The 224797-nt window shown below is 71.1% G+C and carries 218 protein-coding genes, 4 tRNA genes and 1 pseudogene (1 of these 223 cut by a window edge); 67 read left to right on the top strand and 156 right to left on the bottom strand.

What is annotated here, in order from left to right:
- The 3 genes in view from AB4K12_RS26725 to AB4K12_RS26715 are tightly spaced (at most 25 nt apart) and all read right to left on the bottom strand, a layout consistent with a single transcriptional unit that may run on beyond the window.
- A protein-coding gene (locus tag AB4K12_RS26725) for an aldehyde dehydrogenase (RefSeq protein ID WP_368436816.1) crosses the window boundary here: on the bottom strand, window positions 1–1083 show its 5' portion. Its footprint begins 381 nt before the window's first position; only the first 1083 of its 1464 coding nucleotides appear in the window; it begins with the start codon at window positions 1081–1083; its stop codon lies beyond the left edge, outside the window.
- Window positions 1080–2243 carry an acyl-CoA dehydrogenase family protein gene (locus AB4K12_RS26720; protein ID WP_368436814.1) on the bottom strand — a complete coding sequence of 388 codons (1164 nt, stop codon included), beginning with the start codon at window positions 2241–2243 and terminating at the stop codon, window positions 1080–1082. Before AB4K12_RS26720 ends, AB4K12_RS26725 begins: the two co-directional genes overlap by 4 nt.
- 25 nt (window positions 2244–2268) lie before the next feature.
- Entirely contained in the window at window positions 2269–3180 is a 912-nt protein-coding gene (locus AB4K12_RS26715) for an SDR family oxidoreductase (protein ID WP_368436812.1), read from the bottom strand.
- Window positions 3181–3298: 118 nt separating this feature from the next.
- Between AB4K12_RS26715 and AB4K12_RS26710 the strand changes: the two genes are divergently transcribed.
- Entirely contained in the window at window positions 3299–4225 is a 927-nt protein-coding gene (locus tag AB4K12_RS26710) for a cyclase family protein (protein ID WP_368436810.1), read from the top strand.
- Between the two features lie 269 nt (window positions 4226–4494).
- On the opposite strand, the gene AB4K12_RS26705 is transcribed toward AB4K12_RS26710, so the two are convergent.
- The 4 genes from AB4K12_RS26705 to AB4K12_RS26690 all read right to left on the bottom strand — a co-directional run bounded on the left by AB4K12_RS26705 (window position 4495) and on the right by AB4K12_RS26690 (window position 8849).
- The gene (locus AB4K12_RS26705) at window positions 4495–4971 is read right to left on the bottom strand and encodes an ATP-binding protein (protein WP_368436806.1); all 477 of its coding nucleotides are present in this window, start codon (window positions 4969–4971) and stop codon (window positions 4495–4497) included.
- Between the two features lie 412 nt (window positions 4972–5383).
- Window positions 5384–6418 (bottom strand): acyl-CoA dehydrogenase family protein, encoded by a 1035-nt coding sequence (locus tag AB4K12_RS26700; protein WP_368436804.1) that lies wholly within the window; start codon window positions 6416–6418, stop codon window positions 5384–5386.
- Between the two features lie 8 nt (window positions 6419–6426).
- A complete protein-coding gene (locus AB4K12_RS26695; protein WP_368436951.1) occupies window positions 6427–7596 on the bottom strand; it encodes an acyl-CoA dehydrogenase family protein in 1170 nt (389 codons plus the stop codon).
- Window positions 7597–7601: 5 nt separating this feature from the next.
- On the bottom strand, window positions 7602–8849 hold the full coding sequence (locus AB4K12_RS26690; RefSeq protein ID WP_368436802.1) for an amidohydrolase family protein: 1248 nt from the start codon (window positions 8847–8849) through the stop codon (window positions 7602–7604).
- 132 nt (window positions 8850–8981) lie between these two features.
- Between AB4K12_RS26690 and AB4K12_RS26685 the strand changes: the two genes are divergently transcribed.
- Entirely contained in the window at window positions 8982–10583 is a 1602-nt protein-coding gene (locus tag AB4K12_RS26685) for a class I adenylate-forming enzyme family protein (RefSeq protein WP_368436801.1), read from the top strand.
- A 21-nt stretch (window positions 10584–10604) separates the two neighbouring features.
- On the opposite strand, the gene AB4K12_RS26680 is transcribed toward AB4K12_RS26685, so the two are convergent.
- Together AB4K12_RS26680 and AB4K12_RS26675 are read right to left on the bottom strand one after the other, a co-directional pair.
- Window positions 10605–13241, bottom strand: coding sequence for a protein kinase (locus AB4K12_RS26680; protein WP_368436799.1), 2637 nt, complete (start codon window positions 13239–13241; stop codon window positions 10605–10607).
- 384 nt (window positions 13242–13625) lie between these two features.
- Window positions 13626–15005 (bottom strand): annotated as a pseudogene (locus tag AB4K12_RS26675) (serine/threonine-protein kinase); the annotation flags it as partial.
- 114 nt (window positions 15006–15119) lie between these two features.
- On the opposite strand from AB4K12_RS26675, the gene AB4K12_RS26670 reads away from it, so the two are divergent.
- Window positions 15120–16298, top strand: a complete 1179-nt coding sequence (locus tag AB4K12_RS26670; protein WP_368436798.1) for a serine hydrolase domain-containing protein — start codon at window positions 15120–15122, stop codon at window positions 16296–16298.
- A gap of 5 nt (window positions 16299–16303) precedes the next feature.
- Here AB4K12_RS26670 and AB4K12_RS26665 read toward each other — a convergent pair whose 3' ends face one another.
- Complete coding sequence (locus tag AB4K12_RS26665; protein ID WP_368436796.1) at window positions 16304–18010, bottom strand: glycerol-3-phosphate dehydrogenase/oxidase; 1707 nt, start codon at window positions 18008–18010, stop codon at window positions 16304–16306.
- A gap of 289 nt (window positions 18011–18299) precedes the next feature.
- On the opposite strand from AB4K12_RS26665, the gene AB4K12_RS26660 reads away from it, so the two are divergent.
- Complete coding sequence (locus tag AB4K12_RS26660; RefSeq protein ID WP_368436794.1) at window positions 18300–19568, top strand: nucleotide sugar dehydrogenase; 1269 nt, start codon at window positions 18300–18302, stop codon at window positions 19566–19568.
- 57 nt (window positions 19569–19625) lie between these two features.
- On the opposite strand, the gene AB4K12_RS26655 is transcribed toward AB4K12_RS26660, so the two are convergent.
- From AB4K12_RS26655 to AB4K12_RS26635, 5 genes are all read right to left on the bottom strand, one after another.
- The gene (locus tag AB4K12_RS26655; RefSeq protein WP_362254400.1) at window positions 19626–20726 is read right to left on the bottom strand and encodes a rod shape-determining protein; all 1101 of its coding nucleotides are present in this window, start codon (window positions 20724–20726) and stop codon (window positions 19626–19628) included.
- 177 nt (window positions 20727–20903) lie between these two features.
- Window positions 20904–22031, bottom strand: a complete 1128-nt coding sequence (locus tag AB4K12_RS26650; RefSeq protein WP_058046779.1) for a GuaB3 family IMP dehydrogenase-related protein — start codon at window positions 22029–22031, stop codon at window positions 20904–20906.
- A 118-nt stretch (window positions 22032–22149) separates the two neighbouring features.
- A complete protein-coding gene (gene guaB, locus AB4K12_RS26645) occupies window positions 22150–23652 on the bottom strand; it encodes an IMP dehydrogenase (RefSeq protein ID WP_368436792.1) in 1503 nt (500 codons plus the stop codon).
- Window positions 23653–23773: 121 nt separating this feature from the next.
- The gene (locus AB4K12_RS26640; RefSeq protein WP_086567115.1) at window positions 23774–24376 is read right to left on the bottom strand and encodes a sigma-70 family RNA polymerase sigma factor; all 603 of its coding nucleotides are present in this window, start codon (window positions 24374–24376) and stop codon (window positions 23774–23776) included.
- A gap of 464 nt (window positions 24377–24840) precedes the next feature.
- A complete protein-coding gene (locus tag AB4K12_RS26635) occupies window positions 24841–25452 on the bottom strand; it encodes a response regulator transcription factor (RefSeq protein ID WP_003948568.1) in 612 nt (203 codons plus the stop codon).
- A 443-nt stretch (window positions 25453–25895) separates the two neighbouring features.
- Between AB4K12_RS26635 and AB4K12_RS26630 the strand changes: the two genes are divergently transcribed.
- Window positions 25896–26222, top strand: coding sequence for a WhiB family transcriptional regulator (locus tag AB4K12_RS26630; RefSeq protein WP_099199465.1), 327 nt, complete (start codon window positions 25896–25898; stop codon window positions 26220–26222).
- A gap of 194 nt (window positions 26223–26416) precedes the next feature.
- On the opposite strand, the gene AB4K12_RS26625 is transcribed toward AB4K12_RS26630, so the two are convergent.
- Window positions 26417–27328, bottom strand: coding sequence for a LysR family transcriptional regulator (locus AB4K12_RS26625; protein WP_086567111.1), 912 nt, complete (start codon window positions 27326–27328; stop codon window positions 26417–26419).
- A gap of 104 nt (window positions 27329–27432) precedes the next feature.
- Here AB4K12_RS26625 and AB4K12_RS26620 point away from each other — a divergent pair, with 104 nt between their 5' ends.
- The 3 genes from AB4K12_RS26620 (at window position 27433) to AB4K12_RS26610 (ending at window position 29812) form a co-directional block, all read left to right on the top strand.
- Complete coding sequence (locus tag AB4K12_RS26620; RefSeq protein ID WP_368436789.1) at window positions 27433–28146, top strand: MOSC domain-containing protein; 714 nt, start codon at window positions 27433–27435, stop codon at window positions 28144–28146.
- Between the two features lie 68 nt (window positions 28147–28214).
- Complete coding sequence (locus AB4K12_RS26615; protein WP_086567108.1) at window positions 28215–28988, top strand: SDR family oxidoreductase; 774 nt, start codon at window positions 28215–28217, stop codon at window positions 28986–28988.
- Between the two features lie 125 nt (window positions 28989–29113).
- Entirely contained in the window at window positions 29114–29812 is a 699-nt protein-coding gene (locus tag AB4K12_RS26610) for an ester cyclase (RefSeq protein ID WP_368436787.1), read from the top strand.
- Between the two features lie 131 nt (window positions 29813–29943).
- Here the strand turns inward: AB4K12_RS26610 and groL are convergent, their stop codons facing one another.
- The 3 genes from groL to AB4K12_RS26595 all read right to left on the bottom strand — a co-directional run bounded on the left by groL (window position 29944) and on the right by AB4K12_RS26595 (window position 33203).
- Window positions 29944–31572, bottom strand: a complete 1629-nt coding sequence (groL, locus tag AB4K12_RS26605) for a chaperonin GroEL (protein WP_368436785.1) — start codon at window positions 31570–31572, stop codon at window positions 29944–29946.
- A 130-nt stretch (window positions 31573–31702) separates the two neighbouring features.
- Window positions 31703–32011, bottom strand: coding sequence for a co-chaperone GroES (gene groES, locus AB4K12_RS26600; RefSeq protein WP_086567103.1), 309 nt, complete (start codon window positions 32009–32011; stop codon window positions 31703–31705).
- A gap of 319 nt (window positions 32012–32330) precedes the next feature.
- On the bottom strand, window positions 32331–33203 hold the full coding sequence (locus AB4K12_RS26595) for a polysaccharide deacetylase family protein (RefSeq protein WP_368436781.1): 873 nt from the start codon (window positions 33201–33203) through the stop codon (window positions 32331–32333).
- Between the two features lie 132 nt (window positions 33204–33335).
- Here AB4K12_RS26595 and AB4K12_RS26590 point away from each other — a divergent pair, with 132 nt between their 5' ends.
- Complete coding sequence (locus AB4K12_RS26590) at window positions 33336–34550, top strand: methyltransferase domain-containing protein (RefSeq protein ID WP_368436779.1); 1215 nt, start codon at window positions 33336–33338, stop codon at window positions 34548–34550.
- 15 nt (window positions 34551–34565) lie between these two features.
- On the opposite strand, the gene AB4K12_RS26585 is transcribed toward AB4K12_RS26590, so the two are convergent.
- The 4 genes from AB4K12_RS26585 to AB4K12_RS26570 form a co-directional block, all read right to left on the bottom strand.
- On the bottom strand, window positions 34566–35189 hold the full coding sequence (locus AB4K12_RS26585) for a GPP34 family phosphoprotein (RefSeq protein WP_368436777.1): 624 nt from the start codon (window positions 35187–35189) through the stop codon (window positions 34566–34568).
- A 177-nt stretch (window positions 35190–35366) separates the two neighbouring features.
- Window positions 35367–36230, bottom strand: coding sequence for a hypothetical protein (locus AB4K12_RS26580; protein WP_368436775.1), 864 nt, complete (start codon window positions 36228–36230; stop codon window positions 35367–35369).
- A 221-nt stretch (window positions 36231–36451) separates the two neighbouring features.
- Window positions 36452–36637, bottom strand: a complete 186-nt coding sequence (locus AB4K12_RS26575) for a DUF397 domain-containing protein (RefSeq protein ID WP_368436773.1) — start codon at window positions 36635–36637, stop codon at window positions 36452–36454.
- The gene (locus AB4K12_RS26570) at window positions 36634–37446 is read right to left on the bottom strand and encodes a helix-turn-helix domain-containing protein (RefSeq protein ID WP_368436772.1); all 813 of its coding nucleotides are present in this window, start codon (window positions 37444–37446) and stop codon (window positions 36634–36636) included. Before AB4K12_RS26570 ends, AB4K12_RS26575 begins: the two co-directional genes overlap by 4 nt.
- Window positions 37447–37606: 160 nt before the next feature.
- On the opposite strand from AB4K12_RS26570, the gene AB4K12_RS26565 reads away from it, so the two are divergent.
- The gene (locus AB4K12_RS26565; RefSeq protein ID WP_368436770.1) at window positions 37607–39586 is read left to right on the top strand and encodes a DUF4328 domain-containing protein; all 1980 of its coding nucleotides are present in this window, start codon (window positions 37607–37609) and stop codon (window positions 39584–39586) included.
- A gap of 129 nt (window positions 39587–39715) precedes the next feature.
- Window positions 39716–41830, top strand: a complete 2115-nt coding sequence (locus AB4K12_RS26560; protein ID WP_368436769.1) for a SpoIIE family protein phosphatase — start codon at window positions 39716–39718, stop codon at window positions 41828–41830.
- Between the two features lie 84 nt (window positions 41831–41914).
- On the opposite strand, the gene AB4K12_RS26555 is transcribed toward AB4K12_RS26560, so the two are convergent.
- The 5 genes from AB4K12_RS26555 to tsaB form a co-directional block, all read right to left on the bottom strand.
- Window positions 41915–42190 (bottom strand): hypothetical protein, encoded by a 276-nt coding sequence (locus AB4K12_RS26555; RefSeq protein WP_368436767.1) that lies wholly within the window; start codon window positions 42188–42190, stop codon window positions 41915–41917.
- On the bottom strand, window positions 42187–42555 hold the full coding sequence (locus AB4K12_RS26550; protein ID WP_086567992.1) for a hypothetical protein: 369 nt from the start codon (window positions 42553–42555) through the stop codon (window positions 42187–42189). Before AB4K12_RS26550 ends, AB4K12_RS26555 begins: the two co-directional genes overlap by 4 nt.
- Window positions 42556–42663: 108 nt before the next feature.
- Window positions 42664–43803: a tRNA (adenosine(37)-N6)-threonylcarbamoyltransferase complex transferase subunit TsaD gene (gene tsaD / locus AB4K12_RS26545; protein ID WP_368436766.1), complete on the bottom strand. Its 1140-nt coding sequence runs from the start codon at window positions 43801–43803 to the stop codon at window positions 42664–42666.
- Window positions 43787–44269 carry a ribosomal protein S18-alanine N-acetyltransferase gene (gene rimI / locus AB4K12_RS26540; RefSeq protein WP_368436949.1) on the bottom strand — a complete coding sequence of 161 codons (483 nt, stop codon included), beginning with the start codon at window positions 44267–44269 and terminating at the stop codon, window positions 43787–43789. Before rimI ends, tsaD begins: the two co-directional genes overlap by 17 nt.
- 32 nt (window positions 44270–44301) lie before the next feature.
- A complete protein-coding gene (gene tsaB / locus AB4K12_RS26535) occupies window positions 44302–44970 on the bottom strand; it encodes a tRNA (adenosine(37)-N6)-threonylcarbamoyltransferase complex dimerization subunit type 1 TsaB (RefSeq protein ID WP_368436764.1) in 669 nt (222 codons plus the stop codon).
- Window positions 44971–45185: 215 nt separating this feature from the next.
- On the opposite strand from tsaB, the gene AB4K12_RS26530 reads away from it, so the two are divergent.
- Window positions 45186–45776, top strand: a complete 591-nt coding sequence (locus AB4K12_RS26530) for a hypothetical protein (protein ID WP_368436762.1) — start codon at window positions 45186–45188, stop codon at window positions 45774–45776.
- Between the two features lie 114 nt (window positions 45777–45890).
- Here the strand turns inward: AB4K12_RS26530 and AB4K12_RS26525 are convergent, their stop codons facing one another.
- The 4 genes from AB4K12_RS26525 to alr form a co-directional block, all read right to left on the bottom strand.
- Window positions 45891–46106, bottom strand: coding sequence for a hypothetical protein (locus AB4K12_RS26525; RefSeq protein ID WP_368436760.1), 216 nt, complete (start codon window positions 46104–46106; stop codon window positions 45891–45893).
- Window positions 46107–46291: 185 nt separating this feature from the next.
- A complete protein-coding gene (gene tsaE / locus AB4K12_RS26520) occupies window positions 46292–46837 on the bottom strand; it encodes a tRNA (adenosine(37)-N6)-threonylcarbamoyltransferase complex ATPase subunit type 1 TsaE (RefSeq protein WP_368436759.1) in 546 nt (181 codons plus the stop codon).
- Window positions 46838–46878: 41 nt separating this feature from the next.
- Window positions 46879–48171, bottom strand: coding sequence for an alpha/beta fold hydrolase (locus tag AB4K12_RS26515; RefSeq protein WP_368436758.1), 1293 nt, complete (start codon window positions 48169–48171; stop codon window positions 46879–46881).
- Window positions 48172–48175: 4 nt separating this feature from the next.
- Complete coding sequence (alr, locus tag AB4K12_RS26510; RefSeq protein ID WP_368436757.1) at window positions 48176–49348, bottom strand: alanine racemase; 1173 nt, start codon at window positions 49346–49348, stop codon at window positions 48176–48178.
- Window positions 49349–49522: 174 nt separating this feature from the next.
- On the opposite strand from alr, the gene AB4K12_RS26505 reads away from it, so the two are divergent.
- Window positions 49523–50968, top strand: coding sequence for an NAD(P)H-hydrate dehydratase (locus AB4K12_RS26505; protein WP_368436756.1), 1446 nt, complete (start codon window positions 49523–49525; stop codon window positions 50966–50968).
- Between the two features lie 9 nt (window positions 50969–50977).
- Here AB4K12_RS26505 and AB4K12_RS26500 read toward each other — a convergent pair whose 3' ends face one another.
- The 3 genes from AB4K12_RS26500 to AB4K12_RS26490 form a co-directional block, all read right to left on the bottom strand.
- Window positions 50978–54088 (bottom strand): NACHT domain-containing protein, encoded by a 3111-nt coding sequence (locus AB4K12_RS26500; RefSeq protein WP_368436755.1) that lies wholly within the window; start codon window positions 54086–54088, stop codon window positions 50978–50980.
- Window positions 54089–54161: 73 nt separating this feature from the next.
- A complete protein-coding gene (locus AB4K12_RS26495) occupies window positions 54162–55097 on the bottom strand; it encodes a MerR family transcriptional regulator (RefSeq protein ID WP_368436753.1) in 936 nt (311 codons plus the stop codon).
- A 126-nt stretch (window positions 55098–55223) separates the two neighbouring features.
- Complete coding sequence (locus tag AB4K12_RS26490) at window positions 55224–55451, bottom strand: hypothetical protein (protein ID WP_368436751.1); 228 nt, start codon at window positions 55449–55451, stop codon at window positions 55224–55226.
- A 168-nt stretch (window positions 55452–55619) separates the two neighbouring features.
- On the opposite strand from AB4K12_RS26490, the gene AB4K12_RS26485 reads away from it, so the two are divergent.
- A complete protein-coding gene (locus AB4K12_RS26485) occupies window positions 55620–56813 on the top strand; it encodes a sensor histidine kinase (RefSeq protein WP_368436750.1) in 1194 nt (397 codons plus the stop codon).
- A 74-nt stretch (window positions 56814–56887) separates the two neighbouring features.
- On the top strand, window positions 56888–57547 hold the full coding sequence (locus tag AB4K12_RS26480) for a response regulator (RefSeq protein WP_368436749.1): 660 nt from the start codon (window positions 56888–56890) through the stop codon (window positions 57545–57547).
- Window positions 57548–57584: 37 nt separating this feature from the next.
- On the opposite strand, the gene AB4K12_RS26475 is transcribed toward AB4K12_RS26480, so the two are convergent.
- The 3 genes from AB4K12_RS26475 to AB4K12_RS26465 are packed head-to-tail and all read right to left on the bottom strand — an operon-like array spanning window position 57585 to window position 60126.
- The gene (locus tag AB4K12_RS26475; protein ID WP_086569058.1) at window positions 57585–57953 is read right to left on the bottom strand and encodes a holo-ACP synthase; all 369 of its coding nucleotides are present in this window, start codon (window positions 57951–57953) and stop codon (window positions 57585–57587) included.
- Window positions 57950–59800, bottom strand: coding sequence for a glutamine--fructose-6-phosphate transaminase (isomerizing) (glmS, locus tag AB4K12_RS26470; RefSeq protein ID WP_368436747.1), 1851 nt, complete (start codon window positions 59798–59800; stop codon window positions 57950–57952). The genes AB4K12_RS26475 and glmS overlap by 4 nt, the downstream gene beginning before the upstream one ends.
- 38 nt (window positions 59801–59838) lie before the next feature.
- Window positions 59839–60126: a hypothetical protein gene (locus AB4K12_RS26465; RefSeq protein WP_368436745.1), complete on the bottom strand. Its 288-nt coding sequence runs from the start codon at window positions 60124–60126 to the stop codon at window positions 59839–59841.
- 190 nt (window positions 60127–60316) lie between these two features.
- Here AB4K12_RS26465 and coaA point away from each other — a divergent pair, with 190 nt between their 5' ends.
- Entirely contained in the window at window positions 60317–61297 is a 981-nt protein-coding gene (coaA, locus tag AB4K12_RS26460; RefSeq protein WP_086569060.1) for a type I pantothenate kinase, read from the top strand.
- A 94-nt stretch (window positions 61298–61391) separates the two neighbouring features.
- Here coaA and glmM read toward each other — a convergent pair whose 3' ends face one another.
- The 4 genes from glmM to AB4K12_RS26440 all read right to left on the bottom strand — a co-directional run bounded on the left by glmM (window position 61392) and on the right by AB4K12_RS26440 (window position 65749).
- Window positions 61392–62750, bottom strand: coding sequence for a phosphoglucosamine mutase (gene glmM / locus AB4K12_RS26455; RefSeq protein ID WP_362254311.1), 1359 nt, complete (start codon window positions 62748–62750; stop codon window positions 61392–61394).
- A 142-nt stretch (window positions 62751–62892) separates the two neighbouring features.
- Complete coding sequence (gene rpsI / locus AB4K12_RS26450; protein WP_086569064.1) at window positions 62893–63396, bottom strand: 30S ribosomal protein S9; 504 nt, start codon at window positions 63394–63396, stop codon at window positions 62893–62895.
- 39 nt (window positions 63397–63435) lie between these two features.
- Window positions 63436–63882: a 50S ribosomal protein L13 gene (gene rplM, locus AB4K12_RS26445; protein WP_086569066.1), complete on the bottom strand. Its 447-nt coding sequence runs from the start codon at window positions 63880–63882 to the stop codon at window positions 63436–63438.
- Window positions 63883–64120: 238 nt separating this feature from the next.
- The gene (locus tag AB4K12_RS26440) at window positions 64121–65749 is read right to left on the bottom strand and encodes an ATP-binding cassette domain-containing protein (protein ID WP_362254309.1); all 1629 of its coding nucleotides are present in this window, start codon (window positions 65747–65749) and stop codon (window positions 64121–64123) included.
- A 56-nt stretch (window positions 65750–65805) separates the two neighbouring features.
- Between AB4K12_RS26440 and AB4K12_RS26435 the strand changes: the two genes are divergently transcribed.
- Window positions 65806–67149, top strand: a complete 1344-nt coding sequence (locus AB4K12_RS26435) for a hypothetical protein (RefSeq protein ID WP_368436742.1) — start codon at window positions 65806–65808, stop codon at window positions 67147–67149.
- A gap of 23 nt (window positions 67150–67172) precedes the next feature.
- Here AB4K12_RS26435 and AB4K12_RS26430 read toward each other — a convergent pair whose 3' ends face one another.
- The gene (locus AB4K12_RS26430) at window positions 67173–67979 is read right to left on the bottom strand and encodes a hypothetical protein (RefSeq protein WP_368436740.1); all 807 of its coding nucleotides are present in this window, start codon (window positions 67977–67979) and stop codon (window positions 67173–67175) included.
- 250 nt (window positions 67980–68229) lie between these two features.
- Between AB4K12_RS26430 and AB4K12_RS26425 the strand changes: the two genes are divergently transcribed.
- A complete protein-coding gene (locus AB4K12_RS26425) occupies window positions 68230–70365 on the top strand; it encodes a glycosyltransferase family 4 protein (RefSeq protein ID WP_368436738.1) in 2136 nt (711 codons plus the stop codon).
- A gap of 46 nt (window positions 70366–70411) precedes the next feature.
- Here AB4K12_RS26425 and truA read toward each other — a convergent pair whose 3' ends face one another.
- From truA to rpsJ, 31 genes are all read right to left on the bottom strand, one after another.
- Window positions 70412–71266: a tRNA pseudouridine(38-40) synthase TruA gene (gene truA / locus AB4K12_RS26420; protein WP_368436736.1), complete on the bottom strand. Its 855-nt coding sequence runs from the start codon at window positions 71264–71266 to the stop codon at window positions 70412–70414.
- 77 nt (window positions 71267–71343) lie between these two features.
- Window positions 71344–71808, bottom strand: a complete 465-nt coding sequence (gene rplQ, locus AB4K12_RS26415) for a 50S ribosomal protein L17 (protein ID WP_086567272.1) — start codon at window positions 71806–71808, stop codon at window positions 71344–71346.
- A gap of 188 nt (window positions 71809–71996) precedes the next feature.
- Window positions 71997–73019, bottom strand: a complete 1023-nt coding sequence (locus AB4K12_RS26410) for a DNA-directed RNA polymerase subunit alpha (protein WP_004946635.1) — start codon at window positions 73017–73019, stop codon at window positions 71997–71999.
- A gap of 148 nt (window positions 73020–73167) precedes the next feature.
- Entirely contained in the window at window positions 73168–73572 is a 405-nt protein-coding gene (rpsK, locus tag AB4K12_RS26405) for a 30S ribosomal protein S11 (RefSeq protein WP_003948617.1), read from the bottom strand.
- 68 nt (window positions 73573–73640) lie between these two features.
- Window positions 73641–74021, bottom strand: a complete 381-nt coding sequence (gene rpsM / locus AB4K12_RS26400; RefSeq protein WP_030368393.1) for a 30S ribosomal protein S13 — start codon at window positions 74019–74021, stop codon at window positions 73641–73643.
- A 177-nt stretch (window positions 74022–74198) separates the two neighbouring features.
- On the bottom strand, window positions 74199–74312 hold the full coding sequence (gene rpmJ / locus AB4K12_RS26395) for a 50S ribosomal protein L36 (protein ID WP_003956441.1): 114 nt from the start codon (window positions 74310–74312) through the stop codon (window positions 74199–74201).
- 59 nt (window positions 74313–74371) lie between these two features.
- Window positions 74372–74593 (bottom strand): translation initiation factor IF-1, encoded by a 222-nt coding sequence (gene infA / locus AB4K12_RS26390; protein ID WP_003956442.1) that lies wholly within the window; start codon window positions 74591–74593, stop codon window positions 74372–74374.
- A 140-nt stretch (window positions 74594–74733) separates the two neighbouring features.
- A complete protein-coding gene (gene map, locus AB4K12_RS26385) occupies window positions 74734–75570 on the bottom strand; it encodes a type I methionyl aminopeptidase (RefSeq protein ID WP_368436730.1) in 837 nt (278 codons plus the stop codon).
- Window positions 75571–75773: 203 nt separating this feature from the next.
- Window positions 75774–76430 (bottom strand): adenylate kinase, encoded by a 657-nt coding sequence (locus tag AB4K12_RS26380; RefSeq protein ID WP_368436728.1) that lies wholly within the window; start codon window positions 76428–76430, stop codon window positions 75774–75776.
- Window positions 76430–77743 (bottom strand): preprotein translocase subunit SecY, encoded by a 1314-nt coding sequence (gene secY / locus AB4K12_RS26375; RefSeq protein WP_086567277.1) that lies wholly within the window; start codon window positions 77741–77743, stop codon window positions 76430–76432. Before secY ends, AB4K12_RS26380 begins: the two co-directional genes overlap by 1 nt.
- 226 nt (window positions 77744–77969) lie before the next feature.
- Window positions 77970–78425, bottom strand: coding sequence for a 50S ribosomal protein L15 (gene rplO / locus AB4K12_RS26370; protein ID WP_362254287.1), 456 nt, complete (start codon window positions 78423–78425; stop codon window positions 77970–77972).
- A gap of 1 nt (window position 78426) precedes the next feature.
- Complete coding sequence (gene rpmD / locus AB4K12_RS26365; RefSeq protein WP_086567281.1) at window positions 78427–78609, bottom strand: 50S ribosomal protein L30; 183 nt, start codon at window positions 78607–78609, stop codon at window positions 78427–78429.
- Window positions 78609–79211, bottom strand: coding sequence for a 30S ribosomal protein S5 (gene rpsE / locus AB4K12_RS26360; RefSeq protein ID WP_190066381.1), 603 nt, complete (start codon window positions 79209–79211; stop codon window positions 78609–78611). Before rpsE ends, rpmD begins: the two co-directional genes overlap by 1 nt.
- A 46-nt stretch (window positions 79212–79257) precedes the next feature.
- Window positions 79258–79641, bottom strand: a complete 384-nt coding sequence (rplR, locus tag AB4K12_RS26355; protein WP_086567285.1) for a 50S ribosomal protein L18 — start codon at window positions 79639–79641, stop codon at window positions 79258–79260.
- Between the two features lie 3 nt (window positions 79642–79644).
- Entirely contained in the window at window positions 79645–80184 is a 540-nt protein-coding gene (rplF, locus tag AB4K12_RS26350; RefSeq protein ID WP_086567286.1) for a 50S ribosomal protein L6, read from the bottom strand.
- Window positions 80185–80205: 21 nt separating this feature from the next.
- Window positions 80206–80604 carry a 30S ribosomal protein S8 gene (gene rpsH, locus AB4K12_RS26345; RefSeq protein WP_071964540.1) on the bottom strand — a complete coding sequence of 133 codons (399 nt, stop codon included), beginning with the start codon at window positions 80602–80604 and terminating at the stop codon, window positions 80206–80208.
- Window positions 80605–80814: 210 nt separating this feature from the next.
- Complete coding sequence (locus AB4K12_RS26340) at window positions 80815–81000, bottom strand: type Z 30S ribosomal protein S14 (RefSeq protein WP_071964550.1); 186 nt, start codon at window positions 80998–81000, stop codon at window positions 80815–80817.
- Window positions 81001–81005: 5 nt separating this feature from the next.
- A complete protein-coding gene (rplE, locus tag AB4K12_RS26335) occupies window positions 81006–81566 on the bottom strand; it encodes a 50S ribosomal protein L5 (RefSeq protein WP_086567288.1) in 561 nt (186 codons plus the stop codon).
- Complete coding sequence (rplX, locus tag AB4K12_RS26330; RefSeq protein WP_030368405.1) at window positions 81566–81889, bottom strand: 50S ribosomal protein L24; 324 nt, start codon at window positions 81887–81889, stop codon at window positions 81566–81568. The genes rplE and rplX overlap by 1 nt, the downstream gene beginning before the upstream one ends.
- A 3-nt stretch (window positions 81890–81892) precedes the next feature.
- Window positions 81893–82261: a 50S ribosomal protein L14 gene (gene rplN / locus AB4K12_RS26325; protein ID WP_030368406.1), complete on the bottom strand. Its 369-nt coding sequence runs from the start codon at window positions 82259–82261 to the stop codon at window positions 81893–81895.
- 94 nt (window positions 82262–82355) lie between these two features.
- The gene (rpsQ, locus tag AB4K12_RS26320) at window positions 82356–82637 is read right to left on the bottom strand and encodes a 30S ribosomal protein S17 (protein ID WP_368436723.1); all 282 of its coding nucleotides are present in this window, start codon (window positions 82635–82637) and stop codon (window positions 82356–82358) included.
- Complete coding sequence (rpmC, locus tag AB4K12_RS26315; protein WP_030368408.1) at window positions 82637–82861, bottom strand: 50S ribosomal protein L29; 225 nt, start codon at window positions 82859–82861, stop codon at window positions 82637–82639. Before rpmC ends, rpsQ begins: the two co-directional genes overlap by 1 nt.
- Window positions 82861–83280, bottom strand: a complete 420-nt coding sequence (gene rplP, locus AB4K12_RS26310; RefSeq protein WP_030368409.1) for a 50S ribosomal protein L16 — start codon at window positions 83278–83280, stop codon at window positions 82861–82863. Before rplP ends, rpmC begins: the two co-directional genes overlap by 1 nt.
- 5 nt (window positions 83281–83285) lie before the next feature.
- Complete coding sequence (rpsC, locus tag AB4K12_RS26305) at window positions 83286–84107, bottom strand: 30S ribosomal protein S3 (protein ID WP_086567293.1); 822 nt, start codon at window positions 84105–84107, stop codon at window positions 83286–83288.
- A complete protein-coding gene (gene rplV, locus AB4K12_RS26300) occupies window positions 84107–84454 on the bottom strand; it encodes a 50S ribosomal protein L22 (RefSeq protein WP_031012097.1) in 348 nt (115 codons plus the stop codon). The genes rpsC and rplV overlap by 1 nt, the downstream gene beginning before the upstream one ends.
- Window positions 84455–84497: 43 nt before the next feature.
- Complete coding sequence (rpsS, locus tag AB4K12_RS26295) at window positions 84498–84779, bottom strand: 30S ribosomal protein S19 (protein WP_004950443.1); 282 nt, start codon at window positions 84777–84779, stop codon at window positions 84498–84500.
- A gap of 12 nt (window positions 84780–84791) precedes the next feature.
- Window positions 84792–85628 (bottom strand): 50S ribosomal protein L2, encoded by an 837-nt coding sequence (gene rplB, locus AB4K12_RS26290; RefSeq protein WP_086567295.1) that lies wholly within the window; start codon window positions 85626–85628, stop codon window positions 84792–84794.
- 40 nt (window positions 85629–85668) lie between these two features.
- On the bottom strand, window positions 85669–85992 hold the full coding sequence (rplW, locus tag AB4K12_RS26285) for a 50S ribosomal protein L23 (RefSeq protein WP_368436719.1): 324 nt from the start codon (window positions 85990–85992) through the stop codon (window positions 85669–85671).
- Window positions 85992–86642: a 50S ribosomal protein L4 gene (gene rplD, locus AB4K12_RS26280; protein ID WP_086567297.1), complete on the bottom strand. Its 651-nt coding sequence runs from the start codon at window positions 86640–86642 to the stop codon at window positions 85992–85994. The genes rplW and rplD overlap by 1 nt, the downstream gene beginning before the upstream one ends.
- A 7-nt stretch (window positions 86643–86649) precedes the next feature.
- Complete coding sequence (gene rplC, locus AB4K12_RS26275) at window positions 86650–87294, bottom strand: 50S ribosomal protein L3 (protein ID WP_086567349.1); 645 nt, start codon at window positions 87292–87294, stop codon at window positions 86650–86652.
- A 13-nt stretch (window positions 87295–87307) separates the two neighbouring features.
- Window positions 87308–87616, bottom strand: a complete 309-nt coding sequence (gene rpsJ, locus AB4K12_RS26270) for a 30S ribosomal protein S10 (protein ID WP_003948644.1) — start codon at window positions 87614–87616, stop codon at window positions 87308–87310.
- A gap of 621 nt (window positions 87617–88237) precedes the next feature.
- On the opposite strand from rpsJ, the gene AB4K12_RS26265 reads away from it, so the two are divergent.
- The 3 genes from AB4K12_RS26265 to AB4K12_RS26255 all read left to right on the top strand — a co-directional run bounded on the left by AB4K12_RS26265 (window position 88238) and on the right by AB4K12_RS26255 (window position 92408).
- On the top strand, window positions 88238–90364 hold the full coding sequence (locus AB4K12_RS26265) for a PIG-L family deacetylase (RefSeq protein WP_368436716.1): 2127 nt from the start codon (window positions 88238–88240) through the stop codon (window positions 90362–90364).
- 98 nt (window positions 90365–90462) lie between these two features.
- Complete coding sequence (locus AB4K12_RS26260) at window positions 90463–91467, top strand: ArsR/SmtB family transcription factor (protein WP_368436715.1); 1005 nt, start codon at window positions 90463–90465, stop codon at window positions 91465–91467.
- A 74-nt stretch (window positions 91468–91541) separates the two neighbouring features.
- Window positions 91542–92408: a metallophosphoesterase gene (locus AB4K12_RS26255; RefSeq protein ID WP_086567300.1), complete on the top strand. Its 867-nt coding sequence runs from the start codon at window positions 91542–91544 to the stop codon at window positions 92406–92408.
- Window positions 92409–92516: 108 nt separating this feature from the next.
- Here the strand turns inward: AB4K12_RS26255 and tuf are convergent, their stop codons facing one another.
- From tuf to AB4K12_RS26230, 5 genes are all read right to left on the bottom strand, one after another.
- Complete coding sequence (tuf, locus tag AB4K12_RS26250) at window positions 92517–93710, bottom strand: elongation factor Tu (RefSeq protein WP_362254261.1); 1194 nt, start codon at window positions 93708–93710, stop codon at window positions 92517–92519.
- Window positions 93711–93883: 173 nt separating this feature from the next.
- Window positions 93884–96007, bottom strand: coding sequence for an elongation factor G (fusA, locus tag AB4K12_RS26245; RefSeq protein ID WP_368436712.1), 2124 nt, complete (start codon window positions 96005–96007; stop codon window positions 93884–93886).
- Between the two features lie 39 nt (window positions 96008–96046).
- Window positions 96047–96517: a 30S ribosomal protein S7 gene (gene rpsG, locus AB4K12_RS26240; protein WP_004950419.1), complete on the bottom strand. Its 471-nt coding sequence runs from the start codon at window positions 96515–96517 to the stop codon at window positions 96047–96049.
- 2 nt (window positions 96518–96519) lie between these two features.
- A complete protein-coding gene (gene rpsL / locus AB4K12_RS26235) occupies window positions 96520–96891 on the bottom strand; it encodes a 30S ribosomal protein S12 (RefSeq protein ID WP_003948652.1) in 372 nt (123 codons plus the stop codon).
- Window positions 96892–97240: 349 nt separating this feature from the next.
- Window positions 97241–97708 carry a helix-turn-helix domain-containing protein gene (locus AB4K12_RS26230; RefSeq protein WP_368436709.1) on the bottom strand — a complete coding sequence of 156 codons (468 nt, stop codon included), beginning with the start codon at window positions 97706–97708 and terminating at the stop codon, window positions 97241–97243.
- Between the two features lie 330 nt (window positions 97709–98038).
- On the opposite strand from AB4K12_RS26230, the gene AB4K12_RS26225 reads away from it, so the two are divergent.
- The 3 genes from AB4K12_RS26225 to AB4K12_RS26215 are packed head-to-tail and all read left to right on the top strand — an operon-like array spanning window position 98039 to window position 99185.
- Window positions 98039–98365 (top strand): WhiB family transcriptional regulator, encoded by a 327-nt coding sequence (locus AB4K12_RS26225; RefSeq protein ID WP_368436707.1) that lies wholly within the window; start codon window positions 98039–98041, stop codon window positions 98363–98365.
- Entirely contained in the window at window positions 98362–98982 is a 621-nt protein-coding gene (locus AB4K12_RS26220) for a hypothetical protein (protein WP_368436705.1), read from the top strand. The genes AB4K12_RS26225 and AB4K12_RS26220 overlap by 4 nt, the downstream gene beginning before the upstream one ends.
- Window positions 98979–99185 carry a hypothetical protein gene (locus AB4K12_RS26215; RefSeq protein ID WP_368436703.1) on the top strand — a complete coding sequence of 69 codons (207 nt, stop codon included), beginning with the start codon at window positions 98979–98981 and terminating at the stop codon, window positions 99183–99185. Before AB4K12_RS26220 ends, AB4K12_RS26215 begins: the two co-directional genes overlap by 4 nt.
- Before the next feature lie 136 nt (window positions 99186–99321).
- Here the strand turns inward: AB4K12_RS26215 and AB4K12_RS26210 are convergent, their stop codons facing one another.
- Window positions 99322–99612, bottom strand: a complete 291-nt coding sequence (locus AB4K12_RS26210; protein ID WP_368436701.1) for a hypothetical protein — start codon at window positions 99610–99612, stop codon at window positions 99322–99324.
- A gap of 280 nt (window positions 99613–99892) precedes the next feature.
- Here AB4K12_RS26210 and AB4K12_RS26205 point away from each other — a divergent pair, with 280 nt between their 5' ends.
- The 5 genes from AB4K12_RS26205 to AB4K12_RS26185 all read left to right on the top strand — a co-directional run bounded on the left by AB4K12_RS26205 (window position 99893) and on the right by AB4K12_RS26185 (window position 102615).
- A complete protein-coding gene (locus tag AB4K12_RS26205; protein WP_368436699.1) occupies window positions 99893–100585 on the top strand; it encodes a hypothetical protein in 693 nt (230 codons plus the stop codon).
- A gap of 135 nt (window positions 100586–100720) precedes the next feature.
- Complete coding sequence (locus AB4K12_RS26200; RefSeq protein ID WP_368436697.1) at window positions 100721–101128, top strand: hypothetical protein; 408 nt, start codon at window positions 100721–100723, stop codon at window positions 101126–101128.
- A gap of 91 nt (window positions 101129–101219) precedes the next feature.
- The gene (locus AB4K12_RS26195; protein ID WP_368436696.1) at window positions 101220–101807 is read left to right on the top strand and encodes a phage tail protein; all 588 of its coding nucleotides are present in this window, start codon (window positions 101220–101222) and stop codon (window positions 101805–101807) included.
- A gap of 86 nt (window positions 101808–101893) precedes the next feature.
- Complete coding sequence (locus AB4K12_RS26190) at window positions 101894–102184, top strand: hypothetical protein (protein WP_368436694.1); 291 nt, start codon at window positions 101894–101896, stop codon at window positions 102182–102184.
- A gap of 131 nt (window positions 102185–102315) precedes the next feature.
- Window positions 102316–102615 carry a hypothetical protein gene (locus AB4K12_RS26185; RefSeq protein ID WP_368436692.1) on the top strand — a complete coding sequence of 100 codons (300 nt, stop codon included), beginning with the start codon at window positions 102316–102318 and terminating at the stop codon, window positions 102613–102615.
- 42 nt (window positions 102616–102657) lie between these two features.
- Here AB4K12_RS26185 and AB4K12_RS26180 read toward each other — a convergent pair whose 3' ends face one another.
- The gene (locus AB4K12_RS26180; RefSeq protein WP_368436690.1) at window positions 102658–103101 is read right to left on the bottom strand and encodes a hypothetical protein; all 444 of its coding nucleotides are present in this window, start codon (window positions 103099–103101) and stop codon (window positions 102658–102660) included.
- A gap of 106 nt (window positions 103102–103207) precedes the next feature.
- Here AB4K12_RS26180 and AB4K12_RS26175 point away from each other — a divergent pair, with 106 nt between their 5' ends.
- From AB4K12_RS26175 to AB4K12_RS26125, 11 genes are all read left to right on the top strand, one after another.
- Window positions 103208–103894 (top strand): hypothetical protein, encoded by a 687-nt coding sequence (locus tag AB4K12_RS26175; protein ID WP_368436688.1) that lies wholly within the window; start codon window positions 103208–103210, stop codon window positions 103892–103894.
- Between the two features lie 44 nt (window positions 103895–103938).
- Window positions 103939–105006: a phage tail protein gene (locus AB4K12_RS26170; protein WP_368436686.1), complete on the top strand. Its 1068-nt coding sequence runs from the start codon at window positions 103939–103941 to the stop codon at window positions 105004–105006.
- Between the two features lie 12 nt (window positions 105007–105018).
- On the top strand, window positions 105019–106161 hold the full coding sequence (locus AB4K12_RS26165) for a hypothetical protein (protein WP_368436684.1): 1143 nt from the start codon (window positions 105019–105021) through the stop codon (window positions 106159–106161).
- A gap of 13 nt (window positions 106162–106174) precedes the next feature.
- Window positions 106175–107101, top strand: a complete 927-nt coding sequence (locus tag AB4K12_RS26160; RefSeq protein WP_368436683.1) for a phage tail protein — start codon at window positions 106175–106177, stop codon at window positions 107099–107101.
- Between the two features lie 58 nt (window positions 107102–107159).
- Entirely contained in the window at window positions 107160–108335 is a 1176-nt protein-coding gene (locus AB4K12_RS26155) for a hypothetical protein (RefSeq protein WP_368436681.1), read from the top strand.
- A complete protein-coding gene (locus AB4K12_RS26150) occupies window positions 108332–109474 on the top strand; it encodes a hypothetical protein (RefSeq protein ID WP_368436679.1) in 1143 nt (380 codons plus the stop codon). The genes AB4K12_RS26155 and AB4K12_RS26150 overlap by 4 nt, the downstream gene beginning before the upstream one ends.
- Window positions 109475–110197 (top strand): hypothetical protein, encoded by a 723-nt coding sequence (locus AB4K12_RS26145; protein WP_368436677.1) that lies wholly within the window; start codon window positions 109475–109477, stop codon window positions 110195–110197.
- 37 nt (window positions 110198–110234) lie between these two features.
- The gene (locus tag AB4K12_RS26140; RefSeq protein WP_368436675.1) at window positions 110235–111695 is read left to right on the top strand and encodes a phage tail protein; all 1461 of its coding nucleotides are present in this window, start codon (window positions 110235–110237) and stop codon (window positions 111693–111695) included.
- Window positions 111696–111795: 100 nt separating this feature from the next.
- Entirely contained in the window at window positions 111796–112845 is a 1050-nt protein-coding gene (locus tag AB4K12_RS26135; RefSeq protein ID WP_368436673.1) for a peptidoglycan-binding protein, read from the top strand.
- A 14-nt stretch (window positions 112846–112859) separates the two neighbouring features.
- Window positions 112860–113135, top strand: coding sequence for a hypothetical protein (locus AB4K12_RS26130; protein ID WP_368436671.1), 276 nt, complete (start codon window positions 112860–112862; stop codon window positions 113133–113135).
- Window positions 113132–113401, top strand: a complete 270-nt coding sequence (locus AB4K12_RS26125) for a hypothetical protein (RefSeq protein WP_368436669.1) — start codon at window positions 113132–113134, stop codon at window positions 113399–113401. Before AB4K12_RS26130 ends, AB4K12_RS26125 begins: the two co-directional genes overlap by 4 nt.
- Before the next feature lie 94 nt (window positions 113402–113495).
- Here AB4K12_RS26125 and AB4K12_RS26120 read toward each other — a convergent pair whose 3' ends face one another.
- From AB4K12_RS26120 to AB4K12_RS26080, 9 genes are all read right to left on the bottom strand, one after another.
- Window positions 113496–117395, bottom strand: a complete 3900-nt coding sequence (locus AB4K12_RS26120; protein ID WP_368436668.1) for a DNA-directed RNA polymerase subunit beta' — start codon at window positions 117393–117395, stop codon at window positions 113496–113498.
- A 123-nt stretch (window positions 117396–117518) separates the two neighbouring features.
- Complete coding sequence (gene rpoB, locus AB4K12_RS26115) at window positions 117519–121001, bottom strand: DNA-directed RNA polymerase subunit beta (RefSeq protein ID WP_368436666.1); 3483 nt, start codon at window positions 120999–121001, stop codon at window positions 117519–117521.
- Window positions 121002–121627: 626 nt separating this feature from the next.
- Window positions 121628–122014, bottom strand: coding sequence for a 50S ribosomal protein L7/L12 (rplL, locus tag AB4K12_RS26110; RefSeq protein WP_190066352.1), 387 nt, complete (start codon window positions 122012–122014; stop codon window positions 121628–121630).
- Between the two features lie 107 nt (window positions 122015–122121).
- Window positions 122122–122652 carry a 50S ribosomal protein L10 gene (rplJ, locus tag AB4K12_RS26105; protein ID WP_086567313.1) on the bottom strand — a complete coding sequence of 177 codons (531 nt, stop codon included), beginning with the start codon at window positions 122650–122652 and terminating at the stop codon, window positions 122122–122124.
- 404 nt (window positions 122653–123056) lie between these two features.
- Window positions 123057–123773 (bottom strand): 50S ribosomal protein L1, encoded by a 717-nt coding sequence (gene rplA, locus AB4K12_RS26100; RefSeq protein WP_086567315.1) that lies wholly within the window; start codon window positions 123771–123773, stop codon window positions 123057–123059.
- Window positions 123774–123851: 78 nt separating this feature from the next.
- Window positions 123852–124286 carry a 50S ribosomal protein L11 gene (gene rplK / locus AB4K12_RS26095; protein WP_086567317.1) on the bottom strand — a complete coding sequence of 145 codons (435 nt, stop codon included), beginning with the start codon at window positions 124284–124286 and terminating at the stop codon, window positions 123852–123854.
- A gap of 159 nt (window positions 124287–124445) precedes the next feature.
- Window positions 124446–125330, bottom strand: a complete 885-nt coding sequence (nusG, locus tag AB4K12_RS26090; protein WP_368436663.1) for a transcription termination/antitermination protein NusG — start codon at window positions 125328–125330, stop codon at window positions 124446–124448.
- 83 nt (window positions 125331–125413) lie between these two features.
- Window positions 125414–125704, bottom strand: a complete 291-nt coding sequence (gene secE, locus AB4K12_RS26085) for a preprotein translocase subunit SecE (protein WP_086567320.1) — start codon at window positions 125702–125704, stop codon at window positions 125414–125416.
- A gap of 109 nt (window positions 125705–125813) precedes the next feature.
- A tRNA-Trp gene (locus AB4K12_RS26080) sits at window positions 125814–125886 on the bottom strand.
- Between the two features lie 257 nt (window positions 125887–126143).
- Here AB4K12_RS26080 and AB4K12_RS26075 point away from each other — a divergent pair.
- Both AB4K12_RS26075 and AB4K12_RS26070 read left to right on the top strand, forming a co-directional pair.
- A complete protein-coding gene (locus AB4K12_RS26075; protein ID WP_086567322.1) occupies window positions 126144–127382 on the top strand; it encodes a pyridoxal phosphate-dependent aminotransferase in 1239 nt (412 codons plus the stop codon).
- A 176-nt stretch (window positions 127383–127558) separates the two neighbouring features.
- Window positions 127559–128584: an adenosine deaminase gene (locus AB4K12_RS26070; protein WP_368436660.1), complete on the top strand. Its 1026-nt coding sequence runs from the start codon at window positions 127559–127561 to the stop codon at window positions 128582–128584.
- Here AB4K12_RS26070 and AB4K12_RS26065 read toward each other — a convergent pair.
- The 6 genes from AB4K12_RS26065 to AB4K12_RS26040 all read right to left on the bottom strand — a co-directional run bounded on the left by AB4K12_RS26065 (window position 128574) and on the right by AB4K12_RS26040 (window position 131183).
- Window positions 128574–129629 (bottom strand): UDP-N-acetylmuramate dehydrogenase, encoded by a 1056-nt coding sequence (locus tag AB4K12_RS26065; RefSeq protein WP_368436658.1) that lies wholly within the window; start codon window positions 129627–129629, stop codon window positions 128574–128576. The two genes, AB4K12_RS26070 and AB4K12_RS26065, sit on opposite strands and share 11 nt — an antisense overlap.
- A gap of 121 nt (window positions 129630–129750) precedes the next feature.
- Window positions 129751–130185, bottom strand: a complete 435-nt coding sequence (locus AB4K12_RS26060) for a MaoC family dehydratase (protein WP_086567325.1) — start codon at window positions 130183–130185, stop codon at window positions 129751–129753.
- Window positions 130185–130637 carry a MaoC family dehydratase N-terminal domain-containing protein gene (locus tag AB4K12_RS26055; RefSeq protein ID WP_086567326.1) on the bottom strand — a complete coding sequence of 151 codons (453 nt, stop codon included), beginning with the start codon at window positions 130635–130637 and terminating at the stop codon, window positions 130185–130187. The genes AB4K12_RS26060 and AB4K12_RS26055 overlap by 1 nt, the downstream gene beginning before the upstream one ends.
- A gap of 98 nt (window positions 130638–130735) precedes the next feature.
- Window positions 130736–130900: a 50S ribosomal protein L33 gene (gene rpmG / locus AB4K12_RS26050; RefSeq protein WP_004571794.1), complete on the bottom strand. Its 165-nt coding sequence runs from the start codon at window positions 130898–130900 to the stop codon at window positions 130736–130738.
- A gap of 86 nt (window positions 130901–130986) precedes the next feature.
- Window positions 130987–131059: transfer RNA gene (locus AB4K12_RS26045), tRNA-Met, on the bottom strand.
- A gap of 51 nt (window positions 131060–131110) precedes the next feature.
- Window positions 131111–131183, bottom strand: a tRNA-Thr gene (locus tag AB4K12_RS26040).
- Window positions 131184–131389: 206 nt separating this feature from the next.
- Here AB4K12_RS26040 and AB4K12_RS26035 point away from each other — a divergent pair.
- Together AB4K12_RS26035 and AB4K12_RS26030 are read left to right on the top strand one after the other, a co-directional pair.
- Window positions 131390–132652 carry an amidohydrolase family protein gene (locus tag AB4K12_RS26035; protein WP_368436655.1) on the top strand — a complete coding sequence of 421 codons (1263 nt, stop codon included), beginning with the start codon at window positions 131390–131392 and terminating at the stop codon, window positions 132650–132652.
- Between the two features lie 29 nt (window positions 132653–132681).
- On the top strand, window positions 132682–133347 hold the full coding sequence (locus tag AB4K12_RS26030) for an NAD(P)H-binding protein (RefSeq protein WP_368436654.1): 666 nt from the start codon (window positions 132682–132684) through the stop codon (window positions 133345–133347).
- Window positions 133348–133449: 102 nt separating this feature from the next.
- Here the strand turns inward: AB4K12_RS26030 and AB4K12_RS26025 are convergent.
- A tRNA-Tyr gene (locus AB4K12_RS26025) sits at window positions 133450–133531 on the bottom strand.
- Window positions 133532–133720: 189 nt separating this feature from the next.
- Here AB4K12_RS26025 and AB4K12_RS26020 point away from each other — a divergent pair.
- The gene (locus tag AB4K12_RS26020) at window positions 133721–134209 is read left to right on the top strand and encodes a YajQ family cyclic di-GMP-binding protein (protein ID WP_368436652.1); all 489 of its coding nucleotides are present in this window, start codon (window positions 133721–133723) and stop codon (window positions 134207–134209) included.
- 106 nt (window positions 134210–134315) lie between these two features.
- Here AB4K12_RS26020 and AB4K12_RS26015 read toward each other — a convergent pair whose 3' ends face one another.
- Window positions 134316–134708 (bottom strand): YccF domain-containing protein, encoded by a 393-nt coding sequence (locus AB4K12_RS26015; protein ID WP_086567334.1) that lies wholly within the window; start codon window positions 134706–134708, stop codon window positions 134316–134318.
- Between the two features lie 236 nt (window positions 134709–134944).
- Between AB4K12_RS26015 and AB4K12_RS26010 the strand changes: the two genes are divergently transcribed.
- Window positions 134945–135205, top strand: a complete 261-nt coding sequence (locus AB4K12_RS26010) for a hypothetical protein (protein WP_368436651.1) — start codon at window positions 134945–134947, stop codon at window positions 135203–135205.
- Here AB4K12_RS26010 and htpX read toward each other — a convergent pair.
- The 11 genes from htpX to AB4K12_RS25955 all read right to left on the bottom strand — a co-directional run bounded on the left by htpX (window position 135202) and on the right by AB4K12_RS25955 (window position 146406).
- Window positions 135202–136068: a zinc metalloprotease HtpX gene (gene htpX, locus AB4K12_RS26005; protein ID WP_368436649.1), complete on the bottom strand. Its 867-nt coding sequence runs from the start codon at window positions 136066–136068 to the stop codon at window positions 135202–135204. The two genes, AB4K12_RS26010 and htpX, sit on opposite strands and share 4 nt — an antisense overlap.
- A gap of 201 nt (window positions 136069–136269) precedes the next feature.
- Window positions 136270–137778, bottom strand: a complete 1509-nt coding sequence (locus AB4K12_RS26000; protein WP_368436647.1) for an NADH-quinone oxidoreductase subunit N — start codon at window positions 137776–137778, stop codon at window positions 136270–136272.
- The gene (locus AB4K12_RS25995; RefSeq protein WP_368436947.1) at window positions 137778–139358 is read right to left on the bottom strand and encodes a NuoM family protein; all 1581 of its coding nucleotides are present in this window, start codon (window positions 139356–139358) and stop codon (window positions 137778–137780) included. Before AB4K12_RS25995 ends, AB4K12_RS26000 begins: the two co-directional genes overlap by 1 nt.
- Window positions 139359–139375: 17 nt before the next feature.
- Complete coding sequence (locus AB4K12_RS25990) at window positions 139376–141367, bottom strand: NADH-quinone oxidoreductase subunit L (protein ID WP_368436645.1); 1992 nt, start codon at window positions 141365–141367, stop codon at window positions 139376–139378.
- Window positions 141364–141729 (bottom strand): NADH-quinone oxidoreductase subunit NuoK, encoded by a 366-nt coding sequence (gene nuoK, locus AB4K12_RS25985; RefSeq protein WP_086567342.1) that lies wholly within the window; start codon window positions 141727–141729, stop codon window positions 141364–141366. The genes AB4K12_RS25990 and nuoK (AB4K12_RS25985) overlap by 4 nt, the downstream gene beginning before the upstream one ends.
- A complete protein-coding gene (locus AB4K12_RS25980) occupies window positions 141729–142286 on the bottom strand; it encodes an NADH-quinone oxidoreductase subunit J (protein WP_368436643.1) in 558 nt (185 codons plus the stop codon). Before AB4K12_RS25980 ends, nuoK (AB4K12_RS25985) begins: the two co-directional genes overlap by 1 nt.
- Window positions 142283–142822 (bottom strand): NADH-quinone oxidoreductase subunit I, encoded by a 540-nt coding sequence (locus AB4K12_RS25975; RefSeq protein WP_368436641.1) that lies wholly within the window; start codon window positions 142820–142822, stop codon window positions 142283–142285. The genes AB4K12_RS25980 and AB4K12_RS25975 overlap by 4 nt, the downstream gene beginning before the upstream one ends.
- A complete protein-coding gene (locus tag AB4K12_RS25970) occupies window positions 142822–143787 on the bottom strand; it encodes a complex I subunit 1 family protein (protein WP_362254219.1) in 966 nt (321 codons plus the stop codon). The genes AB4K12_RS25975 and AB4K12_RS25970 overlap by 1 nt, the downstream gene beginning before the upstream one ends.
- Window positions 143784–145352 carry an NADH-quinone oxidoreductase subunit C gene (locus tag AB4K12_RS25965; RefSeq protein WP_368436639.1) on the bottom strand — a complete coding sequence of 523 codons (1569 nt, stop codon included), beginning with the start codon at window positions 145350–145352 and terminating at the stop codon, window positions 143784–143786. The genes AB4K12_RS25970 and AB4K12_RS25965 overlap by 4 nt, the downstream gene beginning before the upstream one ends.
- A complete protein-coding gene (locus AB4K12_RS25960) occupies window positions 145349–145999 on the bottom strand; it encodes an NADH-quinone oxidoreductase subunit B (RefSeq protein WP_368436638.1) in 651 nt (216 codons plus the stop codon). The genes AB4K12_RS25965 and AB4K12_RS25960 overlap by 4 nt, the downstream gene beginning before the upstream one ends.
- A complete protein-coding gene (locus tag AB4K12_RS25955; protein ID WP_368436637.1) occupies window positions 145990–146406 on the bottom strand; it encodes an NADH-quinone oxidoreductase subunit A in 417 nt (138 codons plus the stop codon). Before AB4K12_RS25955 ends, AB4K12_RS25960 begins: the two co-directional genes overlap by 10 nt.
- Before the next feature lie 172 nt (window positions 146407–146578).
- Here AB4K12_RS25955 and AB4K12_RS25950 point away from each other — a divergent pair, with 172 nt between their 5' ends.
- The 8 genes from AB4K12_RS25950 (at window position 146579) to AB4K12_RS25915 (ending at window position 158108) form a co-directional block, all read left to right on the top strand.
- Complete coding sequence (locus AB4K12_RS25950; protein WP_368436636.1) at window positions 146579–147775, top strand: sensor histidine kinase; 1197 nt, start codon at window positions 146579–146581, stop codon at window positions 147773–147775.
- 228 nt (window positions 147776–148003) lie between these two features.
- Complete coding sequence (locus AB4K12_RS25945) at window positions 148004–149356, top strand: sensor histidine kinase (protein WP_368436635.1); 1353 nt, start codon at window positions 148004–148006, stop codon at window positions 149354–149356.
- A gap of 136 nt (window positions 149357–149492) precedes the next feature.
- Window positions 149493–150152 (top strand): response regulator transcription factor, encoded by a 660-nt coding sequence (locus tag AB4K12_RS25940; RefSeq protein WP_278251606.1) that lies wholly within the window; start codon window positions 149493–149495, stop codon window positions 150150–150152.
- Between the two features lie 215 nt (window positions 150153–150367).
- On the top strand, window positions 150368–152281 hold the full coding sequence (locus AB4K12_RS25935; protein WP_368436634.1) for a 2-oxoacid:acceptor oxidoreductase subunit alpha: 1914 nt from the start codon (window positions 150368–150370) through the stop codon (window positions 152279–152281).
- Entirely contained in the window at window positions 152274–153344 is a 1071-nt protein-coding gene (locus AB4K12_RS25930) for a 2-oxoacid:ferredoxin oxidoreductase subunit beta (RefSeq protein WP_368436633.1), read from the top strand. Before AB4K12_RS25935 ends, AB4K12_RS25930 begins: the two co-directional genes overlap by 8 nt.
- A gap of 105 nt (window positions 153345–153449) precedes the next feature.
- Complete coding sequence (locus AB4K12_RS25925) at window positions 153450–155459, top strand: APC family permease (RefSeq protein WP_368436632.1); 2010 nt, start codon at window positions 153450–153452, stop codon at window positions 155457–155459.
- A gap of 12 nt (window positions 155460–155471) precedes the next feature.
- On the top strand, window positions 155472–156614 hold the full coding sequence (rarD, locus tag AB4K12_RS25920) for an EamA family transporter RarD (RefSeq protein WP_368436631.1): 1143 nt from the start codon (window positions 155472–155474) through the stop codon (window positions 156612–156614).
- A gap of 111 nt (window positions 156615–156725) precedes the next feature.
- Window positions 156726–158108, top strand: a complete 1383-nt coding sequence (locus tag AB4K12_RS25915; protein WP_368436630.1) for a M28 family metallopeptidase — start codon at window positions 156726–156728, stop codon at window positions 158106–158108.
- Window positions 158109–158207: 99 nt separating this feature from the next.
- Here AB4K12_RS25915 and AB4K12_RS25910 read toward each other — a convergent pair whose 3' ends face one another.
- From AB4K12_RS25910 to AB4K12_RS25885, 6 genes are all read right to left on the bottom strand, one after another.
- On the bottom strand, window positions 158208–159095 hold the full coding sequence (locus AB4K12_RS25910; RefSeq protein WP_368436629.1) for an ABC transporter permease: 888 nt from the start codon (window positions 159093–159095) through the stop codon (window positions 158208–158210).
- Window positions 159082–160065 (bottom strand): ABC transporter ATP-binding protein, encoded by a 984-nt coding sequence (locus tag AB4K12_RS25905; protein ID WP_207246695.1) that lies wholly within the window; start codon window positions 160063–160065, stop codon window positions 159082–159084. Before AB4K12_RS25905 ends, AB4K12_RS25910 begins: the two co-directional genes overlap by 14 nt.
- Before the next feature lie 92 nt (window positions 160066–160157).
- The gene (locus tag AB4K12_RS25900) at window positions 160158–161498 is read right to left on the bottom strand and encodes an outer membrane lipoprotein carrier protein LolA (protein ID WP_368436628.1); all 1341 of its coding nucleotides are present in this window, start codon (window positions 161496–161498) and stop codon (window positions 160158–160160) included.
- Window positions 161499–161758: 260 nt separating this feature from the next.
- A complete protein-coding gene (locus tag AB4K12_RS25895; protein WP_362254186.1) occupies window positions 161759–162769 on the bottom strand; it encodes a polyprenyl synthetase family protein in 1011 nt (336 codons plus the stop codon).
- A 208-nt stretch (window positions 162770–162977) separates the two neighbouring features.
- A complete protein-coding gene (locus AB4K12_RS25890; RefSeq protein WP_086568335.1) occupies window positions 162978–164183 on the bottom strand; it encodes an NAD(P)-binding domain-containing protein in 1206 nt (401 codons plus the stop codon).
- A 124-nt stretch (window positions 164184–164307) separates the two neighbouring features.
- On the bottom strand, window positions 164308–165564 hold the full coding sequence (locus AB4K12_RS25885; protein WP_368436626.1) for an ATP-grasp domain-containing protein: 1257 nt from the start codon (window positions 165562–165564) through the stop codon (window positions 164308–164310).
- A gap of 239 nt (window positions 165565–165803) precedes the next feature.
- Between AB4K12_RS25885 and AB4K12_RS25880 the strand changes: the two genes are divergently transcribed.
- The 3 genes from AB4K12_RS25880 (at window position 165804) to AB4K12_RS25870 (ending at window position 168302) form a co-directional block, all read left to right on the top strand.
- The gene (locus tag AB4K12_RS25880; RefSeq protein WP_368436624.1) at window positions 165804–166991 is read left to right on the top strand and encodes a fumarylacetoacetate hydrolase family protein; all 1188 of its coding nucleotides are present in this window, start codon (window positions 165804–165806) and stop codon (window positions 166989–166991) included.
- Window positions 166988–167713, top strand: a complete 726-nt coding sequence (locus AB4K12_RS25875; protein ID WP_368436623.1) for a GPP34 family phosphoprotein — start codon at window positions 166988–166990, stop codon at window positions 167711–167713. Before AB4K12_RS25880 ends, AB4K12_RS25875 begins: the two co-directional genes overlap by 4 nt.
- Window positions 167714–167786: 73 nt before the next feature.
- Window positions 167787–168302 carry a hypothetical protein gene (locus AB4K12_RS25870; RefSeq protein WP_368436622.1) on the top strand — a complete coding sequence of 172 codons (516 nt, stop codon included), beginning with the start codon at window positions 167787–167789 and terminating at the stop codon, window positions 168300–168302.
- Between the two features lie 84 nt (window positions 168303–168386).
- Here AB4K12_RS25870 and nuoN read toward each other — a convergent pair whose 3' ends face one another.
- Genes nuoN through AB4K12_RS25800 form a run of 14 tightly spaced genes read right to left on the bottom strand, consistent with a single transcriptional unit; the run spans window position 168387 to window position 184504 of the window.
- Complete coding sequence (nuoN, locus tag AB4K12_RS25865) at window positions 168387–170042, bottom strand: NADH-quinone oxidoreductase subunit NuoN (protein WP_368436620.1); 1656 nt, start codon at window positions 170040–170042, stop codon at window positions 168387–168389.
- Window positions 170039–171646: an NADH-quinone oxidoreductase subunit M gene (locus tag AB4K12_RS25860; RefSeq protein WP_368436618.1), complete on the bottom strand. Its 1608-nt coding sequence runs from the start codon at window positions 171644–171646 to the stop codon at window positions 170039–170041. Before AB4K12_RS25860 ends, nuoN begins: the two co-directional genes overlap by 4 nt.
- A gap of 2 nt (window positions 171647–171648) precedes the next feature.
- Window positions 171649–173544 (bottom strand): NADH-quinone oxidoreductase subunit L, encoded by a 1896-nt coding sequence (nuoL, locus tag AB4K12_RS25855; protein ID WP_368436616.1) that lies wholly within the window; start codon window positions 173542–173544, stop codon window positions 171649–171651.
- A gap of 12 nt (window positions 173545–173556) precedes the next feature.
- A complete protein-coding gene (gene nuoK / locus AB4K12_RS25850) occupies window positions 173557–173856 on the bottom strand; it encodes an NADH-quinone oxidoreductase subunit NuoK (protein WP_086568347.1) in 300 nt (99 codons plus the stop codon).
- Window positions 173853–174677 (bottom strand): NADH-quinone oxidoreductase subunit J, encoded by an 825-nt coding sequence (locus AB4K12_RS25845; RefSeq protein ID WP_368436614.1) that lies wholly within the window; start codon window positions 174675–174677, stop codon window positions 173853–173855. The genes nuoK (AB4K12_RS25850) and AB4K12_RS25845 overlap by 4 nt, the downstream gene beginning before the upstream one ends.
- On the bottom strand, window positions 174674–175252 hold the full coding sequence (gene nuoI, locus AB4K12_RS25840) for an NADH-quinone oxidoreductase subunit NuoI (protein ID WP_368436612.1): 579 nt from the start codon (window positions 175250–175252) through the stop codon (window positions 174674–174676). Before nuoI ends, AB4K12_RS25845 begins: the two co-directional genes overlap by 4 nt.
- Window positions 175245–176576, bottom strand: coding sequence for an NADH-quinone oxidoreductase subunit NuoH (gene nuoH / locus AB4K12_RS25835; RefSeq protein ID WP_368436945.1), 1332 nt, complete (start codon window positions 176574–176576; stop codon window positions 175245–175247). The genes nuoI and nuoH overlap by 8 nt, the downstream gene beginning before the upstream one ends.
- Before the next feature lie 53 nt (window positions 176577–176629).
- On the bottom strand, window positions 176630–179149 hold the full coding sequence (locus AB4K12_RS25830; RefSeq protein WP_368436610.1) for an NADH-quinone oxidoreductase subunit G: 2520 nt from the start codon (window positions 179147–179149) through the stop codon (window positions 176630–176632).
- A complete protein-coding gene (nuoF, locus tag AB4K12_RS25825; protein ID WP_368436609.1) occupies window positions 179146–180516 on the bottom strand; it encodes an NADH-quinone oxidoreductase subunit NuoF in 1371 nt (456 codons plus the stop codon). The genes AB4K12_RS25830 and nuoF overlap by 4 nt, the downstream gene beginning before the upstream one ends.
- A complete protein-coding gene (nuoE, locus tag AB4K12_RS25820; protein ID WP_368436943.1) occupies window positions 180513–181322 on the bottom strand; it encodes an NADH-quinone oxidoreductase subunit NuoE in 810 nt (269 codons plus the stop codon). The genes nuoF and nuoE overlap by 4 nt, the downstream gene beginning before the upstream one ends.
- A 17-nt stretch (window positions 181323–181339) precedes the next feature.
- Window positions 181340–182665 (bottom strand): NADH-quinone oxidoreductase subunit D, encoded by a 1326-nt coding sequence (locus AB4K12_RS25815; RefSeq protein WP_368436607.1) that lies wholly within the window; start codon window positions 182663–182665, stop codon window positions 181340–181342.
- On the bottom strand, window positions 182665–183582 hold the full coding sequence (locus AB4K12_RS25810; RefSeq protein WP_368436605.1) for an NADH-quinone oxidoreductase subunit C: 918 nt from the start codon (window positions 183580–183582) through the stop codon (window positions 182665–182667). Before AB4K12_RS25810 ends, AB4K12_RS25815 begins: the two co-directional genes overlap by 1 nt.
- Entirely contained in the window at window positions 183579–184133 is a 555-nt protein-coding gene (locus AB4K12_RS25805; protein WP_368436602.1) for an NADH-quinone oxidoreductase subunit B family protein, read from the bottom strand. The genes AB4K12_RS25810 and AB4K12_RS25805 overlap by 4 nt, the downstream gene beginning before the upstream one ends.
- Window positions 184134–184144: 11 nt before the next feature.
- Window positions 184145–184504, bottom strand: coding sequence for an NADH-quinone oxidoreductase subunit A (locus tag AB4K12_RS25800; RefSeq protein ID WP_086568361.1), 360 nt, complete (start codon window positions 184502–184504; stop codon window positions 184145–184147).
- Window positions 184505–185268: 764 nt separating this feature from the next.
- Between AB4K12_RS25800 and AB4K12_RS25795 the strand changes: the two genes are divergently transcribed.
- Window positions 185269–186099 carry a C40 family peptidase gene (locus AB4K12_RS25795; RefSeq protein ID WP_368436600.1) on the top strand — a complete coding sequence of 277 codons (831 nt, stop codon included), beginning with the start codon at window positions 185269–185271 and terminating at the stop codon, window positions 186097–186099.
- A 281-nt stretch (window positions 186100–186380) separates the two neighbouring features.
- Here the strand turns inward: AB4K12_RS25795 and AB4K12_RS25790 are convergent, their stop codons facing one another.
- Window positions 186381–187709 carry a hypothetical protein gene (locus AB4K12_RS25790; RefSeq protein WP_368436598.1) on the bottom strand — a complete coding sequence of 443 codons (1329 nt, stop codon included), beginning with the start codon at window positions 187707–187709 and terminating at the stop codon, window positions 186381–186383.
- Between the two features lie 87 nt (window positions 187710–187796).
- On the opposite strand from AB4K12_RS25790, the gene AB4K12_RS25785 reads away from it, so the two are divergent.
- Window positions 187797–187955, top strand: coding sequence for a hypothetical protein (locus tag AB4K12_RS25785; protein WP_179199022.1), 159 nt, complete (start codon window positions 187797–187799; stop codon window positions 187953–187955).
- A gap of 145 nt (window positions 187956–188100) precedes the next feature.
- On the opposite strand, the gene AB4K12_RS25780 is transcribed toward AB4K12_RS25785, so the two are convergent.
- Together AB4K12_RS25780 and AB4K12_RS25775 are read right to left on the bottom strand one after the other, a co-directional pair.
- Window positions 188101–188808: a hypothetical protein gene (locus AB4K12_RS25780; RefSeq protein ID WP_368436597.1), complete on the bottom strand. Its 708-nt coding sequence runs from the start codon at window positions 188806–188808 to the stop codon at window positions 188101–188103.
- Window positions 188809–188976: 168 nt separating this feature from the next.
- A complete protein-coding gene (locus tag AB4K12_RS25775; protein ID WP_368436596.1) occupies window positions 188977–189504 on the bottom strand; it encodes a PadR family transcriptional regulator in 528 nt (175 codons plus the stop codon).
- Window positions 189505–189636: 132 nt separating this feature from the next.
- Between AB4K12_RS25775 and AB4K12_RS25770 the strand changes: the two genes are divergently transcribed.
- Entirely contained in the window at window positions 189637–190194 is a 558-nt protein-coding gene (locus AB4K12_RS25770; protein WP_368436594.1) for a hypothetical protein, read from the top strand.
- A 91-nt stretch (window positions 190195–190285) separates the two neighbouring features.
- Here the strand turns inward: AB4K12_RS25770 and AB4K12_RS25765 are convergent, their stop codons facing one another.
- From AB4K12_RS25765 to AB4K12_RS25735, 7 genes are all read right to left on the bottom strand, one after another.
- Window positions 190286–191572, bottom strand: a complete 1287-nt coding sequence (locus AB4K12_RS25765; protein WP_086573118.1) for a geranylgeranyl reductase family protein — start codon at window positions 191570–191572, stop codon at window positions 190286–190288.
- A 77-nt stretch (window positions 191573–191649) separates the two neighbouring features.
- The gene (locus AB4K12_RS25760) at window positions 191650–194202 is read right to left on the bottom strand and encodes a zinc ribbon domain-containing protein (protein WP_368436593.1); all 2553 of its coding nucleotides are present in this window, start codon (window positions 194200–194202) and stop codon (window positions 191650–191652) included.
- 222 nt (window positions 194203–194424) lie between these two features.
- Complete coding sequence (locus AB4K12_RS25755) at window positions 194425–195123, bottom strand: demethylmenaquinone methyltransferase (RefSeq protein ID WP_368436591.1); 699 nt, start codon at window positions 195121–195123, stop codon at window positions 194425–194427.
- Between the two features lie 367 nt (window positions 195124–195490).
- Window positions 195491–196105: a Uma2 family endonuclease gene (locus AB4K12_RS25750; protein ID WP_368436589.1), complete on the bottom strand. Its 615-nt coding sequence runs from the start codon at window positions 196103–196105 to the stop codon at window positions 195491–195493.
- A gap of 97 nt (window positions 196106–196202) precedes the next feature.
- A complete protein-coding gene (locus tag AB4K12_RS25745; protein WP_368436587.1) occupies window positions 196203–196763 on the bottom strand; it encodes a hypothetical protein in 561 nt (186 codons plus the stop codon).
- A gap of 10 nt (window positions 196764–196773) precedes the next feature.
- A complete protein-coding gene (mqnC, locus tag AB4K12_RS25740; RefSeq protein ID WP_086573312.1) occupies window positions 196774–197982 on the bottom strand; it encodes a cyclic dehypoxanthinyl futalosine synthase in 1209 nt (402 codons plus the stop codon).
- 77 nt (window positions 197983–198059) lie between these two features.
- Window positions 198060–199712, bottom strand: a complete 1653-nt coding sequence (locus AB4K12_RS25735) for a serine/threonine-protein kinase (protein ID WP_368436586.1) — start codon at window positions 199710–199712, stop codon at window positions 198060–198062.
- 163 nt (window positions 199713–199875) lie between these two features.
- Here AB4K12_RS25735 and AB4K12_RS25730 point away from each other — a divergent pair, with 163 nt between their 5' ends.
- Entirely contained in the window at window positions 199876–201117 is a 1242-nt protein-coding gene (locus tag AB4K12_RS25730; protein ID WP_368436585.1) for an alpha/beta hydrolase, read from the top strand.
- A 102-nt stretch (window positions 201118–201219) separates the two neighbouring features.
- On the opposite strand, the gene AB4K12_RS25725 is transcribed toward AB4K12_RS25730, so the two are convergent.
- Window positions 201220–202110: a menaquinone biosynthesis protein gene (locus AB4K12_RS25725; protein WP_307842900.1), complete on the bottom strand. Its 891-nt coding sequence runs from the start codon at window positions 202108–202110 to the stop codon at window positions 201220–201222.
- A gap of 283 nt (window positions 202111–202393) precedes the next feature.
- Here AB4K12_RS25725 and AB4K12_RS25720 point away from each other — a divergent pair, with 283 nt between their 5' ends.
- Window positions 202394–202597 (top strand): cold-shock protein, encoded by a 204-nt coding sequence (locus AB4K12_RS25720; protein WP_003984261.1) that lies wholly within the window; start codon window positions 202394–202396, stop codon window positions 202595–202597.
- Between the two features lie 154 nt (window positions 202598–202751).
- Here AB4K12_RS25720 and AB4K12_RS25715 read toward each other — a convergent pair whose 3' ends face one another.
- Window positions 202752–204557 (bottom strand): long-chain fatty acid--CoA ligase, encoded by a 1806-nt coding sequence (locus AB4K12_RS25715; RefSeq protein WP_368436584.1) that lies wholly within the window; start codon window positions 204555–204557, stop codon window positions 202752–202754.
- A 119-nt stretch (window positions 204558–204676) separates the two neighbouring features.
- Between AB4K12_RS25715 and AB4K12_RS25710 the strand changes: the two genes are divergently transcribed.
- Both AB4K12_RS25710 and AB4K12_RS25705 read left to right on the top strand, forming a co-directional pair.
- A complete protein-coding gene (locus AB4K12_RS25710) occupies window positions 204677–205699 on the top strand; it encodes an AraC family transcriptional regulator ligand-binding domain-containing protein (protein WP_368436583.1) in 1023 nt (340 codons plus the stop codon).
- 84 nt (window positions 205700–205783) lie between these two features.
- Entirely contained in the window at window positions 205784–206938 is a 1155-nt protein-coding gene (locus AB4K12_RS25705) for a lipase family protein (protein WP_368436582.1), read from the top strand.
- Between the two features lie 48 nt (window positions 206939–206986).
- Here AB4K12_RS25705 and AB4K12_RS25700 read toward each other — a convergent pair whose 3' ends face one another.
- The 6 genes from AB4K12_RS25700 to AB4K12_RS25675 form a co-directional block, all read right to left on the bottom strand.
- Entirely contained in the window at window positions 206987–208879 is a 1893-nt protein-coding gene (locus AB4K12_RS25700) for a long-chain fatty acid--CoA ligase (RefSeq protein ID WP_368436581.1), read from the bottom strand.
- A 118-nt stretch (window positions 208880–208997) separates the two neighbouring features.
- Complete coding sequence (locus tag AB4K12_RS25695; protein WP_368436580.1) at window positions 208998–209690, bottom strand: TetR/AcrR family transcriptional regulator; 693 nt, start codon at window positions 209688–209690, stop codon at window positions 208998–209000.
- Between the two features lie 95 nt (window positions 209691–209785).
- On the bottom strand, window positions 209786–211117 hold the full coding sequence (locus AB4K12_RS25690; protein ID WP_368436579.1) for a dicarboxylate/amino acid:cation symporter: 1332 nt from the start codon (window positions 211115–211117) through the stop codon (window positions 209786–209788).
- A 132-nt stretch (window positions 211118–211249) separates the two neighbouring features.
- Complete coding sequence (locus AB4K12_RS25685) at window positions 211250–211549, bottom strand: DUF4229 domain-containing protein (protein WP_368436578.1); 300 nt, start codon at window positions 211547–211549, stop codon at window positions 211250–211252.
- A 76-nt stretch (window positions 211550–211625) separates the two neighbouring features.
- Window positions 211626–212789 carry an aminofutalosine synthase MqnE gene (mqnE, locus tag AB4K12_RS25680; protein ID WP_362262672.1) on the bottom strand — a complete coding sequence of 388 codons (1164 nt, stop codon included), beginning with the start codon at window positions 212787–212789 and terminating at the stop codon, window positions 211626–211628.
- 65 nt (window positions 212790–212854) lie between these two features.
- A complete protein-coding gene (locus tag AB4K12_RS25675; protein ID WP_086567598.1) occupies window positions 212855–213310 on the bottom strand; it encodes an Lrp/AsnC family transcriptional regulator in 456 nt (151 codons plus the stop codon).
- Between the two features lie 138 nt (window positions 213311–213448).
- On the opposite strand from AB4K12_RS25675, the gene AB4K12_RS25670 reads away from it, so the two are divergent.
- Window positions 213449–213583 carry a hypothetical protein gene (locus tag AB4K12_RS25670; protein WP_278186245.1) on the top strand — a complete coding sequence of 45 codons (135 nt, stop codon included), beginning with the start codon at window positions 213449–213451 and terminating at the stop codon, window positions 213581–213583.
- On the opposite strand, the gene AB4K12_RS25665 is transcribed toward AB4K12_RS25670, so the two are convergent.
- Complete coding sequence (locus AB4K12_RS25665) at window positions 213580–214269, bottom strand: UbiX family flavin prenyltransferase (RefSeq protein ID WP_368436576.1); 690 nt, start codon at window positions 214267–214269, stop codon at window positions 213580–213582. The two genes, AB4K12_RS25670 and AB4K12_RS25665, sit on opposite strands and share 4 nt — an antisense overlap.
- Window positions 214270–214533: 264 nt before the next feature.
- Between AB4K12_RS25665 and AB4K12_RS25660 the strand changes: the two genes are divergently transcribed.
- A complete protein-coding gene (locus AB4K12_RS25660) occupies window positions 214534–215523 on the top strand; it encodes a hypothetical protein (protein ID WP_368436575.1) in 990 nt (329 codons plus the stop codon).
- Window positions 215524–215614: 91 nt separating this feature from the next.
- Here the strand turns inward: AB4K12_RS25660 and mqnP are convergent, their stop codons facing one another.
- A complete protein-coding gene (gene mqnP / locus AB4K12_RS25655; RefSeq protein WP_368436573.1) occupies window positions 215615–216514 on the bottom strand; it encodes a menaquinone biosynthesis prenyltransferase MqnP in 900 nt (299 codons plus the stop codon).
- Entirely contained in the window at window positions 216511–217962 is a 1452-nt protein-coding gene (locus tag AB4K12_RS25650; RefSeq protein ID WP_368436572.1) for a menaquinone biosynthesis decarboxylase, read from the bottom strand. The genes mqnP and AB4K12_RS25650 overlap by 4 nt, the downstream gene beginning before the upstream one ends.
- 87 nt (window positions 217963–218049) lie before the next feature.
- Here AB4K12_RS25650 and AB4K12_RS25645 point away from each other — a divergent pair, with 87 nt between their 5' ends.
- On the top strand, window positions 218050–218355 hold the full coding sequence (locus AB4K12_RS25645) for a PLD nuclease N-terminal domain-containing protein (RefSeq protein ID WP_368436571.1): 306 nt from the start codon (window positions 218050–218052) through the stop codon (window positions 218353–218355).
- A gap of 9 nt (window positions 218356–218364) precedes the next feature.
- Here the strand turns inward: AB4K12_RS25645 and AB4K12_RS25640 are convergent, their stop codons facing one another.
- From AB4K12_RS25640 to AB4K12_RS25615, 6 genes are all read right to left on the bottom strand, one after another.
- Complete coding sequence (locus AB4K12_RS25640) at window positions 218365–218889, bottom strand: SRPBCC domain-containing protein (protein WP_086567586.1); 525 nt, start codon at window positions 218887–218889, stop codon at window positions 218365–218367.
- A 113-nt stretch (window positions 218890–219002) separates the two neighbouring features.
- Window positions 219003–220082, bottom strand: coding sequence for a c-type cytochrome biogenesis protein CcsB (ccsB, locus tag AB4K12_RS25635; RefSeq protein WP_368436569.1), 1080 nt, complete (start codon window positions 220080–220082; stop codon window positions 219003–219005).
- A complete protein-coding gene (locus tag AB4K12_RS25630; RefSeq protein ID WP_368436568.1) occupies window positions 220079–221899 on the bottom strand; it encodes a cytochrome c biogenesis protein ResB in 1821 nt (606 codons plus the stop codon). Before AB4K12_RS25630 ends, ccsB begins: the two co-directional genes overlap by 4 nt.
- 3 nt (window positions 221900–221902) lie before the next feature.
- Window positions 221903–222676, bottom strand: a complete 774-nt coding sequence (locus AB4K12_RS25625) for a cytochrome c biogenesis CcdA family protein (RefSeq protein ID WP_368436566.1) — start codon at window positions 222674–222676, stop codon at window positions 221903–221905.
- Window positions 222677–222681: 5 nt separating this feature from the next.
- Entirely contained in the window at window positions 222682–223308 is a 627-nt protein-coding gene (locus AB4K12_RS25620) for a TlpA family protein disulfide reductase (RefSeq protein WP_368436565.1), read from the bottom strand.
- Window positions 223309–223405: 97 nt separating this feature from the next.
- Window positions 223406–224623 carry a hypothetical protein gene (locus tag AB4K12_RS25615; RefSeq protein WP_368436563.1) on the bottom strand — a complete coding sequence of 406 codons (1218 nt, stop codon included), beginning with the start codon at window positions 224621–224623 and terminating at the stop codon, window positions 223406–223408.
- Window positions 224624–224797: the final 174 nt, after the last annotated feature.

Below are 224797 nucleotides of genomic sequence, written 5' to 3'. Positions count from 1 at the left end.
CGCGACGATGCGGGCGCCCTGGTCACGGGCCCCGGCGATGTAGGCCTCGACGCGTTCGCGCTGCGCGGCGGAGATCAACGGGCCGACGATCGTGGAGTTATCCACAGGGCTCCCGATCGTCAGCGCACGGGCGTAGCGTTGCAGACCGGTGACGACCCGCTCGTACAGCGATCGATGGACGAGCGCCCGGGTCGGCGCTGTGCAGACCTGCCCGCTGTGGAAGGACCAGACCGAACCGACCGCCCCGATCGCCGACTCGAGCACCTTGTCGTCGGCGTCCTCCAGGACGATGGCCGCGCCCTTGCCGCCCAGCTCCATCAGGGTGCGCTTCATCGACCTCCCCGCGGTCTCGGCGATCTTCCTCCCCACTCCGGTGGAACCGGTGAAGCTGATCATGTCTACGCCGGGGTGGGCGACGAGCGCCTCTCCGGCGTCCGCGCCCGATCCGGTGACCACGTTGAACACCCCGTCCGGCAGGCCGGCCTCCTGGAAGAGGGGGCCCAGTTCGAGGCAGCAGAGCGGGTCCTGGGGCGCCGGCTTGGCGACGACCGTGTTTCCCATGGCCAGGGCGGGGCCCACTTTGCCCGCGAGATTGACGACCGGGAAGTTGTAGGAGGTGATGCAACCGACGACGCCCACCGGGCGCCGGACCGCGGCGGCGTTCATCAGGCCGCCGGGAGCCGGCGGTCCGGCCGGGACGGGCGACGGCGCGAGCGGGACGACGTCCGGTTCCAGGGCGCCTCGCGCGTAGCGCCGGAAGCGGTCCACGGCCGGAGTCATCTGCAGGCTCTTGGCGACGCGGAGGGTCGCGCCCGTCTCGGCCTGAAGCAGAGGGACGAGTTCCCCTCTGTGTTCCGACAACAGATCAGCGATCCGGTCCAGGACCGCCGCGCGCTCGCGCGGATCGGTACGGGACCAGCCGCTCCGCGCGGCCTGCGCGGCGGCCACGGCGTCGGCGACTTCGGCGGGAGTCGACTCCGGGGCCTCCCCGACGACCTCTTCGGTCGCCGGATTGACAATTGGATAGTGCCCTTTTTCCGGCGCACGCCACGCGCCGGCGATCCAGTGGCCGTACGTCGTCATGGCCGGGCCTCCTTCGGCAGGCCGAGCACGCGCTCGGCGATGATGCCGCGCTGGATCTCGTCCGAGCCGCCATAGATGGTGTCGGCTCGGCTGAAGAGGAACAGGCGTTGCAGGGCGTCCAGTCGGTACGGCCTGTCGGGGTGCCAGTCGTCCGGTCCCAGGACGGCGGGTGCGCCGCGCACCTGCATCGCCAGTTCGCCGAGCCGCCTGTGCCAGCCGGCCCACAGCAGCTTGGCCACGTTGGGCGCCCCCGGTGCGTCGTCGCCCGCCAGGGTCCGCAGGGCGTGCCAGCGCATCGTCTGCAGTTCGGCCCATTGCCGTACGAGCCGGTCCCGTACCGCCGGCTCCTCTGCGGCGCCGGTCCGTACCGCGAGCCGGATCACTCTCGCCAGCTCGGCGGCGAAGCCGATCTGCTGGGCGAGGGTGGACACACCGCGCTCGCGCGCGAGGAGGCCGAGGGCGACCCGCCAGCCGTTGCCCTCCCCGCCGACCACATGCTCGGCACGGGCCTCGGCGCCGTCGAAGAACACCTCGTTGAAGTCGGCGTCGCCCGACAGCTGCCGGATCGGGCGGACCTCGATCCGGCCGGGCTGGTCCATCGGCACGAGAAGAAGGGAGAGCCCGTGGTGGCGTCGCGACCCCGGGGTGGTGCGCGCCAGGACGAAGCACCAGTCGGCCTCGTGGGCATGGGAGGTCCAGGTCTTCTGTCCGCTGATCCGGTACGCACCGCCACCGTCGGCCCGCACGGCGACGGTCCGTACGGCGGCGAGGTCCGACCCGGCGCCGGGTTCGCTGTAGCCCTGGCACCAGAGCTCCTCGCCCCGGGCGATGGCGGGAAGGAAGCGAGTGCGCTGGGCGGCGTCGCCATGGGCGAGGAGGGCGGGGCCCAGGAGGTTCTCGCCGAAGTGGCCGAGGCGGGCGGGCGCGTGGGCCCGGGCGTACTCCTCGGCCCAGACGACCTGCCCGCTGAGGGTCGCGGTCCGGTTCCCGTAGGTGCCGCGCGCGTCGCTCCAGCCGAGGCCGATCCAGCCGCCCGTACCCAGTTCATGCTCCCAGGCACGGCCGGGGACGGGAGGCTGGTCGCCCGCGAGGTGCTCGGCCAGCCAGGCACGCGCCTCGCGGCGGAACGCCTCGTCCTCCGGTCCGAATGCGAAGTCCATCCCCACTCCTTCGCCGATCGCGGTCTCAGGCGTTGGGGCGCTCGCCGGCGGCGGCCGCGTCGGCCATCGCTCCCAGCCTGTCCAGCATGGGCATCGGGTCGGTGCCGACCGTCCCCGGGAGGAGGTCGGCGATCCGCTCGGGGGTCCAGGAGCCCTCCGCGTAGGCGGCGCGCAGTTCGCGGGGCTGGGCCCAGACCGCGATCTTCGGGCCGGCGACGGTGTAGACCTGCCCGGTGATCGCCTCCTGACGGGCGCGCTCGCTGAGCAGGTAGACGACCAGCGCGGCCACGTCCTCCGGCTCGCCGATCTCCTTGAGCTCCATGGGCACGTTGGCGGACATGCGGGTACGGGCCACGGGGGCCACGCAGTTGGCCGTCACCCCGTACTTGTGCAGCCCCAGGGCGGCGCTGCGCACGAGGGAGATGATGCCGCCCTTGGCGGCGGCGTAGTTGGCCTGCGAGACGCTGCCCTGGTGGTTGCCGCTGGTGAAGCCGATGAGGGCACCGCCGCGCTGTCTGCGCATCACCCCGGAGGCGGCGCGGAAGACGGTGAAGGTGCCCTTGAGGTGAGTGGCGACGACCGGATCCCACTCCTGCTCGGTCATATTGAAGATCATGCGCTCACGCAGGATCCCCGCCACGCATACGGCGCCGTCGATCCGTCCGTACCGGGCCAGCGCGGTGTCGACGATCCGCTGACCACCGGCCATGGTCGAGACGTCGTCGGCGACGGCGACGGCCTCCCCGCCCGCCGTTTCGATCTCCTTGACCACGGCTGCCGCGACCTCGCTCGCCGGCTCGTCGCCCGTGACGGACACGCCGTAGTCGTTCACGACGACACGGGCGCCTTCGGCGGCGCAGGACAGGGCCACCGCCCGGCCGATGCCCCGCCCCGCTCCGGTGACGGCGACCACCTTGCCGGCCAGGAAGTTCCCCATGGCGCGCCCCTTCCCGCATTTTCTGACGGACCGTTAGATTTTTGAGCAGGGCGGTCCCGAGCACAAGACCTCGAGAAGCGGAAAACGGCCGACACGGCCACGACTGCGGGAGGAACCCATGTCATTGCCTGCGGAGTTCCACGAGCTGGCCAAACGGCTGAACAACTGGGGACGCTGGGGCGACGACGACGAGATCGGCACGCTCAACCTCATCACGGACGAGGTCGTACGGGCCGCCGCGTCGACGGTCACCAGCGGTCGCCGCGTCCCGCTGGCCCTGCCGCTCCGGCAGGACGGCGTGCAGACCGGGCTGATACCCGGCAGGGTCAACCCCCTGCACACCATGGTCGCGATCAACGCGGAGTTCTTCGGGCCGGGGACCGTCGCCACCAGCGACGACGTCGTGACCATGGGCCTTCAGGCCGGCACCCACTGGGACGGCCTCTCCCATGTCTCGCACGGCGGCAGGCTCTACAACGGTCGGCCGGCGAATTCGATCACCGCCCAGGGGGGCGCCGCGTTCCACGGCGTCGAGAAGGCCGGGCACATCGTCTCGCGCGGTGTCCTGCTGGACGTCGCTCGCGCCAGGGGGGTGGACCGGCTCGCCGGCGAACACGCCGTGACGCCCGAGGACCTGGAAGCGGCCGAGGAGTTGGCGCGGGTGACCGTGCGGCCCGGCGACATCGTGCTGGTGCGGACTGGCCAGATCCAGCACTACCTGGCGGGAGACAAGCAGGCGTACGCCTATCCTTCGCCCGGCCTTTCGATCCGCACGCCCGAGTGGTTCCACACGCGCGATGTCGCCGCCGTCGCCAACGACACCCTCACCTTCGAGATCTTCCCGCCGGAGATCGAGAACCTGTGGATGCCCGTCCACGCACTGGACCTGGTCGAGATGGGCATGCCGCAGGGTCAGAACTGGAACCTGGAGGCGCTGTCCGAGGCCTGCGCCACGTCAGGGCGCTACGCGTTCCTGCTGGCGGCGATGCCGGAGCCGTTCGTGGGCGGGACGGGAACGCCAGTGGCACCGGTGGCCGTCTTCTGAGGAAACCACCTCACGCGGCCACCATCACGGGCTCCCGGGCCCGTTCGGAAGACGGGCGGGCGGCGGCGCACAGATGCGCACCCCGAGCACGGCACCGTGCGCCGCCACCCAGCTCCGGCGCCTGAGCCCTGTTGTCGCGCCGGATCGCGACCCGCACTCGCCAAGCAGCCCGACAGGCGGGCCTCTCGACGTCCCCTCGCAACGAATCGCTGCATCCAAGGGTGATCACGTGACCACTTCACGTCAACACCTGGTCTGGACTTTGTCGACTAAGCCCGATTTGTCGCGGCGTGTTGTGGCTCAAAAGCGCCACTCCAGCACGGTCCTCCGCGATCGACCTCGCACCAGATGCGCTTGCCGGCGCCTTCGCGGTGCCAACCCCAGCGGTCGGCGAGGCCGTCCACCAACTCCAGGCCCCTGCCCCCGGTCTCGTCACCCTGGGCCCGTCGTCGCCGCGGCGCACGAGCACTGATGTCGGCCACCTCGACGCGGACCGTACCGACGCCTCCGACCGCCGCACCGGCGGGCCCGGCCACACCGGGGAGGAGCATCCGCAGCACAGCGGGGCACCCCGTGTGCACCACGGCGTTGGTGACCAGCTCGGAGATCAGCAGGATCAGGGTCTCGGCCAGTGGCTCGTCGACCCCTATGCCCGACCCGGCCAGCCGGGACCGCGCCCACCTGCGAGCCCGCCCCACTTCCGCGGGGTCGGCCCGGACCTCCATCTGCATCTGAAGCACCTGCACCGCTCACACCATCCGAACCGGCGGACACAACGCCTCGCGTCCCGAAGAGATCACAGAACGTGATCCCCGTCGAGGACAGCATGGTTGACGTACAGTTACCCCAACAAGCGCTTCGGGCATATTCCGGCGCAAAGGAGTATGCGTACTGCATACTGTGCGACGCGCGCTGCGGGGACTCGAACAGAGGGGCGTCACACGCCCCGGAACATGACGAGCAAGGGTTTCCACCGCACTCGGCACCGCCGCTTCGGCCGTACCGGCTTTGTTCCACCCTTGAACCACTCGCACCCGACGGAGAGTACCCGAGGTCCGGCCCGACTCCGCACCGTGACGAGTTACACGAAGAACACAAGTCGATATCGACGCAGAGTGATCACTTATCGGGTGGAAGGCAGTAATTCACCCACACCGATTACCCGGCTCCATTCGCTCGGTTCGCGGTTTCCGCCATGCAATCCCCGGGGTCTTCCAGGAGGGCCGCCGCCAGAGCCTCCTCGGCCTTCGCCGCCGACTGCCACTGAGCCTGCCGGACCCATGCTCGCTTCAGATGGAGATGGACATCGGCGTCCCAGGTGAAACCCAAGCCGCCATGCAGTTGCAAACAGTCACGGGCATTACGGACAGCGGCCTCATCAGCGAGCAGTTTGGCCGCGCACACGTCACCGAGCGTCATCACCAAAGAGGCCGCATAGACGCTACTGCGTGCGATTTCCGTACGCGCGAGCATGCGCGCGCACAGGTGCTGAACGGCCTGGAAGGCTCCGATCGGCCGGGCGAACTGGGTGCGGACCTTCACGTAGGCAACGGCCATCTCCAGGGTGCGGGCCGCGCTGCCGAGTTGCTGGGCGGCGGTCAGCAGTGCCGCCTCACGGCACAGACGGCCGACGGCCAACCCCTTTTCCTGACCCGCCCTTTCGACCCCCCGCATGGCTTCATCGGCCGGCGGAAGGTAGTGGAGCGGGGTGGTCGGGTCCACCGAGCGCAAGGGCCGGGCCGCTGCCAGGGCTCCCGTCCCGTCACCCACCGGGAGCGCCCGGACCGTCGGGCCCTTGAGCAGCAGCACGGCGTCAGCCGCGTCGAGTTGCTCGACGACTCCGTCTCCTTCCAGGGCCGTCACCACCGTCGTGCCGTCCGCGGCACCTGGCACGAGCCCCGAGGCGAGGTGCGTGGCGACCAGCGGCCCCGGCAGCAGGGCTCGGCCGGCTTCCTCGAAGACGAGCACCGCTTCGGGCAGCGCGAGCCCGGCGCCCCCTTCCTTCTCCGAAAGGCGCAGAGAGAACACCCCGATCTCCCCCAACTCCTGCCACAGGGCGCGGTCGAGAGGAGCCCGCTTCGCCGGATCGGCTTCGGCCGACTTCCGTAGCTTCTCGCGGGGAAATCGCGCCGCCAGGAGATCGCGCATTCCCGCCCGCAGAGCGCGCTGGTCCTCACTCAGCCGGAAATCCATGATCGCTGTCACCGCCCTCTGGGAAGTCCGAGGATGCGCTCGGCAATGATGTTCTGCTGGATCTGGGACGTGCCGGCGGCGATGGTGTACGAGAGGGAGGAGAGGCGCTCGAGGGTCCACACGTGACTGGCGTCGAGCGACAGAGGGCCGAGGGCCTCGGCGGCCGCGTCGTAAAGCTCCTGACGGGCGTGGGAATAGCGCAACTTGAAGACCGAAGCGCCCACACCCGGTACCCCACGGCCACCCGTCCGCAACGCGTGAGCGGCCTCGCTCGCATTCCACTGGGCGAGCCGCCACAGGGCCGTGAATTCGGCGTTCAGGCGGCCGAGACGGCGACGCAGGGCGGCGTCCTCCCACCGTCCGTTCTCCTGTGCCGCACGGGCGAGCAGGGCCAGGGTGCGGCGGCAGGCGACGACTTCTCCGGCGAAGGCGGTGCCGCGCTCGAAGGAGAGGGTGACCATGGTGACGCGCCAGCCGTCGTTCTCCGCGCCGACCCGCTGGGCGACCGGCACGCGCACCTCGTCCAGGAACACCTCGGCGAATTCCGTGGATCCCGCGAGGGTGCGCAGCGGGCGGACGGTGACCCCCGGGGCGTCCATGCGCATCGCCAGCCAGGACAGGCCCCGGTGGCCGGGGGCCGAGGGGTCGGTGCGGACGAGCAGTTCGCACCAGTCGGCGACCTCCGCGTGCGAGGTCCATGTCTTGCTGCCGGTGACGACGTACGCGTCCCCGTCGCGGACCGCGCGGGTGCGCAGGGAGGCCAGGTCGGAGCCGGCCTCGGGCTCCGAGAAGCCCTGGCACCAGACCTCCTCGCCGCGCAGGACCGGCGGTAGCCAGCGGGCCCGCTGGGCGGCGGTGCCCTCCACGGCGATGGTGGGGCCGGCGTGCAGCAGCCCGACGAAGTTGGCGCCCACGTAGGGCGCCCCCGCGAGCTCGGTCTCCTCGAGGAAGATCAGGTGCTGGGTGGGGGTGGCCCCCAGTCCGCCCGCGTCGGCCGGCCAGTGCAGGCCCGCGTATCCGGCGTCGTACAGCGCCCGCTGCCAGGCGCAGTCGTAGGCGCGCCGGGCGGGCCAATCGGCCGGGGACGGCTTGGGGGGCAGGGTGGGAAGCGTCCTGTGCAGCCAGTCGCGCAGCCGGCGGCGGAAGTCTTCCTCTTCGCGGGTGCGGGTGAGGTCCACGGTGGTCACGCGTCCGCAGGGCCGACGCCGCGCTCCGGGGCCGACGCCGGGTCCGGGGCAGGGGCCGCGTCGAGGTCCAGGCCGAGCATCCGGATGGCGTTGCCCCGCATCAGTTTGTGGACGGTTTCCTCGTCCAGGCCGCGGACGTGGTCGAGAGCCACCTGTTCGGTGTGCGGGAAGGTGGAGTCGACGTGGGGGTAGTCGGTCTCGAAGGTGGCGTTGTCGCGGCCCACCGCGTCGAGGGACGCGATGCCGTGTTTGTCGCGGAAGAAGCAGCAGAAGATCTGCCGGTAGTAGTAGGTGGAGGGCGGTTCGGGGATCAGGTCGCGCACACCGCCCCAGGCCCGGTGCTCGCGCCAGACGTCGTCCGCCCGCTCCAGGGCGTACGGTATCCAGCCCATCTGCCCCTCGCTGTAGGCGAGTTTCAACCGGGGGAAGCGGACGAGGACGCCGCTGAAGAGGTAGTCGGACATCGACGCCATGGCGTTGTTGAAGGACAGGGTCGCCTGGACGGCGGCCGGTGCGTCGGGGGAGGCGGCGGGCATCTGCGAGGAGGAGCCGATGTGCATGTTGACGACGGTGCCGGTCTCCTGGCAGGCGGCGAAGAGGGGGTCCCAGTAGCCCGTGTGGATGCTGGGCAGACCCAGGTGGGTGGGGAGCTCGCTGAAGGTCATGGCCCGGACGCCGCGGGCGGCGTTCCGGCGGATCTCCGCGACGGCGAGGCCGACGTCCCAGAGCGGGACGACGCACAGGGGGATGAGCCGCCCGCCGCTGTCGCCGCACCACTCCTCGACCATCCAGTCGTTGTAGGCGCGGACGCACGCGAGGGCCACCTCCTTGTCGTGCGCCTCGGCGAAGGTCTGACCGCAGAAGCGGGGGAAGGTCGGGAAGCACAGGGACGCCTCGACGTGGTTGAGGTCCATGTCCTTCAGGCGTTCGGCGGGATCCCAGCAGCCGGGCCGCATCTCCTCGCGGGTGATGCCCTCGAGGGTCATGTCGTCGCGGTCGAATCCGACGGCGGCGATGGTGCGCTTGTACGGGAAGCGGAGGTCCTCGTAGATCCACCAGTCGGCCGGCGGTCCGTCGGGGTCCATGGTGAGCCGGTACGTGCCGCCGATGTACCGCAGCTCGCCGATGCCGTGGGTCAGCGGCCGGGGGCCACGGTCGCGGTACTTGGTCGGCAGCCAGGTCTCGAAGAGGTGGGCGGGCTCGATGACGTGGTCGTCGACGCTGACGATGCGCGGCAGGTCCATGGGGACTCCCTCCACATCTGACGTTCCGTCAGTTCTAGCCGAGGCTAGACCGCACCCCCTGGACCGACAAGGCGTGCGGGCCTACGCTCCCGGCGGATATGACGATGCGTCATCTCGAGGAGGGGGGCCGCGATGCTGTCCGGCACCGCACACGAACTGGCCGGCTCACGCACCCTGTGGGAGCTGCTGGACCGCCGTGCCGCCCTCACACCACGGGCACTCGCGCTGATCCAGGCCGGCGAACCCGCCCGGGGCCCCATGGGCGGAGGTGCCGACGAAGCCGACGGCGACCGGAGCCTGACGTTCGGCGACCTGCGGGCCCGGGCGGAGCGTGTCGCGGCGTGGCTCCACCTCCTGGGAGTGCGGCCCGGGAGCCGGGTGGCCTGGCAGCTGCCCACACGCATCGAGACCGTCGTCCTGACATTCGCGCTGGCCCGGCTGGGCGCCCTGCAGACGCCCCTCATCCCCTCCTGCCGCGACCGGGAGGTCGGCCACGCCCTGCGGGCCACCGGGGCCGAGGTCTTGGTGGTGCCCGGCGTATGGCGCGGGTTCGACCACCTCGCGATGGCCCGCCGGCTCACCTCCGCCCTGGCCGCCCGGCCCCTGGTCCTCACCGTCCACGGCACCCTCCCCGAGGCCGACGCCACAGTCCTGCCGCCACCGCCCACCGACGGCACGGAGGTCCGCTGGGTCTACTGGACGTCCGGCACCACCTCCGCCCCCAAGGGCGCCCTCCACACGGACCGCAGCCTCATCGCGGCCGGATCCTGCCTCGCCGACGCCCTCGGCCTCGCGCCCGACGACGTGGGTTCCATGGCCTTCCCCTACGCGCACGTGGCCGGCCCCGACTACACGGTGATGACGCTCCTCGAAGGCATCCCCTCCCTCCTACTGGAGCACTTCGCCCTGCCGGAGTCGCTGGGCGCGTACCGGCGGCACGGCGTGACCATGGCGGGCGGCTCGACCGCCTTCTACGCGATGTTCCTCGCCGAACAGCGCAAGGACCCCACCCGCAGACTGATCCCCACCCTCCGGCTCATGGCGGGCGGGGGCGCGCCCCGGCCGCCTGGGCTGTACGACGAGGTCGTCCGCGAGCTGGGGTGCGTCCTGGCCCACGGCTACGGCATGACGGAGGCGCCCATGATCACGATGGGCTCCCCGGACGATCCCCCGGACAGGCTGGCCACCACCGAGGGGCGGCCTCGCGCCGGGATGGAGATCAGCGTCGTCGGCGCGGACGGACGCCCGGTGCCGGCCGGCGTCGAGGGGGAGGTACGGCTGCGGGGCGAAGCCGTGTGCCAGGGGTACCTCGACCCGGAGCGCACCGCCGAGGCGTTCGACGCGGACGGCCGGCTCGTCACCGGCGACCTCGGGCACCTCACCGAGGACGGGTACCTCGTGCTCACCGGGCGCACGAAGGACATCATCATCCGCAAGGGCGAGAACGTCTCCGCGCTGGAGATCGAGCAGCTGCTCCACGGTCATCCGGGCGTGGCGGACGTCGCCGTCATCGGCCTGCCCGACCCCGCCCGCGGGGAACGCGTCTGCGCGGTCGTCCAGCAGCCCCCGGCGGCCGAGCCGCTGACCCTCGACGACATGACGACCCACCTGCGGGCCGCCGGGCTGGCGGTGCACAAGCTTCCCGAGCAGCTGGAGCTCGTGGAGGAACTGCCGCGCAACGACACCCTCCGCAAGGTACTCAAGTACCAGCTGCGCGAGCGCTTCTCCGGCTGATCACCCCGACCGCCGGAGGACTCACTGCTGGGCGCGGTAGGTGTCCCTGGCCCGCTCGAAGAAGGCGTCGACCGAGCGTTGTTCGTCCATCGGGCCCCTGACCTGCACCAGGTGATAGCGGCCCGAAAGGATCATGGCGGCGTTGCGTACGTAGACCTGACGGCCGCTGCTGTCGTTCCAGTTGAAGGCGCCCTCGGCGGTGGCCGTGCCGCCGACGTCGACGCGGCGCAGGCCGGAGGAGCCGGACCAGGAGGAGGACCGGTAGGGGGCCAGTTCGGGCTCCTTGTCCTGCTGGTAGGCCATCGGGTCGCTGCCGAACTCCGCGACCTTGTCGCGGCCGGGCACGATGATCAGTTCGTAGTCCCCGCCGACGTAGACGACCTGGCCGCGTTCGTTCTCGCCGCGCCGCCGCCAGTCCTCCGCCACGGCCACGCTGAATCCCCCGGGGTCCTTGCGCAGGGCGAATTCCTTGGGGAGGCTGCCGGTCCCGTCGGTCCGTTCCTCCTGGGCGCCGGTGGCGGTGGCCCGGCCGGCCCGGCCTTCGGCGGCGGGGCTTCCGGTGGCCGCGCTCAGCGCTCCGGCGGTGCCGGTGCGGTCGGCCGGGGCCCCGCCCGCGCTCTCGTCCGTTCGCGGCATGAACAGCAGGGCGTAGAGCACGGCTCCGATCAGGGCGAGCAGGATCAGGCCCAGCAGCAGCCGTCCCAGGCGTTGCGGGGAGGGCGCGGTGCCTGCGAACTGCTCCTGCAGGTGTCCCGTGGTGAAGCCGCCGTGGCCATGACTCCGCGCGGCCCCGCCCCGCTCCTTGGCCGTCCGCTTGTGGCGCCCGTGACCGCCCGGCGCCGGCGGGCCGGCGGCGGAGGTGCGGCCGCGGCGGCGGGCCACCTCACCGCGTCGCCGGACCACCGGCAGGCGGCGCGCGTCGGCCGGCGCGGCGGGACCGATCGACGGCACGGTGACCGTACGGCTGCCGATGTCCGGTTCCGGGGCCGAGCGGATCAGCGAGCGGAGCCAGCCGCGGAGCTCCTCGAACTCCGGCCGCTCGCCCGGGTCCTTGCGCATCAGCGATTCGACGACGGGACGCAGGGCGCCGCACTCCTCGGCGTACGCGGGTGGCTCCGCGCAGACGACCTGGACGAGCTCGGCGGTGCTCTCCTCGGGGTAGGGGGCGTGGCCCTGGACGACGCGGAAGAGCAGGGCGCCCAGCGCCCAGAGGTCGGCGGCGGGGCCCACGGGCGGCGCGAGCTGCCAGTTCTCCCGCACCGGCCAGGCCTGTTCCGGTGCCCAGCGCTCGGTGACGGCGCCGACGACGACCATGCGCGCCTGCCGGGCCCGTTCGGCGTCGAGGGCGCTGCCGGGGCTGGCGGGCGGGCCCCAGCTCTCGCCGGAGGGGTGGACGGCGGAAGCAGCGGGAGTGGCAGGAATGGCGGAAGGGACAGCCGACTCGCCGGGCCGGGCCTTCCCCGGCACGGCCGCATCCGGGGCCCCGGGCTTGTCGGGCCGGACGCCCGCCGAGGGCGGGGCGGCGTTGCCGGAGCGCCCGTCGCGGCTCGAGGGCGGGCCGTGCACCGGGGAGCCCGCGCTCCACGGCGGCGTGGCGTCGGGCGCGGGGGCCGTACCGCTCGCGGCACTGCCGCCGCCCCAGGTGGAGGCCCCGGTCGACGGCGTGGAGCCGGTCTCGGCCGCCGCGCGCGCGGCGGCACGGGTCGCCGCGTGGTAGGCGGCGATGGCTCCGGAGCGCACGGCCCGCGAGCTCTGGGGTGCGTTCGGGCCACCGCCGGCGGCGTCGATGCGCGCGACGGGGCCCGCCGGACCCTGGTCCCGGTAGGCGGGGCCGCCCTGCGGCGGCACACCGGCCGCCTTCCCTCCGGCCCCACTGCCCGGCGCGGCACCGGCGCCGGAGCCGACACCGGCCGCACCGCCGTGAACGCCGGCCCCACGCCCCGCGGCCGGTCCGCTGCCCGCGGCACCCGGCACGCCCTGACGCGGCAGGACGGCACCGCCCTGGCCCGGGGCGTACGGGGGACGCCGGGCCGCCGGGGGCCGGGGAACGGGGTCGTAGCCGCACAGCGCCTCCTCGGCCGCGCCGGCGGCCAGGCCGGTGAGGATGGCGCGGCCGTCGTCGCAGATGAGGACCGTGCGGGTGGTGATGTTGCGGTGGGTCCAGCCCTGGGAGTGCAGCGCGCGCAGGGCGGCAAGGACGTCGGCGGCCACCTCGGCGGCGCGGTGCGGGGAGAGGGTGCGCTCGGCGAGGAGCGCGGCGAGGGGACGGGCGGAGACCAGTTCGCTGACGATCCAGAGGCTGCCGGCCTCGGCGAAGACGTGGAAGACCTGGTCGAGCCGGGGGTGGTCGGGAATCTGCGCGGCGGCGGTCGCGGCCGTCAGCGCGCGGCGCACCGCGGGGTCGGCGGCGCCCTGGGCCCCACGCCCCGTGCCCGCGCTCCCCGCTCTGCCGCCGCCCCGGGGCCCGGCCCCGCCGTACGGCCTTCCGTCGCCGACGACCTCGGCGTCCACGACCTCCGGCAGGGGGATCTGCCGGACCAGGACCTCCTGACCGCTGTATGTGTCGAAGGCCCGGGTCTCCACGAGGTCGAACGCCTCGGAAGGTGGCAACGGAAGGCGGTAGCGGTCGGCGAGCACCCGGCCCGCGTAGTCGTCCACGACGCCTCCCCAATCGTGCGATCCGCCCAAACGTGCGATCCACCACCATTGCCCGAACAACCGTCAAAGCCGGTCGTTCCGCTGCTTATTGCGGCTGCGTACGGTCCACGAGGACTCACGATACGTGCCGAACCCGCCCCTTCGGGCCCGTACGGCTCAGTACGTCCCCCGGCCCGGCAACGGGTATGCCCCGGGGGCGGCTCCCGCGGGGAGGGCGGGCCGGTTCGCGCTGTTCCCGCCGTCGGTTTGCGCGCGGAACGATCCGCGGGCGCCGTCCTACTCCTCGTACGCCCCGACCCCGTCCAGGGGTGCCACGACGGGGACGGAGACGGAGACCGAGGCCTTCTTGTGCGGGGTGGAGCCGTTCTTGCCGTTGTCGCCCTTGTCCTCGCCGCTCAGGGCGAGGGCGAGGACGGTGCCGATGACGGCCAGCACGACGACGACCGCGGCGGCGAGCAGGACGCGGCGCGGCACGACGTCGGTGATCGACGCACGGCCGTACGTCGTGACGCGCCCCCCACGGTTGCCGCGGGCGTTGGCGGCGACGCTCCCCACGCGCAGCCGCACGGGCTGGTCCGACCCCTCCGGGTCGGCCGTGACGGACGAGCTCGAGAGGGTGTCGTCCCGCAGGGGGCGGAAGGCGCCGCGGGTCCGTTCGGTGGCCGCGTCGCCGGGGCGCGCCCCGCCGGCGGAGGCCGAGTACGAGGACCGGGAGGAGGACCGTCCGGACGAGGAGCCCGTGGACGGGGCCGATGAGGACGCCGACGACGAACGGCCGCCGTAGCCGTAGTCGTCCCTCTTCGCCTTGGACGACGACCGGAAGGACGAGGCGGAGGGCTTCTCCGGTATGACCGGAACGGCGATGGCCTGGGTGGCGTCCAGGTCGGGGGCGACGGGCTCCGGAGGCTTGGGCAGGCGCTCGTCCGGGGCGTTGACGGCGTCGGTCAGCAGCGCCCGCGCGCCGGCCTCGTCGAGCCGCTTCTGCGGGTCCTTGGCGAGCAGCCCGTACATCACCTCGGCCAGCGGGCCGGCGTTGCGCGGCGGCCCCAGGGGCTCCGTCATGACGGCGGTGAGGGTCGCTATGGCCGAGCCCTTGTCGTAGGGCGGAACGCCCTCGACGGCGGCGTAGAGCAGGCCGCCCAGGGACCACAGGTCGGCCGGGGGGCCGGGCTTCTGGCCGCGGGCCCGTTCGGGGGATATGTACGAGGGGGCGCCGACCAGCATGCCGGTCGAGGTGACCGACGGGTCGCCCTCGACCTGGGCGATGCCGAAGTCGGTGAGGACGACACGGCCGTCGTCGGCGATGAGGACGTTGGACGGCTTCACGTCGCGGTGCAGGATGCCCTCGCGGTGCGCGGCGCGCAGCACGTCGAGCACGGCGAGGCCCACCTCGGCGGCTCTGCGCCACTTCAGCGGCCCGTCCTCGCGGATGACGTCGGCGAGGGAGCGGCCCTCGATGAGCTCCATGACGATCCACGGACGGTCGTCCTCGTGCACGACGTCGTAGACCGTGACCGCGCCGGCGCTGCGGATGCGGGCAATGGCCTTCGCCTCACGCAGCGTGCGCGTGATGAGGCGGCGCTTCTCGTCCTCGTCGATGTTGGCCGGGAAGCGCAGCTCCTTCACCGCGACCACTCGGCCCAGGGTCTCGTCCGTAGCCCGCCAGACCGTACCCATGCCACCACGCCCGAGGACGTCCCCGAGGCGGTATCGCCCGGCGAGGAGGCGCCCTGCCGTGCCCTGCGTCTGCTCCGCCTCCGACATGCGTCCCCTCTGGCAATCAGCTCTGCGACCAACCGACCCTGGCAGAGCGACCATTGTCTCTCATCCGCGGACCGGCGGAAGGCCAGGGTCCGAGAGGCCATGGATGATGAGCGCATGCCGACGCGTGCCGCCTTCCCACGCCTCACGGCGGCCATGGCCGCGCTGAGCTGCGCCGTGGCGGTTTCGGTGACGACGGGAGGCGGTGGCGCCGGCGCCCGCTCCCCTGTAGAGGACCTCGTTTCGGAACGTACGGTTCCCGGCGCGGCCGAGCTGTCACAAGACGCTCATGGGGCGGTCCGGTTCACCACGGCGGGCGTCGCGGACGTCCGTACCGGACGCCGCATCCTTCCCACCGACCGCTTCCGCGCCGGGAGCATCACCAAGACGGTCATCGCCACCGTCGCCCTCCAGCTCGTGGCCGAACACCGGCTCGATCTGGACGATCCGGTCACCCGTCACCTCCCTGCCGACGCGGCGGCCGCCCTCCGCCGCCCGGGACCCGACGGACCGGAACACGACCGCCCGGTCACGGTCCGCCAACTCCTCGAACACACCAGCGGCCTCTTCTCCTACACCGACGACCGCGCCTTCTTCGGTCGCGTCTTCGGCGCCGGCTTCGCCGCCCACCGCTACGAGCACCACACCGCGGACACCCTGCTGCGGACCGCGCTCGCCCACCCCGCGTACGCGCCGCCCGGCAGCGGCTACCGCTACTCCAACACCGACTATCTCCTCCTCGGCATGGTCATCCGTCAGGTCACCGGACGGTCCTACGCCGCCGAGGCCCGGCACCGGGTCATCACCCCCCTGCGCCTCACCGGCACCAGCTTCCCCGGTGTCCGGACCACTCTCCCCTCCCCGCACGGCCGGGCGTACAGCCCGTCAGGCCCCGGCCCTGACGACGGGGTCACCGACGTCACGGACCTCAACCCGTCCGCCGCGGGTGCCGCGGGCGAGCTGGTCTCCACCCTCCCCGACCTCAACCGTTTCTTCGCCGCCCTGCTCGGCGGGGACCTGCTGCCCCCGGCGCAGCTGCGGGCCATGCGGGACACCACGGCGTCCGGCGGCCGGTACGGCCTGGGCCTGTTCCCCGTCCGGCTGCCCTGCCGGCGCACGGTGTGGGGGCACAACGGCGAGATCAACGGCTCGTACGTACAGACCCTCGCCACCACCGACGGCCGACGTGTGGTCAGCTACCGCGTCAACAGCGACGCGGACATCTCCCGGACGGCCGAAGCGAAGCTCCTGAGCACGGCGTTCTGCCCCACCCACCGCACCGGCCGGACCGGCTAGACCGGCTAGACCGGCTGGATCTCCGGCGCCCCCAGCCGGGCCGCGTCCGCCGTCAGGTCGTCGGGCTGCCGCTGCGACTCGCGCTCGGCCTCCACGCGCTTCTCGTAGTGCTCGACCTCCTTGTCGACCTGCGCCGCGTCCCAGCCCAGCACGGGCGCGATGAGCTCGGCGGTCTCCCGGGCGCTGCGCGTCCCCCGGTCGAAGGTCTCGATCGAGATCCGTGTCCGCCGCGTGAGGACGTCGTCGAGATGGCGCGCCCCCTCGTGCGAGGCGGCGTAGACGACCTCCGCGCGCAGATAGTCCTCGGCCCCGGTCAGCGGCTCGCCGAGCGCGGGGTCGGCCAGGACGTAGGAGAGCACCTCGTCCACCAGCGAGCCGTAGCGGTTGAGCAGGTGCTCCACGCGGGCCACGTGCAGGCCCGTGCGCCGCGCGAGCTGGGCGCGGCCGTTCCACAGCGCGCGGTAGCCCTCGGCGCCCACCAGGGGGACGTCCTCCGTGACGCAGTCCGCCACCCGCTGGGCAAGCCCGTGCACCGCCTCGTCCACGGCGTCCTTCGCCATCACGCGGTACGTGGTGTACTTGCCGCCCGCCACGACCACGAGCCCGGGCACCGGATGGGCCACGGTGTGCTCCCGTGAGAGCTTGCTGGTGGCGTCCGACTCGCCGGCCAGCAGCGGGCGCAGCCCCGCGTAGACGCCCTGCACGTCGTCGCGCGTCAGGGGGACCGCGAGCACGGAGTTCACGTGCTCCAGCAGGTAGTCGATGTCGGCGCTGGAGGCGGCGGGGTGGGCCTTGTCCAGGCCCCAGTCGGTGTCCGTGGTGCCGATGATCCAGTGCCTGCCCCAGGGGATCACGAAGAGCACGCTCTTCTCCGTGCGCAGGATCAGGCCCGTGGTGGAATGGATGCGGTCCTTGGGCACGACCAGGTGGATGCCCTTGGAGGCGCGTACGTGGAACTGTCCGCGTTCGGCGATGAGCTGCTGCGTGTCGTCCGTCCACACTCCGGTGGCGTTGACGATCTGGCGGGCGCGGATCTCGAATTCGCCGCCCTGTTCCAGGTCCCGTACGCGCGCCCCGACCACGCGCTCGCCCTCGCGCAGGAAGCCCACGACCCGCGCCCGGTTGGCGACGTCGGCGCCGTAGGCGGCGGCCGTGCGCACGAGGGTGGTGACGTAGCGCGCGTCGTCCATCTGGGCGTCGTAGTACTGCAGGGCGCCGATCAGGGCGTCCTTGCGCAGGCACGGCGCGACGCTCAGCGCCTTCCTGCGGGTGAGGTGACGGTGCGTGGGCAGGCCGCGGCCGTGGCCGGAGGAGACGGACATCGCGTCGTAGAGGGCCACGCCCGACCCGGCGTAGAAGCGCTCCCAGCCTCTGTGCTGGAGCGGGTAGAGGAAGGGCACGGGCTTCACCAGGTGCGGGGCGAGCCGCTGCAGCAGCAGGCCGCGCTCCTTCAGGGCCTCGCGCACCAGGGCGAAGTCCAGCATCTCCAGGTAGCGCAGGCCGCCGTGGATGAGCTTGCTGGACCGGCTGGAGGTGCCCGCGGCCCAGTCGCGCGCCTCGACGAGCCCGGTCGTGAGCCCGCGCGTGGCCGCGTCCAGCGCGGTGCCCGCGCCGACGACGCCGGCGCCGACCACCAGGATGTCCAGTTCCCGCTCCGCCATCCGGGCGAGCGCCTCACCGCGCTCGGCCGGACCGAGTGTCGCCGTCCTCACCATTGCCTCCCGCCTGACCGCTCTCGCCGTCGTTGCCGGTGACCCGTCACTGCCGCCGCCGCACGCCCCCCGTCGCTCCCTCGCCGCGCCGGGCGGGCACCCGTCCTCCTTCGATGCTGCCCCAGATCCGCCGTGCGGGCCGCGCCGGAACCGCGTCACCACCCCGGCGCGGCACCGACTCTCCCACGGCAATACAGGAAAACAGTCATATATCCGCCTAACCTGATGTAACGGCCTACCCCGCCGGAAACCCGCCGGTAATCCCCTCCGGGAAGGACCGCCTCCCCCTATGCCCGCAGATCTCGCCGTCATCGGTCTCGGCCACCTGGGACTACCCCTCGCCCAGGCCGCCACCGCCGCCGCCATCGCCACCGTCGGCTACGACACCGACCCCCGGAGGGTCGCCGAGCTGCGGGCCGGCCGCGTCCCCTCCGAGGTCTGCGACGGATCCCTGACCGCCGCCGGCATCCGCCGCATGCTCTCGGCCGGCTTCCGCGCCACGACCGAGGACGCCGAGCTCGGCAGGGTGCGTACGGCCGTGATCTGCGCCCCCACCCGGCTCGGCGAGGACCGGGCACTGGACCTGAGCCCCATCGGCGAGGCCGCCCGCGCCCTCGCGGCCCGGCTGCGCCCGCGCACCACCGTGCTCCTGGAGTCCGCCGTCTACCCCGGCACCACGGAGGAATACCTCCGCCCCATCCTCGAGGAGGGCTCCGGCCTGCGCGCCGGCAAGGACTTCCACCTCGCCTACTCCCCCAGCCGCCTCGACCCCGGCAACCGCGAGTACGGCTACACCAACACCCCCAAGGTCATCGGCGGCCTCACCCCGGCCTGCACGGAGGCCGCGGCCGCCTTCTACGGACGCATCTGCGAACGCGTCGTCCGCGCGCGCGGCCCCCGGGAGGCCGAGGCGGTCAAGGTGCTGGAGACCAACTACCGGCACGTCAACATCGCGCTCGCCAACGAGATGGCCGTCTTCTGCCATGACATCGGCGTCGACCTCTGGGACGTCGTACGCTGCGCCGAGACCAAGCCGTTCGGCTTCCAGGCCTTCCGCCCGGGCCCGGGCGTGGGCGGCCACGGGGTGCCCATCGACCCCAACTACATCTCCTACAGGGGCCGCAGCCTCGGCTACCCGCTGCGCATGGTGGAGCTGGCGCAGGAGGTCAACGGCCGGATGCCGCGCTACGTCATCCAGCGCTGCGCCACCCTCCTCAACGAGCACGGCAAGTCCGCGCGCGGGGCCCGCGTGCTGCTGCTGGGCGTCGGCTACAAGGCCGACCTGGGCGACCAGGAGGGCTCGCCCGCCCGGGAGATCGCCGCCCGGCTGACGGAGATGGGCGCCCAGCTGAGGTACCACGACCCGCACGTGCCGCAGTGGCGCGTCCTGGGCCAGCCCGTGCCCCGCGCCGACTGCCCCCTGGAGGCCGCTGCCGCCGCCGACCTGACGGTGCTTCTCCAGCACCACCGCTCGTACGACCTGCAGGGGCTCACGGTCAAGGCCCAGCTCCTGCTGGACACCCGCGGCGCGAGCCCCGCCGGCGCCCACCGGCTCTAGGGCGTGTCCGATGGGCCGGCACGGGCCCTGTCGAAAGCCGACCCCTACAGCCGACCCCTACAGCCGTCCCGACAGCATCCGGGGCTGCGCGTCCAGGACGGTGCGCAGCGAGGCGAAGTCCTCCACGCAGCGCCCGGTGCCGACGGCCACGCAGTCGAGCGGCTCGTCGGCGACGATCACCGGAATGTCGAGCTCCTGGCTCAGCCGCACGTCGAGGCCGCGCAGCAGCGCGCCGCCGCCGGTGAGGACGATGCCGCGGTCCATGATGTCGCCGGACAGCTCGGGCGGCGTCTCGTCGAGGGTCTGGCGCACGGCCATCACGATCGCGTCCACCGGCTCGGTCAGGGCGTGCCGGATCTCGTCGGCGGTCAGCTCCAGCGTCTTGGGCAGGCCGCTGACCTGGTCGCGGCCCCGGATGGTGAGCCGGTCCCCGGGCCGCAGGCCCTGGGTCTCCTCCGGGTCGCCGCCGGCCGCGTCCGACGACGAGTAGCCGGTGGGCGAGGCCGAGCCGATGCTCATCTTGATCTCCTCGGCGGTGCGTTCACCGATCGCGAGGGCGTACTCCTTCTTGATGTACGACATGATCGCCGCGTCCATCGCGTCGCCGGCCGTCCGCACCGAGCGCGCGGTGACGATGCCGCCCAGGGAGATCACGGCGACCTCGGTGGTGCCGCCGCCGATGTCGACGACCATGCAGCCGGTGGGCTCGCTGACCGGCAGGCCCGCGCCGATCGCCGCCGCCATCGGCTCCTCGACGAGGTGCACCTGACGGGCCCCGGCCTGCGACGCGGCCTCGATGACGGCGCGGCGCTCGACGCCCGTGATGCCGGACGGGACGCACACCACGACGCGCGGCCGGGAGAAGCGGCGGTTGCCCATGACCTTCTTGATGAAGTGGCGCAGCATCCGCTCGGCCACCTCGAAGTCGGCTATGACGCCGTCCCGCATCGGGCGGATGGCCACGATGTTCGAGGGGGTGCGGCCGATGGTCTCCTTGGCCTCGAAGCCGACCGACAGCACGCTGCCGTCCTCGGCGTTGACGGCGACGACCGACGGTTCGTTGAGCACCACCCCCTTCCCCCGCACGTACACCAGCGTGTTGGCGGTGCCGAGGTCGATGCCCATGTCCCTGCCGCTGAACGACTTGCTTTGCGCCATAAGTCGTCAGTATTCCCTATGCTCGAACCTTTATACGGAGCGAACGGAGCGTACAGCCCCGGCAGTCACGACAAGGCGGCACGGCAGGCGGCACGGCAGGCGGCACGGCAGGCGGCACGGCAAAGGGCCCGGACCGCCGAAGCGGCCCGGGCCCTGCGCGAAGTCACCGACGAGGCGTCAGCGCTTGTCGTGCTGCGACGGGGCGACCGTCACCTCGACACGCTGGAACTCCTTCAGGTCGCTGTAGCCGGTGGTGGCCATGGCGCGGCGCAGGGCGCCGAACATGTTCATGGAGCCGTCCGGGGTGTGCGAGGGACCGGTGAGGATCTCCTCGGTGGAGCCGACCGTGCCCAGGTTCATGCGCTTGCCGCGCGGCACGTCCTCGTGGACGGCCTCCATGCCCCAGTGGAAGCCCCGGCCCGGCGCGTCGGTGGCGCGGGCGAGCGGGGAGCCCATCATGACGGCGTCGGCACCGCAGGCGATGGCCTTGGGCAGGTCGCCGGACCAGCCCACGCCGCCGTCGGCGATGACGTGGACGTAGCGGCCGCCGGACTCGTCCATGTAGTCGCGGCGGGCGGCGGCGACGTCGGCGACGGCGGTCGCCATCGGGACCTGGATGCCCAGGACGTTACGGGTGGTGTGCGCGGCGCCACCGCCGAAGCCGACGAGGACACCGGCGGCACCGGTGCGCATCAGGTGCAGGGCGGCGGTGTACGTGGCGCAGCCGCCGACGATGACCGGCACGTCGAGCTCGTAGATGAACTGCTTGAGGTTCAGCGGCTCGGCGGCGCCGGAGACGTGCTCGGCGGAGACCGTCGTGCCGCGGATGACGAAGATGTCCACGCCGGCGTCGACGACGGCCTTGGAGAACTGCGCGGTGCGCTGCGGGGAGAGCGCGGCGGCGGTCACGACACCGGAGTCGCGGACCTCCTTGATGCGCTGCCCGATCAGCTCTTCCTTGATCGGCTCGGCGTAGATCTCCTGGAGACGCTTGGTCGCGGCGGTCTCGTCCAGCTCGGCGATCTCGGCGAGCAGCGGCTCCGGGTCCTCGTGGCGGGTCCACAGACCCTCGAGGTTCAGCACGCCCAGGCCGCCCAGCTCACCGATGCGGATGGCGGTCTCGGGCGAGACGACCGAGTCCATGGGGGCGGCCAGGAACGGCAGCTCGAAGCGGTAGGCGTCGATCTGCCAGGCGATCGAGACCTCCTTGGGGTCGCGGGTACGGCGACTCGGGACGACGGCGATGTCGTCGAACGCGTACGCCCGGCGGCCGCGCTTGCCGCGCCCGATCTCGATCTCAGTCACGTCTGTGGCCTTTCACTTTCCTTGGCGCTCCGTCTGCCGCATACCAGTATCCCCGACGCGGCGGAGCCCGCGGCCTGGCGGCTGCGGGCTCCGGGGGCGCTGTGCGAAGCTCCTACTACTACCGGCGGGAGTAGTTCGGGGCTTCAACCGTCATCTGGATGTCGTGCGGGTGGCTCTCCTTGAGGCCCGCGGACGTGATCCGCACGAAGCGGCCCTTGTCCTTGAGCTCCTGGATGTCCGCCGAGCCGACGTAGCCCATGGAGGCGCGCAGGCCGCCGATGAGCTGGTGGGCCACCGAGGCCAGCGGGCCGCGGTAGGGAACCTGGCCCTCGATGCCCTCGGGGACCAGCTTGTCCTCGGAGAGGACGTTGTCCTGGAAGTAGCGGTCCTTGGAGAAGGAGCGCGCCTGGCCGCGGGACTGCATGGCGCCCAGGGAGCCCATGCCGCGGTACGACTTGAACTGCTTGCCGTTGATGAAGACCATCTCGCCCGGCGACTCCTCGCAGCCCGCGAGCAGCGAGCCGAGCATCACCGTGTCGGCGCCGGCGGCGATCGCCTTGGCGATGTCGCCCGAGTACTGCAGGCCACCGTCGCCGATCAGCGGGACGCCGGCGGCGTGGCAGGCCTGGGCGGCCTCGTAGATGGCGGTGACCTGCGGGACGCCGATGCCGGCGACGACGCGGGTGGTGCAGATCGAGCCCGGGCCGACGCCGACCTTGACGCCGTCCACGCCGGCGTCGATCAGGGCCTGGGCGCCGTCACGGGTGGCGACGTTGCCGCCGACCACGTCGACGTTGATGTTGGACTTGACCTTGGCGATCATGTCGAGGATGCCGCGGCTGTGGCCGTGGGCGCTGTCGACGACCAGGAAGTCGGCACCGGCCTCGACGAGCGCCTGGGCGCGCTCGAAGGCCTCGGGGCCGACGCCCACCGCGGCACCGACGACCAGGCGGCCCTCGGCGTCCTTGGCGGCGTTGGGGTACTTCTCGGCCTTGACGAAGTCCTTAACCGTGATGAGGCCCTTGAGCACGCCGGCGTCGTCCACCAGCGGCAGCTTCTCGATCTTGTGGCGGCGCAGCAGCTCCATGGCGTCCTCGCCGGAGATGCCGACCTTGCCCGTCACCAGCGGCATCGGGGTCATGATCTCGCGGACGGCGCGGCTGCGGTCCACCTCGAAGGCCATGTCGCGGTTGGTGACGATGCCCAGCAGCTTGCCCGCCGGGTCGGTGACCGGCACACCGCTGATGCGGAACTTGGCGCACAGGGCGTCCGCCTCGGCCAGCGTGGCGTCCGGGCGGACCGTGATCGGGTCCGAGACCATGCCGGACTCGGAGCGCTTGACGAGGTCGACCTGGTTGGCCTGGTCCTCGATGGAGAGGTTGCGGTGCAGCACGCCCGCGCCACCCTGGCGGGCCATGGCGATGGCCATGCGCGCCTCGGTGACCTTGTCCATGGCGGCGGACAGCAGCGGGATGTTGACTCGTACGTTCCGCGAAACCCGCGAGGAGGTGTCCACGCCGTTCGGCAGGACCTCGGAGGCGCCCGGCAGCAGCAGGACGTCGTCGTATGTCAGACCGAGCATCGCGAATTTCCCGGGCATTCCGTCGACGTTGTCAGTCATGACACCTTCCCAAATGGTCTTGCCCCAGCGAGGACTCCCATGCTAACGGCCGTCACGCGTGTCCCATTCCACGATGACTGAGTCCCGCATCACTTAGAGATTCCTACGAATTCCCACGCGTTCACTGCTCGGCGAGCGCGCGCAGCCTGCTGAGCGCCCGGTGCTGGGCCACCCGCACGGCACCGGGCGACATGCCCAGCATCTGTCCGGTCTCCTCCGCCGTCAGCCCGACCGCGACCCGCAGCAGGACCAGCTCGCGCTGGTTCTCCGGCAGGTTGGCGAGCAGTTTCTTGGCCCACTCGGCGTCGCTGCTGAGCAGCGCCCGCTCCTCCGGCCCCAGCGAGTCGTCGGGCTGCTCGGGCATCTCGTCGGAGGGCACGGCCGTGCTGCCGGGGTGGCGCATGGCGGCGCGCTGCAGGTCGGCGACCTTGTGCGCGGCGATGGCCACGACGAAGGCCTCGAAGGGGCGCCCGGTGTCGCGGTAGCGCGGCAGGGCGCACAGCACCGCGAGGCAGACCTCCTGGGCGAGGTCGTCCACGAAGTGCCGGGCGTCGCCCGGCAGCCGCGACAGCCGGGTGCGGCAGTAGCGCAGGGCGAGCGGGTGCACCAGGGCGAGCAGATCGTGGGTGGCCCGCCGGTCGCCCTCGACCGCGCGGCTGACGAGGGCGCCGATCTCCCCCGGTCCGGCAGCCACGGGGGGCTCCGGGGTCTCGTCGTCGCGCATCGGTCCATGGTGCCTTGACGTCAAGCGATCCACGGCATCGCCTTCATCGTTGTACGTCGAACCGTTACGCGTCGGTGTCCTCGCACTCACGTCTCGCGTCGCCCCCTTCCGGGTATACCCGCCCCGCGCCCACGACTCCACCGATAGCTTGAGCCCGTGCCGCGTGGCATCGGGCAGGGCCTGTCCGTCATGAGGTCTCTTCCGGCCGAGTGAGAAACCTCGGCCTCCGCCGGGGAGGAGTCACACTCCAAGGATGCGGCATCCCTCGGAGTTTCGGAGTCGGACGCCCGTCACCGGGTGATCGCACGCCTGAGCGCGCACCCTCGACCGGCGTGATCGCGGACCCGCGACCAGGGGGACCGGGGCCGACGGGGCCGTGAGCGGCGACATGAGGCCGCGGTGCGCACCACCTGTCCGAGTGACGCGTACCGCGACCGCACGGCGCCACGCGCCACGTCCCCGCCCTAGCGGACCAGACCCCAGCGGAATCCGAGCGCCACCGCGTGGGCCCGGTCCGAGGCGCCCAGCTTCTTGAACAGTCGCCGGGCGTGGGTCTTGACGGTGTCCTCCGAGAGGAACAGCTCCCGGCCGATCTCGGCGTTGGAACGCCCGTGGCTCATGCCCTCCAGCACCTGGATCTCACGCGCGGTGAGCGTGGGCGCCGCGCCCATCTCCGCCGAGCGCAGCCGGCGCGGGGCGAGCCGCCACGTCGGGTCGGCGAGGGCCTGGGTCACCGTGGCGCGCAGCTCGGCGCGCGAGGCGTCCTTGTGGAGGTAGCCGCGCGCCCCGGCGGCGACCGCGAGCGCGACGCCGTCCAGGTCCTCGGCCACCGTGAGCATGATGATCCGGGCGCCGGGGTCGGCGGAGAGCAGCCGGCGCACGGTCTCCACACCGCCCAGGCCGGGCATGCGTACGTCCATCAGAATGAGGTCCGAACGATCGGCGCCCCAGCGGCGGAGGACTTCCTCGCCGTTGGCCGCCGTCGTCACGCGCTCGACGCCGGGCACGGTCGCCACCGCGCGCCGGAGCGCTTCTCGGGCAAGCGGGGAGTCGTCGCAGACGAGGACGGATGTCATGGCCGCCCTCCGCAGCTGATGCGCGTCACCTTGAGCCTCCAGAGGCTGGTACTGATCGTCACCTGTGCGGTTGACGACGCCCGGGCACCTGCCACCCGCCCGACTGCTTCACGCGTCAACCGTCTCCGCACTCTCAACGACGGTCACCCGAAAGAGTTACGGTCTCGGTCGGTCGTGTTCGGCACTCTACGTGAGGGCGCGGACACGGAGCAGGGCGCACGGGGGGCGCCCGGCCCGTGGACCAAGCTATGCCCCATTTGCCCACTCGGACCTGTTTTTCTTCCCATTTGCTGCCGTCTGTGGCTAGATTCGCAATGAGTCATATTTTCATCTGCTCACATAGCGGATGAACGGCATGGGCACTGCATGAGATCGCTTCGACCAGGTCACCCGTCAAGGTCACAGCACCAATCGCTGCGACGATCGCTTCGAGGGGATAAGCAATGGCAGATTTCTCCCGCCTTCCCGGTCCCAACGCCGACCTGTGGGACTGGCAGCTCCTGGCGGCGTGCCGAGGGGTCGACAGCTCGCTCTTCTTCCACCCCGAGGGCGAGCGCGGTGCCGCCCGCAGCGCCCGGGAGACCTCAGCCAAGGAGGTGTGCATGCGCTGCCCGGTACGCGCGGAGTGCGCGGCGCACGCGCTGGCGGTGAGGGAGCCCTACGGCGTGTGGGGCGGCCTCACCGAGGACGAGCGCGAGGAGCTCATGGGGCGCGCACGGCATCGCTCCATCACGGCAAGCGGCGCCGGCGCCGGCGCGATGACCGCCTGAGCGCCCGCCGCCTCGCCGGGCTCCACGAAAAAACGTTTCAGTAGTCGAGCGGCTCCCCGCTCACCGCAGGCCCCGGACCGGGCGCTCCCCGCGCCGGCCCGTAGGCCTCGCGCGGTCCGGGCAGCCTCACCCACCGGCTCACCGGCTCACCGGCTCATCGGCTCACCCGGCTCGGCCCTCACCGGCTCACCGGCTCACCGGCTCGCCGCGGCCGCCAGCCGGTCAAGCATCGCGCCGACCGCCGGCACCCGGGCCAGGTCCGGCAGCGTGAGCGCCACGATCTCGCGCTGCACCACCGGCTCCACCGGCACGATCCGCGCCCCCTTGGGCCGCACCGACTCCAGCGCCAGCTCGGGCATCACCGCCACGCCGAGACCGGCGCCGACGAGACCGAAGACCGCCGGGTAGTCGTCCGTCGCGAAGTCGATGCGCGGCGTGAACCCCGCGGACTCGCACACCTCGACCAGATGCCGCCGGCAGCGCGGGCAGCCCGCGATCCACGGCTCCTTCTCCAGCTCCGCTATCGCGATCCGCTCCGCCCCGGCGAGCCGGTGGCCCTCCGGGACCACGCCGATGAGGCGGTCGGTCAGCAGTGGCCGTACGACCAGGTCGTCCCACTCGGCTCCGGCGGCCGGATCGGCGCCGCGCACGTCGGGGTAGCGGAAGGCCAGGGCGATCTCGCAGTCGCCCTCGCGCAGCATCTCCACCGAACGCGGCGGCTCCGCCTCCACCAGCGACACCTGGGTGCCCGGGTGCGCCGCGCGCATGTCCGCGAGCGCGGTCGGCACCAGCGTCGAACTGCCGCTGGGGAAGGAAACCAGCCGCACCCGCCCGGCCCGCAGCCCGGCGATCGCCGCGATCTCCTCCTCGGCCGCGGTCAGCCCCGCCAGAATCCCGGCGGCGTGCCGCACCAGGGCCGCGCCCGCCTCCGTCAGCCGCATCTCCCGGCCCGTACGGATCAGCAGGGGGGTGCCCGTGGACTGCTCCAGGGCCTTCATCTGCTGGCTCACGGCGGGCTGCGTGCAGCCCAGCTCGCGGGCCGCGGCCGAGAAGGATCCGGTGCCGGCCACCGCGCGCAGCACCCTTAGATGACGAGCCTCGATCATGCCTCGAGCATAAGCCCACCTTGGGGCCGATGAGGAAATATCGGCCAGTGACTTTGAGGACGATTACCCGCCAACGGGGAAAGCCTCCCGCCTACCCTTGCCTCATGCACCTGATCTCCGTGAACGCCGGCCGCGACCGCACCTCCGACGACCGCTCCGGCCCCGACGGCGCCTTCGCGGACGGCCTGCGCACCGGCATCGACAAGCGCCCGGTGACCGGCCCGGTCGCCGTGGCCGCGCCCGGCCCCAAGGGCGTCGCGGGCAGCGGCGTCGCCGGCGACACGGTGGTGGACCTGCGCCATCACGGCGGGGACCACCAGGCGGTGTACGCGTTCGCGCGCGAGGACCTCGACGGCTGGCAGCGCGAGCTGGGCCGGCGACTGCCGGACGGTTCCTTCGGCGAGAACCTCACCACCGGCGGGCTCGACGTCAACGGAGCGCGGATCGGGGAGCGTTGGCGCATAGGTACGGATCTGGTGCTGGAGGTGGCCTCGCCGCGCATTCCCTGCCGTACGTTCGCGGACTGGCTGGGAGAGGCCGGCTGGATCCGGCGGTTCACCCAGCAGGCGGCGCCGGGCGCGTACCTGCGCGTCGTCACGCCCGGCGAGATCCGGGCGGGCGACCCCGTCACGGTCGTCCACCGGCCCGGCCACGAGGTGTCCGTCTCCGTCGTCTTCCGCGCCATGACGACCGAACGCGCGCTGCTGCCCGCCGTCCTGGCCGCCGGTGACGCGCTCGATCCGAAGGTGCGGCAGAAGGCGCTGGCCTACGTGGAGCGCCAGGAGGCGGCTACGGCACGTCAGGAGCCTGACGCGTAGGGCCCCCAGGGGCGGCGAGAGGGATGGGAAGGGCTTCACGGGGTCACGCCGAGCACTAACGTTCCTGTATGACGACTGCACTGATCACGGGGGCGACGGCGGGCATCGGCGCGGCCTTCGCCCGGCGTCTGGCGGCCGACGGGCACAACCTGGTGCTCGTGGCGCGCGACGAGAAGCGGCTGAACGAACAGGCGACCGAACTCCACGACCGCCACCAGGTGGAGGTGGAGGTGCTCCGCGCGGACCTGTCGGAGGAGGAGGGCATCGCGGCCGTCGAGGCCCGGCTCTCGGACCGCAAGAACCCGGTGGACCTGCTGGTCAACAATGCCGGCTTCGGCAACAAGGGCCGCTACCTCGAAGTCTCGATGGCCGACGAGCTGACCATGCTCAAGGTGCACTGCGAGGCGGTCCTGCGGCTGACGTCGGCCGCGGCCAAGGGCATGCGCGAGCGCAGGCGCGGCGGGGTCGTCAACGTGGCGTCGGTGGCCGCGTTCGTGCCGCGCGGGACGTACGGGGCGAGCAAGGCGTGGGTGGTGCAGTTCACCCAGGGTGCCGCGCGGGACCTGGCGGGGAGCGGGGTGCGGCTGATGGCGCTGTGCCCCGGCTTCGTACGCACCGAGTTCCACCAGCGGGCCGGCATGGGCGTGGACAACGTTCCCGGCTGGATGTGGCTGGACGCGGACAAGCTGGTGGAGGCCGCGCTGAAGGACCTGGCGCGCGGCAAATCGCTGTCCATTCCGGACCCGCGCTACAAGGCGCTGGCCGGCCTGATGAAGCTGGCCCCGCGCCGGGCGGTCTCGCGGGCGGGGGCCACGACCGGGCGCAGGTACGGGCCGAACTGACGGAACCGAACCGGCGAGCCGGACCGAACCGGCGAGCCGGATCGACGGAGCCGAACTGACGGAACAGCGGGCCTCTCGGGTGTGCCGATCCAGGACTAACCTGGATATATCACCCGGGAGGCGCCATGACTTTCGTACAGGTAATCGACTGCAAGACGCGTCGGTACGACGACATGAACCGGCTCATGGACGACTGGGTCGCCGCCACCGAGGGCAAGCGCACCGCCACCCACTCCATCGTCGGCCGCGACCACACCGACAGCGAGCACTTCGTGGAGATCATCGAGTTCCCCTCCTACGCCAAGGCGATGGAGAACTCGAACCTCCCCGAGACCAACCGGATCTTCGAGGAGATGGTCTCGCTCTGCGACGGGATGCCGACCTTCACCGACCTCGACGTGGTCCGCGACGAGCAGCTGAACAAGGCGACCGCACGGCGCTTCTACGACGAGGTGGCCGTCGGCGGCAACCTGGACCTCCTCGACGAGCTCCTCACCGCCGACCACATCGACCACGACATCGGCAAGGCGGAGCCGACCGCGGTCGGGCGCGAGGTCATGAAGCAGGACGTGGCGGGCTGGCGGGACGCCTTCGACTTCGGCTTCACCCTGCACCGTCAGCTGGCCGAGGGCGACGAGGTCACCATCCACTGGACGTGGCGGGGCAGCCATCAGGGCGACTTCATGGGTCTGCAGCCGACGGGGCAGACGGTCACCATGGACGGGGTGACGATCCACCGCTTCGTCGACGGGAGGATCGCGGAGAGCTGGTGGGTCTACGACATGCTGGGGCTGCTGCGTCAGCTGGGTGCCGTGAGCTCGTAGACGGCCCTGAGCCCCCCAAGGCCCTGAGGCCCCAGGTCCCTGAGCCCCCAAGGCCCTGAGCTCACAGAGAAACGGCCCGGCCCGGCCTCCCTCGCGGGGAGACCGGGCCGGGCCGTTACGGAAGGCGTGCGTCAGTGCGCGTGGCCGTGACCGTGGCCGTGACCGGCGTCGGCGGGCTCCTCTTCCTTCTTCTCGACGACCAGGGTCTCGGTCGTGAGCAGCAGGGAGGCGATGGACGCGGCGTTCTCCAGCGCGGAACGGGTGACCTTGACCGGGTCGATGACGCCGGCCTTCACCAGGTCGCCGTACTCGCCGGTCGCGGCGTTGAAGCCCTGACCCTTCTCGAGCTCCGCCACCTTGGAGGTGATGACGTAGCCCTCGAGGCCGGCGTTCTCGGCGATCCAGCGCAGCGGCTCGACGGCGGCGCGGCGGACGACGGCGACACCGGTGGCCTCGTCACCCTCCTTGCCCAGGCCGCCGTCCAGCACCTTGACGGCGTGGACGAGAGCGGAGCCACCACCGGAGACGATGCCCTCCTCGACCGCGGCGCGGGTCGCGGAGATGGCGTCCTCCAGACGGTGCTTCTTCTCCTTGAGCTCGACCTCGGTGGCCGCACCCACGCGGATGACGCAGACGCCACCGGCGAGCTTGGCGAGGCGCTCCTGGAGCTTCTCGCGGTCCCAGTCCGAGTCCGTGGTCTCGATCTCGGCCTTGATCTGGGCGACGCGGCCCTCGACGTCGCCGGCGTTGCCTCCACCGTCGACGATCGTGGTGTCGTCCTTGGTGATGGTCACGCGGCGGGCGGAGCCCAGCACGTCCAGACCGGCCTGGTCGAGCTTGAGGCCGACCTCCTCGGCGATGACGGTGGCACCGGTCAGGGTGGCCATGTCGCCCAGCATCGCCTTGCGGCGGTCGCCGAAGCCGGGGGCCTTGACGGCCACGGCGTTGAAGGTGCCACGGATCTTGTTGACGACGAGGGTGGAGAGGGCCTCGCCCTCGACGTCCTCGGCGATGATCAGCAGCGGCTTGGAGCCACCGCCCTGGATGATCTTCTCGAGCAGGGGGAGCAGGTCCTGGATGGACGAGATCTTGCCCTGATGGATCAGGATGTACGGGTCGTCGAGGACGGCCTCCATACGCTCCTGGTCGGTGACCATGTACGGCGAGAGGTAACCCTTGTCGAAGGCCATGCCCTCGGTGAAGTCGAGCTCCAGGCCGAAGGTGTTGGACTCCTCGACGGTGATGACACCGTCCTTGCCGACCTTGTCCATCGCCTCGGCGATGAGCTCGCCGACCTGCTGGTCCTGCGCGGAGAGCGCGGCCACGGCGGCGATGTCGGACTTGTCCTCGATCGGGCGGGCGGTCGCCAGCAGCTCGTCGGAGACGGCCTTGACGGCGGCGTCGATGCCCTTCTTCAGGGAGGCCGGGGAGGCGCCGGCGGCGACGTTGCGCAGACCCTCGCGGACCAGGGCCTGGGCCAGGACGGTCGCGGTGGTGGTGCCGTCACCCGCGATGTCGTTGGTCTTGGTCGCCACCTCCTTGACGAGCTGGGCGCCGAGGTTCTCGTACGCGTCGTCGAGCTCGACCTCACGGGCGATGGTGACGCCGTCGTTGGTGATGGTGGGGGCGCCGAACTTCTTGTCGATGACGACGTTGCGGCCCTTGGGGCCGATCGTCACCTTCACGGTGTCGGCGAGCTTGTTGACGCCGCGCTCAAGGGCGCGACGGGCGTCCTCGTCGAACTTCAGGGTCTTGGCCATGGGTTACGTATCCTTCGCCGTAATCTCAAACGAACTGCGCCCCCGGCGCCCGGCTAGCAGGCACGGGAACCAGGGGCACAGATCAAAAGCTTCGAAAGCCTCTTCGAGAGCTCGAACAGCCTCGAGTGAACTACTTCTCGACGATCGCGAGAACGTCGCGGGCCGAGAGGACGAGGTACTCCTCGCCGTTGTACTTCACCTCGGTGCCGCCGTACTTGCTGTACAGAACGACGTCACCGACCTGGACGTCGAGCGGAAGGCGGTTGCCGTCCTCGAAGCGGCCCGGGCCCACGGCCAGGACGACGCCCTCCTGGGGCTTCTCCTTGGCGGTGTCCGGAATGACCAGGCCGGAGGCCGTGGTCTGCTCGGCGTCGAGCGGCTGGACCACGATGCGGTCCTCAAGCGGCTTGATGGCAACCTTGGAGCTGGCGGTCGTCACGATCCGACCTCCCCCTTCGGAGATCTCACGGGGTCAATTGTCTGAGGTGGCGACCTGGTAGATCCGTCGTCGCGGGTGCCGGATCTGCCCGTCGCTGTGTTTGGCACTCACCAGTGGAGAGTGCCAACGGTGCCGAGACTATGACGCGGTTAGCACTCGGTCAAGCGGAGTGCCAATTCGCCGTGCGGCGAGCCCCCCTGGTTTCGGTGGCGGGGGCGGCGTCGGCGTGGCCGAGGGGTGCTCTACCCAGCCCGGGATCACCGCACTCCTGACGGCAGCCCCGGAGGTGGCCCTCAGAGGTAGTCCCCAGAGGTGGACCTCAGAGATAGTCCTCGAGCCGGGCCACCGTGTATCCCTGCCGCTGGATGCTGCGCAGCATGTTGGTGACCATCTTGGTCATCGAGGTGCCCTTGAGCTCCCCCGGCCCGCGGAAGTGGGCCAGCACGATGTCGCCGGGCCGCAGCTTGTCCCCGTCCGCGTAGCGCATGTCGTTGATCTGCATCGTGACCTCCCACAGCACGACCGCCCGCACCCCGCAGCCGCCGGCCGCGGTCAGAGTCGCGTCGTTGTAGTTGCCGTAGGGCGGCCGGAAGAGCGCGGGCCGGGTGCCGAACCGCTTCTCCAGGGCGTCCTGCTGCCCGCATATCTCGCGCCGCTGGGCGTCCGCCGACAGCGTGCGCAGGTTGGGGTGACTGAGGGTGTGGTTGTGGACGCCGTTGCCGAGGGCGCGCAGCCGGTCGAAGTAGCCGTAACCGCTGCCCGCGCGGGCGATGTCGTCGGTGAGGAACATCGAGAAGGGCAGCTTCAGGTCCTGCGCCATCTTCACGAACTCCGGGTCCTTCTCGGCCCCGTCGTCGATGGTGATGAAGACGACCTTGTCGTTGGTCGGTATGCGCCGCACGATCGGAGGTGTGCCGCCGGGGCCCGCGGTCGCCACGGGCTTCTTCGCGGGCGGGGCCGACGGGGCGGCGAGGGGCTTGTCCAGTCCCCAGCGGCGGTACGCGTCGTCGGGCGTGGCGGACGGCGCGGGCGTCCCCGCCGGCCGCGACGCCCCCGCGCGGCCGGATGGCCCCGAGGAGCCGGAGGACGACGATCCGGAGCACCCGGACAGGACTCCGGTCAGCAGCAGGGCGGCACAGGCGAGGACGGCGGCGGGGCGTCGGCCACGACGGCCGGAAACAGACAGGCTCACCCGAACGATTCTTGTGCATACGTTCGAGCCGCGCGCGGGGGGCCGGGGCCTGCGATGGCGGGCGGTCGCGACGCGGTCGGGTGGCGGGCGGTCGCGGCGTGCGGTCGGGGCCCGCGAGGGAGAATGAGCCACGTGCCCGCACCGAACCCCGCGCCGAACCCCGCCCTCGACGCCACCGCCGCCTTCACCGCCCTCCTGACGGCCGAGGGACGCGCCCTCCTCGACGGCCTGCGCGACTACGACCCCTCCCAGGAGCTCGCCACGGCCACCCGGCTGCGCCGCGAGCACCCCGCCGAGCTGGTCTCGGCGGCGCTCGGCCAGGCGCGGCTGAGGCAGCGCGCGGTCGCGAAGTTCGGCGCGGAGGACGCGTACCGCATGTTCTTCACGCCCCACGGCGTGGAACAGGCCACGCGCGCCTCCGTCGCGCTCCACCGCGCCCAGCGCTTCCAGGCGTTGGGCGTACGCCGCCTCGCCGACCTGTGCTGCGGCAACGGCGGCGACGCGATCGCCCTCGCCCGGGCCGGCATCTCCGTACTGGCCGTCGACCGCGACCCGCTGACCTGCGAGGTCGCCCGCGCCAACGCCGAGGCCCTGGGCCTGTCCGACCTCATCGAGGTGCGCTGCGCCGATGTCGCGGAGGTCGACACGTCGGCGTACGACGCCGTCTTCGTCGACCCGGCGAGGCGCGGCGGCCGCGGCCGCATCTTCGACCCCGAGGCGTACTCGCCGCCCCTGTCCTGGGCCATCGAGGCCGCCCGTACGGCCCCCCGCGCCGCCCTGAAGATCGCCCCGGGCGTGCCGCACGAGGCGATCCCGGACGACGCGGAAGCGGAATGGATTTCGGACGGCGGCGACGTGAAGGAAGCCGTGCTGTGGTTCGGCACGGAGCCGGGCGCCCGGCGGGCGACCCTGCTGCCGGGCGGCGCGTCACTGGTGGGGCGCGGGCTGCCGGACCCGGCCGTACGGCCGGTGGGGCGCTACCTCTACGAGCCGGACGGCGCCGTCATCCGCGCGCACCTGGTGGCGGACGTCGCGGCGGAGCTCGGCGACGGCGGGCTCATCGACGAGACCATCGCGTACGTGACGTCGGACGAACTGCGGGCGAGTGCTTACGCGGCGGCGTACGAGATCACGGACGTACTGCCGTTCAATCTGAAGCGGCTGAAGGCGATCGTGCGCGAACGGCGGATCGGCGTGGCCGTCATCAAGAAGCGCGGCTCGGCCGTCGAGCCGGAGGACCTGCGCAAGAAGCTCAAGCTCGACGGGCCGAACTCCTGCGTCATCGTGCTGACGCGGGTCGCGGGCGCGCCGACGATGCTGCTGGGGCAGGCGGTGGCGAAGGGCTAGGGCGTGTCCGACGGGTCACTCGCCCCGCCAGATGTTGTCGAAGGCCGACTGCTCGATGGCCCGCCGCTGCCGTAGGGCCTCCAGTTCCACCACCGCGTTGTTGACGGCGGCGAGCACGGTGTCCACCGCGTCGTCGTCGACGCCCGGGGCGTCCCCGCCGTTCTCCTCGTCCTCCTCGTCGCGGATCCCGACGGCCGTGACGAGCGCGGCGAGGACGGGCTCGTTCGACCGCCGGCGGTCCCCCGCGAGGCGGTGGTCGTGAGAATCGACCAGCACCGGCCGGCCGGGCCGGAACGTCCAGCTGCGATGTTGCCGTGTGACGTGCCCTTCCGCCTCAAGGGCGGCCAGATAGGCCGGGGCCAGGTCCCGGCCCCTGCGCCACAGCCAGTCGCCGACCGACTCGTACGGCGCCTCCGCCACGAACGACGCCATCGCCTGGTCCAGCATGCGATCGCGCGTGTCCGTCGGCCCGTCTGGCACGATCCGATCGCCCTCGTCGCCGCCCAGCGTGACGGCCCCGGCGACCAGCAGGTCGATCAGCTCGGCACCTGCCAGCCCCAGCGACACCTCGCCTCGCTCGGCGGGGTCGCCGGGCACCTCGTCCATGACGGTGATCAACAAGTCCCGCGGTGTGGTCATGGAACACTCCCGATTGCCTATTGGGCGAACTTCTTGAGTTTCTCCGTCTCCAGGGTGAACCCGACCGGGGCAGGGAGCTCGACCGGCGTGCCGTACGGCCGTGTCGTCACGCTGCGGTAGCTGCCATGCGGGCCAGGTCCTCGAACTCGTCGAGGGAGATCAGGAGCTTGTCAGCGGTCATGTGCGACTCCTTTCGGGTTCGCGGTTGATGTACCGGAGGAGGGCCGCCCTGGCGTGGACCTCCTCGGGCGAGAGCGGCGCCCCCGGGGCGGCCGTGTGTGGTTCGCCCCGGCAGTCGCGGCAGAGACCGCCGGGGAGTGCTTCGGGGCGGCCGGGGGTGGCACAGACGGTGCACTCGACGAGCAGGAGGCGTGTGGCTGCCACCGGCTGCGGCTCGGGCGGCAACTTGTCGACGAGTCGACGGCGGGCGAGCGCGGCGGCGCGATGCACTTCCGGCGGCAGCCCGGCCGTGAGCGCGCGGACGACTTCGGGTTCGGTGGCGCCTCGTTCCAGCCATGGCGCTGCCAGCGGTTCGAGGGCGACGCAGTCGGCGTGCGACAGCGTCATGCGTGGGTCCGTGCGGCCGAGAGCGGCCAGGAGGGCGTACGCGCGTGAGCGCGGTGCGGGTGGGGCCTCCGGCCGGGGTGTGTTGCCCGTGAGGACGGCGGTCCACCAGGCGTCGTCCCGCGCGGTGCGCGAGAAGTACGTGCGCGTCACCCAGTGATACGCGCCGTCGTCACCCTTGAGGTGCTCCTTCACCCGTCGCAGGTGCCCGGCCTCCGACAGGCGCCGCAGCGCCGTGCGGCACGCGGCCTGGCCGTAGGCGGGGAGCTGTGCGGCGAGGGTTTTGGCATCCATGGCCGCGCCCTCGGGCAGGCGGTCGACGAACGCGGCGATCTGCGCCTCGCGGGGCGGCAGGTGCGCGAAGTCGGTGGCGGTACGCGGGGCTTGGTCCGGCGCGCTCTTCTTGCCGTAGCCGGGCTTGGCCATCGGGAAGGCCTGCGGGGTGCGCACGGCGGCGCTAGGGTTGGCGTCAGCCATGAGATCGAGCCTCTGCTATTCGATCTTGGTGGTCAGACCCCGGCTTGGTGTTCCAGCACCAGCCGGGGTTGTTTGTTGCTCCGGACGCTAGACGGTCGCGACCGTCTGTCGCAACCGGATCACACAAAGTGAACTCCGCGTGGTATACGCGCCATTGGGGAGGGTGGGCGGGTTCAGACCCGACCACCCATTCCTTACAGAAAGGGCTCGGAGCCCGGAGCTCAAGCCCCGGCCCCGCCGAGCGCCGCGACGAACGCCGTCCAGGACGGCGTCGGGACGGTCAGTTCCGGTCCGGTTATTCGCTTCGAGTCCCGGACCCGCACCTCCCGGGGCCCGGAGCGCAACACCTCGACGCAATCTCCCCCTGCGCCTCCGCTATAGCTGGACCGTATCCAGTCGGTGCTCACAACTCCTCCGCCAACTTCCCGATAAAGCGCACGGACTCGCTTGGGCTGAGGGCCCGTTGGGCGATCATGACATAGCGCTGAGACACAACATGGACCTTGTCCGGCTCGCTGTAGAGCACACCCGACTGCTGCCCCTCCTCATAGACCAGGCGGTCAAGGTCGGGCATCTCCAAGAGGACGAACGATCCGTCGAGCCCCGGATGTACTCCGCTTCCAGCAGGCATGACCTGAACGGTCACGTTGCGCCGCCGACTCTGCTCCCTCAAGTGCAGCAACTGCCGCCTATGTGATTCCCCTCCATCGAGAGGCTCACGCAGCGCCGCCTCTCCGATCACGAAGTTGAACACCTTGGTCTGCTTGTTCAGCATCTGCTGACGCTCAAGCCTGGCGGCAACCAGCGTTCCGGTCTCTTCGTCAACCCTCGGAGGCCAGTAGCCAGCGAACAGCGCCTGCATGGTTTCTTCGGTCTGCAGCAGCCCAGGAACCAGCAGAGGCTGGTACGAGCTGATACCGATCGCTTCCGCTTCATGTCGCATGAAGTCCTGGGAGTACGAAACGAACCGCTCCGGCTGCAGGTACTTGTGCGCCGCCTCGAGCAACCCACCCGCCCCGCACATCTGATCCGCGACCTGCAGCACCCTCAAACTCGGCCGCCGCCGCCCCTGCTCCATCGACTTGATGGCCTCGTAGCCGTACCCGGCCTCATCGGCCAGCTTCTCCCGCGTTACCCCAGCCCGCTCCCGCCACCGCTTCAGCTGGTCTCCGCAGTACCGCCACCCGATCGGCGGCTGAGAGTCCGCTTCTCCCATGGGCCACCCCTTCCCATCGCTACCACTCAAAGTAGCCACGCATGAGCGCCCCGGCGCCGGAGATCGGCAACGTCACCCCCTCACCTATCCTCTTCTCGCCCTTGTCGGCACGAATGCGCGCCGACGGTCGTCCGCAGGCACGAGGAGCGACAGAAACAGCATGGAAGAGCAGCTGAGACCCGAGGACCCGCGATGGATCGGGGGATACCGGCTGCTTCGCAGACTGGGCGCGGGGGGCATGGGCCGGGTCTATCTCGCGAGATCGGAGCGAGGCCGGACCGTCGCGGTGAAGCTGATCCATGGCGAGCTGTCCGCTACGCCGGAATTCCGGCTCCGCTTCCGTCAGGAGATCGCGGCCGCCCGGCGGGTGGGCGGCCAGTGGACCGCCCCGGTCCTGGACGCGGACCCGGAGGCGGATACCCCATGGGTCGCCACTGGTTATGTCGCGGGGCCGTCGCTGCACGACGTGGTGGTCGATCCGGCTTACGGCGCCCTTCCCGAGCGCAGTGTTCGCATTCTCGCCAACGGGCTGACCCAGGCGCTGAGCGACATCCACGGTGCCGGGCTCGTGCACCGTGACCTCAAGCCCTCCAACGTCCTGATAACCCTCGACGGACCCCGGGTCATCGATTTCGGTATCGCCCATGCCCTGGAGACCGTCGCGGGCGACGTGGTGACGCGCACCGGCGCGGTGATCGGCTCACCCGGATTCATGTCGCCCGAGCAGGTGCGAGGTCAGCGCGTCACCACCGCGAGCGACGTCTTCTGCCTGGGCGCGGTGCTCGCCTTCGCCGCCACGGGGCGGATGCCGTTCGGGGACAACGCGAGTGGTGTGCACGCCCTGTTGTTCCGGGTCGCCCAGGAGGAGCCGGACCTGGAAGGCCTCCCGCCCGGGCCGCTGCGCGACATGATCACGGACTGCCTGGCCAAGGACCCCGCTCTTCGGCCTTCGGTCCCCCAGTTGCTGGACCGAACGCGGGCCGACGTCGACGCGAGCGGCGCCTGGCTGCCCGGTGCGCTCACCGCGCACCTCGGTCAACGCGCCGTACGTCTGCTGGAGACCGAGACGCCCGCCGATACACAGGTCGGGGCAGTTCCCTGGACGCCGACGATGGCCGATCCCGCCACCCCGCCGCCTGTCCCGCACGCCCCGGGACCGTACGCCGCGGCCTTCCCGCCCCAGCAGGCGGCACGGTTCGGACCGCCTGTCCCGCCCGTACAGCACGGCCCTGCCGTGCCCGTGCATCCCCACGCACCCCCACCACCGGCCCGCACGCCCCCGCTCAGGGCGGTCTCGCCGCGAAGGCTGTCCACCGCGCTGGTGCTGCTGCTGTCCGTGGTCATGCTCGTCACGGTGGTCAACCTCAACCAGGAGTTCAGCCTCTTCCGAAAACTCGACCAGGTGGCGGAGTCCACGGACGTCGGCTCGGACGCGAATTCCCGGGACGACGGATCGAGCGGGGATTCCCAGGAGGACAGCTCGGACGGGAACCCCCAGGACGACGGCTCGGACGCGAACTCCCAGGACGACAGCTCGGAGGAGAATTCCCAGGACGAGGTGTCGGACGGGGATTCCCAGGACGAGATAAAGAACTGGGACGACACTCCTGACTGGCTGACGTACGTGTCCGCGCTCACGTTCGCGATGACCGTGGTGCTGTGGCTGTTCTGGTTCCGGCGCGTCCGCGCCAACGCCGAGGTGTTCGACCCCACCGGGCACCGGCTCGGCCGGGGCTGGGCGATCGGGGCATGGTTCGTGCCGATCGCCCACCTGTGGATACCGAAGCAGATCAGCAACGACATCTGGAACGCCAGCACCCCACCGGCCGCCACCGGACGGCGGCGACGCGCCGCCGGTGTGCCACGCGGCGTGCTCCACGGCTGGTGGGCCCTGTGGGCCGGGCAAACGGCGACCCTGTACCTCTCCACGACCTGGAAGACGTCGACCGAGGCGGAGACCGTGGCACAGGCGCGATTCATCACCGCCGTCTCCTTCGCCGGGGAAGTCCTGGCCCTCGCCTCGGCGGTGCTCGCGGTCGTCATGGTGCAGACGCTCACGTCCATGCAGGAACGCCGCATCGCATCCCTCTCGGACGCGGCCACGCCGTACGAGACGCCGACTCCGACTCCGAGGCCGTAGCCGTAGCCGTAGCCGTAGCCGGCCGGGGAGCCGGGACCCGCTCCGCCTACGAGTGCAGGCCGTCCTTGCTCGGCCGGTGGAAGTGGGGCCCGATGTGCCGCAACCGCCCGTCCGGCATATCGTTCAGATATGTCCGGTCGCGGCAAGCAGCCGGACGCGGCCGGTCTTCTGGATGAGGCCCTGGTCAGGGCCGTGCACCGCACAGGCGCCTCGGGCGGCAGCGTCTATCTGCTGGACCAGGAGGAGCAGACGCTGGTCACGGCGGTGATGTGTGGTGGGCCGGCCGAGGTCACCGAGCCGTGGTGGCGTCTGGCTGTCAGTCGCCAGAGCCCGGCGCCGCAGGCCGTGCGCGAGGACCGTCTGGTGTGGGTGGGCTCCCAGGAGGACATGGCGCGCCAGTATCCGCGCAGCGCGGCGACCTTTCCCCATCGGACGACGATGGCGTGTACTCCGCTCAGGGGCGTACACCGCTGCTGGGGGGCGCTCTCGCTGTCGTGGCACGTCGGCCGGTCGTCGCGGATCACCCGGCGGGATCGCGGTCAGATCCTCTTCAGCGCCCGGCGCATCGCCCGCGTTCTGGACGAGGCCGGCGACCGTCCGGAGATCCCGGACCGCCCGCGTGTCGTCCCCGTGAACCTGGCCGCCGCGGAGCCGGTGCAGCCCGCCCTCGCGGCGGCCGACCTGGTCGAGCGCCTGCCGGAGGGCGTCCTGGCCATGGACCGCACGGGACGCGTCACGTTCGTCAGCAACAAGGCCGTCGACCTGCTGGACCGTACGCACGAGCAGTTGCTGGGCCGGTTGCTGTGGGAGGCCGTGCCGTGGCTGGGGACCAGTGCGTGCGTGGAGACGTACCGCGCCGCTTGGTTCAGCGGTGAGCCGGTGGCCTGCACCGCCGAGCGCCCGCCGGGCCGGTGGCTCGACATCCGTCTCTACCCGGATGCCGGCGGCATCAGCGTTCTCATCGCCCCCAGCCGGACCGCCGGCGCCGCGCAGCGCCGTCCCGTCGGGGCGGCGGCGGAATCCGCCGCCGCCGCGGGCCGGATCCACCAGCTGATGCACCTGGCCGCGGCGCTGACGGAGACCGTGAGCGTGCAGGACGTCGTCGACCTGATCGAGGAGCTGGTCCTCCCCACCTTCGGCGCCGACGGCCTGATCATGGCGACGGCCGAAGCCGGCCGGCTGGTGTCCATCGGCTCCCTCGGCTACGACCCGGCGCTGATCGACCAGCTGGAGGGGCTGCCGATGGACGCCGACACCACCCCCGTCGGGCACGCCCTGGCCACCGGTGCCCCGTCCTTCTTCGCCAACCGCGCCGAACTGTCCCACGGCTACCCCGAGACTCCACAGCTCAGCGACAAGCAGGCATGGGCGTTCCTGCCGCTGATCACCTCGGGGCGCCCCATCGGCTGCTGCGTGCTCGCCTACAGCCGGCCGCACGACTTCTCCGTCGACGAACGCGCCACCCTCACCCCCCTGGCGAGCCTCATCGCCCAGGCCCTGGACCGGGCTCGGCTCTACGACGCCAAGCACAACCTCGCCCGCGCCCTGCAGAAGCGCCTGCTGCCCCGCGCCCTGCCCACCGTCGCCGGGCTGAACGTCGCCGCCCGCTATCTCCCGACCAGCCACGGCCTCGACATCGGCGGCGACTTCTACGACCTGGTCCGCCTGACGGACACCACGGTCGCCGCCGTCATCGGCGACGTGCAGGGCCACGACGTGACCGCCGCCGCGCTGATGGGGCAGGTCCGTACGGCGATCCACTCCCACGCCACGTCCGGTGCCGGCGCGTACCCCGACGAGGTCCTCGGCCGGACGAACCGCGACCTCACGGACATGGACCCCGGCCGGTTCATCACCTGCCTCTACGCCCACCTGGACCTCGCGAGCCGGCGGATCACCCTCGCCAGCGCCGGTCACCCGCCCCCGCTCCTGCACCGGCCGGGACACCGGGCCGGCACCGTGGACGTCGACCCCGGTCCGCCGCTGGGCATCGGCTTCGACGCCCCGTACGCCGTGACCACGCTGTCCGTGCCGGCCGGGGCCGTCCTCGCCCTCTACACCGACGGGCTCGTGGAGAGACCCGGCACCGACATCGACGAGACCACCGCGGACATCGCGCGCGCCCTCGCCGACACGAGCGGCCTCCCCCTGCACCACGTCATCGACAGCCTCGTCCAGCACGCCTGCCCCACCGGCCAGCACGCGGACGACATCGCGCTGCTGCTCCTGCAGCCGACGGCCTGAGGCGGCCATCACGGGCTCGCGCGGCTGAGCGGGCGGGGCCACCCGGCGGTGCCCAGGTGTCCCTGGGCACACGCACCGTCCGCGTCAGAGGTCCTTGAAGGGCGGGGTGATTCTCGTGACGACGATCAATCGTTTTCGACGCAGTGGGAGAAAGTAGAAGTAGCCGCCATAGGCATGCAACTCCCTCATCCCACCCCCGCGCCTCGGGCCGATTCCCACGTTCTCGATATCCGCCCCCATGCCCGCCAGCTCGACGAGTTCGGCGATGAGACGCTCGACTTCAGCCACAAAGTCGCCGGGAACGCCTCCCGCGACGTGCTCGCGGTCCGGGTCGTACTCCCAGGACCAGACATCGCTCAACGCCGCCCGTACCCGATCGCCTCGTGGGCATCGTCGAGAATGCGGCCGAGCTCGGATGTCGCCGCGCGGATCTGCTCCCGATCGTCCAACGTGACCGCAAGGTCCTCGAGCTCCTGGAACCGTGCCGCCACGCGCGGCTGGCGCTGGATCCACACGTAGACGGCCCAGCGCGTGGTGAACCGCCACAGGGGGCCGAATTCCGCTCGTTGCTGAGCCGGATCCACGGCCTCGTCCACCGCGTCGTCCAGCTGACTGGCGAATTCGGGCAGCGAGGCAGGCATGATCTTCGCGACGGCTCGCCGCAAATGGGTCACCGTAGTCGGCGGCTGCGGGATCAGCGGGCGCTCGGGAACATCGGCGGTCATAGGTTCTCCCATGGACAGGATTCTGTTCCGTGCGCCCACCGTACCCAGGCCAAACAGGCATACGACCACCTGATCGGGCAGGCGCGCGAACGCCCGCCCGACGGCCGCCTACGAGTACAGGTTGTCCTTGCTCAGCTCGTGGAAGTGGTCGTGGCTGTGCTCATGACCGTGCCCGTGCTCATGGTCGTGCCCGTCGGCACCCGGCACGTGCGGCTCCGTGACCGGGAGGGAGGAGTCCGCCGACAGGTCCCAGGAGGAGGCCGCGCGGTTTCGGGCGACCATTTCGGCGCCGAGGGCGGCGACCATCGCGCCGTTGTCGGTGCAGAGCTTGGGGCGCGGGACGCGCAGCGTGATGCCGGCGTCCTCGCAGCGGCGCTGGGCCATGGCGCGCAGCCTCGTGTTCGCCGCGACGCCGCCGCCGATCATCAGGTGATCGACGCCGTGGTCCTTGCAGGCGCGGACGGCCTTCCTCGTGAGGACGTCCACGACCGCCTCCTGGAAGGAGGCCGCCACGTCCGCCACCGGGACGTTCTCGCCGGCCGCGCGCTTGGCCTCGATCCAGCGGGCGACGGCGGTCTTGAGGCCGGAGAAGGAGAAGTCGTATATCGGGTCGCGCGGGCCGGTGAGGCCGCGCGGGAAGCGGATGGCGTCGGGGTCGCCCTCGCGGGCGTAGCGGTCGATGACCGGGCCGCCGGGGAAGCCGAGGTTCAGCACGCGGGCGATCTTGTCGAAGGCCTCGCCGGCCGCGTCGTCGATGGTGGAGCCGAGGGGGCGGACGTCGGCGGTGATGTCCGGGGCCAGCAGCAGGGAGGAGTGGCCGCCGCTGACCAGCAGGGCCATGGTCGGCTCGGGGAGGGCGCCGTGCTCGAGCTGGTCGACGCAGATGTGCGAGGCGAGGTGGTTGACGCCGTAGAGCGGCTTGCCCAGGGCGTAGGCGTAGGCCTTGGCGGCGGAGACGCCGACGAGGAGGGCGCCGGCGAGGCCGGGGCCGGCGGTGACGGCGATGCCGTCGAGGTCCTTCGCGCTGACCCCGGCGTCCTTCAGGGCGCGCTGGATCGTCGGGACCATGGCCTCCAGGTGCGCCCGGCTGGCGACCTCGGGGACCACGCCGCCGAAGCGGGCGTGCTCGTCGACGCTGGAGGCGACGGCGTCGGCGAGCAGCGTGTGGCCTCGGACGATGCCGACGCCGGTCTCGTCGCAGGAGGTCTCGATGCCGAGGACGAGGGGTTCGTCAGCCTTGCGAGCCATGGGTCATTCCTTGCACTGCGAAGTTCGGATCGGTCAGACGCATCACGAGCGCGTCGATGTTGCCGGGCTGGTAGTAGCCCCGGCGGACGCCTACGGGCTCGAAGCCGAAGCGTTCGTACAGGCGCTGGGCGCGGGTGTTGTCGACGCGCACCTCGAGCAGTACCTCGCGGCACTCGAAGGCGGTCGCGGTCGTGAGGAGTTCGGTGAGCAGACGGGCGCCCAGGCCGGTGCTCCAGTGGTCCTGGGCGACGGCGATGGTCTGCACGTCGCCCGTGCCGTCGATGGCGGCGAGGCCGGCGTAGCCGACGACCCGGCCGTCCGGGTCGGCCGCGACGACGTAGCGGCGGTTGGCGTTCGCGCCGCGCGCGTGCGCCAGCTCGGACCAGAACAGGCCCTTGGACCAGGCGTCGTGCGGGAAGAGGGCCTTCTCCAGCTCCAGCACCGGCCCGATGTCCCACCAGCGCATCTCGCGGATGCCGACCGCCGCGGCTGACCCGGTCACTGGGGTGTGACCACCTTGTAGTTGGCCGGCACCTGGGCGTCGGGGCGGCGCAGGTACAGCGGCTGAGGGGGCAGGAACTCGCCGCCGGTGCGCAGCTTCTCGACCGCCAGGGCGGCGAGCGCGCCCGCCGACTGGTGCTGCGGAAGGTCGGCGCGTACGTCGGTGAAGGAGTCGGCGTAGAGGGCGGCGCCCGCGCCGACGGCGGTCAGGCCCTCCACGCGCTCGGCGAGCTCGGCCGGGCGGTCCACGGCGGGTTCGGTGACGCGGGTGCGGGCGTCGGCGTACCGCGCCCAGTAGACCTCCTTGCGGCGGGCGTCCGTCGCGACGACGAATTCGCCCTCGAGGCCCGCCTGCCCGGCGGCGTAGGCGATGCCGTCGAGCGTGCACAGGCTGTGGACGGGCACCTCCAGCACGGAGGCGAAGGTCGCGGCGGTGACGATGCCGACGCGCAGGCCGGTGTAGGGGCCGGGGCCGACGCCCACGACGATGCCGGTCACGGCGTCCAGCTTGCGCCCCGCCTCGGCCAGCACCCGGTCCACGGCGGGCAGCAGCAGCTCCCCGTGCCGACGGGCGTCGACCTGGCTCGACTCGGCGATGACGGACTCGCCGTCGTGGAGGGCGACGGTGACAGCGGGGGTGGCGGTATCCAGAGCGAGCAGCAGCACGTGACAAGCCTACGGCGCGCCATGGGGCGTCCGGTGCGCGCATTGGCCTTCGCCGGGGGCGCGGCGGGGTCGCGGGTGGGTGCTACCGTCAGCCGCATAGCCGTGCGAGCGGCTGCATGAGCAGGACGTACGACGAGTACGGGCGGGTACGACCGGCACGGGCCGGTACGGACGGCCCCGTACCCGGGACGACGCGGGACGAAAGGGTGCGCACCGTGGCACGCAGCAGCTCGGGGGCGATCGTGGCCGTGCTCACGGCGGCGGCGCTGGGCGGGGTCGGTTTCCTCGCGTACCAGGCGGAGGCCGCACCGGACCGTCCCGCGAGCGCGCACGCCCCGGCCAAGGCCGGCAAGGACAAGGCCGAGGACGCGGGCGGCAAGGACAAGGCCGGCGGCGCCGGGGCGGACCAGGGCCAGGCGCAGAACGGCGTTCCGGAGAACTCCGGCACCGGGCTGCGGGTGGTCTACGGGCTCGCGCAGAAGCGCGTGTGGCTGGTCGGCTCGGACGGCAAGGCCACCCGGACGTACGAGGTGGCGCCCAGCACCGTCAGCCCGCCGGCCGGCGCGTACACGGTCACCTCGCGCTCCCCGCAGGTCACCGGCTCGGACGGCATTCCGATCGAGCACGTGGTGCGCTTCCACAAGGACGCCACCGGGATCGTCTTCGGCTTCAGCGCCGCCGTCGACGGCTCGTCGCCGAAGCCGGACCCGACGAAGAAGACCGGCGGCATCCGCGAGCAGCCCGCGGACGGGCGGGCGATGTGGGAGTTCGCGGTGAACAACACCAAGGTGGTCGTCGTCCCGTAGCCGGGCGTCCCCGTAGCCGGGCGACGAACGCGAAGACCCTGACGTTCGGGGGGCGTGGCAGCGGCCGCGTCCCCCGTTCGGGCTATTCGGGGCCGTGTCGCGCGCGTCGGCGCGTCAGGCGGCGTCGCGCTCCTCGGTGTTGCCGGTGTGCGGAGTGTGCGGGGTGTGCGACGTGTTCCCGTCGGGCTCGCGGGTGGCGCGGGGGGCCTTCGGCGGCGTGGAGACCGCGTCGGCGGCGGCGCAGGCGGCGAGGAGATCGCGCACCGACAGGGGGCGCGGCCGCTCCTCCGAGCGGTCCGTCAGGGGGGCAGCGGGCTCGTGGGCCGTCATGAATGCCTCCTGGAGCAGCTCGGGCCGGGAGAGCGGTTAGGCAGCCCTAACCATCTCTCCGTTCTCCATGTGACCACGCGCGACACCGCGCGCGCAACATCTTCCCGACGGCTTGTCGGAAAGTACAGCGCGACCCGTCCCCCGGCCCGTTCCCGGCCCCCGTGGCCTTGGCCCTAGCCCTGGCCCTAGCCCAGCGGGGTGAGGTCCACGCCCGTCCAGCGCTCGCCGACGCCGGTGACGGTCACGCTGCGCACGTCGTCCGCCGCGTCGGCGTCGTCCCCGTCGACGACGGTCGGGGCGTCCGCGCCGACCGCCCGCTCGATGACGACGCGCAGGCGGTCCTCGGACAGGTCCTCGACCTTGCCGTCGCCCCACTCCACGACGACGACCGACTCGGGCAGCGAGACGTCCAGGTCCAGGTCCTCCATCTCGTCCAGGCCGCCGGACAGCCGGTAGGCGTCGACGTGGACCAGCGCCGGGCCGTCGCCGAGCGGCGGGTGGACCCGGGCGATGACGAAGGTCGGGGAGGTGACGGCGCCGCGCACGCCGAGGCCCTCGCCCAGCCCGCGGGTCATCGTCGTCTTGCCGGCACCCAGCTCGCCGGAGAGCAGGACCAGGTCACCCGGTCGCAGCAGCGCGGCCAGCCTGCGGCCCAACTCGCGCATGTCGTCAGCGGACTTGACGGTGAGCCGCGCGGCCGTGGCGGCGGAGGTGTCGTGCGGGACGTTCATATCCGCCGATGGTACGGGGTGCCGTGGCGTGGCGCGGAGCCCTACTCGGGCGCGGCCCGGTGCTCGCCGCGCGCCCATGCGCCACGGCCGCCGGAGCGGCTGCCGGCCAGGCCCGCGGGCACCCGCGCCAGCAGCTCCGACAGCTTCTCGCACACCAGCTGCGGCTGCTCGAGCATCACCAGGTGCCCGGCGCCGGGCACGACCACCAGGCCCGCGTGCGGCAGGGCGTCGGCGATGACCTCGCTGTGGGAGCTCGGGGTGATCAGGTCCTTCTCGCCCGCGAGAACGAGCACGGGCCGGCCGGCGAAGGCGCTCAGCGCGGCGACCTTGTCGTGCGCGTCGAAGGCCGGATAGAACTCGGCGACCACGTCCACCGGCGTCGCCTCGATCAGCCGCTCGGCGAACCGGGCCACCACGGGGTCGACGTCCCGCGCGCCGAACGAATAACGCTTGATGATCGCGCCGACGAGCTCGGAGGTGGCCCCGCGCCCCTTCTCGACCAGGTCGGTCCGGTCCGTCATCAGCTTGAAGGCCCCGGGCAGCACCGCCCGGCGCACGAGGTTCATCCCGGCGACCGGCAGCCCGTACGTCACCTCGGACAGCAGGCCCGGGGACGTGCCGACGAAGGCCGCCGCGGCCACCCGCTCCGCGATCAGGGACGGGAACTGGTCGGCCAGCGCCATCATCGTCATGCCGCCCATCGAATGCCCCACCAGCACCAGCGGCCCCTCGGGGGCGGCGGCGTCGATGACGGCCTTGAGGTCACGGCCGAGCCGGTCGATGGTCACGGGCTCGCCGCCTTCGCGCCGCGCCCTGCCGCGCCCGGAGCGGCCGTGGCTGCGCTGGTCCCAGAAGACCGTGCGGACGACGCCGCGCAGGGCGGCGCGCTGGAAGTGCCAGGAATCCTGGCTGAGGCAGTAGCCGTGGCTGAAGACGACGGTGACGGGAGGGGCCGGCTTCCGCCCGAGCAACCGGGGACGCCCGCCGTCCGCCGGCCGGCCCTCCACCTCGTCGACCTCGTCGACCTCGTAGTGGAGGGGCGTTCCGTCGTCGGCGACGGCGACGCCGGGCGTGCCGCGCAGGGTGCCGTACGGGCCCACCGCGTCCAGCGCGAGCCGGGCCTTGCGCCGCATTCCGCGCCCTACGGTCAGCCGCTCGACGGCGACGCCGACCGCGGCCCCGGCGGCGACCAGGCCGACCGCGGCCCCGGCGACACCCGCGCCGCGCCGCCAGGCCGCGGCGCCCATGCCCGCGACCCCGCCGGTCCTCGCGGCCGCCGCCGCGGCCGCTACCGCTTCCGCCGCCGTGCCCGCGCCGTCGCCGCCCTCGCCCATGTCGTCACTCCCCCGTGTCGTGGCTCGTGCTGTCCTCCGGGATCTCCCCGGTATAGACGCGGGGCACGCGTGCCGAGATGCGCGTGACGACTTCATAGGCGATGGTTCCGGTCGCCCTGGCCCAGTCCTCGGCGGTCGGCTCGCCCTGGTCACCGGGGCCGAACAGCACCGCCTCGTCGCCGACGCGGGCGGTGTCGCCGCCCAGATCCACCACGAACTGGTCCATGGCGACGCGGCCCGCGACCGTCCGCCACTTGCCTCCCACCAGCACCGGACCGGTGCCGGTGGCGGCGCGCGGGATGCCGTCCGCGTAGCCCACGGGGACCAGCGCGAGGGTGGTCTCGCCGGGGGTGACGTAGAGATGGCCGTAAGAGACCCCGTGCCCGCCCGGCACCCGCTTGACGGAGGCCAGGGACGCGGTGAGCGTCATGACGGGCCTGAGGCCGAAGTCCTCGGGAAGGCCGACCTCGGGGCTGGGCGATATGCCGTACATCGCCACGCCCGTCCGCACCAGGTCGTAGTGGGTCTCGGGAAGGGTGAGGGTGGCCGGCGAGTTGGCGATGTGGCGGACCTCGGGGGTCAGCCCCTCGCGCGCGGCGTAGGACAGCGCGTCCTCGAAGACGCCCAGCTGGGCACGGATCGAGGGATGGCCCGGCTCGTCGGCGCACGCGAAGTGCGACCACACTCCGGTGACCTTGACCAGACCGGCCCGCTCGGCGTCACGGGCGGCGGCGACGAGCTTCTCCCAGTCGCCGGGCTGGCAGCCGTTGCGCCCCAGGCCGGTGTCGATCTTCAGCTGCACGCGGGCGGGACGGCCCGCCGCGCGCACGGCCGCGATGACCTCCTCCAGGGCCCACAGACCGCTGACCGAGACGTCGATGTCGGCCTCCACGGCCTCCCGCCACGGCCCGCCGGGCGTCCACAGCCAGCACAGCAGCCGGCCCGTGTCGCCCGCGGCGCGCAGCGCCAACGCCTCGTGCGGCGTGGCCGTACCGAGCCACTCGGCACCGGCCTGCCGGGCCGCCCGCGCACAGGGCACCGCCCCGTGCCCGTACGCGTCGGCCTTGACGACGGCCATCAGCTGCGCCCGGGGGGCGCGAGCCCGCAGAGCACGTACGTTGGCCCGCAGGGCGGCCAGGTCGACCACGGCACGGGCGCGCATCGGTGTCTCACTCATCCCCGCCAGTGTCTCAGGCCGGGCCGCCGGGCGGATCGCCTGGGGGAACGCAGCAGTCCGTTTGCCGGGAACGTACCGGGAACGTATTGGTCTGGCCGCCGCCGGAGCGACCCCCCGCCACCCCGGCCACCGGCCCGGTGGTCACAGGCCGCCCGCCTGCGCCAGGCTGACCCCATGAGGACTGCCCACAGCGTGGAAACCGTACGGACCGCCGAGCGAGCTCTCATCGCCGAGCTGCCACCCGGCACCCTGATGCAGCGCGCGGCCGCCGGTCTCGCGGCCGCCTGCGCCGACCTGCTCGGCCGCCGCGTCTACGGCGCCCGCGTCACCCTCCTGACCGGCAGCGGCGACAACGGCGGCGACGCCCTCTACGCCGGCGCCCGCCTCGCCCGGCGCGGCGCGGGCGTCACGGCGGTCCTGACGGCCCCCGGAAGGGCGCACGAGGGCGGCCTGCGCGCCCTGCGCGCGGCCGGCGGGCGCGTCGTGCCCGCCGACGACGGCGTACGCGCCGTGCGGCGCGCCGACCTCGTCGTCGACGGCATCGTCGGGATCGGCGGCAAGGGCGGGCTGCGCCCCGAGGCCGAGGCCCTGGTCCGCGCCGCCGAGGACGCGGGCGCGCTGATCGTCGCCGTCGACCTGCCCAGCGGCGTCGACGCCGACACGGGCGAGGTACGCGGCGCGGCCGTACGGGCGGACGCGACGGTGACCTTCGGCGCGTACAAGCCCGGCCTCCTCATCGACCCGGCGCGCGAGTACGCGGGCGCGCTGCGGCTCGTCGACATCGGCCTGGGCCCGTGGCTGCCGGCCGAACCGGACGTGGAGGCGCCGCAGCACGCCGACATCGCCCGCCTGCTGCCGTACCCGGCCGCTGAGAGCGACAAGTACCGGCGCGGCGTCATCGGCATCGTCGCCGGGTCCGCCCGCTACCCCGGCGCGGCGGTCCTCGCCGTCGCCGGCGCCCTGAGCGGCGGCGCGGGCGCCGTGCGCTACGCGGGCCCGGCGGTCGACGCGGTGATCTCGCGCTTCCCCGAGACCCTGGTGACGACCGGCCCGCCGTCCAAGGCCGGCCGGGTACAGGCCTGGGTGGTCGGCCCCGGCCTCGGCGACGGCGCGGACGCCCGCCGGGCGCTGGAGGACGTCCTCGCCTCCGACGTGCCCGTACTCATCGACGCGGACGGCCTGCGGCTGCTCGACCCGGAGGCGGTACGCGCCCGGGCGGCCCGGACGCTGATCACCCCGCACGCCGGCGAGGCCGCCGTACTGCTCGGCGTCTCCCGCGAGGAGGTCGAGACCCAGCGCCTGGCCTCGGTCCGGGCGCTGGCCGACCGCTACGGCGTGACCGCCCTGCTCAAGGGCTCCACCACCCTCGTCGCCGACGCCACCGGCCCGGTACGGGCCAACCCGACCGGCACCCCCTGGCTGGCCACGGCCGGAAGCGGCGACGTGCTGTCCGGACTGACCGGCTCCCTGCTGGCCGCGGGCCTCCCGGCGATCGACGCGGCGGCGGCGGGCGCGTACCTGCACGGCCTGGCCGCCCGTCGGCTCGGGGCCGCGCCGCTGACGGCCCTTGGTGTGGCGGGGGCGTTGCGGGAGGTGTGGCGGGACGTGGCGGAGGGGTGAGGGGGGCGGTCAGGGGCCCGTCGGGGCAGGCAGCGGCCCGATGCGTAGCTCCCAGCCGTCGCCGAGCAGGTCGCGATTGAGGACGGGCCCCGCGTATCGGATGAACAAACGGAACGGCGGGGAGCCCCGCAGGTGCGCCAGGTCGAGCGGCTCACTGTCGGGTATATCGGCAAAAACAGTCATTTCTCCAAGCCCTGGGAAGGCCTCCCGGAGGAAAGCCAGGCCCTCGAGGCCGGTGGGCGACGTCAGGAAGAGTCGCCGCACCCAGGGGATCGGCCGCACCTGGGCCAGCGAGGTCAGATCCGCCCCGCACCAGCCCAGCGTCGTCAACCGGGGAAGTGTCTCCAGGCCGTACTGCCGCAGGTCCGCACCCGGGTAGTCCAAGAACACCGTCTCCAGGCGGGGGTGATGGCTCAGGCCCGCCAGCCGGACTGCATCGGGGTCCGAGGCCAGGTAGAGATACGTCAGACCGGGCGGCAGCGGCAACTCCCCCAACATATAGAACGCCTGAACAACGAAGAGATCTGTCAGCGCCGGGGTATCGAGGTCCGCGAGGTCCTCGGCGTTCAGCGGGCCGCGGATCTGCACCCTGGGGCGACCCCCGAGCCGCTTGAGCGCGGCGACGTGCTCGCGGGACTTCACGACGAAGTTCAGCCCGCCCCCGCCGTGGTCCTCGTAGGCCAGCCGCGCGATCACCGCGTCCGCGTACGCCCGCGTGTCGAAGCGGTCCCAGGCCCACGCCAGCTGCGCCCGGACGTCCAGAGACGGATGGTCCGCGTACCGCGCCAGCAAGGGGATCGCCTGGTCGTCCGCCACCGTGGTCGCCGCGACGACCACCGCGTGGGCCACCTCGTCCGACAGCCCCTCCGGCCCCGGCAGCAGGTCCAGCACCACCGGGCCGACCGTCGCGAGCTCCTTCGCGGACTCCAGGTCGCGTGGCGGCACCAGCTCGGCCGCCGCCTGCTCGACTCGCGTACGCACCTCCCAGTCGACCTCGGTGGCGTGCTCGAGGCAGGCGGCGGCCAGCAGGTGCAGGCGAGCCCTGTAGGCCTCTTCCTTCTGTCCCCGCTCCAGCAGCATCCGCAGCAGCTCCGCCCTTGCCCGGGGCGGCGCGTGGCCCACCGCCATGCGCAGGACGTCCTCCCACTGGTCGTCGTGGGCGTGGTTGACCAGCAGGTTGAAGTCCCAGTCGTCGACGGCGGCCTGGGCGCCCAGGTAGTCCTGGAAGGTGCGGTGGACGAAGTCCAGGGTCTCGCTCGTCGGCTGCCGGAGCAGTCCGCTGCGTACCACCAGGTGCCGCAGTATGTCCTCGGCGCTCCCCCGGGCCGCCACCGCCGGCATGGCGGGCAGTGCCCGTTCCAGGATCTCCACGGCCTTGTGCCACTCGATCTCGGAGCGGCCGTTCCTGATCAGCCAGTAGGCGATCTTCTGGAGGAGCGCGGTCTGCGCCTGTTCCAGCTCGGGGCCCTCCAGGCCGACGGCGATCTCGCGCTCGCGGTCCCGCCGGATGAGGAGCAGGTCGAGTGCGGCGCGGTAGAGCTCCATGCGGCCGTGGGGGAGGTATCCGCGGCGCGAGCGGTTGAGTGCGCAGATCAGGGCGCACATCAGGGGGTTGGTGGCGAGCCGTCCCAGGTCGCGTTTGGCGACGACCGCCGCCGACAGGGCGTCGCGGAAGGCCCGTAGCCGCTCGTCGTGGCGCAGGCCCGCCGCGTCGTGCCAGCGGTGGATGAAGGCCAGGACGTCGCCGCGGCTCATGGGCAGGAGCTCGAGCTCCGTGAAGCCGGCGTCGGCCAGCCAGCCCTCGCGTACGGCGGAGGGGCGGGTCGTGATGACGTACCGGGCCTCGGGGTAGGCGGCCAGCAGGTCCTTGACCCAGGCCAGGGTGCGGCGGCGGTCGGCCTCGGGGACCTCGTCGACGCCGTCGATGAGCAGCAGTGCCGTGCCCTCGGTCAGCCGCCGGGTGGCCCATCCCCGGGCGGCGGGCAGTCCGGCCAGCGGTCGGGCGGCGGCCTCGAGGAACTCCTCGGGCTGTGGAAGTTCGCCGCGCCGGATGAGCGTCCGCAGGGGCAGGGTCAGCGGCATGCATCCGCTCAGGTGGCCCAACCCCGGGGGCAGTTCTCCGCGGGCGGTGATCGTGGCGAGCCATTGCAGCAGCGTGGTCTTGCCCGAGCCCGCCGCGCCCCGCAGCAGCACTCGTCTGTGTCCGGAGAGTGCCTCCTCCGCGCGCTTGGGCGACGGTACGGACCGGGCCGTCGGGCCGCCGCCGGGCAGTTCGAAACCTTCCGCGGCCATGGCCCGGCCGCCGCCCGACAGCTCGAGGCTGAGGTAGGCGGCGTCCAGCGGCCAGGCCTCCCCGTCGCCGTCGCCGAGCGTCAGCCCGATGATGGTCAGCTCGCCGGACGTACGCACGATGTAGTCGCGTAACCGCCGTTCGAACGCCTCCACCTCGAGCTGCTGGGGCGAGGCGAGCGAACGCGACTCCGGCTTGTGGCCGGCGAGCAGGCACTCCTGCAGGAAGCGGAAGTCCTGCCACAGCGTCTCCGAGGGCGTGACCGTGAGCCGACCGTGCCGCCAGCCGCCCGGGTCGGCGCACACGACGCCGGCGAGCAGCCCGTCCACGAAGACGGCGGCCCCCGACATCCCGGCCCACGGCGAGCCGCCGTCGGCGGGCGGCGCCGGCGCGCCGTGGTCGCTGTCGAGGACGTGCCGGCCGCTGAGAAGGTGGCTGCCGGGCTTGAGCGCGCCGACGACCTGTTCGGTGTCGAGGTCGCCCGCCGCGTCCCGCTGGGCGTGCGGGTAGCCGATGGCCTGTGCGCCGGGCCAGGCCCGCAGGTCGTAGGCGCGCCCCCACACCAGCGGCTCGAAGGCTGCGGCCGTCTCCTCGTCGACGACGTCCCGCTCGGCGACGAGCAGGGCGACGTCGCAGCGGCGGTTGTCGTCGCGCGTCCACGCCACCCGGCAGCGCACCTTGCCGACGCCGCCGGGGACGATCACCGCGGGCGCCTCGCAGTCGCCGACGACGTGTGCCGCGGTCAGGACGAGGTTCGGCGCCAGCAGGTAGCCGCTGCCCTGGGTCCGCCCGCCGAACACCGCCGCAATGCGCTCCCTCGCCGGATGCACGCCGCCGCCCCCTTCACCTCCGCCGTCCCGCCTGACGATACGACAGCAGGACGGCGGGGGACGGGTGATCACATCAGGCGGCGCGCAGCCCGGCGCTCAGCCACTCGACGGCCGGGCCCATGTCCGGCGCGGGCCAGCCGTTGATCACGGCGAGGAGCCGCCAGTAGCGCTCGTAGCGGGAGTCGTTGCCGATCTCCAGCCGCTCCAGCAGCCACCGCCGGAACTCCGGGCCGTCCTCGCGCCCGGCGAGCCCGGCGCACTGCCGCGCCAGCTCGTCGACGAGCGGCCGCGCCGACTCCGACTCCGGTGCGAGGCCGGCCTTCCGCGCCTCGGCGGTGCGCTCGCGGATCAGGTCGGCCAGCCTCCGCGCCTCGTCCGGCTCGGGCTGCCCGGCCTCGTCCCGCGCCCGGATCTGGTCCTCGGCGGCGCGTCGCATGCCGGCGCGGAAGTCCTCGTCCTGGACGAGCCCGGCGAGCTCCACCCAGGCGTCGACCTGTTCCGGCGCCGGGTCGTCGGGCAGGACCGGCATGGCGTCGCGCAGGGTGGCCAGGAAGCCGGGGTCGACGTCCAGGCCCTCGAAGGCGTTGTCGATGAAGTCGTGGATGAGGCGGCGGCGTTCCCGGTCGGTCAGGTGGGCGAGCGTGTGCATGAGTTCCATCTCCTCCGGTGTGGACCCGCGTCCGGCGACGGCTCGGAGGACGGCCTGGCGCAGCCGCAGGGTTCGGATCTGCGTCTCCAGCGCCTCGGCGTGCACCGCGGCGACCTCGGCGACGGTCACTTCGCGCTCCAGCACCTGCCGGATGGTCGCGAGGCCGACCCCGAGGTCGCGCAGCGTACGGACGAGGCCGAGCCGGGCCAGGGCGTCCTGCCCGTAGAGCCGGTAGCCCGCGGGCGTACGGTCGGCCGGCGGCACCACGCCCTCGTCGGACCAGAACCGGATCGTCTTGACCGTGAGACCGGTCAGACGAGCCAGCTCGCCGATGGAGTGGAGGGAGGTGTCGCCGTCCATGCCCGTCACCTTGGTGTCTCCCGTCGCTGGAGAGTCAAAGCGTAGGCACGGACCCCGATACGGACCCGGATACGGAACCCGATTCGGACCCCGATACGGACCCCGATTCGGACGGTCCTGGCGGTCCTACGGGCGGGGCCGCTCCCGGCCCACGGCCTCGCTCGCGGCGCCCACCGCTATGCCCAGGGCGATCATCACGACATAGCTGTAGACCTCGTAGCCGCCGGGCGCGAGGAAGCGCAGGAAGCCGAACAGACGGAACCATCCGAGCCACTCGTGGAGCAGGCAGCTGATGCCTCCGACGATCAACACGAAGCTGACGAAGCCCAGCAGGCGCTGGAGGGGATTGTTCATGCCCCGACGGTACGAAGGGCGGGCCGTGCCCCGCATCGGCCGTAGGGAGCCGGTTCGAGGGCCGTGGGGCGACCAAAGTCTCCGGCTGCACGGCCGCCCGTCATCCGAAAGTATCCGCCCGCCCGACGGCGGCCCGGCGCCCTCGAACAGAACCGTAGATTCGCCGTCATGAACCACGTTCACCGAACCCGCCGCGACTGGGCCGCCGACATCGGGCTGTTCCTCTTCGCGGCCTGCTTCGCCGCGATCAGCTCGCGGTCGATCCCGCTGCCGCAGGACATGGGGCCGGGCTGGCAGGTCGCCGACCAGGTGGTGGGCGGGCTCGGGTGCGCGGCCGTGTTCCTGCGGCGGCGGTGGCCGGTGCAGCTGGCCGTGGCGCTGCTGGTGGCCGGGAGCCTGGCGCACTACATGACGGGCCCGGCCCTGGTCGCGGTGTTCACCGTCGCCGCCGGCCGGCCGTGGCGCGTCACCGCGTGGGTCGCGGCCCTCGCGTTCGCCCCGCTGCCGGTGTTCCTCCACGAGCTGCCGGAGACGGACGAGAGCCGGGCCGGCGCGGCGCTCACCTACTTCGCGCTGATCGCCGGGGCCCTCGGGTGGGGGCTGTTCCGCCGCTCCCGGCGGCAGCTCATCGACTCGCTGCGGGAGCGGGCCGAACTGGCGGAGGCCGAGTCGGCCCTGCGGGCCGCCCGGGCGACCCAGCGGGCCCGTGAGGAGATCGCGCGGGAGATGCACGACGTGCTCGCGCACCGGCTGTCGCTGCTGAGCGTCCACGCGGGGGCGCTGGAGTACAACCCGGGGGCCCCACCCGCCGAGATCGGGCGCGCCGCCGGAGTGATCCGCGACAGCGCGCACCAGGCGCTGCAGGACCTGCGCGAGGTCATCGGGGTGCTGCGCGCGCCCGTGGGCGACGGGCGGCCGCAGCCGACGCTCGGCGACGTGGCCCGGCTGGTGGAGGAGGCGGGGAAGGCGGGCACGCGGATCGACTACGAGCCGCCCGGCGAGGCGGAGACCGGGGCGGCCCCGGCCGCCCTGGGACGCACCGCCTACCGCATCGTCCAGGAGGCCCTCACCAACGCCCGTAAGCACGCCCCGGACGTCCCGGTGCGTGTGAGGATCTCCGGCGGGCCGGGCGGCGGCCTCGGCATCGAGGTGCGCAACGCCCTGCCCGATGCCACGGCGGGCGAGCCCTCGCCGGCCGGGCCGGCCATTCCCGGGGCCGGGCAGGGGCTCATCGGGCTCGGGGAACGGGCCGCGCTGGCCGGCGGACGGCTCGAGCACGGCCGGGACGGGGAGGACTTCCGGCTGGCCGCCTGGCTACCCTGGCCCGCGGACCCGCACCGCGAAGCGCCGCCGGCCGGATGAGACCGGACGGCCGGTAGCGCCGCGCCCGGTCCGGCACCCGCACCGCACCACACCCAGAATGTGAGGCTCCCGCCGTGAGCATCCGCGTGCTCCTCGTCGACGACGACCCGCTGGTACGGGCCGGGCTGCGCCTGATGCTCGGCGGCGCACCCGACCTCGAGGTGGTCGCCGAGGCCGCCGACGGCGGCGAGGTGGGGCCGCTGGTCGTGGCGCACTCCCCCGACGTCGTACTGATGGACATCCGGATGCCGGGCACGGACGGGCTGGCCGCCACCGAGGCGCTGCGCGGGCGTCCGGAGCCGCCCGAGGTGATCGTGCTGACCACGTTCCACACCGACGAGCACGTGCTGCGCGCCCTGCGGGCGGGCGCGGCCGGGTTCGTCCTCAAGGACACCCCGCCACGGGAGATCGTGGAGGCGGTACGGAAGGTGGCGGCCGGGGAGCCCGTGCTGTCCCCGGCGGTGACGCAGCAGCTCATCGCCCAGGTGTCGGGCGGCGACGCGCAGCGGCGCCCGCGGGCGGAGGCGGCCCGCGAGCGGCTGGCGGTCCTGGGCGAGCGGGAGCGCGAGGTCGCCACCGCCGTGGGGCGGGGCAAGGCGAACGCCGAGATCGCGGCGGAGCTCTACATGTCCGTCCCCACGGTCAAGACGCACGTCTCGCGCATCCTCACCAAGCTGGACCTGAACAACCGGGTGCAGATCGCGCTGCTGGTCCACGACGCCGGGGAGGCGTGAGGGGCCGCACACCACGGCCCCCGGCCCCTCGGACCCCCTACTTCTCCGCGATCACCACCGCCGAGGCCACCCCCGCGTCATGGCTCAGCGAGACGTGCCAGGACGTCACCCCCAGCGCCTCCGCGCGCGCGGCCACCGTTCCCGTGACCACCAGCCGCGGCTGGCCGCTGCCCTCGGTCACGACCTCCGCGTCCGTCCAGAGCAGCCCGCCGGGCGCGCCCAGGGCCTTGGCCAGCGCCTCCTTCGCGGCGAAGCGGGCGGCCAGCGAGGCGATGCCCCGCCGCTCGCCGGTGGGCAGGTACAGCTCGCGCTCCACGAACAGCCGGCCCGCCATGGCGGGCGTGCGCCGCAGCGCCGCGTCGAACCGCTCGATCTCGGCGACGTCGATCCCCACTCCGACGATCATTCGACCGTCACCGACTTCGCGAGGTTGCGCGGCTGGTCGACCTCGTTGCCCCGGGCCGTCGCCAGTTCGCACGCGAAGACCTGCAGCGGCACGGTGGCGACCAGCGGCTGCAGCAGCACCGGCGTCGCCGGGACCTCCACCAGGTGGTCGGCGTAGGGGCGTACCGCCTCGTCGCCCCGTTCGGCGATCACGATGGTGCGGGCGCCGCGCGCCCGGATCTCCTGGATATTGGAGACGATCTTGTCGTGCAGGACCGAGCGCCCGCGTGGCGAGGGCACGACCACCACCACCGGCACGTCCTTCTCGATCAGCGCGATCGGCCCGTGTTTGAGCTCTCCGGCCGCGAACCCCTCGGCGTGCATATAGGCGAGCTCCTTGAGCTTCAGGGCGCCCTCGAGGGCCACCGGGTAGCCCACGTGACGGCCCAGGAAGAGCACGGTGTTCTTGTCGGCCAGGGAGCGGGCCAGCTCACGCACCGGCTCCATGGTGCCGAGCACCTCCTCCACCTGGGCGCCGATCACCGACAGCTCGCGGACCACGCCGCGCACCTCGTCGCCCCACTTGGTGCCGCGCACCTGGCCCAGGTACAGCGCCACCAGGTAGCAGGCGACCAGCTGGGTCAGGAACGCCTTCGTGGAGGCGACCGCCACCTCGGGGCCGGCGTGGGTGTAGAGGACGGCGTCCGACTCGCGGGGGATCGTCGAACCGTTGGTGTTGCAGATGGCCAGCACCTTGGCGCCCTGCTCGCGGGCGTGCCGCAGCGCCATGAGGGTGTCCATGGTCTCGCCGGACTGGCTGATCGCGACGACGAGCGTGCGCTGGTCGAGGATCGGGTCGCGGTAGCGGAACTCGCTGGCCAGCTCCGTCTCGCACGGGATGCGCGTCCAGTGCTCGATGGCGTACTTGGCGATCAGGCCCGCGTGGTAGGCCGTGCCGCAGGCGACGATGACGACCTTGTCGACCTCCCGCAGCACGGAGTCGGGGATGCGCACCTCGTCCAGCGTCAGCGAGCCCGCCGCGTCGATCCGTCCCAGCAGCGTGTCGGCCACGGCCTTGGGCTGCTCGGCGATCTCCTTGAGCATGAAGTAGTCGTAGCCGCCCTTCTCGGCCGCCGAGGCGTCCCAGTCCACGTGGTACGTGCGCACGTCGTCCGCGGGCGCGCCGTCGAAGCCGGTGACGGTCACGCCGTCGCGGCGCAGCTCGACGACCTGGTCCTGGCCCAGCTCGATGGCCTCGCGGGTGTGGGCGATGAAGGCGGCGACGTCGGAGGCGAGGAAGTTCTCGCCGTCGCCGACGCCGACGACCAGCGGGGAGTTGCGCCGCGCGCCCACGACCACGTCCGGCTCGTCCGCGTGCACCGCCACGAGCGTGAACGCGCCCTGGAGCCGGCGACAGACCTGCCGCATGGCCTCGGCGAGGTCGCCGCAGGAGGAGAAGGCCTCGGACAGCAGGTGGGCGACGACCTCGGTGTCGGTCTCCGAGCCCAGCGCGTGCCCCCGCTCGGCCAGCTCGGCGCGCAGCGCGGCGAAGTTCTCGATGATGCCGTTGTGGACGACGGCCACCCGGCCCGGGTTGTCGAGGTGGGGGTGGGCGTTGGCGTCCGTCGGGCCGCCGTGTGTGGCCCAGCGGGTGTGCCCGATGGCCGTCGGCCCGGACGGGAGCGGCCGGTCGGCCAGCTCCTTCTCCAGGTTGGCGAGCTTGCCGGCCTTCTTCGCCGACGCCAGCCCGCCGTCGGCCAGGACCGCCACCCCGGCCGAGTCGTAGCCGCGGTACTCCAGGCGCCGCAGCCCTGCCAATACGACGTCGAGGGCGCACTGCCCTCCCACATAGCCAACGATTCCGCACATGGTGTGCAGCGTACGGCCCGGGGGTCGGCGCCCGTGGGTCAATGCCCGCGCTCGATCCGGTCGATGGCCTCCTGCACGAGCTCCAGGTACTCGACCTCCTCGCAGCGCGGTTTGCTGCCGAGAACGTACCGGTCGAGGCAGTCGTCGAGGTCCTGCCCGAGGTCCTCGTCGGGCAGCTCGGCGGACAGGTCGCCGTGCACCCGGTCGGCGAGGGAGGGCCGCGCCCCGAGGGCGGTGTGCACGGGCGGCGCCCCGCGGCGCACGAGGCGGAGGAGGCCCTGCCGGGCGAGTCGGACGCGGCGGAGTACGAGCAGGAAGACGAACACGGAGCCGGGCTCCTCGCGTGATGCGTACGGACAGGACGCTGGACGTTATTCCTGACCGGCAAGTAAGTACAGACCCCGGCGAGAAACTTCACCCACTGGTACCCCTCCGATCCCTTGCGTCACTGCCCGCGCGCGAGCCCCTCGGGCCCCCCGAAGTGATGCCCGCGCGCCCGCCGCGCACAATGGGCCCGTGCCGACCACCATTGAGCAGCCGCAGCAAAGGCGCCGCGCAGACTCCTCGCCGTTCGTGGACCTGACCCGGGCGGAGTGGAGCGCGCTGCGCGAGAACACCCCCCTGCCGCTGACCGCCGACGAGGTCGAGCGCCTGCGCGGGCTCGGTGACGTCATCGACCTGGACGAGGTCCGCGACATCTACCTGCCGCTGTCCCGTCTGCTCAACCTCTACGTCGGGGCCACCGGCAGCCTGCGCGGGGCGCTCAACACCTTCCTGGGCGAGAAGGGGGCCCAACGCGGCACGCCCTTCGTCATAGGCGTCGCCGGCAGCGTCGCGGTGGGCAAGTCGACCACGGCCCGCCTGCTGCAGGCCCTGCTGGCCCGCTGGCCCGAGCACCCGCGCGTCGAGCTGGTCACGACGGACGGCTTCCTGCTGCCGAACGCCGAGCTGCAGGCCCGCGGCCTGATGTCCCGGAAGGGCTTCCCCGAGTCCTACGACCGCCGGGCCCTGACCCGCTTCGTCGCGGACGTGAAGGCCGGCAAGGACGAGGTGTCCGCGCCGGTCTACTCCCACCTCATCTACGACATCGTGCCCGGCGAGCGACTGACCGTGCACCGCCCCGACATCCTGATCATCGAGGGCCTCAACGTCCTGCAGCCGGCCCAGCCCGGCCAGGACGGGCGCACGCGCGTCTCACTCGCCGACTTCTTCGACTTCAGCGTCTACGTGGACGCCCGCGCCGAGGACATCGAGCGCTGGTACTACGAGCGGTTCAGAAAGCTGCGGGCGACGGCCTTCCAGGACCCCGACTCCTACTTCCGCCGCTACACCCAGGTCTCCGAGGAGGAGGCGCTGGACTACGCGCGCCGCAACTGGCGCACCATCAACAAGCCGAACCTGCTGGAGAACGTGGCGCCCACCCGAGGCCGCTCCAACCTGATCCTGCGCAAGGGCCCCGACCACAAGGTCCAGCGCCTCTCCCTGCGCAAGCTCTGACCACCCCCGGTACCGACCATCCCCGATACACCCGCGCCGCCCCGCCCGGAACGACTTCCGGGCGAGACGGCGCGAGCGGCGGAAAGGGCGGGGCCTAGCCCAGCGCCGACTTCACGACGTCGGCCAGGCGCTGCGCCACGGCGCGCGCCTGCTCGATGTCGGCGGCCTCGACCATCACCCGGACGAGCGGCTCGGTGCCGGAGGAGCGCAGCAGGACGCGGCCGGTGGAGCCCAGCTCCTGCTCGGCGGCGTTGACGGCCGCGGCGAGCTCGGTGGAGGAGCCCACGCGGGACTTGTCGACGTCACGGACGTTGATCAGGACCTGCGGCAGGCGCTCCATGACGCCGGCCAGGTCGGCCAGCGTGCGGCCGGTGGCGGCGACGCGGGCGGCCAGCATCAGGCCGGTGAGGGTGCCGTCGCCGGTCGTGGCGTGGTCCAGGACGATGACGTGGCCGGACTGCTCGCCGCCCAGGGCGAAGCCGTTCGCCTTCATCTCCTCCAGGACGTAGCGGTCGCCGACCGCCGTCTGGACGAGCTGGACGCCCTCGCGCTCCATGGCCAGCTTGAAGCCCAGGTTGGACATGACGGTCGCGACGACCGTGTTCTTGCGCAGCGAGTCCGCCTCGCGCATGGCGAGCGCCAGGACGGCGAGGATCTGGTCGCCGTCGATCTCGGTGCCCTTGGCGTCCACGGCCAGGCAGCGGTCGGCGTCGCCGTCGTGGGCGACGCCCAGATCGGCGCCGTGCTCGACGACGGCGGCGCGCAGCTTGTCCAGGTGGGTGGAGCCGCACTCGTGGTTGATGTTGAGGCCGTCGGGCTCGGTGCCGATGGTGACGACCTCGGCGCCGGCGCGCGAGAAGGCCTCGGGCGAGACGCGGGACGCGGCGCCGTGGGCGCCGTCGATGACGACCTTGATGCCGTCGAGGCGGTTGGGCAGGACGCCGATCAGGTGGGCGACGTAGTTGTCGAAGCCCTGGTCGTAGTCGCGGACCCGGCCGACGCCGGCGCCGGTGGGACGGTCCCAGGGCTCGCCGGAGGCGTGGGCCCGGTAGGTCTCCTCGATGCGGTCCTCGAGCTCGTCGGCGAGCTTGTGGCCACCGCGGGCGAAGAACTTGATGCCGTTGTCGGGCATGGCGTTGTGGCTGGCGGAGAGCATCACGCCGAGGTCGGCGCCGAGCACGCCGGTGAGGTAGGCGACGGCCGGGGTGGGCAGCACGCCCACCCGCAGGACGTCCACGCCCGCGCTGGCGAGTCCGGCCACCACGGCGGCCTCGAGGAACTCCCCGGACGCACGCGGATCACGCCCGACCACCGCCACCGGCCGATGGCCCTCGAACGTACCCGCCTCGGCGAGCACGTGCGCCGCCGCGACCGACAGGCCGAGCGCGAGCTCAGCCGTCAGATCGGCGTTGGCGACACCGCGCACGCCGTCCGTACCGAAGAGTCGTCCCACTGGTGTCCTCCCAAAAAGCGGGGCGGGGCCACGCCGCGAGGCCCCGAACATACGTACCAAGTCCTGACCGGTAATGGCCGAACGCCCCGGCGGGCACGGAACGTGCCGCCGGGGCGTTCGGGCAGTGCTGCAAAGCGCGGATTTAGCGCTTGCTGTACTGCGGAGCCTTGCGGGCCTTCTTCAGACCGGCCTTCTTGCGCTCGACCGCACGGTCGTCGCGGCTCAGGAAGCCGGCCTTCTTCAGCGGGCCGCGGTTGTTGTCCACGTCCGCCTCGTTCAGGGCGCGGGCCACACCGAGGCGCAGGGCGCCGGCCTGGCCGGACACGCCGCCACCCGCGATGCGGGCGATGACGTCGTAGCGGTCGTCGAGCTCGAGCACCTTGAAGGGCTCGTTGACTTCCTGCTGGTGCACCTTGTTGGGGAAGTAGTCCTCAAGGGTGCGACCGTTGATCTTCCACTTGCCGGAGCCCGGAACGATCCGGACGCGGGCGATGGCGTTCTTGCGACGGCCCAGGCCGGCGGCCGGCTGCGGGTCGCCGAAGCGGGACGCGAGGGACTCGGAGGTGTACTCCGACTCCACGACCTCGGTCTCGGTGGTGTACTCCTCGACGCCCTCGACCGGCATCTCGGCGGTGGTCTCAGCCACGATTCTCCTCAGACTTTCTGGTTCGGCGGTGGCCGGGACTTAGCCCTGCTTGACCTGGGTGATCTCGAACGGCTGCGGCTGCTGGGCGGCGTGCGGGTGCTGGTCGCCCGAGTAGACCTTCAGCTTCGTGAGCATCTGACGGCCGAGGGAGTTCTTGGGCAGCATGCCCTTGATCGCCTTCTCGACGGCCTTCTCGGGGTTCTTGTCGAGCAGCTCGTCGTAGCGGACGGAGCGCAGACCACCCGGGAAGCCAGAGTGGCGGTAGGCCATCTTCTGGGTCTTCTTGTTGCCGGACAGGTGCACCTTGTCGGCGTTGATGATGACGACGAAGTCACCCATGTCCATGTGCGGGGCGTACACAGGCTTGTGCTTGCCGCGCAGCAGGGAGGCGGCCTGAGAGGCCAGACGGCCCAGGACGACGTCCTGCGCGTCGATGATGTGCCACTGGCGCTGGACATCGCCGGGCTTGGGGCTGAACGTACGCACGGTCGTAGCCTTCGCTTCTTCAGTGAGTGGGTCCTGACACGGCCCGCCGGGGACGATCACGCAGCAACGGCCGCACAACGGGGACGCAACCCGCGTGCCGGCCAGCGGCGATCACCCTGGCGGACAAGCGTAAGGGCCCCTCGCGTGAGAACGACCAAGCCAATACGCATAACGAACTCGTAGAGTACCGGGCGCCCACTGGCCGGGTCAAAACATGGTCCCACCGGACACCCGCGCCCTAGCGTTTACGGGCCACCCGGCCCTCGTCCCACACCGGCTCCGGGACCTCGCGGACGGTCCCGTCCGCGCCGAAGACCAGGAAGCGGTCGAACGAGCGCGCGAACCAGCGGTCGTGCGTCACCGCCAGCACCGTCCCGTCGTACGCCTCCAGCCCCTCCTGCAGCGCCTCCGCGCTCTCCAGGTCCAGGTTGTCCGTCGGCTCGTCCAGCAGCAGGGCCGTCGTCCCCACCAGCTCCAGCAGCAGGATCTGGAAGCGCGCCTGCTGGCCGCCCGACAGCTTCTCGAAGGGCTGGTCGCCCTGCTTCTCCAGCTCGTAGCGGCGCAGCGCCGACATCGCCTGGCCCCGGTCCCGGGCGTGCTCGGTCCACAGGATGTCGGTCAGGGTGCGCCCCATGAGCTCCGGGTGGGCGTGGGTCTGCGCGAAGTGCCCGGGCACGACGCGCGCGCCCAGCTTCCACATGCCCGTGTGGGCCACCGGGTTCTCGGCGTCCCCGGCGAGCAGGCGCAGGAAGTGCGACTTCCCGGAGCCGTTCGAGCCCAGCACCGCGACCCGCTCGCCGTAGAAGACCTCCAGGTCGAAGGGCTTCATCAGCCCCGTGAGCTCCAGCTTCTCGCAGGTCAGCGCCCGCACGCCGGTGCGGCCGCCGCGCAGCCGCATCCGGATGTCCTGCTCGCGCGGCGGCTCCGGCGGCGGACCGGCCTCCTCGAACTTGCGCAGCCGGGTCTGGGCGGCGGCGTAGCGGGAGGCCATCTCGTGGCTGACCGCGGCGGCCTGCCGAAGGTTGATCACCAGCTTCTTCAGCTGGGCGTGCTTCTCGTCCCAGCGCTTGCGCAGCTCCTCGAAGCGGGCGAAGCGCTCCTTGCGGGCGTCGTGGTACGTGCCGAAGCCGCCGCCGTGCACCCATACGTCGCTGCCCGCCGGGCCCGGCTCGACGCTGATGATCTTCTCGGCGGAGCGGGCCAGCAGCTCGCGGTCGTGGGAGACGAAGAGCACGGTCTTCTTCGTCTCGCGCAGCCTCTCCTCCAGCCAGCGCTTGCCGGGGACGTCGAGGTAGTTGTCCGGCTCGTCCAGCAGCAGCACCTCGTCGGTGCCGCGCAGCAGCGACTCGAGCACCAGGCGCTTCTGCTCGCCGCCGGAGAGCGTGCGCACCTTGCGCCACTGGGCCTGGTCGTACGGGACGCCGAGCGCGGCCATGGTGCAGATGTCCCAGGTGGTCTCGGCCTCGTAGCCGTGGGCCTCGGCCCAGTCGCTGAGCGCCTGCGCGTAGGCCATCTGCGCGGCCTCGTCGTCCCGCTCCATGATCGCGAGCTCGGCCGCGTCGACGGCCCGGGCCGCCTCGCGGATGCGCGGGTGGGCCACGGAGACCAGCAGGTCACGGACCGTACGGTCGTCCCGGACGGACCCCACGAACTGCGGCATCACGCCGAGGCCGCCGCTGACCGTCACCGAGCCGCCGTGCGGCTGGAGCTCGCCGGAGATCAGCCGCAGCAGCGTGGTCTTGCCCGCGCCGTTGGCCCCGACGAGGGCCACCGAGGCCCCTTCGCCCACCCGGAACGACACATCGCCGAGCAGCGTCCTCCCGTCCGGAAGGTGGTACTCCAGATGTGCCGCTTCCACATGTCCCATGGGGGCGATTCTCGCCGGTGCCGAGGGCCCTTGACCAACGGTTTACGATGCACGCCATGAGTTTCGGGCAGGCAGGGCCGTACGGGCCCCCGGGGGAGTCTCAGCCGTCCACGCCGCCGTGGGAGCCGCCGCCCCCGCCGGCGCAGCCGGCCGCACCGGGGGGCGCACCAGGGGCCGCCGCACCGGCCCCGGCCGGGCAGACCCCGGAGCCCCAGGGGCCGCAGCAGCCGCAGCCGCCCGCTCCGGCCCCGGCCCCCGCGCCTGCACCCGCACCCGCACCCGCACCCGCACCCGCACCGCAGCCTCCCGCCGCGCCGCAGGGCGGAGGCGCCCCCCTGCCCCCGTGGCAGCCGCAGCAGCCCGCGCCCGGGCACGCCCCCGACCCCCGCTCGGCCTGGGGACAGCCCCAGCCCCAGCCCCAGCCGGCTCAGCAGCCCCAGCCCCAGGCCGCGGCCCAGCCCCCGCACCAGCCGCAGCCGCAGCCGCAGCCACACCCCCAGCCGCCCGTTTTCGGCGGCGGCGCGCCGCACCAGATACCCGGCGCGGGCGGCCAGGCCCCCGACTGGAACCACCTCGCCGACTCCACCGCCGCGCGCGGCCGGCGCCGCAAGGTGCTGATGATCGGCGGCGGTGTGCTGGCCGCCGCGGCGCTCGCCGCCGTCGTGGCCACGGCCGTGGTCATGTCGGACAAGGGCGACAAGAGCAAGTCGGTCGCCGACAAGCGCCCCAGCGCCTCGGGCGGCCCCGAGCCCACCTTCTCCCCGGTGGCCCCGCCCAACCCCCGTGAGTTCATCGCCAACCAGGACAAGGACAAGGCGCCGCTCACCACCAAGACGCTCTTCCCGCACTCCCGGCCCAGCCTCGACAAGCGCGTCTACAAGCGCGTCGACACGGCCACCACCAGCGACTGCGACACGGCCGCCCAGAACGGCCTCGGCCAGGTCCTCAAGGACAACGGCTGCCGCAAGGTGCTGCGCGCCACCTACGTACGCGACGGCGTCGCGGTCACCGTCGGCGTCGCCGTGTTCGACGACAAGGCCGCCGCCGACAAGGCCAAGGACCGGTCCACCGGCAACATCGAGTCCCTCACCGGCGGCGACGCGCCCGACTTCTGCCGCAACACCGCCTGCCGGCTGACGGCTAACGCCGAGGGCCGCTACGCCTACTTCACCGTCGCCGGCTACACCAACGGCGAGGCCGTGCCCTCCGACGACACCAAGGCCCTCCAGGCCGGCCGGGACGTGTCCGGCTACACCTTCCGCCGCATCATGGCCCGCGCCACCGCCCAGGCGGCCGCCTCCGGCAAGCCCTCCGCCGCGGCGTCCACGAAGCCCTCGCAGCCGGCGAGCCCCTCCGGCTCGCCGTCCGGATCGGCCTCCCCCAAGAAGGAGGAGAGCTGACCGCCCGGCCACCGACCGCCCGGCTACTCCGCCGCCTCGCCGCCGTCGTCGGCACCCGCCTCCCCCGCCTCGGCGAGGTGCGGACGGGCGGTCGCCACGACGGCCGGCCGGCCGGACCGGACCGGTCGCTCCACCTTCGCGACCTGCGCGGCCACCAGCCGCTCCGGGATCTCCACACCCCCGGGATCGGCCAGATTGGTGGCGAAGAACATCGACAGGGTGCTCCCGCTGCGCACGACCGTGACCAGGCTCGGCGCCCGCTCGGCCGCGTTGACCAGCCGGTACGCCATGGCCTCGTCGCCCAGCGCCGGCGCGTCCAGGACCCGTACCGCCTCGAACCGCTGCGGCTCGCCCTCGCCCGTCGTCATCCCGAAGCCGTCCGCGCACTCCGCCGCGGCCTCGCGCAGCTCGCCCAGCGTCCTGCTCGCGCCGTCGCCCTCGTAGGCGGAGACCCGGATCGTGCCCAGCAGCCCCTGGGAGCCGCTGCCCCCGGCGGGCGCCGCGAAGGTGTCCACGACGGACGCCACGGGCGCGGGCTGCGGCTGCGAGCCCAGCGCGACCACCAGCGGACGGCAGGCCTCCCGGTCCGTGTCCGGGCGGCCGTGCCCGGCGGTGACCGCGGAGCCCCGCTCGATCACCAGGCCCGGCACCTCCCCCGGCCCCAGCTCCACATGCCCGAGCCGGCCGGCCTCCCGGGCCCGCACCACCCGCGGCTCGTCCTTGCCCTCGACGGTCTCGGCACTCCCGGCACCGCCCTCCGCGCCGGGCCCGCCGCCCTGACAGCCGACCACCAGACCCAGCACCGCGGCCGTGGCGACACCCGCCGCCACCGACCGCCTCCGCACTCTTCCCCGCCTCCCAGCACCCACCGCGCCGGTCCTCCTCACACCTTCTTGCGACGTGACCCAAGCCACAATGTAGGCTGCGCAGGCAACCGAAATCCCTCCCAACGGTCTTAACCGGCGGATCGGACCGCACAACCAAACCATCGGGCCGATCAGCACGGGACGACCCGGACATCACCCAGGCCACGGGGGAAGGACGGACGCGCCGCCGACGACGGGCCGCGCACACACCGCCATGAAGATCTCTTTCCTTTTGCAGAACGCCTACGGCATCGGCGGCACGATCCGGTCCACGTTCAATGTCGCGAGCGCACTCGCCGCCCGGCACGACGTCGAGATCGTGTCCACCATGCGCACCGGCGAGAAGCCCAGCCTCCCCCTGCACCCCAAGGTCAAGCTGGTCAACCTCATCGACCAGCGGGCCGAGAAGGGCGCGGACCGCGAGAACGCCCTGCTCACGCAGGACAGCGGGTACATCCCGCCGGTGGAGGCCAAGGGCGCCCACTTCAACGCCCTCACCGACCAGCGCGTCGCCGCACACCTCGCGGAGACCGACGCCGACGTCGTGGTGGCCACCCGCCCCGGCCTGGTGATGTACCTCGCGGAGTTCGGCCAGGACCGCTATCTGCGGATCGGCCAGGAGCACCGGATCTACGGCACCCACGAGCCGACCATCCGCGCCTACCAGGACGCCTCCATCCCGCACCTGGACGCCCACACCACCGTCTCCGAGGCGGACGCGCGCACCCACCGCGAGCGGTTCCCGGACGTCAGGACCAAGCTCGTCTGCCTGCCCAACGGCTGCCCCCCGTCCGAGGTCGAGCCCTCCGACGGCAGCGCCAAGCTCGTCGTCGCCGCCGGCCGCCTCATCCCCGTCAAGCGCTACGACCTGCTGGTCAAGGCCTGGGAGACCGTCGCCGCCACCCGCCCCGACTGGAAGCTGCGCATCTACGGCCGCGGCCCCGAGCTGCCCAAGCTCCGCGCCCAGATCGAGCGGCTCGGCCTCGCCGAGGCCATCACCCTGATGGGCGCCCACTCCCCCATCGAGACCGAGTGGGCCAAGGGCTCCATCGCCGCCGTGACCTCCCGCGAGGAGTCCTTCGGCATGACGATCGTCGAGGCCATGGGCTGCGGCGTCCCCGTCGTCGCCACCGACTGCCCGCACGGCCCCGGCGAGATCATCACCGACGGCACGGACGGCCTGCTCGTCCCCGTCGGCGACAGCGACGCCATCGCCAAGGGCCTCCTCAAGCTCATCGAGGACGACGACCTGCGCCGCGCCATGGGCGCCGCCGCCCGGAAATCCGCCCAGCGATACGCCCCCGAACGCATCGCCGACGCGTACCTCGAACTGATCGACAGCCTCGGCGGCCCCCGTGCCCGCGCCACCGAACCCGCGCCCGCGCCCGCGCCCGCCACCACCGCCGCCACCGCCGAGCCCGAGCAGGTCCCGCTCGGCAAGCTGCTGCGCCGCACCGCCGGAAAGCTCATCCGACCGCTGCGCCGTCCGGTGGCCAAGGCCGCCAAGCCGCCGGTCAAGACCGTCCTCAAGGACATCGTCGTCCGCAAGCCGCTGCGCCCGGTGGCCTCCTGCCGCGTCGACGCCGCCGGCGACATCCACGTCCTCGTCCAGCCCAAGGGCGTCAGCGGGGAGACGCTCTCCCTGACCGTCACCCGCCGCAAGGAGGGCAAGCCGATCGCCGTACCGCTGCGGCCGCCCGCCACCGACGGCGACCCCTGGACGGCCGTACTCGAACGGAGCGCGCTGCGCCTGGGCGAGGGACGCTGGGACCTGCACGTGGTGCGCGCCGAGGACAAGGCCCGCCGCCGCGTGGTCTCGCACCTCGCCGAGGGCCGCGGCCTGGTCGAGCTCGAGCCCCTGCCGGGCGGCCCCTTCACCTGGTGGGTGCCCTACCCCACCGTCGACGGCTACCTCGCCCTGCGCGCCTGGCACCGCGACGCCCACGCCGAGGCCCGCTCGGTGCGCTCGGGCGACGACGCGCTCACGGTCGAAGGCACCCTGCACGGCACGGAGTTCACCTCCGAGAGCAACCCCGTGGTCATCGGCACCCCGCGCGGCGAGACCGCGTCCGAGGTGTCGGTGGACGTCGAGGTCGTGGACCCCGCGTCCTTCCGCGTCACCGTCCCCTACGAGGCGCTGCGCGCCGCGCGGTCCGACGGCGAGGCCACGACGTGGGACCTGGCCCTGCGGATCACCCCCGACGCGGAGCCGATCCGTGTCGGCCGGCTCATCGGCGACATCGTCGACCGCAACAAGACCGACCTCTACCCCACGGTCTCGGGCGTCCGCCCGTACTTCACCATGTCCAGCGACCTGGCCGTGAACGTTCCCGCCACCGAAGAGGCCTGATACGACATCAGGTGGGCCTGACGCATCGCCAGGCCCACCTGATGGATCAGCAGCAGCCCTTGCCGGGAAGCGTCCGCTTGTTGCGGGCCGCCAGGTTCCGCGCCGCCAGCTCGGAGTCGGCCGGATAACCGACCTCCTCCAGCGTCAGCCCGTGCGGCCGCACGACATGCACCGCCGAGTCCCGCACCCCGGCGGCCAACACCTTCCCCGGCCAGTCGACCGGACGGTGGCCGTCGCCGACGAACAGCATCGCACCCACCAGCGACCGCACCATGTTGTGGCAGAACGCGTCCGCGCGCACGGTCGCCGTGATGACACCCGACGCGTCCCGCTCCCAGCTCAGCTGCTGGAGCGTGCGGATGGTCGTCGCACCCTCGCGCTTCTTGCAGTACGCGGCGAAGTCGTGCTCGCCGACGAGCGCACGCGCGGCGGCGTTCATCGCGTCCACGTCCAACGGCCAGTCGTGCCACAGGACATGACCGCGCAACAGCGGGTCGACCCCACCGACGTGGTCGACGACCCGGTACGCGTAGCGCCGCCAGATCGCGGAGAAGCGCGCGTTGAAACCGGCCGGCGCCTCGGCGACCTTCCACACACGGACATCGTGCGACAGCCGGCCGGCGAGCCGACGCAGCAGCTTGTCCTCGTGCTCGGCCCACACCTCGGCCGGCAGATCGACATGCGCGACCTGCCCGCGGGCGTGCACCCCGGCGTCCGTACGCCCGGCGACCGTCAGCTCGTACGTCTCCTGGGACCGGGTCACGGTCCGGATCGCGGCCTCGATCTCACCCTGGACCGTGCGCTGTCCCTCGCGCTGCTTCGCCCAGCCGGAGAAGTCCTTGCCGTCGTAGGACAGGTCCAGCCGCACCCGGACGAAACCGGGCGCCACCTCGTCACTCACCGAGTGTTCCTCTCAGAAATGCGGGACGGGCCCGCCCCCGGAAGGGGCGGGCCCGTCACTGACACGCATCAGCGTCGTCAGGCGTCCTTCGACTCCTCGGCCGGAGCCTCGGCAGCGGCCTCGGACTCCTTGACCGCACGCTTGGTGGCGGCCTCGGCCTCGGCGACGGTCGCCTTCTTCGCGATCTCGCCCTCGACCAGCTCGATAACGGCCATCGGGGCGTTGTCGCCACGACGGTTACCGATCTTGGTGATACGGGTGTAGCCACCCGGACGCTCGGCGAAACGCGGGGCGATCTCGGTGAAGAGGGTGTGGACGATGCCCTTGTCGGTGATCGTCTGCAGCACCTGGCGACGGTTGTGGATGTCGCCCTTCTTCGCCTTGGTGATCAGGCGCTCGGCGACCGGACGCAGGCGGCGGGCCTTGGCCTCGGTCGTCGTGATGCGGCCGTGCTCGAAGAGCGACTTGGCGAGGTTCGCCAGCATCAGCTTCTCGTGCGCGGCACCGCCGCCCAGACGGGCACCCTTGGTGGGACGCGGCATGGTGTTTCTCCTAGGTGTCTGCCCCGGCCGTATCAGGTACCGGAGTCAGTATCCGAGCGGGCGGTCGCCCGTCGAAGACCCGCGCCCCGTAAGGGGCGCGGGAAAGCATTCAATTTGCGGCTGCCGCCGCGTGGGCGCGACCAGCCGAAGCGGGCCTGCAGCAAGATCGAACCGTGAGGCCCGAGCTCTTAGTACTGCTCGGTCTCCACGAAACCGGCGTCCGCGTCGTCGTCGGCGCCAAAGGCGTCGGCGGCAGCGGTCGGGTCGAATCCGGGCGGGCTGTCCTTGAGGGCCAGGCCCATGCCGGCCAGCTTCGCCTTGACCTCGTCGATCGACTTCGCACCGAAGTTGCGGATGTCGAGCAGGTCGGCCTCGGAGCGGGCGACGAGCTCACCCACGGAGTGGATGCCCTCGCGCTTGAGGCAGTTGTACGACCGAACGGTGAGCTCGAGCTCCTCGATCGGCAGCGCCAGGTCGGCGGCCAGGGCGGCGTCCGTGGGGGACGGGCCCATGTCGATGCCCTCGGCGTCGATGTTGAGCTCGCGGGCCAGACCGAACAGCTCGACCAGGGTCTTACCGGCGGACGCCATGGCGTCGCGCGGGCGCATGGCCTGCTTGGTCTCGACGTCGACGATCAGCTTGTCGAAGTCGGTGCGCTGCTCGACACGGGTCGCCTCGACCTTGTAGGTGACCTTGAGAACCGGCGAGTAGATGGAGTCGACCGGGATACGGCCGATCTCCTGGCCCACCTGCTTGTTCTGGACGGCGGAGACGTAGCCGCGACCGCGCTCGACGGTCAGCTCCATCTCCAGCTTGCCCTTGGCGTTCAGGGTCGCCAGGACCAGGTCGGGGTTGTGCACCTCGACGCCGGCCGGGGGGGCGATGTCCGCAGCGGTGACCAGGCCGGGGCCCTGCTTGCGCAGGTACATCACGACCGGCTCGTCGTGCTCGGAGGAGACGACCAGCTGCTTGATGTTCAGGATGAGGTCGGTGACGTCCTCCTTGACGCCCGGCACGGTGGTGAACTCGTGCAGGACACCGTCGATGCGGATGGACGTGACCGCCGCACCCGGGATCGAGGAGAGGAGCGTACGACGCAGGGAGTTGCCGAGGGTGTAGCCGAAGCCCGGCTCCAGCGGCTCGATCACGAACCGCGAGCGGAACTCGTCGACGACCTCTTCGGTCAGCGAGGGACGCTGAGCGATCAGCATGGTGTGAATCCTTCAGTCATGGACACCCACTATTTGATGTCCTGAGGTACTACAAGGGTACGGGCGATACGGCCCCGAGGAGCCGTACCGCCCGTGTGCCGTTACGAAGCGGCGCGATGATGATCAGCGGGTCTCGCGACCCGACGGATCAGACGCGGCGGCGCTTCGGCGGACGGCAGCCGTTGTGCGGGGTCGGGGTGACGTCCTGGATGGAGCCAACCTCGAGGCCGGTCGCCTGGAGCGAACGGATGGCGGTCTCGCGACCGGAGCCCGGGCCCTTGACGAAGACGTCAACCTTGCGCATGCCGTGCTCCTGCGCGCGGCGAGCGGCCGACTCGGCGGCCATCTGCGCGGCGAACGGGGTGGACTTGCGCGAGCCCTTGAAGCCGACGTGGCCGGCGGAGGCCCAGGAGATCACGTTGCCCGTGGGGTCGGTGATCGAAACGATGGTGTTGTTGAACGTGCTCTTGATGTGCGCGTGGCCGTGAGCGACGTTCTTCTTTTCCTTGCGGCGCACCTTCTTGGCAGCGCCCTGACGACCCTTGGGGGGCATGTCTTACTCCTGTGGAGTGGAGGTGATCGGTCCTACAGCGAAGACCGCTGGTGAGCGTCCGCTGCGGACTACTTCTTGCCCGGCTTCTTCTTGCCGGCGATCGCGCGACGCGGGCCCTTGCGGGTACGAGCGTTCGTGCTGGTGCGCTGACCGTGGACCGGCAGGCCACGACGGTGACGCAGACCCTGGTAGCAGCCGATCTCGACCTTGCGGCGGATGTCGGCCTGGATCTCGCGACGGAGGTCACCCTCGGTCTTGAGGTTGGCGTCCACGTACTCGCGGATCTTGACCAGGTCCTCTTCGGGAAGGTCACGAACGCGGGTGTTCGGGTTCACGCCAGTGGCGGCGAGAGTCGCCTGCGACTGGGTACGGCCGATACCGAAGACGTAGGTGAGTGCAACCTCCACGCGCTTGTCGCGCGGGATGTCAACACCGGAAACGCGTGCCATTCAATGGCTCCAGATGTTCTCGGGGGTCTGACACAGAACCGTTCCCGGCCGCCGTACTAGGTACGTTCCGGGTCCCCGGCCCCCGCCGGAGGTGTCGCCAGCCTGAGCTGGACGGGCTCTGCGTATGTACGTATTGCTGTGCGTCGCGCGAAGAAACTGCGGAGTGCAGGTTCTGCGTCAGCCCTGGCGCTGCTTGTGGCGCAGGTTGTCGCAGATGACCATGACCCGGCCGTGGCGGCGGATCACCTTGCACTTGTCGCAGATCTTCTTGACGCTCGGCTTGACCTTCATGGGTGTGAGGTTCTCCGGGTCAGTGCCGTCACCCCACAGCGGTGGGGCGTCGACAAGATCTACTTGTAGCGGTAGACGATCCGGCCACGCGTCAGGTCGTAGGGAGACAGCTCCACGACGACCCGGTCATCCGGAAGGATGCGGATGTAGTGCATACGCATCTTGCCGCTGATGTGCGCGAGGACCTTGTGACCGTTCTGGAGCTCTACCTTGAACATGGCGTTCGGCAGAGACTCGATCACGGTGCCCTCGATCTCGATGGCACCTTGCTTCTTGGCCACGCTTCGCCTTTCGAATCGGCTACCTTGATCGACTCCCCCGTATGCACGCAGGCATGCGGATACACGAGAGCCGACGCATCAGTCTACGTCAGGGCAACCGGAAAGCCTAATCCAGGGTGCTTGCCCCGCCGCAGAGATCCTTAAGCCAGCGGGTCCGGCGCCGCCGTCACCCCGTACTGGGCCAGCTTCGCCCGGCCGCCGTCGACGGCCGTCAGGACCAGCGGGCCGTCCTCCGTCAGGGCGACGGAGTGCTCCCAGTGGGAGGACCAGCTCTTGTCGTCCGTGAGGACCGTCCAGTCGTCCGAGAGGACGTGCGTCTTCGCCGTGCCCAGGCTCACCATGGGCTCGATCGCGATGCAGAAGCCCGGCACCAGCTTCGGGCCCTTGCCGCGCTTGCGGGAGACGTAGTTCAGCAGGTGGGGGTCCATGTGCATCTCGGAGCCGATGCCGTGGCCGCCGTAGTCCTCGATGATCCCGTACTTCCCCGAGGCCGGGCGGGGCTGGCGGCGGATGTAGCCCTCGATGGCCTTGGAGATGTCCACCAGGCGGTTGCCGCCCTTCACGGCCGCGATGCCCGCCCACATGGACTCCTCGGTCACCCGGGAGAGCTCGATGAGCTCCGGAGCGTGACCGGTGCCCACGAAGGCCGTGAAGGCCGCGTCGCCGTGCCAGCCGTCCACGATGGCGCCGGCGTCGATGGAGATGATGTCGCCGTCCTTCAGGACGGTCTTCGTGTCCGGGATGCCATGGACGACGACCTCGTTCACCGAGGTGCAGATGGTGGCGGGGAAACCGCCGTAGCCGAGGAAGTTCGACTTGGCCCCGTGCTCGGCCAGCACCTTGCGGGCGACCTCGTCCAGGTCCTTGGTGGTGGCACCGGGCACGGCGGCCTCCCGGGTGGCCGCGTGGATGGCGGCGACGACCAGCCCCGCCTCACGCATCTTCGCGATCTGCTCCGGGGTCTTGATCTCGACCATGACGGCTGGCGCCTTTCTGAACGACGGATGAAACGTGTCCGCGGGCTCCCGCCGCTCCCGGCGGCGACCCGCGGCACGGGCGGGGTGTCCGCACCCGCCCGGCGAAGCCGTGGCGGGCCGCCCGGGGCACGGGCCCGCCCGCCACAACACAATACGGCCGCGATGCCCGGCAGGGCATCGCGGCCGTATGCGACCCGAGTGGGTCAGGAACCTTCACGCTCCAGCGCGGCCATCGCGCGCTGGGTGACCTCGGCGACCTTGCCGAGCGCCGAGATCGTCACCACGAGGCCCTGGGCCTTGTAGTAGTCGATGATCGGCTCGGTCTCGCTGTGGTAGACCTCGAGCCGCTTGCGGACGGTGTCCTCGCTGTCGTCCTCGCGCTGGTACAGCTCGCCGCCGCAGGTGTCGCAGACACCCTCCGCGGCCGGCGGGTTGTAGATCGCGTGGAAGACGTGGCTGCTGTCCTTGCGGCAGATCCGGCGACCGGCGATCCGCTTGACCACCTCGTCCTCGGGGACCTCGAGGTCCAGCACCGCGTCCAGCTTGAGGTCGTCGGCCTTGAGGATCCCGTCCAGCGCCTCGGCCTGGGCGAGGTTGCGCGGGAAGCCGTCCAGCAGGAAGCCGTTCGCGGCGTCCGGCTGGTGCATGCGGTCCTTGGCCATCCCAATGGTGACCTCGTCCGGCACGAGCTGGCCGGCGCGCATGTACTCCTGGGCCTTCTGGCCCAGGGGCGTGCCCTGGCTGATGTTCGCCCGGAACAGGTCGCCCGTGGAGATGTGCGGGATGGCGAGGTTCTTGGCGAGGTACGCGGCCTGCGTACCCTTGCCGGCGCCGGGCGGCCCGACGAGGACGATTCGCATCAGCGGAGGAACCCTTCGTAGTTGCGCTGCTGAAGCTGGCTCTCGATCTGCTTCACAGTCTCAAGACCGACACCCACGATGATCAGGATGCTGGTTCCACCGAACGGAAAGTTCTGATTCGCGTTGAGTGTGACCAGTGCCACGGTGGGCACGAGGGCGATCAGACCCAGGTAGAGCGAACCCGGCCACGTGATGCGGTTCAGCACGTAGCTCAGGTACTCGGCCGTGGGACGGCCGGCCCGGATGCCCGGGATAAAGCCACCATACTTCTTCATATTGTCGGCAACTTCTTCGGGGTTGAAGGAGATGGCGACGTAGAAGAACGCGAAGAAGACGATCAGCAGGAAGTACGTGACCATGTAGATCGGGTGGTCACCCTTGACCAGGTTGGCCTGGACCCAGTTCGCCCAGTCCGCCTTGGAGCCGGTGAACTGCACGAGCAGGGCCGGGATGTAGAGCAGCGACGAGGCGAAGATGACCGGGATCACACCGGCCTGGTTCACCTTGAGCGGGATGTAGGTGGACGTACCGCCGTAGGAACGGCGACCGATCATGCGCTTCGCGTACTGCACGGGGATGCGGCGCTGAGCCTGCTCCACGAAGACCACCAGCGCGACCATGGCCAGACCGCAGAGGATCACCAGGCCGAATTCCAGCCAGCCGCCCATCAGCTTGCCCTGCATCTTGATCGCCCAGAGGGCGCCCGGGAAGCCGGCGGCGATGGAGGTGAACATCAGGATCGACATGCCGTTGCCGATGCCGCGGTCGGTGATGAGCTCGCCCAGCCACATGATGATCGCGGTGCCGGCGGTCATGGTGATGACCATGACGGCGGTGGCGAAGACCGACTTGTCCGGGACGATCTGGTTGCCGACGGTGCAGTTGCCGAACAGCGCGCCGTTGCTCGCGGTCGCGACGAGTCCGGTGCCCTGCAGGATCGCCAGGGCGACGGTCAGATAGCGCGTGTACTGCGTGATCTTGGCCTGGCCCGACTGGCCCTCCTTCTTGAGGGCTTCCAGACGCGGGATCACGACGGTGAGCAGCTGAAGGATGATGCTCGCCGTGATGTAGGGCATGATGCCCAGCGCGAAGATCGTGATCTGCAGCAGCGCACCACCGCTGAACATGTTCACGAGGCCGAAGAGGCCCATCCCGCTCTTGGCCTGGTCCATGCAGGTCTGGACATTGCGGTAGTCGACACCGGGCACGGGCACATGCGCGCCGAGCCGGAAGAGCACCATGATGCCCAACGTGAACAGCAGCTTCTTGCGCAGGTCGGGCGTCCTGAACGCCCGGGCGAACGCGGTGAGCACGGTGCCTCCTGCGCCTCTCACGCAGCCACGTGAGAGGTGACGGTGTTGTGGTTCGACGAATACTTGACTGTCAAGTCCGCCCGGACACAGGCCGGGCGGCTCGGAGGCATGGGCCTCCACTGATACAGCAACAGTGCACGCCACCTTACCGGCGACCGTGCCCCCCTTGGAACGACCAACCGGGGATGCCCCTTTTGGGACATCCCCGGTTGTCAGATCAACGAACTCAGATGAGCTCGGAAACGCTGCCGCCGGCGGCAGCGATCTTCTCCTTGGCGGAGCTGGAGACGGCGTCCACCGTCACCTGCAGCGCCACGGTGATCTCGCCCTGGCCCAGGACCTTGACGAGCTCGTTCTTGCGCACCGCGCCCTTGGCGACCAGATCGGCCACCGTGACCTCGCCACCCTGCGGGTAGAGCGCGGCCAGCTTGTCCAGGTTCACGACCTGGAACTGCTTGTGGGCGGGGTTCTTGAAGCCCTTCAGCTTCGGGAGGCGCATGTGGAGGGGCATCTGCCCACCCTCGAAGCGCTCCGGAACCTGGTAGCGGGCCTTGGTGCCCTTGGTACCACGACCGGCGGTCTTACCCTTGGACGCCTCACCACGACCGACACGGGTCTTGGCGGTCTTGGCGCCCGGGGCGGGCCGGAGGTTGTGGACCTTCAGCGGGTTGTTCTCCGCCATGTCAGTCGACCTCCTCAACCGTCACGAGGTGGCGGACGGTGTGCACCATGCCGCGGATCTCGGGACGGTCCTCCTTGACCACCACGTCGTTCATGCGCTTGAGACCAAGCGAACGAAGGGTGTCGCGGTGGTTCTGCTTGCTACCGATGTAGGACTTGACCTGCGTGACCTTGAGGCGAGCCATTACGCACCCGCCCCTGCACGCGCCCGCAGCAGTGCGGCGGGGGCGACGTCCTCCAGCGGCAGACCACGACGGGCGGCGATCTCCTCGGGACGCTGCAGTCCCTTGAGGGCCTCCACCGTGGCGTGCACGATGTTGATCGGGTTCGACGAGCCGAGCGACTTCGACAGGATGTCGTGGATGCCGGCGCACTCGAGCACCGCTCGCACCGGGCCACCGGCGATAACACCGGTACCGGGGGAAGCAGGCTTGAGCAGCACGACACCGGCCGCCTTCTCGCCAGTGATCGGGTGCGGCACGGTGCCCTGGATACGGGGGACCTTGAAGAAGTTCTTCTTGGCCTCTTCCACGCCCTTGGCGATGGCAGCCGGAACTTCCTTGGCCTTGCCGTAACCGACACCGACCGTGCCGTCACCGTCGCCCACCACGACCAGCGCGGTGAAGCTGAAGCGGCGACCACCCTTGACAACCTTGGCGACGCGGTTGATCGCGACTACGCGCTCAACGTACGCGGTCTTCTCGGCGGCAGCGCCACCGTCGCGACCCTTCCGGTCCCGCCGCTCGCCGCCACCGGCACCGCTTCCGCGGCGCTGGGGTCCAGCCATTGGATTTACCTCTCTCTGTTACGTCCGCTAGCTCCGGAACCGGGGCTTAGAACTTCAGCCCGGCTTCGCGGGCGGCGTCCGCCAGAGCGGCAATGCGCCCGGCGTACTGGTTGCCACCGCGGTCGAACACGACAGCCTCGACACCGGCGGCCTTGGCACGCTCGGCAACCAGGGCGCCGACCTTCTTGGCCTGGGCGCTCTTGTCGCCCTCGCCACCGCGGATGGACGCGTCCAGGTGGGACGCCGACGCCAGGGTGTGACCCTTGAGGTCGTCGATCACCTGGGCGGTGATGCCACGGTTGGAGCGCGTCACGACGAGACGCGGACGCTCGGCCGTACCCGACAGGTTCTTGCGGATGCGGATGTGGCGGCGGGCCTTGGCGGCGCGCTTGTACGCGTCACCCTTGGCGATCTTCACACCGTATGCCATGGCTTACTTACCAGCCTTTCCGACCTTGCGGCGGATGACCTCACCCGCATACTTCACGCCCTTGGCCTTGTAGGGGTCGGGCTTGCGAAGCTTGCGGATGTTGGCGGCAACCTCGCCGACCTTCTGCTTGTCGATGCCCTCGACGCTGAGCTTGGTGGGCGACTCGACCTTGAAGGTGATGCCCTCGGGGGCCTCGACCAGGATCGGGTGGCTGTAGCCCAGGGCGAACTCCAGGTTGGAGCCCTTCGCCTGGACGCGGTAGCCGACACCGCTGATCTCAAGAGCCTTGCTGTAGCCCTGGGTCACGCCGGTGATCATGTTCGCCACCAGCGTGCGGGACAGGCCGTGCAGGGCCTTGTTCTGACGCTCGTCGTTGGGGCGGGTGACGTTCAGGACGCCGTCCTCACCCTTGGCGATCTCGATGGGCGCGGACACGGTGTGGGTCAGGGTGCCCTTGGGACCCTTCACCGAAACCGTGCGGCCATCGATGGTGACGTCCACACCAGCGGGAACCTGGATGGGCAGCTTGCCAATACGCGACATTAGCTTTTCCTCCGTTCCCGATTACCAGACGTAGGCGAGGACTTCCCCACCCACGCCCTTCTTGCTGGCCTGCTGGCCGGTCAGGAGACCGTGGGACGTGGAGATGATCGCCACGCCCAGGCCGCCGAGGACCTTCGGCAGGTTGGTGGACTTTGCGTAGACCCGGAGGCCCGGCTTCGAGATCCGCTTGATGCCCGCGATGGAGCGCTCACGGTTCGGGCCGAACTTGAGGTCGACGACGAGCTTCTTGCCGACCTCGGCGTCCTCGACCTTCCAGCCGGCGATGTAGCCCTCCTGCTGCAGGATCTCGGCGATGTGCGCCTTGATCTTGCTGTGGGGCATCGCCACGGAGTCGTGGTAAGCCGAGTTCGCGTTCCGCAGACGGGTCAGCATGTCTGCGATCGGATCGGTCATGGTCATGTTTGGCCTTCGGCCTCTCTCGCCGTGGTTTCCTATCTGCGCCATCCCTCTCCCCGAACATCAGTCGGAGCGGGTGCGGTGCGGGGACCTACGGCGTAGTAAGACGGTCATGGGCGGCGGGCGCCCAACCCTTCAACTCTACGCGAGTGAAGGACTGGGCCCCACCGTCCTTGATGCTTACCGAGAGCCCTGGTCAACCCAAGTGGGTTGTTACCAGGAGCTCTTGGTCACGCCCGGCAGCTCGCCACGGTGAGCCATCTCACGAAGGCACACGCGGCAGAGGCCGAACTTGCGGTACACGGAGTGCGGACGGCCGCAGCGGTTGCAGCGGGTGTACGCACGGACCGCGAACTTGGGCTTGCGCGCGGCCTTCGCGATCAGAGACTTCTTCGCCATCTCGGTCACGCCTCCTTGAAGGGGAAGCCGAGGTGACGGAGGAGGGCGCGGCCCTCGTCGTCGTTGGTCGCCGTGGTCACCACGGTGATGTCCATACCCCGGACACGGTCGATCTTGTCCTGGTCGATCTCGTGGAACATGACCTGCTCCGTGAGACCGAAGGTGTAGTTGCCCCGACCGTCGAACTGCTTCGGGGACAGACCACGGAAGTCGCGGATGCGCGGCAGCGCGAGCGACAGGGTACGGTCCAGGAACTCCCACATGCGGTCACCACGGAGGGTGACGTGGGCGCCGATCGGCTGGCCCTCACGCAGCTTGAACTGCGCGATGGACTTGCGAGCCTTGGTGACGGCGGGCTTCTGGCCCGTGATCGTGGTGAGGTCGCGGATGGCGCCCTCGATCAGCTTGGAGTCGCGGGCGGCGTCGCCCACACCCATGTTGACCACGATCTTGGTCAGGCCGGGAACCTGCATGATGTTCTCGTAGGAGAACTCCTCACGCAGCTTGCCGACGATCTCTTCGCGGTAGCGCAGCTTGAGACGCGGCGCGTTGGTGGTGGCAGTCATCAGATGTCCTCACCGGTGCGCTTGGCAACGCGGATCTTGTTGCCGTTCTCGTCGAAGCGGTAACCGACACGCGTGACGACCTTCTTGCCGTCCTTCTCCACGACGAGCTGAACGTTGCTCACGTGGATGGGGGCCTCGGTCGTGACAATGCCGCCGGTCTGCGAACCACGAGCGGTCTGGCCGGCCTTGGTGTGCTTCTTGACCCGGTTGACACCCTCGACGAGGACGCGGTTCTCGCTGGGCATGGCCACGATGACCTTGCCCTGCTTGCCCTTGTCCTTACCGGTGATGACCTGGACCAGGTCGCCCTTCTTGATCTTCATCGGTTACAGCACCTCCGGCGCGAGCGAGACGATCTTCATGAACTTCTTCTCGCGCAGCTCTCGGCCCACGGGGCCGAAGATACGGGTGCCGCGGGGGTCACCGTCATTCTTGAGAACGACAGCGGCGTTCTCGTCGAAACGGATGTACGAGCCATCCGGACGGCGGCGCTCCTTGACGGTGCGAACGATGACGGCCTTGATGACGTCACCCTTCTTCACGTTGCCACCGGGGATCGCGTCCTTGACGGTGGCGACGATGACGTCACCGATGCCCGCGTAGCGGCGACCCGAACCACCGAGAACACGGATGCAAAGGATCTCCTTGGCACCAGTGTTGTCGGCGACCCGAAGTCGCGACTCCTGCTGGATCACGTCTATCTCCTGATCGTCTGCCGGTTCCCGGCAGGGGCTCCGAGGAGCCCCTGCCGAGCCTGGCGGAACTTATCCGAGGGAAACCCCTCAGAAATTACTTGGCCTTCTCGAGGATCTCGACGACGCGCCAGCGCTTGGACGCCGACAGCGGACGCGTCTCCATCAGGAGGACGCGGTCGCCGACGCCGGCAGCGTTCTGCTCGTCGTGCGCCTTGAGCTTGCTCGTACGGCGGATGACCTTGCCGTACAGCGCGTGCTTGACACGGTCCTCGACGGCGACGACGACGGTCTTGTCCATCTTGTCGCTGACGACGAGACCCTCGCGGGTCTTGCGGAAACCGCGCTCGTTCGTCTCAGTCACATTCTTCTCGCTCATCAGGCGCTCTCCACCGTCTCGATGCCCAGCTCACGCTCGCGCATCAGGGTGTAGATCCGGGCGATGTCCTTACGGACGGACTTGAGCCGACCGTGGTTCTCAAGCTGCCCGGTCGCCGCCTGGAAGCGGAGGTTGAACAGCTCTTCCTTGGCCTCACGGAGCTTCGCGACGAGGTCCTCGTCGTTGAGCTCGCGCAGCTCGGTCGCCTTGATACCAGCGGCCATCACGACTCACCTGCCTCGCGCCGAACAATGCGGCACTTCATCGGAAGCTTGTGGGCGGCGCGGGTGAGCGCCTCCTTAGCGACCTTTTCGTTCGGGAAGGACAGCTCGAACATCACCCGACCGGGCTTGACGTTCGCGATCCACCACTCCGGAGAACCCTTACCGGAACCCATGCGGGTCTCGGCCGGCTTCTTCGTCAGCGGACGGTCCGGGTAGATGTTGATCCAGACCTTGCCGCCACGCTTGATGTGACGGGTCATGGCGATACGAGCGGACTCGATCTGCCGGTTCGTCACGTAGGCCGGGGTCAGGGCCTGGATGCCGTACTCACCGAACGCGAGCTCGGTGCCACCCTTGGCCATGCCGTTCCGCTTGGGGTGGTGCTGCTTGCGGTGCTTGACCCTGCGAGGGATCAGCATGTCGGTCAGGCCTCCGTTCCGGTGGACTCAGCCGGAGCAGCGGTGGCCTCGGCCTTGGGGGCCTCGGCGGACTGCTGCGGCTTGCGGCCGCGGCCGCCACGCTCGCCACCACGGCCACCACGGGCCGGGCGGTCCTGGGCGCCACCACGCGACGGGCGGTTGCCCGCACGAGCGGCGGCGTTCTCGGCGCGGACCTCGGCGATGTTCTTGACGTCGCCCTTGTAGATCCAGACCTTCACGCCGATGCGGCCGAAGGTGGTCTTGGCCTCGAAGAAGCCGTAGTCGACGTTCGCGCGGAGCGTGTGCAGGGGCACACGGCCCTCGCGGTAGAACTCCGAGCGGGACATCTCGGCGCCGCCGAGACGGCCACCGCACTGGATCTTGATGCCCTTGGCGCCGGCCTTCATCGTCGACTGCATGCTCTTACGCATGGCGCGACGGAAGGAGACGCGGGAGGACAGCTGCTCGGCGACGGCCTGGGCCACCAGCTGAGCGTCGACCTCGGGGTTCTTGACCTCGAGGATGTTCAGCTGGACCTGCTTGCCGGTCAGCTTCTCCAGCTCGCCACGGATGCGGTCGGCCTCGGCGCCACGGCGGCCGATGACGATGCCCGGGCGGGCGGTGTGGATGTCAACGCGGACGCGGTCGCGGGTGCGCTCGATCTCAACCTTCGAGATACCGGCGCGCTCCATGCCCTTCGTCATCATGCGACGAATGGCAACGTCTTCCTTGACGTAGTCCTTGTACAGCTTGTCGGCGTACCAGCGGGACTTGAAGTCCGTGGTGATGCCGAGCCGGAACCCGTGCGGGTTAACCTTCTGGCCCATTACCGGGTTCCTTCCTTGCTGCTGACGACCACGGTGATGTGGCTGGTCCGCTTGCGGATCCGGTAGGCACGGCCCTGAGCACGCGGACGGAACCGCTTCAGGGTCGGGCCCTCGTCCACGAACGCCTCGCTGATGTACAGCGACGAAGCGTCCGTGTGGTCGTAGTTGTGCGCGGCGTTGGCAATGGCGCTGTCAAGCACCTTGCCCACCGGCACGCTCGCGGCCTGCGGGGCGAAACGCAGGACCGCCTGAGCCTCCGTGGCATCCATGCCACGGATGAGGTCCACCACGCGGCGGGCCTTCATGGGCGTGACGCGGATGTACCGCGCCTGGGCCCTGGCTTCCATGGTTGTCCCTTCGGTGTCAGTCATAGTCGTTCACACCCCGCCTTTAGCGGCGCTTCGACTTGCGGTCGTCCTTGACGTGGCCGCGGAAGGTGCGGGTCGGCGAGAACTCGCCGAGCTTGTGGCCGACCATCGACTCGGTGACGAACACCGGGACGTGCGTCTTGCCGTTGTGCACCGCGAGCGTGTGGCCGAGCATGGCCGGCACGATCATGGAGCGACGGGACCAGGTCTTGATGACGTTCTTGGTACCAGCCTCGTTCTGAGCGTCCACCTTCTTGATGAGGTGTCCGTCGACGAAGGGTCCCTTCTTGAGACTACGCGGCATCTAAACCCGCTCCTAGCGCTTCTTGTTCGTCTTGCGGCGGCGGACGATGTACTTGTTGCTCGCCTTCTTGGGAGAACGAGTACGACCCTCCTTCTGACCCCACGGGGAGACCGGGTGGCGACCACCGGAGGTCTTACCCTCACCACCACCGTGCGGGTGGTCAACCGGGTTCATCGCGACACCGCGGACGGTCGGGCGAACGCCCTTCCAGCGCATACGGCCGGCCTTGCCCCAGTTGATGTTCGACTGCTCGGCGTTGCCGACCTCGCCAACGGTGGCGCGGCAGCGGACGTCGACCAGGCGGACCTCGCCGGACGGCATGCGCAGGTGGGCGTAGGTGCCCTCCTTCGCCAGCAGCTGGACGGACGAACCGGCCGAGCGGGCGAACTTGGCGCCACCACCGGGACGGAGCTCGATCGCGTGGATCGTGGTACCGACCGGGATGTTGCGCAGCGGGAGGTTGTTGCCCGGCTTGATGTCGGCCGTGGGGCCGTTCTCAACCCGGTCGCCCTGGTTGAGCTTCGCCGGAGCGATGATGTAGCGCTTCTCGCCGTCCGCGTAGTGCAGGAGCGCGATGCGCGCGGTGCGGTTCGGGTCGTACTCGATGTGAGCGACCTTCGCCGGCACGCCGTCCTTGTCGTGACGACGGAAGTCGATCACTCGGTAGGCGCGCTTGTGGCCACCGCCCTGGTGGCGGACGGTCACACGACCGGTGTTGTTACGGCCGCCCTTGCTGTGCAGCGGGCGGACCAGCGACTTCTCCGGCGTGGACCGCGTGATCTCGACAAAGTCGGCGACGCTGGAGCCACGACGGCCCGGGGTCGTCGGCTTGTACTTGCGGATACCCATTTCTCAGTCCTCGTCCGATTCCGGACGATCCAGACCGCCCTTAGGCGGTCGGACCGCCGAAGATGTCGATACGGTCGCCCTCGGCGAGGGTCACGATGGCGCGCTTGGTGTTGGCGCGCTTGCCGAAACCGGTCTTGGTGCGCTTGCGCTTACCCTGACGGTTGATCGTGTTGACCCCGGTGACCTTGACCGAGAAGACCGTCTCGACGGCCTGCTTGATCTGGGTCTTGTTGGCGCGCGGGTCGACGATGAACGTGTACTTGTTCTCGTCCAGCAGCGCGTAGCTCTTCTCCGAGACAACCGGCTTGACCAGCAGGTCGCGCGGGTCCGAGAAGGTCTTGCTGGTGACGACGGCCTCAGTCATCAGGCCTCGCTCCCTTCGGTCTCAACGGCCTTGGGGCCAGACACGAAGGACTCGAAGGCGGCCTGGGTGAAGACCACGTCGTCGGAGACGAGCACGTCGTACGTGTTCAGCTGGCCCGGCTCCAGGATGTGAACCTGGGGCAGGTTGCGGGCGGACAGCCACGCGGCCTCGTCGGCACGCTCGACGACCAGGAGCACGTTCTTGCGCTCGCTGACCTTGCCGATGAGAGCCTTGGCGGCCTTGGTGGACACCGCGCCGTCGACCACGCCGGAGACGACGTGGATGCGGCTGTGGCGCGCCCGGTCGGTGAGGGCACCGCGCAGGGCGGCGGCCTTCATCTTCTTCGGGGTGCGCTGCGAGTAGTCACGCGGCACGGGACCGTGCACGACGCCACCACCGGCGAACTGCGGCGCGCGGGTCGAACCCTGACGGGCGCGACCGGTGCCCTTCTGGCGGTAAGGCTTGCGGCCACCGCCGCGGACCTCGCCACGGGTCTTGGTCTTGTGCGTGCCCTGACGGGCAGCGGCCAGCTGCGCGACGACGACCTGGTGGATCAGCGGGATGCTGACCTTCGCGTCGAAGATCTCCGCGGGGAGCTCGACGGTCCCGGCCTTGTCGCCTGCCGGCGAAAGGATGTCAATGGTGCTCATCGTTACCTCAGGCCCCCTTGGCCGCGGTACGGACCAGGACGAGGCCGCCGTTCGGACCAGGAACCGCACCCTTGATCAGGAGCAGGCCCTTCTCCGCGTCAACGGCGTGGACGGTCAGGTTCTGGGTGGTGACCCGCTCGTTGCCCATGCGGCCCGCCATGCGGAGGCCCTTGAACACACGGCCCGGGGTGGCGCAGCCACCGATGGAACCGGGGGAGCGGTGCTTGCGCTGGGTGCCGTGACCGGCGCCGAGGCCCTTGAAGTTGTGACGCTTCATGACACCGGCGAAGCCCTTGCCCTTGCTCTTGCCCGTGACGTCAACCTTGACGCCGGACTCGAACACGGCAGCGGTGATCTCCTGGCCGAGCGTGTACTCGCTGGCGTCAGCGGTACGCAGCTCCACCAGGTGGCGGCGCGGGGTGACGTCGGCCTTGGCGAAGTGACCCTTGAGGGGCTTGTTCACCTTGCGCGGGTCAATCTCGCCGAAGGCGATCTGGACCGACTCGTAGCCGTCGCTGTCGTTGGTGCGGACCTGGGTGACGACACAGGGCCCGGCCTTGACGACGGTCACCGGGACGACACGGTTGTTCTCGTCCCAGACCTGGGTCATGCCGAGCTTCTCGCCCAGGACGCCCTTAATGTTCTTAGCCATCTCGCGCGTCACCTCAGAGCTTGATCTCGATGTCGACGCCCGCCGGCAGGTCGAGGCGCATGAGCGAGTCAACCGTCTTCGGCGTGGGGTCGAGGATGTCGATGAGGCGCTTGTGCGTGCGCATCTCGAAGTGCTCGCGCGAGTCCTTGTACTTGTGCGGCGACTTGATGACGCAGTACACGTTCTTCTCAGTGGGCAGCGGCACCGGGCCCGCGACCGACGCACCAGTGCGGGTCACCGTCTCGACGATCTTCTTCGCCGAGGAGTCGATGACCTCGTGGTCGTAGGCCTTGAGCCGGATGCGGATCTTCTGTCCCGCCATGGCTACTCAGTAGTCCTGTCTCTCGTAACGCTCTGGGACTCGGTCGGCTGCCTCCGGAGGCCTTCCGGATGCTGCCCTTCCTCACTCCACCTCCGACCCACGCGGTCGGGCGTGTCGCGCCCCTTCCAGCAAAATTCCCTAAGGAATTCCCTGGTGAAGGGGTTTGTGGGGGAAGAACACCCACCGAGCGCCTGGCTGGGGCCCCGCTGACACTTCCCGGAAGATTCCCGTACTTCCGCCCCTCATAAGGGACGACGAGTACTGCGGGACTCGCTTCCAGTCCTCCCGGCGGGAGGCGCGCAGCATCGGCACTCAACCGAGCAACCTGAACAGTGTGCCATACGGTCCCGAAGAGGCGCCAATCGAAGCAGAAGACCGTACCCCGACCGGCGCACTTGTCAAACCACCCCGCCGACATACGGGACACTATGGTGCCGAACAGCCCGGCAACACGGCCGTCACCCGTTCGGCGGCACGGCAGGGCGGGCTCCCGGCCGGTTCCAAGAGTACGAGAAGGCTTTGTCGTGGCTTGGGCAACCCAAGTCCGGCCTCCGTCGTCTCCCTAACACGCTGGGGCAGCCGGGGGCTGCGCGCGCTGCACGACGGGACGGAGACACTTAGTTGAACATCTCACAGCGCAGGGGCGTATCGCGCCGGGCCGTACTCGCCGGTATCACCGCCGTGACGGCGGCGACGGCGGCCGGGTGCAGCGGCTCGAGCTCGGGGCGGGTGGCCTCCCCCGACGCCATGGAGTCCGTCGACCCCCGCGCTACGCAGTCGTTCAACAACGCCAAGGACGCCCTGCTGCTGCAGATCATGGCGCACCCCGACGACGACCTGTTCTTCATGAACCCCGACGCCCAGCACCTGGTCACCGCGGGCGTCCCCGTCGTCTCCGTCTACGTCACCGCCGGCGAGGCCGTCGGCCAGAACTGGATCCCGGGCATGCCCCCGCCCAGGACCGACAAGGCCGCCTACTCCTCCGCCCGCCACCAGGGCCTGCGCCAGGCCTACGCCGAGATGATCGGCAAGGACAGGTTCACCCCCTGGAAGAAGTCCGTGATCGACCTTCCGGGTGGTGTCCGGGCCGAGATCGACGAGCTGACCAACGGCAGACGCGCGGCCCGGCTCATCTTCCTCAACATCGCCATGCTCTCCGCCGGCAACACCCGGCTGCCCCAGCTGTGGGAGCGCCCGTACGCCGTGATGCAGAGCATGGTGGCCACCGGCTCGCCGTGCACCACCGTCAGCAGCTACCGCCACAAGACCCTGGTGGACGCGCTCGCCGGGATCATGGCGAAGTACGAGCCGACGGTCGTGCACACCATGGACCCCGACCCCGACTACCAGGTCCACGACGCCACGCACCCCAAGGACAACGACTACGGGGCGTGCTCGGACCACCGCGACCACACCCCGACCGCCCTCTTCACCTGGAAGGCGCTCTCCCAGTGGGTCGGGGAGACCACCCGGCGGGCCGGGCACCCGCCGCGCTTCACGGTCAACTCCTTCCGCGGCTACTACAACCAGCGCTGGCCCCACAACCTCCCCACCGAGGTCGTCGAGGGCAAGCACCGCCTGGTCGAGGCCTACGGCGGCGCGCCCTCCTGGGAGTGCGGCAACACCGCCGGCTGCGGCGACTACGGCCAGGGCGGCGACCGCCCCCTGAAGAACCGCAAGGGCTGGATCCGCTCCACCCACTACCGCTACCCCGGCGCCACCGTCGCCGCCGACAGCGACCGCTCCGGCCGGCTGGAGGCCTACGGCGTCCTCGGCCTTCAGGCCGTGCGCTGGCAGGAGTCCGCCCCCGGAAGCGGTCGCTGGGGCGCGCCGCAGAACCTGGGCGGCGGGCCGCTGGCGCCCTCCCTGGCCGCCGTCAAGGACGCCAAGGGCCGCCGCCTGCTGTTCGCCCTGCGCTTCTCCGGGCTGGAGGGCCAGGGCCGCTCCAACAGCCGCGAGATCGTCGTCCTGGAGCAGCGCAGCCCCGGCGGCGCCTTCAAGGCCTGGACGGGCCTGGGCAACCCCGAGCGCAAGGCCGAGCGCGGCCGCCGGGTGGGCATGCCCGCCGCCGTCGCCACCCCCGACGGCCGGGTCCACCTCTTCGTCCGCAACGCCGGCAAGGGCCTCTCCAGCCGCGTCCGCGAGGCCGACGGCACCTGGGGCAAGTGGCAGAGCCTGCACGGCCAGGAGATCCAGGAGGGGCTGACCGCCGCCCTGGACCGGCAGAACCGCGTCCACGTCTTCGGCGTCGGCCGCGACACCGTGCACCACTGGAGCCAGGAGGCCCCCGGCAAGCCGGTGCGCCACATGCCGCTCAAGGGCCTGCCGGGCCCCGGCGGCGACCGGGTGGGCGCCGCCCTCGGCCCGGACGGCGCGCTCACCGTCGTCTACCGCACACCGGCCACCGCCGAGCCCGCCGCCTACCGCCTCACCGCCGACGGCTCCGGCACCGACCGCACCACGGGCACCGGCCTGCGCTCCTTCGCCGGCTACGGGGAGCTCTCCGCGGCCACCGTCCCCCGGCGCGGCCGCACCGACTCGATGATGGTCCTCGGCCGCGCGGTGAGCGGCGGGATACAGCTCACCGACGCCGAGTCCGGGGACTCCCCGCTGCTCCCGCCCACCGCCTACGTGCCCGTGGGCTCCCCCGCCCTGCTCACCGACGCCACCCACCGGCTGTGCGCCGTGGGCCTGAGCCCGGACGCCACCCCCTGGGTGTGGCGCCCGGCGCCGGGCTCCGGCGCCTGAGGCTCCGTACGCGCCGGTTTCACCCGAATGGCCGAGGAGGACCCCTCCTCGGCCACCGCCACGTTCAAGCCGCGCCCCACAGGGGCAGTGGCAAGGGCGTGCGCATTCACTTCACGGGCGTCGACCTCGGCCGGATCAGGGTGTCGGCGGAGCCCGACATCATGTGGGAGAACCTGTTGGCCGCCCACATGGTCCAGACGGGCCAGGGGCCCCTGGTCTTCGGGCAGTGGCGCGAGCGGATCCGCGGCCGGCTGACGGACCCCATGCGCCGGCTGCTGGCCCTGGCCCCGCCCCGGGGCTACTCCCCCGACTTCCTCACCCCGCCGGAATCCGCCGAGGGGCTGCGCGACGGCCTCGACGCCATGCTGTCGCTGCCCCGCCGCACCCTCCGCCGCGACCTGGAGCTGCTGGCGCCCGACCGCCGTGACCTGCACTTCGTCCGCGCCCTCGCCGAGGGCGAGAGCACGGCCCTGCACGCCCTGGGCGACGGCATCACCGCCTTCCACGACCTGGCGGTGCGGCCCTACCTCGACAAGCTGCGGGAGCACATTTCGGCCGACCGGGCCGCCCGCTCGCAGTCCATGCTGCACAGCGGCGGCGAGCACCTGCTGTCCACCCTCCACCCGGCCGTGCGCTGGAACCCGCCCGTACTGGAGGTGGCGATCCCCGGCACCAACGAGGACGTCTATCTGGAGGGGCGCGGGCTGAGGCTCGTGCCCTCCTTCTTCTGCTGGCGCGCCCCGACCGTGCTGCGGGATCCGGAGCTACCTCCCGTCCTCGTCTACCCGGTCGTCCACGACCCCGGCTGGCTCCTGGATGTCCACGGCCCGCGCGAGCATCGCGGCGAGCCGCCGCTGGCCGCCCTGCTGGGCCGCACCCGGGCCGAGGTCCTGGAGGCCACCGCGCGCGGCTGCACCACCAGCGAGCTGGCCCGCAAGGTGCGCATCGCCATGGCCACGGCAAGCCACCACGCCACCGTCCTGCGGGACGCCGGGCTGATCACCACGAACCGTGCGAACGGCCGGGCGTACCACACCCTCAGCGTCCTGGGCCGGGACCTGCTCAACGGCCGGGGGCCGCTCGCGCGGGGAGGGGCGGGCTGAGCCGCGCGCCCGACCGGGCCGCCCACGGACCGGCTGCTGACGGTCCGTCGGATCGTACGGCCTACCGTAGGCCCATGCAGCAGCCGAATTCGCCCAGCCCAGGCCGACGGCTCTTGGCCGTCAGCGACCTGCACACCGGCATGACCGACAACGTGCCCATCGCCGAATCACTGCGCCCCACCACCGACGACGACTGGCTGATCGTGGCCGGCGACGTCGCCGAGAAGTTCGCGGACGTCGAGCGCACGCTCAAACTGCTCGCCGGCCGCTTCGCCAAGGTCGTCTGGACCCCGGGCAACCACGAGCTGTGGACGCCGCGCCCGGACCCGGTCGCCCTGCGCGGCCCGGCCCGCTACGAGCGGCTGGTCGAGCTGTGCCGGGGCATGGGCGTGGTGACGCCGGAGGACCCCTGGCCGGTGTGGGACGGCGAGGGCGGCCCGGTGGCCGTGGCGCCGCTGTTCACGCTGTACGACTACACCTTCCGCACCCCCACGGCCGCCACCAAGCAGGAGTCGCTGGCCCAGGCCCGCGCGGCGGGCATCGTGTGCACGGACGAGTACCTGCTGCACACCGAGCCGTACGAGGGCGCCGAGGACTGGTGCCGGGCGCGGGTAGCGGCCACCGAGGAGCGGCTGGCGGCGCACGACCCGTCCGTGCCACTGGTGCTCGTCAACCACTGGCCGCTGGTGCGCGAGCCCACGGAGGTCATGACGTACCAGGAGTTCACCCAGTGGTGCGGCACCGTCCTCACCAGGGACTGGCACACCCGGTTCAACACCGCCGCGGTGGTGTACGGCCATCTGCACATCCCCCGCACCACCTGGTACGACGGGGTCCGGTTCGAGGAGGTCTCGATCGGCTATCCGAGGGAATGGCGGCGCCGGGGCCACCCCAAGGGGCTGCTGCGGCAGATCCTGCCGTACGTCCCGGAAGAGGCCTGAGCGGCCGGAAGCGGTCCGGGAAAAGCCCGGAACGGTCCGGGAAAAGGCGAGAGGGCCCGCACACCCGAAGGTGTGCGGGCCCTCTCAGACCGTCAAGTAAGAGAGAACTTACTTGTTGATCTTGGTGACCTGGCCGGCGCCGACGGTGCGGCCGCCCTCACGGATGGTGAAGCGCAGGCCCTCCTCCATCGCGACGGGCTGGATCAGGTTGACGGTCATCTCGGCGTTGTCGCCGGGCATGACCATCTCCGTGCCCTCCTTGAGGGTCACAACACCGGTCACGTCAGTCGTACGGAAGTAGAACTGCGGACGGTAGTTGTTGAAGAACGGGGTGTGACGGCCACCCTCGTCCTTCGACAGGATGTAGGCCGTGGCCTCGAACTCGGTGTGCGGGGTGACCGAACCCGGCTTGATGATGCACTGGCCGCGCTCGACGTCCTCGCGCTTGATGCCACGGAGGAGCAGACCGACGTTCTCACCGGCCTGGCCCTCGTCGAGCAGCTTGCGGAACATCTCGATACCGGTGACCGTGGTGGTGGTCTTCTCGGTCTTGATGCCGATGATGTCGACGGTCTCGTTGACCTTCAGGACACCACGCTCGATACGACCGGTGACGACGGTGCCACGACCGGTGATCGTGAAGACGTCCTCGATCGGCATCAGGAACGGCTTGTCGACGTCACGCTCGGGCTGCGGGATGTTCTCGTCCACGGCCTTCATGAGGCCGAGGAGCTTCTCGCCCCACTCCTTGTCGCCCTCGAGCGCCTTGAGCGCCGAGACCTGGACAACCGGAGCGTTGTCGCCGTCGAACTCGTACTCGTTGAGGAGCTCACGGACCTCGAGCTCGACGAGCTCCAGGATCTCCTCGTCGTCCACCATGTCGGCCTTGTTCAGGGCGACGACGATGTACGGAACACCCGACTGACGGGCGAGGAGCACGTGCTCCTTGGTCTGCGGCATCGGACCGTCGGTCGCGGCGACCACGAGGATCGCGCCGTCCATCTGGGCGGCACCGGTGATCATGTTCTTGATGTAGTCCGCGTGACCCGGGCAGTCAACGTGGGCGTAGTGACGCGACTCGGTCTGGTACTCGACGTGCGCGATCGAGATGGTGATACCGCGCTGACGCTCCTCCGGGGCCTTGTCGATCTCGTCGAAAGGCGTGAAGGGGTTCAGGTCCGGGTACGCGTCGTGCAGCACCTTGGTGATCGCCGCGGTAAGAGTGGTCTTACCGTGGTCGACGTGACCGATGGTGCCGATGTTGACGTGCGGCTTAGTCCGCTCGAACTTCGCCTTCGCCACTGGGGTCCTCCTGGGAGTGGTTCTGTACGCCTTACTTCGATCGGCGCCAGGGATCTTTGCTGGGGAGCCGGCCGCCGGGGCACCCGCGGCGAAACCTTACGGTTTGCCGTGGTATGCCCCAGCGGTCGGTGTCAAGCCTACGGCGTGAGCCTCGTCTGTGGAGACGGAGCTCGTTACTCGCCCTTGGCCTTCGCGATGATCTCCTCGGCGACGTTCCGCGGAACCTCGGCGTAGGAGTGGAACTGCATCGAGTAGCTTGCGCGACCCGAGGTCTTGCTGCGGAGGTCGCCGACGTAGCCGAACATCTCCGACAGCGGAACCAGGCCCTTGACGAGCTTGGCGCCGTGACGGTCCTCCATGGCCTCGATCTGGCCACGGCGGGAGTTGATGTCACCGATGACGTCGCCCATGTAGTCCTCGGGGGTGGTGACCTCGACCGACATCATCGGCTCAAGCAGAGCCGGAGACGCCTTGCGAGCACCCTCCTTGAACGCCATGGAACCGGCGATCTTGAACGCGAGCTCCGAGGAGTCGACGTCGTGGAAGGCACCGTCGAGCAGCGTCACCTTGACGCCGGTCAGCGGGTAGCCGGCCAGAACACCGAACTCCATGGCCTCCTGGCAACCCGCGTCCACGGACGGGATGTACTCCCGCGGGATACGGCCACCGGTGACCTTGTTCTCGAACTCGTAACCGTCGCCCTCGAGGGGCTCGATCGCGATCTGCACCTTCGCGAACTGGCCGGAACCACCAGTCTGCTTCTTGTGCGTGTAGTCGATACGCTCGACGGCCTTGCGGATCGTCTCGCGGTACGCGACCTGCGGCTTGCCGACGTTGGCCTCGACGCGGAACTCACGACGCATACGGTCGACCAGCACGTCGAGGTGCAGCTCGCCCATACCCGCGATGATGGTCTGGCCCGTCTCCTCGTCCGTGTGGACCTGGAAGGACGGGTCCTCCTCGGCCAGGCGCTGGATGGCGACACCCAGCTTCTCCTGGTCGCCCTTGGACTTGGGCTCGATGGCGACCTGGATGACCGGCGCCGGGAAGTCCATCGACTCGAGGATCACCGGGTTCGCGGCGTCGCAGAGGGTCTCACCGGTGGTGGTCTGCTTCAGACCCATGACGGCGACGATGTCACCGGCACCCACCGACTCGATCTCCTCACGCTTGTTCGCGTGCATCCGGTAGATCTTGCCGATGCGCTCCTTCTTGCCCTTCACGGAGTTCTGGACCTGGGATCCAGCCTCCATGCGGCCCGAGTAGACCCGGACGAAGGTGAGCTTGCCGAGGTGCGGGTCGCTCATGATCTTGAAGGCAAGACCGGAGAACGGCTCGTCGTCGGACGGCTTGCGCTTGACGACCTCGTCGGCGTTGTTGACCGCGTGGCCCTCAACGGCCTCGATGTCGAGCGGCGACGGCAGGTAGCGCACGACCGCGTCGAGCAGGGGCTGAACGCCCTTGTTCTTGAACGCGGTGCCACAGAACACCGGGGTGACGGTGACGGAGTCGGCGCTGCCACGGGAGGCCAGCGTGATGCGGCGGATGGCCGCCATCAGCTGCTCCTCGGTGGGCTCCTGGCCCTCGAGGAAGAGCTCCATCATGGCGTCGTCGTGCTCGGCGACACCCTCGAGGAGCTTGCCGCGCCATTCCTCGGCAGCCTCGGTGTGCGTGGCCGGGATGTCGACGACGTCGTACATCTCGCCCTTGGCGGCCTCGGCGGACCAGACCAGAGCCTTCATCTGGACGAGGTCGACCACGCCCTTGAAGTCGGCCTCGGCACCGATCGGCAGCTGCATGACCAGCGGAACCGCACCGAGGCGGTCGACGATCATGTCGACGCAGCGGTGGAACTCGGCACCCGTACGGTCCAGCTTGTTGACGAAGCAGATACGCGGCACGCCGTAGCGGTCCGCCTGACGCCAAACGGTCTCGGACTGGGGCTCAACACCGGCGACGCCGTCGAACACCGTCACGGCACCGTCGAGCACGCGCAGCGAACGCTCCACCTCGACGGTGAAGTCGACGTGGCCCGGGGTGTCGATGATGTTGATGGTGTGGTCGACGTCGTTCAGCGGCCAGTGGCAGGTCGTCGCGGCAGACGTGATCGTGATGCCGCGCTCCTGCTCCTGCTCCATCCAGTCCATCGTGGCAGCGCCGTCGTGGACTTCACCGATCTTGTACGAAACACCGGTGTAGAACAGGATCCGCTCGGTGGTGGTCGTCTTGCCCGCGTCGATGTGGGCCATGATCCCGATGTTGCGGACCTTGGCCAGGTCAAGCGAAGTGGTGGCCATATGGCTCAGTCTTCTCTCGGTTCTCGATGGGGGTAGCGACTACCAGCGGTAGTGCGCGAAGGCCTTGTTGGACTCGGCCATCTTGTGCGTGTCCTCACGCTTCTTGACCGAGGCGCCGAGACCGTTCGAGGCGTCCAGCAGCTCGTTCATGAGGCGCTCGGTCATGGTCTTCTCGCGACGGGCGCGGGAGTAACCGACCAGCCAGCGCAGCGCCAGGGTGGAGGCGCGGCCCGGACGGACCTCGACCGGCACCTGGTAGGTGGCGCCACCGACACGGCGGGACTTGACCTCGAGAGCCGGCTTCACGTTCTCGAGAGCGCGCTTGAGGGTGATGACCGGGTCGTTACCGGTCTTCTCGCGCAGACCCTCCATGGCGCCGTACACGATGCGCTCGGCGGTGGAGCGCTTGCCGTGCAGGAGGATCTTGTTGATCAGCGACGTCACCAGGGGGGAGCCGTAAACCGGGTCGATGATGACCGGGCGCTTCGGGGCGGGGCCCTTACGAGGCATTCTTACTTCTCCTTCTTGGCGCCGTAGCGGCTGCGAGCCTGCTTACGGTTCTTGACGCCCTGCGTGTCGAGGGAACCGCGGATGATCTTGTAGCGAACACCCGGCAGGTCCTTCACACGGCCACCGCGGACGAGCACGATGGAGTGCTCCTGCAGGTTGTGGCCCTCACCCGGAATGTAAGCGGTGACCTCGATGCCGGAGGTCAGACGCACACGCGCGACCTTACGGAGCGCCGAGTTCGGCTTCTTCGGGGTGGTCGTGAAAACACGCGTGCAGACGCCACGACGCTGGGGCGAACCCTCGAGTGCGGGCGTCTTGTTCTTCTCGACCTTGTCCTGCCGGCCCTTTCGGACCAGCTGCTGGATCGTAGGCACCGTTTCTCCGGTTTCTGTGTGCCGATCACGATAAAACTAACCTGGAACCACCGACCCACGCGGTCGGGTGTGTCGAAGGCTGCAGGCTCCACCGAATGGTGGATGGATGCAGATTTCGGTGTCTCCGAACGGTTCAGCACCGTCCGGTTCCGAGCCTCTCGCACGGTTTGAAGGCACGCACGAGAGCCCAGGGACACCCCAGGCACAAGGTCAGAGCGTACCTACCGCATGGGCTGGGGTCAAAACAAATGCACACACGGAGGACACCCCTGTGGCCTGCGCAGGTCGCGGATCAAAGGGGCCTCACGGGGCGCGCCGGGGGGTGCCGAACAGGTGACGTCGGCCACACTCAGCGGCCGGCCGACATGCCCCTCGGAGCGGGGCGGGCGTCCTCCGGACGGGCCCCGCTGACGGCGAGGATCATCTCCGTCATCTCCACGAACTGGCGGCGGTGACTGTCCGGGATGCCCAGCATCTCGGCGGCTTCCGGCGGCGTCACGCGCCCGGCGGCCCGCGCGCCCGCACCGGCGGGCGTCCCACCCGGCAGGGGGAGGTCCTCCGCGGACACCTTGCCCGACTCGATCAGCATGTCGCGCAGCCCGACACCCAGGACCCGCGCCAGCGCGCGCATGGTCTCCAGGTCCGGCAGGCTCTGGCGCTGCAGCAACCGGGTCACCGCCGCGCGGTGCACCCCGGCATCCTCCGCCAGCCGCGACCTGCCGCCGCCCCGCGGGTTGTCGATGTCGTATCCGCGCTCCCGCATCAGATGCTCGACCCAGCCCGCGAACCGCTCCATGTCCGAGCCCTTTTCGCCCATAACACGCTCCCTCCGCACCCAGAACCCTACCGTCCGATCGCGCACGCAATAACCAGGATGGAGTGCGCGCCCGCAACTGGCTACCTCGCGGGGGGAAATTCACGCCAAAGGTTGGGTTATCTGGTGCATTACCGCCGCGACGGCGGGCGCGAGAGCCACTCGAAGGTCTCTTGTTGCGCTCTCGCGCGCAAGCTGGGTACGGTTCATTGCGTAGGCGCAACAAACCGGCCGGTCCGTCCGATCTCCGCACGCACCCGCACCCCGCACCCCGGACGCCGCCGCGCACCGCCCGCACCGCCCGCTTCCGTGCCCGAGAGGGGCCGACCCGCCATGCCCTCATCCGCGCTCCGCGCCCCCGCCTCCGGCTATCCGCACCCCGGCCCCGCCCGCCACCCCGCCGACTGGCGCACCCGCGCCGCCTGCGCCGGCCTTCCGGACGGCGCCGTCTTCGCCCGCCGCCCCAAGGCCGCGCTCCCCGCCCTGCGGGCCTGCGCCGTCTGTCCCGTACGCCGCTACTGCCTGGAGGCCGTCGCGCCCCAGGTGAGCTGGTTCGACGGGGTCAGCGGAGGACGCCTGTGGCGCAACGGCAAAGAGGTGCCCGTCCCCGAGGCACTCGGGGACGACCGTCCGGCCGACCACCTGGAGGAGCCGTCATGACCACGAAGGACAGTCCCATCGTCTGGCTGGGGGTCCTGCTCCGTCAGTTCCCGGAGCTGAGCCGCGAACTCGCCCCCAGCCGCACCGCCCGCCCCTCCCCTACCGGAACCCGGCCCCCGTCCGGCCCCTCCACGCCCATCCGGCTCTTCGTCTCCGACACCATCCGCGACATCACCGACGGCGTGGTGGAACTGGAGGAGGCCGTCGCCGAGAAGCTGGGCCTGCCGCGCCCGCGCCGGGGCACCGTCCCGGAGCGCCTGCTCCGGCTGATCTCCCTGCTGGACCGCGTGGCCGCCCACCCGGACCCCGCCCTCGCCGAGCACGTACGCGGCGAGACCCGCCGAATGGCCCACCGCTCCTCCCTCGCCCTCGGCGACGCGGAGACCCCCGTCCGGGTGCGGGGCCGCTGCGTGCACTGCGACTCCGTCTCGCTGCGCGTCTTCCCCCGGCGCGAGACGATCCTGTGCGTCAACCCCGGCTGCCGCTGCCAGGACCCGGCCTGCGGCTGCCGTACGGACGGGGGACACCGCCACGCATGGGTCCGGGCGGACTGGGACCTGCTCGGCGGGAACCTGGGCGAGAGCCCGGGCGCCGGCCTCGAGGGGAGCGTGCGATGACGACCCTGGTGACGACGGCGATCGCGGCCCAAGAGGCGGCGGTCGTGCCCGACACGATCCGCAAGTGGGTCCAACTGGGGCACCTGGCCCCGGCCGGACGGCGCGGCCGCGGCCACCTGTTCCGCTTGGAGGACGTCTTCGCGGCGGAGCGCGCGACGCGCCGCGCGCATGAACGGACCCGGCCGCCGGCCCTCACCGGATGAGGCCGTAGAGCTCGTAGCCCGTAAGCCCGTATGGGGACTCGGTGTCCCCTATATATACGAGAACATGCCAGTGCCCCGAGGCCCTCAAGGCCCCGGGGCACTTCCGCGTTCGCCGGCTTCCGCGGGCACCGGCCGGTCAGGCGTTGGAGGGGCCGGAGTCGGCGGCGCTCCACGAGGGCATCCGGTACACCTGGGCGCCGGCGTCGGTGCGTCGCGTGCCGTCCTCGACGGTCTCGACGGCCTCCTGCCAGCCGCTGACGAATCCGCGGACCTCGGCGGCGTCGACGGCCTTGGCGGCGAGCTTCCCCACGACGGACGTGAGCGCCTGGGCGACCTCGTCGGTGAATATCCCGGCCTCCCCGGACTCGGCGGCGACCTCGACGGTGGCCGCCACGACCTCCGTGATCCGATCGCTGTGCACACTCATCGTGCAGGTCCCCCGCACATCACGACTCGCTCGCTCATGCCACCCCCAGGTGCTGTTCGCCTACTCATTTGGCCCCTCCGTGACACCTCCAGCGCATCTGTCGTGAGATACCCGGGAGTGTGCGCGATCGTCCTTTAATCTATCCCGCCACTCTGACACTCCGTCTCCTCAGGGGGACGTTCCGCGATACAGACCGGACGACCGGTTTGATCGTAAGATCGATTATGCCGCGAGGCGCGGGGAGATGCCGGGGATACGGGAGACGGGCGGGGAAGCGGTCATGTGGAGACGGAAGCGGGTGAAACCCTCCTACGAGGAGATGCTGGCGGAGGCCCGGGAGGGTTTCGCGGGGATGCTCGACATGGCGGACGACTCGCTCCGCATGACCGTGGAGACCTTCGAGACGCTGACCGACATGCGGGCCGCCGTCGAGGAGCTGCTCGACGAGGGCGCCGGCCTGCCGGCCCGGTCGATCCGCGCGCGGCTGCCGGACGTCGAGGACCTCCGGCGCGACGCCCGCGACAGGTCCGCGGAGTACGAGAAGGTACGCGTCTCATGGCGCGAGGGTGCGGACGAGGCGGACTTCGAGTCGCTGACACCGGCCGCCGAGTACCTCACGGAGTACATCTCCTCCTGCGTTCCCACCATGGAGCGGCTGAACGAGCTCATCAACGGCCTCGGCGACCTCTACGCCACGCTGGCGGAGCTGCTCCGCACCCTCACCCCCATCCGCGAGCGGGCGCATGCCGCCCTGTCCGCCGCGGCGGGCGAGCTGGCCTGGGCGGGGCCGGCGACCCAGGGCAAGTTCGCGCTGGAGGTGCGGCTCAACGCCATCGGGGACCGGCTGCGCGCCCTGGACGCCGGCGTCGTCGACCTCGAGCCGGACCGGGAGGTCGCCGACCGGTACTACGAGGTGGAGGCGGCGATAGCGGAGATCCGGGAGGCGACGCTCTTACTGGGGCCGGCGTACTGACCCCCTCCTGATTGCGAGCTCGAAACTTCTTGTTGCGCGCTCGCGCGTTCTCGTTCACAATAGATGCAGCGGCGGAGCTGTGCCCACGACAAGGGCGCGGCGTCCGCCGCTTCGCGTTACGCAAAGGAGCACCCCGTGAACGAAGCAGCGCTCTCGTTCCCCGACGTGGAACGCCTCGTCGTCGAGAACCTCAAGTACCGGCCGGAGCTGGCCGGCGCGGTCGTCGACAACCGTCCGCCCGCCGGCTTCGACGGTACGCAGAAGGTGGTGCTGGTCTCCCGGACCGGCGGCGCCTGGGTCGACGACCTCCACCTCGACCAGCCCCTCGTCGAGCTGGAGGTCTACGGACCGGACAAGACGACGGCACACACCGTGTCGCTCGCCGTCCGCTCCGCCCTCCTCCAGCTCCGCGGCACCCGCTACGGCACGGCGGTCGTCACCGACGTCGTCGAGACCGAGGCCGTGCGCTGGCTCCCGGACTACAACCGGCCCGCCGGCAACCGCTACCTCACCACGGTGCGCCTCTCGCTCCGCCCGGAGTAGAGCACCGTCCACCAGCCAGGCCCCGCCGATCCGGCGGGGCCTTTGTCATGCACGACTTCCCTTTCTCATCCCTCTCATCAAGGAGAACCTCATGCCCGGTATGAACCCGAGCGAGATCCGCGTCGCCGGCACCGGCCGCATCCTCATCGCCAAGCCCGGCACGAGCGGCCCGGCCGACCTCAACACCACCGACTGGGGCACCGGCTGGCGCGACCTGGGCTACACCAGCACCGACGGCGTGAAGTTCGGCCGCAAGGGCAAGACCGCCAACATCGACACCTGGCAGTCGCTGAGCCCGGCCCGCACCATCTACACCGAGCGCGAACTGACCGTGAAGTTCGGCATGCTCCAGCTCAACGAGGACACCCTGCCGTTCTTCTTCGGCGGCGGCACGGTGGGCGAGAGCACCCCGAACTCCAACGTCTACAAGTACGACATCCAGACCGACCAGGGCGAGGACGAGCGCGCCCTGGGCGTGGAGTTCAGCGACGGCGCGGACATCAAGTACCGCATCGTCATCCCGCGCGGCCTGGTCACCGTCCAGGACGACATGGACCTCAACCGCAAGGGCGCCATCAAGCTGGGCGTCACCTTCACCGCCCTGGCCCAGAAGCCGGGCGACGCGCTGGCCACGTGGCTGATGAAGGACACGGCGTACGCGGCGGGCGCGGGCAAGTAAGCACACCGGGCGCCGGCGAGCACCGCCGCCGGCGCCCCTTCCCTCTTCTCCCCCTCGCTTCCTCACTTCCGACAAGGAGCACCACCATGCCCGGATTCGACGTCAACGCGGCCCGCGCCCAGCGCCTGGAGGCCCTCGGCAAGAACTGGACCTTCCGGCTCGACGGCGACACCTTCGAACTCCCCACCGAGATCGGCCACCGCACGGCCCGCGCCCTGCGCGAGCTCGACGACAACGACGTCGACGGCCTGCTGGGCCTGCTGCTGGGCGAGAAGCAGTTCGAGCGCTTCCTCGACCACGACGTGACGATGCAGGACATCGCCGCGATCCTCGAGGCCTACGGCAAGGAGACCGGGCTCGGCCTGGGGGAAGACTGAGCCTCGACGCGTTCGCAGAGGAACACGCCGAGGCTCTGGAAGCCGATCTGCTGCGCCACTACGGGGTGGACCTGCTCGACTGGCACCGGGGTTCACTGTCCTCGCGACGGCTCTCGGTGCTGGTGAAGCACATGCCACGCGACAGCGCGATCAACCGCGACCTGCACGGCGAAGCCGTGGAATGGGACGCGTCGACGCACCTGCTAGCGGCGATCACCGACCATCTGTCCGTCGCCAACTGGCTGACGACCACCATCAACAGCGGCGAGGACGCGGAGCCGCTGGACTACCCGGAACCGGTCCCGCGACCGGGCCTCCCGGACCCGGAGGACGAGCCGGCCTCCGGCGACGAGGCCGGAACCCACGCCGGCGACGCCACCCCGGCCTCGGAGGACCTGGCCCGCTTCTTCGGGCCGGAGCCGCGACTCTGAGCCCCGCCTTTCGGGCGGAGCGGCACACCGAGGGGCTCACGCTCAGAGAGCGAAAAGAATAACGAAAGGCAGCATGAGCACGTGCAGGAGCAACAGCAGTAGCAGACCGCAACCCAGGTCGCGGCGGGCCGGCGACTTCCTGCTCAACTCGATTTCCGTACGCGCTCTGCGATGCGGCGCCCGGGGATCGTAAACAATCCCCACCCGCTCGCCGTCCCGGCACATGCGCCCATCCGCAAGAGGGCTTCTGTAGAACGCCCCCAGCCCGTCCAGCGTAGTGAAGTGAAACTCCTCCGATACGCGCCCCTCAGACCACGACGCATCCGTGCATACAGACGTGACAGCCACACCGGCCTTGCGGAGCCTCCGGTCGACAAGCAGCGGATAGGCGCCGAACGGAATGACAAATATCGCCGTCGGAAGCAGCACTACAAATAAATACCCGAGCCACGCCCAGCCGTAGCCTTCAACGACCCATTCCAGCACGATAACTCCCCCCGAACAACGGGCCCAAAAAATCAAAAATAGCAAAGACGACCGGGAAAATCAAGAGATACCACATCAGCCGCACATGTGATTCAGGTGAGCCCATATGGCCGTAGACCCGGGCCCACTTGTCCCCGACTATTTCGGCGACAAGTTCGAGGACCCCGCGAAGCAGCACACCGAGTACAGCAAGAAAATAAACGACCTCAGCTTTACGGTCAACAGAATGGGAATGACCGTAAACGGCATGACGGCAACCATGAGCACGCTCAGCGGTTCCGTCACCGCCTTGAGCGGCAGCGTCGAGGGCCTGAAGATCTCACTCGGCCTCGTGGCCATGGGGTTCACACCTGTAAAGGTGGACGGCGCCCTGCTGAAGGTCGACGAGAAGGGGATCGTATTCGGCGGAAAACAGAAGTGGACCTGGCCCCACGCCCGCGACAGCAAACAGAAGCAGGAAGCTGCGGACAAGAAGGCGAAGGTCCTGCACTCGGAGGTCGGCGCGGCCAAGGCGACCGCCAAGGAGAGCGTGCGGCAGGCCCAGCTCGATCCCACCAATGCAGCCAAAGTCGCAAAAGCCAGACGTGACCTCAGCGCTTTTCGGACCGCATATTTCAACGCCAGACCCGACATAGAACGCGCCAAGGCAATGCGAGACGATGCGAAGAAGGCGGAGAGGGATGCCAAAAAAGCACGGGAGAACATACGAAGGGATACAGAGGCGGCGGGCAGACACATGCTCGAAATGAGCAGGACGCTCGATTCGCTGAGCAATGGATTGGCCGGGCATTGAAAATCGGCCACGGAGATCGCTCGTACTTCCGAATCGGATAAATCATGTCTCTAGTTCAATCCCTGGGCCGGACCACCGCCCCTCTCAGAGGCTTCAGAACCAACGCCGACGCCGCCGGCCGCGCCGCGGGCAACCTCGGCAGACAGGCCGGCACCGCCAACGGCAATGTCGGGAAGCTCAAGGGCTCGTCGCAGCAGGCCGCCCGTGAGGTCAAGACACTCCGGACCAACTCCGACCATGCCGAGAGGTCCGTCGGCAGGCTCGGAAAGGCCGCCGGCAGCGGCAGCCGGGAAATGGGGAAGTTCGAGGGTGGCACGAAGAAGGCTGCCGGCGGGGTCAAGGGGCTCAACAAGTCCATGCGGGGCAACATCCTCGGGATGCTCGTGGAACTCTTCGCCCCGCTCATCGAGAAGGTCGTCACCATGGCGTCCAAGTCGAAGACGATGCAGCGCATCATGAAGGTCGCCTTCGACGCCATCAGCAAGGCCGTCGACGTCGCCATGAAGTTCATCGGCCCTCTGATCCAGATCACCGGCAAGGCGATCTCCCTGGTCTTCAAGGGACTCAAGCTCGCGATCGCGCCCATCGTGATGTGGTTCAGCGTCGACGTCCCCGGCGCGTTCAAGAAGGTCAAGGAGGGGCTGCACGCGGCCTGGGACTCCTTGCCCGAGTCCGCCAAAGCCGTGTTCCGGACGATCTACGACGCGGCCAAGTGGCCGATCAACGAGGTCATCAAGCTCATCAACAGGGCCTCGGACTCGGTCAACGGCATCCATGTGAAGGTCCCCGACTGGGTCCCCTTCATCGGCGGCAAGAACTTCACCGTCAACATCGGCCACATCCCGCTGCTCGCGGAGGGCGGCGTGGTCCAGCCGCGCAGCGGTGGCGTGCCCGCGATCGTCGCCGAGGCCGGTGAGGCCGAGGCCGTGATGCCACTGTCCAAGCTGGACCGGCTGCTGTCGCGGACGGCGAGGGACGCCCTCGGTGGCGGCAGCGCCCGCCGGGGATCCACCGGCGAGGGCCTGCACATCGAGAACTACTACGCCACGCAGACGAGCGATCCCCAGCAGACCGCCATGGCCCTGATGTTCCTCGCCAAGGCTCGCGGATAAGGAGGTACCCGTATGGCGGCAGCCGCAGCATCCGCCCACCCGCTCATCAACACATCCGGCGCCTTCGCCCGCTTCGGCTCCCTGCTGGGGCAGGGAGCCTCGGCCGTCAGGGACAACGCGCGGGCCGTCGCGACCGCCGCCCGCGCCCTCGACCGGCTCGGCCGCGGCAAGGGCCCGGCCGGCGCGTCCGTCAAGCAGTTCGGCACCGGCGCCGGCACGGCCGGCCGGGCCGTCGACACGCTCGGCAGGAGCGCCCGCACCGCGAACACTCAGTTGCTGAAGGGCAGAGCCGGCAGCCGGACGGCCGGCCGGCTGGTGAAGGACCTCCACCGGCAGGCCGGCACCGGCGCCCAGCCCATCCTGAAGCAGGCGAAGCTGGCCGGAAGGGCCGGCCGGCTGGGCGGTGTCCTGGGCGGCGGCATGGGGACCGCCGCCCAGATCTGGGACGCGGTCAACCTGGTGATGAAGGGCAATCCCCTGATCCTGCTGGCCACGCTGATCGTGCCGGTGGCCGCGCAGCTCATCGAGTTCGCGATGGACTCCGACGCCGGCAGGGCGTTCATGGAGGAGGTCTTCTCCTCGTTCGAACTCCTCATCGGCCCCGCTTTCCTGGCGATGACGCCGATGATCACCGGTCTGGCGGTGGGCGCGGCCCTCTTCGAGAACATCCGCCGCTACGTCAGCGATCCGGTGAAGTTCCTCCGCGAGGACCTGCCGAAGGGCTTCCAGCACATCCGCGAGGGCATGGACGGCTTCTTCGGCGGCATCGCGGAGTTCGGCAAGACCGCCTTCCAGACCGCGGTGGGCTTCCTCAAGGTCCCCCTCAACGGGCTGGTCTCCTTCGCCAACCTGGTGATCGACGGCCTCAACCACATCCCCGGCGTCGACCTCCCCCGAATCCCCATGCTCGCCCAGGGCGGCGTCGTGGCCCCCGTCCCCGGCGGCGTACCCGTGATCCTCGCCGAGGCCGGCGAGAGCGAGGTCGTACTGCCGCTGTCCAAGCTCGACGCGCTGCTGGCCCGTACGGCCGAGGCGGCCCGCGCCGGGGTGCCGGGAGTCCGGGGTCCGCGGGTCGAGCACTACTACGAGCCGGAGGGGCGCGGCTCCCACGGCATCGCCGAGGACCTGCTGTTCCTCGCACAGACAAGAAGGTGAGGGCCACCCGCCCATGGCACCAACCCCGACACAGATGAACACCGGCACCGAACCCCCCGGCTCACTGATCACCCGCGACGGGCAGATCCAGTGGGCCGGGCTTCTTTTCGGGCCCGGCACCGACTACGAGATCGACAGTGGCGGTCTCACCGGCTGGGCCGACCTGCCCGGCCTCGACAGTGGCGACGTCCTCCGGCCCGACCAGCACGGTGCCTGGCCGGGGGCGCTGTGGGCGCAGGCCCGTACCGTCACCGCGCCGGTCTGGCTGCTGCCGGACCGTCCCGAGCGGGCGGCGGAGGTGGCACGGCGGTTCCGGGCCGCCACCGCCGTCCATGGCGACGAGCGGTGGCTGGCCGTACGGCTGCACGGCGAGACGCTGGCCGTACGGGCCCGGGTCAACCAGCGCGCCATGCCGCACGACCGCATGTTCGTCACGCGCGGCGCGGCCAAGGCCACCGTGCAGTGGGTCTGCGCCGATCCGCGGCGCTTCTCCATCGAGGAGCGGACCGCGACGACCGGGCTGCCACGGCGGGAGGCCGGCCTCGACTGGGGCGGCGGTCTGACGTGGCCGCTGGCCTGGGGAGGTTCGTCCGCCAACGGCGTGCTCACCGCGGTCAACGCCGGTGACGCCCCGGCCACCCCGGTGATCGAGTTCCGCGGCCCGGTCCGGCGGCCGTCGCTGACCCGGCTCGGCGACGACCTGCGCCTGGAGTACGACATCGCGCTCGGCCCCCAGGACGTGCTGACCGTCGACACCGGCGCGGGCACGGTCACCCTCAACGGGACGACGTCCCGGCTGCACACCGCCACCGCCCGGTCCTCGCCCGAGCAGCTCTTCCAGCTGGAGCCCGGGGAGTCGTCGCTGGCCTTCCGCTGCGATCCCGACGCGGTCAACACCGAGGCGCAGGTCTCCGTCACCTGGCGCGACGCGAGCTGGTGACCGGCCCGCGCACGAGCCCGGCCGCCCATCCCCACCCACACACCTCATGGAGAACGGCATGAACATCCGCAGCGCTTGGCTGCTCAACACCACCGACGCGGGCGGTGGCCAGTCCCGCACCGACACCCGCCTCGCCCCGCTCGGCGCCATGACCCCCGGCGGCGCCATGACCTCTCTGGACGGCGTGCTGCCGGGTTCGGCGAACGGCACCACGACGGTCTCCGGCCTGCGGGTCTACGGAGACACCGCCGGCCTGAGCGCCAAGGTCGCCCCGGGCCGTGCCGTCGTCCAGGGCAGCGAGGCGGCGGGCGCCTACCCGGTCTACGTACCGGAGGTCACCAGCATCACCTTCGCCGACGGCGACCCGGGCAATCCGCGCGTGGACCTCGTGGTCCTGCGCGTGTACGACAACGACCAGGACGGCCTGGGGCAGACCGCCGCCACCATCGAGATCGTCCCGGGCCGTGCGGGGGCCTCTCCCTCGGCCCCGCCGGTGCCCGCCGGCTCGCTGCCCCTGGCCAAGGTCACCATCCCCGCGGGCGCCTCCGCCGGCACCGGCGGCCTCGACTGGAAGTCGGCGGTGGAGGACCTGCGCCGGGCGACCGTGGCGGTCGGCGGCATCGTCCCGCTCGCCAGGGGCGTGGCCTTCGGCGGCGCCTACCCCGGCCAGTACCGCGACAACGGCTCGGGCCTGGAGCGCTGGAACGGCAAGGAGTGGCGGCCGTACCCGGAGCAGCCGGTGTGGAAGGACTACACCCCCCAGTGGCGCTCGGGCCGGAACGGCGCGGAGCACCCGATGCTGCGCGGCGGCTCCATCGAGGGCCGGTACGTCAAAATGGGCCCGGTCGTGCACTTCCGCGTCTTCCTGAGGATCGGCTCCTTCGACAACTGGGGCGGCCCGGGGGCGAACGGCAACTGGTACGTCACCCTGCCCGTCCTGCCGGCCAGGAGCTCCACCGGCCACTTCCGTGCCCGCCTCGGCGCCGGCTCCGGCAACGGCAACGACGGCGGCTACTTCCACGGCGCCTGCGAGATCAGCCCCGAAAGCGGCGGCTCGGCCCGCAACTGGACCACCACCAAGTCCTCCGGCGCGCCCACCAGCGCCTGGGTCGACGGCGACGACCCGATGCCCCCGCTCGGCGCCGCCGGCCAGGTCGGGATGCCCGGCACCAAGCCCGTCGACCTGCCCTCCAACTGGTACGAGCTCTGGGGCACCTACGAGGTCACCGCATGAGGCAGCCGCCGATGAGGGACGTCACCTACCGCGCCCTGTTCTGCGACCTGCTCACCGACCGCGTCATCGACGCCCTGCCGCTCACCGAGGTCGAGTTCGACGACTTCATCGGCAAGCCGGGGCAGCTGCGCGCCACCGTCCCGCTGCCCGACGAGGCCCTGGCGCGGCGCGCCCGCGCCGCGCTCCGGCCCGGCCGCACCGCGGTCTGGCTGGAGCGCGGCTCCGACATCTGGTGGGGCGGCATCCTGTGGACCAGCACACCGGCAGGCGACGAGCGGGGCCGGCTGAGCGTGCAGATCCAGGCGGGCACGTTCGACTCCTACCTCGAGCACCGGTTCCTCTCCCAGGACCTGAGCTTCCCCCGGGAGGCCGAGCCGGCCCTGCCGCCGGTCGACCAGTTCGAGATCGTCCGCGGTCTCGTCCGGCACGCCCAGGAGCAGCCCGGCGGCGACATCGGGATCACCTTCGGCACCGAGCGGTCCCAGGTCGCCACCAGACGTTCGTACGCCTGGACCGACCTGGCCCGGGTCCGGGAGCTCATCGACCAGCTGGCCGCCATGGAGAACGGCTTCGAGTGGCGGATCCACTGCTTCCGCGACCCCGACACCGGGGCCCGCGTCAAGCGGCTCCAGCTCGGCCACCCCACGATCAGGACCGCCACCCGGGCCGACATCGTGCTGGACCGGCCCGGCCCGGTGCTCACCTACAGCCTGCCGGCCGACTCGACCGTGCAAGCCAACGTCTGGGTCACCCGAGGCGAGTCGGACAATCGCGACCAGGCCAGCGAGTCCCGGCCGCAGATGTCCGCCGTGCAGGTGGCGGAGGAGGACCTGAAGGCCGACTGGCCCCGGCTGGAGGGCTCCTCGGACCTCAGCGGCGTCTCGGAGAAGGCGCTCCTCGACAGCTCCGCCGCGGCCGAACTCCAGCGCGCCCGCCGCCCCCAGGTGATCCCCGAGGTCACCATCCGCATGGACGGCCGGATCACGCCCGCCCTCATCGGCGCCACCGTCCTGCTGCGCATCCGCGACGGCTGGCACCGCGACGGGGCCGACGCCCGCTACCGCGTCGTCGGCCTGACCGTCACACCGCCCGCGCGCGGCAAGGGCGAGACCGCCAAGCTCTACCTGGAGGAGGCCTAGATGGCAGCCATCCCCACCGACCTCCTCGACCGCATCCGCTCCCTGGAGCGGCAGGTGCGCGCCCTGATGGGCAGCGCCAACACCCGGCCCGCCATGGACCGGGTCAAGGGCGGCAACGTCGTCATCACGGACGGCGGACAGCTGTCCGTGCGCAACAGCGAGGACGAGAAGGGCGCCGAGCTCCTCTACATCGGGCAGAGCCCCGAGGTCTTCCCCGCCCGGCCCGGCGGCCGCCCGCAGAGCGGCTTCCTGCTGCGGCGGGAGGACGGGTCCGTGGCCCTGGCGGTCCGGACCACCGCGCCCGACATCGAGGACCAGCAGTCGCTGAAGATCTTCGACCACAAGAGCAACGTCATCCTCTCGGACGACCCCTCCGGAGAGGGTCTCGCCCGCCCCTACATCCCCTATCCCCTGCCCACGCCCACGAACGAGAGCCGCTGGGAGTCCACCGGCTCCACCGAGTGGACCACGCTCCACACCGGTTCCGCGATCGTCCAGCACCCGTATCTGCACTGCCGGATCGCCGCCGCCGGCGAGGGCGAGGTCCGGGTGCTGGTCGACAAGGTCCCGGTCGGCCCGAGCGCCTCGGGCGAGCTCGTGTTCACGGCGCCCGTCAAGGTCGCCTTCGACGCCGAGGTCACCGTCGAGGTGCAGGCCCGCGCCACCCGGGCCGGCGGCGTCGTGCGCTGCTCGCCCCGCGCCCTCTACGGCGTCAAGTCCTGACCCCCGCGCGACGTACCACCCCAAGGAGGCATCTCCCGTGCTGCCCAACGGCATTCCCACGGTGACCGTCACAGGTCGCTACCTCACTCCCACCGGCGAGGCCCTCAACGGCACCGTCACCTTCCGCGCCCCTTCGCTGCTGACGCACAGCGGCAGCGACGTCATCCTGGGCGGCCCCATCGTGGCCACGCTCGACGCGGAGGGCCGCATCAAGGCCACGCTGCCGGCCACGGACACCCCCGGCATGAACCCGGCCACGTGGACGTACAACGTCACCGAGCAGCTGTCCGGCATCCCGGTGAACCGCACCTACGAGATCGCGGTGCCGGCCTCCCGGCCCACCGTGGACCTGGCCGACATCTCCCCGGTCGACCCCGAGGCGCCGCACTACGTCGCCGTGCCGGGCCCGCAGGGTCCCGCCGGAGCCCCCGGCCCCGCCGGCGCGCCGGGGCTCGTCCGGTCCGTCAACGGCAGGAGCACCGCAGACATCGCCCTGACCGCCGACGACGTCAAGGCGGTGCCGGCCGCCTCGGTCGGCGCGGCGAACGGGGTCGCCGGGCTCGACGCCACCGGCAAGGTGCCCGCCGCCCAGCTGCCGCCGGGCGCCGTAGCGGCCGTTTCCAGCGTCAACACCAAGAAGGGCGCGGTCGTCCTGACCGCGACGGACGTGGGCGCCCTCGACCAGGCGGCCGCCGACCTGCGCTACGTCCAGCAGTCGGCCGTCCCGGTGAAATCCGTCAACGGCCGCACCGGCCAGGTCGTGCTGGACCCGACCGCCGTCGGCGCCGTCCCCGCGGGCACGGCCCTACTGCTGACCGGCGATCAGAACGTCGACGGGACGAAGACGTTCACCGCCGCCCCCGTCTCCACCGCTCCGCCGACCATCGCCGGGCACCTGGCGACGAAGGGCTACGTGGACTCCCTGGCGGCCCCCGGCACCTGGGGCCCACGCGACCTGGGCTTCGCCGCCTGGACCTTCGACCCCGCCACGGCCGCCTACGACGCCGCCCAATACTGCGTCCCGGGCACCATCTACCTCATCGGCGTCAACGTACCGGTGCCCACGAAGATCAGCAGCCTGGTCTTCTACGTCTGCGGCTTCAACGGCACCTCGCTGAGCACCGCCTCCTTCGCGGGCCTGTACACCTCCGCCGGCAACCGCGTCGGCGTCACCGCCCCGCTGACGAACCACATCGTGGCGACCTTCGGCACCACGGTCGTCTGCCCGCTCACCACCGCCTACGACGCCCAGCCCGGCACCTACTGGATCGCCCTGCTCGTCAACGGCCCGGCCGACGACAAGCGGCTCGACGGCCCCGGCTTCGCCGCTGGCGCCAACGCGGGCAAGCAGCCCGCCGGAGCGGCCCGGATGCCCGGCGCCTTCACCCGCTACGGCCGCCTGGCCACCACCGGCCAGACCACACTGCCCGCCGCGTTCAAGCCCGGCAAGGAAACGATCATCGAGGACGCGAACGCCATCTGGGCCGCCCTCGCCTGACCCGGGCCCGGCCCGTCCACCGAAGGCCCCGGGCCGCCCCCGCTCCCCCGGCGGCGGCCCGGGGCCTTCTCCCGCACCGAACCCACCCTGGAGCGAAACCATGGCAACTCCCCTCACCGCCGACGCGCTGCTCGCCGCCCTGCGCGCCGAGGGCCTGAACGTCGTCGAGGTCGGCGACTGGCGCGAGCACAACCGCAACCACAAGGGCGCCTGGGGCCCCGTCCACGGCGTGATCGTCCACCACACCGTGACCAGCGGCACCAAGGACTCCGTCGACATCTGCTACGACGGCTACGACGAACTGCCCGGCCCCCTGTGCCACGGCGTCATCGACAAGGACGGCACCGTCCACCTCATCAGCGCCGGCCGCGCCAACCACGCCGGCAGCGGCGACGGGCGCGTCCTCGACGCCGTCGTCCACGAGGCGAGCGCGCCCGGCCCGGGCAGCGACGACACCGACGGCAACGCCCGCTTCTACGGCTTCGAGTGCGTCAACCTCGGCGACGGCGAGGACCCCTGGCCCGCCGCCCAGCTGGAGGCCATCGAGCGCGCCTCGGCGGCGCTGTGCCGCGCCCACGGCTGGAGCTCGGCGTCCGTCATCGGGCACAAGGAGTGGACCGCCACCAAGATCGACCCGGCGGGCTTCTCGATGGCCGACATGCGCGGCCGCATCGCCTCCCGCCTGGGCACCACCCCCGGCGGCCCCACCGAGCCGCCGGCCGAAGGGGGCGGCGACCCGGCCCCGGCCGTCACGGCCTACACCGTCCGGCGCGGCGACACCCTCTACGGCATCGCCGAGTCCCACGCGACCACCACCGCCCGCCTCGCGGACCTCAACGACCTCGACGAGCCCGACGTCCTGCGCCCGGGCCAGGAGCTGCGGGTCCCCGCCCCCGGCAACGATCACGAGCCCTTCCCCGGCGCCGGCTTCTTCCGCGGCGCGCCCGACTCCCCCGTGGTCACCGCCATGGGCCGCCGCCTGGTCGAGGAGGGCTGCTCCGCCTACGCCGAGGGGCCCGGCCCGCGCTGGAGCGAGGCCGATCGCCGCTCGTACGCCGCCTGGCAGCGCAAGCTCGGCTTCACCGGCTCCGACGCCGACGGCTGGCCGGGCCGGAACTCCTGGGACGCGCTGAAGGTCCCCCGCTCCTGAAGAAAGGCCGGCCCATGACCGACACCACCAAGCGCACCCTGCGCACCGTCCTGCAGACCGCCGTCGCCCTCGCCATCGTCCTGCCCGCGATCGTGGACGCGGCCGGCGTCCCCGCGACCCTGCCCTGGGTCGCCGGGGCGCTGGCCGCCGCGGGCGGGCTGACCCGGGTCATGGCCGTACCCGGCGTCCAGGCCCTGCTGCCCTCCTGGCTGCGCACCGGGCGGCAGGCCCCGCCCGGCACCGACGCCGAGCTCCTGGCGCTCGCCCGCGACGACCGGGGCCGCACGTGAACGACCCCGGAACCTCCCGCACCGCCCCCGCCACCGTCGCCCTGGAGCTGGAGCGGCTGCGCGGCACCATGGAGGCCGGCTTCGCCCGGGTCGACGGCTCGCTGGCACTGCTCGTGCAGCGCAGCGATCAGACCGACAAGCAGCTGGCCGACCACGAGGCCCGGCTCGACGCCCTCGAGCGGGCCCGCTGGCCGATGACCGGCGTCGCCGCGCTGACGGCCCTGGCCGGGCTGGTCCTCGCGGCGCTCCAGCTCGCGGCCGGCTAAAGGCCGGAGGCGCCCTCTGGAAGCACCCCTGGAAACGCCGCAGGGCGGCCACCCCATGATCGGGGTGACCGCCCTGACGAGCGTGCAGCGATGACTACTGGTTGTACGGACCGTAGTCGTAGTCCTCCAGCGGGACCGCCTGGCCGGAGCCGGTGCCGAAGGGCGAGTAGTCGATGTCGTCGTAACCGACGGCCGAGTACATCGCGGCCTTGGCCTCCTCGGTGGGCTCCACCCGGATGTTGCGGTAGCGGGACAGACCCGTACCGGCCGGGATGAGCTTACCGATGATGACGTTCTCCTTGAGGCCGATCAGGGAGTCCGACTTGGCGTTGATCGCCGCATCGGTCAGAACCCGGGTCGTCTCCTGGAAGGACGCCGCCGACAGCCAGGACTCGGTCGCGAGCGAGGCCTTGGTGATACCCATCAGCTGCGGACGGCCGGAGGCGGGGTGACCGCCCTCGGTGACCACACGACGGTTCTCGGACTCGAAGCGCGAACGCTCCACGAGCTCGCCCGGCAGCAGCTCCGCGTCGCCGGACTCGATGATCGTCACGCGGCGCAGCATCTGCCGGATGATGATCTCGATGTGCTTGTCGTGGATCGACACACCCTGCGAGTTGTAGACCTTCTGGACCTCGCCGACCAGGTGGACCTGGACGGCGCGCTGGCCGAGGATGCGCAGGACGTCGTGCGGGTTGGTGGCACCCACGGTGAGCTTCTGGCCCACCTCGACGTGCTCACCCTCGCTGACCAGCAGACGGGCACGCTTCGAGATCGGGAACGCCGTCTCGTCGCTGCCGTCGTCCGGAGTGACGACGAGCTTCTTGGTCTTCTCGGTCTCCTCGATCCGCACGCGGCCGGCGGCCTCGGAGATCGGGGCGACACCCTTGGGCGTACGGGCCTCGAAGAGCTCGACGACACGGGGCAGACCCTGGGTGATGTCGTCACCGGCCACACCACCGGTGTGGAAGGTACGCATCGTCAGCTGGGTACCGGGCTCACCGATGGACTGGGCGGCGATGATGCCGACCGCCTCACCGATGTCCACCAGCTTGCCGGTCGCCAGCGAGCGGCCGTAGCAGAAGGCACAGGTGCCGACCGCGGACTCACAGGTGAGGACCGAACGGGTCTTGACCGTCTCGACGCCGTGGGCGACGAGCTGGCCGATGAGCACGTCACCGAGGTCGACGTTGGCCGGCGCGATGACCTTGCCGTCGACGACGACGTCCTCGGCGAGCATACGGGCGTACACGCTGGTCTCGACGTCGTCCGTCTTGCGCAGGACGCCGTCCTCGCCCTTGACGGCGATCGCCAGCTTGAGGCCGCGCTCGGTGCCGCAGTCCTCCTCGCGGATGATCACGTCCTGGGAGACGTCGACCAGACGACGGGTGAGGTAACCCGAGTCGGCGGTACGCAGAGCGGTGTCCGCGAGACCCTTACGGGCACCGTGGGTGGAGATGAAGTACTCCAGCACGGAGAGACCCTCACGGAACGACGCCTTAATGGGTCGCGGAATGGTCTCGTTCTTCGCGTTCGACACCAGACCACGCATACCGGCGATCTGCCTCATCTGCATCATGTTTCCTCGGGCACCCGAGTCAACCATCATGAAGATGGGGTTCGTCTTGGGGAAGTTCGCGTTCATCGCCTCGGCAACCTCGTTGGTCGCCTTGGTCCAGATCGCGATGAGCTCCTGCGTGCGCTCGTCCTTGGTGATCAGACCGCGCTCGTACTGCTTCTGGACCTTCTCGTCCTGGGCCTCGTAGCCCTTGACGATCTCCTTCTTGGCCTCCGGCACGACGATGTCGGAGACGGCGACGGTGACGCCGGAACGGGTGGCCCAGTGGAAGCCGGCCGCCTTCAGGTTGTCGAGCGTCGCCGCCACGATGACCTTGGGGTAGCGCTCGGCCAGGTCGTTGACGATCTCGGAGAGCTGCTTCTTGCCCACCGAGTAGTCGACGAACGGGTAGTCCTCGGGCAGCAGCTCGTTGAAGAGCGCGCGGCCCAGGGTGGTGCGCAGGCGGAACGAGTCGCCCTGCTGCCACTCCGGCTCGCCCTCCTCGGCGACCGGGGGAACCCAGCCGCGCGGGGGAACGGTGCCGATCGGGAAGCGGATGTCGACCTTCGCCTGGAGCGAGAGCTCGCGGGCGTCGAACGCCATGATCGCCTCGGCGACCGAGCCGAAGGACCGGCCCTCGCCGATGACCTTGCGCTCTTCCTCGTCGGTGGTGAGGAAGAACAGACCGAGCACCATGTCCTGGGTCGGCATGGTGACCGGACGGCCGTCGGCCGGCTTGAGGATGTTGTTCGAGGACAGCATCAGGATGCGGGCCTCGGCCTGCGCCTCCGCGGAGAGCGGCAGGTGGACGGCCATCTGGTCACCGTCGAAGTCCGCGTTGAACGCGGTGCAGACGAGCGGGTGGATCTGGATGGCCTTGCCCTCGACCAGCTGCGGCTCGAAGGCCTGGATGCCGAGGCGGTGCAGCGTGGGCGCACGGTTCAGCAGCACCGGGTGCTCGGCGATGACCTCTTCGAGGACGTCGTACACCACGGTGCGGCCACGCTCGACCATGCGCTTGGCCGACTTGATGTTCTGCGCGTGGTTCAGGTCGACCAGGCGCTTCATCACGAACGGCTTGAAGAGCTCCAGCGCCATGGCCTTGGGCAGACCACACTGGTGCAGCTTCAGCTGCGGGCCGACGACGATGACGGAACGGGCCGAGTAGTCGACACGCTTACCGAGCAGGTTCTGACGGAAACGACCCTGCTTACCCTTCAGCATGTCGCTGAGGGACTTCAGCGGACGGTTGCCGGGGCCCGTGACCGGGCGACCACGACGGCCGTTGTCGAAGAGGGCGTCGACCGCCTCCTGGAGCATCCGCTTCTCGTTGTTCACGATGATCTCGGGGGCACCGAGGTCGAGCAGACGCTTCAGACGGTTGTTGCGGTTGATCACACGGCGGTACAGGTCGTTCAGGTCGGAGGTCGCGAAGCGGCCACCGTCCAGCTGCACCATCGGACGCAGGTCCGGCGGGATCACGGGGATGCAGTCCAGCACCATGCCGGTGGGGCTGTTGCGGGTCTGCAGGAAGGCGGAGACGACCTTGAGGCGCTTGAGCGCACGGGTCTTCTTCTGGCCCTTGCCGGTCCGGATGATCTCGCGGAGGCGCTCGGCCTCCTCGTCGAGGTCGAAGGACTCCAGGCGCTTCTGCAGCGCGGCGGCGCCCATCGCACCCATGAAGTACGTGCCGAAGCGGTCACGCAGCTCGCGGTAGAGCAGCTCGTCGCCCTCGAGGTCCTGGACCTTGAGGTTCTTGAAGCGGCTCCACACCTCGTCGAGACGGTCGATCTCGCGCTGCGCGCGGTCGCGCAGCTGCTTCATCTCACGCTCGGCGCCCTCGCGCACCTTGCGGCGCACGTCGGCCTTGGCACCCTCGGCCTCGAGCTCGGCCAGGTCGGACTCGAGCTTCTTGGCGCGGGCCTCGAGGTCGGCGTCGCGGCGCTGCTCGATCTGCTGACGCTCGACGGAGACGTGGGCCTCCAGCGAGGGCAGGTCGCGCGTGCGGCGCTCGTCGTCCACCCACGTGATCATGTAGGCGGCGAAGTAGATGACCTTCTCGAGGTCCTTCGGGGCCAGGTCGAGCAGGTAGCCCAGACGCGACGGGACGCCCTTGAAGTACCAGATGTGGGTGACGGGAGCGGCAAGCTCGATGTGGCCCATCCGCTCACGGCGCACCTTGGCGCGCGTGACCTCGACGCCACAGCGCTCACAGATGATGCCCTTGAAGCGGACACGCTTGTACTTGCCGCAGTAGCACTCCCAGTCCCGGGTCGGACCGAAGATCTTCTCGCAGAAGAGTCCGTCCTTTTCGGGCTTCAGGGTGCGGTAGTTGATGGTCTCCGGCTTCTTTACCTCGCCGTGGGACCAGGTTCGGATGTCGTCCGCGGTCGCCAGGCCGATCCGCAGCTCGTCGAAGAAGTTGACGTCGAGCACTTGTCGTCAATCCCTCTTTCAGGGTTCGTGCCCCCTCGCGCTAGCGAGTTATGGGCTCTACATCAGTGGTCTGGGGGTCCGGGGACGGTGGGGGGCTTCCGGGGAAGCCCCCCACCAGACCCGTCAGACCTCTTCGACGCTGCTCGGCTCGCGCCGGGACAGGTCGATACCGAGCTCCTCCGCCGCGCGGAAGACGTCCTCGTCGGTGTCCCGCATCTCGATGGACATGCCGTCCGAGGACAGCACCTCCACGTTGAGGCAGAGGGACTGCATCTCCTTGATGAGCACCTTGAAGGACTCGGGGATGCCGGGCTCGGGGATGTTCTCGCCCTTGACGATCGCCTCGTAGACCTTCACGCGGCCGGTGACGTCGTCGGACTTGATGGTCAGCAGCTCCTGGAGGGCGTACGCGGCGCCATAAGCCTCCAGCGCCCACACCTCCATCTCACCGAAGCGCTGGCCACCGAACTGAGCCTTACCACCCAGCGGCTGCTGGGTGATCATGGAGTACGGGCCGGTCGAACGGGCGTGCAGCTTGTCGTCGACCAGGTGGTGCAGCTTGAGGATGTACATGTACCCGACCGAGATCGGGTCCGGGAACGGCTCGCCGGAGCGGCCGTCGAACATCCGGGCCTTACCGGACGGGAGCACCAGGCGCTCGCCGTCGCGGTTGGGGATCGTGGACTCGAAGAGACCGGCGATCTCGTCCTCGCGGGCGCCGTCGAAGACCGGGGTCGCGACGTTGGTGCCGGCGGCGACGTCGTCGGCGCCGATCGCCTGGAGTCGCTTCATCCACTCCTCGTCGCCCTCGACCTTCCAGCCGCGGCTGGCGAGCCAGCCGAGGTGGATCTCGAGGACCTGTCCCGGGTTCATTCGGGACGGGACACCGAGCGGGTTGAGGATGATGTCGACCGGGGTGCCGTCCTCGAGGAACGGCATGTCCTCGACCGGAAGGATCTTGGAGATGACACCCTTGTTGCCGTGACGGCCGGCGAGCTTGTCACCGTCGGTGATCTTGCGCTTCTGCGCGACGTAGACGCGGACCAGCTGGTTCACGCCCGGCGGCAGCTCGTCGCCCTCTTCGCGGTCGAAGACGCGGACGCCGATGACCTTGCCGATCTCACCGTGCGGCACCTTCAGCGAGGTGTCACGGACCTCACGGGCCTTCTCACCGAAGATCGCGCGGAGCAGGCGCTCCTCCGGGGTCAGCTCGGTCTCACCCTTCGGGGTGACCTTGCCGACCAGGATGTCGCCGGCGACGACCTCGGCACCGATGCGGATGATGCCGCGCTCGTCGAGGTCGGCGAGGACCTCCTCGGAGACGTTGGGGATGTCCCGCGTGATCTCCTCGGGGCCCAGCTTGGTGTCACGGGCGTCGACCTCGTGCTCCTCGATGTGGATCGAGGAGAGGACGTCGTCCTGCACGAGGCGCTGCGACAGGATGATCGCGTCCTCGTAGTTGTGACCCTCCCACGGCATGAACGCCACGAGCAGGTTCTTGCCCAGCGCCATCTCGCCCTCGTCCGTGGACGGGCCGTCGGCGAGCACCTGGCCGGTGGTCACGCGGGCGCCCTCGTCCACGACGACCTTCTGGTTGAAGGACGTGCCCTGGTTCGAGCGGGAGAACTTGGCGACCCGGTACGTGTTGTACGTGCCGTCGTCGTTCGCCACCGTCACGTAGTCGGCGGAGACCTCCTGGACGACACCGTCCTTCTCGGCCTTGATGACGTCGCCGGCGTCGACCGCGCAGCGGTACTCCATGCCGGTGCCGACCAGCGGGGCCTCCGCCTTGATCAGCGGAACGGCCTGGCGCATCATGTTCGATCCCATGAGCGCGCGGTTGGCGTCGTCGTGCTCGAGGAACGGGATCATCGCGGTCGCGACCGACACCATCTGGCGCGGGGAGACGTCCATGTAGTCGACGTCGTCGCCGGCGATGTAGTCGATCTCGCCGCCACGGCGGCGGACCAGCACGCGGGACTCGGCGTAACGCATGTCCTCGGTGAGGGGAGCGTTCGCCTGGGCGATGACGAAGCGGTCTTCCTCGTCGGCCGTCAGGTAGTCGACCTCGTCGGTGACGACGCCCTCGACGACCTTGCGGTACGGGGTCTCGACGAAGCCGAACGCGTTGACGCGGCCGTACGAGGCGAGCGAGCCGATCAGACCGATGTTCGGGCCTTCGGGCGTCTCGATCGGGCACATGCGGCCGTAGTGCGACGGGTGAACGTCTCGGACCTCGAAGCCGGCCCGCTCACGGGAGAGACCACCCGGGCCCAGCGCCGACAGACGACGCTTGTGGGTCAGACCCGACAGCGGGTTGGTCTGGTCCATGAACTGGGACAGCTGGCTGGTGCCGAAGAACTCCTTGATGGAGGCGACGACCGGCCGGATGTTGATCAGGGTCTGCGGCGTGATCGCCTCGACGTCCTGGGTGGTCATCCGCTCGCGGACGACGCGCTCCATACGAGCCAGGCCGGTACGGACCTGGTTCTGGATGAGCTCGCCGACGTTGCGCAGACGACGGTTACCGAAGTGGTCGATGTCGTCGGTCTCGACGACGATCGAGGTGCCGTTCTCGCCGATGGTCTCGAGCTCGCCGGCGTGCAGCTTGACCAGGTACTTGATCGTCGCGATGACGTCGTCCGTGGTCAGCACACCCGCGTCGAGCGGAGCGTCGGCGCCCAGCTTCTTGTTGACCTTGTAGCGGCCGACCTTCGCGAGGTCGTAGCGCTTGGGGTTGAAGTAGAGGTTCTCGAGCAGCGTCTGCGCGGCCTCACGGGTCGGCGGCTCGCCCGGACGCAGCTTGCGGTAGATGTCGAGCAGCGCGTCGTCCTGGCCCTGGGTGTGGTCCTTCTCCAGGGTGGCGCGCATGGACTCGTACTCGCCGAACTCCTCGAGGATCTGCTCGGTGGTCCAGCCGAGAGCCTTCAGGAGGACGGTGACGGACTGCTTGCGCTTGCGGTCGATGCGGACACCGACCATGTCGCGCTTGTCGACCTCCATCTCCAGCCAGGCACCCCGGGACGGGATGATCTTGGCGGTGAAGATGTCCTTGTCGGACGTCTTGTCGATGGAGGAGTCGAAGTAGACACCGGGCGAGCGGACCAGCTGCGAGACGACGACACGCTCGGTGCCGTTGATGCAGAAGGTGCCCTTGGGCGTCATGAGCGGGAAGTCGCCCATGAAGACCGTCTGGGACTTGATCTCACCGGTCTCGTTGTTCGTGAACTCGGCCGTGACGAAGAGCGGAGCCGCGTACGTGAAGTCGCGCTCCTTGCACTCGTCGATGGAGTTCTTCGGGGGCTCGAAACGGTGGTCGCGGAAAGTCAGCGACATCGACCCGCTGAAGTCCTCGATCGGGGAGATCTCCTCGAAGATCTCCTCCAGACCGGACTTGGTGGGGACGTCCTGACCAGACTCCAGCGCAGCCTCGACGCGAGCCTTCCAGGCGGCGTTGCCGAGCAGCCAGTCGAAGCTCTCGGTCTGCAGCGCAAGGAGGTTCGGAACCTCGAGGGGCTCCTTGATCTTCGCAAAAGAGATGCGCAGCGGGGCGGTGCTGGCGCCGTTGTTCGTATTGGCGGTCGAGGCGTTGCGCGAGGCGGCCAAGAGGGGGTCCTTCCGAGGGCTCGGACTCACTACGCGCGTACCGGTCCCACTCCGTACATAGGAGAGAAATCCCAGCTCAGGGGGTTTCCATCAGCTGTGCTCGGAAGTGGGCATGCCCCTGGTGACGGGCAGGGAGCAGCTAACAGGCAGCGCAAAGGGTCAGTGTAGCCACTTGGCCCACTGATGTCCAGAGCGGATTTCCGGAGACCGGTGCGATACCAATCTCTCCCTCCGGGATCCTCTGTTGTTCTCTTCGCCCGGCGCCTGCCCGACGCAATGCCATGCGCCACGAGCGCATGACGATACTTCCCTCTCCGCCTTCGATCCATGCCTCGGAGGGAGGACCGATGTGGCGGTGCGTCCTGCGACGCGTCCTGAGAATCGCGCGCGGCGTGCCGTTCGTCAAGGCCTCTCGGCCCCCGGCCGGCCCCTCGTGGCGGCCGCACGGCCCGCCGACGGCGGCCCCGGTGGACGCGGCCACGACAGGACAACGAAGATCACCATACTCGTCCCCGCGAGCTCCCGCGCGCATCCCTCCCGGGAACGCCCAAGGGCGACCACCCGCATGGGTGATCGCCCTTAGGTTACTGACGTGCGTCAGCGAGGAGTCAGCAGACTCCGTGAAGTCACTTGACCTCGACGGAGGCGCCGGCGCCCTTGAGGGCCTCGGCGGCCTTCTCCGCGGCGTCCTTGGCGACCTTCTCGAGGACCGGCTTCGGGGTGCCGTCGACGAGGTCCTTGGCCTCCTTCAGGCCCAGGGAGGTCAGCTCACGCACGACCTTGATGACCTGGATCTTCTTGTCACCGGCGGCGGTGAGGATGACGTCGAACTCGTCCTGCTCCTCGACGGCGGCGGCGGCGTCGCCACCGGCGACACCGGCGACCATGACCGGCGCGGCAGCGGCGGCGGTGACGTCGAACTTCTCCTCGAACGCGGACACGAAGGCCGCGAGCTCGATGAGGGTCATCTCCTCGAACTGCGCGAGCAGCTCGTCCTGGGTCAGCTTCGCCATGGTGGCGGGTCCTTCCACTAAATCGGCAGGTGCCGGATGTACATGTCGGCGGGCGTACGGCCCGCTACGACCGGTGCCGGGTGGCACCGATCAATGCGCGAGCCGAATTACTCGGCACCGCCCTGCTCGGCGAGCTTGGCGCGCAGCGCGTCCGCAGTGCGGACGAGCTTCGTCGGCAGCGCCTGGAAGAGCGAGGCAGCCTGGGACTGCTTGCCCTTCATGGCACCGGCCAGCTTGCTGAGCAGAACCTCGCGGGACTCGAGGTCCGCAAGCTTCTTGATCTCATCGGCGGACAGCGCCTTACCGTCAAGGACACCGCCCTTGATGATCAGGTTGGGGTTCTCCTTGGCGAAGTCACGAAGACCCTTCGCCGACTCCACCGGGTCACCGGTGACGAAGGCAACGGCCGTCGGGCCAGCGAAGAGCTGGTCCTCCAGCGTGATCCCGGCCTCACGGGCGGCGATCTGGGTCAGCGTGTTCTTCACCACGGCGTACTGGGCGTTCTCACCGAGCGAACGGCGCAGCGTCTTGAGCTGCGCCACGGTGAGACCGCGGTACTCAGTCAGCACTGCGGCGTTCGAGCTGCGGAACTTGTCCGTCAGCTCGGCAACCGCAGAAGCCTTGGCGGACGTCGCCATGAGCCTCGGCCTCCTTCCGGGTGATTCATCGGACCGCATAGGCGCGAGAAGGGACCTGGGCAAAACGAAACGCCCCGGCGCAGGCGCTCGGGGCGTGACTCGACCGCGGGGACGTAATGCTCTTACGTCTCGGCGGGAGTGCAACCACAAATCACCTGCGCAGGTCGCCCGCAGCTAGCGGATCCTTCGGTCACCACACCTCCAGGAGGAGGCACAGCAACGACCAGCGGTCTTTGGCTTTCGATACTTTAGGTGATGGCGTCACGAAGACGCAAATCGAGCGGAAACCGGCCCTGCGGGCCCGTGAACGCCCTGTGCGCCACCCACCGACGAACCGGGCCCCGCACCCCCCGAAAGGGGTGCGGGGCCCGGCCCACGTCGCGTCACGCGCTACGAGAGAGTCCTCAGACCGTCTCGTCCTCGACCAGGAGGTTGCGGGTGCGGTTCGGGTCCAGCGCGATGCCGGGGCCCATCGTGGTGGTCAGGGTCGCCTTCTTGATGTAGCGGCCCTTCGCGGCGGACGGCTTGAGGCGGGTGATCTCCTCGAGCGCGGCGGCGTAGTTCTCCACCAGCTTGGCCTCGTCGAAGGAGACCTTGCCGATGATGAAGTGCAGGTTCGAGTGCTTGTCGACGCGGAACTCGATCTTGCCGCCCTTGATCTCCGTGACAGCCTTCGCCACGTCGGGGGTGACGGTGCCGGTCTTCGGGTTCGGCATCAGACCACGCGGACCGAGCACGCGGCCCAGGCGGCCGACCTTGCCCATGAGGTCCGGGGTGGCGACGACGGAGTCGAAGTCCAGGCGGCCCTTGGCGACCTCGTCGATGAGCTCGTCGGCGCCGACGATGTCGGCGCCGGCGGCACGCGCGGCCTCGGCACGGTCACCGGTCGCGAAGACCAGGACCCGGGCGGTCTTACCGGTGCCGTGCGGAAGGTTCACGGTGCCGCGGACCATCTGGTCGGCCTTGCGCGGGTCGACACCCAGACGCATGGCGACCTCGACGGTCGCGTCGAACTTGACGGAGGTCGTGTCCTTCGCCAGACGGACGGCCTCGAGCGGGGCGTACAGACGCTCCCGGTCGATCTTCGCGTCCGCGTTGCGAAGAGTCTTGCTGCGCTTCACTGAAACTCCTCAGTGGTGATTGGAGTCGTGGTGCGGGCCGCGCTGGCCCTTCCACGGGGTGCTACAGGGGGGTGGAGATCAGCCCTCGACCGTGATGCCCATGGAACGGGCGGTGCCGGCGACGATCTTCGTCGCGGCGTCCAGGTCGTTGGCGTTCAGGTCGGGCATCTTGGTCGTGGCGATCTCGCGGACCTGAGCCTCGGTGATCTTGCCGACCTTGGTCTTGTGCGGCTCGCCGGAGCCCTTCTGCACGCCCGCGGCCTTCAGGATCAGCTTGGCGGCCGGCGGAGTCTTGGTCACGAAGGTGAAGGAACGGTCCTCGTAGACCGTGATCTCCACCGGCACGACCATGCCACGCTGCGACTCGGTCGCGGCGTTGTAGGCCTTGCAGAACTCCATGATGTTGACGCCGTGCTGACCCAGCGCGGGGCCGACCGGCGGAGCCGGGTTGGCGGCACCGGCGTTGATCTGGAGCTTGATAAGCCCCGTGATCTTCTTCTTCTTGGGAGGCATTGCTCTCTCCGGGTCCTAGTGAGAGTTTTTTTGCCTACGCACACTGCGCGCAGGCATACCGCACCACGATAACGGGTAACGCGGCCGGGCCAAAAACCGACAGGTCAGACCGGCTGTATGTGCCGGTCTGACCTGTTCGGAAGCGTTTGCTCAGAAGTGTCAGTTCTTCTGGATCTGGTCGAAGCTGAGCTCGACCGGGGTCTCGCGGCCGAAGATCTCGACGAGGCCCTTGACCTTCTTCGAGTCGGCGTTGATCTCGTTGATCGTGGCCTGCAGCGTCGCGAACGGACCGTCGGTGACCGTGACCGAGTCGCCCACCTCGAAGTCCAGGACCTGGACCTCGACCTTGCGGCTGGGGGCCGGGCGGCCCTCGGCCTCGGCGGCCTCCTTGGCGGCCTTCGCCTCGGCCTCGGGGGCGAGCATCTTGACGATCTCGTCCAGGGTCAGCGGGTACGGGTCGTAGGCGTTGCCCACGAAGCCGGTGACGCCGGGGGTGTTGCGGACGACGCCCCAGGACTCGTTCGTCAGGTCCATGCGCACCAGCACGTAGCCGGGGAGCTTGTTCTGGCGGACGGTGCGGCGGTCGCCGTTCTTGATCTGGACGACCTCTTCCTGCGGCACCTCGGCCTGGAAGATGTAGTCCTCGACGTTCAGCGAGACGGCGCGCTGCTCGAGGTTGGTCTTCACGCGGTTCTCGTAACCGGCGTAGGTGTGGATGACGTACCACTCGCCGGGCAGGCCACGCAGCTCGTCGCGGAGCGCGTCGACCGGGTCGACCGGAGCGGCTTCCTCGGCGTCCTCGGCCTCGACGACCTCGGCGTCCTCCTCGGAGCCGGACTCGGCCTCGTCGCCCTCGACGTGCAGCGCGGCCTCTTCGGCCGGCTCGCCCGCGGCGGCTTCCTCGGCGTCCAGCTCGTCGGCGCCGTCGGCGTTCTCGACGATCTCCTGCGCGGTGTCGTCCTCGACCTCGGCCGAGACAGCCTCGTCAACGTTGGCCTCAGCCGCGACGGGCTCGGCGGCGTCGTTCAGGTTCGGGTCAGACACGTGGCTGCTTCTTCCTGGCTTCAAGGGGTGGAACGAGCGAAGAGGCGGCTCTCGGGGAGGGCCGCCTTACGCACGGGGCCGGCTCAGCCGAAGACGTACTTGACGGCCTGCTCAAACCCATAGTCAATCACGGTCACCAGACCAATGACGATGACAACGAAGACGATCACCACGGTGGTGTACGTCGACAGCTGGCTCCGGGTGGGCCAGACGACCTTACGGAGCTCGGCTACTACCTGACGGTAAAAGAGCGCGAGGCGTCCCAGAGGGCCCTTCTTCCCGCGCTTCCCGCCACGGCGGCCCTTCTTGGCGGCCACCTCGTCCTCGGGACGACCGCTCTCAGGCGTCGCGGTGGAGCCAAGGGCTTCCGTCACTACGTCCTCACCTGAATCCGGGTCGTGGCCGTGCCGCGCCCGGTTTGAGCCGCACGGCGGTGCATTTCAGTGCGTACGCATGCACGCACCCTGGTGACGATGCGTGTAGCAGGGCCGAAGGGACTTGAACCCCCAACCGCTGGTTTTGGAGACCAGTGCTCTACCAATTGAGCTACGACCCTTTGTGGTTCCCCCAACGTACCGCATCCACCCGGAAGCACGGTGTGCACGGAGCACGGTGTGCATGCATGGAGCGATTCGCCTGTGAGGGGCCAACGACGCATGAGTGTACGTGGTCCTGGCGCTGTCGTCGAACAGCCGGGGGCGCGGCGGCCTGCGACGGGCCCCCTGAAGGGCCTTCGCGACCGTCCGCGGAGGGCCTCGCCCGGCATCCGAAACCTGTGTGTCCGGCCCCCTGCCGGTCTGGGACGATGCCCCCATGAGCGACGCCACTCCTCCCGCCCAGCACCCCACCGAACGCCGGGTGTCGGCCCGCATCGGTGCGATCTCCGAGTCCGCCACCCTCGCCGTGGACGCCAAGGCCAAGGCCCTCAAGGCCGCCGGACGTCCGGTGATCGGCTTCGGCGCCGGCGAGCCCGACTTCCCCACTCCCGGGTACATCGTCGACGCCGCCATCGAGGCCTGCCGCGACCCCCGCTACCACCGCTACACCCCGGCCGGCGGTCTCCCCGAGCTGAAGGCCGCCATCGCCGCCAAGACGCTGCGCGACTCGGGCTACGAGGTCGAGGCCTCCCAGGTGCTCGTCACCAACGGCGGCAAGCAGGCCATCTACGAGGCCTTCGCCGCCATCCTCGACCCGGGCGACGAGGTCATCGTCCCGGCCCCGTACTGGACCACCTACCCCGAGTCGATCCGCCTCGCGGGCGGCGTGCCGGTGGACGTCGTCGCCGACGAGACCACGGGCTACCGGGTCTCGGTCGAGCAGCTGGAGGCGGCGCGCACGGAGCGGACGAAGGTCCTGCTCTTCGTCTCCCCCTCGAACCCCACCGGCGCGGTCTACTCCCGCGAGCAGGTGGAGGCCGTCGGCCGCTGGGCCGCCGAGCACGGCCTGTGGGTGCTCACGGACGAGATCTACGAGCACCTCGTCTACGGAGACGCGGAGTTCTCCTCGCTGCCGGTGGTCGTGCCGGAGCTGCGGGACAAGTGCGTCGTCGTCAACGGCGTCGCCAAGACGTACGCGATGACGGGCTGGCGCGTGGGCTGGATCATCGGCCCGAAGGACGTCGTCAAGGCCGCCACCAACCTGCAGTCGCACGCCACGTCGAACGTCTCGAACGTGGCCCAGGTGGCCGCCCTGGCCGCCGTCTCCGGCGACCTGACGGCCGTCGAGGAGATGAAGGTCGCCTTCGACCGCCGCCGGCGCACGATCGTGCGGATGCTCAACGAGATCGACGGCGTCCTGTGCCCCGAGCCCGAGGGCGCCTTCTACGCCTACCCGTCGGTCAAGGAGCTGCTCGGCAAGGAGATCCGTGGCCGCCGGCCGCAGACGTCCGTCGAGCTGGCCGCGCTGATCCTGGACGAGGCCGAGGTCGCCGTGGTCCCGGGTGAGGCGTTCGGTACGCCGGGCTACCTGCGCCTGTCCTACGCGCTGGGTGACGAGGATCTCGTCGAGGGCGTCTCGCGGATCCAGAAGCTGCTGGCGGAGGCGAAGGCGTAGCCGCCATTCCCCTCGCTTCCGTGCGGGCTCCCGGCTCCGGCCGGGGGCCCGCATGTTTTTCCGGCCCGCATGCGTTCCCACATGCGTTCCCGCATGTGTTTTCGGGGCGGCGCCCCTTCGGCGTCCTTCGGGAAAAGTCCCTTCCGGTTGCCGGACGGTTACGGCAAGATCCTGGGATGGAGAGTGTTCGTGACGTCCGGCTGCTGCCGAAAGCCCATCTGCACCTGCACTTCACGGGGTCGATGCGCCCCTCGACCCTGATGGAGCTCGCCGACAAGTACGGCGTGCACCTGCCGGAGGCGCTGCACGGTGGAGAGCCGCCGAAGCTGCGGGCCACGGACGAACGGGGCTGGTTCCGCTTCCAGCGGCTCTACGACATCGCCCGCTCGTGCCTGCGCTCCGAGGACGACATCCGGCGGCTGGTGCGCGAGGCCGCCGAGGAGGACGTCCGGGACGGCTCCCGGTGGCTGGAGATCCAGGTCGACCCCACCTCGTACGCGCCCCGGCTGGGCGGCCTGATCCCGGCGCTGGAGATCATCCTCGACGCGGTGGAGACGGCCTCCCGGGACACGGGCCTGGGCATGCGGGTGCTCGTCGCCGCCAACCGCATGAAGCACCCCCTGGACGCCCGGACCCTCGCCCGGCTCGCGGTGCGCTACGCCGACCGCGGCGTCGTCGGCTTCGGGCTCTCCAACGACGAGCGGCGCGGGCTCGCCCGCGACTTCGACCGGGCCTTCGAGATCGCCCGTGAGGGCGGTCTGCTGGCCGCCCCGCACGGCGGCGAGCTCACCGGGCCGAGCAGCGTGCGGGACTGCCTGGACGACCTGCACGCGGCCCGTGTCGGGCACGGTGTGCGGGCCGCCGAGGACCCGCGGCTGCTGCGCAAGCTCGCGGAGCGCGGCGTGACGTGCGAGGTCTGTCCGTCGTCGAACGTCGCCCTGGGTGTCTACGACAAGCCGGGCGACGTGCCGCTGCGCACGCTGTTCGAGGCGGGCGTGCCGATAGCGCTGGGCGCGGACGACCCCCTGCTCTTCGGCTCGCGGCTGGCCGCCCAGTACGAGCTGGCGCGCGAGCACCACGCCTTCACGGACGCGGAGCTGGCGGAGCTGGCGCGGCAGTCCGTACGGGGCTCGGCGGCGCCGGCGGACGTCCGGGCGGGGCTGCTGGCGGACATCGACGCCTGGCTGGCCCCTACAGGCTGACGCCCACCGTCACGGGCTCGTTCACGAGCGTGACCCCGAACGCCTCGTGGACGCCGTCACGGACCTCGCGGGCCAGGGCCAGCAGGTCCTCCGTGGTGGCCTCGCCGCGGTTGGTCAGGGCGAGGGTGTGCTTGGTGGAGATCCGGGCGCGCCCGGATCCGTAGCCCTTGGTGAAGCCCGCCCGGTCGATCAGCCACGCGGCGGACGTCTTGACCAGGCCGTCCCCGGCCGGGAAGGCCGGCGGCGCCACGTCCGGGCCGAGGCGCTCGGCCACGCGGGTCAGGAACGCGGTGTGCTCGGCGGCGGTGAGGACGGGGTTGGTGAAGAACGACCCGGCGGACCACGTGTCGTGGTCCTGGGGGTCGAGGACCATGCCCTTGCCGGCGCGGAGCTTGAGGACCGTCTCACGGGCGCGGGCGGCCGGGACGCGGTCTCCGGCCTCGACGCCGAGGGCGCGGGCGGTCTCGGGGTACTTCAGGGGCGCGGAGAGCCCTCCGGCGTCCTCCAGCTCGAAGCGGACGCGCAGGACGACGTAGCGCGTGGGGTCCTCCTTGAACCGGCTGTGGCGGTAGGAGAACGCGCACTCGGCGTTGGGGACGACCACCGTCTCGCCGGACCGGCGGTCGTAGGCGACGACCTCGGTGATCGTGGCGGAGACGTCCTGGCCGTAGGCGCCGACGTTCTGGATGGGCGTGGCGCCGGCCGAACCGGGGATACCGGCCATGCACTCGATGCCGGCGAGACCGGCCTCCACGGTGCGGGCGACGGCGTCGGACCAGTTCTCGCCGGCGGCGAGCTCGAGGCGGGTGCCCTGGAGGTCGAAGCCGGTGGTGGCGATGCGCAGGGCGGTGCCCTCGAAGCCCTTGTCGGAGATGACGAGGTTGCTTCCGCCGCCGATGATCAGCAGCGGGGTTCCGCTCGCGTCGGCCTCGCGGACCGCGTCGATCACCTCGGCGTCGGTGACGGCCGTGATCAGACGGGTCGCCGGGCCTCCGAGGCGGAAGGTGGTCAGGGGGGCGAGGGGGGCGTCGTGTCGTTCCTGCACGCGCACCAGGGTACGGGGGCGCGGACGCTGGTCCCGTCCGGTGCGGGCCGGACCTGCGCCACCGCCTCCACGCAGTAAGGGGCGCACCTCAAAGGAGGTGCGCCCCTTACCGTGTGTCGCGTCAGGCGAGCCGGACGACCGCGCGGGACATGCCGAGGACCTTGCGGCCCTCGTTCATGGCCACCAGGTCGACGCGGACCGTGCGGGCCTCGTCGTCGAGCATGGCCGCGATCTTGCCGCTGACCTCGATGACCGCGCCCTTGTCGTCATTGGGAACGACGACCGGCTTGGTGAAGCGGACGCCGTACTCGACCACGGCCGCCGGGTCACCGGCCCAGTCGGTCACCACGCGGATCGCCTCGGCCATGGTGAACATGCCGTGGGCGATCACGTCGGGGAGGCCGACCTCCTTGGCGAACTTCTCGTTCCAGTGGATCGGGTTGAAGTCGCCGGAGGCACCCGCGTAGCGCACCAGGGTGGCGCGGTCCACACGGAAGGACTGAGCGGGCAGCTCGGTGCCGACCTCGACGTCGGCGTAGGAGATCTTGGCGGCCATCACGCCTCCTCGGCGGCGCGCGCCACCAGCGTCGTGTACGCGGTCACGACGTGCCCGCCGTCCGCGTCGTGGACCTCGCCGCGCACCGACAGCACGTCGTTGCCCGCCAGGGACTTGATCGACTCGATCGTGGAGGTGACCGTCAGCCGGTCGCCCGCGTGAATCGGGCGGGTGTAGACGAACTTCTGGTCGCCGTGCACCACACGCGAGTAATCCAGTCCCAGCTGCGGGTCCTCGATGACCTTGCCGGCGGCCTTGAAAGTGATGGCGAACACAAAAGTCGGCGGGGCGATCACATCCGGATGGCCGAGCGCGACGGCCGCCGCGGAGTCGGTGTAGGCCGGATTGGCGTCGCCGACGGCCTCGGCGAATTCGCGGATCTTCTCCCGGCCGACTTCGTAGGGGTCGGTGGCCGGGTAGATCCGTCCGACGAAGGACTGGTCGAGCGCCATTGGCTCGGTACCTCCTGCTGGACTGGTGGAACCGGGAGTGAATACACCATGAGGCCGCCCCCAGCATCTGGGGGCGGCCTCATGGTCGAGACTTTGCGTCAGCGCGTTTCGCGGTGCGCCGTGTGGGCGTTGCAGCGCGGGCAGTGCTTCTTCATCTCAAGGCGGTCCGGGTCGTTGCGCCGGTTCTTCTTGGTGATGTAGTTCCGCTCCTTGCACTCCACGCAGGCCAGCGTGATCTTCGGGCGGACGTCGGTGGCAGCCACGTGAGTGCTCCTTGACGGAATGGACGGATTTAACGCAGAAAAGAGTAGCCGATCGGAGGACCGACCCCACAATCGGCTACTGTGTGTAGCGGTGACCGGACTTGAACCGGTGACACAGCGATTATGAGCCGCTTGCTCTACCGACTGAGCTACACCGCTTTGATGCGGGAGAGCTTCCCCGTCCTAAGACGGGGAAACCTTCCACACCAGAGCCCCAAAACGGAATCGAACCGTTGACCTTCTCCTTACCATGGAGACGCTCTGCCGACTGAGCTATTGGGGCGAGCGAGGAAGACATTACACGGTCTGCGGCCGAAGGTGAAATCCGTATCCGGCCGCCCTCGCCAGGGCCTTCTCCACGGCTCTCCCGCCCGGCCCGAGGACCACACCAGTACGACTATTCGTCGCCTGCTCGAACCGGCTTCCTAGGCGGCCTACGCTCGGACCACGCGCGTGATCATGCCCGCCCCGGCAGACCGGAGGATCGCGATGCCCGACAGTCAGCCGCAGCCCGCCAGAAGCCCCGACGGCGACGCCGCCGCCCCGCAGTCCGGCGACGGCCCCCTGGTGCTCTGCGGCGCCCGGCTCGCCGACGGCCGGGTCGTGGACGTGCGCCTGAGCGGCGGCCGCATCGAGGCCGTCGGCACGGCCGGCAGCCTCGCCCCCGGCCCGCGGGTCGACCTCGGCGGCTACGTCCTGCTGCCCGCCCCCGCCGAGCCGCACGCCCACTACGACACCGCGCTCACCGCCGACCTCGGCGGGCCCGTCCCGCACGCCCCCGAGGAGGTCCAGCGCCGGGCCACCGAGGCCGCGCTGCTCCAGCTGGGCCACGGCGTCACCGCCGTGCGCTCCCATGTGCGGATCGGCGACGTGCGGGAGCTGCGGGCGCTGGAGGCCGTGCTGCAGGCCCGGCGGGCGCTGCGCGGGCTGACCGAGCTCAGCGCCGTGGCGGTGCCCCGGCTGCTGACGGGCGCCGCAGGGGCGGACGGGCTGGCCATGCTGCGGGACGCGGTCAAGATGGGCGCCACCGTCGTCGGCGGCTGCCCCGACCTCGACCCCGACCCGGCGGGCTACGCCGAGGCCGTCCTCGGCATCGCCGCCGAGCACGGCTGCGCCGTCGACCTGCACACCGACGCCGCCGACCCGGCCCGGCTGGGGCGCCTGGCCGCCATGGCGGGCGGGCTGCGGCCCGGCGTGACCATCGGCCCGTGCGGGGGCCTCGCGCGGCTTCCGTACGACCAGGCCGTGCGAGCGGCCCAGCAGCTGGCCGCGGCCGGGGTGACCGTGGTCTGCCTGCCCCAGGGCGACTGCGGCGCCCTGGGGGCCGCCAGGGGGCCGTGGGGCGTGCCCGTACGGCTGCTGCGGGCGGCGGGCGTACGGGTGACCGCGGGCAGCGGGGCGCTGCGCGACGCCGCCAACCCCGTCGGCCGGGGCGATCCCCTGGAGGCGGCCTTCCTGCTGGCCTCGCGCGGCGAGCTGAGCCCGGAGCAGGCGTACGAGGCCGTGAGCGGGCACGCCCGGGCGGCGCTGGGGCTGCCGGAGGTACGGGTGGAGGCGGGGTTCCCGGCCGAGCTGCTGGCGGTGCGGGGCGGCGGGGTGGCCGCGGTGCTGTCCCTGGGCTACAGCCGGCTCGTGGTGCACAAGGGGCGCGTGGTGGCTCGGACGAGCGCGGTGCGGGAGTACGGCGACGTCCAGGCCACCGTGGCCCTCGACCTGCCCCGCCAGTCGCCACGCGGCGGAGATCCGGCCTGAGCCCCGGCGCCGGGGCGTACGGTCGGATCATGCGCATTGTCATCGCTGGAGGACACGGTCGGATCGCGCTACGGCTCGAGCGGTTGCTCGCCGGGCGCGGCGATGAGGTGGCGGGCGTCATCCGCCGCCCGGGACAGGCGGGAGACCTGCTGGCGGCCGGCGCCGAGCCGGTCGTGTGCGATCTGGAGTCGGCGAGCGTCGGGGACATCGCCCGGCACCTGGAGGGCGCGGACGCCGCCGTCTTCGCGGCCGGCGCGGGCCCGGGCAGCGGCGCCGAACGCAAGGACACCGTCGACCGCGCGGCCGCCGCCCTCTTCGCCGACGCGGCGGAGGCCGCCGGGGTGCGGCGCTTCCTCGTGGTCTCCTCGATGGGCGCCGACCGCGAGCCCCCGCCGGGCACGGACCCCGTCTTCGCCGCCTACCTGCGCGCCAAGGGCGCCGCCGACGCGGACATCCGCTCCCGGCCCGGGCTCGACTGGACGATCCTGCGCCCGGGCGCCCTGACGGACGAACCCGGCACGGGCCTGGTGACCCTCTCCACGGGCTCCACGGGCCGGGGCGCGGTGCCCCGCGACGACGTGGCGGCCGTGCTGGCGGCCCTGCTGGAGGACGAGCGGGGAAGCATGGGCCTGACGCTGGAACTGATCGGCGGCGACACGCCGGTGGCGGAGGCGGTCAAGGCCGTGGCGCCCTAGGCGGGCCGCGACACCGGCCCCGGGACGGCCCCCGCACGGTCCCGACACGGTCCCGACAACGAAAGAAGCCCCTGACCTTTTCAGGTCAGGGGCCTCGTTCCGTGGCGGCGCCAGGATTCGAACCTGGGTAGGCTAAGCCGACGGATTTACAGTCCGCTCCCATTGGCCACTCGGGCACACCGCCATGGGTGGTCGCCTCGGTCTCTCTTTCGAGCCGCTCCGGGGCAACGACGTAAACCATACCCGATGACCTGGGGTGGTCCGCCACTCGGTTCGCGGCCCCTCGATCACCCCCCGGGTGACTAGGCTGACCACGCGGCCCCCGCCGGGCCGCTCCCCCCTGACGGATCTACGCACGAGGAGCCAACTCAATATGGCCGACTCCAGTTTCGACATCGTCTCGAAGGTCGAGCGGCAGGAGGTCGACAACGCCCTCAACCAGGCCGCCAAGGAGATCTCCCAGCGCTACGACTTCAAGGGCGTCGGCGCCTCGATCGAATGGTCGGGCGAGAAGATCGAGATGCGGGCCAACTCCGAGGAGCGGGTCAACGCGGTCCTGGACGCCTTCCAGTCCAAGCTGATCAAGCGCGGCATCTCCCTGAAGGCCCTGGACGCCGGCGAGCCGCAGGCCTCCGGCAAGGAATACAAGCTCTTCGCCTCGATCGTGGAGGGCATCTCCCAGGAGAACGCCAAGAAGGTCGCCAAGATCATCCGCGACGAGGGCCCGAAGGGCGTCAAGGCCCAGGTCCAGGGCGAGGAGCTGCGCGTCTCCTCCAAGAGCCGCGACGACCTGCAGGCGGTCCAGGCGCTGCTCAAGGGCAAGGACCTGGACTTCGCGATCCAGTTCGTCAACTACCGCTAGCCGTCGGCCGGCAGGCGGAACCGCACGCCAAGAGGGCGCGCCGGGAGCGGAATTGTCTCCGCTCCCGGCGCGCCCTCTCGCGTGTCGCGTACCGGCGCCCGGTGGCTCAGCGCGTCGCGAACGGCCGGTCCGTCGGGACGATTTCACGGCCCAGCGGCATCAGCGAGATCGGGATCAGCTTGAAGTTCGCGATGCCCAGCGGAATGCCGATGATCGTCACGCAGAGCGCGATGCCGGTGAAGATGTGCCCCAGCGCCAGCCACCACCCGGCGAAGACGATCCAGATGATGTTGCCGATGAGCGAGCCCGCACCGGCGTCCCGCCGCTCGACCGTCGTACGGCCGAAGGGCCACAGGGCGTAGCCGGCGATCCTGAAGGACGCGATGCCGAACGGGATGGTCACGATGAGCAGGCAGCAGATCACGCCCGCGACGACGTACCCGATCGCCATCCAGAGTCCGCAGAGGACCAACCAGACAAGATTCAGGATCAACCTCATGTTTCCAAGCCTCTCAGGCGACCGGTTCTCCAACCAGTGAGACTCCGGAAGGGTGATCCGCGGTTGCGGGTTCCCGCAGGTGGGAGACCCTGAGATGCCCCCTAGGGGATGGCGGGGGCGGAACGGCGGGTCCTCGCCCGGCCCCCGGATGGGGCAACGCGGCGTGCCGCTTCCCCTCGCGCGTGCGGTCATGGAGGGATGACCCCGTCCGCGCGGACCGCACCCGAGGAGTTCCCATGCGCGCACACCTCATGACCGCAACGGCCCTCACGGCGGTGGCGCTGGCCGCCCTGGGCGCGTTCGGCGGCGCCCGGGCCCACGCGGCGGGGCCGGGGGACACCGGGCCCAAGGAGTGCCTGGAAGGGGGCGGGACGATCGAGGTGAGCGTGGGCGGCACGTTCCTCGCGCCCACCCTGCAGAAGGTCTGCGCCGGGGGCTCGCAGGACGGCCAGGTCCTCGGTTGGGACGCGCCCGCCCTCGGTCCGGACGCGCCCTAGCCGCCCTGGCCGCCGGCCATCCCCTCGAGGCGGCTGATGCGCTCGCGCATCGGGGGGTGGGTGGAGAAGAGCTTGGTCATGCCCTCCCCCGCGCGGAACGGGTTCGCGATCATCATGTGGCTCGCCGTCTCCAGGCGCGGCTCGGGCGGCAGGGGCAGCCGCTGGGTGCCCGCCTCGAGCTTGCGGAGGGCGGAGGCGAGGGCCAGGGGGTCGCCGGTCAGGCGGGCGCCGGAGGCGTCGGCCTCGTACTCGCGGGAGCGACTGACGGCGAGCTGGATCAGGGAGGCCGCGATGGGGCCCAGCAGCATGATCATGATCATGCCGATGATGCCGGGGCCCTCGTCGTCGTCCGAGCGGCCGATGGGGATCAGCCAGGCGAAGTTGACCAGGAACATCACCACCGACGCCAGCGCGCCCGCCACGGAGGAGATGAGGATGTCGCGGTTGTAGACGTGACTGAGCTCGTGGCCGATGACGCCGCGCAGCTCGCGCTCGTCGAGCAGGCGCAGGATGCCGTCGGTGCAGCAGACGGCGGCATTGCGGGGATTGCGGCCGGTGGCGAAGGCGTTGGGGGCCTCGGTCGGGGAGATGTAGAGGCGGGGCATGGGCTGGCGGGCGGCCGTGGAGAGCTCGCGCACCATGCGGTAGAGCTGGGGGGCCTCGAACTCGCTGACCGGGCGGGCCCGCATCGCGCGCAGGGCGATCTTGTCGCTGTTCCAGTAGGCGTAGGCGTTGGTGCCGAGCGCCACCAGGACGGCGACGATCAGGCCCGTACGCCCGAACATACTGCCGATGACGATGATGAGCGCGGACAGCCCTCCGAGGAGCACGGCCGTCCGGAGCCCGTTGTGCCGGCGGTGCACGGTACGCCCTCCAAATGGTGCGGCAGGGGAACCCTTGAACCAGTGGAACCTTTCGAACTGGTCAACGCCAGGCGAGGAGCGCCAGTTCCCCCGCCCACCCCGTCCGGCCCTGGACCGGCCGGGTGATTCCCGCCGCGACCGGGTGATTCCGCCGCGGCCCGCCCGGCGCCCGCCCGCGGCGGCGCCCCTGCGGCAGCGTCCCTACAGCAGCGCCTGCGAGGCGAAGCGCAGCACCAGCTGCGGGGCGCCGGAGAGCACCACGCCGGTCACGGCCGCCAGGGCGATGGCCGCGGTCAGGCTGCGCGAGGTGCGCAGCGGCAGCCGCTCCGCCTCGGTCCCGGCGCCGCGGAAGAGCACCGCGGTCCACCGCAGGTAGTAGTAGAGGGCGATCACGACGTTGACGGCCATGACGACCGCCAGCCAGCCCAGTCCCGCGTCGACCGCCGCCGAGAACACGGTGACCTTCGCGAAGAGGCCGATGACGCCCGGCGGCAGGCCCGCCAGGCACAGCAGGAAGAAGCCCAGGGCGAGGGCGGCGAGCGGGCGGCGGGTGTACAGGCCGCGGTAGTCGTCGATCCGGTTGGCCGGGCTCGTGCGGGCCACCAGGGCGGCGACGGCGAAGGCGCCGAGGTTCACGGCGGCGTACATCAGGGCGTACGCGACGGTGGAGCCGATGGCCCGGGAGGCGTCGTCGGCGTAGCCGGCGGCGGCGATCGGGACCAGCAGATAGCCCGCCTGGCCGACCGAGGACCAGGCCAGCAGCCGGACGGCGCTGCGCTCGCGGTCGGGGCGCTGACGCAGCGCGGCGACGTTGCCGGCGGTCATGGTGAGCGCGGCGAGCACGGCGAGGGCCGGGGCCCACACGTCGGCGTACGAGGGGAAGGCGACGACCGTCACCAGGATGAGCCCGGTGAAGCCGACGGCCTTGCCGATGACCGACAGGTAGGCGGCGACCGGCAGCGGGGCGCCCGCGTAGGTGTCGGGCACCCAGAAGTGGAAGGGGACGGCCGCGGTCTTGAAGGCGAAGCCGACGAGCGTCAGGGCGACGCCCGCCTGGGCCAGGACCGCCAGGCGCGGGTCGACGTGGGTGAGGCCGTCGGCGATGCGGGTGAGGTGCAGGGTGCCGGTGGCGGCGTAGACGAAGCTCGCGCCCAGCAGCGTGACCGCGGTCGCGGTGACGGAGGAGAGGAAGAACTTCAGCGCCGCCTCGGAGGAGCGGCTGTCGCCGCGGCGCAGGCCGACGAGCGCGAAGGCGGGCAGCGAGGCCACCTCGAGGGCCACGACGAGGGTCGCGAGGTCCCGGGAGGCGGGCAGCAGCGCGGCGCCGGCGGCGGAGGACAGGAGCAGGAACCAGAACTCCCCGGCGGGGAGTTTGGAATCCGCGATGTCGCTGAAGGACAGCAGGGACGTCAGCAGCGCTCCGCCCAGCACGAGCAGCTGGATGACGAGCGTGAAGTGGTCGGCGGTGTAGCTGCAGGCGCCGCCGCCCGTGGTGCCGGTGAGGCAGAACGTCGAGCGGTCGCCGTCCAGCAGCGGCAGGAGCGAGAGCCCGGCGAGGACCAGGCCGGTGACGGCGATCCACCCGAGAAGGGGCTTCCTGCCCTCGGGCAGGAAGAGGTCGGCCACCAGGATGCCCAGCGCCACGACGGCCGTGATCGTGGGCGGGGCGATGGCGAGCCAGTCGACGGACTGGACCAGGGAGGAGCCCATCAGTTGCCACCTCCGAGGAGCTGCTGAACGGCCGGGTCGGTGAGGCCGAGGAGGGCCGCGGGCCAGAGTCCGGCGAGGACGGTGAGGGCGACGAGGGGGGTCCAGGCGGCGAACTCGTACGGATGGACGTCGGCGAGCGCGCCGGACGGGCCGGGGGCGGTGGCGGGCGTGACGCCGTCCCCGTCCCCGTCGCCGCCCATGCACACCCGGCGGACGACGACGAGCAGGTACGCGGCCGTCAGCAGCGTGCCGAGGCCGGCCAGGACCATGAAGGTGAGGAACGCGGGGCGGCTGAGCCCGTCGGCGGGGCGGAAGGAGGCGAACATCGCCAGCATCTCGCCCCAGAACCCGGCGAGGCCGGGCAGTCCGAGGGAGGCCACGGCGCCGAAGGCCAGCAGGCCGCCCAGGCGGGGGGCCCTGCCGTAGAGCGCCGCACCCGTGAGGCCGGAGAGCTTGTCGAGGTCGCTGGTGCCGTAGCGGTCCTTGATGGCGCCGACGAGGAAGAAGAGCAGGCCGGTGATCAGGCCGTGGGCGATGTTGGCGAACAGCGCGCCGTTGACCCCGGTGGGGGTGAGCGTGGCGATGCCCAGCAGCACGAAGCCCATGTGGCCGACGGAGGAGAAGGCGATCAGGCGCTTGAGGTCGCCCTTCCCGCCGGAACGGGCCAGGGCCAGGCAGACCAGCGAGCCGTAGACGATGCCGACGGCCGCGAAGGCCGCGAGGTAGGGCGCGAAGGTGTGGGCGCCCTCCGGCGCGATCGGCAGGACGATCCGGACGAAGCCGTACGTGCCCATCTTCAGCAGGACGCCCGCCAGCAGCACCGAGCCGACGGTCGGGGCGGCGGTGTGGGCGTCGGGCAGCCAGCTGTGCAGGGGCCACATCGGGGCCTTGACGGCCAGGCCGATCCCGATGGCCAGGACCGCGATGACCTGCGTGGTGTGGCCGAGCCCGGACCCGTTGTCAGTGGCCAGTGCCACCATGTCGAACGTGCCGCCCTTGATGCCGATGAGGAGGAGGCCGAGCAGCATCACGACGGAGCCGAGCAGGGTGTAGAGGATGAACCGCCACGCGGCGCGCTCCCTGCCCTCGCCGCCCCAGCGGGCGATGAGGAAGTACATCGGGATGAGCACCATCTCGAAGGCCAGGAAGAACAGCATCAGGTCGAGGACGGCGAAGGTCGCCAGGGTGCCGGACTCGAGCACGAGGAGCAGCGCGACGAATGCCTTGGGGGACGGGCCCGACGGCATCTTGAAAAAGCTGTACAGCGCGCAGAGGAAGGTCAGCAGCGCCGTCAGGACGAGGAGGGGGAGCGAGATGCCGTCGACGCCGAGGTGGATACGCACGCCGAGCGCCGGGATCCAGCTGATGTCGGTGGTCGCCTGCATGCGCGCCGGCTGGTCGTGGTCGAAGCCGGCGGCCAGGGCCACGGACAGCGCGAGGACCGCGCCGGTGACGGTCACGCCGTGACGGAGCACGGCCTGATCCGGGTCCTTGCCCTTCAGCCCGGGCGGGGCGGGCAGCAGGGCGGCCACGGCTCCGACGAGGGGGACGACGACGATCGCGGCGAGGAGGATCTGCATGACGGTATGACTCACGGTCAGGCTCCGGTGGCGACGAGTACGGCGGCGACGGCCAGGACGACGGAGCCGGCGAGCAGGGCGCTGAGGTAGGTCTGCACGTTGCCGGTCTGGGCGCGGCGGACGGCCGCGCCGAGCAGGCGGGGGGCGCCGCCCGCGCCGCGCACGTACGCCTCGACGACCTCGCGGTCGAGGAAGCGGGCGAGGCGGGCGGCGGCACGCGTCGGCCGGACGAAGAGCGCGGAGTACACGGCGTCGAGGTGGAAGCCGCCGACCGCGTGGCGGTGCAGGGGACCGAGCAGGAGCCTGCCCGGGTCGGCGGGGTCGGGGGCGCCCGCGATGCCGCTGTAGGCGGCCTCGTGGGTGGCGATGGTCTCCTCCTCGGAGACGTACGGGGCGGCCCCGGGGTCCGCGGCCACGGCGCCCAGGGGGGTGCGGGCGGCGTACGCGGCGGTCCTGCGCCAGGCCGCGTACATGACGATCACGCCGGCGAGGGCGAGGCCGGTGGAGAGGACGGAGGTGGTGAGCGTCGGGGTCAGCGACCCCCCGTCGAACCAGTCGGGCAGCTTCCAGGCGGCCAGGCCGAGCGCGGCGGTGGGGAGGAAGAGGACCCACAGGACGGCGTTCATGGCGAGCGGCTCGCGGCCGTGCCCGGCGGCCTCGGCGCCCTTGCCGTGGAACGCCAGCAGCCACAGGCGGGCCGCGTAGGCGGCGGTGAGCAGGGCGGTGAGCAGGCCCGCGACCAGCACGATCCAGCCCGCGGCGGCCGGGATGCCGTGGGCGTCGCCGGTGCTCGCGTGCTCGGCCGCGCCGAGGACGGCCTCCTTGGAGAAGAAGCCGCTGAAGGGCGGGATCGCGGCGAGGGCGAGGAGGCCGACGGTCATCGTCCAGTAGGCGTCGGGGACGCGCTTGGCGAGGTGGTTCATCCGCGACATCGCGGCCAGCGAGTTCGTCCCCGCCGCGTGGATGATCACGCCCGCGCCGAGGAAGAGGAGGGCCTTGAACGCGCCGTGCGAGATGAGGTGGAAGACGGCCGCGCCGCGGTCGCCGACGGCGAGGGCGCCGGTCATGTAGCCGAGCTGGCCGACGGTCGAATAGGCCAGGACGCGCTTGATGTCGTCCTGGGCGAGGGCGGCGAGCGCCGAGCCGGCCATGGTCACCGCGGCCATCACGGCCATCACGACCAGGGCCGCCGCCGAGGCGGCGAAGACGGGGAGGAGCCGGGCGATGAGATAGACGCCGGCCGCGACCATCGTCGCGGCGTGGATCAGCGCCGACACCGGAGTGGGGCCGGCCATCGCGTCGGGCAGCCAGGTGTGCAGGGGGAACTGCGCGGACTTGCCCGCGACGCCGGCCAGGAGCAGCAGCGCCACCAGGGTGGGGTGCTCGATGCCGCCCGAGACGGCGGTCGTGAGGATGCCGTTGATCCGGAAGGTTCCGGCGTCGGCGGCCAGCGCGAAGACGCCGATCAGGAAGGGGACGTCGCCCAGCTTGGTGACCAGGAAGGCCTTGAGGGAGGCGGACCGGGCGGCCCGGGTCTCCCAGTAGTGGCCGACGAGGAAGTACGAGCAGATGCCCATGACCTCCCAGCCGACCAGCAGCACCATCAGGTCGCCGGAGTAGACGACGAGCAGCATCGCCGAGGTGAAGAGGGAGACGAGGGCCGCGTAGGAGGGGTAGCGGGGGTCGTCGCGCAGGTAGGCGGTCGAGTAGAGCTGGACGCAGGTCGCCACGATCCCGGCGAGCACGGCGACCAGCACGGCGAAGCCGTCCAGGTGCAGGGCGAGGTCGATGGGCACGGACCCGGTGGGGGTGAGCCGGGTCGCGGCGTCGAGGGGCTTCCCCCCGCCCTGCTGCCAGGCGACGACGACCGCGAGCACCGCGGCGGCCAACGTCGGCAGCACGGCCAGCGGCCGTACGGCACCGGGCACGCGGCGGCCGAGCAGAAGGCCGGCGGCGGCGCCGAGGAAGGGCAGCAGGGGGACGAGGACGGCGGTGGTCGTGGTGCTCACGCGGCGGCCTCGGCCTTCTCCTCGCGGTCTGCGCGGTCGGGGTCGGGTCGGTGGGCGTCCTCGCCGAGGTCGCGGAGCCGGTCGACGTCGGCGGTGCCGCGGTTGCGGTACACCTGCAGGACGATCGCCAGGCCGATGCCGATCTCGGCGGCGGCGATGGCGATGGTGAAGAGGGTGAGCGCCTGGCCCGCGTGGAGCGTGTCGCGCAGCCACACGTCGAAGGCGACGAGGTTGAGGTTGACGGCGTTGAGCATCAGCTCGACGGACATCAGGACGAGGATCGCGTTGCGCCGGGCGAGCACGCCGTACAGGCCCACGCAGAAGAGGAGGGCCGCGAGGACGGCCGCGTAGACGAGGTGCATCAGCGCTCCTCCTTCTTCCTGCGGGAGAGGACGATCGCGCCGACGAGCGCGGCGAGCAGCAGCACGGACAGCGCCTCGAACGGCAGCACCCAGTGCCGGAAGAGGATCTCCCCGGAGACCTTGGTGGAGCCCTGGGGCGCGCCGCGCAGGTCGATCCAGGTCGTACGGAAGGCGTCCACGACCACCCAGACCAGCGCGGCGGCGGCCGCGACGGCCACGCCGAGGGCGGGCCACCGGTTGGCCGAGTCGGCGTCCGGCGAGCGGCCGATGGGCGCCTTGGTGAGCATGAGTCCGAAGAGGAGCAGGACCACGACCGAGCCGACGTAGATCAGCACCTGCACCCAGGCGATGAACTCCGCCGTCAGCAGCAGGTACTCCACGGCCAGCCCGCCGAGCGCCATCACCAGCCAGAGCGCGGCGTGCACCAGCTGCTTGGTGGTGACGGTGACGACGGCCGCCCCCAGGGTCGCGATGCCCACCAGGAGGAAGGCGACCTCGACGCCGGACGGGGAGAGGAAGCCGTTCGCCTGGGCGGCGAGCGTGGCGGTGCCGGTCACGCCTCTCCCTCCTGCTGCTGTGCTGCCAGTTTCTCGGCCGTCTTGCGGGCCGCCGCGATCTCCTTCGGCTCCTCGGCCGCCGGATCGAGCGCGGGCGGCTCGGGCACGGTCCACATCCACTCGCGGAGCTTGTCCCGCTCGTGGGTCAGCTCGTGGATGTCCGTCTCCGCGTACTCGAACTCCGGCGACCAGAAGAGCGCGTCGAACGGGCACACCTCGATGCAGATGCCGCAGTACATGCACAGGGCGAAGTCGATCGCGAAGCGGTCGAGGACGTTACGGCTGCGCTCGCGGCCGCCCGGGGTGGCGGCCGGCACCGTCTCCTTGTGGGAGTCGATGTAGATGCACCAGTCCGGGCACTCGCGCGCGCACAGCATGCACACCGTGCAGTTCTCCTCGAACAACCCGATGACGCCGCGCGTGCGGGGCGGCAGCTCGGGCTGCACGTCGGGGTACTGCGCGGTCACCGAGCGACGGGTCATCGTACGAAGGGTGACGGCCAGGCCCTTGGCCAGGCCGGAGCCGGGAATGGCCATTACTGGGTCACCACCTTGACGACGCCGGTCAGCGCGATCTGCGCCAGAGCGAGCGGAATGAGAACGGTCCACGCCAGCTTCTGCAGCTGGTCCTCGCGCAACCGCGGATAGCTCACCCGCAGCCAGATCACGACGAAGGCCAGCAGTGCCGTCTTGAGCAGCGTCCACAGCCAGCCCAGGCCGTCGGCCCCGAAGGGGCCGTGCCAGCCGCCGAGGAAGAGCACGGTCGTCAGACCGCACAGCACGACGATGCCCGCGTACTCCGCGAGCAGGAACATCGCGAAGCGCAGGCCCGTGTACTCGGTGTACGCGCCGAAGATGATCTCCGAGTCGGCCACCGGCATGTCGAACGGCGGCCGCTGCAGCTCCGCCAGACCCGCCGTGAAGAACACGAGCCCGCCGACGATCTGCCACGGCACCCACCACCAGTGGAAGGCGTCCACGATCCCCGGCAGCGACACCGTGCCCGCCGCCATCGCCACCGAGGCCGCCGCCAGCAGCATCGGCAGCTCGTACGCCATCAGCTGCGCCGCGGTCCGCAGGCCGCCGAGCAACGAGAACTTGTTCGCCGAGGCCCAGCCCGCCATCAGCGAGCCCAGCACGCCGACGCCCATGACCGCCAGCACGAAGAAGATGCCCGCGTCGATGAACTGACCCACCGCGTTGCCGGGCCCTATCGGGATCGCCACCAGCACCAGCAGATACGGCAGCAACGCCACCGCCGGCGCGAGCTGGAAGATCCTCCGGTCCGCGCCCGTCGGCACGATGTCTTCCTTCTGCGCGAACTTCACACCGTCCGCCACCAGCTGTGCCCAGCCGTGGAACCCACCGGCGTACATCGGGCCCAGACGGCCCTGCATGTGCGCCATCACCTTGTGCTCCGTCTGCCCGATGGCCAGCGGCAGCACCAGGAAGACCACGAAGACGGCGGCAAGGCGCAGGACGACGTCCAAAATGTCGCTCATGCGGGGTCGCCTCCGGCGGGGTTCGTGTCGTTCTCGGTCCCGCCGCTTCCGGCTGCGCCGGGCTTGCGGGGTTCTTCGGCCTCAGCCGGTTCGGCTGCCGGTTCGGCTGCGCCGGGCTCGCCGGGTTCGCCGGTGGCGGCTGAGGGCTCGGCTTCGCCGGGGGGCTCCGAGGCCGGGGCCTGGGGTTCCGGTCGGGTCGGCACCGCCGGGGCGGGCCGCGCGGGCTCGCCGCCGTCGCGGCGGGAAGGAGCGGGCCCGGCCTCGGCCGGGGTCTCGGGGGCCGGGGCCTTGGGCTCCGGGCCGGTCGGCACCGCCGGGGCGGGCCGCGTGGGCTCGCCGCCGTCGCGGCGGGAAGGAGCGGGCTCGGCCTCGGCCGGGGTCTCGGGGGCCGGTTTCGCCGTGGGGTCGTCGAAGGCCGGGCGGGCGTGGTGCCAGGGGGCGTCGGACGAGCGGGGCGCCGGGCGCGTGGCCTGCGGCTCCGCGGCCGCCTCGCCGGCCTGCCTCGCCGAGCCGTCCGCCGCGCTACGGGTACGACGGGGCGCAGCCTCGCCGGCCTGGCTCGCCGAGCCGTCCGCCGCGCTACGGGTACGCCGGGGCGTGGGCGCAGCGCCCTCCGCCTGGCTCGCCGAACCCTCCGCCGCACTCCGCGTACGACGGGGCGCAGCCTCGCCGGCCTGGCTCGCCGAACCCTCCGCCACACTCCGCGCACGGCGCGGCACGGCCTCGCCGGCCTGGCTCGCCGAACCCTCCGCCACACTCCGCGCACGGCGCGGCACGGCCTCGCCGGCCTGGCTTGCCGAGCCCTCCGCCACGCTGCGCGCACGGCGCACCGGGCGGTCCGTGCCGGCGGCCGCGCCGGCGGCGCGGGGGGTGCGGGGGGTGCGGGCGGGGGCCGGTGGGAGTTGGCCCTTGAGGGGGCCCCATTCGTTGGGGTCGGGGACGCCCGGCGGGAGCATCTGGCGGCGCTTGGGGCCGCCCTCCGCCGACTCGCCCGGCTCCTTGGCGCCCGGCCAGGCCTTGGCCACGCGGGCCGCGAGGACGAAGTCCTTGCGGAGGGGGTGGCCCTCGAAGTTCTCCGGCAGGAGCAGCGGCACGAGGTGGGGGTGGCCGGTGAAGTCGACGCCGAACATCTCGTGGGTCTCCCGCTCGTGCCACGCCGCGCCGGCGTAGACGCCGACGGCGGTCGGCAGCGCGGGGGCGTCGTGCGGCACGGTCGTACGCAGGAGCAGCCGGCGGATGCCGTGCGGGCTCTCGCCGGCGCCGGGCAGCGCGGCCACGTGGGCGCACACGCGGAAGCCCGTAGCGGGCTCGTCGACGGCGCTGAGCCAGTCGAAGAAGGTGCAGCCGAGCCGGTCCCGGGCGGTCTCGAGCGCGGTGATCCAGGCCTCGGTGGGCACGTCGACGGTGAGCAGGCCGTAGGCCTCTTCCGCGCTCGCGCCCTCGCCGAACAGCTCGGCGGCGCCGACGGGCAGCCAGCCCACGGCCGGCTGGGTCACGTCGGCCTCCGGCGCAACGGACGGCGTCGCATCGGACGGCGTCTCATCCGGCTGGGTCGGCTCGCTCATCGGTCCGTCTCCTCGGCACCCTGGCCCGTCGCGTCCGGCGCCTGCGGTGCCGTGGGCGCCGCGGGCGGGGTCACCAGGCCGCTGCGCAGCTGGCCGACCGAGGCCCGGCCGCCCGCGGCGGAGCCGTACCGCTCGCCCAGCGACTCCTGGGCGATCTTTTCCTGCAGCTTGATGATTCCCTGCAGCAGCGCCTCGGGGCGCGGCGGGCAGCCCGGTACGTAGACGTCCACGGGGATGATCTGGTCGACTCCCTTGGTCACGGAGTACGAGTCCCAGTAGGGACCGCCGCAGTTCGAGCAGGCGCCGAAGGAGATGACGTACTTCGGCTCGGGCATCTGCTCGTACAGCCGCTTGACGGCCGGTGCCATCTTGTCCGTCACCGTGCCGGAGACGATCATGAGGTCGGCCTGCCGGGGGCCCGGCGCGAAGGGGATGACGCCGAGGCGGATGAAGTCGTGCCGGGCCATGGAGGCGGCGATGAACTCGATCGCGCAGCAGGCCAGCCCGAAGTTGAAGACCCACAGGCTGTAGCGCCGGCCCCAGTTCAGGACGACCTTCATGGGCTCGGGCGCGAGGCGGGCCAGCGGCCCGAGGCGGCGCGGCTCCGGGAGGTCCACGGGCGCGGTCACTGGCGGTGTCACGTCCATTCGAGGACGCCCTTCTTCCATGCGTACAACAGGCCCACGGCGAGGAAGCCGAGGAAGATGAACATCTCCACCAGCGTCGCTCCGCCGAAGCCCGGCGCGGCGAACACCGTCGCCCAGGGGAACAGGAAGATCGAGTCCACCGCGAAGATCACGTACAGGAAGGCGTAGACGTAGTAGCGGACCTGGGTGTGCGCCCAGCCCTCGCCGACGGGGTCCACGCCGCACTCGTAGGTGAGCAGTTTCTCCGGCGTCGGCGCCACCGGCCGCAGGAGCCGTCCGGCCCCGAAGGCCACGGCGACGAAGAGCACTCCGATCACCGCGACGAGGCCGACCACGGAATAGGCGTGGAAGTACTCCGCCGCGAGCTGGACATCGGCGCTGCTGGTGCGCACGGTTGCCTCCGGCACGTCCGCCCCTCGTTCCCTGTCCTGTTTGTTCGACGATCTGTACGCACGCGAGTCTAGGCCCTGCCGGCGCCGGGGTGAGCCGCGCTGTCCGGCCGGAGGTGGGGTTATCCCCACCCGCCCCCACCCATGGCCCCCATGGCGACGGCCGGTACGGGCCGGGCAGGCTTGCCGTATGAACGCCAGCAGCGCCGGCAGCGAAACTACTGATTCCGCTTCCGCCGAGGACCACCTGCCACCCGCCCGTTTCGCCTTCGGGGCGCGGACCTGGAAGGAGGTGGCACACCTCCTCCTCAACCTGCCCGAGGGCATCCTCGGCTTCCTCTACGTCTCCCTCTGGCTCTACGCGGGCGTCGCTCTGGCCGTCACCGTCGTGGGCCTGCCGCTGCTGGCCCTGGGCCTGATGGGGGCCCGGGTGCTGGGGCGGGTGGAGCGGGGGCGGGCGCGCCGCCTGCTGGGCCTGCGGATCGACGAGCCCAGCCCGCTGGCGCGCGGCCGGGCGGACCGGGGCTTCTTCGGCTGGCTGTGGGCGACGCTGAAGGACCCGGTGGCGTGGCGCAGCACGCTGTACGCGTTCATACGATTGCCATGGGGTGTTCTCACGTTCTGCGTCACCCTGGTCTCGCTGTTCGTCGCCTGGCCGGTTCTGGGGCATCTGGCGCGGGCCATGACGCTCGTGGACCGGGCGATGGTGCGCGGCCTGCTGTCCCCCTCGAGCGAGCTGGAACGGCGGGTGGCCGAGCTGGAGGAGGACCGGGGCGTGGTGGTCGACACCGCCGCCGCCGACCTGCGCCGCATCGAGCGCGACCTGCACGACGGCGCCCAGGCCCGCCTCGTCGCCCTCGCCATGGGCCTCGGCCTGGCCAAGGAGAAGCTGCTGGAGGATCCGGACGCGGCGGCGCGGATGGTCGACGAGGCACACGGCGAGGTGAAGCTCGCCCTCCAGGAGCTGCGCGACCTCGCCCGCGGCATCCACCCGGCGATCCTCACCGACCGCGGACTCGGCCCGGCGCTGTCGTCGGTGGCGACGCGCTGCACGGTCCCGGTGCGGGTGGCGGTGGACCTGCCGGCCCGGCCGGCGCCCGCGATCGAGGGCATCGCCTACTTCACCGTCTCCGAGCTCCTGCAGAACATCAGCAAGCACAGCCGGGCGGCCATGGCGGACGTCGAGGTGTGGCGGAAGCGGGACCGGCTGCTGATCCAGGTGCGCGACGACGGGCGCGGCGGCGCCTCCACGGCCGGGGGCAGCGGACTGGCCGGGCTGGCCGAGCGGCTGGGGTCGGTCGACGGGCTGTTCGTGGTGGACTCCCCCGCCGGCGGCCCGACGGTCGTCACGGCCGAGCTGCCCTGGCGGGACCGTACCGGTGGCTGACGCCCGGGACCGTACCGGCGGCTGACGTCACGGGACCGTACCGGCGGCTGACGTCACGGCCCCGTACCGGCGGCTGACGTCACGGCGGGGGTGGGGACAGCCCCACCCCCGGGACACCGACTCGCCGCATGGCCGCGCACCCCCCTCGGACGGGAGCCTTGAGGAAGGCCGGGAGCCCCGCGACGGGCGGGACCGGCACCGCGGACGACGAGGACGAGGACGGCGAGGATGGCCATCGATTACGGAACCGACCGGCGACGGAAGGCGGCGGGATCGCCGCGCGTGCCCGCCGCGCTGCGCGCGCCGCTGGAGGGCCGCACCTGGCGGGAGTTCCTCTACTTCCTGACCGGTCTGCCGGTCTCGGTCGTCCTGTTCTCGTACGCCGTCACCATGACCGCGCTGGGCGTCGGCCTGCTGGTCACCTTCCTCGGGGTGCCGGTGCTGGCGGCGACGCTCGCGGGGGCGCGCGGGCTGGGCGCGCTGGAGCGGATGCGCGCCCGGGGGCTGCTGCGGCTGGACGTCGCCGATCCCGAGCCCGTACGGCCCCGGCGCGTGAGCGCCAAGGGCAGGCGGCGGGGCGGCCCGATGGCGTGGGTGGGGGCGCTGCTCAAGAGCGGGACGTCCTGGCGGCACCTGCTGTACATGGTGCTGCACTTCCCGTGGGCGATCTTCACGTTCGTGACGTCACTGGTGCTGATGACGGTCGGCTGGGGGCTGTTCCTGTACCCGGCGTGGCAGTGGGTCCACCCGACGTACCTCGACCAGCCGGGCATCCAGCTCTACGGCGAGGCGGGCGGGCGGAGCTTCTACCTCGACAGCCCCTTCGAGATCCTCGTGACCAGCGGCCTCGGCCTGCTGGTGGTCCTGGGCTCGCCGTGGGTCGTCCGGGGCCTGGCGCAGGTGGACCGGCTGATGGTGTCGGGGCTGCTGGGGCCGTCGCGGCTGGCGGCGCGGGTGTGGGAGCTGGAGGAGGACCGGGGCGTGGTGGTCGACACCGCCGCCGCCGACCTGCGCCGCATCGAGCGCGACCTGCACGACGGCGCCCAGGCCCGCCTCGTCGCCCTCGCCATGGACCTGGGGCTGGCCAAGGAGAAGCTCGACGAGGACCCGGAGGCGGCGGCCCGGATGGTCGACGAGGCGCACGGCGAGGTGAAGCTCGCCCTCCAGGAGCTGCGCGACCTCGCCCGCGGCATCCACCCCGCCATCCTCACCGACCGCGGACTCGGCCCCGCCCTGTCCGCGCTGGCCGCGCGCTGCACGGTGCCCGTGACGGCCGAGGTGGACCTGGCCGCGCGCCCGGCGCCCGCCATCGAGGGCATCGCCTACTTCACCGTCTCCGAGCTCCTGCAGAACATCAGCAAGCACAGCCGGGCGACCTCGGCACGGGTGGAGGTGTGGCGCACGGCGGACCGGCTGATGCTGCAGGTCACCGACGACGGGCGCGGCGGCGCCCGGACGGCCGGCGGCGGCGGACTGGCCGGGCTGGCCGAGCGGCTGGAGGCGGTGGACGGGCTGCTGCTCGTGGACTCCCCGGCGGGCGGTCCGACGGTCGTCACGGCCGAGCTGCCCTGGCGCGGCTGATCACCGCGCGGGCGCCCGCCCGCCCCGCCGACCGGCCCCGGAGCCGCCCGCTCCGGGGCCGGATGCTGCGATGCTGGGGGAGTTCGTTCAAGCGTCGCTGCCTGGGGGCCGGAAGATCGTGATCGTTGAGGACAGGGTGCGGGTGGTCATCGCCGAGGACTCGGTGCTGCTGCGGGAGGGCCTGACCCGGCTGCTGACCGACCGGGGCCATGACGTGGTGGCGGGGGTGGGCGACGGCGAGGCGCTGATCAAGACCATCACGGACCTCGCCGCCGGGGACGGCCTGCCGGACGTGGTGGTCGCGGACGTGCGGATGCCCCCGACCCACACCGACGAGGGCGTCCGGGCGGCCGTGCGGCTGCGCCGGGACCACCCCGAGCTGGGGGTGCTGGTGCTGTCGCAGTACGTGGAGGAGCAGTACGCCACGGAACTGCTGGCCGGCAGCAGCCGGGGCGTCGGCTATCTGCTGAAGGACCGGGTCGCCGAGGTGCGCGAGTTCGTGGACGCGGTGGTCCGGGTCGCCCGGGGCGGCACGGCGCTGGACCCGGAGGTCGTCGCGCAGCTGCTGGGTCGCAGCCGCAAGCAGGACGTGCTGGCCGGGCTCACCCCGCGCGAGCGGGAGGTCCTCGGGCTGATGGCCGAGGGGCGCACGAACTCCGCCATCGCCCGGCAGCTGGTGGTCAGCGACGGAGCGGTGGAGAAGCACGTCAGCAACATCTTCCTGAAGCTGGGGCTGTCGCCCAGTGACGGGGATCACCGGCGGGTGCTCGCGGTTCTCACCTACCTCCGGTCGTGAAGACCTACCGTCGGCGATGACGGCCCACCGTCGTCGGCGCCTGCCCACCGCCGACGGTGCGGCAGGCACCGACGGCGGCATCGGCCGTCAGTGCGGCATCAGAGCACCGAGGCAAACTTCACACCCGTACATGATCGTCCGAACATACGATGACCGTGGGAACGCCATTGGGCGCCACCGAAGGCGCGGCGCCGCCACGAGGGAGGTCCGAAGCAGTGACCAGCCAGGTCAGCAGCACGGCCGAGGGGGCCGCACCAGCAGATCCGCCCGCCAAGGAGGTGCGCCGGCTGGACCGGGTCATCATCCGCTTCGCGGGCGACTCCGGTGACGGCATGCAGCTCACGGGAGACCGGTTCACCTCCGAGACGGCGTCGTTCGGCAACGACCTCTCCACCCTGCCGAACTTCCCCGCCGAGATCCGTGCCCCCGCCGGCACCCTCCCGGGCGTGTCCTCGTTCCAGCTGCACTTCGCCGACCACGACATCCTCACCCCCGGCGACGCGCCGAACGTGCTGGTCGCGATGAACCCGGCCGCGCTCAAGGCCAACATCGCGGACGTGCCCCACGGCGCGGAGATCATCGTCAACACGGACGAGTTCACCAAGCGCCCCATGGCCAAGGTGGGCTACGACGCCAGCCCGCTGGAGGACGGCTCCCTGGACGCGTACAACGTCCACCCGGTGCCGCTGACGACGCTGACGATCGAGGCGCTCAAGGACTACGGCCTGTCCCGCAAGGAGGCCGAACGCAGCAAGAACATGTTCGCGCTCGGCCTGCTGTCGTGGATGTACCACCGGCCGACCGAGAGCACCGAGGCGTTCCTGCGGAAGAAGTTCGCGAAGAAGCCGCAGATCGCGGAGGCCAACGTCGCGGCCTTCCGGGCCGGCTGGAACTTCGGCGAGACGACGGAGGACTTCGCGGTCTCCTACGAGGTCGCCCCGGCCACCTCGGCCTTCCCGCCCGGCACCTACCGCAACATCTCCGGCAACCTCGCGCTCTCCTACGGCCTGATCGCCGCCTCCCGCCAGGCGGACCTGCCGCTCTACCTCGGCTCGTACCCGATCACCCCGGCCTCGGACATCCTCCACGAGCTGTCGAAGCACAAGAACTTCGACGTGCGCACCTTCCAGGCCGAGGACGAGATCGCCGGCATCGGCGCGGCGCTGGGCGCGGCCTTCGGCGGCGCGCTCGCCGTGACGACCACCTCGGGCCCGGGCGTCGCCCTGAAGTCGGAGGCCATCGGCCTGGCCGTCTCCCTCGAACTGCCGCTGCTGATCGTCGACATCCAGCGCGGCGGCCCCTCCACCGGTCTGCCCACCAAGACCGAGCAGGCGGACCTGCTGCAGGCGATGTACGGGCGCAACGGCGAGGCGCCGGTGCCGATCGTGGCCCCCCGCACGCCCGCCGACTGCTTCGACGCGGCGATCGACGCGGCCCGCATCGCGCTCACCTACCGGACCCCGGTCTTCCTGCTGAGCGACGGCTACCTCGCCAACGGCTCCGAGCCCTGGCGGGTGCCGGACACCGACGAGCTGCCCGACCTGCGCGTCCAGTTCGCCTCCGGCCCCAACCACGAGCTCGCCGACGGCACCGAGGTGTTCTGGCCGTACAAGCGCGACCCGCACACCCTGGCCCGCCCCTGGGCCGTGCCCGGCACCCCCGGCCTCGAGCACCGCATCGGCGGCATCGAGAAGCAGGACGGCACGGGCAACATCTCCTACGACCCGGCCAACCACGACTTCATGGTCCGTACCCGGCAGGCCAAGGTCGACGGCATCGCCGTGCCCGACGTCGAGGTCGACGACCCCTCGGGCGAGGCCCGCACGCTCGTGCTCGGCTGGGGGTCCACCTACGGGCCCGTCACGGCGGCCGTGCGCCGCGTGCGCGCCGAGGGCGAGAGCGTCGCCCAGGCCCATCTGCGCCACCTCAACCCCTTCCCCGGGAATCTCGGGGAGGTGCTGGCGCGTTACGACAAGGTGGTCGTACCGGAGATGAACCTCGGTCAGCTCGCCACCCTGCTGCGAGCGAGATATCTGACCGACATCCGCTCCTACACCCAGGTGAGCGGAATGCCGTTCAAGGCCGAGCAGCTCGCCACCGTGCTGAAGGAGGCCATCCACCATGGCTGAGACGACAGGGTCGACGATCGAGGCGCTCTCGCTGGTGCCCAAGGCCGAGGCCGTGCAGTCCATGAAGGACTTCAAGTCCGACCAGGAAGTGCGCTGGTGCCCCGGCTGCGGCGACTACGCGATCCTCGCCGCCGTGCAGGGCTTCATGCCCGAGCTCGGCCTGGCGAAGGAGAACATCGTCTTCGTCTCCGGCATCGGCTGCTCCTCCCGCTTCCCGTACTACATGAACACCTACGGGATGCACTCCATCCACGGCCGTGCCCCCGCCATCGCCACCGGTCTCTCCTCCTCCCGCCGCGACCTGTCGGTGTGGGTCGTCACCGGTGACGGCGACGCGCTGTCCATCGGCGGCAACCACCTCATCCACGCGCTGCGCCGCAACGTCAACCTGAAGATCCTGCTGTTCAACAACCGGATCTACGGCCTGACCAAGGGCCAGTACTCGCCCACCTCCGAGGTCGGCAAGATCACCAAGTCCACGCCGATGGGCTCGCTGGACGCGCCCTTCAACCCCGTCTCCCTGGCGATCGGCGCGGAGGCCTCGTTCGTGGCCCGTACGGTCGACTCCGACCGCAAGCACCTCACCGAGGTGCTGCGCCAGGCCGCCGCCCACCCCGGCACCGCGCTGGTGGAGATCTACCAGAACTGCAACATCTTCAACGACGGCGCCTTCGAAGCCCTCAAGGACAAGCAGCGGGCCCAGGAGGCGGTCATCCGCCTGGAGCACGGGCAGCCGATCCGCTTCGGTGCGGAGAACGAGAAGGGCGTCGTACGCGACCGCGCCACCGGCGACCTGAAGGTCGTCACCGTCACGCCGGAGAACGCCTCCGACGTCCTGGTGCACGACGCGCACGCCGCCTCCCCCACCACCGCCTTCGCCCTCTCGCGCCTGGCCGACCCCGACACGCTGCACCACACGCCCATCGGCGTGCTGCGCAGCGTCGACCGCCCGGTCTACGACACGCTGATGTCCGACCAGCTCGAGGCCGCCATCGAGGAGAAGGGCAAGGGCGACCTGGCCGCGCTCCTGGCCGGCAACGACACCTGGACGGTCGTCGGCTAGCCCGTACGCCCGTACGCCCGCCCGTTCCCCGGCCGGACACCCGAAACGGGTGCCCGGCCGGGGCGTCTGACGGGGCTTCGGTGGGGAAGGCGCTCTCATATGGGTATGGCCGATCCCGATGCCGCCGATCCGCGTGCCGCCGCGACGCCCCCGGCGCCGGAGGTGCGCGACCGGCTCGCGTACCGCGTCAAGCGCCTGGTCCTCGGGCCGCCGCTGGTCACCGAGCAGCTGGCGACCGAGAAGCTCTCCAACCCGATGGCGCTCGGCGTCCTCGCCTCCGACTGCATCTCCTCCACCGCCTACGGCAGCGAGGAGATGCTGCGCATCCTGGTCCCCGTCGCCGGGGCGGCCGCCTTCAGCCTGCTGATGCCGGTGACCGGCGCGATCCTGTTCGTCCTGGTGCTGCTGACCCTCTCCTACCGCGACGTCGTCTCCGTCTACACCCGGGCCGGCGGCTCCTACGTCGTCGCCCGCGAGAACTTCGGGCCGCGCGTGGCGCAGATCGCCGCCGTCGCCCTGCTCGTCGACTACATCGTCACCGTCGCCGTGCAGACGGCCGCCGGCACCGACGCCCTCATCTCCCTCGCCCACCTCACCGGCGAGGGCTACACCGGCATCGACCACCTCAAGCTCCCCATCACGGCGGGAGTGGTGGTGATCCTGATGTACGGGAATCTGCGCGGGATCCGGGAGGCGGGCCGGGCCTTCGCGGCGCCCGCGTACCTCTTCATGCTCGCGGTGGCGCTGATACTCGTCGTGGGCCTGGTCCGGGCGCTGGACGGCGGCCTGCCGCACGCGGACATCCACGCGGCGGGGGCCGTTCCGCTGGGCGAGCCCGGGCACGGCTGGCTCTACGGGGTGTCGGTGTTCATGGTGCTGCGCGCCTTCGCCAACGGCGGCTCGTCGCTGACCGGCCTCGAGGCGATCTCCAACTCCGTGTCGGCCTTCCGCCGCCCCCAGGGCGTCAACGCCCGGCGCACCCTGACCGTCATGAGCTGCGTCCTGGGCGTGATGGTGCTGGGCGTCTCCACCCTCGCCCACTTCACCCACGCCATCCCTTACGAGGACGGCAACCCCACCGTCATCGCCCAGGAGGCCCATCTCGTCTTCGGCGACGGCTGGGCGGGCACGGTGGGGCTGGTCTACGTCCAGCTCGCCACCGCCCTCATCCTCTACACCGGCGCCAACACGCCCTTCACCGGCTTCCCCTTCCTCGCCAGCTTCGTCGCCGAGGACCGCTTCCTGCCCCGCCAGCTGACGCGGCGCGGGCACCGGCTGGCCTTCTCCAACGGCATCATCTGCCTGGCGGTGATCTCGCTGGTGCTGCTGCTGGTGACGGGCGCCAGCGTCGACAGGCTCGTCGCCCTGTACGCCATCGGCGTCTTCACCGGCTTCACCATGGCCGCCTCCGGGATGACGGCCCACTACTGGCGGCGCCGGGAGAGCCACGCGAAGATCGCGGCCAACCTGGCCGCCGCGGTGGTCTCCGCGCTCGTCGTCGCGATCTTCGCCGTCACGAAGTTCACCGAGGGCGCCTGGCTGGTCGTGGTGGTCTTCCCCCTCGGGGTGTGGGCGCTGATCCGCATCAACCGGCAGTACCGCCAGGAGGCCGCGGCCCTGGACAACGTGCCCTCCTTCACCACCGACCGCCCCCACTGGCGCCGGCACGTGGTCCACATCCTCGTCGACTCCCTCGACCTGGCCACGATCAAGGCCCTGCGCTACGCCCACGAGCTGCGGCCGGACGAGGTGCGGGCCCTGCACTTCGTCATCGACGAGTCCCGGGGCCGGCACCTGGCCGAACGCTGGGACCGCTCCTCCGGCACCACCGTGCCGCTGGAGCTCGTCGACTGCCCCGACCGCCGGCTGCGTCACGCGGTGGCCGCGCACGCCGCCCGCGCCACGGCGGACGGGACGACGGCCCTGACCCTGCTGATCCCGCGCCGCACGTACTCCACGTCCTGGGGGCGGCTGCTGCACCGCGGCACGGCGGAGGAGATGGCCAGGGTCCTGGAGCAGCTGCCGAACGTGGCCGTGACGATCCTGCCGTTCGACGTCACCCGGGCGATCCAGCGGCAGCGGTCCGGCGCCGGGGAGGGCACGCCACGACCGTAATGCGATACGGGCATGACAGCCCGCCACACCGGGGTCTACCGTCGCAAGGTCGCCTGCGCCGAGCCCCGGGAGGGACCCCCGATGTCACCCACTCCGTCACCCACGCCACCACCCGCCCCATCACCCACTCCGTCACCCACGCCACCACCCGCCCCATCACCCACTCCGTCACCCGGCGAGACCCGTACAGGACTGCTGTACGGCGTCGCCGCCTACGGGATCTGGGGGCTCTTCCCCCTCTACTGGCCGCTGCTGGAGCCGGCCGGAGCGATCGAGATCCTCGCCCACCGCATGGTGTGGTCGCTCGTCACCGTCGCGGTCGCCCTGGCCGTCACCCGGCGCTGGGAGTGGATACGCCCGCTGCTGCGGCAGCCCAAGCGACTCGGCATCGCCGCGCTCGGCGCGGTCGTCATCTCGGCGAACTGGTGGGTGTACATCTGGGCCGTCAATTCCGGGCACGTCGTGGAGACGTCCCTGGGCTACTTCATCAACCCCCTCGCCACCATCGCCCTCGGCGTCCTCGTGCTGCGCGAGCGGCTGCGGACGGCACAGTGGGCGGCGGTGGGCGTCGGCCTGGTCGCCGTCGTCGTGCTGGCCGTCGGCTATGGCAAGCCGCCGTGGATCGCACTCGCGATCGCGGCCACCTTCAGCACGTACAGCCTCGTGAAGAAGAAGGTCGGCCTCGGCGGGCTGGAGTCGATGGCCGTCGAGACGGCCGTGCAGTTCCTCCCGGCGCTCGCCGTCCTGATCTTCCTGGGCGCGCGCGGGCACTCCACCTTCGCCTCCGAGGGCGGCGGCCACACCCTGCTCCTGCTGGGCACCGGCATCATCACCGCGGTGCCGCTGATCTCCTTCGGCGCGGCGGCCGTGCGGCTGCCGCTGTCGGTGCTGGGCATGCTGCAGTACCTCGCCCCCGTCTTCCAGTTCGCCCTCGGACTGCTGGTCTTCCACGAGGCGATGCCGGCCGAGCGCTGGGCGGGCTTCGCACTTGTGTGGCTGGCGCTGGCGATGCTCACCTGGGACGCGGTGCGTACGGCCCGTCACGCTCGGGTGAAGTTGGAGGCGGCCCGGGTGCGCGCGGCAACTGGTAACACAGAAAACACAATTGCCCCGCAGACCGCAGAAATCACAGAAACCACAGTTCAGGGGGCATGAGCACCTGCCCGATATCCGGAAACCGGTGATCGGCGTCCGAAAACCGCCCTTGACGGAGCGTCAGGGGGACCTCAACATCATGGCCACGTCAAATGGAGTTGGGAGCCCCCCATGCTTGAACTCAACGGACCAACCCTGCCCCGGAGATCACGACGCGCCGCGGCCCTGCTCGCCACCGGCGCGGCCGTGACCGCCGCGCTGCTCGGCGTCTCCTCGGTCCAGGCCAACGCGGTTCCCACCACCGCCGCCGCCACGACCGCCACCGCCGGGAAGACCGCCGCCCGGGCGGCCGCCGCGCCCGACATCTCCGTGGCCAACGTCAAGGCCCACCTGAACCAGCTGCAGTCCATAGCCAACGCCAACGGCGGCAACCGCGCCCACGGCCGCAGCGGCTACAAGGCGTCCATCGACTATGTGAAGGGCAAGCTGGACGCCGCCGGATTCACCACCAGCGTCCAGCAGTTCACCTCGAACGGCTCGACCGGCTACAACCTCATCGCCGACTGGCCCGGCGGCGACGCCGACCACGTCATCTTCGCCGGAGCCCACCTCGACTCCGTCTCGCGCGGCGCCGGGATCAACGACAACGGCTCCGGCTCGGCGGGCATCCTCGAGGTCGCCCTCACCGTGGCCAAGGAGGGCTACAAGCCCGGCAAGCACCTGCGGTTCGCCTGGTGGGGAGCCGAGGAGCTGGGCCTGGTCGGCTCGCAGAACTACGTCCGGCAGCTGCCCGCCGCCGAGCGGTCGAAGATCGACGCCTATCTGAACTTCGACATGATCGGCTCGCCCAACCCCGGCTACTTCGTCTACGACGACGACCCCCAGCTCGAGGGCGTCTTCAAGGACTACTTCGCCACCAAGAACATCGCCACCGAGATCGAGACCGAGGGCGACGGCCGTTCCGACCACGCCCCCTTCAAGAACGCGGGCGTCCGCGTCGGCGGCCTCTTCAGCGGCGCCGACTACACCAAGACCGCCGACCAGGCGGCCAAGTGGGGCGGCACCGCGGGCCAGCCCTTCGACCGCTGCTACCACGCCTCCTGCGACACCACGGCGAACATCAACGACACGGCGCTGGACAACAACAGCGACGCCATCGCCCACGCGGTGTGGACCCTGAGCAGCGGCTCCACCACGCCGCCCACCGGCAAGGTCTTCGAGAGCAAGTCCCAGGTCGACATCCCCGACGCGGGCGCGGCCGTGGAGTCCTCGATCACCGTCGGCGGCGTGCAGGGCAACGCCCCCGGCGCGCTCAAGGCCACCGTCGACATCCGGCACACCTACCGCGGCGACCTCGTCGTCGACCTGGTCGGCCCGAGCGGCAAGGCGTACCGGCTGAAGAACTCCAGCACCAACGACTCGGCGGCGAACGTCACCGAGACCTACACCGTCAACGCCTCGGCCGAGACGGCGAACGGCACATGGAAACTCCGCGTCCAGGACGTGGCCGCGCAGGACTCGGGCCACATCGCCGGCTGGAAGCTCACGTTCTAACCCCCCATGGAGCGGGTGCCGGGCCGGCCCACCACGGCCCGGCACCCGTTCGCCCCGTGCGGTCCGCTCCCGTGCGGTCCGCTCATACGGCCATACGGCTCACACAGTGATGTCCTTCGCCGTGAAGCGGGCCCACGCCGCCGAGCCGAACACGGCCGCGTACAGCGCCTGCAGGCCCAGATTCCGCAGCACCTGGTCCCAGAGGACCGGGTCGCGCAGCAGATCCGCGAAGCTCAGCCAGTAGTGCGGGAAGAGATACGGCTGAATGGCACTGAGCTGCGGGAACTGGTCGAGGATCTGGACCGTGATCAGCAGCCCCACCGTGGTGGCCATCGCCGCCACGCCGCTGTTGGTGAGCGTGGAGACGAACAGCCCCAGCGCGGCGACGCCGACCAGCGACAGCGCCACCACCACGGCGATCGCCAGCGCGCGCAGCAGCCCCTCGCCGAATCCGATGGTCGTACCGCTGATCAGCGTGACCTCGCCGAGCGGGAAGAGCAGCGCCCCCACCGCCAGCGCCGAGACGGCCACGACGAGCGTCGCGGCGAAGCAGAACGCCATCGTCGTCGCGTACTTGGCGAACAGCAGCCGGGTCCGTCCGGCCGGGGCCACCAGCAGATAGCGCAGCGTGCCCGAGCCCGCCTCGCCGGCGACGGAGTCGCCCGCGATCACCCCGATCGCCATCGGCAGGAAGAACGGCAGGGTCGCGGCGAGCGAGGTGAAGACCAGGAAGAGACCGTTGTTGGTGACCTGGCTGATGAAGGCCGGTCCCCCGCCGCCGTGACCGCCGTCGTCGCCGGTCTCGATCCTCACGGCGATGCCGATCAGGACCGGGACGGCCGCGAGCACCCCCAGCAGGGCGAGGGTGCGCCACCGCCGGAAGGTCGTGGTCACCTCGCTGATCAGGAGCGAGAGCCCCCACCGCCGGGCCGCGGCCGGGGCCGGGACCGCCGTCGCGCCCGCGGGCGCCGCCTCAGCCCGCGACATCGAAGCCCTCCCCGGTGAGGGCGACGAACGCGTCCTCCAGCGAGGCGCGTTCGGCGCCGAAGGCCCGTACGCGCACGTCCGCCCGGACGAGCGCGGCGTTGAGGTCCGCGAGCTCCGTCGCCGGGCCGGCCGGCAGCTCGCCGGTGACCCGGTCGTCCAGGACCGCGAGGTCGTTCACTCCGTGCTCCTTGAGGACCCGCACGGCCTCCGCCGTGTCGGGGGTGGTGACGGCCAGCCGGCCGCGGGCGGAGGAGGCCAGCTCGCCCACCGTCCCCTGGATCAGGAGCCGGCCCCGGGCCATGACGGCGACGTGCGTGCAGACCTGCTCGATCTCGTCGAGGAGGTGGGAGGAGAGGAAGACGGTGGTGCCCTCCGAGGCCAGCGAGCGCACCAGCGTGCGGATCTCGCGCATGCCCTGCGGGTCGAGGCCGTTGGTGGGCTCGTCCAGCACGAGCAGCTCGCGCGGCTGGAGCAGGGCGGCGGCCAGGCCCAGGCGCTGCTTCATGCCGAGGGAGTACGCGCGGGCCTTCTTGCCGGCCGCGCCCGTGAGCCCCACCCGGTCCAGGGCGTGGCCGACGCGGGCCCGGCGGGTGCGGGCGTCGGCGGTGGGGTCGGCGGCGTCGAAGCGCGTGAGGTTGTCACGGCCGGACAGGAAGCCGTAGAGGGCGGGCCCCTCGATCAGGGCGCCCACCCTGGGCAACACCCGCCGGGTGCCGCGGGGCATCTCCTCGCCCAGCACCCGGGCGGTGCCGGAGGTCGGCTCGATGAGGCCCATGAGCATGCGGATGGTGGTGGTCTTGCCGGACCCGTTGGGTCCGAGGAAGCCGAAGACGCTGCCGCGCGGCACGACCAGGTCGAGGCCGTCGACGGCGAGCTGACCGCCGAAGCGCTTGGTCAGCGCACGCGTCTCGACCACGGGAGCCCCTTCGGTGGCGCCGGGCCACGGCTCCGGCCTGGACCGGCCCTCCACGCTGTCTCCTCTCGGTGTGCGGCCCGCGGCCGCGTCGGGCCCGGGCGCGGCGACGATCGCCGGAGCCCGGGCCACACGGGGCGAACAGCCCGCTACTTGGCGGCGTTCGCGGCCTTGACCAGCGCGTCCTTGTCGACCGCGCCGACGTAGACCTTTCCGTCGTCCGTCACCAGGGCGTTGACGATCTTCGTGCTGAAGACCCGGCCCGAGCCGAAGCCGCCGGAGACCTTGGTGCCGAAGCTGTCGAGCAGCGCCCCGGCGTCGGCGGCGTTCTTCTCGCCGCCCTTGGCACCGCTCTTGGCCTTGCCGGTGACGGCCGTCCCGGCGTCCTTGCCCGCTGAGAACCGGGCGATCGACGCCCAGCCCTCGCCGGTCACCTCGGGGGCGGCGGAGGCGTCGCCGCCGACGCCGGGCAGGCCCAGCGCCTCGGGCAGGCCGCTCTTGTGGTCACCCTTGTGGTCACCCTTGTGGTCGCGGCCGGCTCCGGTGGCCTTCTCGTCGGCCTCCGTCACCTTGGCGCCCTTGGGCGGGGTGAAGGCGAACGTGCCGGCGGAGGGCTTACCGAAGTCGACCTTGGTGAAGCCGGCGTCGACGACCGCCTTGCCGCCGCTCTTGGCGGCGAGGGTGAACTTCAGCGGCACGCCGCTCTTGGCGTCGACCGCGATCCGCACCGAGCCGACCGTCGACTCGCCCTGCTTGGGCTTGATCACGAGCTGGTAGGCGTCGCGGCCGGCCACCTTGGCCGTGCCGTCGACGGTGATGGACGTCGACTCGTCGGCCGCGGCGAGGACCTTCTTCGACAGCTCCTGCGGAGAGGCCGCGCCGAGGCCCTTGGGCACGTCCTGCCCGGCCTTGCCGCCCTTGCCCTCGGCCGGGGCCTTGGGGGACTTGGAGTGGTAGACGGTGTTGCTCGCGCTGTCGTACGCCCAGAGCTGGTCGCCGTTGCGGATGACGCTGTACTCGGCGGCGCGCTCGACGAGCGACAGGCGCTGCTTGTCGGGGCCGTCGGCGGCGACGCGCAGCGTGTGGGTGCCGGAGAGGAGCTCGGTGAGCTTGGACTCCGGGGAGGGGGCCGCGCCGCCCTTCCCGCCGTCGTGGCCACCGCCCTTGCCACCCTTGCCGTCCGCCCCGAAGGAGGCGCCGGAGGGGAGCGAGGGCAGGCCGAGGTCGGTGCTGATCTTGACCGTGCCCGACATCCGCTGGGTGTCGGACTGGGCCATCTTGGCTATGAGGTCCTGCGCGCTGATCTTCGGCAGATCGGGGTCGCCCGTGCCGGCGAACGCCGACGTGATGCCGATCGTCGCGGCCGCCACGCCCGCCACCGCGACCGGGACCGCGTAGCGGACGGCCTTACGGCGGCGGCCCGTTCCCCTACCGTCCCCGTCGGGCCCGGCGGCGCCGTCGGTGCCCGGTGTCGGTTGGATCCGTGCCATGTGCTCTACCTCCGTCGTCGGCGGCGGTCTATCGCGTCGTGCACACGCCCACACCAAGGCTCATTGTGGCCCGACCGCACGGTGGAAGCGCTGGAGTCCGGGGTTTCCCCCGGAGGAAGACGCTTTCGATTCCACCAAACCAGCCACCGGAAGTCGTCAGCCGACGGGATCAAGTCACCGTACGCCTTCGGTATGACGCCCCTTAGGGGCATGCCCGCCGGAGGGCGGAGCGACGGGACGCGCACCGGCGCCGACCGGGGTCAGCCGGCGCGGTGCACCACGAGGTCGCAGAGCTCCTCGAGCGCCGCCTTGGCGGAGCACTGCGGCAGCGGGGCCAGCGTCGCCCGCGCCTCCTCGGCGTAGCGGACGGTGTCGCGCCGGGCCTGCTCGAGCGCCGGGTGGGCACGCAGCCGGCGCAGCACCTCGGCGAGCCGGGCGTCGTCCGCGAGGTCGCCGTCGAGCAGCTCGCACAGTTCGACGTCGTCCCGGTCGCCGGAGGCCGCGGCGCGGGCGCGCAGGTGCAGCACGGGCAGCGTGGGGATGCCCTCGCGCAGGTCGGTGCCGGGGGTCTTGCCGGACTCGTGGGAGTCGCTGGCGATGTCGAGGACGTCGTCGGCGAGCTGGAAGGCGACGCCGAGCCGCTCCCCGTAGTGGGTGAGGATCTCCACGGTCCGCTCGTCGGCGCCGGACATCATCGCGCCGAAGCGCCCCGCGACGGCGATCAGCGAGCCGGTCTTGCCGGCGATGACGTCCAGGTAGTGCTCGATGGGGTCACGGCCGTCGCGCGGGCCGGCGGTCTCCAGGATCTGGCCGGTTACCAGCCGCTCGAACGCCTCGGCCTGGATGCGTACGGCCTCGGGGCCGAGATCGGCCAGTATGTGCGAGGCGCGGGCGAAGAGGAAGTCACCCGTCAGGACGGCCAGGGAGTTGCCCCAGCGGGCGTTGGCGCTGGCCACGCCGCGGCGCACGTCGGCCTCGTCCATGACGTCGTCGTGGTAGAGCGTGGCCAGGTGGGTGAGCTCGACCACCACGGCCGAGGGCACCACGCCCGGGGCGTAGGGGTCGCCGAACTGCGCGGCGAGCGCGACCAGCAGCGGGCGGAACCGCTTGCCTCCGGCCCGGACCAGGTGCTGGGCGGCCTCGGTGATGAAGGGAACGCCGCTCTTGGTGGCCTCGAGGAGGCCCTCCTCGACGGCGGCCAACCCGGCCTGGACATCGGCTTCAAGAGCCTGGTCCCGCACGCTCAGCCCGAAAGGCCCGACGACGGTCACGAGGGGTACTCCTGTCTGCCTGCGAACACGGGGATTGTCGATGTGTCGCTGTCTTCACCAAAAGTCAGCGTATCCGGTCGGCTCTCGATCACCGTGGGCGCCGTCCCTTTCAGGCGCTCCCCGCCGACCTCCCCGTGGCGCTCCCCAGCCATCGAACACCGGGCGGGCTGACGACTCAGCCCGCCCGGTGTCTGGGGAAATGCCCGGTCTATCCCTGACCCACCGCCCTGGCAAGCCGGGGCGAGGCGTATTCCGTGCCGCACACGAACCGCATGACCGGCCCGAAACTCGCGGCCGCCGGCAGCCCCGTGAAGAACAGCCCCGGCACCGACGAGCGGTAGCCGGCGCCCAGTCGCGGCCCGCCCGCGGCGACCGCGAGGCGGGTGCGCAGGCCGGGACCGAGGAAGTCCAGCGCCGCCACGTCCACCCGGTAGCCCGTCGCGGCGATCACGTGGTCGGCGCGCAGCTCGCTCTCGGGCGCGCCCTCGCCCTCACCGGCGAGCGTCAGCACCGGACGCCCGGACTCCACCCGGGTGCGTACGATCCGCTTCCCCTCGGTGACCCGCACCCGGCCCACGAACCTCTCGCGCAGCCACCACGCGCCCAGCGGCCCCAGCACCCGGCGCACCAGATAGCGCCGCGTCGGCGCCGGCAGGTGCCGGAAGCCGTCCGCGTGGTACGAGAACGCGTAGAGCGACCAGGCCCGTCCGAAGGGGGTGTCGGGCTTGAACGGCGACTGCCCGTCCGGCGCCGCGCCGAAGCGGACCGCGCCGCGCCGCCGGGCGACCACCCGCACCGCCGCGCCCGCCTCGGCCAGCAGCACCGCGCTCTCCAGCGCCGACTGCCCGGCGCCGACGACCACCACCTCGCGCCCGGCGAACACCGACAGGTCGCGGTGCTGGGAGCTGTGCGAGACGGGCCCGGCGGGCGAGGGCCCGGACGGGACGGCGGAGGCCAGCTCGGGCGGCAGCTGGGCCAGCCCGCTCAGGCCCGTGGCCACGACCACGGCACGGGCGGCGAACTGCTCCCCGGAGTCCAGCTTCAGCTCGAAGCCGCCGCCGGAGTCGCGCCGTTCCACCGAGACCACCCGCTCGTGCTCCAGCTGGGGCACCAGCCGCTGCTGGAACCACAGTCCGTAGCCGGCGAAGGTCTCGACGGGGATGGTGTCCCAGTCCGACTCGAAGCGCCGCTCCCCCATGTCCTGGCAGTAGTCGAAGAGGGTGTGCCCGGGTTGCGGGGCGTCGATGTTCGACGCGGAGGGGGTGGATTTCAGCAGCATCCCGACGGGCATCTGTTCGCGCCAGCTCACCATCGGCGAGCCGAAGACGCGCGTCGGTACGGCGCGCGCTTTCAGATGGGCTGCGGTCGACAGGCCGTACGGGCCGGCCCCGATGACGGCTACCGGAAGTGTCACGAGTCCCCTCCAGGGCGTTGCTGCCGGGCACATTGCACGCGGTTGTCACTCGGTCACACGGTCGATCACATGGTCGTTCGGTCACACGGGTCGCTCGGTCACGCGGTCACACGGGGTCGCTCGGTCATTCGGAGACGGCGGCGGAGCGGCGCCTGGAACGCCACAGCTGCCACAGATGGCGCATGCCCGGCCGGACGAACCGGGCGAGCATGGTGAAGAACGGCTTCATGTCGTCCCGCGCGGCCCAGGCCAGCTCCGTGCCGCTGGCGCGGGCGGGGGCGTGCGGGGTGGTGTAGCCGCTGCGGCGGTAGGCCGCGAAGGCGGGCAGGTCGATGTTCTCCACGACGAAGCGGCGGCCCGTGAGCTGCTCGCCCTCGGGCACGGCCCGCCCGCTGAGGTCCAGGTGCTGGGCGCGGACGACGTCGATGCCCGCCTCGTTCTCGAACATCCGGAACTGGGCGCCCATGCGGGGGTTGAAGTCCAGGAGTTTGTACCGCCCGTCGCGGCGGTCGAAGCGCCAGTCCAGGTCGACGATCCCGCTGAACCCGATCTGCTTGATGAACTGCGCGGCCATGGCGGCCAGTTCCGGATTGTCGACGATGTACGCGTTGGCGGTCATGCCCGCGTGCGGCGGCCAGGAGCGCACCTTGACGCCGGTGAACATCGCCAGCGGCGTGCTCTCGGCGTCGAAGTAGGCGTGGACGATCCAGTCCTCCGCCTCCTCGCGGGGGAGGTACTCCTGCAGGATCACCCCGGGCGAGGGCCCCCAGTCGCGCGCCAGCTCCAGCAGCTCCCGGGGGCCTCCGATGCGCGTGGTGCCCTGCACGGCCGGGTGCCGGCGCCGCTCGAAGGCCTCGCGGTTCTTGGCGACCAGCGGGAAGACGGCGACCGAGGCGTACTTCTCGATCTCCTCGTACGAGGCCGGGAACAGCGTCGCCGGCGACGGCACGCCGTGCTCCACGCACAGTTCGTGGAGCCCCTGCTTGCTGGCCAGCCGGCGCGGCAGCCCCTGCTCCACGGGCGGGAAGAGGAACGAGCCCGCCAGCTCCGCGGCGTGCTCGGCGATCAGCACCGCCGCCTCCTCGTCGGTGGGGATCAGCACGGCCGGACGGCCGATCCGCCGACCGATCCGCAGCAGCCCGGCCACCAGCTCCTCGGGACGTTCCGTGCCGGTGGTCGGCCAGACGAAACCGGAGCGCAGATAGCGGGAGACGGCGGCGGGAGTCCATCTGTCCTCGGTGACGGCGTACATCGGGACGCCGAGCCGTCCGAGGCTGCGGATCGCGCCGACCCCACCGTGGTGGAGCGGATAGTCGCCGATCTTGAGAATCAACCCGGGTACGGACCGGTCCACCGCCACCGGCGCGCTCCTGCTCGCCACCAGCACCCCCCTCGGCCACTCAGCCTCAGCGGCCCCCCACTGTGTGTGACCCGACTTAGGACGCTACTTCGGAATCGACACCTCCAGCAAGGAGTTACCGGACATTGCCCTCCCTTTAGCCAGCGGTCGGACACCTGTCCTGGCCCTCGTGCCAAAAGGCCGCCGCGACGTAATGTGAGCACCGCTCCACCCGGCCCCCGGCTGACGAACCGTCCAGGACGAAGGCGAGGCAGCGTTCCATGCCCCAGCACCACCCGCGTGACCTGGCCGAAGGCGACCCCTTCGGCCCGGACACCCTCCCGTACGGCGTGTTCACCACCCCTGACGCGCCCGACCGCCCCCGGGTCGGCGTCCGCTACGGCGCGCACGTCCTGGACGCCGCGGCGGCGGCCGCCGCCCACGGTTCCGCTTACGCGGACCTGCTGGCATCGCCCACGCTCAATCCGCTGATGGCCGCCGGCCGCCCCGTGTGGCAGGCCGTACGCGCCGAGGTGCGCGGCTGGCTGGACGAGCCGTACTTCCACCCGCTGGAGGAGGTCACCCTCCACCTGCCGTTCGAGGTCGCCGACTACGTCGACTTCTACGCCAGCGAGCACCACGCCGCCAACGTCGGCCGCATCTTCCGCCCGGGCGGCGAGGCCCTCACGCCCAACTGGAAGCACCTGCCGATCGGGTACCACGGGCGCGCCGGCACGGTCGTGGTGACCGGCACGGACGTCGTGCGCCCCCAGGGCCAGCGCAAGGCGCCCAGCGACGACCTGCCCACCTTCGGGCCCTCGCTGCGCCTCGACATCGAGGCCGAGGTCGGCTTCGTCGTCGGCACCCCCGCCCCGGAGAACACTCCCGTCCCGCTGAGCGACTTCCGCAAGCACGTCTTCGGCGTCTGCCTGGTCAACGACTGGTCCTCCCGCGACCTGCAGTCCTGGGAGTACGTGCCGCTCGGCCCCTTCCTGGGCAAGTCCTTCGCGACCTCCGTCTCGGCCTGGATCACCCCGCTGGACGCCTTCGACGCCTCCCGGACGGCGCCGCCGGCGCGCACGTACCCCCTGCTGCCCTACCTCGACGACTCCGCGGACGAGCCCGGCGGCATCGACCTGCGCATCGAGGTGACCATCAACGGCGAGACCGTCTCCCGGCCGCCGTTCTCCGCCATGTACTGGACGGCCGCCCAGCAGCTGGCCCACATGACCGTCAACGGCGCCTCCCTGCGCACCGGCGACTTCTACGCCTCCGGCACGGTCAGCGGCCCCGAGCCCGACCAGCTGGGCTGCCTGCTCGAGCTCACCCGGGGCAAGGGCCCGTTCCTCGCCGACGGCGACGAGGTCACGCTCACGGCGTGGGCGCCCGGCGCGAACGGCGCACGCATCGGCCTCGGCGAGGTCACCGGGCGCATCACCCCGGCGCGCACGGCGCCGCCGGGCTCGTGAGCGCTCTCCCCGCCTCCGGCCTGGCGCTGCCGGAGGAGCTCCTCCTGCTCGCCCACGGGCCGGCCGACGGCAAGCGGCTGGCCTCCGGCCGGAACCTGCAGTACGGCCTGGCCGGGGCCGTCCTGGCCGAGCTGCAACTGCACGGCCTCATCACGCACGAGGGCGGGCGGCCGGGCAGGGCCGCCGGCACCCGCCCGGCGGACCCACGGCTCGCCCAGCCGCTGGCGGCTCTGCCCGCGCACGGCGCCAAGGGGCGCCAGAAGGCGCACCAGTGGATACGGGACACCTCCCGCCAGGTGGAGGAACCGTGGCTCCTGGGGCTGCTGGAGCGCCAGGCGCTCACCGCGAAGGCCCCCGACCGGTTCGCGGTCATCCGCGAGCGGCGCTACGTCGTGGGCCCGAACGACCTGACCGCGCCGACCCGGCAGCGCTTCGAGGCCGCCCGGCAGGCGGGCTTCCCCGACCCGCGCAGCCGGGCGCTGGCCGCCCTGGTGTCCGCGACGGGCGTCGGGAAGGCCCTCTATCCGGGCTGGGGCGGCCGGAGCGAGCGCAAGCGACTGCGCCAACTGCGGCGTGAGGCGTGGATCGCCTCCGCGGTGCACCGCAACGTCCTGCGCGACTCCGATTCCGGCGGCGGCAGCGGCGGCGGAGGGGCCGACGGCGGAGGCGACGGGTGCGGCGGCCACGGAGGCTGTGGCGGGGGCTGCGGCGGAGGCGATTGAGCCGTCCGGGTGCTGCTAGCTTGTCGGGCCCGGGCCCAGTAGGGCCAGGGTCATGACAAAGGAGAGGGCGCACGTGCGCAAGGCAGTACAGATCACGGGGGCGGCGATCTTCGCCGCTGTGCTGATGACGGGTTGCGGCAGCAGCGGCGGCGAGAAGGACAAGGAGACGGGCCAGCCGGCCCCGACCGGGGCCTCGAAGCCCGCCGACGCCCCGAAGGACAAGCCGGCCGAGACCCCGGCCAAGCAGGTCACGGCCCCCGACCTCGCGGGCGGCTGGTCCAACGGCGGCAAGCTCGCCGACAAGAGCATCGTCGTCCTCACCTTCGCCGACAAGATCGTGGCGATCAGCGGCAAGTCCACCTGCACCGGTGAGCTCGTCGACAACGCCCAGCCGGTCACCATCAACGTCAAGCACTGCCAGGACGGCGCCAAGGACTACACCACGGGCACCATCAAGGACTTCACCGGCAAGTCCTTCACGGTGGCCTGGGCCTCCGGCAAGGAGGAGAAGTACAACAAGGCCATGAGCGCGGACGGCAAGCCCGCCGGCGTCGGCATCCCCGGCCTCCCCGCCAAGCCCGGCAGCTGAACCCCTCCGGCCGTACGCCGCTGCCCGGCGCCCCCTGTGCGGGCGCCGGGCAGCGGCGTACGGGGCCGCGGACGCGGCGCGGCCTCAGCGCACGAACGTCCCCGCCTGGCCCGCCAGATCGAGGAAGTACTGCGGGGCCACACCGAGCACCAGCGTCACCACGACGCCCAGCGCGATGGCCGTGGACGTCAGCGGGCTCGGCACCGAGACGGTCGGGCCCTCCGCCTTCGGCTCACTGAAGAACATCAGCACGATGACCCGGATGTAGAAGAACGCGGCGATCGCCGAGGACAGCACGCCCACGATGACCAGCGGCGCCGCGCCGCCCTGCGCCGCCGCCTTGAAGACGGCGAACTTCCCGGCGAAGCCGCTGGTCAGCGGGATGCCCGCGAAGGCCAGCAGGAAGACCGCGAAGACGGCCGCGACCAGCGGCGAACGCCGGCCCAGCCCGGCCCACTTCGACAGGTGCGTCGCCTCGCCGCCCGCGTCGCGCACCAGCGTCACGACCGCGAAGGCGCCCAGAGTGACGAACGAGTAGGCGCCCAGGTAGAAGAGCACCGAGGAGACACCGTCGGGGGTGGTGGCGATGACACCGGCGAGGATGAACCCGGCGTGGGCGATGGAGGAGTAGGCCAGCAACCGCTTCACATCGGTCTGGGTGACGGCCACGACCGCGCCCACCAGCATCGTGACGATCGCGACGCCCCACATCACCGGCCGCCAGTCCCAGCGCATGCCCGGCAGCACGACGTACAGCAGCCGCAGCAGGGCGCCGAACGCGGCGACCTTCGTCGCGGCCGCCATGAAGCCCGTGACCGGGGTGGGAGCGCCCTGGTAGACGTCGGGGGTCCACATGTGGAACGGCACCGCGCCCACCTTGAACAGCAGCCCCACCAGCACCATCGCGCCGCCGATCAGCAGCAGCGCGTCATTGCCGGTCGTCGACGCGAGCGCCGGGTCGAGGGTCCGCGTGGTGCCGCCGACGACGTCGGCGATGCCGGAGTACGTGACCGTGCCGGCGTAGCCGTACAGCAGCGCCACCCCGAACAGCAGGAACGCCGAGGAGAAGGCTCCCAGCAGGAAGTACTTGACGGCCGACTCCTGCGACAGCAGCCGCTGGCGGCGGGCGAGCGCGCACAGCACGTACAGCGGGAGGGAGAACACCTCGAGGGCGACGAAGAGGGTCAGCAGGTCGTTCGCGGCGGGGAAGACGAGCATGCCGCCGATGGCGAACAGCACGAGCGGGAAGACCTCGGTGGTCGTCATCCCCGCCGCCACGGCCTTGCGCTCCGCCTCGCCGCCCGGCACCGCGGCGCCCTGAGCGGCGAAGGAGTCGACCGGCCGGCCGTGCGCCATCGGCTCGAGGCGGCGCTCGGCGAAGGTGAACGCCGCGACCAGGCCGACGAGGAGGATGGTGCCCTGCAGGAACAGCGCCGGCCCGTCCACGGCGACAGCCCCCATGGCGGCGATGCGCGCCTTGTCGCCGGCGTAGCCGCCCGCGGCGAGCGCGATCACGGCGGCGAAGGCGGCGGCCAGGCCGACCACGGTCAGCAGGAGCTGGGCGTGGTGGCGGGCACGGCGCGGCAGGAAGGCCTCGGCGAGGACGCCCAGCAGTGCGGCGCCGAGCACGATGAGCGTCGGCGAGAGCTGGGCGTACTCGATGTGCGGCCCGGGGATCCTGACCGGCGGCTCGGCCGCCGCCGCTGTCCACAGGCTGTGGACGGTTGCTGCGTGGCTCACTTCGCGGCCTCCACATCGTTCACGTGTACGTCGGGCTTCGGGTCGCTCCGGTGCACCTGCGACATCGTGTGCTCGACGGCCGGATCGACGATCCGGGTCACCGGCTTGGGATAGACGCCGAAGACCAGCAGCAGCACGATCAGCGGCGCCACCACGACGAGCTCGCGCACCCGCAGGTCCGGCATCCCCCGCACGGGCCCGGCCACCGGCCCGGTCATCGTGCGCTGGTAGAGCACGAGGACGTACAGCGCGGCGAGCACGATGCCCACGGTGGCCAGGACGCCGATGACGGGATAGCGGCTGAACGTGCCCACCAGCACCAGGAATTCGGAGACGAAGGGCGCGAGCCCCGGCAGCGAGAGCGTGGCCAGCCCGCCGACGAGGAAGGTGCCGGCCAGGACCGGGGCGACCTTCTGCACACCGCCGTAGTCGGCGATGAGCCGAGAGCCGCGCCGGGAGATCAGGAAGCCGGCCACCAGCATCAGCGCGGCCGTGGAGATCCCGTGGTTGACCATGTAGAGCGTGGCGCCGCCCTGGCCCTGGGTGGTCATCGCGAAGATGCCCAGGATGATGAAGCCGAAGTGGGAGATCGAGGCGTAGGCGATCAGGCGCTTGATGTCCCGCTGCCCGACGGCCAGCAGCGCCCCGTAGAGGATGCTGATCAGCGACAGCACCAGGATCACCGGCGTGGCCCACTTCGAGGCCTCCGGGAACAGCTGGAGGCAGAAGCGCAGCATCGCGAACGTGCCGACCTTGTCGACGACGGCGGTGATCAGCACGGCGACGGGGGCGGTGGCCTCGCCCATGGCGTTGGGCAGCCAGGTGTGCAGCGGCCACAGCGGCGCCTTGACCGCGAAGGCGAAGAAGAAGCCGAGGAACAGGGCGCGTTCGGTGGTGGTGGCGAACTCCAGCCTGCCGTCGGCGCGGGCCTGGACGATCTCCGTGAGGGAGAAGGTGCCGGTGCCCAGCTGGTGGGCGGTGACCGCGTAGAGCCCGATGACGGCGGCCAGCATGATCAGGCCGCCGACGAGGTTGTAGAGCAGGAACTTCACGGCGGCGTACGAGCGTTGGGCGGCCGCCTCGGCCTCGCCGCGCCCGCCCGCCCGGTCCCCGAAGCCGCCGATGAGGAAGTACATCGGGATGAGCATGGCTTCGAAGAAGATGTAGAAGAGGAAGACGTCGGTGGCCTCGAAGGCGATCACCACCATCGCCTCGACCATGAGGATCAGCGCGAAGAAGCCCTGGGTGGGCCGCCAGCGCGTGGAGGAGTCCTCGAGGGGGTCGGCGTCGTGCCAGCCCGCCAGGACGACGAAGGGGATCAGCAGCGCGGTGAGCGCGATGAGCACCACCGAGATGCCGTCCACGCCCAGGTCGTAGCGGACCCCGAAGTCCTTGATCCAGGCGTGCGATTCGGTGAGCTGGAACGGGCCCTCGGCGTCCGGGTCGAAGCGCACGAGCTGCGCCGCCGCGAGCAGCAGTGTGGCGAGCGAGACGCCCAGCGCCAGCCACTTGGCGGCCGTGCGCCGCGCGGCCGGGACGGCGGCCGTGGCGAGGGCGCCGGCCGCGGGCACCACGGCCGTGGCCGTCAGGAGGGGAAATGACATCACTAGACCGCCCTCATCAGCAGGGTCGCGGCGATGAGCACCGCCGCACCGCCGAACATCGAGACCGCGTACGACCGCGCGAAGCCGTTCTGCAGCCTGCGCATCCGGCCCGACAGGCCGCCGATGGAGGCGGCGGTGCCGTTGACGACGCCGTCGACCAGCGTGTGGTCGACGTAGACGAGGCTGCGGGTGAGGTGCTCGCCGCCGCGGACCAGCACGACGTGGTTGAAGTCGTCCTGCAGCAGGTCGCGCCGGGCGGCCCGTACCAGCAGCCCGCCGGGCGGCGCCGTGACCGGCACCGGCCGGCGTCCGTACTGCGCCCAGGCCAGTGCCACGCCCACCACGAGCACGACCATGGTGGCCGCGGTGACCTGCGTGGCGGTGAGCGGGGAGTCGCCCTCGGCGTAGCCGGTGACCGGCTCCAGCCATTTCAGGAAGGCTTCGTTGACGCTGAACAGGCCGCCGGCGAAGACCGATCCGAAGGCGAGGACGATCATGGGGATCGTCATCGTCCGGGGGGACTCGTGGGGGTGGGGCTTCTTCCCGTCGGCGCCCGGCTGCCAGCGCTTCTCGCCGAAGAACGTCAGCAGCATCACCCGCGTCATGTAGTACGCCGTGATGGCCGCGCCCAGCAGCGTGGCGCCGCCCAGGATCCAGCCCTCGGTGCCGCCCCTGGCGAAGGCGGCCTCGATGATCTTGTCCTTGGAGAAGAAGCCGGACAGGCCCGGGAAGCCGATGATGGCGAGGTAGCCGAGCCCGAACGTCACGAACGTGACCGGCATGTACGTCCGCAGGCCGCCGTAACGCCGCATGTCGACCTCGTCGTTCATGCCGTGCATCACCGAGCCGGCGCCGAGGAAGAGCCCGGCCTTGAAGAAGCCGTGGGTGACCAGGTGCATGATCGCGAAGACATAGCCGATCGGGCCGAGGCCGGCGGCGAGGATCATGTAGCCGATCTGGGACATCGTCGAGCCCGCCAGGGCCTTCTTGATGTCGTCCTTCGCGCAACCGACGATCGCACCGAAGAGCAGCGTCACCGCGCCCACCGTGACCACGGCCGTCTGCGCGTCGGGGGCCGCGTCGAAGATCGCCCCCGACCGGACGATGAGATAGACGCCGGCGGTCACCATCGTCGCCGCGTGGATGAGCGCGGAGACGGGCGTCGGGCCCTCCATGGCGTCGCCGAGCCAGCTCTGCAGCGGGACCTGCGCCGACTTTCCGCAGGCGGCGAGGAGGAGCATGAGCCCGATGGCCGTCAGCTTGCCCTCGCCCGCCCGGTCCGCGTACTCGAGCACCGGGCCGAAGGCGAAGGTGCCGAAGGTGGTGAACATGAGCATCACGGCGATCGACAGGCCCATGTCGCCGACGCGGTTGACGAGGAAGGCCTTCTTGGCCGCCGTGGCGGCGCTCGGCTTGTGCTGCCAGAAGCCGATGAGCAGGTACGAGGCGAGGCCGACGCCCTCCCAGCCCACGTACAGCAGGAGGTAGTTGTCGGCGAGGACCAGCAGCAGCATCGCCGCGAGGAAGAGGTTCAGATAGCCGAAGAAACGCCGCCGCCGCTCGTCGTGCTCCATGTAGCCGACCGAGTAGAGGTGGATCAGCGAGCCCACGCCGGTGATCAGCAGCACGAAGGTCATCGACAACTGGTCGAGCTGGAAGCCCACGTCGGCGCGGAAGCCGCCGACGGGCACCCAGCTGAAGACGGTCGTGCCCAGCTCGCGGTCGTCGGCGGGCCGGCCGAGGAGGTCGGCGAAGAGCACCACGCCGATGACGAAGGACGCGGCGGCGAGCAGGGTGCCGATCCAGTGCCCGGTGCGGTCGAGCCGTCGGCCGCCGCACAGCAGCACGCCCGCGCCCAGCAAGGGGGCCAGGACGAGCAATCCGATGAGGTTCTCCACCGTGGTGTCCCCTTACAGCTTCAGCAGGCTGGCGTCGTCGACCGAGGCCGAGTGGCGGGAGCGGAAGATCGTCACGATGATGGCCAGGCCGATCACGACCTCGGCGGCGGCCACGACCATCGTGAAGAAGGCGATGATCTGGCCGTCGAGGTTGCCGTGCAGCCGGGAGAAGGTGACGAAGGCCAGGTTGCAGGCGTTCAGCATCAGCTCGACGCACATGAAGATGACGATCGCGTTCCGCCGGATGAGCACGCCGGCGGCGCCGATGGTGAACAGCAGGGCCGCCAGGTAGAGGTAGTTGGCCGGGTTCACTGGGCACGCTCCTCGGAACGGTCGTTGTTCCTCTCCAGCCATTCCTTGGAGCGCTGCTCCAGGGCCGCCAGGTCCTCGAGCGCCTCGCCGGAGACGTCGCGGACCTGGCCGCGGGCACGCAGCGTCGGGTTGACCGTGAGCTCCGACGGCGTGCCGTCGGGCAACAGGCCGGGGATGTCGACGGCGTTGTGCCGGGCGTAGACGCCGGGGGCGGGCAGCGGCGGGAGGTGCTTGCCGCGCACGCGCGCCTCGGAGCGTTCGCGCTGGGTGGCGGGGCGGCCGGTGCGCTCGCGGTGGGTGAGGACCATCGCGCCGACGACCGCGGTGATGAGCAGGGCGCCGGTGATCTCGAAGGCGAAGACGTACTTGGTGAAGATCAGCGCGGCCAGGCCCTGGACGTTGCCGCCGGCGTTGGCCTGGCCGAGGCCGTTGAAGTCCCGCAGCGAGGCGTTGGCGATGCCGGCCCCGAGCAGGATGCCGAAGCCCAGCACGCACAGCCCGGCGAGCAGGCGCTGGCCCCGGATCGTCTCCTTCAGCGAGTCGGCGGCGGTGACGCCCACCAGCATCACCACGAACAGGAACAGCATCATGATCGCGCCGGTGTAGACCACGATCTGCACGATGCCCAGGAAGTAGGCGCCGTTGGCGAGATAGAAGACCGCCAGGACGATCATCGTCCCGGCGAGGGAGAGGGCGCTGTGCACGGCCTTCTTCATCAGCACCGCGCCCAGCGCGCCCGCCACGGCGACGACCGCCAGCACCCAGAACTGGACCGCCTCGCCGGTGGAGGTGCTCGAGGCGGCAGCGGCGACGGAACTCATGCCTCCACCCCTTCGTCCTCGGGCTTCTCCCCCTTGGAGACGGCCACTTGGCGCTCCGTCCCCGGCGCGGCCTCCGTCACCAGGCCGCGGTAGTAGTCCTTCTCCGTCATGCCGGGGTAGATGGCGTGCGGGGTGTCGACCATGCGGTCCTCCAGCCCCGCCAGCAGCTGTTCCTTGGTGTAGATGAGCGACTCGCGGCTGGCGTCGGCCAGTTCGTACTCGTTCGTCATCGTCAGGGCCCGGGTCGGGCAGGCCTCGACGCACAGGCCGCACAGGATGCAGCGGAGGTAGTTGATCTGGTAGACGCGGCCGTACCGCTCGCCCGGGGAGTAGCGCTCCTCGTCGGTGTTGTCCGCGCCCTCGACGTAGATGGCGTCCGCCGGGCAGGCCCAGGCGCACAGCTCGCAGCCGATGCACTTCTCCAGCCCGTCCGGATGGCGGTTGAGCTGGTGGCGGCCGTGGAAGCGCGGCGCCGTGTGCTTCTTCTCCTCCGGATACTGCTCGGTCAGCCGCTTCTTGAACATGGCCTTGAAGGTCACGCCGAAGCCGGCCACGGGGTTCTGGAACTCAGACACCGTCGGCCTCCTTTCGGTCACGAGGAGTGTCCACCCCGCCACTGACAATGAGCTCCCGGTCCTGCCGGGACCGGCGCCGGGGCACGGGGGGCGGGGTCTGGCCGGGCAGCGGCGGCACGGGGAAGCCGCCCGCCATCGGGTCGAACGCGGGTGGCGGTCCCGCGGCCGGCTCCCCGCCCCGCTCGCCGTCCCGGCCGCGGCCGCGGAAGAGGTCGGCGAGCATCGACAGCAGCAGGACGGCGAGGACGGCGCCCCCGACGTAGAGCACGATGTCCTGGAAGTCGTAGTTCTCGTTCCGCAGCGCCCGGACGGTCGCCACGAGCATCAGCCAGGTCACCGAGACCGGGATGAGCACCTTCCAGCCCAGCTTCATCAGCTGGTCGTAGCGCACCCGGGGCAGCGTGCCGCGCAGCCAGATGAAGAAGAAGAGCAGCAGCTGCACCTTGATGACGAACCACAGCATCGGCCACCAGCCGTGGTTGGCGCCCTCCCAGAAGGAGGAGACCGGGTACGGGGCCCGCCAGCCGCCCAGGAAGAGGGTGGCCGCGACCGCCGAGACCGTCACCATGTTCACGTACTCGGCGAGCATGAACATCGCGAACTTGATGGAGGAGTACTCGGTGTTGAAACCGCCGACCAGGTCGCCCTCGGACTCCGGCATGTCGAAGGGGGCCCGGTTGGTCTCCCCGACCATCGTCGCGATGTAGATCAGGAACGACACCGGCAGCAGCAGGACGTACCAGCGGTCGTGCTGCGCCTCGACGATCGCCGAGGTCGACATCGAGCCGGAGTAGAGGAACACCGAAGCGAAGGCCGCGCCCATCGCGATCTCGTACGAGATCATCTGCGCGCACGACCGCAGGCCGCCCAGCAGCGGATACGTCGAGCCCGACGACCAGCCGGCCAGCACGATGCCGTAGATGCCGACCGAGGCGACCGCGAGGATGTAGAGCACCGCGATCGGCAGGTCGGTCAGCTGCATGGTCGTGCGGTGGCCGAAGATCGAGACCTCGTTGCCGGAGGGGCCGAAGGGGATCACGGCGATCGCCATGAAGGCCGGGATCGCGGCCACGACCGGCGCCAGCACATAGACGACCTTGTCGGCGCGCCGGACGATCACGTCTTCCTTGAGCATCAGCTTGATGCCGTCGGCCAGCGACTGCAGCATCCCCCACGGGCCGTGCCGGTTGGGGCCGATGCGCAGCTGCATCCAGGCGACGACCTTGCGCTCCCAGACGATGGAGAACAACACCGTCACCATCAGGAACGCGAAGCAGAAGACGGCCTTCACCACCACCAGCCACCACGGATCCCTGCCGAACATCGACAGGTCCTCCGCGGCCAGCCCCACCAGTCCGGTACCACTCAGCGCAGGGCTCACGGCCGCACCTCCCGTCCCGCGTCGCCGGTGTCGCCGGCGCTCTCGTCGACATCCGCGCCGATCCGTACGAGCTCCCCCGGCCGCGCCCCCGCGTCGGAGGCCACGCCGCCGCCCACGGAGTTCAGCGGCAGCCACACCACCCGGTCCGGCATCGGCGTCACCCGCAGCGGCAGCCGTACGGTGCCGGCCGGACCGGTCACCGCCAGCACCTCGCCGTCGCGCACCCCCGCCTCGGCAGCGGTCGCCGGCGACAGCCGGGCGAGCGCCTCGTGCCGCGTGCCGGCCAGCGCCTCGTCGCCGTCCTGCAGCCTGCCCCGGTCGAGCAGCAGCCGGTGCCCGGCGAGCACCGCCTCGCCCTTCTCCGGGCGCGGCAGCGGCCGCCCCGGCTCGTCCGGGCCCGCGGCCCGCTCGCCGGACCACGCGCCCAGCCCCGCCAGCTCCGCCCGTACCGCGTGCACGTCCGGCAGCCGCAGGTCCGTGCCCATCGTGTCGGCCAGCATGTGCAGCACCCGGGCGTCCGGCAGTGTGTGCCGCCGCGTCACCTGGTCCGGCTTGACGGCCACCTCGAACGGCCGGGCCCGGCCCTCCCAGTTCAGGAACGTGCCCGCCTTCTCCACCACGGCCGCGACCGGCAGCACCACGTCCGCGCGGTCCGACACCTCGCTCGGCCGCTGCTCCAGGCTGACCAGGAACCCGACCGCGTCCAGGGCCTCGCGCGCCCGCGCCGGATCGGGCAGGTCCGCGACCTCCACGCCGCCCACGAGCAGCGCGCCCAGCTCGCCCCGGGCCGCCGCCTCCAGGATCTGGCCGGTGTCCCGGCCGGGGCTGCGGGGCAGCTCGTCCATGCCCCAGGCCGCCGCCGTCTCCTCCCGCGCCCGCGGGTCGGTCGTCGGCCGGCCGCCCGGCAGCAGGCCCGGCAGGGCGCCCGCCTCGAGCGCGCCGCGCTCGCCCGCCCGGCGCGGGATCCACACCAGGCGCGCGCCCGTGGCCCCGGCCGCCGCCACGGCGGCCGTCAGCGCGCCCGGCACGCCCGCCAGGCGCTCGCCGACGACGATCAGCGCGCCAGGTGCCCGTAGCGCCTCGGCGGCCGCCCGGCCGTCCGCGTCCAGGCCCGAGGAGCCCGCCAGCGCCCGCAGCCACTCGGTCTCGGTGCCCGGCGCCGCCGGCAGCAGCGTGCCGCCCGCCTTCACCAGCCCCGGGGTGAGGTGGGTGGCCAGCGAGAACGTCCGCAGGCCGCGCTTGCGCCAGGCCTTGCGCAGCCGCAGGAAGACGCCGGGGGCCTCCTCCTCCGCCTCGAGGCCGGCCAGCAGCACGGCCGGCGCCTGCTCCAGCGCCGTGTACGTCACGCCCGTGCCGTCCACGTCCCGCCCGCGCCCGGCCACCTGGGCCGCGAGGAAGTCGGCCTCCTCGCCGCTGTGGACCCGTGCCCGGAAGTCGACGTCATGGGTGTCGAGCGCCACGCGCGCGAACTTGGCGTAGGCGTACGCGTCCTCCACCGTCAGCCGCCCGCCCGGCAGCACCCCGGCCCGGCCCCTGGCCGCCGCCAGCCCCTGGGCCGCCGCCTCCAGGGCCTCCGGCCAGCTCGCCGGCTCCAGCGCCCCCGAGGCGCCCCGCACCAGCGGCGTCCCGAAGCGCTCCGGCCGCTGCGCGTAGCGGAACGCGAAGCGGCCCTTGTCGCACAGCCACTCCTCGTTGACCTCCGGATCCTCGGCGGCCAGCCGGCGCATCACCTTGCCGCGCCGGTGGTCCGTACGCGTCGCGCAGCCGCCCGCGCAGTGCTCGCACACCGTCGGCGAGGAGACCAGGTCGAACGGCCGGGCGCGGAAGCGGTACGCCGCCGAGGTGAGCGCGCCCACCGGGCAGATCTGGATGGTGTTGCCGGAGAAGTACGACCGGAAGGGGTCGCCCTCGCCCGTGCCGACCTGCTCCAGCGCCCCGCGCTCGAGCAGCTCGATCATCGGGTCGCCGGCGATCTCGTTGGAGAAGCGGGTGCAGCGCGCGCACAGCACGCACCGCTCGCGGTCCAGCAGGATCTGCGGGGAGATGGGCACCGGCTTCTGGTAGGTGCGCTTGCGGCCCTCGAAGCGGCTGTCGGCCTGGCCCGCGGACATGGCCTGGTTCTGCAGCGGGCACTCGCCGCCCTTGTCGCAGACCGGGCAGTCGAGCGGGTGGTTGATCAGCAGCAGCTCCATCACGCCGCGCTGCGCCTTCTCGGCGACGGCCGACGTGAGCTGGGTGCGCACCACCATGCCGTCGGTGCAGGTGATCGTGCAGGAGGCCATCGGCTTGCGCTGGCCCTCGACCTCGACGATGCACTGCCGGCAGGCACCGGCCGGGTCCAGCAGCGGGTGGTCGCAGAAGCGCGGGATCTCGATGCCGAGCAGCTCGGCGGCCCGGATGACCAGCGTCCCCTTGGGGACGGAGATCTGGATGCCGTCGATGGTGACGGACACCAGGTCCTCGGGCGGCACGGGCGCGCTCCCCCCGCCGGAGGGAGCGGACGTGGTGACGGTCATGCGTTCACTCCCACGGGAGAGTGCCGGTGGTTGTCGGGGTCGTCGGCCCAGACGGTGGACCTCGCCGGGTCGAAGGGGCAGCCCCGGCCCTTGACGTGCTGCTCGTACTCCGCGCGGAAGTACTTCAGCGAGGAGAAGATGGGGCTCGCCGCGCCGTCGCCGAGCGCGCAGAAGGACTTGCCGTTGATGTTGTCGGCGATGTCGGCGAGCTTGTCGAGGTCGCTCATGCGGCCCTTGCCGGCCTCGATGTCGCGCAGCAACTGCACCAGCCAGTACGTCCCTTCACGACAGGGCGTGCACTTGCCGCAGGACTCGTGGGCGTAGAACTCGGTCCAGCGCGTGACGGCCCGCACGACGCAGGTGGTCTCGTCGAAGCACTGCAGGGCCTTGGTGCCGAGCATCGAGCCGGCCGCGCCCACGGCCTCGTAGTCCAGCGGCACGTCCAGGTGCTCGTCGGTGAGCAGCGGGGTCGAGGAGCCGCCGGGCGTCCAGAACTTGAGCCGGTGGCCGGGGCGCATGCCGCCGCTCATGCCGAGCAGCTGGCCGAGCGTGATGCCCAGCGGCGCCTCGTACTGGCCGGGGTTGGCGACGTGGCCGCTGAGGGAGTAGAGCGTGAAGCCCGGGGACTTCTCGCTGCCCATCGAACGGAACCACTCCTTGCCCTTGTTGAGGATCGCGGGCACGGAGGCGATGGACTCGACGTTGTTGACCACCGTGGGGCAGGCGTACAGGCCCGCGACGGCCGGGAAGGGGGGCCGGAGCCTGGGCTGGCCGCGCCGGCCCTCGAGGGAGTCGAGGAGGGCGGTCTCCTCGCCGCAGATGTACGCGCCCGCCCCGGCGTGCACGGTGATGTCCAGGTCGAGCCCGCTGCCGAGGATGTTCCGGCCGAGGTAGCCCGCCGCGTACGCCTCGCGCACGGCCTCGTGCAGCCGGCGCAGCACGGGCACGGTCTCGCCGCGCAGGTAGATGAAGGCGCGGCTGGAGCGGATCGCCCAGCAGGCGATCAGCATGCCCTCGATGAGGGAGTGCGGGTTGGCGAACAGGAGCGGGATGTCCTTGCAGGTGCCGGGCTCGGATTCGTCGGCGTTGACGACGAGGTAGTGCGGCTTGTCGTCGCCCTGCGGGATGAACTGCCACTTCATGCCGGTCGGGAAGCCTGCGCCGCCACGGCCGCGCAGACCCGAGTCCTTGACGTAGGCGATGACGTCGTCGGGTGTCATCGCCAGCGCCTTGCGCGCGCCTTCGTAGCCCTCGTGCCGCAGGTAGGTCTCCAGCGTCCACGAGCGGGGCTCGTCCCAGAACGCGCTGAGGACGGGAGCGAGCAGCTTCTCGGGGCTGGTCTCGAAGATCTCGGGTGCCACGGTCATCCCTCCCCCTCCTCGGTGACCGGCCCGCTGGGGTGATCGGGGTCCGAGGCGGATGTCTTCTGGGGCGCGTCGTGGGAGCTGAGGTGCTCCGGGGGGCGCTCGTCATGGGGCGGCGCGCCGCGCGGGGGCCCGACGCGCGCCGGTCCGGCCTCGCCCTTGGCCAGCCGCAGCCCGGCCAGCGAGGCGGGTCCGGCGCCGCCGCCCGCCTCGACGGCGCCGGGCCGCCGGTCGGGGAAGCCGGCCAGGATGCGGGCCGTCTCCTTGTACGTGCACAGGGGCGCCCCGCGGGTGGGCTCGACGGTGCGGCCCGCGCGGAGGTCGTCGACGAGCCGCCGGGCGCTCTCGACGGTCTGGTTGTCGAAGAACTCCCAGTTGACCATCACCACGGGCGCGAAGTCGCAGGCGGCGTTGCACTCGATGTGCTCGAGGGTGATGCTGCCGTCCTCGGTGGTCCCGCCGTTGGCGACGCCGAGGTGGCGCTTGAGGTCGTCGAAGATGGCGTCGCCGCCCAGCACCGCGCACAGGGTGTTGGTGCACACCCCGACCTGGTAGTCGCCGCCGGGAGCGCGCCGGTACATGGTGTAGAAGGTCGCGACCGCCGTGACCTCGGCCGTGGTGAGGCCGAGGAGTTCGGCGCACAGGCGGATGCCGGTGCGGCTGACGTGGCCCTCCTCGGCCTGCACCAGGTGCAGCAGCGGCAGCAGGGCGCTACGGCTGTCGGGATAGCGGGCGATCACCTCCCGGGCGTCCGCCTCGAGCCGGGCCCGTACGTCGGCGGGATAGTCGGGCGCGGGGAGCTGCGGCATCCCCAGCTGTACGTCGCTCACCGGTCCACGCCTCCCATGACGGGGTCGATCGAGGCCACGGCCACGATGACGTCGGCGACCTGGCCGCCTTCGCACATCGCCGCCATGGCCTGCAGGTTGGTGAAGGAGGGGTCGCGGAAGTGGACCCGGTAGGGGCGGGTGCCGCCGTCGCTGACCACGTGCACGCCGAGCTCGCCCTTGGGCGACTCCACGGCCGTGTACGCCTGGCCGGGCGGCACCCGGAAGCCCTCCGTCACCAGCTTGAAGTGGTGGATCAGGGCCTCCATCGAGGTGCCCATGATCTTCTTGATGTGGTCGAGGGAGTTGCCGAGCCCGTCGGGGCCGAGGGCCAGCTGGGCGGGCCAGGCGATCTTCTTGTCCCCGACCATGACGGGGCCGGGCTGGAGCCGGTCCAGGCACTGCTCGACGATGCGCAGCGACTCGCGCATCTCCTCCAGGCGGATCAGGAACCGCCCGTAGGCGTCGCAGGTGTCGGCGGTGGGGACCTCGAAGTCGTACGTGTCGTAGCCGCAGTACGGCTGCGCCTTGCGCAGGTCGTGCGGGAGGCCGGCGGAGCGCAGGATGGGGCCGGTGGCGCCCAGCGCCATGCAGCCGGTCAGGTCGAGGTAGCCGACGTCCTGCATGCGGCCCTTGAAGATGGGGTTGCCGGTGGCGAGCTTGTCGTACTCGGGAAGGTTCCGGCGCATCTTCTTGACGAACTCGCGCACCTGGTCCACCGCGCCGGGCGGCAGGTCCTGGGCGAGACCGCCGGGGCGTACGTAGGCGTGGTTCATCCGCAGGCCGGTGATCAGCTCGAAGATGTCGAGGACCAGCTCGCGGTCGCGGAAGCCGTAGATCATGATCGTGGTGGCGCCGAGCTCCATGCCGCCGGTGGCGATGGCCACCAGGTGGGAGGAGATTCGGTTCAGCTCCATGAGCATGACCCGGACCACCGAGGCGCGGTCGGGGACCTCGCCCTCGATGCCCAGCAGCTTCTCCACGGCCAGGCAGTACGCCGTCTCGTTGAAGAAGGGCGTGAGGTAGTCCATGCGCGTCACGAACGTGGTGCCCTGGGTCCAGGTCCGGAACTCGAGGTTCTTCTCGATGCCGGTGTGGAGGTAGCCGATGCCGCAGCGGGCCTCGGTGACCGTCTCGCCGTCGATCTCCAGGATCAGGCGCAGCACCCCATGGGTGGAGGGGTGCTGGGGGCCCATGTTGACGATGATGCGCTCGTCGTCGGCCTGCCTGGCGGCGGAGGCGATCTCGTCCCAGTCGCCGCCGGTGACGGTGTAGACCGGGCCCTCGGTGGTCTCGCGGGGGCCGGCGTCGTTCGGGGTGGTCATCAGCTGTACGACCTCCGCTGGTCCGGAGCCGGGATCTGGGCGCCCTTGTACTCGACGGGGATGCCGCCGAGGGGGTAGTCCTTGCGCTGCGGGAAGCCCTGCCAGTCGTCCGGCATCATGATCCGCGTGAGCGCGGGGTGACCGTCGAAGACGAGACCGAAGAAGTCGTAGGTCTCGCGCTCGTGCCAGTCGTTGGTGGGATAGACGTCGACGATCGAGGGGAGATGCCGGTCGTCGTCGGGGACGCCGACCTCCAGCCTGATCAGCCGGTTGTGGGTGATCGAGCGCAGGTGGTAGACCGCGTGCAGCTCGCGCCCCTTGTCGCCGGGGAAGTGCACCCCGCTCACGCCCGTGCACAGCTCGAAGCGCAGCGCGGGGTCGTCGCGCAGGGTCCGGGCGACGCGCGGCAGATGCTCACGGGCGATGTGGAAGGTGAGCTCGTCGCGGTCGACGACGGTCTTCTCGATCGCGTTCTCCGGCACCAGGCCCTGCTCCTCGAGGGCGCCCTCCAGCTCGTCGGCGACCTCGTCGAACCACCCCCCGTACGGCCGGGTGGCCTGGCCGGGCAGCCGTACGGTCCGTACGAGCCGACCGTAGCCGGTGGTGTCACCGCCGGCGTCCGCGCCGAACATGCCGTGCCGGACGCCGATGACCTCGCCGTGGTCGAGCCGCTGGCCGGGGAGGTTCTGGGCGGCGGCCTCCTTGTCGGGGTTGACGCCGTTGGCGGCGTTGGCCGCGCCCGCGGTTTCGGGAGCCGCGCCCGCGGTGTCCGGGGCCTTGGCGTCCGGGGCCTTGGCCTTCGAACCGTTGGTGGTCGGGCCCTTGGGATTCGATCCCTTGGCGTCCGGGCCCTTGGAGTTCGAGTTCTTGGGGTTCGAGTTCTTGGGGTTCGAGTTCTCGGGGTTCGGCTCGCTCATCGCAGCAGCCCCTTCATCTCGATCAGCGGCAGGGCCTTGAGCGCCGCGCGCTCCGCCTCCTCCTCCGCCTCCTCGCGGTGCACGCCGAGCTTCTCGTTCTGGATCTTCTTGTGCAGCTTGAGGATCGAGTCCAGGAGCATCTCGGGGCGCGGCGGGCAGCCCGGCAGATAGATGTCCACCGGCACGATGTGGTCGACGCCCTGCACGATCGCGTAGTTGTTGAACATGCCGCCGCTGGACGCACAGACCCCCATGGAGATCACCCACTTGGGGTTGGGCATCTGGTCGTAGACCTGCCGCAGCACGGGCGCCATCTTCTGACTCACCCTGCCCGCCACGATCATCAGATCGGCCTGGCGGGGCGAGCCGCGGAAGACCTCCATGCCGAAGCGGGCCAGGTCGTAGCGGCCCGCGCCGGTGGTCATCATCTCGATGGCGCAGCAGGCCAGGCCGAAGGTGGCGGGGAAGACGGATGCCTTGCGCACCCACCCCGCGGCCTGTTCGACGGTGGTCAGCAGAAAGCCGCTCGGCAGCTTCTCCTCGAGTCCCATCCGGGGCCCCCTTAGTCCCATTCCAGGCCGCCGCGCCGCCATACGTAGGCGTAGGCGACGAAGACGGTGAGCACGAAGAGGAGCATCTCCACGAGCCCGAACATCCCCAGGGAGTCGAAGGTGACCGCCCAGGGGTAGAGGAAGACGATCTCGATGTCGAAGACGATGAAGAGCATCGCCGTCAGGTAGTACTTGATCGGGAAGCGGCCGCCACCGGCCGGGTGCGGGGTCGGTTCGATGCCGCATTCGTAGGCCTCGAGCTTGGCCCGGTTGTAGCGCTTGGGCCCGACGATCGATGCCATGACCACGGAGAAGATCGCGAAGCCTGCACCGAGGGCTCCCAGTACGAGGATGGGCGCGTAGGCGTTCACCGCTCCTCGCTCCTTCCAGTCTGTCGACGCTGACTGCTGGCTGACCGGACCCGGCGGCGGAGGTCCTCGGCGAAGATCGCCGACATGTGAGGCAGTTCACAAGCCCGGGTCGACTGCATCCTATGCCCGCTGGTCTGTGATCTGCGACACGGCGTACACGACCACGTTTGTGATCTCCACCACCTGACGAACGATCATCAAGTCGGATGATCGGCGATCTTCATACGCGAAGCGGTCGAGCGGTGACCAAGGGTGACATCCGGAGGGCGAAGTGCTGGTCGGGGGCGGTGAGCCACTATCAAGAAGTGCCGCCTGCACGCAAATTGACATGATCGATTGTCAACTGATAGGCGCGCGCAACCCGCTGGGGCGACGGCGGTCAGCGCGCGTCCCGGGTGCCCTTCCGGACCACCCCCGCACCGCTCCCGGCAGACCGTTTCATCCTCGTCGTGCGACCGATCCTCATACCGCTTCACAAGCCTCCACAGAGACGCGCGTTGCGTGAGTTCCGCCACGCGACGGGAGGTTCGGCGACCGGTTCTGATGGGTAGCCTCGACGCGCGAGCTGTAAAGGTGATAAGAGGCCAACCGTGCGCCGCCGGAGTCCAAAAGCCGTGCTGAGGCGCCTGTTCCGCCGCCCGGACCTCCCTCGCGTCGTGACCGTCCCGTGATCAAAGTTGGGAATTTCGGACGCGTACACGCCAAATGTGACGCAGGTCACTTACCTTGAACTCACCCAGTGCGGACTGATAGTCCCTTGTCCCATGTCCCCGAACGCGCACATAACCAGCCACCGGAAGCCCCGTCGCCCCGCGTCCCAGTCCTGGGTCGTCCGCACGGGTGTGGCCGGTGGCGTCCTCAGCACCCTGGCCGTCGCCGGCGCGGGCTCCGCCTCCGCCAGTGCCGACAAGCCCACCGAGGCGACGATGGAGATGCCCGCGTTCAACGCGGACCTCGCCACGTCCATCGCGCAGAGCGCGGTCGCCACCCAGCAGACCGCCGTCGACTACCAGGTCCGCGCGCAGGTGGAGGAGGCCCTCGACAACGCCAAGACCGACGCGAAGAAGGCCAAGGACGAGGCCGAGCGCAAGGCCGAGGCGGAGCGCAAGGTCAAGGAGAAGGCCGAGGCGGACGAGGCACGTGCCTCCCGCGGCGGCGAGCGCTCTGCCCTGGGCACCAAGTCGGCGTCCGCCGACGAGTCGGGCACCTCCGTGTCCACCAAGAAGTCCAGCGCGACGGGCAGCGTGGCCACCCTGGTCGACTTCCTGTACAGCAAGGCCGGCAAGGCCTCCTACGTCATGGGCTCCACCGGTCCGAACGCCTACGACTGCTCCGGCCTGGTCATGGCCGCCTACAGCCAGATCGGCATCGACCTGCCGCGCGTCTCGCAGGACCAGTCGACGGCCGGCACCCAGGTGTCGACCTCGAACCTGCAGGTCGGCGACATCCTCTACTGGGGCCCCGCGGGCAGCGCTTACCACGTGGCCATATACGTGGGTGGCGGCAATTTCATCGGCGCGCAGAACCCGGACAAGGGCGTCGTCGAGCAGCCCCTGAGCTACTCCCCGCCGACGGGTGCCGTGCGCGTCCTCTGACCCGCCCCCTCGTCACCGGGCTTCACGCCTCATCCGGAAGGCCGCCGCTCTCCCCGCTCGGGAGCGGCGGCCTTCCGCATGGTCCGGACGGGTTGTCGTGCCCGGGTGCCCACCCCCGTTACCCCGGGCACCCGGACCCCCCGTGCCGGTACCTGGAGTGTGCGCACCCGGCGAAGGAGCCCGCAAACCCCTTCGGCCCGAGTCGAAATCGGGCGTATGAACGATGGGGCGGGAGGCGAAACGCCGCAGGTCGGACGGGTAGTGCCGTGGGTGTGGGCGGATCAGGGGGTGGGCCCGTAACCGAGGGTGGTGAGACCGCGGAGGGCGTCGGCGGGGACGAGGGCGCCCCGCCTTTCCTGCCGCGAATAGCCGCTCACCAGCCCCGCCAGCCGCCCCGTGCCCGTATGGAAAGCCGGAGCCCCTCGCAGCCCGCGGATGAAATCTCCCTCCAGGCGCAAGACCGCTCCACTGCGACCCTTCACCTCCAGCAGGCAGGAGTAGGGTTCCCAGTCCTTGCCTTCCGCACCTCTCCCGCTGATGATCAGCTGGCTTCCGGGGGTCGGCTGCTCCCCGAGTCCGACCACTGGGACGGGGAGTTCCCGGGGTGATTCCAGCCGCAGCACCACCAGGGCGGGAAAGGGCGTCCCGCCCGCTACGTCATCGTGTTCCGCAGGCAGCCACTCGACCACCTGCGCGGCGAGAGCCTTCTGCCGAGAGAAGTCGAAAACGCGCACCTTCTCGGGCCTCGGCCCGTCGAAACTCCAGATGGCCCGCCACGTGGTCACCACGGTCGCCGGGTCGATGAGCAGCCCGTTTCCGATGGCGTCCCCGGCGACCTGAACGGTGACGGAGTCGACGAACGACTCGTCGACGTTCCAGATCCCGGCGTTCATGTGCACGTCACCGTGGATGACGGTTCCCGCGAAGGGAGACGCCGACCCGCTCCCGGCCGCACCGGACCCGGGGGCGGCCAGCGCGTCCGGGCGGTCCGTGCGGCGCTCCGACTCGGCCAGCTGCCGCTCCAGCCGGTCGCACCGCGACTCCGCCTGCCGGTGCAGCTCCCGCGTCCGCTCCAGCTCCTCCGTCAGCTGACGGATCTCGTCCTGGAGCCGTTCCCGCTCGTCATCCGGCGCGTCGTCGGTCATCGCCGGCTCCGATGTGGCCTGAAGCTGGCGGAATTGCAGCTGCAAGTCCCGGATGCGGTGCTCGCGGTCCCGCAGGGCGTCCTCCAGTACCCGCTCCCGCGCGGAGACGCGACGCGCTTCCTGGTCCGCCAACGCCAACTGCTGCTCCAGCAGCTGCACCTTGTGGCTCGGACTCTTGCCGGCTTTCAGCGCCGCCATGTGCCGGGCGCGCAGCATCCGCGTCGTCTCGACGGTCGGTACGGTGCCGCGCTCCTCGGCGACGTCGTGAAGCAGGTGGAGGACGAACTCCCAAGGAGGAAGCCGCTGTCCGCTCAGATAGCGGGAGATAGTGGAGGAGTCGTAGCTGCGGCGGGCCGCGTAGCGACGCTCGGAGATGCCGAGACCCGAGAAGAGGTCACGCAGCGCCTGGGCCAGGGCACGCGACTCGGGCGCCAGGCCACCGCCAAATGCTTGTAACTCCCCCACTGGTCCCCCTGATTGCCACTGCTGCCGACAGCCCGGCAACACCGCTGCCACTGCCGCAGCACCCTCGCCACCGCCCACGCTGGACGAATGAGCAACGACAATAGGCGAGTTCACGACCTCATCGTCTTCCTCTCCGTACTTCTCACCGGAACGGTCCTCGTTTGCCGGGGCGTCCCGCCCGAGTCTCTGGCGACGGTCGCCATCGCACTGTCGGGCCTGTACGCGACCTGGCGCCGCCGCACGTGATCCGTCACTGGGCGCGGCCGTCCCCCGGCTCGAACCCGCGAGACCAGGGCCTGGCCCGGCATGGAACCGCCCGCCGTGCGGGGGCGTTCGCACGGCGGGCGGAGTGCGGGCGGAAGCTCAGAGCCGGCGGAGTGCGGGCGGGAGGTCAGAGCTCGCAGCCGATCGGCGGGTTGCCCGCGTCGACGCGGCAGACGTCGAAGCCTGGGCCTCCGTCCGTCACGCCGAGGTCGACGTGGACGTGGAGGAAGTCGTTGCCGTCGCCGCCGAGGGCGCGGCCGGTGGGGGCCAGCGTCGTGCGGAGGTCGAGGAGGTCGGCGCCGGGGCCGCCGTCGGCGCGGCCGGCGTAGGCGTTCGGGCCGGTCTCCACGCGGAGGACGTCGTCGCCGGCGGCGCCGAAGACCGCGCCGCCCGGCTCGATGCGGGCCGTGTCGCGGACGGTGAGGGCGTCGTTCTGGGCGCCGCCCCCGACGTCGCCGCGGACGACGCCGGCGATGTCGACGACGTCGTCGTCGCGTTGGGCATCGATGAACGCGCCCGGCTCCACCACGCCGGTGACGCCCAGCGTGACGCGGTCGTCGCCGAAGCCGGCGCGGACCCGGCCGCTCACGACGCCGTCGAGGATCACCGTGTCGTCCCCGCCTCGGGCGTCGACGACGGTCCCATCGTCGACGGCGTGGCAGGCGATCAGGTCCTCAAGCTCGGTGCCGGTGACCGCCGGCCCGGAGGCCGGAACGCCGTTGACCGTGCAGGCGGTCTCGGCGCGGGCGGGCGTCACCGGCAGGGCCACGGTCGGCAACAGGGCTGCCGCCGCGACGGTGACGAGCCGTCGGGCACGTCTCCTCGCGTCGTGCATGACGACCACATCCCCTCCACGTGGTAGCCGTTCCGACCCCAACCGGAACCGGGCTTACCTCGATATTTCCGCAAAGCAGACACGCCGAAACCGTGCGGAAATTACTCGAAGGGGTGAATGTCGGCTGTTTCGCCGTGCGTTGGCGGGGGTGCGGCGCTACCGCACCCTTCACTCCCCCCGGGTCCTGTCGAGCTCCTCGGCGGCCCAGCGGGCCCATTCCTCGCGCATGGCGGTGAAGCGCAGGCCGTATTCGAAGGCCAGACGGCCGTTCACGGACAGCGGGTCGTCGCCCCAGTCGATCCGCCCCTCCAACTCCGTCAGTGCCTCGTGCTGCCGGGAGGCGCGCTCGGCCTCGCCCGTGAGATAGGTGATGGCCTCGAGGGGCGTGAGGTGATTGAGGAAGAAGACCCGCAGCAGGGCGTCGCTGCGGCGGGGCGTGTCGGGCTGGGGCTCGGTGAGCCAGCGGTGGAGCTCCATGCGGCCGTCCGGCGTGATGGCGTACTCCTTGCGGCCGCGGGGGCCTTCCGCCGAGACCTCCAGCAGGCCGGCCTTCGCGAGCTTGGCCAGCTCGCCGTAGACCTGGCTCTGCGTGGCCGGCCAGACGTTGCTCAGAGAGGTCTCGAACCCCTTCATCAGGTCGTATCCACTGGCCGGTTCGTTCGCCAGCAGGCCCAGCATCGCGTGTCTCAGGCTCATGACCCCACTCTACCCTCCATAACAGACATGTCGAGGGTGGACAGTCCACAACTGACATGTCATAGTTGGAACGTCGGCCGGGGGGCCGGCGCCGACACGGCCGGCCACGGCCACCTGACGAGGGGATTTCCGATGAACTACCTGCGCGGCTTTCTGCCCTGGATCGCCTTCGCGATCGTCTCCTCCTCCGGCTGGCAGTGGGGCGCCGCCGCGGGCCTCGTCACCGCCGTCGCCCTGCTGATCAAGGAGCGCGCGGCGGGCACCGCCGGGGAATCGCTGATACTCGAGTTCAGCACGGCAGGCTTCTTCACCGCGCTGACCGCCCTGGCCTTCGCCCTCCCGCACAGCGCGCTGCAGGACTTCGGGGGCGCCATGTCGCTGGGCTGGCTCGCCCTGACCGCCTGGGCCACGCTGGCCGTCGGCCGCCCGTTCACCACCGGCATAGCCAAGCGCCAGGCCCCGCCGGAGGTCTGGAACACCCCGGTCTTCCGCCACATCAACGTCGCGATCACCGCCGCCTGGGCAGCCGCTTTCACCCTGGCCGCCGCCGCGCTCGCCGTCGCCGACGCCAACCACCTCGGCAGCGGAGTGACCACGGCGATACAGGTCGCCGGATTCGCGCTCCCCGCCGCCTTCACCGCTCGCTACCCCGACCGTGTCCGCGCCCGCCACACCAAGGCCGCCCACTGAGCCCGGGGGCGGACATGCCGCGGGGGCCGACCGCAGAAGCGGCCGGCCCCCGTAACCGAATCGTCAGGACCCCGTCGGCAGGACCCCGTCGTCAGGACTTCGGGGCCACCTTCGACAGGCCGTTGATGATGCGGTCCATGGCGTCGCCGCCCGTCGGGTCCGTGAGGTTCGCCAGCATCTTCAGCGTGAACTTCATCAGCAGCGGGTGGGTCAGGCCGCGTTCGGCCGCGATCTTCATGACCTTGGGGTTGCCGATGAGCTTCACGAAGGCGCGGCCGAGGGTGTAGTAGCCCCCGTACGTGTCCTTGAGGATCTTCGGGTAGCGCTGCAGCGCCAGCTCCCGCTGGGCGTACGAGGCCCGGGCGTGGGCCTGCACGATGACGTCGGCGACCAGCTGGCCGGACTCCATCGCGTAGGCGATGCCCTCGCCGTTGAAGGGGTTGACCAGGCCGCCCGCATCACCGACGAGCAGCAGGCCGCGGGTGTAGTGCGGCTGGCGGTTGAAGGCCATGGGCAGGGCGGCGCCGCGGATCGGGCCCGTCATGTTCTCCGGGGTGTAGCCCCAGTCCTCGGGCATCGAGGCGCACCACGCCTTGAGGACCTCGCGCCAGTCCAGTTCCTTGAAGGAGTCGGAGGTGTTGAGAACGCCGAGGCCGACGTTGCTGGTGCCGTCGCCCATGCCGAAGACCCAGCCGTAGCCGGGCAGCAGCCGGTCCGGGCCGGGGCCACGGCGGTCCCACAGCTCCAGCCAGGACTCGAGGTAGTCGTCGTCGTGACGCGGGGAGGTGAAGTATGTGCGAACGGCCACGCCCATCGGGCGGTCCTCGCGCCGGTGCAGGCCCATGGCCAGCGAGAGCCGGGAGGAGTTGCCGTCGGCCGCCACGACGAGCGGCGCGTGGAAGGTGACGGGGGTCTTCTCCTCGCCCAGCTTCGCCTCGACGCCGGTGATCCGGCCCGTGCGGTCGTCGATGACGGGGGCGCCGACGTTGCAGCGCTCGTACAGCCGGGCGCCGGCCTTGACCGCCTGGCGGGCGAGCTGCTCGTCGAAGTCGTCGCGCTTGCGGACGAGTCCGTAGTCCGGGTACGAGGCGAGGTCGGGCCAGTCGAGCTCGAGGCGGACGCCGCCGCCGATGATGCGCAGGCCCTTGTTGCGCAGCCAGCCCGCTTCCTCGGAGATGTCGATGCCCATCGCCACCAGCTGCTTGGTGGCGCGGGGGGTGAGGCCGTCGCCGCACACCTTCTCGCGCGGGAAGGCCGTCTTCTCCAGCAGGAGGACGTCGAGCCCCGCCTTGGCCAGGTAGTAGGCGGTCGTGGAGCCGGCCGGGCCCGCCCCGACGACGATCACATCAGCGCTGTGTTCGGAGGGGGACTCGGTCACGGCGGGGACTCCCGAAGACTCGTCGGTTGGAGAAACACCTGCAGTCTATGGGGGAGACCCCGCCCGGCCTGCGGGGGTCAGTTGAAGTCGACCGGCATGACCGTCCACGTCGAGACGGCCGTGTCGAACACCTTGCGCGAACCCGACCAGTACTCGTCGCGCGCCTGGAAGTAGATCGCGTACTCCGTGCCCGCCTCGTTCGCGTACGCCTGGTCGATCGCGTGCATCGTCCTGCCGGTGTTCCGCTCGGTCCAGGTGAACTCCCAGCGGGCGCCGGGAAGACCCTGGAAGGTGTTGGACTCCAGCGAGACCCGCTTGTACGTGCTGTTCTTCTCCTGGAGCGTCTTCTCCAGCTCCAGGAAGTGGTCGTAGGAGGACTGCTTGCTCTTGAGCACCAGGCCGACCCTGACGTACGAGCCGCCCGTGCTCGCCTCGTAGTCGGTCTGGAAGCTGCCCTGCTCCTTGCGCTGCCAGCCCTCGGGGATCGCGAGTTTGAAGCCCATCGGGTCCTCGACCATGGAGTAGCCGGAGGGCACGGAGGCCGAGCCGGAGGCCAGCGGCGAGGGAGCGTCGGAGGGAGAGGGCCCGGTCGTGGGTCCTGTGCTCGGCGCGGCCGGCGACGGCGTCCCGCTCGCCCCGCCCGAGGGGGTGACGACCACGCGCTTGTCGTTCTTGCGCGCGCTGTCCTGCTTGCCGTCGTCCTTGCGGACCAGCATCAGCCCGCCGGTCACGACCCCGCCCACGAGGAACGCCGCCAGGCCGGCCGCCACCCACACGAGCGGCCGCCGGACCATCCGCGGACGCGGGGCGGAAGGAACCGAAGGAGCGGAAGGAGCAGCCGGAGCGGAGGAAGTGAACGAAGCGGAAGGCGGGCCGGGAGGGGTCCACTGGGGCGTGGGCGGCTGAGCTGCCGGAGGCTGCTGCGCCGGGGCCTGCGCCGGCGGCGCGGCAGGAGTGGGGGGAGTGGAAGGAGCAGCCGGAGCGGGCGGAGTGGCCGGAGCCGCAGGAGCCACGGGCGCCGGCGCAGACGCAGGCGCCTGCGGCGGCACCACCGGCGTCGCCGTCGTCGAACCCTCCGGCGCGAACCCCGGCATCGGCGGCGCGGGCGTGAAGCCCTTCGTACCGCCACCGCCGCCACCGCCACCCGGACCGCCCGGACCGCCCGGACCGCCGAATCCGCCGAACCCGCCGCCCGGCGTGCGGATCACCAGCGTCGCCAGCAGCACCGCCCCCGCCGTCCACAGCAGGCCGAACAACAGCAGCTCGCCCGCGTTCGTGGCGACCGACGCCTCGACTCCGCGCGAGCGGTACGACAGCGACGTCCCCGCCGTCATCTCCATCGACGCACCGGAGACCAGCGACAGCAGCCACAGCGCGGCCAGGAAGAACACCCCGGACAGCACCTGCTCGCGGCGGTCCGCCGAGCGCCGCGCCACCAGGACCGCCAGCAGCACCGCGCACACCACGCCGAGCAGCACGGCACCGGCCTGCGCCCAACCGCCCGCCGCCTCGCCGAGTTCGGAGAGGCCGAGGGTGCCGCCCTCGTTGCGGCTGCTCTCGGTGGACGAGGCCTCGATGCCCGCGCCCCAGGACAGGCCCAGCGTCGCCAGGCCCGCGTTGACCAGGAGCGGCAGGATGACCAGCCAGCCCCAGTCGCCGGCGTCCTCCTGGTGGGAGGCGACGACGATGAAGGCGACGATCGCGCACAGTCCAGTCGTCAGCCCGAGCGCGCGCAGGGCCGTGCCCCAGGCCCGTACGGCCATCCGCGCGTCGGGGCCCAGGCGGGCGGCCAGCGCGTCGCGGCAGAGCACCGCACCGCTCACCGCGCCCGCGAGCGCGCACGAGAACAGCGCGGCGAGGGCGGGGTTGGTGGAGACCGCCACGACCGGCACGTCCGGCTGGCCGATCAGGCCCAGCACCAGCACCACGACGCCGCACAGCAGCGCGACCCGCACCGCCGCCTCGGCGCCGCCGCCGGCACCGGCCGGGCGGGCGTCGCGCAGCCGCTTGGCGCCGAGGGCCACCATGAAGGCCCACAGGAGCGTGATGGTCAGCGGCCATACGGAGACCGAGCCGCTGCCCCGGATGAACATCGACAGCAGTCCGCCGCTGCGCATCTCGACCTCGAGCGTGGCGCCGAGGCCCTGCAGGAGCAGCGCGAGGACGACCTGGAAGCGGTCGGAGAAGTTGCCGAACTCGGCGGCTTCGTAGGCGTCGGCGGACGGCGCCGCGATCACGGTCGCGAGGAAGAGCAGCAGCGCCGTGGGCCACACGGTCACCTTGAGCGCGCCCACCCAGTCGCCGGCGAAGGTGCGGCTCAGGAACAGGCCGGCGCGGGAGGGTTGCGGGTGGGGGGCGTACCCGGGCGGGGCGCCGGGGAAGGGCGGTTGCCCGGGCCGGGGCGCGGCCGACGGGGGTGCGGCCGGGGGCGGCACGGTCGCCGGCATCGGGGGCGCGGCGGGTGCCGCCGGGGCCTGGGCGGGGACCGCCGCCGGGGCCGGTGCCGTGGCCACGGCCGACGGGGCGGCCCCGGCCGCCGTGTCGCCCTCCGGGCGCTCCTTCCCGCATTTCATGCAGAAGCGCGCGTCCGGCACGAACGCGGAACCACAGGCGGGACAGAACGACGGCATAGGGCGCTCCGAGGCTCGGGCGGGGGGCGGTAAGGGTGTGGCCGGAGTTGGCCGATCATGATCGTACCGATCCGGCGCAGCCTGCCCATGACAAACGTCGACACGCACCGCAAGTCCGCTATGCGGGACTATCTGCGGGACCATGTGGGGATTCCCGCCATGTTCCGGCGCCCGTTCGCCCCTCGTCCGCCGCCTTTTCGCGGCCTTTGCTCCGCTTTCGGGTCAGCTCGCCGGCTTGAACCCACGGTGCAGCGCGACGATGCCACCGGTCAGATTGCGCCACGCGACATCCGACCAGCCGGCGCTCTGCAGCCGCGCGGCGAGCGCGGGCTGGTCGGGCCATTCGCGGACCGACTCGGCGAGGTAGACGTACGCGTCCGGGTTGCTGCAGACCGTGCGGGCGATCGGCGGCAGGGCGCGCATCAGGTACTCGGTGTAGACGGTGCGGAACGGCGCCCAGGTGGGCTGGCTGAACTCGCAGATCACCACGCGCCCGCCGGGCTTGGTCACCCGCAGCAGCTCGCGCAGCGCGGTGTCGGTCTCCTGGACGTTGCGCAGCCCGAAGGAGATGGTGACGGCGTCGAAGACGTCGTCCGCGAAGGGCAGCTTCGTGGCGTCGCCGGCGGTCAGCGGCAGCCAGGGGTTGCGCTTCTTGCCCTCGCGCAGCATGCCGAGGGAGAAGTCGCACGGTACGACGTACGCGCCGTCGGCGACGAAGGGCAGCGAGGACGTGCCCGTGCCGGCGGCGAGGTCGAGGACCTTCTGCCCCGGGCGGGCGGCGACCGCCTGCGCCACGGCCTTGCGCCACAGCCGGGCCTGGCCGAGCGAGATGACGTCGTTGGTCAGGTCGTACTTCGCCGCCACGTCGTCGAACATCGCGGCGACTTCATGCGGCTGCTTGTCCAGGGATGCTCGGGTCACGTGCCCATTGTTCACCACGGGCCCCGGCGCTCTTGGACGGGGACGGCTCGCCCGGGAAGGACGGACGGCCTCGCGGTGCGGTTGCGCGTTCCGGTGGACCCCCACGCCCACGGGACCACCGGCCCCTCCGCCCCGTCGCCCCCTCGGCAACCAGGCTTCCTCGACCGGCGGTGCGCGTCCTCAACGGCCCGGCCTGACGGCGGGCCCTCCACATCCGCTCCGGGAGGCCGCTCTCGGCGGCCGCCCCCGCGCCGTTCATCCTGCCGGGCGAAAACGGCCGTAAGGGCTCCCCTTGATGAGGCCCTGACGTGCGCGGACGCCGTCCTTACGGATCACTGACGGGCCGAGCCTCACAGACCCGGCCCGTTCAAGACGCCAGCAAAGCGGTCAGGTCGATCTCAACGGGGAACGGCACCTCGGTCACCAGCTTCTCCTGATGCACCGGGTGCATGGGCGCTGGGATGTACGACCTCGACTCGACTGGCAGCCAGAACTCATGGACCGCGAGGCGCTGATCCTTTTCCAGCTCGATACGCCAGTAGTACGGCACCCCTGCCCGGGCGAAACGCTCAGGCTTGCGGACGCGGTCCTCGCTCCGGGAGCCGGGCGAAACCACTTCCACCGCCAGCTTCACCTTGTCGGCAGGAGTGCACTCCACGGTCAGGAGATCGAGATCCGTTTTCTCGAAGACGACCACGTCGGGCTTGTTCACATTGTTGTCGTCGAACATGACGCAGCGCTCGACATTGACCCGGTACGCGGCAGGGGCGGCGAGTCGCAGATGGTGACGCAGCTCGTCACGTACGTTGTCGTGCCATAGCTTCGTCTGCCCACGGGGCACAATCGCTCCATCCACGAGTTCCCAGTCGAAGGGCAGATCAAGGTCCTTCACCTGGTCGAACGTCCAGCCCTCGGCAGGCGGGACCATCCAGTTGTCCAGCGTGACCTGCTGCGGGCGACCAGTAGTCATGACTGCTCCCATGGACGCGAGTGTGGACGCGGGTGCGGATCGCGGTCCCATATACGACGGTAGCGTCGCCCGAAGTGATGAACGGGTTTCCACGCCGCCCCGGCCGCCCTCAGCGGCGCCGGTACACCAGCCGCCCGTCGAGGACGGTCACCAGCGCGGTGCCGTCGGCGGCGAACACCGCGAAGTCGGCGGGTGCGGACACCGTCAGCGCCGCCGGCCGCGGGCCGGGCAGCACGCGGATGCCGGAGCGTTCGACGGCGGTGCGGACCGAGGCCCGGACGAACGGGCCGGACAGACTGGTCGTGCCCACCGCCAGGAGGCGCTGGACGCCGCGCCGGGCGCTGCCGCCCCAGCGGGTGTCCGTCATCTCCAGCGCGGCGAGCGCGGCTCCCGCCAGGGGCTCGGTGCCCAGGACGTCGGCCTCGCGGGGGTCGGGGTGGTACGCGGCCTCCAGGTACGCGGCGGCGTGCGGCTCGTGGCGGCCCGGCGCGAGGACGCCGTCCCACTCGCGCACGCGCGCGTGCGCGCCGGCTTCCGCGCGCACCCGCTCGTACGGGCCGATGGCGGCGATCAGGCTCCCGGAGACGGCGACGGCGTAGCCGCCGGGCGCCTCGAGGAGCTCGCCGTCCTCCGTGAGCCGGACCGCGCGGACGCGGTGGACCGTGGACATCGTCCGCGCGTCAGCTCGCCTGGACGATCTTCAGCTCGGGGTGCGCGGTGCCGCCCTCGATCGCCGTCGAGGACAGGTGCGAGACGACGCGGTCGTCGACGGGGTCGTTCGCCGGGTCGTCGTGGACGAGGAGGTGCTCGTACGTCGTGGCGCGCTGCGCCGGGACGCGGCCGGCCTTGCGGATGAGGTCGATGAGCTCCATGCGGTTGGAGCGGTGCTTGGCGCCGGCCGAGGAGACGACGTTCTCCTCCAGCATCACCGAGCCCAGGTCGTCCGCGCCGTAGTGCAGCGAGAGCTGGCCCGCCTCCTTGCCGACGGTCAGCCACGAGCCCTGGATGTGGGCGACGTTGTCGAGGAACAGCCGGGCGACGGCGATCATCCGCAGGTACTCGAAGACGGTGGCCTGCGTCCGGCCCTTCAGCACGTTGTTCTGCGGCTGGTAGGTGTACGGGATGAAGGCGCGGAAGCCGCCCGTACGGTCCTGCACGTCCCGGATCATCCGCAGGTGCTCGATGCGCTCGGCGTTGGTCTCGCCGGTGCCCATCAGCATGGTGGAGGTCGACTCGACGCCCAGGTTGTGGGCGAGCTCCATGATCTCCAGCCAGCGCTCGCCGGACTCCTTCAGCGGCGCGATGGCCTTGCGCGGCCGCTCCGGCAGCAGCTCGGCGCCGGCGCCCGCGAAGGAGTCGAGGCCGGCGGCGTGGATGCGGCGGATGGCCTCCTCGGCGCTGACGCCGGAGATGCGCGCCATGTGGTCGATCTCGGAGGCGCCGAGGGAGTGGATGACGAGCTGCGGGAACTCCTTCTTGATCGCCGAGAAGTGCTCCTCGTAGTACTCCACGCCGTAGTCGGGGTGGTGACCGCCCTGGAACATGATCTGGGTGCCGCCGAGCTCGACGGTCTCCGCGCAGCGGCGCAGGATGTCGTCCATCGGGCGGGTCCAGACCTTCTCGCTCTTCGGCGGGGCGAAGAAGGCGCAGAACTTGCACGCGGTGACGCATGCGTTCGTGTAGTTGATGTTGCGCTCGATGATGTACGTCGCGATGTGCTCGGTGCCCGCGTAGCGCCGGCGGCGCACGGCGTCGGCCGCCTGCCCCAGGGCGTGCAGCGGCGCGGAGCGGTAGAGCTCGAGCGCCTCCTCCGGGGTGATCCGGCCACCGGCCGCGGCGCGGTCGAGGACGGCTGTGACATCAAAGGACTTGAGGTCGGCGTCGGTCACCGGGCGTCCCTTCGGAGGGGGTATGCGATACCGGGTCAGCCTACGCGAGGGGCCCCGCCGGGCCCCGCCCGGGCCGGTCAGCCACCCGCTTTGGTGAGCGTGGCGGTCGGCCGGCCGCCCTGGGCGTCGTCGGAGGTGTAGGCGAGGCGGCCGCCCTCGGCGAGGGAGTACGTCACGGTCGCCTTCGCCCCCGTGCACAGCGTCTTCCGCTCGCCGTCGGTCACCTCCTCCAGCGTGATCTTGTTCGCCGTCGCCGTGACCAGCTTCGCCTTGGCCCGGCACTCCATGACGCCGAGCACGGAGTAGGTCGTGCGGACCACGTAGGCGCCCTTGTCCCCGGCGGTGATGGTGCTGGTGATCGTGCCGTTGGGCGTGCCGTCGGCCTGGATGACCTGCCCGGTCCAGGTGCCGAGGAACTCCCCCGGCACCTCGGAGCGGCTCGCCCCGGTGCCCGGCGCCGGCGCCGACGCCGTCGTCCGGGGCGGGGACGCGGCGTCTCTGCCGCCGTCGCCGGTGCCGGGCAGCAGGCCGGTGAAGAAGGCGCCGGTCAGCAGGCCGACGGCCAGCACTCCGGTGACGGTGAGCACGAGGGAGCAGCTCACCGTCCGCCGCTCGGTGCCGCCCGCCGTGGCGGCCAGGGAGATCCGCCTGCCGCCCTGCGGCGCGTCCGCCGCGGGCTCCGCGGCGGGGGCGGACCGCCGCCCGAGCCACCGCCGCCCGGGCGCGCGCGGCGGGTGCGAGGGCTGCGTGGACCCCGGCCCGTACGCTCCGGCCGGCGGCCCGTACGCCCCGGCCGGGCCCGCCGCCCCGTCCGCCACGGCCGCCACGGCGGCCTCCAGGTTCAGCAGCTCCACCGCCTGCAGGCTCACCGTCTCCACCAGCGGCGCCGGCAGCCAGCCGGACCGTACGAGTCCGCTCGCGCCCGCGGCGGGGGCTAGCCGGCGGGCCACCTCGGGCGGGCCCGGCCGGTCCTCCGGCGCCTTGGACAGGCAGCGGGCGACCAGCTCCCGCAGCTCGCCGCCGAGGCCCGGGCCCAGCACCGGCTCCTCGTGCACGACCTTGTACAGCAGCGCCGCCGAGCTCTCGCCGGGGAAGGGCGGCGCGCCGGTGGCCGCGTACGCCAGGACCGCGCCCAGCGAGAAGACGTCCGCCGCCCCGGTGACGCCCTTGCCGAGGATCTGCTCGGGGGCCATGTAGCCGGGCGAGCCGACCGACACCCCGGTCGTGGTCAGGGAGGCCGTGCCCTCCGTGGCGCGGGCGATGCCGAAGTCGATCAGCCGGGGGCCGTCCAGCGCCAGCAGTACGTTCGACGGCTTGACGTCCCGGTGCACCAGCCCCAGCGCGTGCACCGCCGCCAGCGCCTCGGCCAGCCCCGCGCCCAGCGTGCGCACCGTCGCCTCCGGCAGCGGCCCCACCTCGGCGACGGCCTGGGTGAGCGAGGGCCCGGCCACGTACCCCGTGGCCACCCACGGCACGGCGGCGTCCGGGTCGGCGTCCAGCACGGGCGCCGTCCAGGCGCCGCCGACCTTACGGGCGGATTCCACTTCCCGGCGGAATCTGGCCCGGAACCGCTCGTCCAGGGCGAAATGCGGATGTACGGCCTTGACGGCCACCGTGCGGCCGCCGGCGCTGCGCCCGAGGTACACCCGGCCCATGCCACCCGCCCCCAGCCGGCCCAGCAGCCGGTACGCGCCGATGACCTGCGGATCTTCTGCCGTCAGTGGCTGCATCGGGCCTTTCGCCTCCCCCCAGGCGGGGCCCAGCGGCCCCGAAATCAGCCTATGACTCATTTCACGGCACCCGCCAGGAACCCCGACGCCTGGTTTGCCCATCCACTAGGACGGAACAGACCGTCATGTCCTTCGGGGCAGCAGCATCATCCGGAGCGACGCGATGACGCACACACCCAACGGGGGCTACGGGCCGCCCAACGGGGGATACCAGCAGCCGAACGGCGGCTACCAGGGCGGCGGGGACTACCCCCCGCCCCACGGTGGCTACCAGCAGACCCAGACGTACCAGCGCCCGGACGGCGACTGGGACCCCGACGGGTCCTACCAGTCCCAGGGCCGCGCCCGGGCCGGCCGCGCCAAAAAATGGACGATCATCGTGGCGTCCATAGCCGTGCTCGGCCTGATCACGGCCGGCGTCCTGAGCTACTTCAAGATCGGCCCGTTCTCGGACAAGGGCAAGCCGGTCAGCTTCGGCCAGGACCAGGCCGGCGGCGGCCAGGCGGGCGGCGCCGGTGCGCAGAAGCCGGACTCCAAGGTCTCGCTGCCGACCGGCCCCAAGGCGGAGTTCAAGAACACCAGCACCCTGTCCGACGGCACCCAGGTGGCCGTCACGACCCTGGACGGCAAGAAGTCCGGCTTCAAGGGCAAGGTGTGGGTCTGGGCGCCCAAGGCGTACAACGACCCGAAGTTCAAGGACCACGGCTTCCCGGTGATGGTCGCGCTGCCCGGCGGTCCCGGCTTCCCGAACAACTACTGGATGGACGACGGAGGCCTGCACCTCGAGTCGTCGATCACCAAGTGGTACAACGAGGGCAAGGGCAAGCCCTTCATCCTCGCCATGCCGGTCCTCAACCCGCAGCCGGACACCGGCGGCCTCTACTGGGACGGCAGTGACATCCCCGGCCAGCCGAAGATGGGCACCTGGCTCACCGAGGACGTCCCGGACCTGATCCGCGCCAACTTCCGCACGATCAAGTCGCGCGACGGCTGGTCCTTCATGGGCTCCTCCTCCGGCGCCTTCGCCGGCCTGAAGGCCGTGCTCAAGCACCCGGACAAGTTCAAGGCCGTGATCGCCTCCGGCCCGGACATCGTCCCGGACTCGCGGCTGTGGAACGGCCACGAGAAGGAGAAGGCCGAGAACAACCCCGAGGTGCTGGCGAAGAACCTGATCGCCGCCAAGGGGCCGGACGTCTACCTCGCGTTCCAGTACGGAACGAAGGAGTCCAGCGTCATCCCGCACGTGGACAAGTTCATCGCCACCTATGGCAACAAGGGCCCCGTCCACACGCGCCTGCAGAAGATCGAGGGCGGTCGGCACAACGCCAAGACCTACATCGAGGGCATGGACGCGGGCAGCATGCAGTGGATCAGTGAGCACATGGAAGGCCCCGTCGCTCCCTGATCCCCACCCCGCCGGGCCCCGGTCTGTTCCCCGGGAGCCCGGCGTAGGCCGCCCGGCGGCACGCGCGTCACTCGCTCCGAAGCCCTGACCCCTCGCGGGGGGTCAGGGCTTCAGCAGTTCCACCCGCACGTCGGCGGGGTAGCCGGTGTCCGCGCCGGTGCGGCGGGCGAACTCCTCGACCCCGGCCAGCTGTGCCGGGCCGAAGCGGAAGTCCAGCGTGGTGAAGTAGCGCTCCAGCAGCGAGGCGTCGAACGCCTCCCAGCGCGCGGCCTGCTCGGCGACCTTGCCGACCTCCTCCAGGGACAGGTCCCGGGAGGCCAGGAACGCCTCGTGCACCTTGGCCACGATCCGCGGCTCGCGGGCCAGGTAGTCGCGGCGCGCGGCCCAGACCGCGAAGACGAACGGCAGCCCCGTCCAGTCCTTCCACATCTGCCCGAGGTCGTGGACCTCCAGGCCCAGCCGGGGGGCGTCGTGCAGGGAGGCGCGCAGCGCGGCGTCCCCGATCAGCACGGCGGCGTCCGCCTCCTGCATCATCGCGCCGAGGTCGGGCGGGCAGGTGTAGTACTCGGGGGTCACGCCGTAGCGCTCGGCGAGCAGCAGCTGCGCCAGCCGCACCGAGGTGCGCGAGGTGGAGCCGAGGGCGACCCGGGCGCCGTCCAGCTTCTCCAGCGGCAGCTGCGAGACGATCACACAGGACATGACCGGCCCGTCGCAGCCGACCGCGATGTCCGGCAGCGCCACGAGCTCGTCGGCGTTCCTGAGGAACTCGACCAGGGTGACGGGGGCGATGTCGAGGTCGCCCCGGACGAGCTGCTCGCTGAGCTTCTCCGGGGTGTCCTTGGTCAGATCCAGGTCGAGCAGCGCGCCGGTGCGGGCAAGGCCCCAGTAGAGGGGCACGCAGTTGAGGAACTGGATGTGGCCGACGCGCGGGCGGCTGCGGAGCGGCTCGGGCACATCGTCGGCGATCGCTACGTCTGAGGCTGAATTGTCCACATCCGGAGGCTAGCCCCGGGCTCCGGCGACCGCCGGGGCGGGGTGCCGCCACTCCGGCCCGATCGGACATCTTTTCCGGAGCGAAGGGCCGGAAAACCCCCCATGGGCGTGATCTTTGACTCCTTCCCCGGAAGAACGTGGCGTGCTAGGCTCGCCGCAAGTTGCAGTTTGGTTTCCCTTGCAGTACAGAGCCTGCGGAGCATGTGACCCGCAGGCTTTTGTAGTTTTCAGACTTCTCGCAGGTTCTGGAGCAGGGCAACCCTTTGGGCCCAAGGAGGGCTTTATGGCTACCGGAACCGTGAAGTGGTTCAACGCTGAAAAGGGCTTTGGCTTCATCGCCCAGGACGGCGGGGGCCCCGACGTCTTCGTTCACTACTCCGCGATCAACGCCTCTGGCTTCCGCTCCCTCGAGGAGAACCAGCAGGTCAACTTCGACGTCACGCAGGGCCCCAAGGGTCCGCAGGCCGAGAACGTCACCCCGGTCTGATCTTCGGATCTCTCCGGCCGACCGGATCGCGGTCGATCGTGCTGTACCCAAGGAGCCCTGCCTTCCGTTTCCGCGGAGGGCAGGGCTCCTGCCTTTTCACCTCGATTTATCGCTCATTTCACTGCCGTCACTGTCGTCACTGACACCACTTCCCTCACCCGAACTTTTGCCCCCCCCGTTCGTACAGCGCATCGATTTCGGCCGCATAGCGTTCACCGACCACCGCTCGGCGGAGTTTCAGGGTGGGCGTCAGCTCGCCGTTCTCCACGCTGAAGTCCTCGTTCAGGATTGCGAACGCACGGATTCGGGCGGGCCGGGCCGCCCGGGCGTTGGCCTCGTCGACCGCCTCCTGGCACAGCCGCCGCACCTCGGGGTGCCGGGCCGGCCCCGACTCCCCCAGGTCCAGCCCCTCGCGGGCCGCCCACGCCGCGACCTCCGCCGCGTCCAGGGTCAGCAGCGCCACCGGGTACGGGCGGCGGTCCCCCACCATCACCGCGCGGGAGACGAAGCGCGAGCGCTGGATGGCGAACTCCACCGGCGAGGGCGCGAGGTTCTTGCCGCTCGACGTGATGATCAGGTCCTTCTTGCGGCCGGTGATCGTCAGATAGCCGTCGGCGTCCAGCGTGCCCACGTCACCGGTGTGCAGCCAGCCGTCGGCGTCGACCGCCCCGGCCGTCGCGGACGGATTGTCGTGATAGCCGGCGAAGACGCCCGGCCCCCGGGCCAGCACCTCGCCGTCCCCGGCGATCCGCACCTCGTAGCCCTCCACCGGCCGCCCCACCGTGCCGGGCCGGGCCGCGCGCTGGTGGTTGGTCGTGATCACCCCCGAGCCCTCGGTCATCCCGTAGCCCTCGTAGACGCCGATGCCGCAGGCCCGCAGGAAGTCCAGCGTCTGCGGCGCGATCGGCGCGGCCCCGGTCAGCGCCCAGCGCAGCCGCCCGCCGAAGGCCGCCCGTACGAGCGAGAACAGGCTCTCCTCCGCCGTCTCCCACGCCGCCCGCAGCTCCCCCGCCGGCTCCTCGCCGCGCGCCCGGGCGTCCGCCACGGCCACCCCGGTCCGTACCGCCTCCTCCAGGCGCGCCCGCCCGCCCGGGCCCTGGGCCTCGGCGAGGGAGACGACCTCGGCGTGGATCTTCTCGAACAGCCGGGGGACCGACGGCAGGTGGGTGGGCCGGGCCTCCGCCAGCTCGGCGACGACGTTCTCCACCTTCCCCCCGAAGTAGCACAGCGTGCCGCCCTGACGCAGCGAGGTCAGCTGGATGATCTGCCCGAGGACGTGGGCGAGCGGGAGGTAGAGGTAGGTGGTGTCGCCGGGGCCGTTCTCGGTGAGGTGGACGGTGGCGTCCTGGTTGGAGATGACGTTGGTGTGGGTGAGGCGGCAGCCCTTGGGCAGGCCGGTGGTGCCGGAGGTGTAGATGATGGTGCACAGGTCCTCGCCCCGGCGGGCCGCACCCCGCTTCTCCAGCTCGCCCTGCCCCACCCCGCCGGGCAGCCGGCGCAGGGCAAGCTCCCCCGGCTCGCAGCCGTCCGTGTCCATCAGCACCACATGCCGCAGCGCCGGCAGCTTGGCCCGCACCGCCGCCACCCGGGCCGCCTGCGCGGCGTCCTCGCAGACGACGACCGACGCCCCCGAGTCGCCCAGCACCCAGACCAGCTCGTCCTCCCCGGCCGTCGGGTAGACCGGCACCACCGCGGCCCCGGCGGACAGCGCGCCGAACTGGGCCACCGTCCACTCCGGCCGGGTCTCGGAGACGATGGCCACCCGGTCGTCCGGCCGCACCCCCAGCGCGATCAGGCCGCGCCCGACCGCCCGTACCTCCTCCCGCAGCGCGGTGAAGGTCGTCTCGGCCCAGCCGCCGCCCTCCTCGCGCGAGCGGAAGCGCAGGGCCGGCAGCCCCCCGTACCGTTCGGCCGCCCAGTCGATGAAGGTCGCGAGTGTGCCGGGCCGTGCGCGATCCATGCCGCCTCCTGGAATAGGTCCCACCCCACCCGACGCTAGGCAGCCCGACCATCCCACAGGGATGACCGGAAGCGTCAGCGCCACTGACCCCGGCGCTCAGGCGGGCTACCGTGCAGGGCATGAGCATGCCGACGATCAGCGTGCACCACCTGCGGGCCGCGCTCGGCGGCGCGCGACGGCTCGGCATCGACGCCGTGCCGCTGCTGCAGCGGGCGGGCATCCCCCCGCTGCTCCTCGGCGACGACCGGGCGCGGGTGCCGGCCGAGCGGTTCGCCGACCTGATACGGGCCCTGCAGCACGCCACGGGCGACGAGTTCCTCGGGCTGGGTCCGGCGCCCAGCAGACCCGGCAGCTTCGCCATGATGTGCTACGCCTGCCTGGGCTGCCGCGACCTGGGCAGCGCCGTGGAACGGGCCGCACGCTTCTACGGGCTCTTCCCCGGCGGCCCCGGCCTGTGCCTCGAACGACGCGACGGCCAGGCGGTGTTCACCGTCCGCGACGACCTGCGCGACCACCCCGAGGGCCACTTCCTGGCCGAGTGCGTCCTCGTCGTCTGGCACCGGCTGGCGAGCTGGCTGATCGGACGGCGCATCCCCCTGCTCCGGGCCTGCTTCTCCTGCCCGGAGCCGCCGCACGCCGACGAGTACTCCCTGATGCTCGGCTGCCCCGTGCGGTTCGGGGCGGCGAGCACGGGCGCCGCCTTCGACGCCCGCTGGCTCGCGGCACCCCTGGTGCGCGACGAGGAGAGCCTGCGCGAACTGCTGCGGGGCGCCCCGGCCGAGCTGCTCAGCCGCCGCGAGTACGGCACGACCGTCACCGAACAGGTGCGGCGGACGTTCGTACGGGCACTGCGCGAGGGCCGCCCGGCCCGGCTGCCGGAGGTCGCCCAGCTGGCCGCCCGGCTCGCGGTCAGCCCGGCGACGCTGCGCCGCCGACTGCAGGAGGAGGGCACCTCCTACCAGCGGCTGAAGGACCAGGTGCGACGGGACGCGGCCATCGCGGGCCTCGCCGAGGGCCGGGAGCCCATCGCCGAGCTCGCCGCGCGGCTCGGCTTCTCCGAGGACACCGCCTTCCACCGCGCCTTCCGGCGCTGGACCGGAGTCACCCCGGGCGTCTACCGGCTCCGCGGTCAGCGAAGCTGAGCTTCCTGGTCAACGCCGTGTTACCCGCCGGTTACTACCGTCGGCCCAACTGCCTCAGCCACACCGGACAGTTGGGAGAACCGCATGCACCTGCGCACCAGAGCCCTCACCGCGCTCGCCGCGCTGGCCGTCTCCTTCGGCCTGACGAACGGCACCGCCTCCGCCACCGGGCAGACGACCGGATCGCCCGGCGACATCGTCACCTCCGCCCCCACCTCCTTCCACCCCCTGCCCGGCCAGCCCACCTTCACCAAGGCCTGGCACATCACCTACCGCTCCACCACCGCCCGGGGCGCGCCCAACGTCGTCTCCGGCACCGTGATCGTCCCCCAGGACGGCAGAAAGGGCCCGCGCCCCCTGGTCACCTACGCCGTGGGCACGGTCGGCCTGGCCGACCGGTGCGCCCCCTCGGCCGGCTTCCCCCGCGGCACCACCCTCGAGGCCAACCTCATCCAGCAACTCACCCTGCGCGGCTGGGCCGTGGCCGTCACCGACTACGAGGGCCTGGGCACCCCCGGCGACCACACCTACGCCGTCGGCCGCGCCGAGGGCCACGCCGTCCTCGACGCCGCCCGCGCCGCGCAGCGGCTGCCGGAGGCCGGGCTGGGCGCGAAGAGCCCCGTCGGCATCATGGGCTACTCCCAGGGCGGCCAGGCCACCAGCTGGGCGGCCGAGCTGCACGACTCGTACGCCCCCGAACTCGACGTGCGCGGCACCGCCACCGGCGGCGTGCCCGCCGACCTGCTCAAGACCGCCCAGTACAACGACGGCGGCATCGGCGCCGGCCTCGCCCTGATGGCCGCCGCCGGCCAGAACGCCGCCTACCCCGAGCTCGACCTGGACCGCTACCTCAACGCCAAGGGCCGCTCCTACATCGACTTCATGAAGAACAACTGCGTCGCCATCGACGCCGTCGCCGGCCTCTTCAAGCGCATCTCGGACGTCACCGTCACCAACCCCCTCCAGGCCGCCGACTGGCAGCGCGCCCTGCACGACTCCGACCTGGGCACCCACGCACCGGACCACCCCGTGTACCTCTACCACGGGGTGATCGACGAACTGATCCCGTACGGCGTGGGCAAGCAACTGCGCGCCGACTGGTGCGCCAAGGGCGCGGCGGTCCAGTGGAAGTCGCTGCCGTTCGGCGAGCACGTCCTGGGCGTGGTCACGGAGTCGATACCGGCGGCCAACTGGCTGGCCGACCGCTTCGCGGGCAAGCCCGCCGCCGGCAACTGCTAGCGGGACGGGGCGGGTCCGGGGGCCGCGGCCCCCGGACCCGCCCCGGGCTCACCCGCCGTACAGGGCCGCGATCTCCGCGGCGAAGTCCCGCGCGATGGCGGCGCGCCGGAGCTTCAGCGACGGCGTGATGTACCCCGACTCCTCCGTGAAGGCGACCGGCAGCACCGTGAACCGCCGGATCGACTCAGCCCGCGACACCAGCGAGTTCGCGTCGTCCACCGCCTCCTGCAGCGCGGCCCGCAGCGCCTGGTCCGCCACGAGCTCCTGGAGCGGCACGTCCTCCAGGCCGTTCATCTTCTGCCAGTGCGCGAAGCCGTCCGCGTCGAGGGTGATCAGCGCCCCGACGTAGGGCCGGTCGTCCCCGACCACCACGCACTGGTCGACCAGCGGGTGCGCCCGCAGCCGGTCCTCCAGCGGGGCGGGTGCCACGTTCTTGCCGCCCGAGGTGACGATCAGCTCCTTCTTCCGGCCGGTGATGGTCAGATAGCCGTCGTCGTCGAGCGCGCCGATGTCCCCGGTGGCGAACCACTCCCCCGCGTCCGGCCGCACCGCCTCGCGGCGATCGGCGTCCCAGTACCCGGCGAAGACGTGCCCGCCGCGCAGCAGCACCTCGCCGTCCTCGGCGATGCGCACCCCGCCACCGGGCAGCGGCCAGCCGACCGTCCCCAGGCGCGGGCGCAGCGGCGGCGTCAGCGTGGCGGCGGCCGTGGTCTCGGTCAGGCCGTAGCCCTCGAAGACCTCGATGCCGGCGCCCGCGTAGAAGGCGGCGAGCCGGGGGCCGAGCGGGGAGCCGCCGCTGATGACGTAGCGGACCCGGCCGCCGAGCGCGGCGCGGATGCGGCGGTAGACCAGCGGGTCGTACAGCGCCCGGGCCGCCCTCAGCCGGGGCCCCGGGCCGGGCCCGGTGCCGTGCCGCCGGGCGGCGTCGGCCTCGCCGTGGCGGCGGGCGACGGAGGCCGCGCGGTCGAAGGAGTCGGCCCGGCCCATGCGTTCGGCCGTCGCCCGGCCGGTGTTGTAGATCTTCTCCAGGACGTAGGGGATGGTCAGCAGGAACGTCGGCCGGAACCCGGCGAGGTCGGCGCGCAGCTCCTCGGTGCGGATGCTGGGGGCGTGCCCCAGCCGGACGCGCGCCCGCAGGCAGCCGACCGCGACCATGCGCCCGAAGACGTGCGAGAGCGGCAGGAAGAGCAGGGTGGCGGCGGCCTCCCCGGTGGTGGCCTTGAAGACCGGGTGCAGCAGGCCCGTCGCGTTGTCGACCTCGGCGAAGAAGTTGGCGTGCGTCAGGACGCAGCCCTTGGGGCGGCCGGTGGTGCCGGAGGTGTAGATGAGGGTGGCAATGTCGTCGGGGGTACGGGCGGCGCGCCGCTCGTCCACCGCGGCGTTGGGCAGGGACCGTCCGGCGGCGACGAGCGCGCCGACGGCGTCCTCCTCCAGGCGCCAGAGGTGGGCGAGGTCCGGCAGGTCCCCGGCGGCGACGATCTCCGCCTGATCGGCGGTCTCGACCACGCAGGCCGCCGCGCCGGAGTCGCGCAGGATCCAGTGGGTCTGGACGGGCGAGGAGGTGGGGTAGACGGGGACGGTGACCAGGCCCGCGGCCCAGGCCGCGAAGTCCAGCAGCGTCCACTCGTAGGACGTACGGGCCATGATGGCGAGCCGGTCGCCGGCCCTCAGCCCGTGGGCGAGGAGGCCCTTGGCGACCGAGCGCACCTCGGCGGCGAAGCGGGCGGCGGTGACGTCGCGCCACAGCCCGTCGGGCTGCCTGCGGCCGAGCACCACGTCGGCGGGGGCCTCGGCGGCGTTGTCGAAGGGGAGGTCGCCGAGCGAGCCGCGCGGGGCGGGGCCGGCGAGCGGGGGGACGAAGGCCTCGCGGACGACGCCGGCGACGGCCGTCGTGCGGGGCGGGACGAGCGGAGGCAAGGTGGTGCTGGGCGGTACGGACACGTGCGGCTCCTGACCCACATGCGAGACCGGCAAGTAACCTTACTCAGCGGTAAATCTATGGCCGTAAATGTACGCGCGGCGGCGGGAGGCGGCCAGGGCCGCGCCGGCGCCGGACGGCTCACGGACGGGCGGCACACGTCCAGCGACGCCCGTTCATGAGGTTGTCCAGGCCGACCCACACCACGTTCATCAGCGTCTCCGCCGTCGCCTTCTCCGAGGGGCCGGTGTCGGCCCCGGAGTTGGCCCAGCCCGCCAGCGACTCGGCGGCGCCCACGACCGCGTGCGCCAGCCCGGCGGCCTCGTGGGGCGCCAGCGGCACGGCGGGCGCGGCGGAACGGGCGGTCTCGGCGATCAGCCGGGTGACCAGGTCGACGATCTGCTGCCGCAGCCCCGCCACCACCAGTGCGAACGGCTCCCCATGGGTCCGCGCCTGGCAGCTGAGGACCGCCCACCCGGCGGGGTGCTCGGCGGTGTGCGCGAAGAAGGCGAGCAGACCGCACCACAGCCGCCGGTCGGCGGGCGCGTCCGGCACGGTCGCGCCCCGCACCGCCGCGAGCAGCGCCTCGGCCTCGCGCCGGATGCACGCGCTGAACAGGTCTTCCTTGGAGTTCAGGTAGAGGTAGACCAGTGGCTTGGAGGCGCCGGCCAGCTCGGCGATCTCGTCCATGGACGCGGCGTTGTAGCCGCGCCGGGCGAACACCTCGACGGCCGCGTCGAGCATCTGCCGCTCGCGCACCTCCCGGGGCATCCGCTTGGTCCTGCCGCCGGCCTTGCGCTTGGCCCTGGACTCCACGGGCTCGATGGAACTCATGACATTCACGACAAAATCCCTCCCCCCCGTCACGTTACCGGCAGGTAATATCACGGGGAGGAGGGACGTCAAGGGTAGGGATCAAGCCGCCCGGCTCACGCCGCGGCCGGCTCCGGCGCCGCCTGCACGGCCGGCTCCAGCCGCGAGCCGTCGGCCGTCTCGTACGCCTCGCGGTCCAGGATCTTCTCCCGGGAGGCCACGAGGATCGGGATCACCGACTGCCCGGCGACGTTCGTCGCGGTGCGCATCATGTCCACGATCGGGTCGATGGCCAGCAGCAGGCCCACGCCCGCCATCGGCAGGCCCAGCGTCGACAGGGTCAGGGTCAGCATCACCGTGGCGCCGGTCAGGCCGGCGGTCGCGGCGGAGCCGATGACCGAGACGAAGACGATCAGGACGTAGTCCTTGATCTCCAGCGGCACGTCGAAGACCTGGGCGACGAAGATCGCGGCGATGGCCGGGTAGATCGAGGCGCAGCCGTCCATCTTGGTCGTCGAGCCGAACGGCACCGCGAAGGAGGCGTACTCCTTCGGCACGCCGAGCCGCTCGGTGACCTTCTGCGTCAGCGGCATGGTGCCGACGGAGGAGCGGGAGACGAAGGCCAGCTGGATGGCCGGCCAGGCGCCCTTGAAGAAGCGCAGCGGGTTGACCTTGGCGACCGTGGCCAGCAGCAGCGGGTAGACGCCGAACAGCACGATGGCGCAGCCGACGTAGATGTCGGCGGTGAAGGTCGCGTACTTGCTGATCAGGCCCCAGCCGTAGGTGTAGACGGCCTTGCCGACCAGGCCCAGGCTGCCGAGCGGGGCGAGGCGGATGACCCACCACAGCACCTTCTGCAGCAGCTGGAGGACGGACTCGCTGAAGGTCAGCAGCGGCTGGGCCTTCTCGCCGATCTGCAGCACGGCGACGCCGGCGACGGCGGCCATGAAGACGATCTGCAGGACGTTCAGCTCGGTGAAGGGCGTGATGACGTCGGTGGGGACGATGCCGGTGAGGAAGTCCAGCCAGGAGCCGTGCTTCTTGGGCTCGGCGCCGTCGGCGGCGGTCAGGCCGGTACCGGCGCCCGGGTCGGTGATCAGGCCGATGGCGAGGCCGATGACGACCGCGATCAGCGACGTGATCATGAACCAGAGCAGGGTCCGGGTGGCCAGCCGGGCGGCGTTGGAGACGTTCCGCAGGTTGGTGATCGACACCAGGATGGCGAAGAACACCAGCGGCGCGACCACCACCATCAGCAGCTGTACGAAGATGCCGCCGGTCTTGTCGAGGGCGGTCTGCAGCCAGGAGACGTCACCACTCTTGGCGACCCAGCCCAGCAGGGCGCCCAGCACGAGGGCGAGCAGGATCTGGGCCCAGAAGGGGACATTGAGGATGCGCGATATGCGCCCGCGCTGAGCGGACGCCGGGTTGGACGGGGGCGTCGACATGCCGACCACGGTAACACCGGCGCTTTGAGCCACTCAAAGGGAAACTTTGAGACGCATGATGCCCGAAACGCGTCGACGCCCTGGCGCGAAAGGGGTATTCCGCGACAGGGCGTCGATGAGGTGTGAGAAGACTTACGCGCCGTTCCGGGCGCCGTCCTCCTGGCCGGCGCTGGCGTCGAGGCGGGCCTTGGCCCGGTCCACCCGCTCCACGATCTGCACCGACATGGCGTCGCGCTGCTTGCGCAGCAGGACCCAGCTCAGCGGGGCGGAGAGGATGAGCGCGAGCAGCACCATCCAGACCAGGTTGGAGTCGCCGGCCCCGAGCGGGATGACGTGCGCGTAGCACAGCACCCACACCAGGGCGAAGCATGCGACGAGCAGGCCCAGACGCAGGGCGGTGTAGCGGAGCGACGCGTACTTCTGGCTACTCACGGACGGGACCTTCTTCTCGACGACGACCGAAAGGTGCGGCTTGGTACAGCCAGTACAGCACGCCGCGAAGTGGATCTCAGACCCGCATCGGCTGCGGCGATTCCCGCAGCGAGGCGTCCGGACCGGGGTACTCGCGGATGACCTCGTAGCGGGTGTTGCGCTCGACCGGCCGGAAGCCCGCCTCGCGGATGAGCTCGAGCAGGTCGTCGCGGGTGAGCTTGTTGGGCGTGCCGTAGTTGTCGGCGTCGTGGGTGATCTTGTACTCCACGACCGAGCCGTCCATGTCGTCCGCGCCGTACTGCAGCGCGAGCTGGGCGGTCTGGACGCCGTGCATCACCCAGAACACCTTCACGTGCGGCACGTTGTCGAACAGCAGCCGCGAGACCGCGAAGGTCTTGAGCGCCTCGGCGCCCGTCGCCATCGACGTGCGGGCCTGCAGGCGGTTACGGATCTTGCCGTCCTGCATGTCCACGAAGTCGTGCTGGTAGCGCAGCGGGATGAAGACGTGGAAGCCGCCGGTCTCGTCCTGCAGCTCGCGCAGCCGCAGCACGTGGTCCACGCGGTGGCGGGGCTCCTCGATGTGGCCGTAGAGCATCGTGCAGGGGCCCTTGAGGCCCTTGGAGTGCGCCAGACGGTGGATGCGCGACCAGTCCTCCCAGTGGGTGTCGTGGTCGACGATGTGCTGGCGGACCTCCCAGTCGAAGATCTCCGCACCGCCACCGGTCAGCGACTCCAGACCGGCGTCGATCAGCTCGTCGAGGATCTCGTCGGCGGGCAGCCCGGAGATCTTCTCGAAGTGCTGGATCTCGGTGGCGGTGAAGGCCTTCAGGGAGACGTTCGGCAGCGCTTCCTTCAGCGCCCGCAGGGAGCGCGGGTAGTAGCGCCAGGGCAGGGTCGGGTGCAGGCCGTTGACGATGTGCAGCTCGGTGAGGTTCTCGTTCTCCATCGCCTTGGCGAGGCGGACGGCCTCCTCGATGCGCATGGTGTACGCGTCCTTCTCGCCCGGCTTGCGCTGGAACGAGCAGTACGCGCACGACGCCGTGCACACGTTGGTCATGTTGAGGTGGCGGTTGACGTTGAAGTGGACGACGTCGCCGTTCTTGCGCGTGCGCACCTCGTTGGCCAGGCCGCCCAGCCAGGCCAGGTCGTCGGACTCGTACAGAGCGATGCCGTCCTCGCGGGTGAGCCGCTCACCGGCGTGCACCTTCTCCTCCAGCTCACGCTTGAGCCCCGCGTCCATGGATGCGCCCGCCTCTCTGTCACTTCCGCTGCTGCGGCAACCTCAACGAGCGTACTCCCCCGCTCTCACGCCTCCTCGGGGAGCTCACCCACCCGGTTCTCCCACTTGGTGGACAGCACGATGGTCGTCCGGGTGCGGCTGACGCCCTTGGTGCCGGACAGGCGGCGGATGGTGCGCTCCAGGCCGTCCACGTCGCCGACACGGACCTTGAGCATGTACGAGTCGTCGCCGGCGATGAACCAGCAGTCCTCGATCTCCTCCAGGTCGCGCAGCCGCCGGGCCACGTCCTCGTGGTCGGCGGCGTCCGAGAGCTGAATGCCGATCAGGGCGGTGACGCCCAGACCGAGCGACGCGGAGTTGACGGTCGCGCGGTAGCCGGTGATGACGCCCGCCGCCTCCAGGCGGTTGATCCGGTCCGTGACGCTCGGCCCGGACAGGCCGACCAGCCTGCCCAACTCCGCGTACGAGGCCCGGCCGTTCTCCCGTAGAGCCTGGATGAGCTGCCTGTCCACCGCGTCCATTGCCTGGCACCTTTCAATAATCAGCGAAGTCGCCGGTTTACGTGTAGAATCTAAGGCGTGAGGGGCTCTCAGCCCCATAAATCTTTCACCAGATCAGCGAATCAACGACGATCCTTCGATCTCAGGAGTGAAGCGCCCGTGTACTCGATCGAGATGGCCTACGCCCGCATGCGTGAGCTGCAGGACCTGGCCAACCGCTCGCGTGCCCACCAGTCCGCCGACGCGCACCGCGCGAACGAGAAGCCCCGCTTCCGCCGCGCCAAGAAGCGCTAACCCGCGCGGCGGGGACCACTGGCACCACCGAGTTCTCCTTCCCATCGGCGGTACAGCCGGTGCGGCACCCCCGCCGCGTCCAGCACCCTCCCGGCGACGAAGTCCACCAGATCCTGGATGTGCGTCGCCCCCGCGTAGAACGCCGGCGAGGCGGGCAGCACCACGGCTCCCGCTTCGTCGAGCGCCACGAGCTGCCTGAGCGTCTGACCGCTGAGCGGCGTCTCGCGCACCGCGACGATCAACGGCCGGCGCTCCTTGAGCGTCACGCTCGCCACCCGCTGCAGAAGGTCCTTCGACAGACCCATGGCCACTCCGGCCACACAGGCCGTGCTCGCCGGGACGATCAGCATCCCCTTCACGGGGTACGAGCCCGACGACGGCCCGGCGGCGAGGTCGCCCGCCGCCCAGTACCGCACGTCGGACACGTCGACGTCGAAGGTCGCCGGCTTGCCGTCCGCCCCCAGCGCCAGCCAGGCGCGCAGGTCGTCCCGCCAGTGCGCGTCCCGGAACGCGATCCCGGTCTCGTCCAGCAGCGTCAGCCGCGAGGCCCGGCTGACCACCAGGTCCACCGCCTCGCCCGCCGCCAGCAGCCCGCGCACCACCGCCGCGGCGTACGGCGTCCCGGACGCGCCGGAAACGCCCACCACCCACGGCCGGCGCTGCGTTGTGTGTTCATACCGCTCCACGCCCCGAGCCTATCCGCAGGCCGGAGTCACGGCCGAAAAGTCCTTTGACATGCTTAATCTTCCTGGCATTGATTAGGTTTTGCCCAGGATCAGTCAATTGGGGGGGCCATCATCCACCGCACGCACAAGGGCCTGGCCGCACTCGGCGGCCTGGCGCTCATAGCCGCCGCGTCCACCGCCTGCGAGCCCGGCAAGGTCGGCACCGCGGCCAAGGTCCAGCGGGCCTTCGACAACCTGGGCAAGCAGAAGGCCTACTCCGCCGAGATGTCCTTCGACGCGAACGCGGAGAAGATCTACGACGTCCTCAAGGACACGGACGACTTCGACCGCGGTGACGCCGACATGCTCGCGGGCCTGAAGTACTCCTTCTCGGCCGCCTACGACAAGCCGCTCAAGGACGTCACCGACAAGGACGACAAGAGCGCGAAGATCGCCTACAAGGTGGTCCGCGGCGGCAAGCAGCTCGTCGAGGTCCGCTCCACCGACGGCAAGTCCTATGTGCGCACCGACCTCAAGGAGGTCGTCTCCCTCGTCCAGAAGTCCGGCAAGGACGGCGGGGGCTCGGAGCTGGGCGCTCCGGGGGCGGCCATCGACGAGATGATGAAGAAGGCCGACCGGCTGCCCGCCGACATGGGCGGGGTCAAGAGCGCGCTCAAGGGCGAGTGGGTCGTCCTCGACAACGCCGTCGCCGAGGAGTTCGCCAAGTCCCAGGGCACCGGCGACACCGACGACACGCCGAACCCCTTCTCGCCGGACGGCAAGTCCCAGAAGCGGTTCCTCGACGCCTTCCGCAAGGCGCTCGGCGACAACGCGCACTTCAAGGACGCCGGCAAGAAGAACGGCGTGGACCACGTGCTGGTCACCGTCCCGGCGAAGAAGGTCGCCGAGGACCTCAAGGAGGGCCTCAAGCCGCTGAAGGACAAGCTGAATCCTTTCGGCAAGCAGGACAAGGGCAAGGGCGACAGCCTCGAGGACCTCCCCGAGAAGCTCACGGTCGACGTCGCCGTCAAGAACGGCACGCTCACCGGGCTGACCGTCGACGCCGGCCAATTCGACAAGAAGGCCAAGGGCGAACTGCCGCTGGCCATCACCGTCAAGAACGGCGACGCCGCGGCCGTCGAGGTCCCCTCCGGCGCTCAGGAACTCAAGCCGCAGGACCTCCTCCGCGCGCTCATGACCATGGGCGCCGACCGCCTCGGCGACGAGGGCGGGGCGCACGGGCGCCCGGAGAAGACCGGCTTCGAAGGCATCTGACGACGGGACGGCACGGACGACACGAAGGGGCGGCCCCACCGATCCGGTGGGGCCGCCCCTTCGTGTCCGTACGGCTGTGTCCGTACGGCGGTCAGGACACCGTCAGGCCCCGCACCAGCAGGTCGAGCAGCGCGCAGACGAAGAGCGCGATACCGACGAAACCGTTGACCGTGAAGAACGCGCGGTTGAGCCGCGAGAGGTCGTGCGGCTTCACGATCGTGTGCTCGTACAGGAACGCGCCCGCCACGACCACCAGCCCGGCCCAGAAGAACACCCCGGCGCCGACGGCCAGCGCGTACCAGACCAGCAGGCCCGTGGTGATCGCGTGACAGACCCGCGCGCCGTACAGCGAGGCCGGGACGCCGAAGCGGGCCGGGGTGGACTTCACCCCGTGCTCACGGTCCGACTCCACGTCCTGGCAGGCGTAGATCAGGTCGAAGCCGCCGATCCAGACGCCCACGGCGAGGCCCAGGATCACCGACTCCCAGGACCACTCCCCCGTCACCGCCAGCCACGCGCCCACCGGCGCCATGGCCTGGGCGAGGCCCAGGATCGCGTGCGGGAAGTGGGTGAAGCGCTTGCCGTACGGATAGACCACCATCGGGATCACGGCGATCGGCGCGAGCGCCAGGCACAGCGGGTTCAGCAGCGCGGCGGCACCGAGGAAGAAGACCACGGCCACCCCCGCCCCGGTCCACGCCGAGCGCACCGACACCGCGCCCGTCACCATCTCCCGGCCCGCCGTGCGGGGGTTACGGGCGTCGATCTCGCGGTCGATGACGCGGTTGCAGGCCATCGCGAAGGTGCGCAGCCCCACCATGGCGATGGTGACCAGCAGCAACCGCACCCAGTGGACGTTCCCGTCCAGCTGGAACATCGCCGTCAGGGCGGCGATGTAGGCGAAGGGCAGTGCGAAGACCGAGTGCTCGATCATCACCAGGCGCAGGAACGCCTTGGTCCGGCCCGGTTGGGCGACGGCGGCCGTGGTCACAGCCCGTACTCCTTCCAGCGGCGGTCGACCGTGGCGGCCGTCTCCGGGTCCGACTCGACCATCCGCGGCCAGCCTCCGTCGCGGGTGTAGCCCTCCTCGGGCCACTTCGCGGTGGCGTCGATGCCCGCCTTGCCGCCCCAGAACTGCTGGTAGGAGGCGTGGTCGAGGTGGTCGACCGGGCCCTCGACGACGGTGAGGTCGCGGGTGTAGTCGGTGTTGCCCAGGGCCCGCCAGGACACCTCGTGCAGGTCGTGGACGTCGCAGTCGGAGTCGACGACGATGATCAGCTTGGTCAGCGACATCATGTGCGCGCCCCAGATGGCGTGCATGACCTTCTGGGCGTGCTTGGGGTACTTCTTGTCGATCGAGACGATCGCGCAGTTGTGGAAGCCGCCGGACTCCGGCAGGTGGTAGTCCACGATGTCGGGGACGATCACCTTCAGCAGCGGCAGGAAGAAGCGCTCGGTGGCCCGGCCCAGCGGCCCGTCCTCGGTCGGCGGACGGCCGACGACGATCGACTGCAGCAGCGGGCGCCGCCGCATGGTGACGCAGTCGATGGTGAGCGCCGGGAAGTCCTCCTGCGGCGTGTAGAAGCCGGTGTGGTCGCCGAAGGGGCCCTCGGGGAGCATCTTCCCGGGCTCGAGCCAGCCCTCGATGACGACCTCGGCATTGGCCGGGACCTGCAGCGGCACGGTCTTGCAGTCGACCATCTCGACCCGCTTGCCCTGGATGAAGCCGGCGAGGAGGTACTCGTCGATGTCGCCGGGCAGCGGCGCGGTGGAGGCGTACGTCACCGCCGGCGGGCAGCCGAAGGCGATGGCGACCGGCAGACGCTCGCCGCGCTTGGCCGCCACCTGGTAGTGGTTGCGGCTGTCCTTGTGGATCTGCCAGTGCATGCCGATGGTGCGCTTGTCGTGGCGCTGCAGGCGGTAGAGGCCGAGGTTCCGGACGCCGGTCTCGGGGTGCTTGGTGTGGGTGAGACCGAGGTTGAAGAAGGAGCCGCCGTCCTCGGGCCAGGTGAACAGCGCCGGCAGCTGCTCGAGGTCGACGTCGTCGCCGGTGAGGACGACCTCCTGGACCGGCGCGTCCTTGACCTTCTTCGGCGGTACGTGCGCCATCGCGCCCAGCTTGCCGAAGGCCTCGCGCATGCCGATGAAGCCCTGCGGCAGCTCGGGCTTGAGCAGCCCGCCGATCTTCTCGCTGATCTCCTCGTAGGACTTCAGGCCGAGGGCCTTGAGGAGCCGGCGGTCGGTGCCGAAGACGTTCATGGCGAGCGGCATGGCCGCGCCCTTGACGTTCTCGAAGAGCAGCGCGGGACCGCCCGACTTGTTCACTCTGTCGACGATCTCCCCGATCTCCAGGTACGGGTCGACTTCAGCCTTGATGCGCTTGAGATCGCCATCGCGCTCCAGTGCCCGCAGGAAGGAGCGAAGATCGTCGTAAGCCATGCGTTCCAGTATCGAGCACGCACTACCCTGGACCCGTCACGGGGGCCGCCGAGCGGCCCGCATCACCGCTCTCCGGGGGCCGCCGCCATGCTCAGGTATCTGCCGTTCCTGCTGATCCTGGCGTTGTGGATCTATGCCTTCATCGACTGCCTGAACACTCCGGAGAACGAGGTACGAGGCCTGCCGAAGCTGGCGTGGGTGTTCGTCATCCTGCTCTTCGGCGAGGTGCTCGTGGGCCCGGTGGCCTGGCTGGTCGCCGGCCGGCCCCGCGCCCGTACGCACACCCGCCCGGCGCGCCGGGAGTGGGTGGCGCCGGACGACAACCCCGAGTTCCTGCGCTCGCTGAGGAAGGACGACGACAAGGACCCGGGCGGCGAGGGCCCGAAGGGTTAGGCCGACGGGCTAGTCCAGCCGCCCGCTCTCGTAGCGCTCCCGCAGCTCGCGCCAGCGGTCCATCGTCCACTGCGACCAGTCGGCCGGCTGCCCGCCGAGGGCCTGCAGCAGGTACTCGAAGTGGTGGTGCCAGCCGGCGAGGCAGTCCAGGCGGACGTCGTCGGGCCCGGTCATCTCGTTGGTGAAGTGCAGCAGCGTCCCGCCCACGCCCAGCGGCCCGCGCTCCAGCTCGAAGCGGATCCGCCCGTGGATCTCGACGGTGTACTCGACGAGCTGCGTCGGATCCCAGGCGGTCACCCGGCCGGGAGCGACCGTGGCATGGCCCTTGGCGTCGGTGTTCTGCCACCGCAGCGTGATCGCCCCGCCCTCGCGCTGCTCGAACGGATCGGCGACGGCCAGCCACGCCGGCAGCCCCTCGGGGGTGGCGATGGCGGCCCACACCTCGTCGACGGGGTACGGGATCGACAGCTCGTAGCGCAGGACGTGGATGTCGCCCTTGGTCTCGGACGCGCCGTAGGGGGAGGGGATCTCCATGGGTCCACGTCTAACACGGTCGGCGGCGGCTCGCCTGCCGGCGCTCGCGCGAAGGCCCGCTCCCCCGAACGAGGAAGCGGGCCTTCGTACGCGCGCGTGGCGCGAGCGTGCGGTCACACCCCCGCGTAGGAGTGCTTGCCGCTCAGCAGGATGTTCACGCCGTAGTAGTTGAAGAGGTAGCAGGCGAAGGCCAGCAGGGCCAGGTAGGCGGCCTTGCGGCCCTTCCAGCCGGCGGTGGCGCGGGCGTGGAGGTAGCAGGCGTAGGCGACCCAGGTGATGAAGGACCAGACCTCCTTGGGGTCCCAGCCCCAGTAGCGGCCCCAGGCGGCCTCGGCCCAGATCGCGCCCGCGATGATCGTGAACGTCCACAGCGGGAAGACGGTGGCGTTGATGCGGTACGCGAACTTGTCCAGCGTGGCGGCCGACGGCAGGCGGGAGAGGACGTTGTCCCAGGCACTGGCGGGTCGGCCCTCGACGGCACGCGCCTCGTGGGCGTCGCGGAAGAGGTAGAACAGGCTCGACGTCGCGCCCACCCACAGCGCCGCGCCCGAGAGGATGGCGCAGGAGACGTGGATCCACAGCCAGTACGAGTGCAGGGCGGGCACCAGCTGGTCGCTGTCGGTGTAGAGCACGGAGACGGCCAGGCCCAGGTCGAGGAGGATCGACGTGGTCAGCGGCAGGCCCAGCCAGCGGACGTTCTTCTTGGCGACGAGCAGGCCGAGGTAGACGCCGACGGCGGCCATGGCGAAGGTCGTGGAGAACTCGTACATGTTGCCCCACGGCGCCCGCTGCACCGACAGGGCGCGGCTGAGCACGCCGCCCACGTGCAGGGCGAAGGCCAGCACGGTCAGGGAGACGGCGATGCGGCCGTAGAGGTCGCCCTTCTCGCTGCCGCCCGCGGCGCCGGGGCCGTCGGGGACGTCACGGCTGCCGGGGGCGGAGCGGGTGACGACCTTGGGGCGCTCCAGGACGGCCGTGCCGCCGCCCTGCGCGCTCTTGGCGGTGGTGACGGTCACCGCGGCCGCGGCAGGCGCCGTGAGCGCGGCCGCGGTCCGGCCGACGGCGCTGCGGCTGCCGAAGACCCACTCCGCGATGTGCGCGAGGAAGGCGAGGGTGTAGACGGCCATGGCCGAGTAGACCAGCACATTGCTGATGTGGGCCAGGTTCTCGTTGGTTGCGGCGGCGAGGGTCACGCGCGCGCTCCTTCGGACGTTTCGGCGGGGGCTTCGGTGGCTGGGGAGGCGCCTTCGCGGGCGTCGTCGGCGGGCGCGTCCGGCGCGCCGGCCCCGGTGTCGTCGGTGGCGTCGCCGGCCACCTGCGGGGCGTCCGGCTGCAGGGCCGCGGCCAGGTCGGCGAGCTCCTCGGGCAGCCGGGCGGACTCGCTGCGGCCGAGACCGGCCAGCTCCACGACCGTGGTGCCGTCCGCGCCCCTGACCGCCCGCACCCACACGCGGCGGCGCTGGATGAACAGCGACCCGGCCAGGCCGAGCAGCGCGGCGACGGCGCCGGCCAGCGCGGCGCCGTTGCCCGGCTTCTGGGAGACCTGGAAGGTGGCCCACTGCCGGATGCCGTCGAAGTGCAGCGTGCCCGCGCCGTCCGGCAGCGTCATGGTGTCGCCGACCTTCATGGCCTGGGCGAAGGCCCTGCCGTCCGGGTTCTTGAACTGCTTCATCTTCGTCGTGTCGAGCTGGTACACGCTCTGCGGCACGCCCGAGTCGACGCCGAGGCTGCCCCGGTAGGCGGTCAGCACCAGCCGCGGATTGTCCAGCGCGGGGAACTGGCTGAACATGGTGCCGGTGCGCAGGTCCAGCGTCGGCACGAAGTTGCCCTGGAAGCCCAGGTCGTCGGGCTTGCCGTCCTTGTCGCGGTAGTCGGCCACCTTCAGCACCGAGGTCTCGGTGACGTTGCTGTCCAGCGGCAGCGAGGGGATCGGCCCCCTGAAGGCGATGTCGCCCTTGCCGTCGCGGACGGTGACCATCGGGGCGTAGCCGTGGCCGATGAGGTAGACCTTCGAGCGGCTCGTCTCCAGCGGCTCGTTCACCTTGATGGTGGCCTTGCGGCGCTCGGCGCCGGGCTTGTCCCGGTAGGTGACGTGGGCGGCGTAGTCGCGCGGCGTGCCCTTCTGGGGGCCGGTGCGCTCGTAGCTCCCGGAGAAGCTGTCGAGGTCGAAGTCGAAGGGGTCGAGGTCGTCGGCGTCGAACAGCGAGCCGGCCTTGAAGTCGTCGTACTGGGTGAGGTTGTTCGCGAAGCCGTCGCCCTCGACGACGAGCTTGCCGCCCTCGGACTTCCACAGCTGGCCGGAGGCGAAGGCCACCAGCAGCACGATCAGGGAGATGTGGAAGAGGAGGTTGCCCGCCTCGCGGAGGTAGCCCTTCTCGCCGCCGACCGAGTCCGCGGCCGTCTCGGTGCGGAAGCGGCGCCGCTTGAGGATCCGGCCGGCCGCGGCCAGCACCTGCTCCGGCTCCGCCGACGTGCGCCAGGTGGCGTGGGCGGGCATCCGGTCCAGGTGGCGCGGGGCGGCCGGCGGGCGGCCGCGCAGCTGGCCGACGAACTTCCAGGTGCGCGGGATGATGCAGCCGATGAGGGAGACGAACAGCAGGATGTAGATCGCGGAGAACCACACCGAGCTGTAGACGTGGAAGAGCCCGAGCTTCTCGTACAGGGGCGCGAGGGTCTCGTGCTCCTTCTGCCACTGCTCGGCCTTGAGCTGGTCCACGCCGGTCTGCGGCACGAGCGAGCCGGGGATGGTGGCGAGCGAGAGCAGGAACAGCAGCAGCAGCGCCACCCGCATGGACGTCAGCTGACGCCAGAACCAGCGCACCCAGCCCGTCGCCTCGCGCGCGGACCAGGCCAGCCACCCCAGCGCGCCGGGGGCGCGCACGCCGCCGAAGGAGCCGGGCATCGCCTGGCCCCGGTCCTCGGCGGGGGCGGTGGACATCCGCGCGCCCGCGGCGCCGGCCTCGGATTCCTCCGGGGCCGGTGCGGATGCGCTCTTATCGGTCTTGGCCATCGATCAGATCCCAGGGGTGAAGTTGCTCGACCACGTCTGCAGGTCCGCGACCATGCTGTCCCACAAACCTGTGACGAGGAGCAGGCCGACCGCGACGAGCATCCCGCCGCCGATCCGCATGACCCACGCGTAGTGCCGTTTGACCCAGCCGAACGCGCCCAGCGCCCGCCGGAACGCCACGGCCGCCAGGACGAACGGCACGCCCAGCCCCGCGCAGTAGGCGACGGTCAGCAGCGCGCCGCGGCCGGCGCTGGCCTGCTGCGAGGACAGGGAGAGCACGGCGCCGAGCGTCGGCCCGATGCACGGCGTCCAGCCGAGCCCGAAGAGGACGCCCAGCAGCGGCGCGCCCACCAGGCCCATGGTGGGCCGGGTGTGGAAGCGGAACTCGCGCTGGCCGAAGAGGTTGAAGGCCCCCATGAAGCCGAGGCCGAGCAGGATCGTCACGCCGCCCAGCACCATGGAGATCGTCTGCTTGTGGGCGAGCAGCGTCTCGCCGAAGAAGCCGAAGAGGGCGCCGAAGGAGACGAAGACGGCGGTGAAGCCGAGGACGAAGAGCGAGGTGCCCAGGGCCATCCGGCCGCGCTTGGCCTCGGCCATGTCGGCGCCGCTGACGCCGGTGACGTAGGAGAGGTAGCCGGGGACGAGCGGCAGCACGCACGGCGAGAAGAAGGAGACCAGCCCGCCGAGCACCGCCACGGGCAGGGCCAGGAGCAGGGCGCCGGTCTCGACGGTCTGGTTCACGTCGCCCACGGCGGCCAGGGTGATCGTGGCGGTCACCGGGGTCACTTCTCCGCGACCAGCGGGTCGAGCGTCTTGCGCAGCTCGTCCTCGGTCAGCGCCTTCAGGGCGCGGGCCGCGATCTTCCCGTCCCGGTCGATGAAGATCGTCGAGGGGATGGCCTGCGGGTTGAGGCTGCCCTTGGGGAAGCGCAGCAGCAGCTTGCCGGAGGAGTCGTACAGGCTCGGGTACGGAACCTCGAACTCCTTCTCGAACTTCAGGCCGGGGGCGGGGTCGGGGTCGCGGGTGTCGAGCCCGACGAACTGCACGCCCTTGTCCTTGTAGTCGTTGGCGACCTTGACGAGGTTGGGCGCCTCGGCGCGGCAGGGCGAGCACCACGAGCCCCAGACGTTCAGGACGACGATCTTGCCCTTGTAGTCGTCGGCGACGTCGAGGTCCTTGCCCTCCAGGGTCTTGCCCGTGAGGTCCGGCGCGGCCTGCCGGTCCCCGCGCTCCTTGACCACGCTCACCCCGCCCGTGCCCTGCACGAACTGGGTCTGCCCCCCGCTGCCGGAGGTCTTGCCGGAACCGCAGGCGCTGAGCGTCAGCGCCGCCAGGACGGCGACGGCGGCGGCCGGCAGGGTGGTACGACGGCGTGAAAGTGGGCGTCGAAGGGCGCGGCAGGCACTCATGTGAAAAGTTTCGCATGGGCGGTTTGGGGATCTTCCGCACCCCCCTCGGTCCGCTTCGGCCTCCCTCCGGCACCCGGCCGGCGGCGGCCCGCCGTTCTCAGTCGGCCTTGGCGCTCCATTTCTCGCCGACGTCGAGCCGGCGCAGCTTCTTCAGCACCGCCGGGCTCTGCACGTCGAGCCAGTCGACGAATTGCCGGAAGGACACCACGCGGACGTCACGCCGCTTGTCGTCGGCCATGTATTTGAACGCCTCCTCCACGGCGTCCATGTAAATCCCGCCGTTCCATTCCTCGAAGTGGTTTCCCACGAAGAACGGCGCCCGGTTCGTCTCGTAGGCCCGGTCGAAGCCCGCGATGTACGACTCGGTGGCCTGCTTTCGCCAGGCGGGGTAGTTGTACGAGGCTCCCCGCGTCGTGTTCTTCGACTGATTGGCGAGGATGTTGTAGTCCATCGAGAGGACTTCGAAAGAGTGACCCGGGAAGGGCATCTGCTGCAGCGGAAGGTCCCAGATCCCGTGTTTCTTCCCCGGCCACATCTGCTGGCCGCCGGCGGAACTCGCGTCGTAGCGCCAGCCGAGTTTCGCGGCGGTCGGCAGGAGATTGTCCTGACCGAGCAGGCAGGGGGTGCGGGCGCCGACGAGTTCCTTGCGGTAGTCGAAGGGCAGCGGCTCGAGGTCGGTGAATCCGGTGTGGGTCCGCCAGCGGGTGACGAAGGAGACGGCCTGCTCGATCTCGGATTCCCAGTCCGCGGGCGTCCAGTGGGCGACCGAGCCGCTGCCGGAGCAGAAATGCCCGTTGAAGTGCGTGCCGACCTCGTGGCCCTCGAGCCAGGCCTGGCGCAGGCAGGTGAGCGTGGTCCTGATGTGCCCGTCGGTCAGGTAGCCGATGTCGGAGGCGCCCCGGGGATTGTTCGGCGGCTCGTAGAGGTCCTTCTTGGACTCGGGCACGAGGTAGATACCGGAGAGGAAGAACGTCATCTTCGCGTCGTACTCCCGGGCCAGCTTCAGGAAGCGGGGGAAGAGGCCGTTACCGACCTCGCCCGCCCCGTCCCAGGAGAAGATCACGAACTGCGGGGGCTTCTGACCCGGCTCCAGGGGCTCCGGCTTGGGGGGCTGCTGTGGCTGCTTGCCCGCGTCGGCCGTGGAGCCGTCCCCCAGGGGCCGGGCCTTGGCGGCCGGCTTGGCGGCGGGATCCACCTGCTTCGGGCCCGGCCCGCCGGCCGGGCCCGAGCCCGAAGAACACCCCGCGACCGTGCCCAGCGCGGCGGCCGCTCCCACCCCCAGTTCGAGGAGACCTCGTCGGCTGATGTCGCGCATGTCGTCTCCGTCCACATCGATGCGCCCCAATACCATACGTCGTCCATATAAATGGACATTAGGTATGAGGGCGCGCCGAACTACGACGGTTGCGCGCTTTTACTCGCCTTTAGGGGTGTATCGCAGTGCGGACCTGACCGAGCGCCAGGGCGCACACGCCCGCGCATCGGACAC

It is taken from the genome of Streptomyces sp. C36 (assembly GCF_040932295.1).
GTDB lineage: Bacteria > Actinomycetota > Actinomycetes > Streptomycetales > Streptomycetaceae > Streptomyces > Streptomyces triculaminicus.
Note: the sequence above shows the minus strand (reverse complement) of the source record. Positions and strands in the feature narration are given on the sequence as shown.

Excerpts from the sequence above, each read along its gene's own strand:
- rpsE (WP_190066381.1), bottom strand. The coding sequence starts at position 79,211 with ATGGCTGGACCCCAGCGCCGCGGAAGCGGTGCCGGTGGCGGCGAGCGG.
- AB4K12_RS25660 (WP_368436575.1), top strand. The coding sequence starts at position 214,534 with ATGTCCTTCGACGCGAACGCGGAGAAGATCTACGACGTCCTCAAGGAC.
- AB4K12_RS26615 (WP_086567108.1), top strand. The coding sequence starts at position 28,215 with ATGACGACTGCACTGATCACGGGGGCGACGGCGGGCATCGGCGCGGCC.
- AB4K12_RS26485 (WP_368436750.1), top strand. The coding sequence starts at position 55,620 with ATGAACCACGTTCACCGAACCCGCCGCGACTGGGCCGCCGACATCGGG.
- nuoE (WP_368436943.1), bottom strand. The coding sequence starts at position 181,322 with ATGCCGCAGCTCCCCGCGCCCGACTATCCCGCCGACGTACGGGCCCGG.
- AB4K12_RS25810 (WP_368436605.1), bottom strand. The coding sequence starts at position 183,582 with ATGAGCGAGCCGAACCCCGAGAACTCGAACCCCAAGAACTCGAACCCC.
- AB4K12_RS25925 (WP_368436632.1), top strand. The coding sequence starts at position 153,450 with ATGGCCGATCCCGATGCCGCCGATCCGCGTGCCGCCGCGACGCCCCCG.
- AB4K12_RS25965 (WP_368436639.1), bottom strand. The coding sequence starts at position 145,352 with ATGAGCGAGCCGACCCAGCCGGATGAGACGCCGTCCGATGCGACGCCG.
- AB4K12_RS25650 (WP_368436572.1), bottom strand. The coding sequence starts at position 217,962 with ATGGCTTACGACGATCTTCGCTCCTTCCTGCGGGCACTGGAGCGCGAT.
- AB4K12_RS25950 (WP_368436636.1), top strand. The coding sequence starts at position 146,579 with ATGAACGCCAGCAGCGCCGGCAGCGAAACTACTGATTCCGCTTCCGCC.
- AB4K12_RS25930 (WP_368436633.1), top strand. The coding sequence starts at position 152,274 with ATGGCTGAGACGACAGGGTCGACGATCGAGGCGCTCTCGCTGGTGCCC.
- AB4K12_RS26020 (WP_368436652.1), top strand. The coding sequence starts at position 133,721 with ATGGCCGACTCCAGTTTCGACATCGTCTCGAAGGTCGAGCGGCAGGAG.
- nuoH (WP_368436945.1), bottom strand. The coding sequence starts at position 176,576 with ATGTTCGGCAGGGATCCGTGGTGGCTGGTGGTGGTGAAGGCCGTCTTC.
- AB4K12_RS26410 (WP_004946635.1), bottom strand. The coding sequence starts at position 73,019 with ATGCTGATCGCTCAGCGTCCCTCGCTGACCGAAGAGGTCGTCGACGAG.
- AB4K12_RS26585 (WP_368436777.1), bottom strand. The coding sequence starts at position 35,189 with ATGACCACACCGCGGGACTTGTTGATCACCGTCATGGACGAGGTGCCC.
- AB4K12_RS25960 (WP_368436638.1), bottom strand. The coding sequence starts at position 145,999 with ATGGACGTGACACCGCCAGTGACCGCGCCCGTGGACCTCCCGGAGCCG.
- AB4K12_RS25970 (WP_362254219.1), bottom strand. The coding sequence starts at position 143,787 with ATGAGCGACATTTTGGACGTCGTCCTGCGCCTTGCCGCCGTCTTCGTG.
- rplK (WP_086567317.1), bottom strand. The coding sequence starts at position 124,286 with ATGCCTCCCAAGAAGAAGAAGATCACGGGGCTTATCAAGCTCCAGATC.
- AB4K12_RS26010 (WP_368436651.1), top strand. The coding sequence starts at position 134,945 with ATGCGCGCACACCTCATGACCGCAACGGCCCTCACGGCGGTGGCGCTG.
- AB4K12_RS25620 (WP_368436565.1), bottom strand. The coding sequence starts at position 223,308 with ATGAGTGCCTGCCGCGCCCTTCGACGCCCACTTTCACGCCGTCGTACC.
- AB4K12_RS26055 (WP_086567326.1), bottom strand. The coding sequence starts at position 130,637 with ATGGCGCTCGACCAGTCCTTCGTCGGACGGATCTACCCGGCCACCGAC.
- rpsC (WP_086567293.1), bottom strand. The coding sequence starts at position 84,107 with ATGGGCCAGAAGGTTAACCCGCACGGGTTCCGGCTCGGCATCACCACG.
- rplL (WP_190066352.1), bottom strand. The coding sequence starts at position 122,014 with ATGGCGAAGCTGACCCAGGACGAGCTGCTCGCGCAGTTCGAGGAGATG.
- AB4K12_RS26190 (WP_368436694.1), top strand. The coding sequence starts at position 101,894 with ATGCCCGGATTCGACGTCAACGCGGCCCGCGCCCAGCGCCTGGAGGCC.
- AB4K12_RS26700 (WP_368436804.1), bottom strand. The coding sequence starts at position 6,418 with ATGGATTTCCGGCTGAGTGAGGACCAGCGCGCTCTGCGGGCGGGAATG.
- AB4K12_RS26655 (WP_362254400.1), bottom strand. The coding sequence starts at position 20,726 with ATGGCGCAAAGCAAGTCGTTCAGCGGCAGGGACATGGGCATCGACCTC.
- AB4K12_RS26495 (WP_368436753.1), bottom strand. The coding sequence starts at position 55,097 with ATGGACGGCGACACCTCCCTCCACTCCATCGGCGAGCTGGCTCGTCTG.
- AB4K12_RS26720 (WP_368436814.1), bottom strand. The coding sequence starts at position 2,243 with ATGGACTTCGCATTCGGACCGGAGGACGAGGCGTTCCGCCGCGAGGCG.
- rplV (WP_031012097.1), bottom strand. The coding sequence starts at position 84,454 with ATGGAAGCCAGGGCCCAGGCGCGGTACATCCGCGTCACGCCCATGAAG.
- AB4K12_RS26560 (WP_368436769.1), top strand. The coding sequence starts at position 39,716 with ATGTCCGGTCGCGGCAAGCAGCCGGACGCGGCCGGTCTTCTGGATGAG.
- AB4K12_RS26185 (WP_368436692.1), top strand. The coding sequence starts at position 102,316 with ATGCCACGCGACAGCGCGATCAACCGCGACCTGCACGGCGAAGCCGTG.
- AB4K12_RS26505 (WP_368436756.1), top strand. The coding sequence starts at position 49,523 with ATGAGGACTGCCCACAGCGTGGAAACCGTACGGACCGCCGAGCGAGCT.
- AB4K12_RS26440 (WP_362254309.1), bottom strand. The coding sequence starts at position 65,749 with ATGGGACATGTGGAAGCGGCACATCTGGAGTACCACCTTCCGGACGGG.
- AB4K12_RS26570 (WP_368436772.1), bottom strand. The coding sequence starts at position 37,446 with ATGGGAGAAGCGGACTCTCAGCCGCCGATCGGGTGGCGGTACTGCGGA.
- AB4K12_RS26515 (WP_368436758.1), bottom strand. The coding sequence starts at position 48,171 with ATGGGCGAGGGCGGCGACGGCGCGGGCACGGCGGCGGAAGCGGTAGCG.
- AB4K12_RS25995 (WP_368436947.1), bottom strand. The coding sequence starts at position 139,358 with ATGCAGATCCTCCTCGCCGCGATCGTCGTCGTCCCCCTCGTCGGAGCC.
- tsaE (WP_368436759.1), bottom strand. The coding sequence starts at position 46,837 with ATGAACGTCCCGCACGACACCTCCGCCGCCACGGCCGCGCGGCTCACC.
- AB4K12_RS26205 (WP_368436699.1), top strand. The coding sequence starts at position 99,893 with ATGTGGAGACGGAAGCGGGTGAAACCCTCCTACGAGGAGATGCTGGCG.
- rpsS (WP_004950443.1), bottom strand. The coding sequence starts at position 84,779 with ATGCCGCGTAGTCTCAAGAAGGGACCCTTCGTCGACGGACACCTCATC.
- AB4K12_RS25640 (WP_086567586.1), bottom strand. The coding sequence starts at position 218,889 with ATGGAGATCCCCTCCCCCTACGGCGCGTCCGAGACCAAGGGCGACATC.
- AB4K12_RS26255 (WP_086567300.1), top strand. The coding sequence starts at position 91,542 with ATGCAGCAGCCGAATTCGCCCAGCCCAGGCCGACGGCTCTTGGCCGTC.
- AB4K12_RS26150 (WP_368436679.1), top strand. The coding sequence starts at position 108,332 with ATGAGGCAGCCGCCGATGAGGGACGTCACCTACCGCGCCCTGTTCTGC.
- AB4K12_RS26490 (WP_368436751.1), bottom strand. The coding sequence starts at position 55,451 with ATGAACAATCCCCTCCAGCGCCTGCTGGGCTTCGTCAGCTTCGTGTTG.
- map (WP_368436730.1), bottom strand. The coding sequence starts at position 75,570 with ATGGTCGAGATCAAGACCCCGGAGCAGATCGCGAAGATGCGTGAGGCG.
- rimI (WP_368436949.1), bottom strand. The coding sequence starts at position 44,269 with ATGCGCTGGTGGGACATCGGGCCGGTGCTGGAGCTGGAGAAGGCCCTC.
- rplF (WP_086567286.1), bottom strand. The coding sequence starts at position 80,184 with ATGTCGCGTATTGGCAAGCTGCCCATCCAGGTTCCCGCTGGTGTGGAC.
- mqnE (WP_362262672.1), bottom strand. The coding sequence starts at position 212,789 with ATGGACGCGGGGCTCAAGCGTGAGCTGGAGGAGAAGGTGCACGCCGGT.
- groL (WP_368436785.1), bottom strand. The coding sequence starts at position 31,572 with ATGGCCAAGACCCTGAAGTTCGACGAGGACGCCCGTCGCGCCCTTGAG.
- AB4K12_RS26565 (WP_368436770.1), top strand. The coding sequence starts at position 37,607 with ATGGAAGAGCAGCTGAGACCCGAGGACCCGCGATGGATCGGGGGATAC.
- rplB (WP_086567295.1), bottom strand. The coding sequence starts at position 85,628 with ATGGGTATCCGCAAGTACAAGCCGACGACCCCGGGCCGTCGTGGCTCC.
- AB4K12_RS26630 (WP_099199465.1), top strand. The coding sequence starts at position 25,896 with ATGGCAGATTTCTCCCGCCTTCCCGGTCCCAACGCCGACCTGTGGGAC.
- AB4K12_RS25675 (WP_086567598.1), bottom strand. The coding sequence starts at position 213,310 with ATGGACGCGGTGGACAGGCAGCTCATCCAGGCTCTACGGGAGAACGGC.
- AB4K12_RS26525 (WP_368436760.1), bottom strand. The coding sequence starts at position 46,106 with ATGACGGCCCACGAGCCCGCTGCCCCCCTGACGGACCGCTCGGAGGAG.
- AB4K12_RS26550 (WP_086567992.1), bottom strand. The coding sequence starts at position 42,555 with ATGACCGCCGATGTTCCCGAGCGCCCGCTGATCCCGCAGCCGCCGACT.
- AB4K12_RS25785 (WP_179199022.1), top strand. The coding sequence starts at position 187,797 with ATGAGCAACGACAATAGGCGAGTTCACGACCTCATCGTCTTCCTCTCC.
- rpmD (WP_086567281.1), bottom strand. The coding sequence starts at position 78,609 with ATGGCTCGCCTCAAGGTCACGCAGGTCAAGTCCTACATCGGTAGCAAG.
- AB4K12_RS26340 (WP_071964550.1), bottom strand. The coding sequence starts at position 81,000 with ATGGCGAAGAAGTCTCTGATCGCGAAGGCCGCGCGCAAGCCCAAGTTC.
- AB4K12_RS26625 (WP_086567111.1), bottom strand. The coding sequence starts at position 27,328 with ATGATCGAGGCTCGTCATCTAAGGGTGCTGCGCGCGGTGGCCGGCACC.
- rarD (WP_368436631.1), top strand. The coding sequence starts at position 155,472 with ATGACAGCCCGCCACACCGGGGTCTACCGTCGCAAGGTCGCCTGCGCC.
- AB4K12_RS26220 (WP_368436705.1), top strand. The coding sequence starts at position 98,362 with ATGACCACGAAGGACAGTCCCATCGTCTGGCTGGGGGTCCTGCTCCGT.
- AB4K12_RS26035 (WP_368436655.1), top strand. The coding sequence starts at position 131,390 with ATGCCCGACAGTCAGCCGCAGCCCGCCAGAAGCCCCGACGGCGACGCC.
- AB4K12_RS26210 (WP_368436701.1), bottom strand. The coding sequence starts at position 99,612 with ATGAGTGTGCACAGCGATCGGATCACGGAGGTCGTGGCGGCCACCGTC.
- AB4K12_RS26215 (WP_368436703.1), top strand. The coding sequence starts at position 98,979 with ATGACGACCCTGGTGACGACGGCGATCGCGGCCCAAGAGGCGGCGGTC.
- AB4K12_RS26685 (WP_368436801.1), top strand. The coding sequence starts at position 8,982 with ATGCTGTCCGGCACCGCACACGAACTGGCCGGCTCACGCACCCTGTGG.
- rplW (WP_368436719.1), bottom strand. The coding sequence starts at position 85,992 with ATGACTGAGGCCGTCGTCACCAGCAAGACCTTCTCGGACCCGCGCGAC.
- AB4K12_RS25860 (WP_368436618.1), bottom strand. The coding sequence starts at position 171,646 with ATGTCATTTCCCCTCCTGACGGCCACGGCCGTGGTGCCCGCGGCCGGC.
- AB4K12_RS25720 (WP_003984261.1), top strand. The coding sequence starts at position 202,394 with ATGGCTACCGGAACCGTGAAGTGGTTCAACGCTGAAAAGGGCTTTGGC.
- AB4K12_RS25645 (WP_368436571.1), top strand. The coding sequence starts at position 218,050 with ATGCTCAGGTATCTGCCGTTCCTGCTGATCCTGGCGTTGTGGATCTAT.
- rpsK (WP_003948617.1), bottom strand. The coding sequence starts at position 73,572 with ATGCCCCCCAAGGGTCGTCAGGGCGCTGCCAAGAAGGTGCGCCGCAAG.
- AB4K12_RS25830 (WP_368436610.1), bottom strand. The coding sequence starts at position 179,149 with ATGACCGTCACCACGTCCGCTCCCTCCGGCGGGGGGAGCGCGCCCGTG.
- AB4K12_RS25805 (WP_368436602.1), bottom strand. The coding sequence starts at position 184,133 with ATGGGACTCGAGGAGAAGCTGCCGAGCGGCTTTCTGCTGACCACCGTC.
- AB4K12_RS26075 (WP_086567322.1), top strand. The coding sequence starts at position 126,144 with ATGAGCGACGCCACTCCTCCCGCCCAGCACCCCACCGAACGCCGGGTG.
- AB4K12_RS26660 (WP_368436794.1), top strand. The coding sequence starts at position 18,300 with ATGCCCGCAGATCTCGCCGTCATCGGTCTCGGCCACCTGGGACTACCC.
- tsaD (WP_368436766.1), bottom strand. The coding sequence starts at position 43,803 with ATGGCTCGCAAGGCTGACGAACCCCTCGTCCTCGGCATCGAGACCTCC.
- rpsH (WP_071964540.1), bottom strand. The coding sequence starts at position 80,604 with ATGACCATGACCGATCCGATCGCAGACATGCTGACCCGTCTGCGGAAC.
- AB4K12_RS26195 (WP_368436696.1), top strand. The coding sequence starts at position 101,220 with ATGCCCGGTATGAACCCGAGCGAGATCCGCGTCGCCGGCACCGGCCGC.
- AB4K12_RS25745 (WP_368436587.1), bottom strand. The coding sequence starts at position 196,763 with ATGTCCACGGTCCACCGCGTCCGCGCGGTCCGGCTCACGGAGGACGGC.
- AB4K12_RS25910 (WP_368436629.1), bottom strand. The coding sequence starts at position 159,095 with ATGTCGCGGGCTGAGGCGGCGCCCGCGGGCGCGACGGCGGTCCCGGCC.
- AB4K12_RS26165 (WP_368436684.1), top strand. The coding sequence starts at position 105,019 with ATGGCGGCAGCCGCAGCATCCGCCCACCCGCTCATCAACACATCCGGC.
- AB4K12_RS25750 (WP_368436589.1), bottom strand. The coding sequence starts at position 196,105 with ATGGGAGCAGTCATGACTACTGGTCGCCCGCAGCAGGTCACGCTGGAC.
- AB4K12_RS25775 (WP_368436596.1), bottom strand. The coding sequence starts at position 189,504 with ATGAGCCTGAGACACGCGATGCTGGGCCTGCTGGCGAACGAACCGGCC.
- AB4K12_RS25770 (WP_368436594.1), top strand. The coding sequence starts at position 189,637 with ATGAACTACCTGCGCGGCTTTCTGCCCTGGATCGCCTTCGCGATCGTC.
- rpmC (WP_030368408.1), bottom strand. The coding sequence starts at position 82,861 with ATGGCCGCTGGTATCAAGGCGACCGAGCTGCGCGAGCTCAACGACGAG.
- AB4K12_RS26435 (WP_368436742.1), top strand. The coding sequence starts at position 65,806 with ATGAGTTTCGGGCAGGCAGGGCCGTACGGGCCCCCGGGGGAGTCTCAG.
- AB4K12_RS25945 (WP_368436635.1), top strand. The coding sequence starts at position 148,004 with ATGGCCATCGATTACGGAACCGACCGGCGACGGAAGGCGGCGGGATCG.
- rplX (WP_030368405.1), bottom strand. The coding sequence starts at position 81,889 with ATGAAGATCAAGAAGGGCGACCTGGTCCAGGTCATCACCGGTAAGGAC.
- rplE (WP_086567288.1), bottom strand. The coding sequence starts at position 81,566 with ATGACTGCCACCACCAACGCGCCGCGTCTCAAGCTGCGCTACCGCGAA.
- AB4K12_RS26710 (WP_368436810.1), top strand. The coding sequence starts at position 3,299 with ATGTCATTGCCTGCGGAGTTCCACGAGCTGGCCAAACGGCTGAACAAC.
- AB4K12_RS25730 (WP_368436585.1), top strand. The coding sequence starts at position 199,876 with ATGACGCACACACCCAACGGGGGCTACGGGCCGCCCAACGGGGGATAC.
- AB4K12_RS25880 (WP_368436624.1), top strand. The coding sequence starts at position 165,804 with ATGCCCCAGCACCACCCGCGTGACCTGGCCGAAGGCGACCCCTTCGGC.
- AB4K12_RS26175 (WP_368436688.1), top strand. The coding sequence starts at position 103,208 with ATGGCCGTAGACCCGGGCCCACTTGTCCCCGACTATTTCGGCGACAAG.
- rpsG (WP_004950419.1), bottom strand. The coding sequence starts at position 96,517 with ATGCCTCGTAAGGGCCCCGCCCCGAAGCGCCCGGTCATCATCGACCCG.
- AB4K12_RS26475 (WP_086569058.1), bottom strand. The coding sequence starts at position 57,953 with ATGATCGTCGGAGTGGGGATCGACGTCGCCGAGATCGAGCGGTTCGAC.
- fusA (WP_368436712.1), bottom strand. The coding sequence starts at position 96,007 with ATGGCCACCACTTCGCTTGACCTGGCCAAGGTCCGCAACATCGGGATC.
- AB4K12_RS26225 (WP_368436707.1), top strand. The coding sequence starts at position 98,039 with ATGCCCTCATCCGCGCTCCGCGCCCCCGCCTCCGGCTATCCGCACCCC.
- AB4K12_RS25715 (WP_368436584.1), bottom strand. The coding sequence starts at position 204,557 with ATGGATCGCGCACGGCCCGGCACACTCGCGACCTTCATCGACTGGGCG.
- AB4K12_RS26610 (WP_368436787.1), top strand. The coding sequence starts at position 29,114 with ATGACTTTCGTACAGGTAATCGACTGCAAGACGCGTCGGTACGACGAC.
- AB4K12_RS26160 (WP_368436683.1), top strand. The coding sequence starts at position 106,175 with ATGGCACCAACCCCGACACAGATGAACACCGGCACCGAACCCCCCGGC.
- AB4K12_RS26015 (WP_086567334.1), bottom strand. The coding sequence starts at position 134,708 with ATGAGGTTGATCCTGAATCTTGTCTGGTTGGTCCTCTGCGGACTCTGG.
- rpsM (WP_030368393.1), bottom strand. The coding sequence starts at position 74,021 with ATGGCACGCGTTTCCGGTGTTGACATCCCGCGCGACAAGCGCGTGGAG.
- alr (WP_368436757.1), bottom strand. The coding sequence starts at position 49,348 with ATGAGTGAGACACCGATGCGCGCCCGTGCCGTGGTCGACCTGGCCGCC.
- AB4K12_RS26670 (WP_368436798.1), top strand. The coding sequence starts at position 15,120 with ATGCCGACGCGTGCCGCCTTCCCACGCCTCACGGCGGCCATGGCCGCG.
- rplC (WP_086567349.1), bottom strand. The coding sequence starts at position 87,294 with ATGGCTAAGAACATTAAGGGCGTCCTGGGCGAGAAGCTCGGCATGACC.
- rplO (WP_362254287.1), bottom strand. The coding sequence starts at position 78,425 with ATGGCGGAGAACAACCCGCTGAAGGTCCACAACCTCCGGCCCGCCCCG.
- rpsQ (WP_368436723.1), bottom strand. The coding sequence starts at position 82,637 with ATGAGCGAGAAGAATGTGACTGAGACGAACGAGCGCGGTTTCCGCAAG.
- AB4K12_RS26000 (WP_368436647.1), bottom strand. The coding sequence starts at position 137,778 with ATGGGCTCCTCCCTGGTCCAGTCCGTCGACTGGCTCGCCATCGCCCCG.
- AB4K12_RS26635 (WP_003948568.1), bottom strand. The coding sequence starts at position 25,452 with ATGACATCCGTCCTCGTCTGCGACGACTCCCCGCTTGCCCGAGAAGCG.
- rplD (WP_086567297.1), bottom strand. The coding sequence starts at position 86,642 with ATGAGCACCATTGACATCCTTTCGCCGGCAGGCGACAAGGCCGGGACC.
- rpsJ (WP_003948644.1), bottom strand. The coding sequence starts at position 87,616 with ATGGCGGGACAGAAGATCCGCATCCGGCTCAAGGCCTACGACCACGAG.
- AB4K12_RS25690 (WP_368436579.1), bottom strand. The coding sequence starts at position 211,117 with ATGTCGACGCCCCCGTCCAACCCGGCGTCCGCTCAGCGCGGGCGCATA.
- rpmJ (WP_003956441.1), bottom strand. The coding sequence starts at position 74,312 with ATGAAGGTCAAGCCGAGCGTCAAGAAGATCTGCGACAAGTGCAAGGTG.
- AB4K12_RS26155 (WP_368436681.1), top strand. The coding sequence starts at position 107,160 with ATGAACATCCGCAGCGCTTGGCTGCTCAACACCACCGACGCGGGCGGT.
- rplQ (WP_086567272.1), bottom strand. The coding sequence starts at position 71,808 with ATGCCGCGTCCCACCAAGGGTGCCCGTCTGGGCGGCGGTGCCGCGCAC.
- AB4K12_RS25735 (WP_368436586.1), bottom strand. The coding sequence starts at position 199,712 with ATGCAGCCACTGACGGCAGAAGATCCGCAGGTCATCGGCGCGTACCGG.
- rplJ (WP_086567313.1), bottom strand. The coding sequence starts at position 122,652 with ATGGCGACGTCCGCCAAGGCTTCTGCGGTTGCCGAGCTGACGGACAAG.
- AB4K12_RS26030 (WP_368436654.1), top strand. The coding sequence starts at position 132,682 with ATGCGCATTGTCATCGCTGGAGGACACGGTCGGATCGCGCTACGGCTC.
- AB4K12_RS25780 (WP_368436597.1), bottom strand. The coding sequence starts at position 188,808 with ATGCACGACGCGAGGAGACGTGCCCGACGGCTCGTCACCGTCGCGGCG.
- nuoK (WP_086567342.1), bottom strand. The coding sequence starts at position 141,729 with ATGCACCTCGTCTACGCGGCCGTCCTCGCGGCCCTCCTCTTCTGCGTG.
- AB4K12_RS26715 (WP_368436812.1), bottom strand. The coding sequence starts at position 3,180 with ATGGGGAACTTCCTGGCCGGCAAGGTGGTCGCCGTCACCGGAGCGGGG.
- AB4K12_RS25975 (WP_368436641.1), bottom strand. The coding sequence starts at position 142,822 with ATGGCCATTCCCGGCTCCGGCCTGGCCAAGGGCCTGGCCGTCACCCTT.
- AB4K12_RS26380 (WP_368436728.1), bottom strand. The coding sequence starts at position 76,430 with ATGCGAATCGTCCTCGTCGGGCCGCCCGGCGCCGGCAAGGGTACGCAG.
- glmS (WP_368436747.1), bottom strand. The coding sequence starts at position 59,800 with ATGTGCGGAATCGTTGGCTATGTGGGAGGGCAGTGCGCCCTCGACGTC.
- AB4K12_RS25705 (WP_368436582.1), top strand. The coding sequence starts at position 205,784 with ATGCACCTGCGCACCAGAGCCCTCACCGCGCTCGCCGCGCTGGCCGTC.
- AB4K12_RS26620 (WP_368436789.1), top strand. The coding sequence starts at position 27,433 with ATGCACCTGATCTCCGTGAACGCCGGCCGCGACCGCACCTCCGACGAC.
- nuoF (WP_368436609.1), bottom strand. The coding sequence starts at position 180,516 with ATGACCGTGGCACCCGAGATCTTCGAGACCAGCCCCGAGAAGCTGCTC.
- AB4K12_RS25710 (WP_368436583.1), top strand. The coding sequence starts at position 204,677 with ATGAGCATGCCGACGATCAGCGTGCACCACCTGCGGGCCGCGCTCGGC.
- rplP (WP_030368409.1), bottom strand. The coding sequence starts at position 83,280 with ATGCTGATCCCTCGCAGGGTCAAGCACCGCAAGCAGCACCACCCCAAG.
- AB4K12_RS25630 (WP_368436568.1), bottom strand. The coding sequence starts at position 221,899 with ATGGCCAAGACCGATAAGAGCGCATCCGCACCGGCCCCGGAGGAATCC.
- AB4K12_RS26170 (WP_368436686.1), top strand. The coding sequence starts at position 103,939 with ATGTCTCTAGTTCAATCCCTGGGCCGGACCACCGCCCCTCTCAGAGGC.
- guaB (WP_368436792.1), bottom strand. The coding sequence starts at position 23,652 with ATGACTGACAACGTCGACGGAATGCCCGGGAAATTCGCGATGCTCGGT.
- AB4K12_RS25845 (WP_368436614.1), bottom strand. The coding sequence starts at position 174,677 with ATGAGTTCCGTCGCCGCTGCCGCCTCGAGCACCTCCACCGGCGAGGCG.
- AB4K12_RS26425 (WP_368436738.1), top strand. The coding sequence starts at position 68,230 with ATGAAGATCTCTTTCCTTTTGCAGAACGCCTACGGCATCGGCGGCACG.
- AB4K12_RS26130 (WP_368436671.1), top strand. The coding sequence starts at position 112,860 with ATGACCGACACCACCAAGCGCACCCTGCGCACCGTCCTGCAGACCGCC.
- AB4K12_RS25760 (WP_368436593.1), bottom strand. The coding sequence starts at position 194,202 with ATGCCGTCGTTCTGTCCCGCCTGTGGTTCCGCGTTCGTGCCGGACGCG.
- AB4K12_RS26070 (WP_368436660.1), top strand. The coding sequence starts at position 127,559 with ATGGAGAGTGTTCGTGACGTCCGGCTGCTGCCGAAAGCCCATCTGCAC.
- AB4K12_RS25795 (WP_368436600.1), top strand. The coding sequence starts at position 185,269 with ATGTCCCCGAACGCGCACATAACCAGCCACCGGAAGCCCCGTCGCCCC.
- AB4K12_RS25815 (WP_368436607.1), bottom strand. The coding sequence starts at position 182,665 with ATGACCACCCCGAACGACGCCGGCCCCCGCGAGACCACCGAGGGCCCG.
- rplR (WP_086567285.1), bottom strand. The coding sequence starts at position 79,641 with ATGGCATACGGTGTGAAGATCGCCAAGGGTGACGCGTACAAGCGCGCC.
- AB4K12_RS25615 (WP_368436563.1), bottom strand. The coding sequence starts at position 224,623 with ATGCGCGACATCAGCCGACGAGGTCTCCTCGAACTGGGGGTGGGAGCG.
- AB4K12_RS26230 (WP_368436709.1), bottom strand. The coding sequence starts at position 97,708 with ATGGGCGAAAAGGGCTCGGACATGGAGCGGTTCGCGGGCTGGGTCGAG.
- AB4K12_RS25695 (WP_368436580.1), bottom strand. The coding sequence starts at position 209,690 with ATGAGTTCCATCGAGCCCGTGGAGTCCAGGGCCAAGCGCAAGGCCGGC.
- AB4K12_RS25900 (WP_368436628.1), bottom strand. The coding sequence starts at position 161,498 with ATGGCACGGATCCAACCGACACCGGGCACCGACGGCGCCGCCGGGCCC.
- AB4K12_RS26690 (WP_368436802.1), bottom strand. The coding sequence starts at position 8,849 with ATGGACCTGCCGCGCATCGTCAGCGTCGACGACCACGTCATCGAGCCC.
- AB4K12_RS26145 (WP_368436677.1), top strand. The coding sequence starts at position 109,475 with ATGGCAGCCATCCCCACCGACCTCCTCGACCGCATCCGCTCCCTGGAG.
- AB4K12_RS26580 (WP_368436775.1), bottom strand. The coding sequence starts at position 36,230 with ATGGCTGACGCCAACCCTAGCGCCGCCGTGCGCACCCCGCAGGCCTTC.
- AB4K12_RS26640 (WP_086567115.1), bottom strand. The coding sequence starts at position 24,376 with ATGCGCGACGACGAGACCCCGGAGCCCCCCGTGGCTGCCGGACCGGGG.
- AB4K12_RS26060 (WP_086567325.1), bottom strand. The coding sequence starts at position 130,185 with ATGGCCGCCAAGATCTCCTACGCCGACGTCGAGGTCGGCACCGAGCTG.
- AB4K12_RS26135 (WP_368436673.1), top strand. The coding sequence starts at position 111,796 with ATGGCAACTCCCCTCACCGCCGACGCGCTGCTCGCCGCCCTGCGCGCC.
- AB4K12_RS25915 (WP_368436630.1), top strand. The coding sequence starts at position 156,726 with ATGCTTGAACTCAACGGACCAACCCTGCCCCGGAGATCACGACGCGCC.